The sequence below is a fragment of the Serratia sp. CY43202 genome, assembly GCF_052168755.1.
GTDB classification, from domain to species: Bacteria; Pseudomonadota; Gammaproteobacteria; order Enterobacterales; family Enterobacteriaceae; genus Serratia; species Serratia bockelmannii.
The window spans coordinates 57,517-276,104 of sequence record NZ_JBJNMB010000007.1 but is presented as its reverse complement, the minus strand read 5'-3'; the positions used below and the strand labels follow the sequence as shown (position 1 = coordinate 276,104).

The following is a 218,588-nucleotide window of genomic DNA, read 5'->3' as shown; positions in this document are numbered from 1 at the left end:
CTCAGGCGGCGCCGAGTCGCTGGCGCAGAGCTTCAGCCAGGGGCTGGGGCCGAAACATACCGTCGCCGCGCTGACCCTCGCTGCATTTATCCTCGGCATTCCGGTGTTCTTCGACGTCGGCTTTATCATTCTGGCGCCGATTATTTACGGCTTCGCCAAGGTCGCCAAAGTGTCACCGCTGAAGTTCGGCCTGCCGATGGCCGGCGTGATGTTGACGGTACACGTCGCGCTACCGCCACACCCCGGCCCGGTCGCCGCCGCCGGCTTGCTCAACGCCGACATCGGTTGGCTGACCATCATCGGCCTCGCGATCTGTATCCCGGTCGGCGTGATCGGCTATTTCGCCGCCAACTACCTCAACCGCAAAACCTATCCATTATCGATAGAGGTGCTGGAACAGCTGCAGCTGGCGGCGCCGGAGCCGCGTCCGGAAGGGCAAGCGCCCCTCAGCGATCGCATCAACCCGCCTGGCGCCGGCCTGGTGGCGGCGCTGATCGTCATCCCGATCGCCATCATCATGCTCGGCACCGTCTCCGCCACGCTGTTGCCGGCAGGTTCGGCGCTGCGCGATGCGCTGTCTCTGCTGGGCTCGCCGGCGGTGGCGCTGATGATAGCCCTGCTGCTGGCCTTCTATTTCCTGGCGCTGCGCCGCGGCTGGAGCCTGCAACACGCCAGCGACGTGATGGGCGCCGCGCTGCCGACCGCCGCGGTGGTGATCCTGGTGACTGGCGCGGGCGGCGTGTTCGGCAAGGTGCTGGTGGAATCCGGCGTCGGCAAGGCGCTGGCCGAAGTACTGACGGCCATCGGCCTGCCGCTGGTACCCGCCGCCTTTATCATTTCGCTGGCGCTGCGCGCTTCACAGGGTTCCGCCACCGTGGCGATCCTGACCACCGGTGGTCTGTTGTCGGAAGCGGTCAGCGGGCTGAATCAGCTGCAGCTGGTGCTGGTGACGTTGGCGACCTGTTTTGGCGGGCTGGGGCTTTCCCACGTCAACGACTCCGGTTTTTGGATCGTCACGCGCTATTTGGGGCTGTCGGTGGCCGATGGCCTGAAGACCTGGACGGTGCTGACCACCCTGCTCGGTCTGAGCGGCTTTCTGTTCACCTGGCTATTGTGGCTGGCGGTGTGATTTCTCTGGCATACTGAACGCCGTTGTTTTTCATCGCCTTTCACCCTGTGCAGGAGCAGCAACATGACCGTAATCAACACCGCGCCAACGCTTGTCACCGAACGCCTGCGGCTGGACGCACACACGCTGGACGACTTCGACTCGCTGGCCGCTCTGTGGGCCGATCCGCTGGTGGTACGCTATATCGGCGGCACCCCGCGCGACCGGGAAGACTCCTGGGGGCGCCTGATGCGCTACGTCGGCCACTGGGCGCTGTTGGGGTACGGGTATTGGGCGGTGCGTGACAAACAGAGCGGCGAGTATCTCGGCAGCATCGGCTTCTCCAACTTCCTGCGCGACATCACCCCGGCGCTCGATGCGCCGGAGATGGGCTGGACGCTGGTGAGTTCGGCGCACGGCAAAGGCTATGCCACCGAGGCGCTGCGAGCGGCGCTGGCCTGGGGTAAGACGCACCTGCCGGGCGAGCAAACCGTCTGCATCATCTCGCCTGAAAACCAGGCTTCGCTGGCGTTGGCGAAAAAGGTCGGCTTCAGCGAAAGCCACCGCAGCGAGTATCACCAGAGCCCGATCGTGGTGATGCATTGCCCGCTTTGAATGCCTAAGCGCGTTGTACCGCCAACGCCGTCTGAATGAAGTTGTCCCGCAGCGCGTCGGTGCGCTGCGGATCCCAGGCGATACCGACCTGCCACTCCGTCTCCTCGCCGCTCAGCGGTAAAATGTCGATGCCGGCCGGCGCGATATGCGTGATGCTGTGCGGCAGCAGCGCGACGCCGACGCCGGCGGCGACCAGCGCCAACAACGTTTGGATATCACCGGCCTGCTGCACCACGTTCGGCGTCAACCGGTGAGCGGCGATAAACCGCAGCGACTGATCGCTCAGCCCGCGCCCGCGTTTCGGCGTCAACTGCAACAGCGGCAGCTGATTGAAACGCGCCATCAGGTCGTCGGCACGTAGCGCCAGCGCACCCGGCGCAGCCAGCACCAACCGATCGCTCAACAACGCGACGCCGCACAGTGGCGTATTGACCGGCAAGCGCACGAACCCCGCCTGCAACTCTCCCTGCAGCAACAGCTGATACTGCCGTTCGGACGGCAAGTCTTCCAGGCCGATCGCCACCTCGGGAAACCGTTGGCGAAAGGCGGCCACCAGCTGCGGCGCCAGATGAAAGCTGGAAAGGCCAAATCCCAGCGACAGCCGCCCCGCTTCCCCGAGCGCCACCCGCCGAGCGCGCTGCTGAAACTGCTGGTACTGCGCCACCAGCACCTGCGCCTCCGGGTAGAGCCGCTGCCCGCCGGCGGTGAGCACCGCCCCCTGTCGGCCACGCTCGAACAATCGAACGCCGAGCTGGGTTTCCAGCGCCTGAATTTGCTTGCTCAGCGCCGGTTGGCTGATGCATAGCCGGCTCGCCGCCTGACGATAGTTGCCCTGTTCGGCCAGCGCCACCAGGGCGCGCAGTTGTTTTATATCCATTCCATTAAGTTATCAAATAGGGAATTTAATTGATTATACAGTAATCAATTCGCCTGCTGTAATCAACGCAGACCCTAACCGGAGAGACACCATGACCATCTCATTACGCGCCGCCACGGTGCAATTCCAGCATCGCGCCAACGATAAAAATTACAACCTGTCGACCATGGAGCGCTTTATCGCTCAGGCGGCCGAGCAGCAGGTACAGCTGCTGGCCTTCCCGGAAATGTGCGTCACCGGCTATTGGCACGTGCGCCATCTGTCCGACGCCGAAGTGCGGGCGCTGGCGGAGCCGATCGTGAGCAGCCCTTCGCTGGCGCGCATTCGCCCGCTGGCTGAGCGTTACAACATGGCGATTGGCGTCGGGCTGATCGAGCTGGGCGATGATGGCCGGTGTTACAACGCCTATGCCGTTTGTCTGCCGGACGGCGAACTGCATGTGCACCGCAAACTGCACGCCTTCGAGCACCCGGCTATCGCCAGCGGCGACCGCTATACGGTGTTCGATACCCCCTGGGGCGTACGCGTGGGCGTATTGATCTGCTGGGACAACAATCTGGTGGAGAATGTGCGCGCAACGGCGCTGCTGGGCGCGGACGTGCTGATGGCCCCGCACCAGACCGGCGGCACCCATTCGCGCAGCCCGCACGGCATGAAGCCAATCCCGCAGGCGCTGTGGCAGCGGCGGGTGGAAGATCCGCAGGCGATAGAAGCCGCCTTTCGCGGCGAACACGGCCGCGGCTGGCTAATGCGCTGGCTGCCGTCGCGCGCTCACGACAACGGGCTGTTCTTGCTGTTCAGCAACGGCGTGGGCCGCGATGACGATGAAATACGCACCGGCAACGCGATGATCCTCGATCCTTACGGCCGCATCGTAGCGGAGACCTGGGCGGCGGAAGACCGGCTGGTCAGCGCCGATCTCGATCTGACGCTGATCCCGCTCAGCACCGGCCGCCGCTGGATTTACGGACGCCGCCCCGAGCTGTACGGGTTGTTGACCGAACCGCAAGGCTATGAACGCGATGCCCGCAGCGCGCGCTTTTCGACACAGCCGACGGGGCGCGGCAGCCGATAACAGATAAAAAAAATCCGCCCGGAGGCGGATTTTTTATCGGTGCGACAAAAGCTGCCGCAGGTTCATGCCCTCAGGCACGAACACACTTAGAAGCGGTAGCCTACGCCAACGTTCCAGGTGCCAACGTCAACGCTACGAATGCGGTTCTGCTCGTAACCGACATCCAGGGCAACGTTCTCGATTGGGTTGAACTGCAGACCGGCACCGTAGGTGAAGCCGTAGTCAGCGGTATCGTGACGAGAAGTACCGTTCTGAGCGTTGGTAGTGAATTTACCGTAACCCAGGCCAACCAGACCGTAGATGCTCGCCCAGTCATTGATGCGGTATGCTGGACCGGCAGAGATAGAGTTGTACTGAGCTTTGTTGTAGAAACCGTCCTGAGAACCGTCCTTTTCCAGGTGGGTAAAGGAACCGATTACGCCCAGTGGGTTGTTGTCGAACTCGTAACGGTATTTCAGGTTGAAACCGTCGGCCTTGTTAGCAACGCCTTGGAAATCACCCTGCGCATAGCCAGCGGATACGGTGCTCTGACCAGCGAATGCGGTACCTGCGCTAACTGCTAATACGCAAGCTGCTACTGCGGAAAGACATGCAATTTTTTTCATAACCACCTCAAACGCGTTTTATTATTAAGTACATCCATTTGTTCATGCTTTGAAAATATAACAAAAATTAGCGTGAAACTCTGCCTTGAAATGAGTGTCTAATGCTTTATATCGTGTAACAGAAGATTTCAAGAACAGTGTATCTGCTTATTTTCGCTCTATTTTCGGCCATATTCTACGGCTTTCTGTGACAAAAATCACCAATTTAATATCCAGATAATTCTTAAGAAAAAGCGCACTTTTTGACCAAATCCACCCCATCTCATCCGAGGATCGGTGGATTTCACCGCGATGCGCGCTTTTCTCAGACAGATTTTCGCCATTTCATTTACACTGCTCGCATCCCCGTTTCGACCGTTTTCTCAAGGCTGAGGAACGGCGCATAAAAGGCCCGTTAAGGATGTCGTTATCTACTTCCGGCAGAGCGCCCTCCGCGCTGCTGCCTATCTGTCTGTTAATCATCGCCATGGTGTCTATCCAGAGCGGTGCCTCGTTGGCCAAAAGCCTGTTCCCGATCGTGGGTGCGGAAGGCATTACGACGCTGCGTCTTTTCATCGGCACCCTGATTCTGTTCATTATCTTCCGCCCATGGCGTATGCGCATCGCCGCCGGCAGCCGCTTGCCGCTGCTGATTTACGGCCTGTCGCTCGGCGCGATGAATTACCTGTTCTACCTGTCGCTGCGCACCGTGCCGCTCGGCATCGCCGTGGCGCTGGAGTTTACTGGCCCGCTCGCGGTGGCCATGTTCTCCTCGCGGCGGCCGATCGACTTCCTCTGGGTGGCATTGGCGATCGCCGGATTATGGTTCCTGCTGCCGCTCGGCCACGGCGTGGGCGGGATAGACCCCTTCGGTGCCGCCTGCGCGCTCGGCGCCGGCGCCTGCTGGGCGGTCTATATCATCTTCGGCCAGAAGGCCGGCGGCGATCACGGCCCCGGCACGGTAGCGCTCGGCTCGCTGATCGCCGCGTTGGTGTTCTGCCCGATCGGCGCCTGGCAAACCGGCAGCGTGCTGTTCAACGTTGAGATTCTGCCGATAGCCCTGGCGGTAGCCATCCTCTCCACCGCGCTGCCTTATTCGCTGGAGATCATCGCGCTGCCCAAAATTCCGGCGCGCACCTTCGGCACCTTGATGAGCCTGGAACCGGCGATGGCGGCGTTATCCGGCATGCTGTTCCTCGGCGAACACCTGAGCGGCGTGCAATGGCTGGCGCTGGCGGCGATCATCGCCGCCTCCATGGGCTCCGCCCTCACCATTCGCCCCAAACCTCGCCTCGAAAGCCTTTCCTGATCGCCCGACCCGCCTGCAGACCGCAACGTCGGAATGCAGGCGGGTTAACTGTTTTCCTCGTGACAAGTCGGCATACTTCCCCTTAGCCTGTATCGCAGGCTCTTTGGACTTTCGCTCACATGGAGAATAACAGTGATTCACAACAGCCTGTTCAACCCACGCTTCGGCCGCGGACTCGCGCCGGCGCTGGTTTCAACCCTGACCGAGTTGCGCCGATGCGACCTGCCCGAACTGGCGCTGGGGCATCACCCGATAGACGGCGACAACATCTTTATGGACGTGATGACGCTGACCACCGCGCCGGCGGCGGAAAAGCGCGCCGAAATGCATCAGGAATACATCGCGCTGCATCTGCTGATCAGCGGTGAAGAGCGAATCGAATACGGCCTGGCGGGCAACGGGCATCGTGAACACCCCCACGCGGAAAATAGCGATCTGCTGCTGCTGGACATCAAACGCCACCCGCAAACGCTGCACATGACGCACGGTATGTTCGCGATCTTTTTCCAGATGGAACCGCACAAGACCGGCTGCCTGTGGCAGCGCCCGCAGCACATCAAGAAAGCGGTGGTGAGGATCCATCACCGCCTACTGCTGTGACCCTGCGGCAGCGCCCGTAGAAAATCGGCGGCCTGGCGGGGAGAGCGCAAGCGCTTGAAATGGCGCCCTACATCGGTACGGGCCATCTCCGCCAGGTATTTTCGCCGGTTCTTCGAGTAAGTGCGGATCGTCCACAACACGATCGACTCACGGCTGAAGAAAGAACGGCGGAAACTTTCACGATTGCCGGTGCCCGGCCACAGCTCACGTTTGCTGGCCGCGCGTCGGCACGCCCGGCGCACGGCCTGCCACAGCGTGCGGCAGAAGCCGTAGTCCAACCACAGGATATAATCGACTTCGCGCCACTTAATCGGTTGCGTGCGGCTGTAGTTGCCGTCCAGCACCCAGCCTCCTCCCGCTTCGGCCAGCGTCTGCTCTAACCGCGCCAGGAACGCGTCATCGGGCGTACCCTGCCACTCGGGCCGCCAATACAGGCTGTCCATCTCGATATAGGGAACGTCAAGCCGTTCCGCCAATTGACGCGCCAGGGTGCTTTTACCGCTGCCGCTGGTGCCGACGACGTTAATTTTCATCACTCGCCAATAAAAACTGGGATAATTCCCTTACTTTAACCGCATCAATTACGGCTATCAATCTGAATAGGCTTACAATTAACAGCACGATAACAATATGGATATTTAGTCGAATCAGCCTATCCGCAGAAAATAAGATAACAGGGATAAATCGTCACTAACCAAAACAATAACAAAAAAATAAAAATAGCAATTAAATTCATTGCATTACATAGAAACACAAACCAAATTAAAATATTGACATTAGACCAAGCCTATTTGTGCAATAGCCATTTTCGTACGGCAAAAATAAATACCCCTGCTATAATTGATCCCGTAACGAAATAGGACAACGACTAATCAAGAGGATATCTGATATGAGTACCGCTAAACTGGTGAAAACGAAATCTTCTGATCTGCTGTATACCCGTAACGATCTGGACGAAAAAGTCAAACTGGCCGCCATCAAGGCGCTGAACCATCAGGTCGTGCAATTTATCGATCTTTCGTTGATCACCAAACAGGCGCACTGGAACATGCGCGGTGCGAACTTCATCGCGGTTCATGAAATGCTGGACGGCTTCCGCACCGCCATCATCGAGCATCAGGACACCTTCGCCGAGCGCGTAGTGCAACTGGGCGGCGTGGCGCTGGGCACCGTACAGGTCGTTAACGATCAGACGCCGCTGAAAAGCTATCCGACCAATATCCACAGCGTGCAAGAACACCTGAAAGCGCTGGCCGATCGCTACGGCGCGGTGGCGAATGACATCCGTAAGGCCATTACCGAAGTGGAAGATGAAGACACCGCCGACATGTTCACCGCCGCATCGCGCGATCTGGACAAGTTCCTGTGGTTCATCGAATCCAATATCGAATAACGCCGCAACGCGTTGCAGACCGCCCGTCGTGCCGGGCAGAACAGGCTGGGCTTCGCCCGGCCTGTTTTCTTTTGCGCGGTCGTTGAATTGTGCAAAAAACGGCCCATATTAAACGGTAGAGTTCCCTTGTTAGGAGGTGATGATGGCCAGCGGCTGGGCGGCAGACGGCGCCGTACAAGATCAGATTGACTCCACCGTCGACGATGCGGTGCAGCGTGCGCGTGATGCGCTCGGGCATGGCGAGAGCGAACGCTATTGCCAGGAATGCGGAGAACCGATCCCCGAGGCGCGCCGCAAGGCGTTAACAGGCGTGCGTTTTTGTCTCGCCTGCCAGGCAGAACAAGACAAAAAACACGCGGCCAATAGCCTGTACAACCGGCGCGGCAGCAAAGACAGCCAGTTGCGTTAGCATTATCTGCTCCCCTTTTTCTCCTCTCGCGGCCCCCGCTTGCACCGTCGGTGCATCATGAAAGTTAGAGTTAGTTATCAATATTGAAGCAAAAACGTTAAAGAACGGTTGTTTCACAGCCAAAATTTGGTTAATGATAGCCCCGTGCACCAAGATAATTCTTACGCACCATTTCGGTGCCTCATTGTGGTGCACAACCATAACAATTCGCCTTTTCGGCACAACATCACGAAGTAACTCTTTGTTTTTATAGTAGTTGAAAACATGGCACGATTTTTTCATGGCACCAACTGCAATATAAAAAATGGGTAATCCGCAACCTGTACAGGAATTCCTCTCATGAAGTCGATTTTTAAAGTCTCCCTGGCCGCACTCTCTCTGGCCTTTGCCGTAAGTTCCCACGCAGCAGACAAACTGGTGGTTGCCACCGACACCGCTTTCGTTCCTTTTGAGTTCAAACAAGGCGACAAATACGTCGGCTTCGACATCGATCTGTGGGCGGCTGTCGCCAAAGAGCTGAAGCTGGACTACACCCTGAAACCGATGGACTTCGGCGGCATCATTCCGGCGCTGCAGACCAAAAACGTCGATCTGGCGCTGGCCGGCATCACCATCACCGATGAGCGCAAGAAAGCTATCGACTTCTCCGATGGCTACTACAAGAGCGGCCTGCTGGTAATGGTCAACGCCGACAACAACAGCGTGAAAAGCATCGACGATCTAAATGGTAAAGTGGTGGCGGTGAAGAGCGGCACCGGTTCGGTGGATTACGCCAAGCAGCACATCAAAACCAAGGATCTGCGTCAGTTCCCTAACATCGACAACGCCTACATGGAGCTGGGCACCAAGCGCGCCGATGCGGTGCTGCACGACACGCCAAACATCCTATACTTCATCAAGACGGCCGGCGCCGGCAAGTTCAAAACCGTCGGCGATTCGCTGGAAGCGCAGCAGTATGGCATCGCCTTCCCTAAAGGCAGCGACGAGCTGCGCGAGAAGGTGAACGGCGCGCTGAAAACCCTGCGCGAGAACGGCACCTATAACGAAATCTACAAGAAGTGGTTCGGTACCGAACCTAAGTAAGCTGTGAATTTGGCAAGCTATTAACTTAAGCACAGGGGGTCGCTTAACCCCCTGCGCTTCGTTGTATCTGATACCCACGTTTGGGATCACCGGGAGAAATATCATGCAGTTCGACTGGAGCGCCATCTGGCCCGCCATTCCTATCTTGTTAGAGGGCGCCAAAATGACCCTGTGGATTTCGGTCCTCGGTCTGATTGGCGGCCTGATCATCGGCCTCGTCGCCGGCTTTGCCCGCACCTACGGCGGATGGATCGCCAACCACATCGCGTTGGTGTTTATCGAAGTGATCCGCGGCACGCCGATCGTGGTACAGGTGATGTTCATCTACTTCGCCCTGCCGATGGCATTTAGCGACTTGCGTATCGATCCGTTCACCGCGGCAGTGGTGACCATCATGATCAACTCCGGCGCTTACATCGCGGAAATCACCCGCGGCGCGGTGCTGTCGATTCATAACGGTTTCCGCGAAGCCGGCCTGGCGCTCGGCCTGTCGCGCCGCGAAACCATCCGCTACGTCATTATGCCGCTGGCGCTGCGTCGCATGCTGCCGCCGCTGGGCAACCAGTGGATCATCAGCATCAAAGACACCTCGCTGTTCATCGTGATCGGCGTGGCGGAGCTGACCCGTCAGGGTCAGGAAATTATTGCCGGTAACTTCCGCGCGCTGGAAATCTGGAGCGCCGTGGCGGTTATCTACCTGATTATTACCCTGGTGCTGAGCTTCGTGCTGCGTCGTCTGGAAAGAAGGATGAAAATCCTGTGATTGAATTTAAAAACGTCTCCAAGCATTTTGGCCAAACCCAGGTGCTGCACAACATCGATTTGAAGATCGACAAAGGCGAAGTGGTGGTGATCATCGGGCCATCCGGCTCTGGCAAATCCACCCTGCTGCGCTGCATCAACAAGCTGGAAGAGGTGACCAGCGGCGATCTGATCGTCGATGGCCTAAAAGCCAACGATCCGAAAGTGGACGATCGGTTGATCCGCCAGGAAGCCGGCATGGTATTCCAGCAGTTCTACCTATTCCCGCACCTGACGGCGCTGGAAAACGTCGCCTTTGGCCCGATCCGCGTGCGCGGCGCGAAGAAGTCCGATGCGGAAAAGCTGGCGCGCGAGCTGCTGGCTAAGGTCGGTTTGGCGGAGCGCGCCCACCACTACCCGTCCGAACTGTCGGGCGGCCAGCAGCAGCGCGTGGCCATTGCGCGCGCGCTGGCGGTGAAGCCGAAAATGATGCTGTTCGACGAGCCGACCTCTGCGCTCGATCCGGAGCTGCGCCACGAAGTGCTGAAGGTGATGCAGGATCTGGCCGAGGAAGGCATGACGATGGTCATCGTCACCCACGAAGTCGGCTTTGCCGAAAAAGTGGCGTCGCGCCTGATCTTTATCGATAAGGGCCGGATTGCCGAAGACGGCAACCCGCACGACCTGATCAACCATCCGCCAAGCCCGCGTCTGCAGGAGTTCCTGCAGCACGTTTCCTGATCCTGGCGGTTTAACGGCGGGCGCGCCACGCGCCCGCCGCTTTCATTCCGCACGCGTTCCCACGCCCCATCGCGTTTCCTTTCCTACTATATTCATTGTTTTCATCGTATTGCTCTGACATCCGCCGATCACAGAACGCCAAAGAGAGGAACAATGCCGCCAAACGCATACTCCCGACGAGGTTCTCATCTGCGAGAACACCTGCTTTTCCTGCTGCTGTTGCTGACCTTGAGCGTCTTCGCACCACCGGCGCTGGCGCAAAACGCGCCGCCTGCGCCCGCCGACAAGAGCGAGCAGCAGAAGGCCGCCTACGCCGCGCTGGCCGATCTGCTGCAAGACGACAAAGCGCGCGCGGAACTCATCAATCACCTGAAACAGACCGCCGGCGACGCCCCCGCCGCAGCGCCGGCAACGTCGGAGGAATCGACGCCAGCCACGCTGAGCGACAGCCTGAACTCGCTGGCGCAGGAAGGCATCGGCACCTTTAACCAGAAGCTCGGCGCGCTGCAAAAGCTGATCGACTCCGGCCCGAAGCGCGTTTTCAATCCCGCCGGCTTTTTCCGCGCGCTGGGCTACTTTCTGCTGACGGTGGCGGTCACCTTTGCGCTGTTCCACCTGATCCGGCGGTTGATCGCGCCGCTGTACAAACGCATGGGCAGTTGGGGGCACAATGCGCGGCTGCAGCGCGGCCCGTGGTATAAGCGCCCCGCCGCCATTCTCGGCGCTTTCGCCGTCGATCTGCTGGTGCTGCTGCTGGCGCTGGCGGCGGGCAATCTGTTCGCCCACCACGTCCACGCCGACAGCGCCACCATTCTGCGGCTGCAGACCCTGTTTCTCAGCGCCTTCGCGGTGATTGAATTTTTCAAGGCGGTGCTGCGGCTGATTTTCGCCCCTAACTTCGACTACCTGCGTCCCTTCCCCTTCAGCGACCGGAGCGCACGCTACTGGAACACGCGCCTCGCCTGGCTCAGCGGGCTGATCGGCTACGGTCTGATGGTGGTGGTGCCGGTGGTGGCGGTACAAATAAGCTACCCGGCCGCCGCCGCCGTCAACCTGGTGGTGATGCTGGCGCTGACGCTGTACGCCATTTGGCTGATCCTGCACAACCGCAAACCGATACAGCAACAGATCAACCTGCTGGCCGAACGGTCGATGGCGTTTTTCAGCGTGATCCTGCGCGGCCTGGGGCATATCTGGCACCTGCTGGCGATCGCCTATTTTCTGGTGTTGTTCGTGCTGTCCCAGTTCGACATCGGCAACAGCCTGCGCTTTATGATGAGCGCCACGGTGAAAAGCCTGCTGGTGGTCGGCGTCGGCGCCCTGCTGTCCGGCATGCTGACCCGCTGGATTTTCCGCCGCATTTCGCTGCCGACCGACGTCAATCTGCGCTATCCGATGCTCGAGCGGCGCATCAACTCCTACATCCCCAACGGGTTGAAGATACTGCGGGTGATGGTGGTGCTGGCGGTGACGCTGTTTCTGCTCGACGCCTGGCACCTGATCAACCTGTACCAGTGGGCGGGCAGCGAAAATGGCCAGCGGACGCTCGGCGGGCTGGTGCATATCCTGCTGATCCTGCTGATCGCCGTCTTCAGTTGGACGCTGATGGCCAGCATCATCGAACACCGCCTGGCGCTGGAACTGAGCAACGGCGTGCGGCCGAGCGCGCGTGAACGCACGCTGCTGACGCTGTTTCGCAACGTGCTGGCTATCGTTATCAGCACCATTACCGTGATGATCGTACTGTCGCAGGTCGGGCTGAACATCGCGCCGCTGCTGGCGGGCGCCGGTGCGCTGGGGCTGGCCATCAGCTTCGGCGCCCAGACGCTGGTGAAAGACGTGATCACCGGCGTGTTCATCCAGTTCGAAAACGGCATGAACACCGGCGAATACGTCACCGTCAGCGGCATCACCGGCACCGTGGAGCGCATGACCATCCGCTCGATCGGCCTGCGCGACGACTACGGCGTCTATCACATCGTGCCGTACTCTTCGATCACCACGCTGGCCAACTATGCGCGTGAGTTCGGGGTGTATCGCGCCAACTACACCGTCAGCCGCGACGAGGACATCGATCGGGTCAATGAGGTGCTGCATCAGGCCATCGCGGCGCTGAAGCAGGATGAACAGGTGAAGCATTTCCTGATTGGCGAGCCGGTCTTCAATGGCGTGGTGGCGCTGGGTGACCACTCGTTCACCACCCGCGTGACGGTGCGCACGCTGGCGCTGAAACAGTGGGTGGTGCAATACGCCCTCGATCGGCTGGTGAAAATCCATTTCGATCGGGCCGGCATCGGCATGCCGCAGCAGGCGATGCAAATCTCCCGCGCGCCGCAGCCGCACGAAGAACAGGCACCGCCCGCGGCTCCCGGCGGTTAGCGCCCCCTGCCGCAGGGCTGGGCGGCCAGGAAGCCCGCCACATCCTGCCGGTAGGTATCGTATTGCACCGAGCGCGGGGCAAACAGCCCCACCACGTTGATCAGCCACGGATGGCGGGCGAACAGCGGTTTAATCATCACGTGGTCGGCTTCGTCGATGCGCGTCACGGTCAACAGCGAGGCCGGGATCGTTTGCCGATACACACGTTCGGTTTCGTCCACGTCCACGTTGACGTCGCGCCCACCCAGGATCAGGTGCACCGGCGTGGTGAAATTTCGCAATCCCGCCGTCGCGTCGCTGGCCATGTTGACGCGAATAAAGCGCCAGCGGTCGGCGCTCAATGCGGCGGCGGCGCCAGACTCGCGGCGGTACTGCGCATAGCCGTCCGGTTGTTCGAGCAGCGTTTGGATATGGCGCCAATACGCCTCGCGCGCCTGGATCTGCGTTTCATCATCCCCCGCCGCCACCATCGCCGCCCGGGTGTTATAGCGCCCCTGTCGCAGCCAGTTGATCGCCGGCGCCAGCGCCAGCGTGAAGGCGATGTCGGGGCGCAAACGCGCCACCTCCGGCATCACCCACCCCGCCTGGCTGGTGCCCCACAGCCCCACGCAGCGCGCATCGAAGCGCCCGTCCCGCCGGGCCCAGTCGATGATATCGGCGGTTTCCCGGGCGCGATCCGCCATGGTCTGATGCAGCCAGTTGCCGCCGGAGCCGCCAACGCCCGGCTTGTCGAAGGATAAAACCGCGTAGCCCTGCTGCGCCATCGCCTCCCAAATGCCGTAATAGCCTTCGTCGCGGCTGGCGTTAGCCGGCCCATCGCCGTGCACGAACACCACGACGCCGGGCTTGACCGGCGCATGCTGCGGCAACACCAGCGTGCCGGTCAGCCGGTTGCCGCCGGCGGTCACCGTGACCGGTTCGGTGACGAAGCGAAAGTCGTTGACGAAAATGACCCAGCCGAGCGCCAACAGAAGCAGCGCCACGCTGCACAGTCCTATTTTGCGCACGTCGCCTCCCCGTTGCGTTTCTCCATCAATATCCAATCGGCCTGGCCGAACAGTAAGCCCAGCGAGGCGTAATGCTCTTCGCGCCGCACCTGAAAGCCGCAGCGCCGGTACAGACGCTGCGCATCCACGTTGCGCCGGCTGACGTGCAGGCTCAGACGCCGGCCTGTGCCTTGTTCGGCGGCGTAGTCGTTCATCCACTGCAGCAGCCGCCTGCCCACCCCTTTACCGCGCTGGTTCTCGGCCACCGCCAGGTAAGAGAGATACAGCTCACCGGCCGCCGGAGTGTGCTGCAGCACCGCAATTTGCAGATACATGCGCCAAACGTTCAGCCAGCCATAGCGGCGGCACAGCCGCCAAATCGGCAAGGTGCGCGGACGCAGCCCGACGTTGTTCTCGCCAGCGGCCGCATGGAGCGCAAAGGCCGCCACCACCTGTTCATCTTGCTTCACCACGAAGCTGCGCTCCCGGCTGCCGCTTTGCTGCCAACTCCACAGCCGATAGAACAGACGCCACTGAAGGCGGGCGCTGAGACGGCGCGCGCGCTGAAACTTGTCGCTGAACGCGGCGTAGATCAGCGCCGCCGTTTGCAGGCGATCAGCGTCGTGATAAGGATCAATATGCAACATATCAACCTCGTCTAGGGTTGGCGGTAGAGCAACTGCTCCAACAGCCGCACCGGCGCGGTCTCCTCCGGCGCAGGCGACGCAAAGATCGCCTGCCGCCAGGCCTGGCTTTCGATCACGTCCAGCACCAGCTGCGCGAGCGGTAACGGCGCTATCGCCGCCGCGATCTCACCGGTTTGCTGAGCGTCGGCGATCGTCGTCGCCAGCGCCTCAATCAGTTGCCGCTGGTTGGCGCTGAACGGCTCGGCCAACGCCGGGTTGCGTGCCACCTCCGCCACGATCTCCGCCGACAGTTGCACATTGGCCGGCTCGGCGACAAAGGCGTGATAGGCGGTGAAAAAGGCCGACAGCGCCTGTTTCGGCCGCGTTCTGTCGGCCCGCAATCCGGCGGCGAACTCGGCGAATATGCCGTTTTCCAGCAGCGCAATTTCGCCGATCAACGCCTCCTTGCCGGAAAAATGGTTATAGAGGTTGCCGACGCTGACGCCCGCTGCCTGCGCGATATCTCGCATGCTGGTCTGGTGAAATCCCTTATGGGTAAAGCTGTGCAGCGCGGCCTCGACAATCTTTTCTCGATTTCCCATCGTCAGCTCCCGAAACGGTGAAGGGGCGCCTGGCGCCACAAATTGACATCAACAAATGAACGAACGTTCGTTCATTTTCAAGTCTAGCATAGACCGATAAAATTGAACCGCAGCTCAACGGCGCAGGAATCGGTAGGAAGAGGCAAACGCCGCCCCGCTTTTAGGGGCGGCGCCCGGCACACTCAGTGCAGCGCGTCGCCCTGCTTCACTGACGTAAATGCTTGCATCAGCTTCACGACGTCGTGCATGCCGATGTTGACCTGGTTGATCACTTCTCCGGCGTCATGGGTCAATGCCACGCCGCCGCCAGCCTGTTCCACACAGGTCGCCATGCCGGCGATCGCCGCCGCTACGCCCTGCTGGATAGACTTGGTCATGCGTTCGATCTCGGTCGCCGCCTTGCGCGACTGCTCCGCCAGCGTGCGCACTTCGTTGGCCACCACGGCAAAACCGCGCCCGTGCTCACCGGCGTGGGCGGCTTCGATGGAGGCGTTAATCGCCAGCAGGTTGGTTTGGGAGGCGATTTTACGAATGGCTTCGACGATGGTGCCGATCTGCTGAGAGCACTTACCGAGCTCGGTGACCACGTCCGACGTTTCGCGCGCCGCCGCTTCGACCTGCTGCATGCCCTTCACCGCCTGCTGTACGATGACCGCACCCTGCGCCGCCTGCCGATCGGTGTCAAGCGACAGATGATGCGCGTTACGCACCATCTCTTCTTCGTGCTGCTGCTGTTGCATCAGCCGGGTGATGTCCTGGGCGATCTTCACCACTTTCACCACCTGGCCGTCGTTGTCGAGGATCGGGTTATAGCTGGCCTCCAGCCATACCCGTTCACCGCGCCGGTTGACGCGCTCAAAACGCCCGGTGATGAACTCGCCGCGCGCCAGGCGCTGCCAATGCCGCCGATAATCGTCGGAAGCGGCGAACTCCGGCGGGCACAGCACCGCATGCGACTGCCCACACGCCTCTTCAAGCCGATAGCCCATCAGCGCCAACATATTGTCGTTGGCGCTGACAATGGTGCCCTGCGGCGTGAAAGCGATCATCGCCATCGATCGATTCAGCGCCGCCAGCAGGCTGCGGTGCTCCTGCGCCTGAGTCACTCGCTCGGTCACTTCGCTGGCGATCTTGACGATTTCCACTACCTTACCCTGTTTATTCAGCACCGGCGCATAGGTGCCCTGCAGCCATACCGCCTCGCCGTTTTTCGCGATGCGCTTTATGGTGTCCGTGATGGGCTGGCCTTTATTCAGCGTCTCCCAATGCTTACGATATAACGGGCTGGCGACATAGTTCGGATCGCAGAAAATACGGTGATGCTGACCTATCACGTCATCGCGTTGAAATCCCAGCGTGCTGAGGAAGAGATCGTTGGCGCGCAAGACCGTGCCGTCAGGCGAGAATACGATCATCGGAACGGCGTGTTCTATCGCGCTCAGTTCGGCGCCTTTGTGGGTAGTTAACTGACTGAATCGTAACAGCATAAGGTGTAGTCCTTGTGGCAGATGATGGCGCTTTTCTTATTTTTTCTGGCCACATGCCGCGCCCACACGCAGACGTGCCATCGCGGAAGGAACGGGCAGCGCCGATCCTTCTGGTTATTGCTCTTAACCGGATTAAATTTATTTATTCAGTAAAGTAATTATTCGAATTTAAATAAACCAACAACCTAAGATTTTTATTATCAAAACTGTATTGAGAATAACGTAAGTGATGAAAATTGAAAGGTAAAATGCGGTTTTTTGTCGGCGCCGGCAGGATAACCGGCGCCGGAAGGATTAACGCCAGCGTTCGGCTGCCCAGGTGGCCTGTTGCTCGGCGTCGTGGAAGGTCCAGGCGACGAAGCGGCTGATCTTCTGCCCTTGCGCCATCTCGATGGTGCGCACCTCGGCCGCGCCCGCCACCTTCAGCGCATGATAAATGGCCGGCAGCGTGGTGTTTTTCGAGATGAGCGAAGTGAACCACAGGCAGTTGTTGGCCTTGCTGACGCTCTCTTCCACCATCTTGCGCACAAAGGCTTCTTCGCCGCCTTCGCACCACAGCTCGTTGTTCTTGCCGCCGAAGTTTTGCACCGGCTTGTCGGCCACTTCCCCTTTGCCCAATTTATGCAGCTTGCGGCGGGTGCTGGCGCGCGCTTCCTGCTCGGACGCGTGGAACGGCGGGTTGCACAGGGTGGCGTCGAATTTCTCGGCCGCGCCGATGATGCCGCTAAAAATCAGCTCAGGCTGTTTTTGCAGCCGCAGACGCACGCTATTGCGCAGTGTCGGGTTCATCTCGACGATCATCTTGGCCGCGTTGAGCGACACCGGATCGATTTCAGACCCGGTGAAACGCCAGCCGTATTCGCGCAGGCCGACGATCGGGTAGATGCAGTTGGCGCCGACGCCGACGTCGAGGATCGCCACGCCCTTGCCGCGCGGGATCTCGCCGCCGTTGCTGGTCGCCAGCAGATCCGCCAGGTGGTGCAGATAGTCGGCGCGGCCGGGGATCGGCGGGCACAGGTAGTCCGCCGGAATATCCCAGTGTTCGATGCCGTAAAAGTGTTGCAGCAACGCACGGTTGAGCATTTTCACCGCCGCCGGATCGGCGAAATCCACCGAGACATCGCCCCAGGCGTTCGGTTTCACGAACGGCGCCAGCGCCGGGCAGCTGGCGATCAGCGCCGGGAAGTCGTAGCGCGAACGATGACGGTTGCGCGGGTGCAGGCCGCTTTTCTGCTGCGGGAAGGTTTTCTTTTTTTCCACCGTGACGGGCTCTCTTGAAGGGATTTCCGGCGCGTAAGATAACACATCCGGCCCGCAATGGCGCAGCGGCGGGAAACCCGGCACAATGAAAGCTTCATCGATTGCCACAGGGTCCCCCATGAGCCGTGAATCTCGCTATTATTATGAACCCGCCGCCGGCCACGGCCTGCCGCACGATCCGCTGAACGCCATCGTCGGCCCGCGCCCCATCGGCTGGATCTCTTCCCGCAGCGCCGCTGGCTTGCGTAATCTGGCGCCCTACAGCTTTTTCAACTGCTTCAACTACCGCCCACCGATCATCGGTTTCGCCAGCACCGGCTGGAAAGACAGCGTGGCGAATATCGTGGAAACCGGCGAGTTCGTTTGGAACCTGGCGACGCGCCCGTTAGCGGAAGCGATGAACAACAGTTCCATCACCCTGCCGCGCGGTGAGGACGAATTCGCCTTCGCCGGCGTCACGCCGCTGCCCGGGCGCCGGGTCAAAGCCGAGCGCGTGGCCGAAAGCCCGGTGAACTTCGAATGCCGGCTGACCCAATGCATCCAACTGCAAACCGCCGCCGGGGAACAGGTGGAGACCTGGCTGGTGTTGGGCGAGGTGGTGGCGGTGCATCTCGATCCGGCGCTGCTGGATGAACACGGCGTCTACCAGACCGCCGCCGCCGAACCTATCCTGCGCGCCGGCGGCCCGACCGCCTACTACGGCATTTCCGAACAGCACCGTTTCGATCTGACGCGCCCGACACGCTGATCGTTTCCCCCGTTTAGGCAGAAGATAAACGGGGGAATTAATAATCAAAAAAATTGAATAAAACTATCAACACTCTCCGATTTCATCCCGCCTGTCACTGCGCAATAATCCTCCCATCGAAAGGCAAACCCCTTTCTCCCTAATTGACTTTGACAGGAATGACGAACATGAAAACCATCAAAACTTTTGCTGCCGCTATCGCCCTGGCCACCGTTTCTTTCACTACTTTCGCCGCTGAACACGTCAGCGCCCAGGATGCCGCCCAATTCGAAAAAGCCGGCGTGATCGTCGCCAGCGGTGCCACCGACCTGAGTAGCCTGACCTCTCAGCTGGCCGCCAAAGCCGATGCGGCGGGTGCCAAAGCTTTCACCATCACCTCTACCAGCGGCAATAACCTGATGCACGCCACCGCGGTTATCTACAAATAATCGCCGCCCCAGACGTCAAAAAGCCCGCCGGATATCATCCCGGCGGGCTTTTTTTATGTTCGCGTACGTCAGCGCTGAATGGGTACGACAGCAATTTTCCTATCGTCCGCTTTGTCAGCAACCCACGCGTCAACGACCCGGAAAATACCGTCGCCAACAGGCAGAAACCCTTTATTTTATGGGGTTTGCAGGCAGTTAAGCACACATTTTTTTACCACCCCATTGCTGGACTAACGGGAGAGGATGATTATCATGTTACGCAGACTACAGATGCAGAGAGCGTTGTATGCAACATATCATTGAAGGTTTCCTCAGTTTCCAGAAAGAGATTTTCCCGCAGCGTAAGGAACTCTTTCGCAGCCTGGCCTCCAGCCAAAATCCTAAAGCGCTTTTCATCTCCTGTTCTGACAGCCGTCTGGTGCCCGAGCTGGTGACGCAGCAAGAGCCTGGGCAGCTTTTCGTTATCCGTAACGCCGGTAACATCGTCCCTTCCTTTGGCCCGGAGCCGGGTGGGGTTTCTGCGACTATCGAATACGCGGTGGTGGCGCTGGGCGTGACTGATATCGTGATTTGTGGCCACTCGAACTGTGGCGCCATGAAGGCTATCGCATCCTGTCAGTGCCTCGATCCCATGCCTGCCGTTGCCCACTGGCTGCACTACGCGGATGCGGCCAAAGCGGTGGTCGAGAAGAAAACCTGGGATAGCGAAACAGACAAAGTGAACGCTATGGTGGAAGAAAACGTCATAGCCCAGCTAAATAATATCAAAACCCACCCTTCTGTGGCGGTGGGTCTGCGCAACAGTGGGCTGCGCCTACACGGCTGGGTATACGACATCGAAAGCGGCGAAATTCGCACGCTGGATAGAAACACCAAGAGCTTCGTGTCTCTGGCCGATAATCCCGACGTCTATTTCGAATAAAATAACGCCCGGTTTTTATCATTAAATAAAATCCACGCCGCGGCGTGGATTTTATTGTCAGCCTTAAGGCAAGCGCGCCTCTATCGCCGCAGCGAAGTCGCGGCACATCCGCTCGTCACCCTCGGCGTTGTCCGCCAATACCGTCTCGCCATCCACCACCCGGATGTGCGCCTGCAAATCGAAATCTGCCGGCGGCTGCGGGCGCTTGGCCGCGGCGGCCATCGTCTGCTGCGCCTCATGCCACGCCTGTGCCACCGTCTGGTTGCAGGCCTGCGCCAGATAGTCAGGATTAAACCCTTCGCCGGTCAGGCTGTGCAGCGTGTCGTCATGGCTGACGCTGTTGCCCGGCAACCAGTAGTGTTGCGCCAGATCCGGGCCAATGGCCGGGTTGTCCGTCAGGTAACCGTCGCGCTGCAGGAAGAAGTGACGGGTTTGCTCTACCGCCATCATCGCCAGCAGATAGCCCTGGTAGGAACAGGCGGATTCTAGCGACAGCAGGTGCGGGATCGCCAACGTCGGACGCGGGCTGCCGCTGATGCCGAGGATCTTTTGCTCGACCTCGCGCGCCAGCGCGGTAATGGCTTCCGGCGTGCGCTGCTCGTCATCCCACTGGTACAGCGCCCACTCGAAGTACGGCACCAGCAGGATGTGGCGTTCGTTGAACGCACGCATCGGCTGGCGCGCCGCGATGCCGGCCTCGATCAGCGCATCAGGCACCGCTTCGCCGGCGGCGTTTTTCGCATAGCGTTTCAGCCAGTCGGCGTCGTCCAGCAGGCTGTCGCAGAACATCGACTGGGTTTCGGCATAGGCCATCGAGGTCGGTGGGAACTCCTGCGAGAAGCACGGCGCATTCTGGCGAATGTTGGCGAAGTGCGCCGCGTGGCCGCCCTCGTGGAACAGGGTGTTGAGCCCGTAAGCGCCGCTGCCCACCTGCCCCGGCTGCGCCAGGCTGGTGAAGTTGATGCGCGCCGGCACCCATTCCCCCTGGCGCACAAACGGCGGCACCGGGCCGTGCATAAAGCCGTTCTCATACTTGCCTTTGCGCACCAGCAGATCGAGGTTCATCTCGGCGCCGCCAAAGCCGATGTGCAGGCGTTTGAAGCTGTCGACCCAGCGTTCCAGCGAACGAGAAAACGGGAAGTAAGGATCCAGTTGACGGGTGACGTCGCCGGCGCTGGCGAAGCGCACGTTCCACGGCTCCAGCGCCTGGCTGCCCTTGTCGGCCGCCAGCTGTTGCAGGCTGCGCGCGTTGGCCTCGCGGGTTTCCCGCTCGAAGCGATCCAGAATGGCGAACAGCTGCTCCGGCGTCATGCGCTCGGTTTTGTTCACCTTGTAGTCGAAATAGTTGCGATAACCCATCTGGCGCGCAAAGCGGTTGCGCAGGCCAATCAGCTCCGGCAGGCCGTTATGCAGCAGCCATTGCTCCAGGTCGCGCAGCGCCTGCTGCGAGCTGCGGCGGTAGTCTTCATTCGGGTTGGTCGCCTGGTTGGTCAGCAGCTCGCCGAGCGAGGCCGCCACCCGCTGGCCGTCGGCGTTCAGGTGCGTGACCTGATAGCCCTTGCGGCGCGAGTAGAGATCGGATTCGGCGTGGATGATCTGATCCAACAACGCCTGCGCCTGCGGATCTTCAATGGCGTTACAGTCGAAGAAACGCAGCCAACCTTGCAGGCCGTGGATCAGCGCATCGCGCTGCGCCTCCTGCGGCAGCGCTTCCAATCCGGCCAGCAGATTGCGGATCTCGGCCAGCCGGCGCGGTTCGGCGATAAAGCGCTTATAGGCGCTTTCCGCGGCGGAAAAGCGCGCCGACACGTCTTCACCGCCGGTGCCCATGTAGTTTTGCCAGAACAGCTCTTCTTTGGCGCGGTGAACGTCGAGGTAATCCTGGTTCAATTGATTGAAGTAATCGAGAGCCTGTTGCATAACCGTCCTTCTCAGCCGATGAGGAAATATCCCAGTATAGTCGCGCTTAGGCCTGACGCAGCCGCTGCAGCCCCTGCTCGAGCGTCTCGCTCTCGCCGGCGGCCACCAGGCAACAGGCGACCTGCCGCTGGATGGCCTGCGGGATCGCCACCTCGCCCGCCAGGCAGCGCTCGGTCCAGCGCGCGGTGGTTTCCGCGTCTTTCGCCGCCGGCAATGCCGGCGTTTCATCCTGCAAGGTGCGCTCCAGCAATACGCGCTGTTCGCCGCCGGCAATATAATGAATCTGCGGGCAGCGCAGCGGGTTGGCGTAGGCTTCGCCTTCGGTGCCGTGCATCAACAGCCCGCGGGCGCCGATCTGGCGGAAAAACGACGCCACCCGGCCAACATACTCCGGGTGAGAGACGCTGGCGAGGCGCAGCGCATCCTGTTCGCCGAACGGCGTCGCCAGCTTGGCCAGCGTATGGGCGCTGTTGCGCACCCCCATGCGCCAACGCAATCCGAGCTGCCGCGCCAGCGGCGCCGACAGCGCGGAAATCGGCATGAATACCGCCTCGCCGTTATCGAGGCGCTGCTGGGCATGAGCGGCCTGTTCCGACCACGGCAGCCCCAGGGCATGGAAAATCTCGGCGCTGGTCACGCGGGTGCTGTCGTCCAGAATACCGTGCACCACCACCGGCAGGCCCACTTTCGCCAGCAGCAGCGCCAGCAACGGCGTCAGGTTGGCCTGCTTGCGCGCGCCGTTGTAGCTCGGCAACACCACCGGCAGCGGCCGCCCCTGCGGCGCCTGCAGCGGCAAGACCTGCTGTTGCATCGCCTGGTAGAAGCCCAGCATCTCCTCTTCGGCTTCACCCTTGATGCGCAGCGCGATCAGAATGCCGCCCAGCTCCAGCTCGGGGACCTCTCCAGCCAGCATCGTCTGATACAGCTCAAAGGCGGTCTGCCGATCCAGATCGCGCGCATGATTTTTGCCGCGGCCTATTTCTTTGATAATTTTGGTGTAATCCATCCGAAGGTTCCCTCAGCTCACTCTTCGGTTAGCATACCCTATCCGCGCCGCCGCTCAACCTCCGCCGCCAACCGCCGCTGCGCGTCATCGCCCTCGCACAGCCCGGCGATCACCCCGCCGGCATCGTCGGCGCTGCGGTTTTGGCTCATCTTGCATTTGCCTTCGCGCCGGGTGACGGCGATCTCGATACCGACGATGCCTTTAAGCTGCGCGGCGATGTAGTTGGCCGGCGCATCATCGAGCCGCCAGGGCGCCGGGCGGCGCCCTTCCTGCTGCGCGGTCAGATCGATCAGTTGGCGGCGCAGCCAGGCCGGGTCGTCCATCACCGTCGGTACGCCATACAGCTGCACCACGCTGTAATTCCAGGTCGGCACCACCTTGCCGGTCTGGCGCTTGCTCGGGTACCAGCCGGGCGACACATAACCTTCCACGCCCTGAAAAATTACCAGGCATTCCGCCGCATGCTGCAGCCGCCGCCAGTGCGCGTTGGCACGCGACAGGTGCGCCCGCAGCCGGATTTGCCCCTGTTCGACATCGGCCAGAAACGGCAGCGGATCGGCCGTCAATCCCTGTTCGCCGTGGCTGACCAATAGCCCCAACGGGTGGGCGCGCACCAGCGCCAGTTGGGCATCCAGATCGTCTTCGCGAAATGCGGCGGGTTGAAACATCAGTGTGGCTCCTTACGCTCTCTCATGATGACGACAGTAAAGCACCTGCCGGCGGCCTACTTAAGATCCGCTTTCTGAGTATTTCGAGTGATCCGGTTTAACAACAGCAGGGCAATGCCCATCGCCACCAAATTACAGAGCATCGCGCCGGCAAAGGCCTGGGCATAGCGCTCCGCTGCGCCGCCGCTCGCCAACAGCGGCACAAAACCGACGCCGCTGACCACGATGCCCAGCGCGCCCCCCACCTGCTGCACCGTGGCAACCAGACCCGCCGCCATGCCCGCCTGCCGCTCCGGCGCCAAACCGAGCACCAGATTCAGCAGCGGCGTCATGCTCAGCGCCTGACCGAACCCCAGCACCACTAACCCCGGCAGCAGCCGCAGAGGGTGCGCCAGCGCCTCACCCCACAGCGCCTGCGCCATCAATAGCGCCAACCCGGCGGCGTAAATCGCCACGCCCACGCTCAGTACGCCATTACCCCAACGCAGCGCTAACCGGGGCGCCAGCATCGAGGCCAGCATGAAGGCCGCGCTGGCCGGGGCGAACAGGCTGCCCGCCTGAAAAGGCGTCAGCCCCGCCCCCGCCTGCAGCAGCAGTGCGAAACACAAGAAAAACGAGGAGGCGGTGGCATAAATCGCCAGCACCACCGCCATACCCGGTGCGAAGCCCGCCTGATGGAACAGCGCCGGATCGAGCACCGCATCATCACCGCGCTGCGCCAGACGGCGCTCCCAACGCAGGAAGCCCCACAGCGTCAGCATCGCTAACGCCAACATCGGCGCTATCCACCACGGCCAGCCGCGCGCCGGCCCCTCCAGCAGCGGCAGCAGCAACAGCGACAGGCCGGTCGCCGCCAGCCACAGGCCAACGCCGTCCAACCGCTGCGCCTGCGCCACCCGCGATTCGGGAATGCACCGCGCCGCCCACAGCGCCAGTGCGCCGATCGGCAAATTGATCAAAAAGATCATGCGCCAGCCGCTGCCGAACAGGTTAGCCTCGATGATAAATCCGCCGAGGATCTGGCCAAAGATCGCCGCCAACCCCAGCGTCATGCCCAGCCAGGCGAAAGCGCGCCGCCGCTGTTGCGGCGCGTACAGCACCCGCATCAAGGCGTAAATTTGCGGAAACAGCAACGCCGCCGTCGCCCCCTGCAGAATACGCGCGGCGATCAACAGGCTGAGCGATCCCGCCAACCCGCACAGCAGAGAACTCAGCGTGAATCCCAGCATGCCGAGGCTGAACAAGCGCCGACGCCCGAAGCGATCGCCCAAACGCCCACCGGCGATCAACAGCACCCCAAACGCCAGCTCATAACCGGCGACGATCAAACCGATCCCGGCGAAATCGGCGGCGAACTGCCGCTGGATCACCGGCGCCGCCACGTTGACCACGAACAGATCGAACACCGTGACGAACCCGCCCAACAGCAGCACCGGCAGGCCAGGCAGCCCTCGCCGCTCACGAGATAATGAATGTTCCATACCACCTCCAGAGATTATGATGGCCGCAGTATGGAACAGGGTTTAAACTGTTACTATATAGCCATTTATACTATTACTGACAGCAACAGGACGGCCGACATGCCCCCACGCACCCTCGAACGCACCCGCCACGAACTGGGGGATTTTCTGCGGCAAAAGCGAGAACAACTGTCACCAGAGTCAGTCGGCTTGCCAAGCGGCAGCCGCCGCCGCACGCCGGGATTGCGGCGCGAGGAGGTGGCGGCGCTGGCCGGCGTCGGCCTCACCTGGTACACCTGGCTGGAGCAAGGCAGGGAAATCAATGCGTCGGTGACGTTTTTGGAAAATCTGGCGCGGGTGCTGCAGCTCGACGCCGCCGGCCGCTACCACCTGTTCTTATTGGCGCATCAGCGCCCGCCGGTGCCGGTTGGGCATCAGTGGTGCCAGGTTTCGCCGTTGGTGCGGCGCCTGCTGGACGATTTGACGCTGCGGCCGGCCTACGTCATGAACCTGAGTTGGGACATCATCGCCTGGAATCCGGCGGCGCAGCGGCTGTTCGCCATCGGCGATCGCCCGGCGCAAGAACGCAACATGTTGTGGATGCTGTTTGCCGATCCGCAGCTCAATGCGCGCCTGCTGGAGTGGCGGGCGCAGGCGCCGCAAATCCTGGCCAGCTTCCGCCGCGACTACGCCCGTGCGCCGGAGGATGAGGTGATGCGCCAACGGGTACAGGCGCTGGAGCAGGTATCGCCGCAATTCCGCCAGCTCTGGCGGCAGCATGACATTCACGGACGTTGCCAGGGGCGGCGCAGCTTCATCGTCCCGGCAATCGGCCCGGTCACCTTTGACCACGCCTCTTTCATCGTCGACGAAGAGAACCACCTGCGGCTGGTGATGTACAGCGCGCTGCCGGACGAACCGGCCAGCGCGGCGTTTGAAGCGCTGCTGCGCGAGGGTTAGCGGCGGCTGTCGAAAATGAGCTTGCAGGCCAGCCCGGCAAATACGCCGCTCAGCAGGTAGTTCGGCCAGCGGGCGCTGAAGCGGCGGCCGGCGAAGCGGCTTTTCATGCGGCTGACCGCCAGGATCACCCCGCCGTTAATCAGCAACCCCACCAGATTCAGCACCGTCGCCAGCGCCAGCATCTGTACCACCACCGAGCCGGCACGCGGATCGATAAACTGGGGGAACAGCGCCAGCACGAACAGTGCCATTTTCGGGTTGAGGATGTTGGTGAACAGTCCCTGCCGGAAAATTCGCGCCGTCGGCACGGCCTGCAACCCGGCAGAAGCCTGCAGACTGCTGCCGGATCGCAGCGTTTTCCACGCCAGGTAGAGCAGATAGGCGGCGCCCAACATTCTCACCGCGTCGTAAGCCAGCGGCACCGCGACGAACAGTTGCGACAACCCCAGCGCCGCCGCCAGCGCGTGGCAGTATGTGCCGAGCTGAATGCCCGCCAGCGAAGCGAAACCGGCGCGCCGCCCCTGGCTGACGCTGCGCGAAGCGATCAGCAGCATATCCGGGCCGGGGGTCAGCGCCAGCGCCACGCAGGCACCGGAAAACAACAACAACGTTGCGGCATCAATCATGAATCACCTGATAAGAAGACGGACGGGGATGGAACGTCCATCATAGCGACGCCGACGTGGCTTGTCAGCGCCGCTCACCTCAGATCACCCACAAATCGAGATACTCGTTGACCGGCATCTGCGCCAGCCGCTGGCGGTCCAGCGACACCTCGAGAATGCGCTGCTGCTGCAGGGCTGGGAACTGGCGCGCCAGGTTGGTTTTGAACTTCTCGATCAGCAGCGGGATGCCCTCTTCGCGCCGCCGCGCATGGCCGATAGGATACTCCACCGCCACCTCATCCAGACGGCTGCCGTCGGCGAACTCCACCGTCAGCGCATTGGCGATCGAGCGCTTTTCCGGATCGTGATAATCGCGCGTGAAAGCGGGATCTTCATGGCAGTGGATCTTGCTACGCAATGCGTCGATACGCGGATCTTCGGCCACCCGGTCTTCGTAATCCGCCGCCGTCAGCCGGCCGAACAGCAATGGGATCGCCACCATATACTGAATGCAGTGATCGCGATCCGCCGGGTTATCCAGCGGCCCCTGCTTGTCGATAATGCGCAGGCAAGCCTCGTGGGTGCGGATGCTCACCCTGGCGATGTCGGCGGCGGTTTTGCCGGCGGCCTGCATCTGGCGGTGCAGCGTCATGGCCGCCTCCACGGCGGTCTGGGCATGGAACTCCGCCGGGAACGAAATTTTAAACAGCACGTTCTCCATCACATATGCGCCGTACGGCCGCTGGAAGCGGAAAGGTTTGCCGTTGAACGAGACGTCGTAGAATCCCCAGGTCGGTGCCGTCAGCGCCGAGGGGTAGCCCATTTCGCCGGTGGCGGCCATCAGCGCCAACCGCACCGCGCGGGCGGTCGCATCTCCCGCTGCCCAGGATTTGCGGGTGCCGGCGTTCGGCGCGTGGCGATAGGTACGCAGCGACTGCCCGTCCACCCACGCCAGCGACACCGCGTTCAGGATCGCCTCGCGGCTCAGGCCGAGCAGCTGCGCCACCACCGCGGTGGACGCCACCTTCACCAGCAGCACGTGATCCAACCCTACCCGGTTGAAGGCGTTTTCCAGCGCCAGGCAGCCCTGGATCTCATGCGCCTTGATCATGGCGATCAGCACCTGCCGCATGGTCAGCGGCGCTTTGCCTGCCGCCACCGCCTGGCGAGAGAGCCAATCGGCCACCGCCAGGATCCCGCCCAGGTTATCCGACGGGTGGCCCCACTCCGCCGCCAGCCAGGTGTCGTTGAAGTCGAGCCAGCGGATCATGGCGCCGATATTGAACGCCGCCTGCACCGGATCCAGCTGGAAACGGGTGCCCGGCACCCGGCTGCCGTTCAGCACCTCGGCGCCCGGCACCACCGGCCCCATCAGTTTCTTGCAGGCCGGGTAGCTCAGCGCCTCCAGCCCGCAGCCGAGGGTGTCGAGCAGGCAATAGTGAGCGGTGCGGTACGCCGCCGGGGTATCGACGGCCTCTTTCATCACATAATCGACGATATCGACCATTTCGCGATCGAACGGCGGACGGCGGGTATTGGCAGACTCAAGCATCATGATTCCCAAAGGCTCCAGAGTGAAAACGACACGATAACGACCGGCGCTCAGCGCTGATCCAGCGGTACGAAGGCTCGCGCTTCCGGCCCGGTATAGTTGGCGGACGGGCGAATGATTTTGTTGTCCTGCCGTTGCTCGATGATGTGCGCCGACCAGCCGCTGACGCGCGCCATGACGAACAGCGGCGTGAACATTTCGGTGGGCACCCCCAGCTGGTGGTAAGACACCGCCGAGAACCAGTCGAGGTTGGGGAACATGTTTTTGGTGTCGTGCATCACGCTTTCCAGCCGATCGGCGATGTCATACAGCTTCATCGCGCCCGCTTCCTGCGACAGGCGCAGTGCGATCTCTTTGATCACCTGATGGCGCGGATCGGAGACGGTGTACACCGGGTGCCCAAAGCCAATCACCACCTCTTTGTTGTCGATGCGGCGGCGAATGTCGGCTTCCGCTTCGTCCGGCGTTTCATAGCGTTGCTGGATCTCCAGCGACACCTCGTTGGCGCCGCCGTGCTTCGGCCCGCGCAGCGCGCCAATGGCGCCGACGATCGCCGAATAGACGTCGGATCCGGTGCCGGCGATCACCCGGCCGGCGAAGGTCGAGGCGTTGAACTCATGCTCGGCGTACAGGATCAATGACGCGTGCATCGCCTGTTCCCAGCTGGCGGAAGGCGCCTCGCCGTGCAGCAGGTGCAGGAAGTGGCCACCAATGGAATCGTCGTCGGTCTCCGGCTGAATACGTTCGCCGTTGTGGCTGTAGTGATACCAGTAGAGCAGCATCGATCCCAACGACGCCAGCAGCCGATCGGCAATGTCGCGCGCGCCGGCCGCGCCGTGCTGCTCTTTTTCCGGCAGCGTGCAGCCAAGGGCCGAAACGCCGGTGCGCATCACGTCCATCGGATGCGAAGCCGCCGGCAGCGCCTCCAGCACCGTGCGCACGCTGGCGGGCAGGCCGCGCAGCGCTTTGAGACGGTGTTTATAGGCCTGCAGCTCGTCGCGGTTGGGCAACTTGCCGTGGATCAGCAGATGGGCGACCTCTTCAAACTCGCAGTGGCGCGCGAGATCGAGGATGTCGTAACCGCGGTAGTGCAGATCGTTGCCGCTGCGCCCTACGGAACACAGCGCAGTATTTCCGGCGGGCACGCCGGATAACGCCACGGATTTTTTCGGCTTAACGCCAGTCGGGCTTTGCGGGGGGATCGCTTGGCTCATACTGTCCTCATTTGGCTTCTGCGTGAATGGCGCCTATTCGTCGCGTTGGCGAGCGAACAGAGCGTCGAGTTTCTCTTCGAACAAATAGTAGTTGATGCTTTCGTACAGCTCGTTGCGGGTCTGCATGGTGTCGATGACGCTTTTCTGCGTGCCCTCCTCGCGCAGGGCGCGGTACACCCGCTCCGCCGCCCGGTTCATCGCCCGAAAGGCCGACAGCGGATACAGCGCCATATCCACCCGAGCGCTGCGCAGCTCGTCGGTGGTGAACAGCGGCGTCGCGCCGAATTCGGTGATGTTGGCGAGGATCGGCACCTGCGTCGCTTCGGCGAAACGGCGGTACATGCCCAGTTCGGTGATCGCTTCCGGGAACAGCATGTCGGCCCCGGCCGCCACGTAAGCCTGAGCGCGCTCGATGGCCGCCTCCAGCCCCTCCACCGCCAGCGCGTCGGTGCGCGCCATGATCACGAAGTCCGGATCGCTGCGCGCATCTACCGCCGCCTTGATGCGATCCACCATCTCTTCGGTGGAGACGATGGCCTTATTGGGCCGATGGCCGCAGCGCTTGGCGCCGACCTGATCTTCGATATGCAGCGCCGCCGCCCCGGCCTTGCTCACCGAGCGCACCGTGCGGGCAACGTTAAACGCCGATGCGCCGAAACCGCTGTCGACATCCACCAGCAGCGGCAGCGGGCAGACGTCGGTGATGCGGCGAATATCGGTCAACACATCGTCCAGCGTCGAAATGCCCAGGTCCGGCAGCCCCAGCGAACCCGCCGCCACGCCGCCGCCGGAAAGATAGATGGCCTGGAACCCGGCCCGCTGGGCCAGCAGCGCATGGTTGGCGTTGATCGCGCCGGCGATTTGCAGGGGTTTCTCTTTATTCAGGGCCTGACGAAAGGCGAGCCCGGGTGAGCGCAGCGTCATGACGTTTTCTCCGATTAGCCAGATGAAACAGACAGAGCAAGGAGCGGGCCAGGTTTCACTTCGGTGAGGGGAAAAATTAAAAACGATAAAAATAAGTGAATTACAACATATTCAGCGCCATTGGCCTGGCAAAGGGATAAAAAACGTTTCAGTTAACGTTTCAATCGCGGTTTCAATCGGCATATTTGAAACATGACTGAAACAAGGCTACACCTAATGCAGCCACTTCCATTCGGTAACCCACCATGAGCGATCACATCACGCCATCCCGCGCGCCGGACAAACCGGTGATCTGGACTGTCTCCATCACCCGCCTGTTCGATCTGTTCCGGGACATCAGCCTCGAGTTCGACCATCTGGCGACCATCACCCCGATCCGTCTCGGCTTCGAGGAGGCGGTGCAGCACATCCGCGCACGCCTGGCTACCGAGCCTTGCGACGCCATCATCGCCGCCGGCTCCAACGGCGCCTACCTGAAAAGCCGCCTGTCGGTGCCGGTCATTTTGGTCAAGCCCGGCGGCTTCGACCTGCTGCAGGCGCTGAGCAAGGCGCGCAGAACCGCCGATCGGATCGGTGTCATCACCTATAAAACGCCCCTGCCCGCGCTGATGGAGTTCCAGCAAACCTTCGATCTGCCGCTGGAGCAGCGCAGTTACGTCACCGAAGAGGACGCGCGCGGCCAGATCGCCGAGCTGAAAGCCGCCGGTATTCAGGCGGTGGTCGGCGCCGGCCTCATCAGCGATCTGGCGGAAGAGGCCGGGCTCACCGCCATTTTTCTCTATTCCGCCGCCACCCTGCGCGCCGCCTTCAGCGATGCGCTGGACGTAACGCGCCTGATGCTGAGCGGCGGCAAACGCGGCGGCGATTACGCCGCACGCGATACCCTGCAGCCACGCTATGGGCTGGGCGATTTGCAGGGCGACTCCCCGCAGATGGAGCAGACCCGGCGCACCATCATGCTGTACGCCCGCTCGCCGGCGGCGGTATTAATTGAAGGAGAAACCGGCACTGGCAAAGAGCTGGCGGCGCAGGCAATCCACCGCGAATACTTTTCCCGGCGCGGCGCACCGTCCAGGGGGGCGACGCCGCCGTTCGTCGCCATCAACTGCGGCGCCATCGCCGAATCGCTGCTGGAGGCGGAACTGTTCGGCTATGAGGAAGGCGCCTTCACCGGATCACGGCGCGGCGGCCGGCGCGGGCTGCTGGAAACCGCCAACGGCGGCACTCTGTTTCTGGATGAGATCGGCGAAATGCCGCTGCACCTGCAAACGCGACTGCTGCGCGCGCTGGAAGAGAAAACTATCACCCGGGTGGGCGGGCAACAGCCGGTAACGGTCGACTTTCGCGTCATCAGCGCCACCCACACCCGCCTGGAGCAGGCGATTCAACGGGGCGGTTTTCGCGCCGATCTGTTTTATCGCCTGAGCGCCCTGCGGCTGCAGCTGCCGCCATTGCGGGCGCGCGGCGACGATATTGCGATGCTGGCGGAACACTTTCTGAAACAGTCGCTGGCGGCGCTCGATGTGCCGCTGACGGAGCCGCTGCGCACCGCCCTGGCCGGCTGTTACGCCGCGCTAAGCCATTACGCCTGGCCCGGCAACCTGCGCGAACTGCGCAACATGATGGAACGGGTAGCGCTGATGCTGAGCACCGGCGCAGCGCCGAGCGGTGAAACGCTGCAGTGGCTGTTGCCGGAGCTGGCGGCGGTCACGCCGCCCGAGACGCAGGCGGCGCCCATCTCCGCCCACGAAGCCCTGGCGCGGTGCGGGGGCGACCACGCCGCCGCCGCCCGGTTGCTCGGGATCAGCCGCACCACCTTATGGCGCCGGCTGAAAAAACCGAACTGAGCATCAGCCGGCGCGCCGGCCGTCCGAGGCCGGCAGCAGTCGCGCTCGCCGCTCGCCCAGCAGGTTCATGCCCGCCGCCGCCAGCAGGATGATCGCCGCGCCCAGCAGCTGCCATGCCGACAGCCGGTGGCCAAACGCCAGGCGATCCACCAACATGGCGGCGATCGGGTAGATAAACGACAGCGAGCCGATCAGGTTGGTGGGCAGCTTCTGCAGCGCACCGTACATCAACACGTACATCAGGCCGGTGTGCAACACGCCGAGCGTCGCCAGCATCCCCCACTGCCCAACGCTGGCCGAAACATGGAAATCCACCAGCGGCAACAGCATCACCGCCCCTACCGTCACCTGGATCAGCGCAATGAGATGCGGCGGCGTGCCCTTCAGCCGCTTGGCCGCCAGCGCCATCAGGGCGTAGAAAAACGCCGCGCCGAGCGCCAGCGCGATGCCAGCCAGATAATGGCTCTGCTCCCCCGCCTGCCGCGGCTGCGCCAGCACCACCAGCATCATGCCGCCGAACGCCAGCCCCAGCCACAGCAGCTTGCGGGCGGTCAGCCGTTCCCCCAAAAACAGCGCCCCCAGCCCCACCAGCATAAACGGCTGGGTGTTGTACACCGCGGTGGCGATGGAGATAGAGGCATAGGAATAGGCGGCGAACAGCAGCAGCCAGTTGATCACCAGCGCGACGCCGCCGGCGATCGCCAGCAGCAGCGTGGCGCGCGTCAGCGCATCGCGGCGCAGCTGGCCCAGCGCGCCGCACACCGCCAGCAGCACCAGCGCGCCTACCGCGCAGCGCCAAAACACCACGTTGATAACCGGCTGGCCGGACATCAACACAAACCAGCCGATAGAGCCGGAAATCAACATCGCCGCCGCCATCTCCAGCGATCCGCGTTTTATCTCTGCATTCATTCTGCGTTCCTCGAAGCTTGCCCAGAGACATAGCTTGCGGCTTCGCGGGGCGGCTTTCCATAGCATAAAAAAGGCAGATATGCTTAACTGCCTTTTTCTCGCAGCTATAATAAAGAAAACACCTAACGGAGGCGTTATGGATGATATCGATCGCCAAATCCTGACCATTCTGGCGGAAGATGCGCGTGCATCGTTGAAGACGCTGAGCGCGCAGGTGGGGCTGTCGTCGCCGAGCACGTCGGAAAGACTGCGGCGGCTGGAAGAAAGCGGCGTGATCCAGGGTTATACCCTGAACGTCAATCTGCAGGCGGTAGGCTATGCCTTCGAGTCGCTGGTGCGCATCAAGCCGCTGCCGGGCATGCTGAAGAAGGTCGAGCAGCTGATTCAGGCGATCCCGGAAGTGGTCGAATGCGATAAGGTGACCGGCGAAGACTGCTTTATCGTGCGGCTGGTGGCGCACTCGATGGAACAGCTCGACCATACCCTCGATCGGCTGGCCGAGCATGCGCAGAGCAACACCTCGATCGTGAAAACCACGCCGGTCAAGCGCCGCCTGCCGCCGCTGCTCTGATCAACGCCGCCGTTTGCGGGCGAACGGGTTGCCGCGCTTCTTCTCTTTTTTGGCCGCGTCGGCGGCGGATTTCAGCGCCGCCAGATGCGCCTTGTCGGCCTCCGGCACCGCGCGCTGCTCAATCGGGAACACCGGCAGCGACGCCAACAGCCGCGAACCGTAGTTTTTGGTCAACAGCCGGCGATCGTAGATCACGATCTCGCCGTAGCATTGGTTACTGCGGATCAGTCGGCCGACCTGCTGGATCAGGTTGAACGAGGCGCTCGGCAGGCTCTGCACTTCGAACGGATAGCGCTTCAGTGATTTCAGCCACTCGCCTTCGGTGATGATCACCGGGCTGTCGATCGGCGGGAACGCGATTTTGTGAATATGCACCTGGGTCAGCAGTTCGCCTTTCAGATCCAGCCCTTCGGCGAACGATTGCAGCCCCACCAGCACGCTGGCGACGCCCTTCTCCACCCGCTTGCGGTGCTCTTCCACCAGCCGGTAGCGCGGCTGGTCGCCCTGCACCAGCAGCATCAGCCGCAGATCGGTCACGTAGCTGAGGAAAGTCTGCATCGCCCGGTGGCTGCTGAACAGGATCAGCATGCCTTTGTGCTTGCCGCTCGCCTGCTCGGCGCGGAAAAACCGCGCCATCTCCTCGAGGTGCTCCGCCTCGTTGGCGATCGCCGGTTCATAGCGCATCTGCGGAATGACAATCTTGCCCTGTTCGACGTGATTGAACGGCGAAGAGAGCGTTTCGAAGCGATCGCCGGCCTTCTCGCTCAGCCCGCTCATCTCCTGCAAACGCGCGAAGCTGTTCAGTGAACGCAGCGTGGCCGAGGTGACCACCACGTGCGGCACCTTGCGCCACAGCAGCTTCTCCAGCTGGTCGCTGACGCGGATGCCGACGCAGTGCAAATACAGATGGGTAACGTTATCGCGCAGCTCGCGCGTGACCCATTTGGAGATCGGCGCGTTGGACGACTTGTCGAGCGCCGCCAGCCGCCACAGCTTGCTCATCGCCTCCAGATAGCCCAGCGTGCGGCTCATCTGAATGATCGCGCGATGCAGACGCACGATGTCGTGCTTGCCGGTCTGCTCGGTAAGATCGTTAAGCACGAACTCCGCCAGCCCCCGTAATGCATCGGTCAGTTTAAACAGCCGCGCGCAGCTCTCCACCATCTCCGCGGGCAGCTCGCCCATTTCAAAACGGTGCTCGGCCGCCACGCTATCGCCGGGCAGGTAGGCGCTGACCTGATGCTCGAAGATCTGCACCAGCTCGCGCAGCTCTTCGCAATGATTTTTCAGCCGTTCGCTGTTGGCCAGCCCCGGCGGATTTTTCGGCCGGTACTGCGTCATGCACTGCTCGACCTGACGCACGATCATATCCAGCTGCAGGTTGGTCGACAGCGCGGTGATTTCCCCGTCGATCTCCAGCGCGTCGCGCGCCACCTCAGGCAAATGATGGCCTTCGTCCAGCACCAGCAGCAATTCTTTCGGGTTCGGCAGCACCGATTCCGTCTCCAGCGCCGCCATCACCAGCGCGTGGTTGGCCACCACCACGTCGGCGCTCTCGATCTCTTTGCGGGCAATATAGAACGGGCATTCGCGAATGTAGTGGCAGTTGCGCCCCAGGCAGTTGGCCTTGTCGGTGCTCAGCTTGGCCCACAGCGGATCGTCGATGCTCTGCTGATAGTGATCGCGCAGCCCGTCCCACTCGAAGCGAGCCAACGCCTTGGTCAGTTTCTGGCACAGCGCCTGCTCTTCGCCGCTGGACGGCGCCAGTTCGTCGTCGAGGAACAGCGTCAGATCGCCCTGTTGACTGACGTCGGTGCTCATCGCCGCCAGGTTACGCGGGCAGACGTAACGCCCGCGGCCAAAGGCACCGGTAAATTTCAGATCGGGGATAATCTTCTTCAGCAGCGGCAAATCTTTGCTGTAGATCTGGTCCTGTAGCGCCACGTTGGCGGTGCTCACCACCAGCGGCTTGCTCTCCGCCCGCCCGACGGCGATGCCCGGGATCAGATAAGACAGCGTTTTACCGACGCCGGTCGGCGCCTCGATCGCCAGATGGCGCGGGTAGTCACCGGCCAACGTCTTCGCCACCTCGGCGATCATCTGACGCTGGGGCGCGCGGGAAATGAAATCCGGTATTTGCTGCTGCAGGGCTTTGTACCACTGGCCAATCTGATCTTTAACTGCGGAGGAGAGCGCCATTCAACTCTTATCTAAACGAAATGATGGCGCTATTGTCCCACAGACCGCCGGCGACGTCAGCCCGAGTTACGCCTGCGGATCGATCATCGAGGCGCGACCACCGCCGAACGACCACTCGTCCAACTGGGTGGTGGCGATCACCACCATCACATCCTCGGGGTTCAGCCGCAGCTTTTCCATCAGCAACGCCGCCAGCCGTCGGTAGAAACGCCGCTTGGTGTCGCTGTCGCGCGGCCGCCCGGCGGTGATGTAAAACAGCACGAAATCCGCGCTGCGCGGCCCGCCGAGATAGTCGCGATCGTAGATAAGCTCACCGGGGCGGTATTGATCGAACACCTGAAATTTGTCCGCCGGCGGCACCTCGAACGCCTCCACCAGCGCCTGATGCAGGCTGTCGGACAAGGTTTGCAGGTAGTCGGCGGATTTGCCCTGATGCAGGGCGATGCGGCTAAACGGCATGGGGCGCCTCCGGTTCCAGCTCGCGCAGGCGCGCCACGGCCGATGCCGCTGCAGGCCAGCCGGCGTAGAACGCCAGATGGGTGATGAGCTCGGCCAGTTGCTGACGCGCCACGCCGTTGCGCTGCGCCAGCTGCAGGTGAAACGGCAGCTGTTCCACGCGGTTGAGCGCCACCAGCGCGGCGACGGTGATCAGGCTGCGCTCGCGCGGGCTCAGCTCTGGCCGCTGCCAGACATCGTCAAACAATATGTTGTCGCTGAGCTGCGCCAGCTTGGGGGCAATATCGCCGAACGCCTGTTGCCCGGCCTGGGATTCTGATGGCATCACACTCTCCTGTCAGTTGCGGATAGCCTTACGCTACCCGCCGCCGCAGCGAGTGAAAATCGGGATTTTCGGCAGTATCGATTCAGAAAAACGGGAGGGTTCCCCGCCGGGCGGCGGGGAGGTTTCACGATTCCAGTGGGGCAACGCCGTCGAAATGGGCGCTCAGCAACGCATTCAGCTCCGGCCGCTGCTCTACCCGTTCGGCGATGGCGTACAGCCGCGGGCAGTGCTGCCGGAACCATGCGCGGCCCGGCCGCCAGTTGCACATCACCGCCACGTACAGATCCAACGCGCTGAAGCTCTTGCCGAGAAACCACGGGCCCGCTGCGCCGGCGGCGGCGTTCAGCTGCTGCAATAAACGCTCGCGATAATCCATCACCGCATTTTTCAGCTGCTCCGCCCCCGCCGCCTGCGGCTGCCAGCGCTGCGGATGGTCGGCATAGGTGAAGGTGGGGTAAATCTCCGCGTTAATGAACAGCAGCCAGCGCAGAAAACGCGGCAACAGCGGCGAGCCGCCGGGCGGCGCCAGTTCAGCATGCGGTGCGCGATCGTGCAGCAGCAGGATAATCGCCGCGCTCTCCGTCATCACTTCGTCATTGGGCAACACCAAGGTAGGCACCTGGCCCAGCGGGTTTAGCGCCAGCAGGCGATCGCGCTCCGGGCCGTCCTGCGTGTAGTCCACCTCCTCATAGCCCCAGGGGAACGCGGTCAACGCCAACGCGGCGGCCACGATCGTCGAACCGCAACCCTGCGTGCCGAACAAAGTATAAGTATCGTGCATGATTCCTCCCGCAGCGGAACAAGGTATCGATAACTGTAGACCAGCCGCCGACCGTCGGCTGAAGAAAAAATTCACCCTTTGCGCGACTTTTTTAATCGTTCGACATGAAAATGAATTTTTTGTCATAAATGGATCACATTACTACGGTAAAAATTCTCCGCCGCCAACAATCAGGCGGCACAGTGAAACAGCAATGCAACTGATGATAAGCGTCTTTCAATCGAATAAAGCAGGGTAACCCATGAAACGTAATCTTCTGGCCGTTATTATTCCGGCACTTTTACTTGCGCAAGCGGCACAGGCAGCAGAAATCTACAATAAAGACGGCAACAAGCTCGATTTTTACGGCCGTGTAAAAGCCCTGCATTATTTCTCCGATGATGCCGGCAACGACGGTGATAAAACTTACGTCCGTATCGGCTTTAAAGGCGCGACTCAGATTAACGATATGCTGACCGGCTACGGCCAGTGGGAATATCAGATCGCCGCCAACCATACTGAATCCGACGGCACTAAAGACACCAAAACGCGTCTGGGCTTCGCCGGTCTGAAATATAAGGATCTCGGCTCCTTCGACTACGGCCGCAACTACGGCATCATTTACGACGTCGGCGCCTGGACGGATATGATCCCTGAATTCGGCGACGATGCTTATATCAAGACCGACAACTTCATGAACGGCCGCACCAACGGCGTCGCCACCTACCGTAATAACAACTTCTTCGGTCTGGTTGACGGCCTGAAATTTGCCGTGCAGTACCAGGGCAAGAACGAAAACGACGGCCGCTCCGCCAGCAAGGCGAACGGCGACGGTTGGGGCCTCTCCTCCAGCTACGAAATCATCGACGGCCTGAGCGTGGGTGCCGCCTATGCCTCTTCCAACCGCACCGCCACGCAAAAAGCGGGCACCTTCGGTAAAGGCGACAAGGCCGATATCTGGGCCGGTGGTCTGAAATACGACAACAACAACGTCTACCTGGCCGCGACTTATTCGCAGAGCCGCAATATTGCGCCTATTTCCGGCACCGCCACCATCAATAACAATTCGACTTCCGTTAGCGGCTTCGCCAATAAAGCGGAAGGGATTGAATTGGTCGCGCAATATCAGTTCGACTTCGGTCTGCGCCCATCGCTGGGTTACGTTCAGCAGAAAGGCAAAGATATTGAAGGCATCGGCGATGTCGATCTGGTTAAATATTTCGACGTGGCGGCGACCTATTACTTCAACAAAAACATGTCCACTTATGTCGAATATAAAATCAACCAGCTCGATGACGACAACAAGCTGGGCCTGAAAAACGACGACGTCGTTGTTCTCGCCCTGACCTACCAGTTCTGATGTGATGAATGAATAACCACCACTGCAAACTTTAGCGTCACTTGATACCCAGAGTTTTATTTCGCCGGGCGGCTGCGTCCGGCTTTTTTGTTTTTATTTTCCCCGCCAACGAATCCCCCCGCTTGCCTTGCAAAACAAACGGGTCTACATGTATAGCTTTCCCCCGAGCGGAATCAGCCATGCACAACGACGGACGCTTCGACTTCCACAACGCCGTGCGCTACAGCAGCGACGAGCTGGCCAATATCCTCACCCACTGTTTTGAAAACTACATTGTACGCTTCGTGCTCGACGGGCCGGCCTTCGCCGCCCGCTTCGGCGCCGAAGACCTCAGCCTGAACGACAGCCTGATCGTCACCCATCGCCAGGAACCGGTGGCGGTGGCGCTGATCGCCCGTCGCGGCCGACACAGCCGGGTCGCGGCCTTTTCCATACGCCCCGAGATGCGCGGTCAGGGGCTGGGTAAGGCGCTGATGCAGCGGGTGGTGGCGGATGCCCGTCAGCGCGGCGACCATCGGCTGTCGCTGGAAGTGATCGAAGGCAACGAAGCCGCGCTGGCGCTGTACCATCGCGCCGGGCTGCGCATCGTGCGCACCCTGACCGGCCACCAGGCGCCGGCGGAAGTGCCGCCAGGCACGGCGGTGCTGCAGGCGGTCGATCCGTTGACCGTCAGCCATCGCCTGACGGCGGAAGGCGCCACCGACCTGCCCTGGCTGATTGCCCCCGAATCGCTGTTCAAGCTGCCGGGCACACCGCGAGCCTATACGCTCAATCGTCAGGCCTACGCCGTGGTGATGCCCGGCGCCGAGCACTGCTGGCTGCGCCTGATCTACGTGCCCCCGCAGCACCGCGGTCAGGGGCATGCCCGCGCCTTGCTAGCCGCCCTGCAAGCGCAGTTCGCCCCTTTGCCGCTGACCGCCAACGTCTTTGTGCCCGAGGTGGCCGCCCCCTTCTTTACGCATCTTGGCTGGCGTCAGGAGCCCCTGCGCCAGTTCGAGATGGATATGCTGCTGGACAGCCCACAAGACTAAAACCGAGAGAGAGAACGATGGCAGGAAAACAGGCAAGGAAACTCACCCTTGGCGCGGCAGTTGGCGTCGCGCTGCTGACGCTGGCCGGTTGCGCGCAGCCGCCGCATACCGACGCTCAGGCCCAGCAGCGGCTGGCGGATCAGTCGGTGCTGGCGGTGAACTGGTTCCAACAGTCCGGTGAATACCAGGCGCTGGCGCATCAGGCGTTCAACAGCGCGCAGCGCGCCTTCGATCAGGCCAAGGCCGCACCGGGCCGCAAAAAGGCGGTGGTGGTCGATCTGGATGAAACCCTGCTGGACAACAGCGCCTACTCCGGCTGGCAGGCGCAGCAGGGCCAGCCGTACGACGGCACCACCTGGGCCCAGTGGACGCAGGCCGAACAGGCCGGCGCGGTGCCGGGTGCCGTGTCGTTCGCCCGCTACGTTAACGCTCATCAGGGAACAATGTTCTACGTCTCGAACCGCAAGCAGAGCGAATACGCCGCCACGGTGGCCAACATGCAGAAGCTCGGATTCACCGGCATGTCGGAAAAAACCGTGCTGCTCAGCACTGATACCTCCAATAAGCAGGCGCGCTTCGACGCCATCAAACAAGCCGGCTATGACATCGTGGTGTACGCAGGCGACAACCTGAACGACTTCGGCGCCGCGACTTACCACCAGGACAATGCGCAGCGCCGGGCGTTCGTCAGCGAGAATCAGGGCAAGTTCGGCACCGAATTCATCGTGCTGCCCAACCCGCTGTACGGCGATTGGGAAAGCGGCCTGGCCCGCGACTACAACAAGCTGACGCCACAGCAGAAGCTGCAGGTGCGACAGCAGAAGCTGCAGGTGCGCCAACAGGCAATCAAAGCCTGGCACGGGCGCTGATTCAGGAATAGGGAGGAATGCTCCATAAACCTAATATTTTGTCAAAAAAGGATTAACGGCGCATGCCGCCGAACCAATGGGGACGTTAGTTCGGCGGCATGAACATGAAGAAATGCGTATGCTCAAATTTTGGGTTGTGGGTATCAGAAATGTGAGAAATCGGTATCGGCACCGCCCTGTGAGCCAATCCAACAACGCTTCCCGGTGAAACGAGTTCTTTCACTCTCCTTTCAGCAATATCAGAGAAGTTCGTCCCTTAACTCTCTCGATTTTAACCGCCCGAAAACCGTAGCGGCATCCGCTTTTTGATTTAATCTGGCCGTAACCTAAGCAGCAAAGCACGGCTCTTCAATGTCAAATGGCTATAGGGATTTGCAACATCATTACAGAACTTTTTCGAAACAGACCGCCTGCGCGTTACCTCGATAACGGCCATAGTTCTCGCGTACCCGATACCCCTGAGCCAGATAAAATTTGATGGCACGCAGGTTGACTCTTCGGGTTTCCAGCCACAGTTGTCGATACCCCAACCATCGAGCCTGCTGTTCCAGAGCATGCAATAATTTACGACCAATACCATTGCCAGGCTCACGTACATACATTCGTTTTAACTCTGCAACGCCCGACGTTAATCGACGCAGCGCTCCACAAGCTACGGCTTCATCGGCAGCATTGCGTACCAACATAAAACAACCTCCATCCGCTTCTATAGAAGCAGGATCAAACGAGGATGTACCGCTATCGCCGGTGATCTCAGCCAGTTGCACCGACAATTCCGCCATCAGTGCCAATGCGTCTGGGCTATCGACTTCACTTAATAGTATCCGAAGCCTCACAGCAGTTTGTACATATAGCAGGTGGCCTCCAACGCCCCGCCATCGCTGGCGCGGGCGTATTGCGGGATATCGCCCGCCGCCTCGAACCCCAATTGACGGTACAATCCCTGCGCCGCGCTGCCGCTCAGGGTGTCCAGCACCAACAGGCTGCGCCGATGACGCGCCGCCAGCGCCTGCACTTCCTGCATCAACAGCCGGGCGATGCCCTGCCGCCGCGCCTGCGGATGCACCATCAGCTTGACCACTTCCGCCCGGTGACGGCCGTTGTCCGGCATCGCCAACAGCAGTTGCACGGTGCCGACCGGCCGACCGTTCTCGAGCGCCACCAGCATCGCACGCTCTCCCCGCACCAGGGCCGGCAGCAGCCCCAGCCAAAACGCCTGCGCCTGTTCCAACGTAAAGGGCATGACAAAACCGATGCTGGCGCCGTGCGCCACGCTGGCGTGCAGCATCTCGGCCAACTCGGCCATGGCACTTTGCGCCGCATCGGCGTCCCACTGTTGCAATTCAATCATGGCTATGGCCTGCAGATAACGAGCGTGTAATGGGCCGGCTCATCGCCGGGGACATGGAAACGGGAGGCGCCGAACAGGCGGTAGCGCAGGCAGTCGCCGGGCGACAGCCGGAAAACGCGCCCTTCCAGGGTCAATTCCAGCTGCCCGGACAACAGCCAGAGGTGATGCTCCAGCGCTGGAATCGACGGCAGGTCGTAATCGATCTGCGCGCCGGCATCCAGCCGGGCTTCGATAAACTCGGCCTTATACAATGCGCCGGGCGGGGAAACGGAGCGACGGTGAAAACCGCTGGCCCGATCGACCCACACCGGCTGTTGCGGCGGCCGCAGCAGCTCCGGCGGTTCGTCTTCGATTTCGCTCAGCAGGCGCGACATGGTCAACCCGTAGGCGGCGCACAGCCGGTTCAGCAGCGACGCCGTCGGGCTGGTTTCGGCGCGCTCCACCCGCGAGAGCGTCGCCCGGCTAAGGCCGGTGCGCTGCGCCAACTCCTCCAGCGACCACGCCCGCTGCTGGCGCAAATCCGCCAGCCGCTGCGCCAACCTCAGGTCGGCCGTCTCCAAACCATTATCCACCGCTCATACCTCGCCTAAAAAATCTCATAAAAGAGAAATAATCTCAAATTAGAGATATGGCAAGCGAATTTTAAAAAATGCCGCGCAGCGCGATGAAAATCAGCATGCTCAGCAACACCACCGCCAGCATATTGCGTAGAAAGAACGCCAGTATCACCGCAAACACCGCCCCCCACAGGTAAGGGTTATCCGGCGCGGCGCGCAGCTGGTCGCCGCTGAAGGCGACAATCGGCCCGCAGATCGCCGTCAGCACCGCCGGCACGGAAAAGCTCAGCAGGGTTTTAACGCGCGGCGACAGACGCAGCGGCAACCCGGGCGCCAGAAAACAGTAGCGGTTGAAAAACACCACCAGCCCCATCAAAACGATCGTCAGCCAGATCATCGGCGCCCCCCGCTGCACAGCAGCCCGACCAGCATCGCCGCCACGGTGGCGATCACCAATGCGCCCGGCGTCTGGAAATGGTGCAACACGATGGAAAGCAGCAGCGCGGTCAGCACGCAGGCCAACACCGGCAGGCTGCGCACCAGCGGCACCACGATGGCGATAAAGGTGGCGGCGATGGAGAAATCCAACCCGTAACCGTCCAGATCGCCGGCGCTGCCGGCGGCCACGATGCCAAGCAGCGTGGAGAGAAACCAGCACAGGTAAAAGGTCAGCCCGGCGCCCAGCGCATACCAGCGGTTGAAACGCGCCGGCGTCTGTTCGCCGGTCAGCGCGAACAGTTCATCGGTGAGCAAGAATCCCAGCGCCAGCCGCCAGCGCAACGGCAGCGGCGCGATACGCTCCCGCAGCCGCAGCGCGTAAAGAAAATGCTGGGCGGTGACGAAAAAGGTCGACAGCAGGATCGCCAGCAGCCCGGCGCTGCCCTTGATCATGCCCATCGCCACCAGCTGCGACGCTCCGGCGAACACGATGGCCGACATGCCCAGCCCCTGCGCCGGCGTCAGGCCGCTTTGCAGGGCCATCGAGCCCGCCAGTACTCCCCACGGCACCACCGCCAGGCACAGCGGCAAGATAGCCACCCCGCCCTGCAGCGCGGGGCGCAGGCGGGCGGAGGGCGGCGTGATGAGGGGGATTGAATCAGTCATGGGCTTCTCCTTGAGTTGAAGAAGCCAGCTTACGGCGCAGGCGTACACGGGTATTGCACCCGATTGCCCGGCTATTTCAGCGATTTGACGTAGTCGCCCGGCGTGACGCCCATCGACTTGCGAAAATGGCGGTGGAAATGGCTTTGATCGTGAAAGCCGCAGCTCAACGCACTGTCCAGCACGCTGTTGCCGGCCTTCAGCATGCCGCGCGCCTTGCGCAGCCGCGCCTGAATTTGATAGGCGTGCGGCGGCAGGCCGGTGGCCTGCTGAAACTGCCGCAGCAGGTAATAAGGACTGAGCGCCACGCGATCCGCCAGCTCCAGCAGCGAAATGTCCGCCTCGGGGAAATCGTCGAGAAAGGCTTTCACCCGCGCCACTTGGCTTTGCGCCCGGCTCTGCGGCGCAGGATCGATACGGCTTTTGCCGTGCCGCAGCATCAGCCAGGTCAGCGCCGAGAACACCATGGTCTCCTTCATCAGCCGGTTCTCATCGCTGCGCAGCAGGCTGAACGCCATGCGCAACTGGCCAGCCAGGCCGACGTCGTGCACCACCGGGTTGGGAAAATAAGGCGTCGCGCCGGCGCCGGTTTTCAGATCGCGCGATAAAAAGGCCAGTAGCTCCGGCGTCGGGTACATCGCCTGATACGACCAGCCCTCTTCGGTGGCGGAACTGCCAGTATGAATATCGTCGGCGTTGACCAGAATGATGCTGCCCAGCGGCGCCACGTGTTCGCCGCCGGTGCGGTAGAAGCGCTGGGCGCCATCGTCGATGACGCCCACGCAGAAGCCTTCATGGCTGTGGCGCGAGAAGGTTTGGCGGCGGTAGGTGGCCTGCAGCACTTCCAGCCCGCCAAGATCGTCGACGTGCATAAAATGAGCCTGCTCCCGGGATGCTTTGCGCGCTATGCCTTCCGCCTTCATCTTGCCTACCTCCGCTGAATGAGAGGCATTCTAGCACTCGCGCGAGGGCGGGTTTTGTACAAAATTGCCCGTCTCGGCCCCCGGCGGCGCGATCGCCGCGCAGCGCCAGGCGCTGAATACCGCCAGCAGCGGCGCCAGCGCGAACGCCAGGAACAGCCAACGCGCCGCCGATGCCGCGCCCGTCGCGCCACCCGGATCGTTCAGCCCCGCCAGGTTGGCGATCATCCCGGCCAGCGCCGCACCGAATGCGGTGGCGAACAGCTGCACCGTGGTAATTGAAGCGCCGGCGATATCTTTGTCCGCTTCAGGTGCCACCTGCAAAATGCGCGTCAGCAGGTGCGGCCAACCGAAGCCGATGCCGAATCCCACCAGCAACAGCGCAATGACGATCGGCGCCAACGCCTGCCAGTGGCCGCCGGACGGCATCGGCATCAGGATCGCCAGCGCCAGCAAGCCCACCAGCACGAACAGCGGCCCGCTGACGATCGCCCGGCGAATGCCCGCTCCGCGCCAACCGGAGCTGAGGATCTCGGACAACGTCCAACCGGCGGCCATAGCGGCGGCGATATAGCCGGAGATCAGCGGCGACTGGCCGTGCAGCAGCTGCAGGAAATAAGGCACGAAGATTTCGCTGGTCATGCCGATCACCAGCAACGCGGTCGTGATGTACAACGCCGCCAGCGATGAGCCGCGCCGCAGTGCGCCGTGCGGCAACAGGCGGGCGCGCGAGTGCGCTTCGCGCTTCAGCAACCAGGCCATCAGCACCAGCGAGAGCGCGATGCCCGCCAGGTTGATCCAGGCACTGTGCGCCAGGCTGCCGGCGGACACCACCAGCACCGCCACGGTCAGCAACAGCAGCTGTGCGGTCGGCAACGGTGCGGCCGCCTGCTGCGCTTTGCCCTTGGGCAGGATCAGGAAGGTAAACGCGGCGTACAGCGCCATGATCGGCAGCAGAATGCCGAAGGCCCAGCGCCAGGCGTTCAGTTCGGCGAAAATACCGCCTACCGCCGGCCCCACCAGGGTGGCGATGCCCCACATCGCCGAGATGAGCGCCATGGCGCGCGGCCACAGCCGCTGCTCGAATACCAGATTGATCATCGCGTAGGAGAGCGCAAAGATCAGCCCGCCACCAAAGCCCTGCACCGTGCGGCCGATCAGCATCACCGGCATGCTCGGCGCCAGCGCGCACAGCGCCGCCCCGGCGATGAAGAACAGCGAAGCCACCAGATAGGCGCTGCGCGCACCGTAGCCGCTGAGCAAGCGGGCCGACAGCGCGGAGCCGAGGATAGACGCCACCACGAACAGCGTGGTGTTCCAGGCATAGAGATCCAGCCCGCCGATATCCTGCACCACCGAGGGCAAGATGGTGGTGGCGACCAGAATATTGATGGCATGCAGCGCCACGCCGAGCGAGAGCGCGATCGCACTGGCCGCATTTTTGCCAGAGAAAAGGTCGCTCCAGCGGCTATCGTCATGGGTTATCACGGTTGTCGTCCTGTTTTCAGAGGAATGGCATTGAGTTGATCATAAGATTGCGTTAAATTTAACAAGAGTTATCTTGGAATAAGTTAGGGCGAGGCGGAGAAATATGTCAAGAATAAACTTGGAAAATAGCGGAAAGACCGCACAATCGGTCAGTGACCGCTTGCTGACGCTATTGAAAACCCGCGGCCCGCAGCAAGCTTCTGACGCAGGAAAGGTGCTCGGCACCACCGGTGAGGCGGCCCGCCAGCAGTTCGTCAAGCTGGCGAAAGAGGGGCTGGTCGAAGCGGTGGCGGAAACGCGCGGCGTAGGCCGCCCGGTACAGCTGTGGCATTTGACCTCGGCCGGCAATGCACGCTTTCCCGATACCCATGCGGACCTGACGGTTCAGCTGCTGCGCACCGTGCGCGACAAGCTGGGCGAACAGGCGCTCGACGTGCTGATCGAAACCCGCGAGCAGGAAAACCGCATCAACTACAAGCAGGCGATGATTGGCGCCGCCGATCTGCAGGAGCGCGTGGCGCGCCTGACCGAGATCCGCTGTCGCGAAGGGTATATGGCCGAATGGCGCCAGGAGGAGGACGGTGCCTATCTGCTGGTGGAAAACCACTGCCCGATCTGCGCCGCTGCCACCGTCTGCCAGGGCTTCTGCCGGGCGGAGCTGAGTATCTTCACCGAAGTGCTGCAGGCGCAGGTGGAGCGCGCCGAACACATTCTGGCCGGCTCGCGCCGCTGCGCCTACCGGATTTCGCTCCTGTAACACCGGTTTTTGCCCACGTTTTCAACCGGTACAGATTATTCTGCTTGTGCACCCCACACCTTCCCTTCTAAGGTTGAATTAACGAACATTCAGGCAAACAGCGGGCCTCGCGCCCGCTTGGCAAATCCGTCGGCGCTAAGCGCGCAGCGGCAGAGTAACCCCACGGGAGTTGAACGATGAAGAAGCCGCATGCCGGATTCTGGCTGGCGACGCTGGGACTGGGCGTTTGCTGGCTGCTGGCGCTGCTGACTCGCGATCGGCTCAACGGCCTACTGCTGGCCGGCGCGGCGCTGGCGCTGATCTTTACCCCTGCCACCCGCCGTAAGGGCGCGGCTCTGGCTGCCCTGGGCGGTATCGGCATGGATGGGCTATGGAGCTACAGCGGCGTGCTGCACTACAGCGGGCAACACGGCCTGCCGCTCTGGACCCTCGCGCTGTGGATCGGCTTCGGCTGCTGGTGGTATTGGCTGCTGGACGTGGTCAGAGCGGCGCCCTGGCCGCTGGCGGTGCTGGGCGCCGCCGTCGGTCCTTTCGCCTACGCCGTCTCCTGGAAGCTGGGCGTGTTACTGCCCGGCGTGCCGCCGGAGTTCATGCTGCTGTTGCTGGCCGTCGGCTGGTCGATTTACCTGCCGGCCGTCAGTTGGCTGCAGTGGAAGCGGCGGAACAGCTGAACGGCTTGCGGCAGTCGGGAAAAATAATGCCGAAAGCCATTGCTTATCGGTTGCCCAATCGGGTTTACTGAGCGTTCTAATAATAATCATCCCTGCAAAAACACATCCCTATGCTTAGCCAACAAAGCCGTAGCGTCCTGCCGTTGATCGGGGCGTTGTTCACGTTATATATCGTTTGGGGTTCCACCTATTTCGTCATTCGCCTCGGCGTCGCGCAGTGGCCGCCGCTGATGATGGCCGGGATTCGCTTTCTGATTGCCGGCATCGTGCTGTTCAGTTTCCTGGCCTGGCGCGGCCACGCGCTGCCGACGCCGAAGCAGTGGCTGGCCGCCGGCGCCATTGGCATTCTGTTGCTGGCGGTAGGCAACGGCCTGGTGACGGTGGCGGAACACCAACATGTGCCGTCCGGCATCGCCGCGGTGATGGTGGCGACGGTGCCGCTGTTCACCCTCTGCTTCAGCCTGCTGTGGGGCATGCGTAACACCAAACTGGAATGGGCCGGTATTGCGCTCGGGTTAGTGGGCATCGTGCTGCTCAACACCGGCAACAACCTGGTGGGCAACCCGACCGGCGCGCTGTTGATCTTGCTGGCGTCGGCCAGTTGGGCCTTTGGCTCGGTATTGGGATCGCGCATCTCGCTGCCGGCCGGGCCGATGGCCGGCGCGGCGGAGATGCTGGTCGCCGGCGTGGTGTTATTGGTCGCCAGCCGGCTGAGCGGCGAGCACCTGGCTCAGATGCCGAGCACCGGCGGCTTTCTGGCGCTCGGGTACTTGATTGTCTTCGGCTCGATGCTGGCGATCAGCGCCTATATGTTCTTGTTGAAGAATGTGCGCCCGGCGGTCGCCACCAGCTATGCCTACGTCAACCCGGTGGTGGCGGTGCTGCTCGGCATCGGCTTTGCCGGCGAATCGCTGGCGCCGCGCGAGTGGCTGGCGCTGGTGATCATCGTGGCGGCGGTGGTGCTGGTGACGCTGGGAAAATACCTGTTCGCCCGCCCGGCCAACGTACAGGCCATCGACTGCGAACGGCGGTGATCACAAAGGGCGGTCTGCGGGCCGCCGTTAAAAACGATTCTTGTTTCACCCGGCGAAGGGGCTATAATTCCCGCTGTTCCAAGCAACCTGCGAAATTATTCCTATGCTGAAAAAAGCGTTCCTCATCGTCATCGCCCTGTGCGCCTTCGGTTCTCTGGGCGGCGTATTCCTCGCCGGGCTGAACATCTACACCCGTTCCACCACCCCGCATGAAGAAAGCGCGCCTGCCGGGGATACCGCCGCCACGCCGGCGCAAACCGAAACCCTTCAGGCCAAGTGATCGTCCATCCAACGCTGACAGCGCTGCTGTAAAAAGCGCTGCAGCTGCCTGACGCGTTCCGACACCTGCGAGCGATGCGGGCAGACCAGATTGATCGGCACCGCGTCGCTGCGCCATTCCGGCAACAGCTGCACCAGCCGCCCGGCGCGAATGTCGGCCACCACGTCGATCGCCGACTTGCGCACCACCCCGTGGCCAGCCAGCGCCCAGCGCCGCGCCACCTCGCCATCATCGGTAAAATAGCTGCCGTTCAACGGCACTTCGATCAGTTCCTCACCGCGCCATAGCCGCCATTCCACCTGTCGTTTGCCGCTGGGCTGATACACCAGAATGCTGTGCCGAACCAGATCGGCCGGCGTTTGCGGCGCGCCATGCCGCCGCAGGTAATCGGGGCTGGCGCAGATCAGCCGCCGGTGCTGCGGCAAAATGGGCAGCGCCACCAGCGAAGAGTCGGCCAACGGCCCGAAACGGAGCGCCACATCCACCGGTTCGCGAAACAGATCGGCCTGCCGATCGTTGATCAGGAGCTGCAGCTGAATATGCGGGTGCTGCAGGCGGAACTCATCCAGCCAGCAGAGCAGCAAATTGCGGCCAAAATCCGACGGCGCGGAAATCTGCAGTACCCCGGACAGCCCCTGATGCTTCTCGCGGATCGCCTGCTCTCCTTCGGCCAACGCGCCCAGCGCCAGGCGCGCGCTGTCGAGATAGCGGGCGCCCTCCTCCGTCAACCTCAGGCTGCGGGTGGAACGCACCAGCAGCCGCGCGCCCAGCTGCTGCTCCAGCCTTTTCACCGCGATGCTGGCCGCCGCCGGCGTCATGTCCAGCGAGCGCGCCGCGGCGGAAAAACTGCCGCCGTCCACCGTGCGGACAAACACCTCGAGATCGACAAATGAGGTCATGTATTTCCCCTCTTTTTAGCCCAATCAATTATTAATATTAATTTACAAGTGTTTGCTATTAGGCGGGCTTTTTTCCTCATTTTCAATCAGGAAAGATAGATCCCGTTGAAACTTACCTAAAAAGAGGCCTTAACATGACGATTCCCGACTCCCCCCTGAAACGACAAAAGCTGGTGATCCTGGGCGGCACCAGCGGCATTGGCGCCGCGGTGGCCTACGCGGCGGCGGCGCGCGGCGCTGAAGTGGTGCTGGCTTCGCGTCGCCTTCCCCACGCCGGGGAGAAAAACGACGCGCTGCATCTGATGCAGGCCGATCTGACCGATGAAGCATCACTGCATGCGCTGTTTGCCGCCGTCGGCGCTTTCGACCATCTGGTGATCACCGCCGGGCCGTTGGTGGACGCGAAACCGCTGGCGGAGACTGCCTTTGAGCAGGCGCAGGCCGACTTCAACGTCAAATTCTGGGGCAGTTTGCGCGCGGTGCAGGCGGCGCTGCCGACGCTGGCGCCGCAGGGCTCCATCACCCTGACCTCCGGCCAGCTGTCGCGTAAATACCTTGGCGGTCAGTTGATCAAAACCGGCATCAACGCCGCGCTGGAAGCGGTCGGCAAACAGTTGGCGAAGGAGCTGGCGCCGCGGCGGGTGAACGTGGTCAGCCCCGGCATCACCGCCACCGAAGCCTACGACGGCATGAGCGCCGCGCAGCGTCAGGCGCTGTTCGAGCGCGTAAGCGGCAGCCTGCCGGTCGGCCGGATCGGCCAGGCGGCCGACGTCGCGGCGGGTTACCTGCTGGCGATGGAGAACGGTTTCGTCACCGGCAGCGTGATCGACATCGACGGCGGCGGCCTGCTGTAACGGCGGCTAGAGCGCCGTCACGCCCTGTGCGGCGGCCTGCTGCTCCAGCACGGTGATAATCTGGTAAGCCGAGCGCGGCACCAGGCTGAAATCGCCGATCAGCAGGCGGTCGCTGACCGCCTCATCCAGCATCGCTCGGGCGCCGGCGCGCAGGATGTCCACCTGTTCCGGTGGCGTGCCGGCTGCGGTGATCAGCGGCAAACCGGGCACCGCCGCCGTGCGGCCGATGATTTTCAGCCCCTCCAGCGCCTGTGGCTGCGCGCGGCGCAGCAGTTCCATGCTGATGGAATCGATGGCGGCGATATCCGCCTGCCCGCTGCGGATCAGCTTCAGCGACTGGTAATGCGCCCCGGAGGCGATAGCCGCACCGAAGAATTTCCCGTCCTGCGCCAGCGGCGCGATCAGCGCGCGCAAGCCGTTGTAGCCGGACTGGGAATCGGTGCTGTTATACGCCGCCGTTCGGCCGCGAAAATCCGCCAGCCGTTCGCCGGGGTCGCCCGCGCGCACCACCAGCCAGCTGCGGTAATTTGGCCCGTCGCACCCTTCCACCCGATAATGATAGGTTCCGATCAGCTGCACCTGCGGCAGGCTGCTGACCAACGGATAACCGCAGGTTTGGCTGAGCAAGAGATCCTCGCGCCGCCAATGCTGCGCCAGATCGTCCGGCCAGCTAAGCCGTTCCGGCGCCGCCGGCAACCCCAGCCGCAGCAGCTTGCCGCGCAAGACCTGCCAGAAGGATTCGGCCTGCTCCCGGCCAACGCCGTACATCGGTAGAGACACCTGCATCATTTCCCCCTTACCCCGCCGGAGTGGCCGCCAGCGTCTGCTGGCGCCAGGCGGTGAGATAACGCACCCAACGTTCGAACAGCATATCGGTGATAATAGCCAACAACGCCACGACCGCCGCGCCCTGGATCACATAGGCGGTGTTAAACCCGCTCAGGCCGATGATGATCGGCGAACCGAGCGTTTTGGTGCCGACGGTGGAAGCGATGGCCGCCGTACCGATGTTAATGATCACCGACGTGCGGATCCCGGCGACAATCACCGGCGCCGCCAGCGGCAGTTCAACCCGCCACAGAATTTGCCAGGCGCTCATCCCCACGCCGCGGGCGATCTCGCGCGTGGCGGGCGGTACCGATTCGATGCCCGCCAGCGTGCCCTGCAGGATCGGCAGCAGGCCGTACAGCACCAACGCAATGATCGCCGGCTGCTCGCTGAAGCCCATCACCGGCACCGCTACCGCCAGCACCGCCACCGGCGGGAAGGTCTGCCCCACCGCCACTACCGTTTCCACCAGCGAACGAAACTCCCGGCCGCTGCGTCGGGTCACAGCGACGCCCGCCGCCACGCCGATTACCACCGCGATCAGGCTGGAGATCGCCACCAGCGACAGGTGCGCCCCCACCAGCGCGATAAAGCTGTCCTGCTGATAAATGGGCCGCTCCAAATCAGGGAACCAGGCGGCGAACAGGCCGCGCAGATGATCCATGCCGAACACCAGCGCCAACAGCAGCGCCAACGTCCAGGGCAGCGGATCGCGCAGCAGGCGCCCGATGCGCCCGCTCATGACAGCGCCTGCCCGGCGATCAGATCGTGGAAGTGCAGAACCCCCAACGCTTCGCCCCGTTCATCCACCACCGGCAGGCAGTCGCTGCCGCGCGCCACAAACACCGACAGCGCCTCGCGCAGGCTCATGGCGGCGGCGATCGGCTCGCCCCCAGCGACGCCGGGCCGCACCCGCTCCGCCACCGTACCCAGCGACAGCAGCTTGATGCCGCGATCGCTGCGCCCGAAGAAATCGCGCACGAAGTCGTTGGCCGGGGCGGTCAACAGCGCCAGCGGCGTGCCCTGTTGCACCACGCGCCCCTGATCGAGCAGCACCAGGCGATCCGCCAGGCCCAGCGCCTCGTCGATGTCGTGCGTCACCAGCACGATGGTGCGGCCGGAGAGCTGATGAATGCGGGCGATCTCCGCCTGCAGCGCCGCGCGGGTGACCGGATCCAGCGCGCCGAACGGTTCGTCCATCAGCAACACCTCGGGATCGGCGGCCAGCGCGCGCGCCACCCCCACCCGCTGCTGTTGCCCGCCGGACAGCTGGTGCGGATAGCGGCGGCGAAACAGATCCGGCTCCAGATGCAACAGCTCCAGCAACTCGGTAACCCGATCGCGAATGCGCGCGCGCGGCCATTTCAGCAGTTGCGGCACGGTGGCGATGTTCTCCTCCACCGTCCAGTGCGGGAACAGGCCGATCGACTGGATCGCATAGCCCATGCGTCGCCGCAGATCCTGCGGCTTGAACGACTGGATCTCTTCGCCGGCAAAGAGGATCTTGCCCCGATCGTGTTCGATCAGGCGATTGATCATTTTTAACGTCGTGGACTTGCCAGAACCCGAGGTGCCGATCAACACGGTGAATTCGCCCTCGGCGATGTGTAGCGTGAGATCGTCGACCGCCGGCTTGCCCTGAAAAATTTTGCTGACTTGCTCAAAGTGAATCATCGGCGCGATACGTCCAGGATTGAAACCCAAAATTTAAACAGCGAATCGACGATGACCGCCATCATGACCACCGGGATCACCCCCAGCAGAACCAGATCCAGCGCGCTGCTGAGCAGCCCCTGAAACACGATGGCGCCAAAACCGCCGGCGCCGATCAACGCCGCCACCACCGCCATGCCGACGGTTTGCACCGCCAGGATGCGCACGCCGGTCAGGAACAGCGGCAGCGCCAACGGCAGCTGCACGCGCAGGAAGATCTGTCCGCGCGTCAGCCCCATGCCGGTGGCGGATTCGATCACCCCGGCCGGCACGCTCTGCAGCCCCGCCACCACGCTGCGCACCAGCGGCAACAGCGCGTACAGCACCAGCGCCACAATCGCCGGCGCCATGCCGATGCCGCTGACGCCGTGCTCCGCCAGCCAGGGCACCGCCGCCGCCAGCCCCGCCAGCGGCGCAATCAGCAGGCCGAACAGCGCGATGGAAGGCACGGTCTGGATAATGTTCAGCGCGGAAAAAATCGGCCTCTGCCAGCGCTCGGAGCGAAAACACAGCACCCCGAGCGGCACGCCGATCGCCAGCGCCGGGGCCATCGTCGCCAGCAGAATGGTCAGGTGCTGCAACAGCGCGGCGTCAAACACCTCCTGACGATTGTGGTACTCCTTCAGCAGCGACAGCTGATCGAGCTGATGCCCGAACAGCAGCAGCGCCGGCGGCACCAGCACCAGCGCGTTGCCCAGCATGCGCCACAGGTGCGACGCGGTGAGGCGCGCCATGGCGTCGGCCGCGATCAGCAGGCTCAGCGCCATCGTCAGCCAGCAGCCGCTGCCCCAAGAGGTGCGCGCCAGGCGCGACCCCTCCTGCGCCAGGCGTTCGGCGGCCTGCCCACTGATCCAGAAGGCCAGCGTCAACACCCCGCAGGCGGCCAGCGCCGCCAGCAGCGCCCGTCCCCGCGTCGGCGGCAACAGGCTGAGGCTCGCCAATGCCGCCAGCGGCAACAGCAGCCACAGCGCCGGGCCGTGCAGCAGGGAGAACAAGGAGAGGCTTTTGCCCGACAACAGGCGATTGGGGGCATAACTGAGGAACGGCAGGCCGAACGCGGCCAGCAGCAACAGCATGAACAGCGTCAACAAGACGCGATGTTTTACGGCGATAGTCAAAGAAACGCTCCGGCTCTCTCGGTTAACCCCCTCTCCCGACGGCAGAGGGGGCACCTCGGCATTATCCCTTAACAAACCCTTTCTCTTTCAGGTAAGCGGCCGCCACCTGTTTGGCGTCCTGGCCTTCCACGGCGATCTGCGCGTTGAGTTTTTGCAGCGTGGGCCCGTCCAGCGAGGCGAACACCGGCTTCAGCAGCTCAGGTAGATTGGCGTGCGCTTTCAGCGCCGCTTCGCGCACGATCGGCGCCGGCGCGTAGATCGGCTGTACGCCTTTCGGGTCCGCCAAGGTCTGCAACCCCAGCGCCGCTACCGGGCCATCGGTGCCGTAGGCCATCGCCGCGTTGACGCCGGAGGTCTGCTCCGCCGCCGCCTTGATGGTCACCGCCGTATCACCGCCGGCCAGGGACAGCAGCTGATCCTGATTCAGTTTGAAACCGTAGGCACTCTGGAACGCCGGCAGCGCATCCGGCCGTTCGATAAATTCCGCCGAGGCCGCCAGCTTGAACTTGCCGCCACCGTTGATCCACTTGCCGAGATCCGACAGCGTTTTCAGATGATTGGCCTCCGCCACGTCCTGGCGAATAGCGATGGTCCAGGTGTTGTTGGCCGGCGCCGCGTCCAGCCAGACGATTTTGTTTTTGTCGTAGTCGAGCTGTTTCACTTTCTCGAAGCCGGCCTGGGCGTTCTTCCACGCCGGATCTTTCTCATCGGAGAAGAAAAACGCGCCGTTGCCGGTGTACTCCGGGTAGATGTCGATCTCACCGGAGGTGATGGCGCCGCGCAGCACCTTGGTGGTACCGAGCTGCAGCTTGTTGGTGGTCTTGATGCCGTTGGCTTCCAGCACCTGCACGATGAGGTTGCCGAGCAGCGAACCTTCGGTATCGATCTTGGAGCCGACGCGCACCGAGTCGGCCGCCTGCGCCAGGCCGCCGGTGGCCAGCAGAGCCAGCGCGACGGCAAAGGAACGTCCGCGTGATAAGGTGATTGCCATACTTTTCCTCTGGTTGTACGTTTTCCGGCTCATGGGCCAGTTAGGTTGGAAAATCCTGAGAAACGCGCTTCCAGCGCGCAATAAATTTTTCCGTCGGCAGGGCATCGCCTCCCCCCTGCGGTTCACCGGCGCGCAACGGATGCACGCCGACGTCGATCGGCGTCAGGGCGTAATCGCGCAGCCACTCGCCGTAGCCTTGCGCGACAAATCCCTGACTGCGCCGCTGATACGCCTCGCGCTCCGCCAGATAGACTTCGCGCAAACCATACCAGGGCAGGCCGGGCAGATCGTGATGCACTAAATGGTAGTTCAAATTGAGAAACAACAGCCGCCACGGCCAGCCCGCCTCATTAATAATAGAACGTGCCTGCGGTGCGTCCACGGCGCGATGCTCAAAAAACGATCTCACCTTGGTCAGCGCCAACGCCGGATAGCTGATGGCCAACAGGTAAAACGCCGTGCCGATACCCTGCATCTGCAACCAGTGCAGCAGTACCGCCAACAGCGACAGGTGCGCTAACCACCTCGCCCAGGCGCGCCACTCCCCTCCGGCGAGCGCTTTCACCGCCCCGGCCAGGGTCGCGGCAATATCCAGCGCCGGGCCGAGGAGCACCCGGCCGATCAGCGTATTGCGCACGGCGGCCAACAGCGGCAACAGGCGGGGATAACGCCGCCACTGCGCGGCGCTGAAGTAATAGCTTTCGGGATCTTCGTGCGGATCGGTCAGGTGGTCGTTGCGGTGGTGGCGCAGATGCGAATCGCGATACAGCCCATAGGGATACCACACCGCCAGCGGCAACAGGCCGAACAGCTGATTGACGCGCGGCCAGCGCGTCGGGTGGCCGTGGATCAGCTCGTGTTGCAACGACAGGTACCAGGTGGTCAGGAGGATCAGCAGCGGTGCGCCAAGCCACGGGCCCAGCGCCTGCCAAGAATACGCCACGCCGAACCAGCCGCCGTACACCGCCGCCATGATCCCCCAGGTGGGCAGCTCCAGCCGCCAATGCCGGCGCCGATAAAGCTGCCTGATTCGTTCGCGCTGTTCGGGGTGCAAATAGTGGGCGTGGGACATGCTGCGGCTCGCGGTAAGAGATTTTCTCTCAGTATCCGTGAGCCGTTGCGGCGTTCAAAATAACGAAAATGGCAAAGCTAAGTGAAAATTCAGCGGGTTGCGTACGCGGCATGCGGCTCACACGCCACCGGGAAATTCACCGAGTTGGCGATAAAGCACAGGTGATGCGCCTTCTCGTGAAGCTGTTGCGCCAGCTGCAGATCGTCGCCATCGCGCACCGTGACCTGCGGCCGCAGCGTCACCGAGGTGAAAAAGCCGCCGCGCGCGGCGTCTTCGCGCATCACGCCCACGGCATCGTCCTGATAGGCCAGCACCGAAATCCCCGAGGTGGCGCACAGATGCAGGTACCATAATTTGTGGCAAGCGCTGAGCGATGCCACCAGCAAATCCTCCGGATTCCAGCGCGTCGCGTCACCGCGGAAGGCCGGATCGGCTGAGCCGGCGATATCTGCCTTGCCCACGGCGCCGATCAGGTGATCGCGTCCATAAGCGCGATAATCTTCCGTGCCTGCGCCCAGATTCCCCTGCCAGGTCACCGAGACCTGATAATGATGCTCGCCTTTCATGTCTTTTGCTCCCGTTGGCCGGCCAATGAAAAATTGTCTGGGTGCATGCCCGGAGAACACTATTGGCGGAAAAGCGTGAATACGCAAACGGCGAAACAACAAAAAACGGGCCGCGCAGGCGGCCCGTCGGTCACATCCCTTCAGGGAACGAAATCGAGCACCACGGCGTTGAACAGCGCGTACTCGGTGGCGTTGGCCATCGGCGGAAACTGCGCGTGCTGCACCGCCGCGCTGGCCGCCGCACACAGGGGCGCATCGCCCCTCACGATCTTGCTGCTCACCAGCTTGCCGTCCGGCCGCAGCCGTATGCTGATGGTGCAGCGTTGGCCGCGCGCGTGTTCCGGCAAACGCAGCTCGCGGCTCACCGCGTTATGCACCCGCACCGGATAGCTGAGCGGCATCGCAGTCTGCGCCTCGGCCTGCGGCCCCGGCAAGGGGGTGCCGGCCTGACGCCCGGCGCCCGCGCCGCAGCCGCTCAACAGTAACAGCGCCAACAGGCCTAGTGTCTTTTTCATTCCCGATGTCCTTATTGGGGATTAATCTTTATCGAGCGCCCTTACTGCGCCGCTGGGTAAGCCTCACCGTCATCCGCGTAACGCTGCAGGCGCTCGCGCCACCACTTGGCCGCCAGGCCGCTGGCGCTTTCACGCCAGCCGAAATAGGCAGCGTCGCTGCAGCGCTCAGATTCAACGCGTTTCGCCACCAGTTCGCCGCTGTTCAGGTAAGGTTCCGCCAGAGAGCGCGGCAGATAGCCACAGCCCAGCCCGGCCAACTGCGCCTGCAGTTTGGCGTCAAAGCCGAAGACCGTCAGCGTATCCTGTTCTTCCAGCAGGTTCAGGCTCTGCGGCGCGTTGACGCGCGAGGTATCGCGCACCACCACCGCCCGGTGCTGACGGATCTCATCCTTCGGCAACGGTTCCGGCAGCGCCGCCAGCGGATGCTGCGGCGCGACGGCGAACACGTAATCCAGCTGCCCCAGGCGGCTGAACGCATAGCCCACCCGCGACGGCGGCTCGCAAATGGCGCCGATGATAATGTCGGCGCAGCCGTAAACCAGCGACTCCCAGGAACCGGCCAGCACCTCGTGGCTGAAACGCAGCCGGGTATGGTGATGCTGCCGATAGAACTCGTCGATCAGCGGCAACAGGCGGGCAAACGGGAAGGAGGCGTCGATCCCAAGCGTGATCTCGCTTTCCCAGCCGTTCTCCACGTAGCGCGCCTGCTGTTCCAGATCCTGCGCCGCGCGCAGCAGCACCCGCCCTTTTTCCAGCATCAGCTTGCCGGTATCGGTGAACTTCGCCCGATGGCCGGAGCGGTCCAGCAGGGTGATGTCGAGATCGTTCTCGAGCTTTTGCACCATATAGCTCAGTGCCGAAGGGGTTTTAAACAGTGCGGCGGCCGCGGCGGCGAAAGATCCGTGCCGGTCCAGCGCGTCCAAAATCAGCAGCGCTTCCAGGTTTAATCTCATGCTTTCTCCCGTGTATAAAAAAACTCAACAAGTCGGCAAAAATTCTGCGGTATCTTTGAAATCGCCCTCTGCCTACCATGGGTTTTATCGGCGTTACACTCATCAGATGTTCAACCGAAATATCACTGGGAAGGTAAATTATGTCCAAGTTTCAACTGCTTGATAAAGACAATTCCGCACTGATTTTTATCGATCATCAACCACAAATGGCCTTCGGCGTGGCTAATATTGATCGTCAGCAACTGAAAAACAACGTTGTTGGTTTGGCGAAGGCAGGCAAGATTTTCAACGTCCCCACCCTTTTCACCTCGGTCGAAACCGAAAGCTTCAGCGGCTATATCTGGCCGGAACTGCTGGCGGTACACCCTGAAATCACCCCGATTGAACGTACCTCGATGAACTCCTGGGAAGACGCGGCCTTCGTTAAAGCCGTGGAAGCCACCGGCCGCAAAAAGCTGGTGATCTCCGCGCTATGGACCGAAGTTTGTTTGACCTTCCCGGCGCTGATGGCGCTGGAAGCCGGCTATGAAGTGTACGTGGTGACCGACACCTCCGGCGGCACCTCCGTCGATGCGCACGAACGCTCGATCGATCGCATGGTGCAGGCCGGCGCCGTACCGGTGACCTGGCAACAGGTGCTGCTGGAGTACCAACGCGACTGGGCACGCAAAGACACCTACGACGCGGTGATGGCGCTGGTGCGCGAACACAGCGGCGCGTACGGCATGGGCGTCGACTACGCTTACACCATGGTGCACCACGCACCGGCCCGCACGGTGAAATAATTCCCCCTGCCCCGGCCCCGCGCCGGGGTATTTTCAGGAGTCGGTTTTATGGCCCATCCGCAGCATGTCACGCTGGTGATCACCCACCGTTTGGCGCCGGGGAACGAGCAGGCCTATGAGGCCTGGCTGAACCGCATCATGCCGGACGCCGCGGGCTTCACCGGCCATCTGGGCGTCAACGTCATCCGCCCATCCGACAGCGAACAGGCCTATACGGTGCTGGTCCGCTTCGACAATGTCGACAATCTCTACCGCTGGCTCAACTCGCCGCTGCGCAAGCAATACATCGAAGAAGTCACTCCGTTGTTGCTGGAGAACGACCATATCGAGATCCGCCCCGGCGCGGAGTTCTGGTTTACCCCACCCAACCCCAACGTGCGCCAGCCGCCCCAGTGGAAGCAGTTCATCATCACCCTGCTGGTGATCTTCCCTTCCACCAATCTGGTGCCCTGGTTTTGGGGGCTGGCGCTGCCGCAGCTGGACGGCACGCTGCTCGGCCATTTTCTCAATGACGCCACCGTGGTCGCCCTGGTGGTGTACCTGTGGATGCCCATCGTGACTCGCGTCTTTCATCAATGGCTGATCCGCCGCTAGGCGGTTCGCCGGGAGAATGTTATGAACCACCACGCTTCATTGATCATCACCAACGGCAAGTTTCACACCGTCGATCGCCAAAATCCTACCGCACAGGCGGTCGCCATCCGCGACGGCAAGTTTCTGGCGGTCGGCAGCGAAGCCGAAGTCATGCAACACGCCGGGCCGGAAACCCAGGTGATCGATCTGCACGGCCACACCGCCATTCCGGGCCTGAACGACTCGCACCTGCACCTGATCCGCGGCGGCCTGAACTACAACCTGGAGCTGCGCTGGGAAGGCGTGCCTTCGCTGGCCGACGCGCTGCGCATGTTGAAAGAGCAGGCGCTGCGCACGCCGAGCCCGCAATGGGTGCGGGTGGTCGGCGGCTGGACCGAATTCCAGTTTGCCGAACGCCGCATGCCAACGCTGGACGAAATCAACCAGGCGGCGCCGGACACGCCGGTATTTATTCTGCATCTCTACGATCGCGCGCTGCTCAACCGCGCGGCGCTGAAGGTGGTCGGCTACACCAAAGACACGCCGAACCCACCGGGCGGCGAGATCCAGCGCGACGCCAACGGCAACCCGACCGGCATGCTGATCGCCAAACCCAACGCCATGATCCTGTACGCCACGCTGGCGAAAGGGCCGAAGCTGCCGCTGGAACAGCAGGTCAACTCCACCCGCCAGTTCATGAGTGAGCTGAACCGCCTCGGCCTCACCAGCGCCATCGACGCCGGCGGCGGTTTCCAGAACTACCCGGAGGATTATCAGGTGATCGCCGAGCTGCACGAGAAAAAGCAGCTGACCATCCGCATCGCCTATAACCTGTTCACCCAGCGGCCGAAGCAGGAACTGGAAGACTTCGAGCTGTGGACCGACATGCTCAAGCCGGGCCAGGGCACCGACTTCTATCGCCACAACGGCGCCGGCGAGATGCTGGTGTTTTCCGCCGCCGACTTCGAAGACTTCCTGCAGCCGCGCCCGGATCTGCCGCCGGGCACCGAAGACGAGCTGGAGCGAGTGGTGCGCCATCTGGTCGAGCACCGCTGGCCGTTCCGCCTGCACGCCACCTATGACGAATCCATCAGCCGCATGCTGGACGTGTTCGAGAAGGTGAACCGCGATATTCCATTCAACGGCCTGCACTGGCTGTTCGACCACGCCGAAACCATTACCGAACGCAATATTGAGCGCGTCAAGGCGCTGGGCGGCGGCATTGCGGTGCAGCATCGCATGGCGTTCCAGGGCGAATATTTCGCCGATCGCTACGGCATCGAAGCCACCAAACATACGCCGCCGGTAGCGAAAATGCTGGCGGCTGAGCTGCCGGTCGGGCTGGGCACCGACGCCACCCGCGTCGCCAGCTACAACCCGTGGACGGCGCTGTACTGGCTGGTCTCCGGCCGCACCGTCGGCGGCATGGCGATGTACGACGACAGCGCCCGGCTGGATCGCGAAACGGCGCTGATGCTGTGGACGCAAGGGAGCGCCTGGTTCTCCACCGAACAGGGCAAGAAAGGCCAGATCAAGGTCGGTCAGTTGGCGGATATGGCGGTGCTGTCGCAGGACTATTTCAGCGTGCCGGAAGAGCAGATCAAAGGCATCGAGTCGGTGATGACGGTGGTGGATGGCAAAGTGGTCTACGCCGCTGGCAGCTTCTCGCCGCTGGCGCCACCGCCGCTGCCGGTGCTGCCGGAGTGGTCACCGGTCACTCAAGTGCCGGGCCACTACCGCTCCGCGCCGCCGTCGGCGGCGGCCCGCGTCGGGGTAGTGAGCCAGGCGCACCAATGCTGCGGCCCGTGCGGCGTACACGCGCATCAGCATGACATTGCGCGCCGCTCCAGCATCCCGGTGTCGGACGAGAATGCCTTCTGGGGCGCGTTCGGCTGTTCGTGCTTCTCGTTCTAAGTTGCCAGCCCAGCAACTTATTACGCAACTAGCTTAATAAGATAATAAGTTAGTAAAGTAGCAAATTAATGGCGCTGTCCACGGAGAGCGCCATTTTATTGTCAATCGCGGTTGATCTCCAGCCAGCGCCGCTGCTCGGCGGAGGAGGCTATCGCATCCAGCACGCAAGACACCTTCCAGCCTTCTTCAAAGTCCGGCCACATGCGATCGCCCGCGGCGATGCCGTTGACCAGATCGCGGATCTCCACCGTTTTCTGATCGTTAAAACCAATGCCGTGCCCGGCGCTGATGCAAAACGCCGCATAGTCCGGGTGCTTCGGCCCCACCAGCAACGTCTTGAACCCCTGCCGCTCCGCCGGTTCATCATGCCGATACAGCTTCAGTTCGGCCATCCGTTCCTGGGTATAACTCAGCGTGCCTTTAGTGCCGGTGACCACATAGGTCAGCCCCATCTTGCGCCCGCAGGCGATGCGCGACGTTTCGATCGTGCCCATCGCCCCGCCGGCGAAACGCAGCAGTGCACTGGCCTGATCTTCGTTTTCCACCGGCAGCAGGCGCGCCGGGTCTTGCGGGTCCGGGCGCTGCTTGATCACGGTCTGCATATCGCCAGAGACCGCCACGATATCGCCCACCAGGTAGTGCGCCATATTGACGATATGCGCCGCCAGATCCCCCAACGCGCCCAGCCCGGCGCTGGCGCGGCGGCAGTGCCAGTCGATCGGCGTGCGCGGGTCGGCCAGGTAATCCTCATTGTGGGTGCCGTAAAAATGCACCACCTCGCCGATTTCGCCGTTGGCGATGATCTCGCGCGCCAGCTGGCTGGTCGGGTTCTTCATGTAGTTGAAACCGACCAGCGTTTTCACGCCCTTGGCGCGGGCGGCCTGCACCATCTCCGCCGCGTCGGCGGCGTCCAGCGCCAGCGGTTTTTCCGAATATACGTGCTTGCCGTGGCGGATCGCCTCCAGCGCCATCTCTTTGTGCAAGAAATTAGGGGCGCAGATGTCTACCACGTCGATCGCCGGATCGGCCACCAGCTGCCGCCAGTCGCCGGTCGAACGCGCAAAGCCGAACTCGGCCGCGCGCTGCGCCGCCAGCTCGGTCGTCACCTCCGCCAGCATCTCCAGCACCAGATCCCCTTTAAGGGGAAATACCGTGGGGGCCTGCGCATAAGCGATAGCGTGACAACGCCCGATATAACCGGTGCCGATTAACCCAACGCGTACCTGTTTCATCATTTTCTCCCGTGACCGAAATTCTGTGTAGAACCAGGCGCGGCTCAATGAAACGCGCCGATTGATAACGGGTTTATATGGAATATAAATTTCAATAACAAGCACGCGGGAAAATAAAGTTCATATTCGTGATGCCGTTCATGAAACGTTGACGGGATGATGCAATGAGGAAAGCCCGGACGCGGCTGGTCGTATCCGGACGGGATAAAATGAACCATTTATTTCATATTACGGTAAACCGTTGGCACCGTGTTGCACGTAGCCAGGGCGTTGCAGCAGGCGCTGCTGATAGGCCGCCAGCGCCGCATAATTCGGCCGCTCGAACGGCGTCATCAGCCAACGGTTCAGCGACAGCCCCAGCACCACGTCCGCCAGCGTGAAGGTGGCGCCGGCGGCATAAGGGCCGTGCTGCGCCAAATGCCTGTCCAGCAGCCCCATCAGCCGATTCCACTCGCGTTCGGCGGCGGCCAGGCTGGCGGCATCTTGGTAATCCGCATGCCCGCGCACGCGCGACATGAACACATAGCGCCAGGCGCCGTTCAGATCGGTGGCCTGCCAGTCCATCCACATCTCCACCGCCGCGCGCGCGCCGGGTTCCTGCGGCAGCAGATCGCGGCGCCCTTCCCGCCCCACCAGATAGCGGCAAATGGTGTTCGACTCCCACAGCACCCGCTCGCCGTCAATCAGCACCGGCACCAGGCCGTTGGGATTCAGCGCCAGAAACGCCGGCTCCTGCGTGGAGCGAAAGCCGCTGCCCCAGTCTTCCCGTTCCAGCGTCAGCCCCAGCTCCTGACAGGTCCATAACACTTTGCGCACGTTGATTGATGAAGCCTTGCCCAAGACTCTCAGCATCGGTTTTCCTCTTATCTATTCTTTCCAGAAAGGTTTACATCCTTCACGCAGCGCTTCTGCACGCGACAAACCAATATCGATCAGCCGCGCATCGTCCAGCAATAATAATTCTTTTCGCGTCCTGTAGCGTTGCAGATACAGACGCCAGCGTGACCCACCGAATGAGCGCCGCCGCGGCGCGCCAGTAAACAGAGCCATCTTGTTATTCTCCCTGATGTTTTCGCGTTGCAGTCATCATGCTCGCCGAGAGAAAAACAATACAGATTCACGCTGGCGCTATTTTTTTCATACAGCTGCACCAAAAAACCCACTGAATGGTTTACTTTGAAAGCATCTGTACCGGTTTTTTAATTCTTACCGCCGATGAGAGGCCTCTGTATGACACGCTACGCCACGCTGGCCGCCATTCTCAGCCAACGCATTCAGCAAGGGTTGTATCCGGCCGGCCATCGCCTGCCTTCGGTGCGCGCATTGAGCCAGGAGCACGGCGTCAGCATCAGCACGGTGCAGCAAGCCTACCGGCTGCTCGAGGAACAGCGCCTGGTGGAAGCGCGGCCGAAGTCGGGCTACTTCGTGCATACGCGGCGCGCTCAGGCCGAGCTGCCCGCTATGACGGCGCCGGTGCAGCGGCCGGTGGACATTTCGCAATGGGAGCAGGTGCTGGAGCTGGTGCGCAGCCGGCCGCGCGAAGGCCTGATCCAACTGGGGCGCGGCATGCCGGACGTCGCCGAGCCGACGATGAAACCGCTGATTGTCGCCCTGCGCAACGCCGCCCGCCACGGCGACCTGCGCAGCCTTTATTACGACAGCATTCAGGGCGTGACCGCGCTGCGTGAACAGGTCGCTCGTCTGCTGCTGGATTCCGGCTGCCATATCGGTGCCGATCAGTTGCTGATCACCACCGGTTGCCAGGAAGCGATCTCCGCCGGGCTGCGCGCCGTTTGCCAACCCGGCGACATCGTGGCGGTCGATTCCCCCTGCTTCCACGGCACCATGCAAACGCTGAAGGGATTGGGCATCAAAGCGCTGGAAATCCCCACCGATCCGCTCACCGGCGTCAGCCTGGCCGCGCTGGAGATGGCCCTTGAACAGTGGCCGATCAAGGCCATTCTGCTGACGCCCAACTGCAACAACCCGCTGGGCTACATCATGCCCGACGCCCATAAACAGCGGCTGCTGACGCTGGCGCAACGCCACGATGCGGCGATCATCGAGGATGACGTTTACGGCGACATCGCCTATCACTACCCGCGGCCGCGCACCATCAAGTCGTTCGACGACGACGGCCGCGTGCTGCTGTGTAGCTCGTTTTCCAAAACGCTGGCGCCGGGGCTGCGCGTGGGCTGGATCGCGCCCGGCCGCTATCTGGAGCGGGTGCTACACATGAAGTTCATCGGCTCCGGCGCCACCGCCACCCAGCCGCAGCTGGCGATCGCCGAATTTATCCGCAGCGGGCACTATCTGCAGCACCTGCGGCGCATGCGCGCCCGCTACCAGCAGAACCGCGATCGCATGACCGATTTGATCCTGAAACACTTCCCGGTCGGCACCCGCGTCAGCCGGCCGCGCGGCGGTTTTATGCTGTGGATCGAATTGGACGAAGCGTTCGATACCCTGCGGCTAAACCGCCATCTCGAGCAGCAAGGCGTACAAATCGCCGTCGGCAGCATTTTTTCCGCCGCCGGCAAGTACCGCAACTGTCTGCGCATCAACTATGCGCCGACGCTGACGACGGAGATCGAACAGGCGGTACAACGGGTCGGCGCCACCATCCAGGCGCTGATGCCAACCGACAGTTTGGCGCAATCGGATTAAATCTTGACGCGATCGGATTATCGGCGCACGGACGGGCTGTTTTAGAGTAATGCCTTCTCTTACCACTGGCAGGCAACAACCATGAGCAGCGATCAAATTCCGGTTTCCAACGCGTTGGCGGTGCGCCTCGCGGCGCAAGGCGTCGATCTCGAACGGGTCGGTCAGTTAGCCGGCTTGCCCGCCGGGCTGCTCAGCGAGCGGCGCGTAAAAGTGCGGTTGACCACCCACCAGTTCTTCGCCGTCTGGCGCGCCCTCGCCCAACTGAGCGACGATCCCGCCTTTGGTCTGCGGCTGGGCGGCGACGTCGCGCCGGAGCATTACGATATCGCGTCAGTCGCCGCACTGCACTCCGCCACGATGGGCGAGGCCCTGCGTAAAGTCGCGCGCTACAAACGGTTGGTGTGCCCGGAAGAACTGATGCTGGAGGAAGATGGCGACAGCGTTCGGCTGCATACGCGTTGGACGATGATCGAGGACCATACGCCGGAATTGCTGATAGACACCATGTTCGCCTCTATCACCACCCTGTGCCGCCGTGGCACCGGTTTACCGCTGCAGCCCAAGGCGCTTGAGGTGACCCGCCGTCGCGATCCCCACTCACCGCTGCTGCGCCACTTCGGCTGCCCGGTGCGATTCGACGCGCCGCTGGACGTGCTGGTATTTGACCGTGCGCTGATGCAGCAGCCGCTCATCACCCACGACCAGGACATGTTGGCGCTGCTGCTGCCGGAGCTGGAGGCCGAGTTGGCCGAAGCGCGCGCCGAGCAAGACTTGCCCACACAGGTGATGACGATCCTCGGCCGCAGCATGCGCGGCCAGCGCCCCAGCGTCAACAGCGTGGCCGCGGAGCTCTATCTCAGCCCGCGCACGCTGCAGCGCCGTCTGCAACGGCACGGCTACAGCTACCAGCAGTTGCTGGACAAAACCCGCCACCGCACCGCCTGCCGCTTGTTGGCGGATACCGATCTTGAGCCTGGGGAAATTGCCTTTGTGCTGGGATTCGAAGAGCTGAATTCGTTCAGCCGCGCCTTTATTCAGTGGGAAGCGCTGACGCCCAGCCGCTGGCGCACTCAGCGTGCAGCCGACCATCGGGAGGACAGAGCATGAAAGTGATTATCTTCGGCGCCAGCGGCATGGTGGGCCAGGGCGCGCTGCGAGAATGCCTGCGCGATCCGCGGGTCAGCGAAGTGCTCAGCATCGGCCGGCGCCCGTTGGCGCAGAGCCACGCCAAACTGCGCCAGCTCTCCCTGCCCGACCTGCGTGACCTGTCGGCGCTGGAGCCGCAGCTCGCCGGCTACGACGCCTGTTTCTTCTGTCTGGGGATTTCGTCCGCCGGCCTGAGCGAAGCCGAGTATCGCTCGGTAACTTACGACCTGACGCTGGCCGCGGCTCGCCCGTTGGCGACGCTGAACCCGACGATGGTCTTCATCTACGTTTCCGGCGTCGGCACCGACAGCAGCGAACGCGGCCGCAGCATGTGGGCCAGGGTCAAGGGCGCCACCGAAAACGCGCTGCTGGCGCTGCCGTTCCACGCGGTGATGTTCCGCCCCGGCGCCATTGTGCCGCTGCACGGCATTCGCTCCAAAGTCCGTACATACGATCTGATTTATCGGCTGTTCAAACCGCTGTGGCTCGGCGCATTGCGGCTGTTTCCCTCGCAGGTGAGCAGCACCGAACGAATCGGGCTGGCGATGCTGGCGGTGGCGCGCCGGGAAACCGCCTTGCGCATCCTGGAGCCGCCGCAGATCAATCAACTGGCGACGCGCTGAAATACCGTCATCAACCGCGCCGCCGCCAATACGCCGCCACCCGGCGGCGCAGATGCTCGATGCCCTGCGGATGCTCAATAAACTGCGCCACCGGCATCATCCGCCAGCGCTGGCCTTCGTCGCCAAAGCGAATGGCGGCGATCTGCGCCGGGGCGATCTCGCCGGCCATAAACCAGGTCGGCGGGGAGCCGGGCAGAACGCCATCGTAGCGCCGCCGCCAGACAACCTGACATTCCGCGATCGTCACGCCGAACTCTTCCTGCGTTTCCCGCTGCACGCACTGCAGCGGCGTTTCGCCGTTTTCCCGCCCGCCGCCAGGCAGATCCCATTGACCGGGCCATGGAATGCCCGGCTTGTCGTCCCGTTGGTAAACCAGCAAGCGATCGTCGCACAGCAGCGCGATCTTGGCCCCGCCAAACGCCTCGTCCGTCATGATTTCTCCGCTCCCGGCCCATCGCCTTTGACCGAACATCATACTTCATCCCCGCGCGGCCTGGTGTATAGTGAAAATCCGTTTTCACAACAGGCGAACAATAACGATGAACTCTCCGTTTCTGGTGACTCCCCAATGGCTTGCGCAACATATCAACGATGAAAATCTGGTGGTGATCGACGTTCGGATGTCGCCGGTGGGGCTAACGCCGAAAAAGGACATGCTTGCCGAGTTCGAACGCGGCCATATCCCCGGCGCGGTCTATTTTGATATCGACGACGTGGCGGACAAAAACACCGCGCTGCCGCACATGCTGCCGACGGCGGCGGAGTTTGGCGCGGCGGTGGGCAAACTGGGCATCAGCGAGCGCGATACCCTGGTGATTTACGACGAGGGCAACCAGTTCTCCGCACCGCGCGGCTGGTGGACCTTCCGCAATTTCGGCGCCGAGCATGTTTACGTACTGGACGAAGGGCTGAACGGCTGGACCGCGCTGGGGCAAGCGCTGGCAACCGGCCCGGCGCAGCCTGCCCCGCAGACGTTCAACGCCCGGTTCAACGCCGACGCGGTGGTGGATATGCGGCAAGTGGAACAGGCGCTAGGCACGCCGGTGCAAATTCTCGACGCGCGCGCCGCGCCGCGTTTCCATGCCGAAGCGCCGGAGCCGCGTCCCGGCCTGCACCGCGGCCACATTCCGGGCAGCATCAACATTCCGTACGGCGAGCTGCTGGAGAACGGCCGTTTCAAATCGCTGGAGGCACTGCGCCAAACCTTCAGCGACAAGGGGGTGGACATCAACGGCCCGATCATCACCAGCTGCGGCTCCGGCGTGACGGCGGCGGTGCTGGCGTTTGGCTTGTTGTCGCTCGGCGCGCCGCAGGTCAAGCTGTATGACGGTGCCTGGAGCGAATGGGGCCAGCTGAGCGGCAAGCAGCCAATCGCCCAAGATTAGGTTTCGATCCGCTCGACCACGATCTGCGCCAGCCGCTGCACGGCGGCCGAAGGCTGATCCTCGGCGCGGTGCAACACCACGCCGAGTTGGCCAAGAGCGGGCAGCAGATCGGGGGCCAGCGGTGACAGGCCGGGCGGTAAGCCCGCCGCCGTGCGCACCGTGACGCCCAACCCGGCGCTCACCGCCGCCCAAACGCCATTCAGGCTGCGGCTGGTAAAGGCGATGCGCCAGGGAATACCGGCGCGATCCAGCGCCTGCGTCGCCGCGCTGCGCATCAGACAGGGCGCGTCGAACATCACCAACGGCAAGGGCTCATCCCCTTCTCGCCACGGCGCCAGCGCGAAGCCGGGCGAGGCGATCCAGTGCAGCTGCCGCTGCCCCAGCGCCTGATGAAACGGCGTGCTCAAACCGCCATCCCACGCCAGCGACAGATCCAGCTGGCCTTTCAGCACCCAGTCGATCAGCTCGGCATTGCGGGCGATGCGCGCCTCGATGCGCACCTTCGGATTGGCGCGCGCGAAGCTGCCCAACACCTGCGGCAGAAACGTCTCGCCGAAATCCTCCTGCAACCCCAGCCGCACCGTGCCCTGCAGATCCAACCCGCGCACCGCGGCGGCGGCTTCGTCATTGAGCTCCAGCAGACGGCGCGCGTAGCCGAGCAGGGTTTCCCCCGCCTCGGTCATCACCATGCCGCGCCCAGCCTTGCGCAGGATCGGCGCGCCGACCTGCTGTTCCAGCTTTTTCAGGTGGGCGCTGACCGCCGACGTCGAACGCCCCAGCCGTTCAGCCGCCTTGGCGAAGCTGCCCAGCTCGACGCCGGTGACGAAGCTGCGCAAATCCTCGAGATCGAACGTTATTCGCCCCATGCTGACCGTCCTGATTTTTTGAACCATCAATCAAAATAATACCGATTTTACTGATAAAGATGGCGTGTCACGCTCTCCGGGTCAATGTCTTTCCGGAGAATCCTTATGCTCGCGATGCAATACCGTTTCACCCTGCCCGCCGATTACGACATGGCGATCGTCCGCCGCCGCATCGCCGATGTCGGCCATCGGCTTGACGCCTGCCCGCAGCTGATCGTCAAAGCCTATTTGTACGCACAGCGCAGCGAAGGCAGCGCCACTGCGAGGCGTGCATGCCACCAACCGGTTGTCAGACAAGCGCCATCTGATGGAGAAAAAAGATGACTGCAGCTGTCAGCATTGGATAAATGTGCCTGAAAAATGGTTTTTAGGTTAAAAAACACATCGAAACTGGCATTTTCATACATTATGTATCGTTAGTTCACGCCAGCCGCGGATAGGTCACGCTACGTTTCATGGTTAGAAACCCCAAAAAGTCGATTGACCTTCTTAATCATCAAGAATGCTATACTGACCTAATTTATAAGTTTTACTACACTTTCTGAGTCGACCTGTAATGCTCAGGTTGTGCCATCTCTGACAAGGTCTATATAAGGTGATAACAATAGTTATTTATCTTAAATTCAGTTCCTCTATTAAAGGCAGGAGGTACTATGGAAAACGAAAATTCAGTTTTAACACAACGCATTCTCTTTTCTTATAAAAATGAGAATGGCACCGAAATTAGTTGCCAGTCAGATATTGTTGCAACAAAAGAACAAGCACTAGACTATTTCTTCAAGGCTTTTGAAGGTGCCGATGTTTCAATTATAGATGTATCTAATGACAAACAATGGCAACAGCACTCACATGAACATTAATTAATTGGAGGTATTATGATTTCTCAAAACGTCTGGGCACCGCCAGGTGCCTTTGGACCCTGGGTTAATCTTGAAAGTCATATTGGTGATATAGCATACACTGTTTACTTTGAGTCTATCTCTCAACTTGAAGGTCCCTTTGTGGCATTTATTTGGTATGCGCCAAACGGCCCTAAAACAGTGACGGTTATTGGCCCTGCATCGTTTCAAATTGCCTGTCGAGGCGCTGGGCAAGATAAAATCAAATTTTAGAGCATTAGCGGGACGGGACAAGGTGTTCACGTTTATACTAATTTAGCTTGATATCATAAAGCAACCTTATTATAAATAAGATTGCTATTCTATACCTTATTGGTCGTAAGCACTGAGTATGTCGATAGCGAGTTCTTTGTTGGTGACAGACTGATAATATCCGTTGCCAACATCTATTTTAGAATGAATTCTTACAGGAGATGTTACTGGTGTTTTGTTAAAATAAACGGAAACATCCTTACCCTCGTTGCTGTTTATCAAATTGTTTAACTTTTTCTTACACTGGTCATTGTCACTCAAATTTATAATCACACCGGTTTGATTAGTCTTTTTATTATCTTGTAACTTTGCTGTGGCGACACATTTATGACTTAGGGTAAAACTATCCTGCCCAACTACATACTTTAGCTGATCTTTTTCTTTGTAACTTGAGCAGCCTAATAATAACAATGCAGGTACGCTTAACAATAAGGACTTCGTCTTAAATCTTTTCATATCAACTCCTTTTGTGGGGGCTTAGCGTTAGAATAAGCTACAATCTTATTGTAGTACGTTAATAAGTTCGATGCATCTCAATGTTCTCCTTATAACCTACATAAATCAACATACGGTCATCTGACATATTTTATAAATGTTCTTACATTCCCCCCTCCGCACTGAGCCAGAAATTATCAAAATTCTATAAAGAATTATCTGCTGGTGCTGGCCACCCCCTGCCTTTAATGATTAAAAAGCGAGCTGCCGTCTACCCTGTGCATGTTGATTCAGGTACTGGCGACGTTTGGCGACCGTCAATCACTGGCTGACGCATTTCGATCGCCCTCATTTGGCCGAGGCCGCCTGGGCGACCTGTCAGGAGCAGGTTATCGCCCCCTACAGCGATCTGCCTGCGCTGCGGCGCCAACAGCAGGTGGCGCCCGGTGCGCTAGCCTCCATCGTGGCGTTCGATCCCGCCGAGTGGCGGTTAGTGCGGCTGGATGTCTGGCGTGAACCCCCGCAGGCAGGGCCGCAAAACGGCCAACTGTTCCGCGTCGGCCATCTGTCCGCCCCCTTTGACCACACTGCGCCGCGGGTTGACAGTCAAACTTGATATTGATAATCATTATCAACATTAAACATTCACTTGCGGCTCGCGGGATGCGGGCCGCTCTCCGGGGTCAACCGCCATGTCGTCATCACCGATCACACCTTACGCCACCACCTGCTGCATCGTGGGGGGCGGCCCCGCCGGGCTGATGCTCGGCTATCTGCTGGCGCGGGCGGGGATCGACGTGACGGTGCTGGAGAAGCACGCCGATTTCCTGCGCGATTTTCGCGGTGACACCATTCACCCATCGACGCTGGAAGTCATGCACCAACTGGGCCTGCTCGACGAACTGCTGACGTTGCCGCACCAGCGTGCGGAGTCTCTGCACGCCGAAGTCGCCGGGCGCGACATCAAGCTGGCGGATTTCACCCGCCTGCCGACGCGCTGCAAATTTATCGCCTTTATGCCGCAGTGGGAGTTCCTCAACTTTTTGGCCCAGCAGGCCGCAGCCTTCCCCAACTTCAGGCTGCTGACCTCAACGCAGGTTCACCAGTTGCTGTACGACAGCGGCCAGGTGTGCGGCGTGCTGGCCGACACGCCGGAAGGCCCGATCCGCGTGCGCAGCCAGTTGGTGGTCGGCACCGACGGCCGCAACTCGGTGGTGCGCGAACAGGCGGCGCTCAGCAGCCGATCCTTCGGCGCGCCGCGCGACGTAGTGTGGATGAAGCTCAGCAAGCAGCCGGGCGATCCGGCCTGGTCGATGGGCCACACCGGGCCGAAGCAAAACTTCATCATGATCGATCGCGGCGACTACTGGCAGTGCGGCTACTCGATCGATAAAGGCAGCTTCGACGCGATCCGCCGCAGCGGGCTGGAGAAATTTTTGCTGCACCTCGCCGAGGTGGCGCCATTCCAGGACGATCGCCTGCAGGAGATCGTCGAGTGGGATCAGGTCAAACTGCTGAGCATTCGCATCGATCGTCTGGATCGCTGGGCCAAACCGGGGGTGCTGTGCATCGGCGACGCCGCGCACGCCATGTCGCCGATCGGCGGTGTGGGCGTCAACCTGGCGATTCAGGACGCGGTGGCCGCCGCCAACGCCCTGATCCCGCCGCTGCGCCAGCATCGGCTGCAGCTGAAGCATCTGCTGAGCGTGCAGCGCCGGCGCGAATTCCCCACTCGCGCCATCCAGTTTTTGCAGATCAAAATGAGCCAGCGCAAGCCGGGCGAACGCCGCGCGGCGGGCGGCTCGCGCTTGATCGCCCGCGTCGGCAACAGCCGCTGGCTGCCGCGCCTGTTCGGCCGCATCATCGGCCTGGGTTTTCGCCGTGAAACGCCGCGGCATCTGTCCAACGAAACCTGCCCGCCGGAATAGCATTGGTGATTTTTTCATCGCACCGTATAATGGTTAAATCGAACGATTTAATTAACTGGAGCGATTAAATGTACGCACTCACCGCGAACGAGGCCAAAACCCAATTCGGCGATTTGCTGCTCAAGGCGCAGCGTGAACCGGTGCAAATCAATCGCAACGGCAAACCGGTCGCCGTCGTCATGTCTGTAGAAGATTACCAGGCGCTGGAAGATCTCAAATTAAGCGCACTGCAGCAAAAAATCGCGCAGGCTACCGCCGAGGAAGACGCCGGTAAGGCGGTAGACGGCGATGCCTTCTTCAACCGTCTGCTCACCGATGAAACAGACTGAGATGCCCGCGTTTCGCCTCACCCCGCAGGCCCAACAAGATCTGCTGGCTATTCGTCATTTCACCATCGAGCACTGGGGCCAAGCGCAATCTCGCCGCTATCTTGAGCAGTTGAGAGAGGTCATGCATCATTTGGCAGATATGCCGGAAGCGGGTAAAGCTCACTTCCACGATCTGGGCGAAGAGATACGCAGTTTTCCTTACGCCAGCCATAGGATCTACTACCGCAACCGCCCTGCCGGCATCACCGTTCTCGCCATTCTGCATCAGGCGATGGTGCCTCACCGGCATCTGGAACAACGGCTGTAATTTTTCTTACTCAAAGGGGCACTGATGTTCACCGTTCGTCAGGCATTGCTGGAAGATTTAACGCAAGTGCGCGATATCGGCATCCGCACCTACCGCGCCCACTTCGGTGAGCTGTGGCACTACCCGCACGAGCTGGAGGCCTTTTTGGCCGAGGATTTTTCCGTCTCCGCGCTGGAACAGACGCTGCGCGATCCCGACGTGTGCTGGCTGTTGGCCTATGAGAATGACGCCCTCGTCGGCTATGCGCGGCTCAACGTCGACAGCCTGCTGGCGCCAACGCAAACCCGTGGCGCAGAGCTGCAGAAAATCTATTTCCTGCCGGGCCATGCCGGCAATGGCTATGGCCAGCGCCTGTTCGAACAGGTGCAACAGCGGGCCATCGAGCGCCGGCAAAAGACGCTGTGGCTGGAGGTGCTGCAACGCAACACCGGCGCCCAACGCTTTTATCAGCGCCAGGGATTGAGCATTTGTGGCGAGACCTGCTACACCAGCGCCCAGGGCTCGATAGGCATCTGGTATATGAGCAAGGCGCTGTAACCGCGCCCCGCTCCGCCGTCGTTTAGCGCGGCTCCCGCTGCAGCATCAGGAACAGCAAGGCAAACGCATTGGGCGCCAGGTAGATCAGCGCCCCCAGCTGCACCGCCAGCGGATCCTTCTTGGCCTGCCAGGCCATAAACCAGTCGCCGGCGACCACCATAAAGCCGACGCCCCACACCGTTATCGCGCAAAGCGCCCCCAGCATCGCCCAGGCTTTGCCCTTGGCGAAAGCGGCGTAAGAGCCTTTCAATCGCCCGATCATCAACGCCACGCCCGCCGTCGCGAATAGGCCGGCCAGCGTTTCCAGCGCGGTGATGACCGCCAACCCCAACATGCAGGCCCAGTCGGCGCTGATCGCGCGCCACATCAGCCCCGGCGTTTGATAAGTATCCTGCATGGCGAGCAGCGGCCCCACCGCATTGCGCGCGGTGCCGGCGAAATCCGCCGTATTGTTCAACAGGCTAAACAGCCCCCACAGGGCCGGAAACAGGGACAGGACGATGCAACCGAGGCGTGACACAGTGATTTCGTTCATGGTTATCCTTAATGAATAAACGGGTGGCTCCCGTCCTCATGACGGGACCGCTATTGAGATCCTGATAGTTTGACGTGCACAATGTAAGAACTAATCTTACAATGACGCAGCATAGCCGAAAGTGAGGAGGAACAATGGGCAGAACACTAACGGTAGATCTGGGTGACGAACTGCGTAGCTTCGTCGAAGACCTGGTGGCCAGCGGCGATTACCGAACGCCCAGTGAAGTCATCCGCGAATCCGTGCGCACTTTGCGCGAACGTACCGCCGCCTCAAAACTGGAAGAGCTTAGGCGCTTGATCGCCGAAGGAGAGAACAGCGGCGAAGCCGTCGAATGGGATCGTGATGTGTTCATGGAAAGAATACGGAGCAAAGCAAAAAGATGCGCAGGAGAGTAACCGTTCGTCCAAAAGCGCTGGACGATATGGAAGAGATCTATTTTTACGGGTTGGCGCACTTTGGCTTGCAGGTGGCCGAAGATTATCTGCGCCGCCTGCATCAGGCTTTCGATAACCTTAGCCACCACCAACTCGGTAAAAACATCGATGCAATCGGCCCCGGCCTATGGGTATTGCCCGTCGCCAACCACCTGATTTATTTTCGACAGCACAGGCGGGAGGTGAATATCATCAGAGTGCTGCATCATTCCCGCGATCCGCTCAGCCAATCCTTTTTCAGCTGACCCAACGTTAAATCGCCACCAGCGCGCGGACGCCGTCCTGTTCCATAGCGCTGCCGGCGCCGCGCTGCACGATGCTGCCGCGCGACATCACCAGATAGCTATCCGCCAGATCGGCGGCAAAGTCATAGAACTGCTCCACCAGCAGGATCGCCATATCGCCCCGCGCCGCCAGTTGTTTGATCACCGCGCCGATCTCCTTGATCACCGAAGGCTGGATCCCTTCCGTCGGCTCGTCGAGGATCAGCAACTGCGGCCGGCAGGCCAGCGCCCGGCCGATCGCCAGCTGCTGCTGTTGCCCGCCGGAGAGATCGCCGCCGCGCCGATCCTTCATTTGCCGCAGCACCGGAAACAAGTCATAGATCGGATCCGGCACCGTGCGTGCGGCGGCGCCGTAAAAACGCGCCAACCCCATCAGCAGATTTTCCTCCACCGTCAGACGCGGGAAAATCTCCCGCCCCTGCGGTACATAGGCGATGCCCGCCTGCACCCGCTGATGCGGCTTTTTACCGGTGATGGTTTCGCCCTGCCAACGGACGCTGCCGCTGCGCGCCGGGACCAGCCCCATCAGGCATTTCAGCAGCGTGGTCTTGCCCACGCCGTTGCGCCCCAGCAGGCAGGTCACCTCGCCGATGCGCGCCTCGAACGACAGGCCGCGCAGAATATGGCTGCCGCCGTAATACTGATTCAATTCCTCTACCTGCAGCATGATTACGCCTCCTCAGCGCCCCAGATATACCTCAATCACCCGTTCATCGGCCTGCACCTGCGCCAGCGATCCTTCCGCCAGCACCTGTCCCTGATGCAGCACCGTCACGCGATCGGCAATGGTTTCCACAAACCCCATGTCGTGCTCCACCACCATCAGCGAATGCTTGCCCGCCAGCTCGCGGAACAGTTCAGCGGTGTAGTCGGTTTCAGCGTCGGTCATGCCGGCCGCCGGCTCGTCGAGCAACAGCAGGTGCGGTTCCTGCACCAGCAGCATGCCGATCTCGAGAAACTGTTTCTGCCCGTGGGACAGCAACCCGGCGGGCCGGTGGCGCTCATGCCCCAGCCGCAGGGTCTTCAGCATCTCGTCGATGCGGTCGCGCTGTTCGCTGCTTAAACGGGCGCGCAGGCAGGCCCATACCGACTTGCGGGTTTTCTGGGCGATCTCCAGATTTTCGAACACCGTCAGCGCCTCGAACACCGTCGGTTTTTGAAACTTGCGGCCGATGCCGGCGTGGGCGATCTGCATCGGCGCCAGCCGGGTCAGATCGACGGTCTGGTCGTAAAACACCCTGCCGCTGTCCGGCCGGGTTTTGCCGGTGATCACATCCATCAGCGTGGTCTTGCCGGCGCCGTTGGGGCCGATCACGCAGCGCAGTTCGCCGACGCCAATGCGCAGCGACAGATCGGTCAGCGCGCGAAAACCGTCGAAGCTGACGTTGACGTTATCGAGCTGCAGCACCGGATCGGTTTGCTGCCGGTATTTGTCCGCCGGCAGCGGATGGGTAAACAGTTCGTCGGTCACTTGCATCACCTTCATGAGGATTTCCTCCGACGCAGCAGGCCAATCACCCCTTTGGGCAGAAACAACGTGACGACGATAAACATCAGGCCGAGGAAAAACTGCCAGTATTCGGGAATGGCCATGGTGAACCAGCTCTTGGCGCCGTTGACGATGCCGGCGCCGAGCAACGGCCCCACCAGGGTGCCGCGCCCGCCGAGGGCGACCCAAATGGCGGCCTCGATCGAGTTGGTCGGCGACATTTCGCCGGGGTTGATGATGCCGACCTGCGGCACATAGAGCGCGCCGGCCAGCCCGCACAGCACCGCCGACAGCGTCCAGACGAACAGCTTGAAGCCCTTCGGATCGTAGCCGCAGAAGGTCAGGCGGTTTTCCGCATCGCGCACCGCGGTCAGCACCCGGCCGAACTTGCTGCGCGCCAGCGCAAAGCCGATGGCCAGGCTGGCGGCCAGCAGCAGCACCGTCGCCAGGAACAGCGCCACCCGCGTGCCGGCGGCGGTGATGGGAAAGCCGAGCAGCGTGGTGAAACCGGTAAAGCCGTTATTGCCGCCGAAGCCGGTTTCGTTGCGAAAGAACAGCAGCATGCCGGCATAGGTCAGCGCCTGGGTCATGATCGAGAAATACACCCCTTTGATTTTCGAGCGAAAGGCGAAGTAGCCGAACAGGAAAGCCAACAGGCCCGGCACCAGCACGATCAGGCACAGCGCCCAGGCGAAATGCTGGGTGCCGCTCCAGAACCACGGCAGCTCGTTCCAGGAGAGGAACGCCATAAACGCCGGCAGCCCGTCGCCCGCCGCCTGCCGCATCAGGTACATGCCCATGGCGTAGCCGCCGAGCGCGAAGAACAGCCCGTGGCCGAGCGACAGCAGCCCGGCATAGCCCCACACCAGATCGAGCGCCACCGCCACCACCGCGTAGCACAGGATCTTGCCCGCCAGCGTCAGGGTATAGGTGGACACCGCCAGCGGATGATCCGCCGGCAACAACGTCATGAACGGCATGACCAGCAGCGCCAGCAACGCCAGCCCGCCGATGCTCAACGCCAGCCGGGGCGCTTTCTGCACGCCGGTTACGGTCAATGGTTGGCTCATCAGTCAATCACCCTGCCCTTGAGGGCGAACAGCCCCTGCGGACGCTTTTGAATAAACAGAACGATCAGCACCAGGATCAGGATCTTGCCCAACACGGCGCCGATCTGCGGCTCGAGGATCTTGTTGACGATGCCGAGGCCGAAGGCCGCCGCCACCGTCCCCGCCAGCTGGCCGACGCCGCCGAGCACCACCACCAGGAACGAGTCGATAATGTAACCTTGCCCCAGCTCCGGCCCGACGTTGCCCAACTGCGACAGCGCCACCCCGCCAAGCCCGGCGATGCCGGATCCCAACCCGAAGGCCAGCATGTCCACCCGCCCGGTGGGCACGCCGCAGCAGGCCGCCATCGCGCGGTTTTGCGTCACCGCGCGCACGTTCATGCCGAGCCGAGTCTTGTTCAGCAGCAGCCAGGTCAACGCCAGCACCAGCAGCACGAACGCGATCACCGCGATGCGGTTCCACGGCAACACCAGGTTCGGCAACAGCTGCACGCCGCCCGACAGCCACGCCGGGTTGGCAACCTCGACGTTCTGCGCGCCGAACAGCACCCGCACCAGTTGGATCATCACCAGGCTGATGCCCCAGGTGGCCAGCAGGGTTTCCAGCGGCCGGCCGTACAGGTGGCGGATCACCGTGCGCTCAAGCGCCATGCCGATCCCGGCGGTAATGGCGAACGCCACCGGCAGCGCCGCCAGCGGGTAGAGCGCCAGCCACTGCGGCGCAAATTGCTGAAACAGCCCCTGCACCAGATAGGCGGAATAGGCGCCGAGCATCAGCATTTCGCCGTGCGCCATATTGATGACGCCGAGCAGGCCGTAGGTGATCGCCAGGCCGAGCGCCGCCAACAGCAGGATCGAGCCGAGCGACAGGCCGCTGAACGCCTGGCCGAGCAGATCGCCGATCATCAGGCGGTGCTGCACGCGCTGCAGGCTGCGCTGCGCCTCGGCGCGCACCGCGGCGTCCGGCTCATTGGCCGCGTCGGTCAACGCCTGCAGCCGCGCGCGGGTTTCCGGCTCGCCCGATTCCCCCAGCAGCCGCACCGCATTGAAGCGCACCTGCGGGCTGGCGTCGGCCAATTGCAGGTTCGCCAGCGCAATGCTCAGCGCGTCGCGTACCTGCGGGTCTTTCTCCTGCGCCAGCCGCCGGGTCAACAGCGGCAACTGCTCGCCCTGCGCCTCACGCTGCAGCGCGGTCGCCGCCTGCAGCCGCACCGCCGCGTCCGCGCTGACCAACCGCTGCGCCGACAGCGCGTTGGCGATCAGAATGCGCAGCCGGTTGTTCAGCCACACCTTCTTCGGCTCGCCAACCGGGGCCGCCTCACCTTCAAGCGGCAGATAGCGGTCGCCCTGGCGTATAAAGGCGCGCTTCGCCTCGTCGATCGCCACGTTTTCCTGCTGCAGCCCCTGCAGCAGCGGCAGGCGCGCGGCGTCCGGCTCGGCCGCCCACGCCTGCAGCAGTTTGGCCTGCTGCGCGCGATTGGCCGCCGCGAACTCATCGGCAGGCCCGGCCTGCGCCAGCAGGGGCCAGGCGCACAACAGCCACAGCCCGGCGCGCAGAGAGGATAAAAACGGAGATTGCATCAGCTGCCTCTTCTGTTGGGCCGGCGCGCGTCGAGCCGCGCCGGCGCTGAGTGACGTTACTTGCCGCCTTTCACCGGGTAATCCGGCTTTTTGTCGTTGCCGGCGATATACGGACTCCACGGCTGCGCGCGCACCGGTGCCTCGGTCTGCCACACCACGTTGAACTGGCCGTTGCCCTCGATCTCGCCGATCATCACCGGCTTGTGCAGGTGGTGATTGGTCTTGTCCATGGTCAGCGTGAAGCCCGACGGCGCGGCGAAGGTTTGCCCGGCCATCGCCGCGCGCACCTTATCGACGTCGGTGGTGCCGGCCTTTTCCACCGCCTGCGCCCACATGTGGAGGCCGACGTAGGTGGCTTCCATCGGATCGTTGGTCACCGCGGTGGCGTAATTCGGCAGATTGTGCGCCTTGGCGTAAGCTTTCCACTGGCTGACAAACTGTTTGTTGGTCGGGTTATCCAGCGATTCGAAGTAGTTCCAGGCCGCCAGGTTGCCCACCAGCGGTTTGGTGTCGATGCCGCGCAGCTCCTCCTCGCCGACCGAGAAGGCGATCACCGGCACGTCCGTGGCCTTGACGCCCTGGTTGGCGAGTTCTTTGTAGAACGGCACGTTGGAATCGCCGTTGATGGTGGAGATCACCGCGGTATTGCCGCCGGCGGCGAACTTCTTGATGTTGGCGACGATGGTCTGGTAATCGCTGTAGCCGAACGGCGTATAGACCTCTTCGATATCCTTGTCCTGCACGCCTTTGCTGTGCAGGAAGGCGCGCAGGATCTTGTTGGTGGTGCGTGGATAGACGTAATCGGTGCCCAACAGGAAGAAGCGCTTGGCGCCGCCACCGTCCTCGCTCAGCAGGTATTCCACCGCAGGGATCGCCTGCTGGTTCGGCGCCGCGCCGGTGTAGAACACGTTCGGCGACATCTCTTCGCCTTCGTATTGCACCGGATAGAACAGCAGGCCGTTCAGCTCCTCAAACACCGGCAGCACCGACTTGCGCGACACCGAAGTCCAGCAGCCAAACACCGCCGCCACCTTGTCCTGGCTCAGCAACTGGCGCGCCTTTTCGGCGAACAGCGGCCAGTTGGAGGCCGGATCCACCACCACCGGCTCCAGCTTTTTGCCGAGCACCCCACCTTTGGCGTTGATCTCGTCGATGGTCATCAGCGCCACATCCTTCAGCGGCGTCTCGGAAATCGCCATGGTGCCAGAGAGCGAACTCAGAATACCGACCTTGATGGTGTCGGCGGCCTGCGCGCTCCAGGCCAGGCCCATGCCGACAGCGGCGGCGGACAGCGCAAAAGCTTTGATAAAACGACGACGTTGCATAGTTCAAACTCCTGATGTGTGTGAAATCAAAATCGTTACGCCGAGCGCGCAGGCTGCTGAGCCCGCGCCTGGTGCAACATGTGCAGCGTTATTTTTCGCACTTCTGCCTTGCTGACGGCGATGTGCTCGCCGAGCAGCGTTTGCGCCTCCTCACTTTGCCGCTGCAGGATCGCCTGCAAAATGGCGGCGTGCTCGCGGTAGGTGGCGTCCACCCGCGCCTGCTGGGTGAAATCCAGCCGGCGAATGATGCGGATCTTTTCGGTCAGCTCGCGGTGGATGCGCGCCATTTCACCGTTGCCCGCCGCGGCCACCAACGCCTGATGAAACTGCTCATCGTGCTGCGACACCGCCTTGCCGTCCGCCAGGCGCGGCGCTTCGGTCCAAAAACGGCTCAGCGCCGCCAGCGCGTCCGGCGTTTCCCCGGCCGGGCGTTCGCACAGCCGTTTCACCGCCTCTTGTTCCAGCACGATGCGCAGGTCATACAGCTCTTCGAAGTAGGTGAAGTCGAACGGTCGCACCTGCCAGCCGCTGCGAAACAGCACCTCGACATAGCCTTCGCGCTCGAGTCGAAACAGCGCCTGACGCACCGGCGTGCGGCTGGCCGCCATGCGCTGCGCCACGTCGCTTTCGCTGAAGCGATCGCCCGGCAGCAGGCGAAACTCGAAGATGTCGGCCTTGAGCTGCAAATAAATGCGCTCCGCCAACCCTTCCGGGCGCGTCTTGTGCTCTCCGTTGGTGATTTGCATCATCGCTCCTCCGTTCAGACCGCCTTTTCCAGCCACAGCAGGGCGTCGCCCGGCCCGACCGGCCGCCCCTGCCGGCAGCTGATGCGTTTAACGATCCCGGCGCGCGGCGCGGTGACCGCCAGCTCCATTTTCATCGCCTCGACCACGATCAGCGGCTGCCCGGCCGCCACCGCCTGCCCCGGTTCCACCAGGATCTTCCACACGCTGCCGTTCAGATCGGCGCTGACCAGATCGCCGTCGATGGCGTCTTCTTCCTCCGGCGGCAACAGCTGCGCCTCGGCCTCGTCGTCATCGCTGCGCCAGCGCGCCACTTCGGCGCTGAACGCCTGCTGCTGGCGATGCTGGAAGTCGGCGATCGCCCCGGCGTTGTCGGCCAGGAAACGGGTGTAGGCGGCGAAGTCGAATTCGCTCTCTTCGATGCGCACCTGCATGCGCCCTTCACGGAACGCTTCGCGCTGCTCGTCCAGTTCTTGCTCGCTGACCGGGTAGAAGCGCACCTGATCGAAGAAGCGCAGCAGCCAGGGCTCACCGGCGGTGAACTGCGGGTTTTTGAGGAATTTGTTCCAGATCGGCAGCGTGCGCCCCACCAGTTGGTAACCGCCCGGCGAGTCCATGCCGTAGATGCACATGTACATGCCGCCGATGCCGACCGTCCCTTCGGCGGTGTGGGTGCGCGCCGGGTTATATTTGGAGCTCAGTAGGCGATGGCGCGGATCGAGCGGCACCGCGCAGGGCGCGCCGAGGTAGACGTCGCCCAGCCCGAGGATCAGGTAGCTGGCGTCGAACAGAATGTCGCGCACCTGCTCGCGTCGGCTCAGGCCATTGATGCGCTGAATGAAATCGACGTTGTTCGGCAGCCAGGGCGCCGAGGCGCGCACCGTCTGTTGATAGCGATCCACCGCCCCCAGCGTGGCCGAATCTTCGAACGCCATCGGCAGCCATACGGTGCGCGTCGGCACCTTCAGGCGGCTGACGTCCCCCAGCGCCCGTTCGCGCGCCAGCAGGCGCTGCAGCAGGTCGGCCTGGCTAATTTGCCGGCTGTCGTAGCGGATCTGCAGCGAACGCACGCCCGGCGCCAGCTCCGCCACGCCCGGTATCGCCACCTCACGCAGCGACTGCATCAGCAGATGAATGCGCAGCCGCAGCGCCAGATCGAGCACGTTGTCGCCGTACTCCATCAGGATGTAGCCGTCCCCCGCCTGGCGATACGCCACCGCCGGGCGCCCTTCCGCCGCCGGCAGCGCCGCCAGCACCGCGGCGGAAACGGTCTCCGCCGGGGCCAGATCCGGCGGCGGCAGGGTGATGGCCTTCACCGCCGCCAGCGCTTCGATGCTGCCGAGCTGCGCCTGCTCCAGCGACTGCGCCTGCCGGAAGCCGATCGGATGGAAACGGATGCGGTCGCCCGGCTTCACCTGCCCCACTTTCCACAGTTCGGCCTTGGCGATGGTCACCGGGCAGACGAAGCCGCCAAGGCTCGGCCCGTCGCGGGTTAGGATCACCGGGAAGTCGCCGGTGAAGTTGATGGCGCCGATGGCGTACTCGCAATCGTGCACGTTGGAAGGATGCAAACCGGCCTCGCCGCCGTCCTCCCGCGCCCACTCGGGCTTCGGCCCCGCCAGGCGCACCCCGAGGCGGTTGGAGTTGTAATGCACCTGCCAGTCGGTGGCGAAAAAGGCCTCTATCGATTCAGCGGTGAAAAAGTCCGGCGCGCCGTGCGGCCCGTACAGCACGCCGATGTGCCACTGGTCGCCGTAGTGCGGGATCAGGCTGTCGTCCATCGCCTGCGGCGCGGCGATCGGTGCCGGCGTAGTGCTGGCCGCCAGCGCCGGTTGGGCGATCGCCAACATGTCCGCCACCCGCAAGGTGCGCCCGGCGTGGCCGCCGAACTGGCCCAGCGCGAAGGTGGAGCGGCTGCCGAGATACACCGGCACGTCAAAGCCGTTACGTACCGCCAGATAGGTGCGGCAGCCTTGCGTGGCGCGCCCCAGCGTCAATACCTGCCCGGCCCGCACCGCGATCGGCCGCCAATACGCAACCGCTTCACCGTTCAGATCGGCCGGGCAGCTCGCGCCCGTCAGCGCGATGGTGGCGTCGCAGTGAAAGCGCAGCGTCGGCCCCTGCAGGGTAAACTCCAACCCGGCGGCCGCCGGGTGGTTGCCGACGATGCGGTTGGCCAGCCGAAACGCGAAGTCGTCCATCGGGCCGGACGGCGGCACGCCGATGTCCCAATAGCCGAGGCGGCCGGGATAATCCTGCACGCTGCTGTAGGTGCCGGGTTGCAGCACTTCGAGGCAGTGCGGCTGGAAACGCACATCGTCCAGCAGGCGCGTCCAGACGTCGCCGCGCTGAAATTGCGGCGTGGCGATCACCTGCCGCAGATAATCGAGGTTGGTGGCGATGCCGTGCAAACGGGTCGCCGCCAGCGCCACGCGCAATTTTTCCAGCGCCTGCGCCCGATCGGCGCCGTGCACGATCAGCTTGGCGATCATCGGGTCGTAAAACGCCGACACTTCGCTGCCGGTCGCCACCCACCCGTCGAGGCGCACGTCGTCAGGGAAATGCACCTCGGTCAGCACGCCGGGGCTGGGCTGGAAGTTTTTCAGCGGATCTTCGGCGTAGAGGCGCACCTCGATCGCCGCGCCCTGCGGCGCGCGCTGCAACGCCGCCCAATCCAGCGCGTCGCCCGCCGCCACCTGCAGCATGCATGCGATCAGATCCAGGCCGGTGACCATTTCGGTGACCGGGTGCTCGACCTGTAAGCGGGTGTTCACTTCCAGGAAATAAAACTCGTCGCGCGCGGCGTCATAGATAAATTCTACGGTGCCGGCGCTGCGGTAATTCACCGACTCGCCCAGCGCCACCGCCGCCCGGTGCAGCGCCTGGCGGGTCGCCGCCGGCAGATGCGGCGCCGGGGTTTCCTCCACCACCTTTTGGTTGCGCCGCTGCAGCGAACAGTCGCGCTCGCCGAGCGCCGCCACCCGCCCCTGGCCGTCGCCGAAAATCTGCACCTCGACGTGGCGCGCCCGATCGACGAAGCGTTCGATAAAGGCGCCGGCGTCGCGGAAGAACTGCTCTCCCAGCCGTTTGACGCTGTCGTACGCGTCGCGCAGCGCCGCCTCGTCGTCACAGCGCGTCAGACCGATGCCGCCACCGCCGGCGGTGCTTTTCAGCATCACCGGGTAGCCGATGCGCGCAGCGGCGGCGACCGCCTGCTCAACGCTCTCCAGCAAGCCGGTTCCCGGCGTCATCGGCACCCCGGCCAACGCCGCCAGCTCGCGCGCCCGGTGCTTGAGGCCGAACTCGCGCATCTGCGCCGCCGTCGGGCCGATAAAGGCGATGCCCGCCGCCTCGCAGGCGTCGGCAAACTCGGCGCTCTCGGACAAAAAGCCGTAGCCGGGGTAGATCGCCTGCGCTCCGGTGGCCGCGGCCGCCGCGAGGATCTTGTCGATGCGCAGGTAACTGTCGGCGGCCTTGTCGCCGCCAAGCGCCACAGCCCTGTCGGCCTCGGCGACGTGCGGCGCATTGCGGTCGGCGTCGGAATAGACCGCCACGCTGGTTACGCCCAGGCGTTTCAGGGTGCGAATGGCGCGGCAGGCGATTTCGCCGCGGTTAGCGATCAGTACGGTAGTAAACATGTTCATGCCCCCTTAACGCTGGCGAGATAGTCGCGCCAGCCGCCAAACTCAGTGATATCCGTCGCGTCTTCCAGCGCCCAGGCTTCGCAGATAAACCCCTTCACCCGCCGGCCGTCCGCCAGCAGCAGCGTGCCGATGCCCAATGGCGCCGGAATTTCCGCCACAAACTCGCCGAAACGGGCCAGCGGGATGTCCCACAGCTCAACGCGGATCGCCGCCCCCTGCGCCGCGCGCGCCAGCCCCGGCTTCGGCGGCTCGGTATCGGCCAGCGCATACAGGCGATAGCAGGGGGCGGTAGCGGTTTGCTCCACCTGCACCGCGTCGCGCTGTGTCAGCTGGACGTTGAGCGGCATGCCGCTAAGGTGAGCGCCCACTACCGCCAGACGCACGTGCCCTGTGGACGGCGCAGGCACAGGCTGCGGCGGCAATGCCCGGCCGATAGCGCCGAGCGGCAAGGCGCTTTGCCGTTGCCAGCGCAGGCCAAACGCCGCCAACGCCCGGTCATGCCAGGCGGGCGCAATCAGGGTGATGCCCGCCGGTAGACCGTCTTCGCGCTGCGGCCCCGGCAGCGCCAGCGCGCTCAGATCGGCCAGGTTGGTGAAATTGGTGTAAGTGCCGAATTGCGAATTGAACAGCACTGGCTCCTGCGCCATCTCCGCCAGGGTGCGAATAGTGGGCGCGGTCGGCACCACCAGCGCGTCGAACGGCGCCAGCCGCTGGGCGATTTGCCGCGCCAGCTCGGCGCGCAGGTATTCCGCCTTGTAGGCGTCGCAGGCGCTGTAGCCGAGGCCGTTGCCGACGATGCCGCGCACCACCGGATCGATGGCCTGCGGGCTCGCTTCCAGCACCTGCTCAATGGCTACCGTGCGCTCCGCCACCCAGGGGCCGTAATACAGCTGTTCCGCCAGAGTGCGAAACGGCGCGAAATCGAGGGGTTCCAGCGTCGCGCCGCCCGCCTGCAGCTGCGCCAGCGCACGGTGAAACGCCCGCTCGGCCTGAACGTCGCCGAAAAACTCCAGCTGGGCGGGAACGGCGAAACGCGGTGCGGCGGGGATATCCGCCGGCGCGGTATGCGGATCGGCACGGGAATACGGGTCTGCCGCGTCAAAGCCGCTCGCCAACTCCGTCACCTGCGCGGCGTCGGCCACGGTCAGCGCGAAGACCGACACCGTATCGTTCAACCGACAGGCCGGCACCACGCCGCGGTTGGACAACCGCCCCTTGGTCGGCTTCAGCCCGACGATGTTGTTGAACCCGGCGGGCACGCGCCCCGAACCGGCGGTGTCGGTGCCAAGCGCGAACGGCACCAGGCCGCGTGCCACCACCGAGGCGGAGCCGGAGCTGGAACCGCCGCTGACGTAGCGGCTGTCGAAGCTGTTGACCACCGCGCCATACGGTGAGCGAGTGCCTACCAACCCGGTAGCGAACTGGTCGAGGTTGGTTTTACCGAGGGCGATCGCCCCGGCGGCGCGCAGGCGGGCGACCACGGTGGCGTCCGCCGCGGCCTGATAGGTGAACGCCGGGCAGGCGGCGCTGGTTGGCCAGCCGCCGACGTCGATATTGTCTTTGATGGCGAAGGGCACGCCGAACAGCGGCAGGCGGCTGAGATCGCCGTCGACCGCCGCCAGCAACTGCGCCAGCTGCCGATACTGCTGCTCGCGCTGCGCCGGCGTGGCGAGATACAGCCAGGCGTTATCGTCTGGGCTCAGCCCGGCGACCAACGTTTCGATCGTCGCACTGACGCAGGCAAGGCGCTCGCCCGCCGGGCGGGTTTGGTAATGGTGTTGCCATTCACTGAGGGTAAAACCGCACGCTACAACAGATTCGCTCATCGACTGAATTCCATCTGGTACACAAGATGGGATTCAACAGAGCAACCGGCGTGCCAATTTTTAATCTCATGATTTCAATAAATTATAATTAAAACTTATGACGGCGGCGGCAAACGGGCTGCACCAGCGGCGCGCAGCGGGAGAACAAAAAGAGTGCAATGGCGGGATGACGCAGAGGAAAAACCGGGGCGACGACACTCGCCGCCCCGCAGGCCGATGGGGATCAATCCTTGATGCGTTTCAAACCGACCGGCGTAATGCAGTAGGTCTGTTGCTTGCCCTTCTCCGCCAGCCGCAGGTGCTGCATTTCGTTGACGATCGCCAGGCGGCTGTCCGGCTCTTCATGCCGCAGATGAATCACTTCACCGCCGTAACCCGACAGCGGCAACACCCAGGTTTTGGCCGGTTGATTCTGGCTGCCGATGACGTCGTAGCTGAGCAAGACGTTGCCGTCCGCATCCGTCACGCTGAGGAAGGCGTAGCTGTCGGCAAAGTAGTGGTGAGCAATCCCCGCCGCCAGCGTGACGGTAACGGTTTTCTTCACCAGATCGATGGCGCCGGTCAGGAACTGGCGATCGCCAATCCCTTTGCACGCCACGGTAAACGCATTGCCGACGTTAGCGCCCGGCGGCGTATTGTCGGCCGGCAGGCAATCCCGATAGGTCGCCAACAGTGACTCGCGCTGCGGCTCGGCAAAGGCGCCGATCGCCAGATAAATATCGTCCTTGAACGACGACGATGGCGCATAGTAAGCCGGCAACAGGCGACGCAAACGCTGCGCCGCCTGTTCCAGGCGCGCCAGCAGCGCCTGTTCGGGATCGCCGGGCAACGCCGGGTTTTTCAGCCCGCTTGTTTCGATGCGCAGTACGTTGGTTTTGTTTTTGTTATCGATGACGCCGGCCGCCGCCGGATTCAAACGCACCCGGCTCGGCTCCACATGGTAAATCTCGATGTCATCGCCCTCGGCAAACGGCAGCTCGTCATGACTTAACGTAGCCTGAGTGCCCTGAATCTCCTTGCTGAAGCGCACCGCGCCCTGCCGATCGCGCAGCGTCACCCGGGCATAGGTTTCACCGGGGAAGTAGGCGTGCGGCGTGGTGCTGGTCACGTCAACCACCACCGCTCCTTTGGCGCGATCGACGACCACGGTGGCGAAGACCGCATCGCTCAGGCCCAACAGAGTGATCTCCTGCGAAACGATCGGCGAAGCGGCTTTGCGCTCGAAGCGAAGCGTCACCGCGTTCTTCCCCTGCTTCACCGTCAGGTAACCCGCCGTCGGCCGATATTTACGATCTTTACCGGTCGGCAACCGCAAGGTATACACGCCGATCGGCAGCGCAGTCAGCGCCAGGGTCGGCGCATCGATACGGACTTTGTGGGCATAGCGCGCCCCTTCCATCAGGATCAGGTCTTCACCGTAGATCTGCGCAAAGTCATCGATATCCAGACTCAGGGTGACGTCGCCTTTCAGCCCGCTGGCCTTGAGCTGGCAAGAATCGACCAGCCGCAGCGAGGAATCCAGCTTCAGCTGTGCCTGCACCACCGGCAGACTCTGCGCGTCCACCAGTTGATACAGCGGATACACCGCCTTGGCGTGGCTGAACGCGTTGCGGTCGCGCTGCGCTTGGGTGATCACGCCGCCGGTCAGCTCGACGAACGGCGTCACGTCGATTTGCTCGCCGGCTGCGGCGAAGCTTGCCGACAGCAGATCCAGCAAGGCATGTTCCGACGGCACGAAACCCGCCGTGTTGCAGCTTTGGCGATACTGCTGATTAAAGTGCGTGAAGGCGTTCTTGCCTGCCTTGTCGACCATCAGCATCGCGAAGAACAGCTTGGAGCGCAGATCCCACTGGTTGAGCGGCGTGCCCTGAGCGATCAGATCGATGATTTTCTTCTCGACGCCGGCCGCGTTGCCGTAGTTATACAGCCACCCCTCCTGGTATTTACGTTCCCCCAGCATCACGTCCTGATAGCAAGCGGCATAAATATTGTTCCACATCTCACCGGTGGAGAAATATTTGTCGCCCATAAAGTGCCCCTGATAGCCGTGCGCGATCTCATGCAGGCTGCCCCAGTTGCTGTCTTTCGGCGTCAGCCAGAAGCTGCTGACCGAGCTGCTGGTTTCCGCCGTCCAGCGGCCGCCGTAATACGCGGCGCCGGCGCCGTGTTTATCGGCCTTCATAAAGTAGCGGTTGCGAATATTGCGATCGGATTCGTGTTCAGCCTCGAACGAGACGCCGGTCAGCGCATTGTAGAAGGTGAAAATGCGATCGTAGTAGGCGATCAGTCCGTCGATGTTTTTCGCTTCGCCCAGTGACTTCAGCGCCGGTTTACTGATTTTCGGCACCAGCAACACGGCGTATTCCGCATCGATCAGGGCAAACTCGGCGTCCCGATCGTCCCAGCGGGCAAAGAACGCGGCTTCGTTTTCGCCACGGCGATAAACCGGCAACGCTTTCGCCGTGTCCGGGTGCTCGAACTCCAGCACCGGCTCGCCCTGCCCATACGGCGTATCGATGAACGGCACCGAGACGGCATTGACCTGGGCCTCGACCCAGCTCGCGCCGACGCTGAATTCCGCCTCCGTTTTGCTGTCGTCATTCAGCAAGCGCAGCGTTAACTTGCCGGTAAACGCCGCGTTGGTCTGGCGCACTCGCAGCACTTGCCCGGCGGCGAGAATGACGCCCAGGTGCTGGCGATCGTGATCGATGCCTTTGCTCATGCCTGCCGCATCCAGCCAGACTGGCCGGGTCAACGTGTAAAGTGATTGGGTTTTCGTGATGGTTGGCATCCTGCTTTCCTCATGGTTTGGGTGATTGAATTGACCATGAAAAAGTAACCGGACGGGCGGCACGCCCTCCATCGATGACGGGTGGCTGAGGGCCAGTACAACAACGGCGAGCGGGAGAGCGGCAATAAAAAAGGCGCAACCTTGCGATTGCGCCTGATGTTCGGTGAACGCTGCGCGTTACTCGCCACGAACGCGCTGCGCCAGCCCTTTGAGGAAGTAGCGCAGCATCTGATCGCCGCACGGGCGGTAGTTCTTGGTGCCCTCTTTGCGGAACAGCGCGCTCAGCTCCGGCTTGGAGATGCGGAAGTCCACCGCGGTGAAGATCTGGTGCATGTCGGTGTCTTTCAGCTCGAACGCCACGCGCAGCTTTTTCAGCACCAGGTTATTGGTGATCGGCAGTTCAACCGCCGGCGCCGGGAACTTGTCGTCCTTGCCGCGCTTGAAGAACACCAGGCCGTTGAGGAAGTGCGCCATCACTTCGTCAGGGCACTTCTCGTAGCCCGGCTCGCCTTCTTTGATCACGTAAGCGTCCATCGCCGACACCGCCACCTCGAAATCGTCCAGTTTGATAATCTCGACCATTTTGGCGTTGTTAATGCTCAGCATATAGCGCACGCTGCGCAGCACGTCGTTGTTCATCATGGGATTGCATTGCCTTTACTTATCTAACGGGGACGTGCGCACATTGCGAAACGAAATGACTGCCACACACCTTGAATGTGCGGCAGTATAGGGATCGGCAAGGGGTTTCTCAATCGATTTGGCTTTTTTGCTGATACAGCGGGATGTCTTCGCCGATGATGTACTTGTTGCGCAGCACCGACGAGACCTTGTCCATGATCATCACCACCACCACCAGGATCAGGGTGATGAACATCACTACGTCCCAGTTCCACAGCCGCATGTTCTCCGCGTACACCAGGCCGATGCCGCCGGCGCCGACAAAGCCCAGCACCGCCGCAGAGCGGGTGTTGGATTCGATCTGGTACAGGCTGAGTGCCAGGAAGGTGGGGAACGACTGGGTGAAAATGCCGTAGCGGTGCTTCTGCAACCCGTTGGCGCCCACCGCCGTCAGGCCGCGGCTGGGGGACTTGTCCACCGCCTCATGGCCTTCGGCGTACAGTTTGCCCAGCAGCCCGACGTCCTGCATCACGATAGCCAACACCCCGGCCAGCGGCCCCATGCCGACGGCGCGCACGAAGATCAGCCCCCAGATCGCCATGTCGATGCCGCGCAGCACGTCCAGCAAGCGGCGCACCAGCACGGAGATCGGCCGCAGCAGCGGCGTCGACATCACGTTGCGCGCGGCGAAGAACGACAGCGGCAGCGCGATCAACGACGCGGTGATGGTGCCGGCGAACACAATGGCGATGGTGATGCCGATCTGCTGGAAGTAGTACATGAACGGCCAATTGGCGAAGTCGTGCCAGACGAACATGCGCAGGAAATAGCGCCCCAGCTGCTGGCAGCCGTTGATAAACTGCGGCCAGCTAATGCCGAAGACCAGGAAGAAGAACACATAGTACAGCACGATCGCCAGCGCGATCAGGCCGACGGTGCGCAGGTAGCGCCCCTGCTGCGCGAAGATCGCCGGATGCTGCTGTTTCAACTGGCGCAGCGTTTCCGCCGATGCCGGAGTGCCCGCTATCATTTTGCCCCCTCCACCACACGCTTGCGCAGCTCGCCCGACACGTAGTCGAGCACGGAAACCACCACGATGATCAGCAGCAGCGTCATGCTGACCTGATCGTAACGGTCGAGTTTAATGTTGGTCATCAGCTCCTGGCCGATGCCGCCCGCCCCCACCAGCCCCAAAATGGTCGACTGACGAAAGTTGATCTCCAGCCGCATGAAGCTGTAGGAGAGAAACACCGGCTTCACCTGCGGCCACAGGCCAAAGCGCATGCGCTGCAGCGGCGTGGCGCCGCAGGCCGCCAGCCCGCGCACCGGCTTGTTGGAGGCGGTTTCGATCGATTCGTAGAACAGCTTGGTCAGGCTGCCGATGGTGTGCAGCGCCAGCGCCAGGAAGCCGGGAATGGCGCCGATGCCGAACGCCATCACGAACATCACCGCCCACGCCAGCTCCGGCATGGTGCGCAAGAACGCCACCAGCGTGCGGATTGCCAGCCGCACCGAGGCCGGGGTATAGGTATTGCCGGCCGCCAGAAACGCCAGCACGGTCGCCACCAGCACCGAAAAAATGGTCGCCGCCAGCGCCAGCTGCAGGGTCTCCCAGATCAGCGGCAGCTGGATGTTCAGGCGGTAACCCCAATAGGCCAGCGAACCTTCGGTGCGCCCATCGGCGAACAGCAGGTGCCAGTGCAGCGTCGGCACGGTTTCGGCCAGGTAGTCGAAGAAGTGCGGAATAGACACCCAGACGGTGTGCAGGTTGAACTCGGCGAGGTTGCCGGCGCCCAGGTACAGCACCACCAGCCCGAGCGACCACAGCAGCGCTTCGCGTTTTTGCTTGCTGCGGATCCGTTGGTAATAGTGTGCGAAATCGGTATTCAAAGCAGGTCTTCCATCTTGATGGAACAAGGGGTTCAGCACGCTGAACCCCTTCATTCGGACGGCCGAGGCAGCCGGGAATTAACGGTCGCCTTTGGTCAGCTCGCGCTTCATATCGATGATGGTCTGGTATTCCGCCAGGGTGGTGTCGCCGATGTGCTGTTTGCCGCCCATCGCTTTGATAAAGCACTGGTGATCGTCTTTATCCAGCTTCTTGATGGCGGTGACCACTTTGGCTTTGAAGTCGGCCGGCAGCGAGTTGCTCACCAGGATCGGGCCGTTCGGGATCAGCGGCGACTGCCAGATGATGCGGATCTGTTTCATCAGGTCCGGGTGATCCATGCGGATCATGCGGGTGAACGCGCCGCTGGTGTAGCCGGTGTTGTAGTCGCCGATCATCGACGCCCAGGTCACCGCGCCTTCGAACTGGCCGTTCAGCACGCCAAGGATATCCTGCTCGTGGCCGCCGGAGAAGGTGACGCTGGAGAAGGTGTTGTTGTATTTGTTGTCGACCGTGCCGCCGAACAGCTTTTTAAACGCCTGATTCGGGATCAGGAAGCCGGAGGTGGAATCCGGATCGGCGAAGCCGATGGCCTTGCCCTTCAGATCTTCCAGTTTCTGGTACGGGCTGCCGGCCTTCACCACCACCACCGAGTGGTAGCCGCGCGACTGGTCGACGTCGTCGACCGCGATGCCGACGATGTCCACCGCTTTCGGATCCTTGATGTAGACCGAAGCGAACGATGACGGCGACATGCTCAGCACCAGGTCAATCTTGCCGCCCAGCAGGCCCTGGATCACGCCGGAATAGTCGGACGAGTTGCGCAGCTTGGTATCGACATTCAGTTCCTTGTCCAGGAACTGCTTCACGCACTGGTTATCGCCGATCTGCTGGGTGGCGTTCTGGCCGCCGAGAATGCCCAGGTTCAGCTCTTTCGGCGCATCCGCTGCGGCAGCATTAAATACCATCATCGCGCCGGCCATCAGGGTGGTCAGACTCAATACTTTTTTCATTAGGTGTGCCTTGTGTGTAAAGGTAAAGGGTAAAGGTCAAAAGTGCTTCAATGGATCTGATTGGCTTCTTCGCCATACAGCTGGTGCAGGATCCTTTCGTTCAGTTGCGAAGGATGCCCGTCAAACACGATCTTCCCGTGGGCGATGCCGATCACCCGCGAGCAATACTCTTTCACCAGTTCGACCGAGTGCAGGTTCACCATCACCGCGATGCCGTCTTCGCTGATTTTCTGCAGCGCGTCCATGATGCGGCGGGTGTTTTTCGGATCGAGCGACGCGACCGGCTCATCGGCCAGCAGGATTTGCGGGTTTTGCATCAGCGCGCGGCAGATGGCGACGCGCTGCATCTGGCCGCCGGAGAGGTGCTCGGCGCGCTGCAGCGCGTGCGGCAGCATGTTGAGCCACTGCAACAGCTCGATGGCGCGAGCGCGGTCGGCGTCATCGAACAGTTTGAAGAAGGATTTCAGGGTGGAGGTGTGGCTCAGGCGCCCCAGCAGCACGTTGGTCATCACGTCCAGCCGCGGCACCAGGCAGAAGTCCTGGAAGATCATGCCGCAGCGCGCGCGCCATTGGCGCATCTGGCGGCCGGCAAGCTGGGCGATATCCTGCGCCACGCCATCGTCTTCGAAGTGCAGCATCTCGCCGCAGCTGGAAGGAATGGTGCCGTTGAGGGTATGCAGCAGCGTGGACTTGCCCGCGCCGGAGCGGCCGATCACCGCCACGAATTCGCCGGCGTGCAGATCGAAATTGATATCATCCAGCACGCGCTGCTGCGCTTTGTAGGCCTTGCCGAGTCCCTTTACCGATAATACTTTGCGGGATGCGGCGGCGTGCTGCCCTGGAAAGTCCTGCTGTGCCAATTTTAACAGTGCCTGAGCCATATGATTTCTCTGGTTTCAGTGGCTAATCATTATGGGCACCTATTAACGGATAAGTTTATGACAGTGGGATGATCGTTTTATGGCCGGGGCGTGACGCGTGCCGCCCCGGCGTGCGCATCATTCCAGGCTAAAGAAGTCCAGCCCCAGCGCCGTCTTGACCTGCTGCAGCGTCTGCTGGCTGACCTGATGCGCGCGGCGGGTGCCGTGCTGCAGGATGCGCGTCAGCTCGCCTTTATCGGCAATGAATTCGGCGCGGCGGGTGCGGATCGGCTCGAGCAGGCTCTGCAGGCAATCCTCCAGCAGCCGTTTGATTTTCACGTCCCCCAACCCGCCGCGCCGATAGTGCGCCTTCAGCTCCGCCACCAGTGCGGCGTCTTCGCAGAAGGCGTCCAGATAGGTGAACACCATGTTGCCCTCCACCCGGCCGGGATCGCTGACGTTGAGATGGCCAGGATCGGTGAACATGCTCATCACCGCCTTGTGAACCTCGTCGGCGCCGGCGCCAAGCGGGATGGCGTTGCCGCGCGATTTCGACATCTTGCCCTGCCCGTCCAGCCCCGGCAGACGCCCGACGTTGCTCAACAGCGGCTGACACTCCGTTAATATCGGTTGGCCAACGATGTGGTTGAAGCGCCGCACGATCTCGTTGGTTTGCTCCAGCATCGGCAGCTGATCCTCGCCGACCGGCACGTGGGTGGCGCCGAAGGCGGTGATGTCCGCCGCCTGGCTGACCGGATAGATCAGAAAACCGGCCGGCAGGCTGCGGGCGAAATCCTTCTCGGCGATTTCGTTTTTCACCGTCGGGTTGCGTTCCAGCCGCGCCACGCTGACCAGATTGAGGTAGTACATCGTCAGCTCGGCCAACGCCGGCAGCGCCGACTGCAGGCAGATCGTGGTCTTGTGCGGATCGATGCCGACCGCCAGATAGTCGGCCACGACGTTGAGCACGTTGGCGCTGATTTTTTGCGGGTTGTTGCCGTTGTCGGTCAGGCCCTGCAGATCCGCCACCATCACCGTTTGGTTATGCTGGTGCTGCAGTTCGACGCGTTGGCGCAGCGAGCCGACAAAGTGACCTAAATGCAGTGGGCCGGTAGCGCGATCGCCGGTAAGAATGGTGTAGCTCATGACAGTGCTCCTGAAGGTCTGTAGACCGCCGGATCAACGCCACAAAAGATAATGCCGCCAAACCGGCGGCATTAAAAAGAGATGTGAATACTCGTGCCGCCTCAGAAGAGGCGCCACCATGACTGATTGTGGGTGGAGTGCATCGATATATTCATGCCATCAAGGTATACCCGCAGCGGCAATGCGTCAATAGCCCGCCGCCGGCGCGTAAGAAGGCGTTACACTCCGGCATTTGCGTTCCTGGCCCGGCGCGCTAGGGTAAAACCTTCAACCTGAAAAAGGAGCGCATGATGAAGATCGGATTTGCCGGACTGGGTGGGATGGGCAGCGCCATGGCAACTAACCTGGTGCAGGCGGGCTTCGCGTTGACGGTATGGAACCGCTCGCCGCAGGCGGCGCAGCCGCTGGTAAACGCCGGCGCGCGGCAGGCCGAACGGCCAGAACAGTTGGCCGATGCCGACGTGCTGATCACCATGCTGGCCGACGATGCCGCCACGCAACAGGTGGTGGTGGACAGCGGATTGCTGCAGCGGATGAAACCGGGCGCGCTGCATATCAATATGGCGACCATCTCGGTCGAGCTAGCCAAACGCCTGACGACGCTGCATGCGGAACACGGCATCGGCTATCTCGCCGCACCGGTGCTGGGGCGGATCGACGTGGCCGCCGCCGGCAAGCTGAATATTCTGGCAGCCGGCGATAGCGAACGGCTGAAGCAAGCGCAACCGCTGTTCGATGCCCTCGGCCAGAAAACCTGGCACTTCGGCGCCGACCCGGCGCAGGCCAACGTGGTCAAAATCGCCACCAACTTTACGCTGGCCAGCGCCATTGAAGCGATGGCGGAAGGCAGCGCGCTGGTGCGCAACTACGGCGTTTCCGGCGCCGACTACCTGCAGATGCTGAGCAGCACCGTCTTCGCCGCCCCGGCTTACCAGGGCTATGGTGCGCTGATCGCCGCCGAGAAGTATTCACCCGCCGGATTCCGGCTGGCGCTGGGGCTGAAGGACGTCGGGCTGGCGCTGGCCGCCGGCGCCGACAGCCATACGCCGATGCCGTTCGCCGGAGTGCTGAAGGACAACTTCCTCGACGCGATGGCGCAAGGGGATGCGGATCTGGACTGGGCCGCGCTGGCCAAGGTGGCGGCGCGGCGGGCGGGCCTGAAATAACGAACGGGGGCGCTGGCCCCCGTTTTCCGTTCTCAGAACACGATGTCCGCTGCGGGCACGGCGCGGATCGGCACGCCGAAGCTGTCGATATTCGACAGCGTCTCGTTATGGTGGGTACGGATCAGCAGGCCGTCGGCATAGGATTTGTCGTGGCAGGTGTGGGCATCCGCCGCCAGCGTCACCGGATAGCCGTGCGCCGCGGCGCTGCGCACCGTGGTATCGATGCAAAACGGCGTGGAGTAACCGCAAACCACCAACTGCGATACGCCGTTGGCGATCAGCAACGCGCCAAGCGAAGTGCGCAGGAACGAGTCCGGCGTGGTTTTATCCACCCGATGGTCGCCTGGCGCCACCTTCAGCGCCGCAAGCACTTGCCAGGCGGCGCTGCCGTGCGGCAGTTCGTCGTCCGGCGTATGGTGCTGAATGACGACAACCGGCACGCCCGCCCGGCGGGCGCGCTCGCTCAGTTGGTTGATGCGCGCAACGGTGCCCGCGGCATCCGCCGGCGGCGGCGTAAACAATCCTTCCTGCACATCGATAATCAACAGCGCGGTGGTCATGGCGGCTCCCGAAGATTAAGCCGCGTCAGCACACCGGCTGGCGCGGGCGGAAAATATGATCGACGCCCTGCTCACGCAACCGGTTCACCAGATCGTGCCCGCCGTTCGGCGTGGCGTGCGCCAGCTGGCGCTCGGCGGTAAACACCGGGCTGGCCCAAAACAGGTTCACCGGATCGCCGTACTGCTGCGGCAGAGTCAAGTGCGCGCTATGCGGGTAGAAGGACGACGATAAAATATAGCCCTCGTAGCCCAGCGGCGCCACGTCCGACTCCAGCGTATGCCCTTCGCCGATCCAGGTCAGCCGCGCCCAAGGCGCGTGCGCGAAACCGGCCAGCGCGCTGGCCATCTGCACCGCGTTGTCTTCGGTCATGTATTGGCTGTCGATGGCGATCGCCATCTCCATGCGGCGATAGCGCGAAGCCTCATCGTTGAACAGGATCTCCACCCACGGCATCGGCCGAATGCTGACGCCCATGGTGAGGAAGTAATAGATGCCGTCGCGCTCGTGCTGAGTGATGGCCATCGGCGGCCACTTGCCCTGATCGATGGCGTAGTATTTTACCGAAGGGCCGAAATGCGGCTCATAGCGCGCCTGAAAATCGCGCTGCATCTTCGGCCACGGATTGCCCTCTTCACGCTGCCAGCTGCGCCAAAACTGGCGGGTGCTTTCCGCCTGCGCATATTGCGTGTTGGTCGAGGCCGAACCGAGCGGATAGGCCAACGGGCTCTCCTTGATGCAGCTGGCCGAATAGCACACCGAATGGTCGATATACAGGCTCCATCCGGGGATCACCGCCAGCAGTTGGCCGTAATACCACAGGGCCGCGCCGTCGTCGCTTTCGCTCCACACCACCATCAGCCCTTCCGGGTTCAGCGGCGCTTCCCCTTCCAGGTTGCGGCAAAATTCCGCCGCCAGCATCGGCGGCTGCCCCTGCTCAAGCGCGGCGCGGTCTTCCTGCAGCGGCGCGGCGGCCAGATTGCGCAGCCAGCAGGCGCGCACCTGATAGCGATCGCTGTAGGCTTCGGCGGGATAGATGTAAAAATAGGCTGCCCGGTGATCTTGCTGAACCACCGCGACCAGCGTCTGGTTCTCATTGCTGACTTCAGCAAGTACGTATGACTCGTTCATATCACCTCAATAGGGTCAGGGCGCGGCAGAATCGGCTGCGCGCAAAAAATGGAATGTGGCTTTGCCCTCAAGTGTAAAACGCATTACTGGCCGGATCACCCGTAAAAGTCTCAAAAACGGCCGTAAACGAAGATAAACAAAGGTTAATTATAGCGGCTGCGGCTCATGACGGCTGAGTGATGCGCCGCACCGCGCGCTGATAGGAACCGTTGCGCATCGACGCGCCCAGCACTTTGCCGAGGCCTGCAGCCCCCGTTCGCACCAACCGCCGCCGCAACGCGCCCGGATGAAAGCCGAACTGCCGCTGCGCCCAATCGGGCAACAGATCGATGCCCGCCTGCATCACCACCCCGCCGAGCGGGCGCGCCAACGCGCTCGGCGCCGGCGCCTTCAGCAGAATGCGCGCCACCTCTTGGGTGCGTTCGTCACAGACCAGCTGCGGCCGCATCGCCTGCAGATAGTCGTCTACCTCCGCGCAGGACTGAGGGACAGCTGTCGCCCCCAGCGCGGCGGCCACGCGCGCCGCTTCGCGGTAGTATTGATCCTGCAAATCGCGGGAAAGATGCGGGTTGCGGTAGCGCAGGTGGCTGGCCAGAAAACGGCTGCTCTCCGCCACGTGCACCCAGGTCAGCAGCGCCGGATCGCTGGCGGCATAGGGCGCGCCGTCGCTGCCGACGCCGGTCACCCGCAGGTGGATGGCTTTGACTTTGGCGATCAGCCGCTCCGCCTCGGCGGTCGGGCCGAAGGTGGTAACCGACACGAACTGGCTGGTGCGGCGCAGGCGGCCAATCATATCGTCGCGGAAGTTGGAGTGATCCCATACGCCGGCCAGCGCCAACGGGTGCAGCATTTGCAACAGCAAGGCGCTGACGCCGCCGCACAGCATCGGGGTGAAATCACGGTGTACCTGCCAGATGACCGACTGCGGGCCGAACAGCCCCGGATCGCCGGGCGGATTCTCAAAATCGACGCCGCCGAGCGCCAACCCGGTCAGGCTGAGCACCTGTTTTTCTATCGCTGCGCGTACCGCTTCCATCCTGCCGCCCTCTTGCTCATTCAGCGGCCAGTGTATCACGCGGCGAGCGCCTCATTGCGCCCTGCGGCGGTTGAAAGCATTAACTTACTGAATTACAGTTGTTATACCGCTTGCAACCAGGCGGGCCTATTCGATCCACTGCAGAGGCGCTTTGCAGGGCGTTAACCCACGTTAATTCGGCACTAACCCCACAAAACCTCTATCTAGTTTCTTTTCCTTCAACTTAGATAGCAGAGAGTTCGATGATTACCATCAGAGCACGCGCGGCGGAAGACAACGCGCAATTGGCAGATATCTGGCTGCGTTCGGTGCGCGCCACTCACCACTTTTTAACCGAAGACAACATCGCACAGCTGTTCCCGCTGGTGCTGAACGATTACCTGCCGGCGGTCAACGTTTGGGTGGCCGAAGAGCGGCCGGGGCATCCCTGCGGCTTTATCGGTCTGAACGGCAACAAGGTGGAGATGCTGTTTATCGACGCCGATCAGCGCGGCAAAGGGGTGGGCAAAGCGCTGCTGACCCACGCGGAAACGCTGCACGATGAGCTGCAGCTGGACGTGAACGAGCAAAATCCGCAGGCCAGCGGCTTCTACCGTCACTACGGTTTTGTCATCACCGGCCGCTCGCCGCTCGACGGCCAGGGCAACCCGTTCCCGCTGCTGCACATGAAGCTGGAAAAACGCTAGCCCTCCACCGGCCGCCCAGCGGCCGGTTTTCTCCCCCCATGGCGCCCGCCGTTTAATATATCAAATCAGAATAAGTAATAGATTTTACATTCTTCCTGTCACTATCAACCCTCGGTAGGATTGCCCGGTATTCACCCGCAACAGAGGTTCCGTCCGCCACTTCCCGCCGGGTTGTGCCCCGCTGAAAAGCCGAACGATCCCTGTCCGGCGCAACGCGCTCCGGACGGAATGCTGTGATGTATCGATAAGGATCCGCTTCGTTATGATCGTTCTTTCGAACGTTTGCAAAACTTTTGACAGCGCACAGGGCCGCGTAGTGGCGGTAGACGACGTCAGTCTGGCGGTGGACGCCGGGCAAATTTACGGCATCATCGGCTACAGCGGCGCGGGCAAAAGCACGCTGATCCGCCTGCTCAACGGCCTGGAAACGCCCACCAGCGGCCGCATTGACGTGGGCGGTTTCGATATTGCCCGCGCCAAAGGCAGCCATCTGCGCCAGGCACGCCTGAAAATCAGCATGGTGTTCCAGCACTTCAACCTGCTGTGGTCGCGCACCGTCAGCCAGAATATCGCTTTTTCCATGCAGATCGCCGGCGTGCCCAAGGCGCAGATTGCGCCGCGCGTGGCGGAACTGATCGCGCTGGTCGGCCTGCAGGGGCGCGAAAACGCCTATCCGTCGCAGCTCAGCGGCGGCCAGAAACAGCGCGTCGGCATCGCCCGCGCGCTGGCCAATAACCCGAGCGTGCTGCTGTGCGACGAAGCCACCTCGGCGCTCGATCCGCAAACCACCGACGCCATTCTCGACCTGCTGCTGGACATCAATCGCCAGCTGAAATTGACCATCGTGCTGATCACCCACGAGATGCACGTGGTGCGCAAAATCTGCCACCGCGTGGCGGTAATGGAAAACGGCCGCATCGTCGAAGAAGGCCCGGTGCTTGACGTGTTCACCCGGCCACAACAGCCGATCACCCGGCAATTCGTCAAACAGGTGTCGCAGTATGCGGACACGGAAGAGAGCTTCAATCCACTGCTCACCGCTCATCTGCCGGGGGCGATTTTCAAGCTGACCTTCGTGGGCGTGCAAACCCATCAGGCGGTGATCTCCGAAGTGATCCGGCGCTACGCCCTGACCGTCAACATTCTGCACGGCAAGATCAGCCACACCCTCAACGGTTCGTTCGGCGAACTGTACATTCACGCCGAAGGCAACGAACAACAAGTCGCCGACATGCTCAGCCTGCTGCACGAAAGAGATATCGCCGTCGAGGTTATCCAACATGATTGAATCCCTGTTCCCCCACCTGCGCCTGGACCAACTGTGGGACGCCACCTGGGAAACACTGTACATGACCGGCATCGCCGGTTTGGCCACGCTGGTGCTGGGCATCGTGCTCGGCGTGCTGCTGTTTTTAACCTCGAAGGGCCAGTTGCTGCAGAACCGGGCGGTCTACTCGCTGATCTCCGTACTGGTCAACGTCTTCCGCTCCATTCCGTTCATCATTCTGATCGTGCTGCTGATCCCGTTCACCAAGTCGCTGATCGGCACCATTCTCGGTGCGGACGCCGCCCTGCCGGCGCTGATCGTCGGCGCCGCGCCGTTCTACGCCCGGTTGGTGGAGATCGCGCTGCGCGAGGTCGACAAAGGGGTAATCGAAGCGGCGCGCTCGATGGGCGCCAAAAACCGCACCCTGATTTTCCGCGTCTTGCTGCCGGAGAGCTCGCCGGCGCTGGTTTCCGGCATCACCGTTACCCTGATCGCGCTGGTGAGCTACACCGCGATGGCCGGGGTGATCGGCGCCGGCGGCCTGGGCAACCTAGCCTATCTGGAAGGCTTCCAACGCAACCACAGTGACGTGACGCTGGTGGCGACGCTGACGATCCTGCTGATCGTTTTCGTCATTCAGTTCATTGGCGACACCCTGACAAGAACGCTCGATAAACGTTAATTAACCAAGGAAAACGATGATGAAAAAGCACTTACTGATGTTGGCTTTCGCCTCTGTCGCCACCCTCGCCTCTTACGGCGCCGCCGCGGCGACCAAGCTGGTGGTCGGCGCCTCCAACGTGCCGCACGCCGAGATCCTCGAACAGGCCAAACCGATACTGGCGAAGGAAGGCATCGATCTGCAGATCAAGCGCTTCCAGGATTACATTCTGCCGAACACCGCCTTGGCCAGCCACGACATCGACGCCAACTACTTCCAGCACGTGCCTTACCTGAACTCGGTGCTGAAAGACCACGCCGACGACAAGAGCTACGACTTCGTCAGCGCCGGCGCGATCCATATTGAGCCTATCGGCATCTACTCGAAGAAGTACAAGAGCCTGAAAGATCTGCCGGAAAACGGCAAAATCATCATGCGCGACGCGGTGGCGGAAGAAGGCCGCATCCTGTCAATTTTTGAGCAGCAAGGCGTGATCAAGCTGAAGCCAGGGGTGAGCAAGGTGGACGCGCGCATCACCGACGTGGTGGAAAACCCGAAACACCTGAAGTTCCAGGCGAACGTTGAAGGCGCGCTGCTGCCGCAGATGTACAACAACAACGAAGGTGACGCGGTGGTGATCAACGCCAACTACGCCATCGACGCCGGGCTGAATCCGACCAAGGATCCGATCGCGGTCGAAAGCGGCGAAAACAACCCGTACGCCAACATCATCACCGTGCACAAAGCCGACGTGAACAAGCCGGAGATCGTGGCGCTGGTGAAGGTGCTGCACTCCAAGCCGATTCAGGACTTTATCCGCGAGAAATACCAGGGCGCGGTGATCCCGGTCAATCAGTAGTAGGTTATACGGCCCGGTGAAAACCGGGCCTGTTGTTACACCTTATTGCCAATCTGGCTGAGCCGCGGCCACACCAGCATCAGCGCCTCCAGCAACCGCAACAGCTCGCTCCGGCTTGCCCCTTCTCGCGCCTGCACCGACATGCCTTCAATGGTGCAAATGACGTATTTCGCCAGCAGCGCGGTATCGGTTTTCGCCAACAATTCGCCCTGCTGCACCTTGCGATCGAAGCAGACTTTCAGCGCCGCTTCCTGGGCATGATGTTTTTTGCGCAGCATCTGGGCGACGTCGTCGGAAGCAGACGACAGTGCCGCGGAGGCGCACACCATAAAACAGCCTGACGGCGTATCGGGGTCGGTAAACACTTCGACGGAAGAGCGCACGTAGGCCTCGACGATCTCGGCCACCGGCACATCCTGTTCCAACAGCTGGTTGGTGCAGGTGGTGTATTTTTGCAGATAGCGTTCCACCGCCGCGCGGAACATCCCTTCCTTGTTGCCGAATTCCGCATACAGCGTCGGCGCCTTGGCGCCGGTCACTTCCACCAGATCGGCCAGCGAGGTGGCTTCATAACCGTGCCGCCAGAACAGATCGAGCGCGCTTTCCAGCGCCCGGTCGCGATCAAATTGTTTTGGTCTGCCACGGCTTTTCTTGCCGCAGACCGCTTCATTGATGCTCATCGTTCCTCTCCTATCCCGCTCCACGGCAGGCTTAGCACAAATAACTTAACGATCATTATAAAAAAATATTGCGCGCTCGTCGAGAACCGATTAGCATTTAGTTATCGATCGTTAAGATAATTTAACGAAGCAGATTAAAACCCTCTATTGACCGTTATCGGAAAGGAATTAACATCATGAAAAACTTAAAATTAACCTTAGCAGCTCTCACTCTGGCCAGCGTTTCCTTCGGCAGCTTCGCCGCCGATTTAGTCCAGAACCAACCGGCAGACCAGCAGAAAGTGGGCGTTATCACCGTCAGCGGCGCATCCGATCTGACCTCGCTGGAAAACAGCCTGGCCGCCAAAGCCGATCAGGCCGGTGCAAAATCCTTCCGCATCATCGGCGCCGGCGGTAACAACCAGCTGCATGGTACCGCAGAAATCTATCAATAACAAAGCATTAAGCCAACTGATTGCCTGTCCTTTTGCTCACAACGCCAGGGCGTAAAAAAATTAATTAACGAGCATTAAAAAAATACTTGCAATCCGTCAAACCGGCATCTAACATTAAATTATCGATCGTTAATCAATTTAACGACCTTACAAAACAAACATCGTAAAGAACAAAGATAGGAAATAAGACCATGAAAAACCTGAAAATGACCATCGCAGCCATCGCACTGGCTTCCGTCTCCTTCGGCAGCTTCGCCGCCGACCTGGTGAACGCCCAACCTGCCAATCTGCAAAAAGCCGGCGTCGTCACCGTCAGCGGTGCGTCCGATCTGAGCAGCCTGGAAAACAAACTGGCGGCCAAAGCCGACGCGGCGGGCGCCAAATCCTTCCAGATCATCGCCACCACCGGTGACAACAAACTGCACGGCACCGCGATCATCTACAATTAATGGCCAGATAGGCAATCGTGCAAAAGGGCGGCTCAGGCCGCCTTTTGTTTGTTTTGACGCCAACGTTCTGTTGTAAGCTGTAGCCACCTTTTCTTGCTGAGCCGAGCAACGCCATGACTCCCCTGCTGTTTCACAAATATCACGGCCTGGGCAACGACTACCTGGTCTGCCACCGTTCGGTCGCCGATCGTCTGAGCCAGGAACAGATCCGCCTGTTGTGCCACCCGCATTACGGCATTGGTTCCGACGGCCTGCTGATCGACAGCGGTGACGCCGTCAATCCCACCCTGCGCATCATCAACCCGGACGGCTCCGAAGCGGAGAAAAGCGGCAACGGCCTGCGTATCTACGCGCGCTATCTGTTTGACAGCGAGCGCGTAGTGCATCAGCCGTTTCTGGTGCACACCGCCGGCGGCGACGTGCGTTGCCAGGTGGCGGAAGACGCGCATCAGATAGCCGTGGAGATGGGGCGCGCCAATTTCAGCCCGGCGGCGCTGCCGGCCTTGATCGATCTGCCGGAGGCGCTGAACTATCCGCTGCCCCTGAAGGAGGAGACGTTAAGCGTTTCGCTGGTGTCGATGGGCAACCCGCACTGCGTGGTGCCGGTGGAAAAACTGGATCTGGCGCAGGTGCATCGGCTCGGACCGCAGATTGAGCGCCATCCGCTGTTCCCGAAACGCACCAATGTACAACTGGTGGAAGTGGTCGATCGCCAGACGCTGCGCATCGGCATCTGGGAGCGCGGCGCCGGCTTTACCCTTGCCTCCGGCAGCAGCAGCTGCGCCGCCGCCAGCGTGATGCGCAAGTTGGGACGAGTCGGCGATCGGGTTAGCGTGCGGATGCCGGGCGGCGAACTGCAGATCGCCTTCAGCGGCGATTTTCAGGTCAGCATGCGCGGGCCGGTGCATAAAATCGCCACCCTGACGCTGGACGAAGACTGCTTTGCCGGCGGCGCGGGGCTGTTTACGGGATCCACCCCAGCAGCCTGAACCACAGATAGTCCAACGGCACCAGCAGTGCGAAGCTGAGCGCAGCCAACAGCAGGCACAGCTTCAACCCTTCACGCGCCGGCACTTTGCCCATCCCCATCGCCACCACGATCGGCGAAGCCTGATACGGCAACAGCGGCGTGGCGTAACCGATCACCTGGGTCATCAGCACCGTCAGCAGCGGCAGGCCGCTGCCCGCGGACAACGCCTGCGCCAGCGGAGTAAACAGCGCCGGCACGCCGTTGGCGGTCACCACGAAATTCAGCAACGCGGTGATCCCCACCAGCGAACCGAACGCAGCGAACGGTTTGCCATGCAGATCCGGCATCATCGCCAGCAGCGCGCCGCCCAGCCGATCGCCGAGACCCGAGTGGCTGACCAATGCGGTCAGCCCCAGGATCCCCGCCACGTAAATGCAGGTGCGCACGTTAACGCCGGCGGCGAACTGTTCGCCGTTGAGAAAACCGATGCGCGGCAGCAGGCAGACGCAGGCCGCTGCCAACCCTATCCAGGCCGGGGCGATGCCGTGCCAGCTGTCGGTCATCCACAGCAACACCGTCATGCCCAACAGCGCGATCAGTCGCCACTCGGCGGCACTGAGCGGCGTTTGCCCCGCCTCGGCCACCACCGGTTGCGGCCGCGCCCGGAACAGGCCGCAGATGCACAACGTCAACAATGCGCCTTTGGCCACCCCGAGCACCGGGGCATGCAACAGCAGATAAGAGAGATAGGCGAAGTGGCTGCCGTAGGCGCTTTCCGCCGCGCCGCTCATCACCAGGTTGGGCACGTTGGCCGGCAAAATGCTGGCGGAGAGCTGGAAGGTGCCGAACCCCACCGCCAGCGCCAAACCGATGCGGCCGCGCGAGCCTTCCGCCAGACCTGCGCGATCGGCCAACGCCATGACGATCGGCATCAGCAGCGTAATCCGCCCCATGTTCGAGGGCATGACAAACGCCAACGCGTAGCTTATCGCCACCACGCCGCCCACCAGGCGCGGCCAGGAACCGGCCAGATGCGGCAAGAGGCGGTTGGCCAGGCGATCCGCCAAGCCGGTGCTGCGGATGGCGCTGCCCAACACGAAACCGCTGAGCACCAGCCAGAATGCGGAGGACGCGAAACCGGAAAAGGTCACCGCAGCGGGCGCCAGCTGCAATACCATCACCGCCGCAAAGAACAGCAGCGCGACCAAATACTCCGGCAAGCGGGCGCTGGCCCATAGCGCGATGACCACCAGCGTGACCAGCGCGGACAGCGCCATGGGATCCCCCAACATAGTTTCCTCCCTGATAAAACGTTGTGATTGTTATCAAACGGTTAACAGGGTGACACAAGGCGCGGGCGTTAACCTTGAAACCGCTCACATATCGTCGTTCTGCAGATTTTTCAGCATGCACACATTACAGCCATGGTGGCCGGTATTGCCGCGCCGTTCCGTCAACAGCGTGAAACCCAGCGCGTAATACAGCCCAATCGCCTCTTTCAACTGTTCGGTGGTTTCCAGATAGCAATAGCGATACCCTGCCTCCCGCGCCGCCTTCAGCGCCTGCACCACCATATAGCGTGCCATGCCCAACCCACGCACACCGGGTTTGAAGAACAGTTTTTGCAGTTCGCAATAGCCGGGCTCTTCGCCGGCCAGCGGCGCCATGCCGACGCCCCCCACCACCTGCCCGTCCCGCTCCAGCACCCAGTAGCGGCCGCCGTTGTCGTGATACAGGCCGGTCAGCCGATCGAGATCCGGATCGTGCAGGCTGACCCCTTCCATCTTGTCCATGCCGTACTCGCGAAACACGTCGCGAATGATCGCCGCCATCGCCGCATCGTCGCGCGCGGCGATCGGCCGCACCCGCAGGTTGGCGTCGCGCTGCTTGCGCGCGCTGCGCAGCGCCGCGGTCATCTTTTTCATCGCCGCAGTGGTGCTCGCCAGCTCATCGTCGTCCAACTGCGCCAGCGCCGCCTGCATAAAACCGTCGGCGTCGCTCTCGATGCCGGCCAGCGCCTTGCCGCCCTTTTTACTCAGCCGATGCAGGTTGTGCCGCTTGTCATCCGGATGATCCACCGTTTCTATCACGCCGGCGGCCACCAGGCTGCGCAGCGCCCGGCTGGCGCTGGCCTTGTCGATGCAAAGCCGGGCCGCCAGCTCGGTGACGCCCAGCGGCTGCTCGCTGACTTCGATCATCAGATGGATCTGCAGCGGCGAAAAGCGCGAGCCGTTGCTCTGCTTGTTCAACATGCCGAATTCTCTGACCAAACTGCGCGCCAATGCTCTGAAATCCCTGATGTTCACGGCGTTATGCTCCCCTGTCCTTCCACCTTCACGCTGCGTTGGATGGATTATTGGTTGATAGTGTTACCTAATTTAGAACATAACGATAACGCATAAACAATTGCGAATGAATAACCAACGGGGCATCTGAATATGTCAAAACATTTCATTAACCAGAATTTAAAACCATTTAATTGATTATTTTAAAAACTTAAATACAAATTAATATTTAAAATTAAAATAAAAAACCAATGAAAATGAGAGTAAAAACATCAAAATTTGACATAACAAAAAATAAAGCAAATATCTATTTGAAAAATAGTTAATAAAAACTAAAACGTGAAAACTTGATAGCAGCAACTTAATCGCTATCCCGTCAATATCGGTTACATATTTACGCCTGCCTTCGCGCGCCCCCCTACGCCATTGTCCCTTTTGCCAAAAGTAGCCCATGCTTTAACTGCTCCTTTCCTTCTGGCTAACCGGGACGCTGGCTCATGACGAAAAAAACCACCCTGTTGCAATTCTTCCACTGGTACTACCCCGACGGCGGCAAACTGTGGCAGGAGGCCGCCGAGCGCGCCCCGCACCTTGCCGAACTGGGCATCACCGATCTGTGGCTGCCCCCCGCCTGCAAGGGCGCTTCCGGCGGCTACTCCGTCGGCTACGACACCTACGATCTGTTCGATCTGGGCGAATTTGACCAGAAAGGCAGCGTGGCCACCAAATACGGCGACAAGGCGGCGCTGGAACATGCCGCCACTACGCTGCGCGAACACGGCGTGGGGGTGATCTACGACGTGGTGTTCAACCACAAGCTCGGCGCGGACGAAAAAGAACGGGTACACGTGTTCAAGGTGGACGCCAACAACCGCAACGACATCAACGACCAGGGCTTCGACGCGCTGGCCTACACCCGCTTCACCTTTCCCGGCCGCCAGGGCGTGCATTCCGAGTTTATCTGGGATTACAAATGCTTCAGCGGCGTCGATTACGTTGAGCAGCCGGACGACAAAGGGGTGTTTAAAATCGCCAACGACTACGGCGACGACGGCTGGAACGATCAGGTCGACGACGAGAAAGGCAACTATGACTATCTGATGGGCGCCGACGTGGAGTTCCGCAATACCGCCGTGACGGAGGAGCTCAAATACTGGGCGCGCTGGCTGCTGGACACGCTGCCGTGCGACGGCTTCCGCCTCGACGCCGCCAAACACATCCCCGCCTGGTTTTTCAAAGAGTGGGCGGATCACGTGCGCGACAGCGCGCAGCGCGACCTGTTTATCGTTGCCGAATACTGGTCGCACGATCTCGGCGCGCTGCAACAATACATCGAGTTGGTGGACGGCAAGGTGATGCTGTTCGACGTAGCGCTGCACCTGAAGTTTCATCAGGCGTCGAAACAGGGCGACGGCTTCGACATGGCACAGATCTTCACCGATACCCTGACCGCCGCCGATCCGGCCCACGCGGTGACGCTGGTCGCCAACCACGATACCCAGCCGCTGCAATCGCTGGAGGCGCCGGTGGAACCCTGGTTCAAACCGCTGGCCTACGCGCTGATCCTGCTGCGCGAACAGGGCGTGCCCTGCGTGTTTTACCCCGACCTGTATGGCGCCAGCTACCGCGACAAGGGGCGCGACGGCGGCGAGTACCAGATTGACATGCCGGCGATCCCGGAGCTGGAGAAGCTGATCGCCGCCCGCCAGCGCTTCGCCAACGGCCCGCAAACCGACTACTTCGATGACAGCCACTGCGTGGCCTTCAGCCGCGCCGGCACCGCCGAGGCCCCCGGCTGCGTGGTGGTGCTGACCAACGGCGGCGAGAGCGGCAAGACGGTCGCGCTGGGCGCCGATTTGGCGCACACCGCCTGGCGCGATTTCCTCGGTAACCGCCAGGAGGAAATCACCACCGACGACCAGGGCAGCGCCCATTTCCCGGTCAACGCCGGCAGCGTCAGCGTCTGGGTGCCGACAGGCAGCCTGTGAACGCCCGCCGCCGTGCAATGATGCCGCGGCGGCAAAACTAATGTTTGCCTTTCGGGTCTAACTTACGCTATCAACTGCGCAAGCCATTCACACCGGAGCCTAAATAGGGTACAAGGCTGCATGAAAATTCCAAAACGACTCCAGCCGCTGGTAGATGACGGGTTAATCGACGACGTCATCCGCCGGTTGAAAAGCGGCAAAGAAGCCGACGTGTTTATCGTGCGCTGCGGCGATGAGATCCGCTGCGCCAAAGTGTACAAAGAGGCCGAGAAGCGCAACTTCAAGCAGGCCGTTCACTATCAGGAAGGGCGCAAGGTGCGCAACAGCCGCGACGCGCGCGCCATGAGCAAAGGCTCCAAATTCGGCCGCCAGCAGCAGGAAGAAGCCTGGCAAAACACCGAAGTGGACGCGCTGTATCTGCTGGCCAAGGCCGGGGTGCGGGTGCCGCAGCCGGATATCTGCCTGGACGGCGTGCTGCTGATGGAGCTAATTACCGACGAAGAAGGTCTGGTGGCGCCGCGCCTGAGCGATGTCATCCTGACGCCGGAACAGGCGCGGGCCGATCACGCCCTGATGATGAACTACGCGGTGCGCATGCTGTGCGCCGGGCTGGTGCACGGCGATCTGTCGGAATTCAATGTGCTGATGGATAAAGACGGGCCGGTGATCATCGATCTGCCGCAGGTGGTGGACGCCGCCGCCAACAACCACGCCAAAAGCATGTTCGAGCGCGATATCAACAATTTGGCGGAATATTATGGCCAATTCGCGCCGGAACTGCGCGACAGCCAATACGCCAAAGAGATTTGGGCGCTGTATCAGGAAGGCAATCTGACGCCGGACAGCGCCCTCAGCGGCCGGTTCAGCGAAATCCAGAAGCGCGCCGATGTCGGCTCGGTGCTGGAAGAGATCCAGGCCGCCAGCGAGGAACACCAGCGCCGCATCATGGCGCGCAACGCGGAAGAGTAACGCGCCGCGCTATTCGACGCGAAACACGTCCGGCCGCTGCGGCGTCGCGGCCTCGTGATAAATATCCCCCAGATAGCCGGCGATCTCCTCTTCGCGCAGATCGGCCGGCAGCACGATATCGTGGCTGGGGGCATACTTGCGCTCCGGCAGCGTCACGCGGAACAGCCGCCACTCATCCCCGATGCGCTTCACGCCCAGCAGACGGCCGAACACGTTAAAAATCATCATCCGCCATTCCCCCTCTCGTCGCTTTCAGGCTATAACACTGTGATGCCACCGCAGTGAAAAGGAAAGCGTATGAGTGAAAAAACGCCGCAGTTCTGGCGCGATCCGCAGTTGCCGTTCGTCGAAGCCCGCGCCATCGCGGATGGCCGCCAGGCGTGTTACAGCCTGCACAGCCACGAATTCTTTTCCATCGGTGCCATCACCGGCGGCGTCAGCACCTATGTCAACGGCGAGCGGCGCATGCAGGTTAGCGCCGGCGATCTGGTTGTCATCAACCCGCAGCAGGCGCATGCCTGTAATCCGATCGCCGACCGCCGTTGGTCATACATCATGTTCTATCTCGATCTCGCCTGGATCGGCGCGCTGCAGCAGGAGCTGCTCGGGGGCGAAGGCGAGCGTTTTGTTCCCTTCAGCCAGCCGCACAGCCGCGATCCGGTGCTGTTCCACGGCCTGAATCGGCTTTATGCGCTGCTGACGGATCCGCTGTGCAGCGCGCTGGAAAAACAGATCGCCATGGTGGAGTATTTCAGCGCCCTGCAGCTCGGGCTGGGCAGCGGCCGCCAGCCGGAGACACCGCCGCATGCCCGACTGGAAGCGGCGGCGGCGTTTATCGACGCGCACTGCACCCGGCCGCTGACGCTGGACGATATTTGCCGCGCCGCCGCGCTCTCGCCCTCTTACCTGATCCGCGCCTTCCGCCAGCGTTACGGCATGACGCCGCACGCTTATCTGGTCAATCGCCGCGTGCAGCACGGCCATCGGCTATTGAAAAGCGGCCTGCCGATCGCCGCGGCCGCCAGCGAAAGCGGCTTTGCCGATCAGGCGCACTTTCAACGCACCTTCAAACAGCTGCTGGCCGCCACGCCCGGCCAGTATCAAAAACCTTCCGCCAGCAGATAGCAGGCGCTGACCGCCAACAGCAGCGCCATCGCGCGGTTGAAACGCCGCACGTTGCGCGCCTGCCTGAGGAGGCCGCGCAGCATCGCGCCGACATAGGCCCAGCAGGCCACCGAGACATAGCAAATCACGAAGTAGAGCCCGGCGAATTGCCACAGCAGCCGGATGTCGCCGTCGCCGACAAAAGCGCCGAGGCTGGCCACCGACGCCAACCATGCCTTGGGATTCAGCCATTGCATCAGCGCGCCGTACCAACAGGAAGGCGCCTGCGCCGCGCCGTTGCCCAGCCTGCCGTCGTCAAACGCCAGCCGGTAGGCCATAAACAGCAGGAAGGCCACGCCGGCCCACTGAATCAAGCGGGTCAGCGCCGGCCACAGGATCAGCAGCTGGTGCATGCCCAATCCCAGCAGTAACAGCAACAGGGTAAACCCCAGCGTGGCGCCGAATACGTGACGCTGGGTCGCGCCAAAGCCGAATTGCGCCCCGGCGCTCAATGCGACGATGTTGACCGGGCCGGGGGTGATGGAGGCCGCCAGCGCAAACGCGGCCATGGAAATGTAGATATTCATGATGGGCACCTGAGAAAATATTCACAGGTGCCAGAGTGCCGGGCCGCGCCGACAACGTATTGAACAGAATTGCCCTGTTCAATTTAGCGCACGGCGACGGCCCGGCGGCGCGGCAGCCCAAAGGTGTTGACCGCCATGCCGGTCAGCACCAGCAATGCGCCGCCGAACTGCGCCGGCGACAGCGCTTCGTCCAGCAGCAGCCAGGCGGCGAACAGCCCGACCAACGGTACCAGCAGCGTCAACGGCGCGACGCGCCAGGTTTCGTAGCGCCCCAGCAGGCTGCCCCACACAGAATAACCGAACAGCGTGGCGGCGAACGCCAGATAGGCAATCGCCAGCCAGGTGCCGACCTGCACATGGCTCAGGCTGGCGAGCACCACCTGCGGGCCGTCGAACAGCCAGCTGCAGACCAGGAACGGCACGACCGGGATCGGCGCGCTCCACACCACCAGCGACAAAATGTTGCGCTGCGGGAAACCGGCCAGGATCTTCTTGTTGGTCAGGTTGCCCAGCGCCCAGGAAAACGCCGCCGCCAGGGTCAGCAGCAGGCCCGCCAGGGGGACCGCGCCGCTGCCCGGCTTATGCAGGCTGGCCTGCGCCAGCACCAGCATGCCGCCGCTGGCGATAGCAATGCCGACGAAATGGTTGACGCGCAGCTTTTCGCCCATCAGGACGACACCCAACAGCAGGGTGAAGAACACCTGCGCCTGCAGCACCAGCGAGGCCAGCCCCGCCGGCATGCCCACCTTGATGGCGACGAACAAAAACGCGAACTGCGCGAAGCTCATGGTCATGCCGTACAGCAACAGCCATTTCCACGGGATCGTCGGGCGCGGAATAAAGAAGATCGCCGGCAACGCCACCAGCAAAAAGCGCATCCCAGCCAGCAGAAACGGGGGCATGCCCTGTAAACCGAACTTGATGACGACGAAATTCACACCCCAGATCACCACCACCAACAGCGCCAACAGCCGATCGCGCAATGTCATCCTCGCCCCGCTTATCCCATTGAAAATTCGCTTTACCTTGCAGATTACAACCAAACCGGGGACATGGACACCGGCAAACGCCGGCGCTTATTCCGGCATCAGACCGATAAAGGTGGTTTTCTTGCGCGGGCCGGTCATCAGCGCCTCCAGCTTCTCTACGCACTGCAGGTAGTGCGGGGTCTGCTTGTGCGCCGCCACCGCCTGCTCGTCGCGATAGGCTTCGTAGATGTAAAACCGCGTCGGAATATGCTCATCCTGCAGCACGTCGAAGCGCAGGTTGCCCGGCTCTTCGATCGCCCCCAGATGATTGGCGCGGAAAACGTCGATAAATTCGTCGATTTTGTCCTGTTTAACGTTGATCTCTACCAATGTGACGTGCATGACAGCTCCTTGTTTGAACGGCGCGCCGTAGCATGGCGCTTTCCAACCATAGGTTCATTCCCGTCGATTGCCCTGCCGCAACGGCAATTTTGCCGCCTGGCTCACAAATCGCACCGGCGATGCCCACCCCACCCCCGGCGAGGGAAGACGACGGCATCTATAGTTAACACTCCTCCCCCTGAGAGCATAGGCTATGGATAACTACTTGATGGCGCTGGATGCAGGAACAGGCAGCATTCGCGCCGTGATCTTCGATTTGGCGGGTAACCAGATCGCGCACGGCCAGGCGGAGTGGCAACACCTGGCGGTGCCGGGCGTACCCGGCTCAATGGAGTTTGACCTCACCCGCAACTGGCAGCTGGCCTGCCAGTGCATCCGCCAGGCAATGCAACGCGCTGGATTGAGCGCTCAGGCGATCCGCGCGGTGGCCTGCTGCTCGATGCGCGAAGGCATCGTTCTGTACGATCGCAACGGCGTGCCGATCTGGGCCTGTGCCAACGTCGATGCGCGCGCCAGCCATGAGGTCAGTGAACTGAAAGAGCTGCACAACCACGGCTTCGAACGCGAGGTGTATCAATACTCCGGCCAGACGCTGGCGCTGAGCGCCATGCCGCGCCTGCTATGGCTGGCGCACCACCGCCCGGACATCTATCGCCAGGCGGCGACGCTGACCATGATCAGCGACTGGCTGGCCAACATGCTGAGCGGCGAGCTGGCGGTCGATCCTTCCAACGCCGGCACCACCGGCATGCTGGATCTGAGCAGCCGTGACTGGCGGCCGGCGCTGCTCGATATGGCCGGGCTGCGCGCCGATATTCTGTCGCCGGTGAAAGAGACCGGCAGCGTGCTGGGGTGCGTCACCGAACAGGCGGCGCAGGAAAGCGGGCTGCTGCGCGGCACCCCGGTGGTGATGGGCGGCGGCGACGTGCAGCTCGGCAGCCTGGGGCTTGGCATCGTGCGCGCCGGGCAGACGGCGGTGCTCGGCGGCACCTTCTGGCAGCAAATCGTCAACCTGCCGGAGCCGGCCATCGATCCGGAGATGAACATCCGCATCAACCCTCACGTCATTCCCGGCATGGCGCAGGCAGAATCCATCAGCTTCTTTACCGGCCTGACCATGCGCTGGTTCCGCGACGCGTTCTGCGCCGAAGAGAAACTGCTGGCGGAGCGGCTGGGCGTCGATGCCTATAGCCTGCTGGAAGAGATGGCGGCCAGAGTGCCGCCGGGCGCCTACGGCGTGATGCCCATCTTTTCCGACGCCATGCATTTCAAAACCTGGTATCACGCGGCGCCGTCGTTCATCAACATGTCTATCGATCCGGAGCGCTGCAACAAACAGACGCTGTTCCGCGCGCTGGAGGAGAATGCCGCCATCGTCTCCGCCTGCAATCTGGAGCAGATCGCCGCCTTCTCCGGCGTGCAGGCGCGCTCGCTGGTGTTCGCCGGCGGCGGTGCCAAGGGCAAACTGTGGAGTCAGATCCTCAGCGACGTCACCGGGCTGACGGTGCGGGTACCGGTGGTGAAAGAGGCCACCGCGCTGGGCTGCGCGATCGCCGCCGGCGTCGGCGCCGGGTTATACGAGTCGCTGGCCGAAACCGGCGAGCGATTGGTGCGCTGGGAGCGCGAGCATCAGCCGGACATGACCCACCACGCGCTGTATCAGGAACAGAAAGAAACCTGGCGGCGGGTCTACGCCGATCAGCTGACGCTGGTGGACAACGGCCTGACCACCTCGCTGTGGAAAGCGCCGGGGCTATAAGCGCCACGCGGCATTCGGTCATAACCTTATGCCGTTTTATTCCTTTCTCTTAGGCGCGGCGCGAGCCGCGTTTTCACTCGCCGCCGCGATTGTTTCCCTTCAGAAACAGTGTAACCACCGCAGATGGATTTATCTGCGCCTTCGGCCTGCCGTAGATTGTGACTTTGATCACGCCGCGCCCCGAGCGCGGCCTGCGCATTCACCTGAGACGAGCGGCATTATGCTGAATAATAAAGATAACTCTGCATTATCCCCGTGGCCGGCGATCTTTTCGCTGACGGTCGCCTGTTTTGTCATGGTCACCACCGAGTTCTTGCCGATCGGCCTGCTGACCAACATCGCCCCTTCACTTGGCGTCAGCACCGGCACCGCCGGGCTGATGGTCACCATGCCCGGCATCGTGGCGGCGGTGGCCGCTCCCGCATTGAGCCTGATTTCCGGCCGTCTGGATCGGCGTTTACTGATGCTGGGGCTGTCGCTGCTGCTGATGGTGTCCAACCTGGTGGCGGCGCTGGCCGTCAACTTCCCGATGATGCTGCTGGGCCGCGTGCTGCTGGGCATCTGCGTCGGCGGTTTCTGGTCGTTCGCCGCCAACTACGGCCGCCATCTGGTGCCGGAAGCCAGCCAGGGCCGCGCCACCGCGCTGATCCTCAGCGGCATCTCGGTCGGCGCGGTGTGCGGCGTGCCGGCCGGGGCGCTGATCGGCGATCTGTTCGGCTGGCGCGCCGCCTTCTTCGGCGGTGCGGCATTGGCGGTCGGCGTGCTGTTGGCGCAGCTGCGTTTGCTGACCTCGGTACCACCGTCCCGGCCGGTCACACCGCGCGATCTGATACTGCCGCTGCGCCTGCCGATGGCGCGCATCGGCCTGATCGCCATCGTGCTGTTGTTCATCGGCCACTTCGCCGCCTACACCTACCTGCGGCCCCTGCTGCAGCAGGTGTTCGTCCTCAGCCCATCGGCTATCTCACTGCAGCTGTTGGCCTATGGCGCCATCGGCCTGCTGGGCACCTTCCTCGGCGAGCGTCTGGGGGAATACAGCCTGCGCGCCACCTTCATACTGATCGCCGCCATGCTGGCGGGCATTTTGATCGTTTCGCCGCTGCTCAGCGGCCTCGCCGGCGCCACGCTGATGGTGCTGGTATGGGGGCTGGCCTTTGGCGCCGTGCCGGTCTGCGCCACCAACTGGATGTTCGCCGCCGTGCCGCAGGCGCCGGAAGCCGGCCAGGCGCTGTTGGTGTGCGTCATCCAGATCGCGCTGGCTTCCGGCGCCCTGCTGGGCGGCGAGGTGGTGGACTGGCAGGGCGTCAGCAGCGCCATGCTGTTTGGCGGTGCGCTGATCCTTTCCGCCACGCTGGTATTCGGCCTCAGCTTGCGCTCCGGCGCGATTGGCGCTAAACAGTGTTAATCATTATCTATCTGCAGAAACATGCCCCGGCCGTCGCCGGGGCATGGCGTTGAGAACCTATGGACCATCATTTGCTCGCTATCCGGGTATTTAACCGCGTGGTGGAAACCGGCGGCTTTACCCGCGCCGCCGAGTCGCTGGGCATGCCGAAAGCGACGGTCACCAAGCTGATCCAGAATCTGGAGGATCACCTGCAGACCAAGCTGTTCCAGCGCACCACCCGCAGCGTGTCGGTCACCCGCGAAGGTGAATGCTATTACCAGAATACGGTGAAATGGCTGGCGGATTTGGAGCAGATGGAAGGCTGCCTGACCGAATCGCAAAGCTCTCCGCAGGGCGTGCTGCGTATCGACACCGGCGGTGGCACCGCACGTCGCTTACTGCTGCCGGCACTGCCCGACTTTCTGGCACGCTATCCGCAGATACAGATCGATCTGAGCGTCGGCGACCGCGTGATCGATCTGATCAGCGACAGCACCGACTGCGTGATCCGCAGCGGTCCGTTGGCCGACTCCAGCCTGATCGCCCGGCGCCTGTTCGATTTGGACTGGGTCAGCTGCGCCACCCCAGCCTACCTGGCGCTTCACGGTACGCCGCGCCACCCGTGCGATCTGGAACAGGGTTTTCCGATGGTGCACTATCGCCACCCGCTTAACGACCGCATCCACCCGCAGCGCTATGCCGAACACGGCAAAGAGATCGCCATTCAACAGCGTTCCCCGGTCAGCATCAATGAAGGCAACGCGCTGCTGGCGGCGAGCCTGGCCGGATTGGGCATCATCCAGATCTATCGGTTTATGGCGCAGCCGCACCTCGACAGCGGCGAGCTGGTCAGTCTGCTGCACGATTGGCAGCCGCCGCCGGAGCAAATGTACGTGGTCTACCCGTCCAATCGCCACCTCAGCGGCAAGCTGCGGGCGTTTATCGACTGGGCGGTGGAGACGTTTGACAACGGCAAGATGAGCCGCACGTTGTAGCCGCACGCAGTGTGGTATTATTTGCCGCATAGTGATTCACGACGGACAACCACCATGGCCTATATCCCCAAAAACTATGCGAAGCTGGAAACCGGCTACCGCGAAAAAGCGCTGAAACTGTTCCCCTGGATGTGCGGGCGCTGCTCACGCGAATTCGTCTATTCCAACCTGCGCGAACTGACGGTGCACCATATCGATCACGATCACAGCAACAACCCCGAAGACGGCAGCAACTGGGAAATGCTGTGCCTGTATTGTCACGACCACGAGCACTCGAAATACACCGAGGCCGATCAATACGGTTCAACGGTGGTGGCCGGTGAAGACGCTCAGAAAGATATCGGCGTCGCCACCCACAACCCGTTCGCCAACCTGAAGGCGATGATGAAGAAATAATGTCGGCAACAGCTTAATAGGCCACTAACTTATTAAGCTGTTAAATTAATAAAACCCACCTTCGCATCGCCACTTCCCAGAGAATTCCTACTTACCCACCCGGCCGATTCACCGCAAAATAAGCTGCGCAGTTAACAACATACTGGCTTGGCAAGCCGCCGCAGTTGGTGCATATTGTTCGCGAGTTGTTCTTGTTAACCTGTTTGATTATCAACCTAATAAGCACATTAACTTAATAAGTTATCAGCTTAATAACTTGAGAGATGGCAGCATGATTGTCCTGATTGGCTCGCAAAAAGGCGGCGTCGGCAAGTCGACGAAAGCGGTGAACATCGCCGGGTATCTGATTCTTAAGCAAGGCAAAACGGCGATCATCGTCGATGCCGACGACCAGAAGTCGATCATGACCTGGTACAACGACCGTCAGAACGTCGAGGGGCTGCCGCACATTCCGGTGGTGGCCGCGTCGGGTAAAATCAAGGAAACGCTGCTGGAGCTCGATCGCCATTACGACTACGTGATCGTCGACACCGCCGGCCGCGACAGCGCCGAACTGCGCTCCGGCCTGCTGGCCGCCGATCTGTTCCTCTCGCCGCTGCGCCCTTCGCAGATGGATCTCGACACCATTGGCTATCTGTCGGAGATGTTCTCCACCGCGCAGGAATACAACGAGAAGGTCAAAGGCTACATCGTATTGAACATGTGCCCGACCAATATCTTTATTAATGAAGCCAACGAAGCGGCGCAGGTGCTGAGTGAATACCCGGAGTTCACCCTGGTGAGCAATCGCCTGTGCGACCGCAAGATTTACCGCGACGCCTGGGGTGAAGCCATCACCGTGCACGAGGCGAACAACGAAAAGGCGCAGAGCGAAATTGAATGCCTGGTGAAAGAGGTGATCCTGTGAAAAAACGCACCCCCACCCACCGCATGTCGGAAGACGAATTCATCAACAGCGCCACCTCGCACACGCTGCCGGTCGCGGCGCCCGCGCCAGAAGCCAAACCGGCCGGCCGCAAGCGCACCTATAAGGCGATCTCCGTCAGCCTGACGGACAACCACATTGAGGCTATCGATGAAGTGATCGTGCAGGCGGCGCGCAACGGCATCGTGCGCATCACCCGTTCCGACATCATCAAACTGGCGATCGACGGATTGGCGGAGAAAAGCGAAGCGCAACTGCTGGAACTGCTGAAAAAGCTCTGACCGCACGGCCCGCCGGCTGGCCAAACCGGCGGCTGCCGTTACACCGACGAGAACTCGCGTGGGAACGGCATAGTACGATAGGTTTTGCCGGTGGCCTTATGCAGCGCGCTGGCTATCGCCGGGGCGACCACCGCAGTCGATACTTCCCCGCATCCCTGCGGTGCACGCGCGCTATCGAGCACCACGACCTCCACCTTGGGCATTTCGGCGATCGCGAGCAGCGGATAGCGATCGAAATTCCCTTCCACCACGCCGCCCCGTTCAAAATGCAGCTCGCTGTGCAGACAGGTGGTCAGCGCAAAGCCGATGCCGCCCTCTACGTTGGCACGCACCAGGTTCGGGTTTATCACCTTGCCACAGTCAATCGCACATACCGCGCGCAGCACCCGTAGTCGCCCCCCCTGGATGGCGATTTCAACCACCAAACCGACGTAGGTGGTGAAAGCGTTATTGCGGCCGACCCAAATATTGCACGCCATACCGCGATAAACGCCCGACGGCGGTTCATGCTGCCAACCGGCCGCCGCCGCGGTGGCGTCCAGGACGCGCAACGCTTCCGGGCTGTCTTGCAACAGATGCCGCCGATACGAATATTCGTCCCGGTTGGCCTTATGGCTGAGTTCGCTGATAAAGCTTTCCAAAAAGAACAGACTGGCGACGCTGCCGACACCGCGCAGATAGCTCAGGGAGATCGGCTGTTCGACGATGCCGGCCTCCACCTTCAGGTGTGGGATGCGATACGGCGTGCTGTAAACGCACTCCACCATACTTTCATCCCATCCCCCGGCCTCGTTGACCGTTTCGCGCCGCATTTGCCAGAAGAGAGACTGCCCGGCATAGCGCGCCCACAGCGCCTGCGGGTAGCCGTTTTCATCCAACAGCGCCCGATAATGGCTGATGCAGGCCGGACGATAGTATTCATGCCGCATGTCGATCTCGCGCGGATAGATCACTTTGACCGGTTTCCCCACCGCCCGGGAGGCGGCGGTAGCATGCATCACGGCATCCGGCAGATATTTGCGCCCAAAGCTGCCTCCCAGATAGGTCGTATTCACCACCACATCCGTCGGCTTCAGCCCGAACATTTTCGCCAGAACGTTGCGCACCATGTCCTGCCCCTGGAAAGGGCCCCAGGTTTCGATACGGCCCTCGCCGTAATGGCTGGTGGCATTGCATGGCTCCAGGGTGGCGTGCGCCACATAAGGTGCGCTGTAACGCGCCTCATGCAAGCGCGAACCTGATTCAGCGCCACGAATCAACGCCGACGCCTCGCCGCGATCGACCGCCGGCACCAGCGTATCGCCATCCAGCATCGCCAGATTCTCTGCCGCAATCGCGCTATCGGTCAGCGCTTTTCCTGTGCCCGGCAGCCAGTCGACCTCCAGCAAATCCGCCGCCTTTTTGGCCTGCCAGTAGCTCGCCGCCACCACGATCACCGTATTGAGCGACATATCGTGATCCAATCCGACCATGTTGTTCATCGACCACTGCCGGGTCAGCACCAGATCCACCACGCCCGGCATGGCCCGAATCTGCCGTTCATTGCGCACGGCGACCAGCTTTCCGCTGAGATCGGGCACCATCCAGGGAACGCCAATCAGCATCTCCGGCAAGTCGATATCGATACCGTAAATCGCACTGCCGTCCACTTTCTCCGGCGTATCAACCCGCAACAGCGGCTTGCCAATGACACTCTCTCGCTCTTGCGCCTCACTCTTTAAACCAGGCTGCGGATCCAACGGCAGCTCGGCGGCATAGCGCACCAGATCGCCGTAGGCGACCTTGCGCTGTCCGCCTTTCTCAAGCACCCAGCCTTTCTCCGTGCGGCACTGCGCCGGTGAAAGCGCGAAATGTTTTGCGCCGGCCCGCAGAAAAAAATCTCTCGCCTGTGCGCCGGCCAGCCGGGCACGCTGATAAAATTTGGTCATGGAGGTTGAGGCGGCGACAAACTGTGCGAAAGCCTCGCCCCCGGCAACCTGACGGTAAGCGTCACGGCCGGTGACGAATTTCACCGTCACCTGCGCCCAATCGGCATCCATCTCCGCCGCCACCACTTCGGCCAGGCCGGTGTAAATCCCCTGCCCGACCTCACATTGCGACACGCCGATAACGATGCGCCCATCGCGATCGATCCAGATCCAATCGTTCAATTCATGCTGACCGTCCGGTGGCGCCACGTCCTGTGAAACCACGGCCGCCAGGCTGCGCGTCGATATCGGCAGCAGCATGGCGGCCACTGCCAACGCGCTGCCTTTTATCAAGGTTCTGCGGGTGATCGCCATACTCAAGATCCTCCCTTGTCCGCGGCGCGGTGCACCGCCGCACGGATCCGGTGGTAGGTGGCGCAGCGGCACAGATTGGTCAGGCCCGTATCTATCTGCCGATCGTCCGGCCTCGGGTGTTCCGCCAGCAGCGCGCTGACCGCCATGATCATGCCTGATTGGCAGTAGCCGCACTGCGGCACATCCTCCGCAATCCAGGCCTGCTGCACCGGATGACGGCGATCGAGGGACAGCCCTTCGATGGTGGTCACCTGCCGATCGCGCACCAATTGCAGCGGATAGCAACATGAACGCACTGCCTTACCGTCGACATGTACCGTACAGGCGCCACAGGCGCCAATACCGCAGCCGAACTTGGTGCCGGTTAACTTAAAATGTTCTCGGATCACCCACAGCAGCGGCGTATCCGGCTCGCCGTTAAATTCGACCGCCTGGCCGTTCAAATTGAACTTCATGCCATCCTCTCTTGGATCAATGCTTCACCCGACGTTTCACCCACGCCCCAATGACGATCAATACCAGCAATACGCCGCCCCAGAACACATAAGGCAATGACGTAATCAACAACGGTTTTTCACCGCCCGCCCGCTGCCGAGCCACTTGCTCCGGCGTTATCCTGACCGCCGGATTGCCGAATTGCTGCAATACGTAATTGCCCAACTCGGCCAGTTGCCGGTCATCCAGGCTATCGGCGAACCCCGGCATCCAGGTCTGCAGCGTCTCCCCCTGGCGCTGCACGCCATGCAGCATCACCATGATCAGGTTATTGGCCTGCTCGCTGCCTACGGTGGAGTTGTGCGTCAAAGAAGGGAAATGGCCGTCGTAAGCCCCCTCGCCGCCCAGGCGATGGCAGCTGGCGCAGGCAGCGGCATACAGCGCCTGCCCAGGAGGGTCGCCTTGGCCACCTCCCTGATAGTGATAGGCCGCTTTCGTTCCTTGTACGGTGACGATCGGCGGCGTTTGTTTAAGCCAATCGGCGATAGCGTCGAGATCGTCGTCACTCAGGAAACGCAGGCTATGCTCCACCGCCTCCGCCATGCCGCCGGCCGCCTGGGCTTTGTCATTGCGCCCGGTACGCAGATACTGCACCAATTCTTCCCGGCTCCAGCCGCCGATGCCGCTCACGGGATCCGAGGTGATATTCGGCGCGATCCAACCGCCTGCCTCCCCGCCCGCTAGGTAGCGATCGTCGCGTTCAGCCATCATCCCATTACGTGGGCTGTGACACGCCGAGCAATGCCCCAACACATCCACCAGATAGCGACCACGCGCCTTCTTCTCGTCTGCATCGACGGGCGTTTTTTTCAGAAACAGCCAGTTCCAGCCGTGGATCGCATAACGCCAGGAAAAAGGGAACCTCAGTTGGGTCTCAGGCACCGCACGATCGACCGGTGCGACCCCGGCCATAAAATAGCGATACAACGCGTGCAGATCGTCATCGCTCAACCCCCGATAAGCGGTATAGGGCATGGCGGGATACAAGGGTTGACCGTCCCGCCGAATGCCCTGCGTTAAGGCGCGGCGAAACTCCGGTTCACTGTAGTCGCCAATGCCGGTTCCTTTGGCGGGCGTGATATTACTGGCGATGATGTCGCCCATCGGCGAAGCGATGGCATAACCGCCGACATAGGGGGCGTCCTGTTGGGCGCTGCCGCGGTGACAAGCCGCGCAATCTGCGGCGGTAGCCAGGTATTTTCCCCGTGCGATGACCTGTTGGTCATTCTGGCTGGCGAAGACCGAGCAGGAGAAGATCCCCAACGCGATAACGCACCGCTGTTGTGCTCTCCGCCAGCGGCCGTTCACGCTTCACCTTCCGGCTTCATCGCCCCCGCTCGCTCCTCCGCCAACAGCGCAAACTCGTCCGGCAACAGATTGTCCTGTTCGAGCATCGCTATCGCGTTATGTTTGATGCCAAACAATACGCGGTAAAAAGCCTCCAGATCGTCGGCCGAAATACCGCTAAGCAGCTTTTGCCGCGCCTGTTGGCTGGAATGATCCAACTGCGCCAGCATCTCCTGCCCGGCCTCGGTCATTCTCACGCCTTTGGCGCGCTTATCTTCGGACAGAGCATCGCGAGCGATAAGCCGATTTTTTTCCAGAAACAGCAGCGCGCGCGACATCGTCGAGACTTCGGCGTTCAAATGCTGCGAAACGTCTTTCAATGTGCAGCCCTCCCCCAAGTCGGCAATCGCACTTAACGCCAGCCAGTGCGGACGCGTCAGATTGGTCATTTTCACCGACTGGTCCATCGCCGTGCGCCACAGGCGATTGGTCACATCCAGATGGATGCCCAGCGCAGCAGGGAGTTTACGTGGTTGTGGCATATCGGATTGCTCTCGATTATTTATTTGCTTGTGCAAACAAATAGTAGATCGAACATGAGAACAGGATCAAGCAGATGAGGGAAAATAAAGTAAAAACGAGTTAATACATTTGGTTAGTTCGTATCGCACGGCATACACTCCCCCACGACGGGGAGCGATAAGAAAAATTCAGTTCCCCGCCACCTCGCACCGGTAGTCCTGAATTTCACCGGCCGAGCCCAGGCTGAGATCGGTCAACTTCAAACGGTTTGCCAACAGCAGCATCTCGCCCTGCGGGCTGACCGCCAGCGCCAGGCCGTAATTGCCGATGCTGTCGCCCTGCTCGACCACGTAGTTTTGCAACAAGCGGAAAGGATCTTCCTGGGTTAAATCGGTGCCCGCCAATTTTCTGGCCAGATAGTGATGGCCGACTAATTTCACCGCCAGCGGCCGCCACTGTTGATCTAATTGCTCCGCCTGTTCCCCCAGCGCGTTATAGACATCCTGGCGCAAGCAGGCAACGTGAATATGTAGCTGATTTTGAGAGCGGCCATATTTCGAATTGACCGCCAGAGAAACCCATGCGTCTTTTAACGGTTTACCCAGCTCGCCGGATATATGTTCCCTATTATTCCAGGCCAGGGAGAAATAAGGCGGCGTCCGATCCGCTTGCAATATCGGGCTCTCGATGCCGCTGACCTTTTCGGTCGGCATCACCAGATCGTGATAGGGGCCTTTGCTGTCCTTAAACAGCACATAATCCTCGGTTAAATCAACCTTTAAGCAGGGCGCCGGATCGTGGTTCTGCTGCTGATTGGGCACGCACTGTTGGCTGACGATTTGCCACAGCGCATTCGGATTGCCGCGCCCGAAGAACCACCACAGCACCGCCGCCAGCAGCAAAATGACAAGCAAAATAATTAATAGTCTGAAAAGTCTTTTCATCGCGACGCCCTGTTTATCTATTCCATACCGAAAGGAGCGCCAGCATAAACCAAGGCTCTGGCATCGACCAGAATATTATCCTTAATGTCACCTTTCATTGACGTCTTGTTAGCAATGGATAATTAAAAATAAGCCTCCACCTGAGTAATTTAAGGTAAATGAATACCGCAGGTTGAATATGAGTGTGATATAAGCAGCCGGGACTCTCTTTATATAAGGAACCGATAAGATGCCAACGATGGGCAAATCCCTCCATTACCTCGACGTAGGGTCGGGCTTTCCGTTGCTGCTGGGCCACAGCTATCTGTTCGATCTGAATATGTGGGCGCCGCAGTTTGAAGCGCTGGCTAAACGCTACCGCCTGATCGTGCCGGATCTCTGGGGCCACGGCGATTCACCGGCGCTGCCGCCCGGGCGAAATAGCCTGTCGGATATCGCCGCCGACCATTTGGCGCTGATGGATCGTTTGGATATCGAAGAGTTCGGCATCGTGGGCCTGTCCGTCGGCGGCATGTGGGGCGCCGAACTGGCGGCGCTGGCGCCGGAGCGGGTGAAAGTGCTGGCGCTGCTGGACAGCTACCTGGGTGACGAAACCCCAGAAGCGCGGCAGCGCTATATGGGCATGCTGGCCGCCGTGGAGCAGGCCGGCGCCATCGCGTCGCCCCTGCTGGAACATGTCGCGTCGCTGTTTTATTCCGATGATGTCCCCGATGCCTTATTGCAATCGCTGTTGTGTCAGCTCCAGAACCTGCCTGCCGATCGCCTGCGCGAGAGCATCGTACCGCTGGGCCGGATGATCTTTGGCCGCCCCGACAAGCTGGCGCTGCTGGAACACATCTCCGCCGCCAGCATCGTCATTACCGGCGCACAGGATAAGCCGCGCCCACCGGCAGAGGGCCAGCGCATGGCGGATCTTCTCGGCTGCCAACATGTGCTGATCCCCAACGCCGGGCATATCAGCAACAAGGAAAACCCGGCGGCGGTCAACGAAACGCTGCTGGCATTTCTGGCTGAAAACACCACGCCGCTGTTCTGGTAAGATTCTCCGGGCCGCCAGGCCCGGCGAGTCATTCCGTACGCCGCATAAATCCGTGTCGGCTCAGTATGCCCTGCCCTTGTTCGCTCAAGATAAATGCGGCCAACCGCTGCGCACCGTAATCCAACAGGCATAAACCATAATCCGCCTCGATATCCAACGGTGGCGCCAGCGGCCGCACCGCCAACGCCGGGTAGGCCGCCAACGCCGGCGCATAGCTGCCGTAGCCGAGAAAAATATCTGCCTGCCCGCCGGCTATCAGATATTCCGCCGCCAGTCGGCCTGCCGGCACCGGGGCAGAATCTATCCCGCCGACTAACGGTAACGCCCGCCGGCGTAGCGCTTCCCCCTGCCCCGGCCAGTATTGCTCGCAGCGTTCAAAAAGCTGCAGCGCATAATCGCCGGAAGGATCCGCTCCCGGTGTCGAAGTGGCCAGCCGCCAGCGCGGATCGCACAATACCTCAGGAAGCGGACGCTCGGTTAATGCCGGCACGTTGCGAACCGTCACGCAGAGCCGATTGCGCGCAAAAACCTGCACCGCCCCCGCTATCCCGAGATCCGCCAACCTTTGCGGGTGCGCCACGTTGGCCGAGGCGAACAGCTGTGGCCGCTCGCCGTTCTCTATCCGTTGGCGCAACAACCCCGCCGGGCCGAATTCCGCCGAAACCTTTTGCCCGGTGTCGCGCTGAAATGCCGACAGCAGCGGCGTAAACGCCAGCCGCAGGCTGCCGGCGGCAAACAGCAGGATATCACTCATCATGTCGCTCCAATTGGCTGCGATACAGCGGCACCAGCGTCGCGTAGCGGCGGCCCGCCACCGTCAGCGGCACCCGTTCGATCGCCAGGCCGAACAAGGGTGACAGGGAATGTGCCGTTAACACCTCGCGGCAGGCACCGAGCCGGCTGCGCCCTTCCTTGCCCAGCAGCAAAGCCCGATCCGCCACCGCATGTGCATGGTTGGGCTGATGCGTGGAGAACACCACCGCCAACTGCTGTTCCCGCGCCAGGCGCGCCATCAGGCTCAATACCCGATCCTGGTAATGCAGATCCAGCGCCGAAGTCGGTTCATCCAGAATCAACACCTCGCAGCGCATCGCCAATGCGCGGGCGATCATCACCAACTGGCGTTGGCCGCCGGATAGGCTGCCAAACTCACGCTCTGCCAGGTGCTTTAAATCCAACGACTGCAACGCTTCTCTGGCCAGCCGATGATCCTTGGCTGACGGTGAACGGAACAGGCCAACATGGCGTGCTCGCCCCATCAACACGATATCCAGCACCCGATAGGCAAACGGCGGCGAAAAGTGCTGCGGGACAAAGCCTATCTCGCCGCGGCGCTCAATCTCGCCGGATTGCGGCGTCAGGCTGCCTAACAGCAGCTGCAGCAGCGTGCTTTTACCGCGCCCATTCGGGCCCAATACCGCCAGCACTTCACCGCGCCGCAGCTGAATATCCAGGTGTTGGAACAGCGGGGGCCCGCCAGGCCAGGCAAAACTCACGCCCTTGGCGGCCAATAACGTGTCAGTCATGCCAGCCTCTCACTTGCGCGCGGCGCAGCAGCAGTGCGAACAATGGCGCGCCAATCAGCGCAGTCAAAATGCCCAGCGGGATTTCGCTGCTGCTCAACGTGCGCGCCAAATCGTCGATCAACAGCATGTACAGGGCGCCCAGGCAAAGCGAAGCCGGCAACAGGCGCCGGTGATCCGGCCCCACCAGTCGTCTTGCGACGTGCGGGATCACCAAGCCGACCCACCCGATGCTGCCGCTGACCGCCACCTGAGCGGCCACGATGGCGGCACACAGCGTCAGTATCAGCCAGCGGGTACGCTCAACGTTGATGCCGAGCGCACCGGCATCTTCATCGCCTAACGACAGCAGATTGATGCGCCAGCGCAGCGCCAGCAGCAGACCGCCGGCCAACAGTAAAGGTAAAAACAGCATCAGCAGCTTTTGCCGATCGGCGGTGGCAAAGCTGCCGAGCAGCCAAAACACGATGCTCGGCAGCTTCTCTTCGGTATCCGCCAGATATTGCATCAGGCTAACGCAGGCGGAGAAAAAACCGCTGAGGATCACCCCCGCCAGTACCAACGAGAGAATATTGCGCCGTGCAATGACGCTGGTGAGGGTGAAAATCAACAGCAGTGCCGCCATGCCGAAAACAAAAGCCGACAGCAGCAGCGCCGCCAACGGCAGGCTGAGCAGGATAGCCAGCGTACCGCCAAAGGCCGCGCCGGAAGACACGCCGATAATATGCGGATCGACCAGCGGATTGCGAAAGACGCCTTGCAAAGCCGCGCCACACAGGGCCAGCGCCGCGCCGGCGCCCATCGCCAACAGCACCCGCGGCAAGCGCACCCCCAGGATCACCTGGCGTTGGACAGCATCGATGCCGGCATAATGCTGCCCGGTGAGCGGCTCCAGCAAAATCATCAGGCTGTGCGTAATCGGCACCTGAAAGCGGCCAACGCCGAGCGAAAACAGCGCGCAGCAAAGCGTCAGCAGCGCCAGCCAACCCAGCTTCATTGCCCGCTCTGGCAACAGGTGGCGCGGTAATAGCGTTGATAGTAAGTATCGACCCGCTGCTGCAGATGGATATCGGCAAAACGCTGCGGGTAAAGTTTTTTCGCCATCCACAACTCACCCAACGCCATCGCCTCCGGCATCGGATATCCCCAGGCCTTGGCGTACTCCGGCATCAGGTAGACCCGCTTATTCTTCACCGCGTCAATCGGCTGCCACTGCGGTGACGTCAGGATCTGTTTCACCACGTCCGGGTAGCGTTCTTGCACGAAAATCACCGCCGGATCCCACTTCAGGACATCCTCGATAGAAACCTGTTTAAACCCCTGGATCTCTTTCGCCGCCACGTTGAGCGCACCCGCGTGCCGCATCATCAACCCGGTATATTTGCCGGCACCGTAGGTGGTGAGATCGGGGTTGGCCATATACACCCGCACCCGCCGATCGTCCGGCAGCGTGCCCAGCCGTTCGGCGACCAGGGCACGCTGCTGAGTGACGTCCTTAATCAGCGCTTCGGCCTGAGGCTGACGCTCCATCACCTCGCCAATCAGCCGAATACCGTCCTGCAGCCCCAGCGTATAGGCCCGATCTTCATCGCTCAGTTGAGGGTTCATTTTGCCCGCCTGATCGGCCGCCTCGCGGCGCAGCGAGATAGCCACCACCGGAATGCCCACCCGTTCGATCTGTGCAATCATTTCCGGCGGCGCATAGTTGGCCACAAACACCACCTGTGGATGCAGGCCGAGCAGGCTTTCAATATTCACCGAAGTCAGATCGCCCGGCATCGGCAGGGTTGCCAGCGTCGGTGCCAGCCGCAGGTAGTTTGGCCCCAGCTGCTTTTTCCAACTGCTAAGCACGCCGACCACCTGCGGCATCGCATCAAGCTGCACCAATAGGTTCAGCGTCTGGTGTTGCAGCACCACGGCACGGGTAATGTGATCGGGCAGCGTGACCTGACGGTTGAGCTGATCGGTGACCTGGCGATCCGCCAGGGCGGCGGTAGAGAACAACGCGAGCGCCAGCATCAGGCGCGGGAGAAAGTTAAACATGGCAGTGACCGGTTGATTATCGTTATATATCTAATAATATAGCGATGAGCATGGCGAAACAATCAGCGAGATCAAACCCTATGCCATGTATGCAGGAAGAAAAACGAGGAGATAACGATGGGAAAGAAGCGGATCCGCCGGAACGCCGGCAGATCCTGAAAACCAGAACGAGCGCGTGAAAAGCGCTTATTGGCCGATAGACGTCAGGCCCTGGCGGATCCCTTCGTCAGCCTGCTGGCACCACGCCTGCAGACCCTGTGGCGCTTCCTTCTCCAACGCGACCACTTTGCCGTCGTCGTTCAGCACATTGCCTTCACGGCCCATCGCTTCACGCTTGTCGCCATCGCGGGTATCAACGCCGCCCGGAATAGCCGCCACGTAGGCCACCATTTTCTTGGCGTTGTCGATGCTCTCCGCTTTCAGGAAACCTTTATCGACGCAGTAGGACATCAGCCCGGCGGTATTACGCGTGATGTCATAGACGTTCTTCAACGCGGCAGGATCCATCCCTTCGGCATTGGCGGTGTTAAACAGGCCCAGAGTCGCGGCAATCATGCCGGTCAGAATGCTCTTTTTCATTGTTATCTCGTTTTAATAATGAAGTAGTTAATTTTTAATTATTCACAAAAAAATGTGAATACCGCTACGATATAACGGCGGCCTAGATTAACACAACACTAACGCGTTAATAACTGTGGTTAAGTTAGCGCCTAATAAAATAAAAACGCATGGTGGGGTTATTACCTCCTCCCGGCGTCAGTTTTTTACGTTCGACATTGACCGCGCTCAATTCAAATTTAAAATAGTCTCATCATGGAATTATTCGTAACGAAATCGTTGGCCCGCGGTCAATCACGTTCCGCACTTTGCCAACCCGCCCCGGCGTGGCATAGCCTGTTAAGACGCGCCATGCCATAGTGGAAGGGGATTCGCTTGAACCCTTCCGTCCGGCCGCCGCAATGCGACGATAAAACCCTTCTCGATATCACGATGAATTTATATCTTTATCCGGCGGTGCTTATTGCGTACCGCTTGGGCATCTTTGAGTTTATTGCTCAGCCCCCCGCAGCCTGGCCAATATATGCACTCAGGCCAATCTGGAAAGACGCCCAGCGGAAACGTTGGCCATGGCGCTATTGGCATTGAAATTGATCGCCAGAGACGGCGATACATTCTCTCTCTAGCCGGAAGCGGAAACCTTTTTGTTAAAAAACAACCCACATTACTTCGGTTATTTTTGGGATTTGATGATTGAAAACAGCGAGATTTTCTCGCTGAAAAACCTGGAAAACGCCATCAGAAAAAATACCTCGCCGACCTACGACGAGCAGGAGCTGTTCGAAGCGCATACGCTCGACGCCGACAGAATGCGGCGTTTTACCCACGCCATACCCAGCCTGAGCGTGGGATCGGCCAGCGTTTGGCCGCGCTGCCCCCCCCCCCTCGCTCGGCGCTGGATATCGCCGACCAACTGCTCGACGTCGGCGTCGGGCCTGCTCAATTACTGCCGTCGCTCGGCTACTACAGCATCGTGACGGCGCAAAAAACCCAGGCTTAGCGGTTCACCGAACGCGCCATGCGACTGTAGGTGTGGCGCACGCCGCGAATCGCCACGCTGTAGGCGAAGATGTTTTCCGGCAGCGCCAGCCCCAGATAGCCGGTATCGCCGATATGGTGCAGGTCCGCGCCGGCCATTTTGCTCATCAGCGCAATCTGCCGCACGGTCTGCACGTCGGCCCCCTCTTGCGAGGTGCCGATCGCCGTCATCGCCAGCGCTCCCTGCCGCTGGGCATAGGCGATCAATGCCGCCACTTTTTCCTGCGACATGCCGGGAATGGTGCCCGGCGCCGGCAACAGCACGATGTCGGCACCGTTTTCCACAAACAGCGCGATGTCCTGCTCGCCGATCAGCTGGCTGCCGCTTTCGCGCACAATGCCGGCGCCGTGCATCTTGCCGGTCACCAGCACCATCTCGTCGCCCACTTCATCGCGAATCGCTTTCAGCGCGGCGGCGATCGCCTGATTGCTGACGCCGTTGTTCGGGTTGCCGGTCAGCACCAGCAGGCGCGCGCCGAGCTGATACAGCTTGCGGGCATTCTCGGCGGTGGCGGCGCGGCCCGCCGTCATCTGCCAGAAGTCGTTATGTTCGGTGGCGAAAGCCGGATCGACGGCCTCCAGGTTCACCCCGATCACCCGCCCGGTCAGGCGCTGCAGCGTGCGCAGCGCCTCCTGCGGCGGCACGTCGGCGGGCAGGCCCGCGATATGCGGACGATCGACGTCGAACAGGTTCAACAGCAGCAGGTCGGCGCCCTGGCTGGCCGCCAGTTCGGCGTTGGTGACGTTATTGAGCAGCGGCTGAGTGACCGCGATGGTTTCGCTGACCAAGATGCGCCCTTCGCTGGCGCGGATGGCATAGAGCAGATCGGCTTTGCCGATATCGGCCAGATCGCTGGCGCTGCAGTCCAGATAGCGTTTCATGAGGCAAGCTCCGGTGACGTTAGCGGAAAGGGATGGATGCCCCCCCTCCCACCGCAGTGAAAGAGGGGGAAAAGGTTACTTCAGCGTAAAGCTTTGCGCCTGCACGTTGTCGGAATCCAGGCCGACGAACACGTTGAATTTGCCCGGCTCCGCCCCCCATTTCAGGCTGGCGTTGTAGAACTTCAGATCGTCTTCGCTAATCGGCAGCTCAACCTGCTGCGACTGACCGGCCTTCAGCGTCACTTTCTTGAAGTTGCGCAGCTCTTTCACCGGCCGGCTGACCGAGGCGGTCACGTCCTGCAGATACAGCTGCACCACCGTGGCGCCGTCGTACTTGCCGGTATTCTTCAGCGTGACGCTGGCGGTTAACTTGCCGTTGCGCGCCATCGTCGGGCTGGACAATTTCAGGTCCGACAGGCTGAAGGTGGTGTAGCTCAGGCCGTAGCCGAACGGATACAGCGGGCCGTTCGGCGAATCGAAGTAGCGCGAGGTGTACTTGCCCGGATTCTCCTTGCCGAACGGCCGGCCGGTGTTCAGGTGGTTGTAGTACATCGGGATCTGGCCGACCGAGCGCGGGAAGGTCATCGGCAGCTTGCCCGACGGGTTGTAATCGCCGAACAGCACGTCCGCCACCGCGTTGCCGCCCTCGGTGCCGCTGTACCAGGTTTCCAGCATCGCGTCCGCCTGCTCGCTCTCCCAGCTCAATGCCAGCGGGCGGCCGTTCATCAGCACCAGCACCAGCGGCTTGCCGGTGGCTTTCAGCGCGGCAATCAGATCGCGCTGGCTCTGCGGGATCCTGATGTCGGCACGGCTGGAGGCCTCGTGCGCCATACCCTGCGATTCCCCCACCACCGCCACCACCACGTCGGCCTTGTTCGCCGCCTGTACCGCTTCGTCGATCATTTGCTGCGGCGAACGGGTATCGAACGCCACCGCCGGCTCATACTCGTTCAAATAGTCGATGATGCCTTTATCCTGCGTGACGTTGGCGCCCTTGGCGTACAGAATGCGCGCCTTGTCGCCCACCGCCCGCTCCAGCCCCTCACGCAGGGTGACCGACTGCTTGACCACCCCGGCGGCCGACCAACTGCCCATCACGTCACGCTGGCTGTCGGCCATCGGCCCGACCAGCGCGATGGTCGCCTGCTTGCTCAGCGGCAGCGTCTGCTTATCGTTCTTCAGCAGCACCATCGTCTTGCGCGCCACCACCCGCGCTTCGGCGCGGTGCAGGCGGCTTTCGGCGTTGGTGTCCTGCGGATCGGAACCCGCCGGGCCCAGATGCACGTAAGGATTGGTGAACAGCCCCATGTCGTATTTGGTGTTCAGCACGTCGCGGCAGGCGCGGTCGATATCGCTTTCAGGCACCAGCCCGTCTTTCACCAGGCCCGGCAGGTATTTGTCGTAAAACTCGTCGCTCATGCTCATGTCGACGCCGGAGGTGATCGCCAGCCGCACCGCGTCGCGCGCGTCGGCGGCCACGCCGTGTTTAATCAGTTCCTTAATCGCGCCGTGGTCGCTGATGGTGATGCCTTTAAAGCCCCACTGCTCGCGCAGCAGATCTTTCAGCAGCCACGGGTTGGCGGTGGCCGGCACGCCGTTGATCGCGTTGAGCGACACCATCACCCCGCCGCTGCCGGCGTCCACCGCCGCTTTGTAAGGCGGCAGATAGTCCTGATGCATGCGCAGCGGGCTCATGTCGACGGTGTTGTAATCGCGTCCGCCTTCGACGGCGCCGTACAATGCAAAGTGCTTGACGCTGGCCATCACCGAACCGGGTTTGGCCGGATCGCCGTTCTGGAAACCGTCGACCATCACCTTGGCGATTTTCGAGACCAGCCAGGTGTCTTCGCCGAAGCCTTCGGAGACCCGGCCCCAGCGCGGATCGCGGGTGATATCGACCATCGGCGCGAAGGTCATGTTCAGGCCGTCGTCGCTGGCCTCTTGTGCCGCGACCCTGGCGCTGAGCGCAATGGCTTCCAGATCGAAGCTGGCCGCCAGCCCCAGGCTGATCGGGAACACGGTGCGCTGGCCGTGCACCACGTCATAGGCGAAGAACAATGGGATTTTCAGGCGGCTGAGCTGCATCGCCTGATCCTGCATCACCCGGATATCCGGCCGGGTAACGGTATTGAAAATGGCGCCGATCTGCCCTTTGCGGATCCCCTCGCGGATCGCTTCTTTCGGGTTATCCGGCCCGACGCTGATCAGCCGCAGCTGGCCGATCTTCTCTTCCAGCGTCATCTGCTTCATCAAATTGGACACGAAGGCGTCGCGCTGCTGGGCGTGAATGCCCTGCGTTATCGGCGTTTCCTGCGCAAAAGCCGGACTGAGGGCCAGACCGGACAACATACTCACCACACAAAGCCATTTCATCTTGTTTTATCTCAGGCGTGTTTCCGCCGCTAAAGCCGCGGGGTTTAATCGGAGTGAAGAAACAGTTTGCCACACTCTGTTTCATCGCCAAGGGAATTCGCATCGCTAATGTTTACAAAGCATTACAGGTCATCGGCAGGTAATTCTGTAGCCGGGCGCGGCTGTCGGCGGCCTCCGCCGTCAGAAAATCGACCAGCGCGGTTAACGTCGGCGGCGCCACCGTGCGTTCAGGATAGACCAAATAATAGGCCGCGCCGCTGCTGACGCAGAGCGGGAACGGCGTCACGATACGCTGCGCCTGAATATCCTCCTCCAGCAGGCACAGATCGCCGATGGCGATGCCAAACCCCTGCAGCGCGGCGCTCATCGCCAGATCGAGGGTATCAAAATGCTGGGCCTTGCCGGACGGCAACGCATCGGCGCCCGCTGCCTTCAGCCAGCGCAGCCAGTCGCGCCGATCGCGCGTCGGGTGCAGCAGGGTTTTGTCCGTCAAGTCAGTCAGCCGAGGCGTCGGCGGCAAAAATGTCGGCGTGCAGACCGGCGTGAGGATTTCATCGAACAGCAGGTGCGCGGTCAGCTTTTTACCCGGCGGCCGGCCGAATACCACCGCGGCGTCAAACTGCTCGGTACTGAAATCCAGGCCGTGCGACACCGAAGCGGTCAGCTCGATATGCATGTCCGGCCGTTCATTTTGCAGGCGAATAATGCGCGGCAGCACCCAACGCATGGCGCAGGTCGGGCATTTGATGCGCAGCGCCCCTGGCGGGGCGGCGGCCCGCGTCAGGGCTTCATCCAACTGCCCCAGCGCTTGCTGCACCGGCGCCAGCAGCTGCGCGCCCTGCGGCGTCAGCGCCAAACCGCGCGCCTGACGGCTGAACAGCGGATAGCCCAGACGCTGTTCCAGCCCGAGAATTTGCCGGCTGACCGCCCCCTGCGTCAGGTGCAGCTGCCGGGCGGCATGGGTAAAGTTGAGGCGTTGCGCCACCACCACAAAGGTTTTCAACACGTCGAGCGACGGCAGGGATATCGGCATAGCGTGCCTCGATTAGGTATGATCGTATTGCATGGCAAGTATGACAAACTTTCCCTTGTCCGCCTACGCCGGCTGATGCTTAATCGTTCAACACTTCCCTGTTTGCCTGGAGCCCATCATGCAGAGCGCCTGCTCACCCCGCTCGAAGCTGCCGGACGTCGGCACCACCATCTTCACCGTCATTGGCCAACTCAGCGCCGAACATCAGGCCCTCAACCTGTCGCAGGGCGCGCCCAATTTCGCCGGAGACCCGCAGCTGATCGAGGCAACGGCACAAGCCATGCGCGCAGGTCATAACCAATACGCGCCGATGAGCGGCGTGGCGGCATTACGTGCTGCTCTGGCGGAAAAAGCTGAACGATTGTATGGCGCGCGCTATGACGCCGACGAAGAAATCACGGTGATCGCCAGCGCCAGCGAAGGGCTGTACTCGGCGATCAGCGCGCTGGTGCATCCCGGCGACGAGGTGATCTATTTCGAACCGGCGTTCGACAGCTATGCGCCGATCGTGCGCCTGCAGGGCGCCACGCCGGTGGCGATCAAACTGTCGCTGCAGGACTTTCGCGTCGACTGGGACGAAGTGGCCGCCGCCATCAACGGCAAAACGCGCATGATCATCGTCAACACGCCGCACAACCCGACCGGCGCCGTGTTCGACGCGCAGGATATCGACCGCCTGACCGCCCTGACCCGCGACACCGATATCGTGATCTTGTCCGACGAGGTCTACGAGCATGTGGTGTTCGACGGCGATATTCACCACAGCATGGCGCGCTATCCGCAGCTGGCGGAACGCAGCGTGATCGTCTCGTCGTTCGGCAAAACCTACCACGTCACCGGCTGGCGCGTTGGCTATTGCCTGGCGCCGGCGGCGTTGATGGACGAGATCCGCAAGGTGCACCAGTTCATGGTGTTCTCCGCCGATACGCCGATGCAGTACGCCTTCGCCGCCGCGCTCGCCAATCCGCAGAGCTACCTGGGGCTGGCGGCGTTTTACCAACAAAAGCGCGATCTGCTGGCCAGCGCCCTGCAGGATTCGCGCTTTGAGCTGCTGCCCAGCCGCGGCAGCTTCTTCATGCTGGCCCGCTTTAGCGGCTTCAGCCACGAAAGCGACAATGATTTCGCCGTGCGCTTGATCCGCGAAGCGAAGGTGGCGACGATCCCGCTGTCGGCGTTCTACAGCGACGGCACCGATACCGGCCTTATTCGGCTGAGTTTTTCCAAAGATAACGAGACCCTGCTGGAAGGCGCGCGCCGCCTGAGCCAGGTGTAATTTTTTGTCCGACCATGGGAAAGGGGCACTGCCTATGAAAGCTTTGAAAACGCTGTTCGCCGCCGGATGCCTGCTGGCCGCCGGCTCTTCTCTGGCGGCGGAAAACAGCCTGCGTTTCGGCCTGGAAGCGCTGTATCCGCCGTTCGAATCCAAATCCGCCAGCGGCAAACTGGAAGGGTTCGACATCGAGCTGGGCGACGCGGTGTGCGCCGCCGCGCAGTTGCAATGCAGCTGGGTGGAAACCTCGTTCGACAGCCTGATCCCGGCGCTGCAGGCGCGCAAGTTCGACGCCATCAACTCGGCGATGAACGTGACCGAACAGCGGCGCCAGGCGATCGCCTTTACCGACGCCATCTATCAGGTGCCGAACCGCCTGATCGCCAAGGCCGACAGCGGCCTGCTGCCGGACGCCAAAGCGCTGGCGGGCAAACACGTGGGCGTGCTGCAAGGCTCGATTCAGGAGATTTACGCCAAAACCCATTGGGCGCCGGCGGGCGTGGACGTGGTGTCTTATCAGGATCAGAATCAGGTTTACCTTGACCTGGCGGCCGGTCGGCTCGACGCTACGCTGGTGATGGCACCGTCGGGGCAAAGCGGCTTCCTGTCGCAGCCGGACGGCAAGGGCTTCGCCTTCGTCGGCGAGGCGGTGCTCGACGACAAGATCCTCGGTGAAGGCATTGCCTTCGGCCTGCGTAAAGGGGATGAGGCGCTGAAGAAGAAACTGGATGCCGCCATCGCCAAAGTGAAACAGCAAGGCACAGTGGCGGCGCTGTCGAAGAAGTATTTCGGCGATATCGACGTGACGGTGAAGTGATGGACGGGGGCGGCACCGCCGCCCCCTGCCGCGTTTAGCGATCGAACACCGAACTGTTCAGCGCGCGATCCTGCTGGTGGCGCTCCAGCGCCAATTCGATCAGGCGCGTGATCAGCGCCTGGTAGCTGACGCCGCTGGCGGCCCACAGCTTGGGATACATGCTGATGTTGGTGAAGCCCGGCAGCGTGTTGATCTCGTTGATTACCACCTGGTTATCCGGCGTCAGGAACACATCCACCCGCGCCAGCCCGAAGCACTCCAGCGCGCGGAACGCCTTCAGCGCCACCTCACGGATGTGGTCGCTCACTTCCGGCGCGATCGCCGCCGGCACCACCACCTGAGCACCCTGCTCATTGATGTATTTGGTGTCGTAGGAGTAGAAAGCGTCGCTCAGCACGATCTCGCCACACACGCTGGCCTGCGGATCGTCGTTCCCCAGCACCGCGCACTCGATCTCGCGGCCGACGATCGCCGACTCCACCAGCACTTTGTGATCGAAGCTGAAGGCCAGTGCCACCGCCGCGTCAAACTCGGCGCGGTTTTCCACCTTGCTGACCCCGACCGACGAGCCCTGGTTGGCCGGCTTGACGAACAGCGGCAGTCCTAGGCGCTCGCTCAGTTGCTCAAACGTGAACCCGGCGCGGTTGGCGCGGGTCAGGGTGACGAAAGGCGCCACCGCCAGCCCGGCGTCGCGCAGCAGGCGCTTGGTCACGTCTTTATCCATGCTGACCGCCGAGCCGAGCACGCCGGCGCCGACGAACGGCATATTGGCCATGCGCAGCAGCCCCTGCAGCGAGCCGTCTTCCCCCAGCGTGCCGTGTACGATCGGGAAAATGACGTCGAGCTGGCCCAGCGCACCGGCGCTGCCCGCTTCGATCAGCTGCTGTTTTTCCTGGCCCGGGATCAGCGCCACGTTCTTGTTCGAGCGGTTCAGCGCGATCAGCGCCGGGTTCTCGGCGTTGAGCAGGTAGTTGGAGGCGTCGTTGATGTGCCACTGCCCCTGTTTGTCGATCCCCAGCAGCGTGACGTCAAACTTCTCTTTGTCGATTGCATCCACAATGTTTTTGGCCGACTGCAGCGACACCTCATGCTCCGCCGATTTACCGCCAAAAATCACCCCAACACGTAGTTTAGTCACGCCTTAAATCCTTCTGAAAAAATCATGGCAAAAAAGTCGTTCATCACAATAAACGCATTGCCTGGCGGCGGCAATCGTTGTTGCCAGAATCTTCTTACGCCACGGAATGCCACATCGCGACCATCCTAAACGTATACACTTCATATATTGTTTACTTATGGAGACGCCGATGGGCATCGTAAAAATTTCGGACGCGCTGCATGACGATCTGCGCCTCGCCAGCCTGACCATGACGCGTTCGATCAACGCGCAGGCCGAGTACTGGATCAAGATTGGCATGCTGGCGGAGTTCCATCCGGAACTGACTTACCCGCAACTGGTAAAAAAAATGATGAAAGATAACGCGCTGACGCTGAAGGAGATTGTCGGGTGAAAGAGATTGTGATTAAAACGCCGGAAGAGATTGCCAAAATGCGCCATTCCGGCGCCCTGCTGGCCAAAGTGTTTGCTATGCTCGATGAGGTCATCGTCGAAGGCATCTCCACCATGGAGATCAACGACCGCGCCGAGGCGTTTATCGTCGAAGAACTGAAATCGCGCCCGGCCAGCAAGGGGCAGTATGATTTCCCCTATGTGCTCAACACCTCAATCGACGATGTGGTGTGCCACGGGGTGCCGTCGGCCAGCAAAATCCTGCGTTCCGGTATGATTGTCAACGTAGATATCACGCTGGAAAACGGCGGCTACATCGCCGACTCCAGCAAGATGTACTGCATCGGCCAGGTGACGCCGCTGGCCAAACGGCTGGTGAACAACGTCTATGAATCGATGTGGCAGGGCATTCGCGCGGTGAAACCGGGCGCCACCCTGGGTGATATCGGCCACGCCATCCAGCGGCATGCCGAGCAGGCCGGCTACAGCATCGTGCGGGAGTATTGCGGCCACGGCATCGGCCGCGACATGCACGAAGAGCCGGCGGTATTGCACTACGGTCAACCCGGCAGCGGTCTGGTGCTGCAAGAGGGCATGGTGTTCACCATCGAGCCGATGATCAACCAGGGCGACCGCCGCATCAAGCAGAAGAAGGACGGCTGGACGGTGGTGACGCGCGACAAAAAACTGTCGGCGCAGTGGGAACACACCGTAGCGGTCACCGCCGACGGCGTGGAGATCCTGACGCTGCGCGACGAAGAGCGCCGCGCCGGCTACGCCGAACGCTACTAAATACGCAAGCCATTAGCTTAACAAGCTGATAGCTTAATAAGTTATTCACTTGATAACCTCTTAGCTTATGTGCGGCACTCCGGCGCCGCGGTTAAAGCGACGGGGATGACAGGGAGACAGGCAGCATGCAGTCAGGCAATCAGACGTTTATCAATCAGCTCAAAGACATCGTCGGCGGCCCGCAGCTGTTGACCGGCGATCGCAACACCGAGCGGTATCGCAAGGGGTTCCGCTCCGGCGAAGGCCAGGCGCTGGCGGTGGTGTTTCCCACTAGCCTGCTGCAGCTGTGGCGCATTTTGCAGGCCTGCGTGGCTGCTGACAAAATCGTCATTATGCAGGCCGCCAATACCGGCCTGACCGAAGGGTCAACCCCCAGCGGCAACGACTATGACCGCGACATCGTCATCGTCAGCACTCTGCGCCTCGATCATATTCAGGTGCTGGACAACGGCAAGCAGGTGGTCGGCTTCCCCGGCAGCACCCTGCACCACCTCGAGAAATTGCTCAAACCCTACGGCCGCGAACCGCATTCGGTGATCGGCTCCTCCTGCATCGGCGCCTCGGTGATCGGCGGCGTATGCAACAACTCCGGCGGATCGCTGGTGAAACGCGGCCCGGCCTATACCGAAATGGCGCTGTACGCCCAGTTAGGGGAAGACGGCCAGCTGCGCCTGGTGAACCATCTGGGCATCCGGCTTGGCGACACGCCGGAAGAGATCCTCACCCGGTTAGAAAAAGGCGACTATCGCCCGACAGACGTCGAGTACGGCGAGTTGCGCGCCTCGGATAACGAATACGCCAGCCGGGTGCGCGACGTCGATGCCGACACCCCTTCCCGCTTCAACGCCGACAAACGCCGCCTGTACGAAGCTTCCGGCTGCGCCGGCAAGCTGGCGGTGTTCGCGGTGCGGCTTGACACCTTCGAGAAAGAGGGCAAAGAGCAGGTGTTCTATATCGGCACCAACCACACCGCGGTGCTGACCGAACTGCGCCGCCACATGCTGAGCAAATTCGAAAACCTGCCGGTGGCCGGTGAATACATGCACCGCGATATCTTCGACATCGCCGAGGTGTACGGCAAAGACACCTTCATGATGATCGACAAGCTCGGCACCGATCAGATGCCGCGCTTCTTCACCCTGAAAGGCCGCATGGATGCCAGCCTCAACAAGCTGCCGCTGCTGCCGCACAACCTGACCGATCGGCTGATGCAGGGCCTGAGCCATCTGGCACCGAGCCACCTGCCGAAGCGCATGAAGGAATACCGCGAACGTTTCGAACACCACCTGCTGCTGAAGATGGCCGGCCCCGGCGTAGACGAAGCACAGCGCTACCTGACCGACTATTTCGCCCAGGCCGAAGGCGCCTTCTTCGCCTGCACGCCTGACGAAGGCAAAAAGGCCTTCCTGCACCGCTTCGCCGCCGCCGGTGCCGCCGTGCGCTACCACGCGGTGCACGCCGACAAGGTGGAGGATATTCTGGCGCTGGATATCGCCCTGCGCCGCAACGACACCGACTGGTTTGAAACGCTGCCGCCGGAAATCGACAGCCAGCTGGTGCATAAGCTGTATTACGGCCACTTTATGTGCCACGTCTTCCATCAGGACTACGTGGTGAAAAAAGGCGTGGACAGCCATGCGCTGAAAGAAAAGATGCTCGAGATCCTCAACCGGCGCGGCGCCGAGTACCCGGCGGAGCATAACGTTGGCCACCTGTACCACGCCAAACCGGATCTGCAAACGTTCTACCGCACCGCCGATCCAACCAACAGCTTCAACCCCGGCATCGGCAAAACCAGCAAACGCAAAGGCTGGGCCGAAGACCCCCGCTAAACGCCGCACGATCGGCCCGCCGCCGCACCCGGCGCGGGCCTCCTCTGCCCTACCTGCCTCATCGCGATCTTTCTGCGCCTTTAAAGATGTATTTTTATTGCAACTTATAAAATTCCCGATTACCATTCACCCTATCATCGCAAATGAGAATCAATTACAAAGCTGTCATGACGGATACATGACATCCGCCGTGGCATTCACCGCGAAGTTAATGAGAAGGAACCTACCATGAGTCAAACCCTCGATTCCGCCCAGCTGCTGGCCGCGCTCGATAAAGTGATGGTGATCTCCACCACCGATCTGCAGGGCACCATCACCTACGTCAATGACCTGTTCTGTCAGCTGACCGGCTTTTCCCGGGAAGAGCTGGTGGGCCAGCCCCACAGCATCGTGCGCCACCCTTCCGTGCCGAAAGCCGTTTACAAAGCGATGTGGGACACCATCAAGGCGGGCGGTATCTGGACCGGCATCATTCCGAACGTCGGCAAGGGCGGCGTGCTGTACGTGGTCGACACCACGGTGCAGCCGCTGTATGACGCCCAGGGCAATATCGAGGCCTATATCAGCATCCGCCGCGTGATCAACGATCTGATGACCGACTTCGAATCGGTGGAATTCGCCAAAGAACAGTTCGACAACCACTACGACAAGTAACCGCTATGGCCGACCTCATCGAACGCATCCTGATTGGTTACGGTTCGGAGTCGGGCAACGCCCGGGCGCTGGCGATGCGCCTGGGCGAGCAAAGCAGCCTGCAACCCTACCGCCCCATGGTTAAAGAACTCAACGCCATCCAGCCCGCCGATGTGGGCGAGCGTGACACCCTGTTGATCGTCTCGAGCTCATTTGGCGACGGCGAACCGCCCGCCAACGCCGAGCGTTTTTCCGACGCGCTGGCGCAATGGCCGGATCCCCTCCGGTTGCGCTACGCCATCTTTGGTCTCGGCGACACCGCGTACCCGCATTTCTGCGGCTTCACGCAGGCGCTGGATGCGCGCCTGACGCAATACGGCGCCCGCGCCATCGTCAATCGCGTCGACGCCGACGTTAACTTCGAACCGTTCTTCACCACCTGGCTGACGACGCTGGGTAAGGTGCTGGCCGGCGATGCCCAGGCGGGTCGCGACTTGCATCTGCGCGTGACCGCCTACGGTGAAGACCATGCGTTCAGCGCCGCCCTCCTCGAACGACGGCCGCTCAGCGCTCGCACGCCGCAAGCCTGGCATCTGCGGCTGAATATCGCCGGCGGCGGCATCGTTTACCGGGCGGGAGATACCGTCTATCTGTTGCCGGAGAACGACGAAGGATTATTGTCCCGGCTGGCAGACTGGCTCGGCAGGCCGGAGGCCGTCGACGCGCTACGGCGCCGGGAGCTGCGCCAGCTCAGCAAAACGACGCTGCGCGAACTGGCGCAGTTGGCCGACAGCGAAGAGCTCAAAGGCCTGCTGAAGATCCGTCAGCGCAAAGCCCTGGAGAGTTATCTGTACGGCGCCGATCTGCTGGACGTGCTGCACGATTTTTGCCCGCCGCACGCGATCACGCTGGAGAACCTGTTGGCGCTACTGCCCGTTTGCCTACCGCGCGCCTACTCCATCGCTTCGGCAACGCGGGAAGAGAGCCTCGATCTGTGCGTTCGCGACGTGCGTTATGAACGCGGCGGCCGCACGCGGCGCGGCACGGCAACCGGCTGGCTGCTCAAGCATCCCGGTCCTTTCCGCCTTTTCTGCCGCGCCAACCCCGGCTTTTACCTGCCGCGCGACACCGCCTTACCGGTGCTGCTTATCGGTACCGGTACCGGCATCGCACCGTTGATTGGCTTACTGCGCGAAATGGCCGCCCAGGGCGAACGGCGTGAAACCGTCCTGATCTTCGGTGAGAAAAGGCGCGATGAAGACTTCCTGTATGGCGAGGAGTTGGTCACGCTGAACGCGACGGGCGTACTCACACGGCTCATCACGGCATTCTCGCGCGACGCCGCCGACAAGTATTACGTGCAACACGCCATCGACGATCGCGCCGATGTCGTCAGCGGCCTGCTGCAGCGGGGCGCGCATGTCTACCTGTGCGGCAATCGTCAGTATCTGGAACATGCCGTGGCGACGGCGCTGGAGCAAGCCTGCGGGGCGGAAAACCTGTGGCAGACGCTGATTGAGCAGCAGCGCCTGCACCTGGAACTCTATTGAGACAGGGCGGCGTTCACCGCTCCGCGCGCAGCAGCAAGGAGACGATGAACGCGCCCCCCAGCCCCGCCGTAATGATGCCGATGGGCAGCTCCTGATGGGGGATCAGGCTGCGGCTGAGCATGTCGCCGCCGGTCAGCAGCATCGCCCCCAGCAGGCCGCACATCGGCACGGACAAGCGATGGCGCACGCCCACCAGGCGCCGGGCCAGATAAGGCACCATCAGCCCGACAAACCCAATCACGCCCGTCAACGAAACGAGAAACGCCGTAGACAATGCGCAGCACAGAAAGGTCTCGGTGCGCAGGCGCGCCACATTGACCCCCATCGAATGGGCGGTTTGCTCGCCCGCCAGCAGCGCATCCAGCGCCCGCCAACGCAGCGCCGTAAACCCGGCCAGCAGCACAAAACTCGCCAGCGGAATGAACAGATTATCCCAACGCGCCAACCCCAGCCCGCCCAGCGACCAGAACAACACCGAACCGGCCGCCCGCTGATCGCCGGAAAACACCAGGTAGCTGGTGAGCGCGCTGAACAAAAACGAGACCGCCAGCCCGCAGACGATCAGCTGCTCGGCGCGCCTGACCCGGCTGACGCGAAACAGGATCATCACCGCCATCGCCGACAAAATACCGCCGGCGAAAGCGGACAGCGGCAACGTCAGCGCGCCCAGCGCATCGCCAAAGCGCGTGATGACCAGCACCGCGCCGGCGGAGGCGCCGGAGGAGAGCCCAAACAAAAAAGGATCGGCCAGCTCATTGCGGGTGGTGGTCTGCAGCAGCGCGCCGGTCATCGCCAGCCCGGCGCCGGTTAACGCCGCTAACAAGGCCCTGGGCACCCGCAGTTGCACGACGATGGTGTCCAGCATGCCGGAAAGCGGCGCCGAACCGAGCCCTAACGCCGCAAACGCCTGTCGCCATGACAACGCGACGCTGCCCAGCTGCAGGCTCCAGATCATTAGCCCGCACAACACTGACAGCGCCAGCGGTGCGAGCAGCATAAACCGCCGGGTCGGCGAATTCATTCAGCCTCCGGCGCGTACAGCGCCCGCGCCAGCTTTTCCACCGCGCCGATGTTGGCCGGCCCCGGCGTCAGCTCCGCATACTGCAGTTTCAGATAACGGTGGTGCCGTACGGCGGGGGTCAATTTCATCAACGGGTGAGACTCGAGGAAGCGCCGCAGCGTATCGGCGCCCGACCCGGTCTGGTAATCCAGCAGAATAATGAAGTCGGGCTCGGCCGCCGCCACCGCTTCCCAGGACGCCGTCGTCCAGCTCGCCGGCAAATCGTCCATCACGTTGCGGCCGCCCGCCGCTTCGACGATCGCCGTCGGCATAGCGTATCTGCCGCTGGTGAAAGGCTTCTCCTCCCCCGAGTCATAGACGAACACCTTGAGCGGAGGCTGGCCCGCCGGCCTGGCGGGAAGCGCAGCCAACCGGCGCTGCCAGCCCGCAACCAACGCGGTGGCCTCTTGCTGCTTGCCGAAAATCTTGCCGAGCTTCAGCTCATCGTCATACAGCAGGTTCATATCGGCCTTCTGCGGCCGCCCGCCGGCCTGTACGCAGCTCTCGCTCAGCACCAGCGTTTTGATGCCGAACGGGGCGAGCTTCTCCGGCGTGACGTCGCCGCCTATCTTCATGCCGTAATTCCAGCCGGCGAAGAAAAAGTCCGGCTGCGCTGCCAGCAGCGTTTCCAGAGCAGGGTATTTCGGCGCCAGTTCGGGAATGGCGCCCATCGCGGCCTTGAAGTCGGGCGTCAGTTTGTACCAGCCGGTGATGCCGGTCAGCCCGACAATGCGATCCTGCAAATGGAGCGCAAAGGCCATCTCGGCCATATTGATGTCGTTGATGACGGCGCGTTGCGGCGCCTGGTTGAAGGTGACCGGCGTACCGCAGCTTTCTACGGTGACGGGAAATTTTTCGGCCGCCGCCGCCCCGCCGGCCAGCAGCAGGAGCAGGGGGAATACGCGTGTGTTCATGTTTCTCTCTGGTTTATCAAGCGCAATGGGGAACGTCAAAAATACGCAGCGTTTTCCCGCTGACGGGGTGCGCCACCTTGAAACTGTTCATGCCGAATACCGGCAAAATCACCGGGGTCTGCAACACCGCCTCGGGCGTACCACAGGCTACCTGGCGGCTTTCGTTGAGCACCAGGATCCGATCGGCAAACGCCTCTGCCACGGGCAAATCGTGCAGCACTGCAATCACGGCAATGTCTTTATTTTTCACTAACGACAGCAGCGCCGAGCGCCCGGGCGGATCAAGGTGATTGGTCGGTTCATCCAGCAACAACAGATCGGGAGACTGCGCCAACGCCCGGGCCAGTGCAGCACGCTGACGCTGACCGCCCGAGAGCCGCCCCAACGGGCGGTGCCTGAGCGGCGCCAGCCCGGTTTCCCCGATGGCCTCGTCAACAATGCGCTTTCCCGTCGCAGAGCGTTCGCCATGCGGTAAACGGCCCAACGCCACGTAGTCCTCAACCGACAGCCGCAAATCCGGCAGATCGTTTTGTGCCAGAAAGGCGATGCTTCTGGCGCGTTCCGCCGCCGGCCACTCGGACAAGGCGCGCCCTCGCCAGTAAATGCCGCCGCTGTCCGGCCGCGTTTCGCCGATCAGGGCGCGCAACAGGCTGGACTTGCCGCTGCCGTTAGGGCCGATCACCGCCAGCTTTTCACTGGAACGGAGCGCGAAATGGATGTTGTCGAGTATCAATGCCCCGCCGTGGCCGGTCAGGCTAACTCCATCAACGCGGAGGATGTCGTGAACTGAATTCATTATGCATAAATTGTGATATTATAACATATCAATATTTTTACCACGATTGCGCGCCTTCTGCAAAAGCGAATCGCAACCTCTTTTGCCGCACGCGCTGCGTGCCGCGAGACTGGGAGCAAGCCGCGCCCCTGCGTCAACACTGCGCGGCAAAAGCAACATAGCACACCTTTTAATTAATGATAATGATTTTCATTATCATTTGAATCGTTGTGATTTCCGATTGCACGCCCCGCTGAACTTGGTTATGTTTGAAGCGATTAGTTTTATTTCCGGTTTGCAGGAACCCCTATGACTCCGTTGGCGCACAGCACAGATCCGACAAACGCGACCGTTCCGGCCGTCGTTTTGCTGTGTGCTTCCTCTGCCCCACCCGCCGTTTCCTCTGTCGTTTCAGCGGTTGCCGCTTACCCGCCACGCATTGTGGTTGTGCGCTAAGCCACACCGACTTTTACCTCCGGCTTATTGATCTGTTGCGTTCAGGCGTAGACCGCCGCGCGCGCCGGAGCCTGTAATTTTCACGACAGGTGAAATTGATATGCGATTCCCTTCTCTCTGGGCCAATGCCGGCCTGGCTACGCTGTTCGTCCTGCTTTGGAGCAGCGGCGCGATCTTCTCCCGTTGGGGGTTGGAGCACGCCTCCGCCTTCGCTTTTCTGTTCTTCCGCTGCGCCATCGCGCTGGCGGTGCTGTTGGTCATCGGCCTGTGGCAGCGCCAGTGTCTCCCCGCCCCCGGCACCCGCTGGCGCGTCGTGCTGATCGGCGTGCTGATGATCGGCAGCTATCAAATCTGCTATCTGCTGGCGCTGGAACAAGGTATCACGCCCGGCGTGCTGGCGACGCTGCTCGGCGTACAGCCGCTCCTCACCCAGTTCATCACCGAGCGGCGTTGCACCGGGCTGCGGGCACTCGGCCTGGCGCTGGCGATGGTCGGGCTGACGCTGGTGGTGTACCAAAGCCTGATGGTGGCCCACTTCTCGCTGAGCGGCATGCTGTTCGCCTTTATCGCGCTGGGCTGCATGACCGCCGGCACCCTGCTGCAAAAAGGCATGACGCAGCCGCCGCTGGCGGTCTTGCCGCTGCAGTATGCCGTCGGATTATTGATGTGTACGCTGGCACTGCCGTTTGAGCCGCTGCGGGTCGAATGGCGGCCGGCGTTCGTGCTGCCGCTGCTGTGGATGGCGGTGGTGATCTCGGTGCTGGCGACGTTCTTGCTGTATCGCCTGATCCAGCGCGGCAACCTGGTGCAGGTCACCAGCCTGTTCTACCTGATCCCGGCGGTGACCGCCCTGCTGGATTACCTGCTGCTCGGCCACGCGCTAGCCGCGCTGAGCCTGCTGGGCATGGCGGGCATCGTGCTCGGCGTGATGCTGGTTTTCCGCCGCGCATAAAAGCAAAAGCCCCCGCGCCGTTCCACCGGCGCGGGGGCAACAACAGCCGTTAACTCAGAACAACCAGGAACCGTACCCCCACAGCAGCACCGTCACCCCAAGCAGCAGCTCGAGCAACAGAATGCCGATGGCGAAGGTCGAGCTGGAGAAGATGAACCCTTCCTTACTGTCGATATTCAGGAAGTGCGGGATCCCCAGATTCAGCAGATAGCCCGAATAGCACAGGCCGATAATGCCGACAAACAGACACAGCCAGACGACCGGATAGAGCGCCACTACCCCGCTGAGGAACATCGGGGTCGCCACGTAGCCGGCGAACACCATGCAGCGGTGCAGGCTGGGGCGCGATTCATAACGCCGCGCCATCCAGTGAATGACTTTCCCCATGGCCGCTACGCCCGCCAGCATCAGCAGGTAGAACGCCACGGCGGTATAAAACGCGGTAAACATGTCGAGCCTGATGGCATGTCCCTCGCCGGAGAGCCAGCCCAACTGGGTGGTGCCGATAAAGGCGCAGACCACCGGGATGGCTGCCAAGAGCAACACGTGATGGGTGTATAGGTGCGAGACGCTTTCATTCTCGCTTTTGATCTGTTCGAACTCGGCGCTGGGATGCGCCAGAAGTCCCCAAACATGACTGACCATGAGACACCTCCTATCTCGCCGTAGGCCGCGATCGGCGAACGAATTTCACACCTCCGACGGACTGCTACCCGTGCGAGGATTGCGGCCACGGGGCTCTCTCCCCTGTACTAATTATAGTCTTTCGGCGAAAAAACGTGCGGAAAGCGCAACGCCGCAGCGCTTTGTCTTATACTCCCACCATAAAAACCAGGCTGCGAGGAAGGTCATGTCATCCGTAATCACCACCCGTCAGGCGGGGATCGTCGACGTCGACGCCGGGCGCAACGTTACCGTTGTCGAGCCCTGCAATCTTTACGGCTGCCGGCTCGGCGACGATGTCTTCGTCGGCCCGTTCGTCGAGATCCAGCGCCACGTCAGCATCGGCGCACGCAGTAAAATTCAGTCGCACAGCTTTATCTGCGAATACGTCACCCTCGGCGAAGCGTGCTTTGTCGGCCACGGCGTCACCTTCGCCAACGATCTGTTCAAAGAGGGCGCGCCCAACGCCGATCCGGCCAGTTGGGGGCGCACGCGCATCGGCGATCGGGTGTCCATCGGCTCCGGCGCCACGATCCTGGCGGTAGAGATCTGCAACGACGCGGTGATCGGCGCCGGGGCGGTGGTGACCCGCGACATCACCCGCAAGGGGATCTACGCCGGCAACCCGGCGCGTCTGCTGCGGGAGCTGCCGTAATGAACCCGGCCATCCGCATCGCGGCCATTGAGGCGCTGCCCGACGATTATCTGACGCGCGGCGATTTCAGCTTCACCATCGCCTGTTACGCCCTGCCGCAGTTCGACAGCCCGGTCGACAGCTGGCCAACCCGCCCGGTGGCGCCATTTCGCAAACGCTATCCCTTGGCGCCGTTCGCCAACGAAGACAGCGTGACCTTCCTGGCGTATCGTCAGAACGACGCCGTTGGCCATATCACGCTGAGCAAAAACTGGAACGGTTACACCCTGATCGACGAGATCGCCGTCAGCGCTCATGCGCGCCGTCAGGGCATCGCCGGGGCACTGCTGGACTGCGCCAAACGGTGGGCGCGGCAGCAGGAAACCTCAGGTATGATGCTCGAAACGCAGAACAACAATCTGGCGGCCTGCCGCTGTTACCAGCATTACGGGTTTATCCTCGGCGGCATCGACCGTTTGCTGTACCGCGCCGAACCGGAGATCGCCGATCACGAAACCGCGCTGTTCTGGTATTTGCCGTTCAATAGCGAAATCGGTTACTGATTTATCGATTGCCATTGAGGTGATGTTTACTTTTTAACCCCTACCATCGGATGAGAACTGTTATCACTTACTCTGATAAGCCAGCGACACCCATGGAGGGCCGTATGAACAAGAACAAGGCTGTTTTACTGATGTTAGCTATCGCTATGAGCGGATGCGCCGAACGCTCCACCGCCGTCTCCCCCGCGACGCCGCCGACCGACGTCACCGTTTCGCCGCCGGGCGTGCAGCCGGAGATGGACGCCAGCACCCGCAGCAAGCTGCGTGAGATCCTCGCGCTGCGCGCCGGTTGGCCCGCCGCGCAGCCGCATGGCCGCACCGTCGATTTGATTTCGCGCGAGTTTCTCGGCACGCCGTATCTCGCCAACCGTCTGATCGGTTCGCAGAACACGCCCGAGCAGCTGGTGATCGACTTCCGCGGACTGGATTGCTTCACCTACATCGATTATGTGGAAGCGCTCAGCACCGCCCGCAGCGAAGCCGAGTTCGTTCAGCGCCTGGTAGACATTCGCTACGTCGACGGCAACATCGCCTTCCCGCAGCGCAAACACTTCTTCACCGACTGGGCGCAGCGGCCGAAAAAAGTGGCCGAAGACATCACCGCCCAGCTCAGCCCGCACGCCGTCACCCTCGTGAAAAACCTCAATCAAAAGGCGGACGGCAGCAGCTACCTGCCCGGCTTGCCCAACGTGCAGCGCAGCGTCACCTACATTCCCAGCGACAACGTCGACGACAAGGTGCTGGCCCAGCTGCGCACCGGCGACTACATCGGTATTTACACCAACCTCGCCGGGCTGGACGTGACCCACACCGGCATCTTCGTGATGACCGACCATGGCCCGGTGCTGCGCAACGCCTCCTCGCGCAAGGCCAACATGCAGGTCGTCGACTCACCCTTTATGGATTACGTGATGGCTACGCCAGGCATCGTGGTGCTGCGTTCGCTCAGCCGATAATCACCGCCGCATAACGGCTATAAGCTATAGCCGTTTATGCTGAACGAGCGTTTGACTTCACCGGCGGTTCAGGCTTAGCTGTAAGGACAAAAACCAACTGATTTTATTGTTTTTTTCAGGGAGACTTCGATGACCTTACGCTGGCGTATCACCCCTCTGGCGGCGGCCTTCGCCGCCGTATTGGCGCTTCAGGGCTGCGATCAAAAAACCGACCAAAACCATATCAAAGTCGGCGTCATCAACGGCGCGGAACAGGACGTGGCGGAAGTCGCCAGGCAGGTGGCGAAAGAGAAATACGGGCTGGAGGTCGAGCTGGTCGGCTTCAGCGGTTCGCTGCTGCCGAACGACGCCACCGACAAAGGCGAACTGGACGCCAACGTGTTTCAGCACCGCCCGTTCCTCGAACAGCAAAACAAAGATCACGGCTATAAGCTGGTGGCGGTCGGCAATACCTTCGTGTTCCCGATGGCCGGCTACTCCAAAAAGATAAAATCGCTGAAAGAGCTGCCGGACGGCGCGGTGATCGCCATCCCGCTCGATCCGACCAACCTGGGGCGCGCCCTGCTGCTGCTGGAAAAAACCGGGCTGATTAGCCTGAAGCCTGGCAAAGGGTTGCTGCCCACCGCGCTGGATATCAGCGCCAACCCGCATCATTACCAGATCATGGAGCTGGAAGGTGCGCAGCTGCCGCACGTGTTAGACGATCCGAAAGTCACCGTCGCCGTCATCAGCACCACCTACATCAACCAGACCGGCCTGTCGCCGACCAAAAACGGCATCTTCATCGAGGATAAGGACTCACCGTACACCAACATCATCGTCACCCGCGAAGACAACAAGGACGCGCCAAACGTACAGAACTTCATCAAGGCCTATGAGTCGGACGAAGTCGCCAAAGCCGCCGAGAAAATCTTCAACGGCGGCGCGGTGAAAGGCTGGTAAATTCGGCCACCATCAAGGCGGATTCTGCGCACGAATCCGCAATATTTCACTTTCATTCCCCGTTTCCTTACGCCACACCTTTCTCTAAAAGCAAAACGCCCGCATGCTCATTCCTCCATAACACGGATTGTTCACAACAAAGCAGTGTATCGATGCCGATCAAATTTGCCCCCAAGGTCGGGGAAATTCTCGAGTGCAACTATGGCAACTATCCCCTATCAGTCTGCCAACCGCATGAAGCCGGCTTTTATGATGGCCACATTCCACCAGAAATGGTGAAGAACCGTTTAGTTGTTGTGTTAAACGGCAAAATTAACGGCAACGCCTGCATTATCGTACCGCTGTCGACCACCAGAGATTCGAACAAGATCGAACGGGGATTGCACATCGAAATTACGCGTGAACTCATCGAAGATATGAGATTCTTTCATCCGCAAACGCGCTGGGCAAAGGGCGATCTGGTGCAGCAAGTCAGCCGCCAACGGCTGAACAGAGCCCGTAAAGAGAGAGGCTTTCTTACCCAGTGTCTGTCGCGCGAGCTTGTTGCTGACATACAACGCGCCGTCATTAAGTCGATCAATGCCATAAATATGCTGTTCTGACCAGTACGCTGTTGTTGACAAAACAGACAAATCAGGTGAAATTGTCGCCGTAGCCGATAAAGGCCCTTATGCTATACCCTCCCTTTCAGGGACCTGCGAAGCCCAGCCATCCAGCTGGGCTTTTGCCTCTCTGGCGCCTACCGATTTTTAAAACGTCACCTTTTCTTCCCGCTCTTGACCCTTACGTGGCGTCAGGCTTTAGTATCCCGGCACGCACAAGGGAGGAGCTACATATGTTATTGAAAGTCGGCGAACTGGCGCGCCGTTCCGGCATTACCGTTCGCACACTGCATCACTATGACAGCATTGGTTTGCTGGTCCCTTCTGCGCGTTCCGACGCCGGTTATCGTTTATACAACCGGGCTGACATCACCCGCTTGCATCACATCCAAGCGCTGCGCCGGATGGGCGTTTCGCTGGCGGAAGTCGGGGCAATTCTCGCGCGTTCAGGGCCAGCGCTTCCGGCGGTGATTGAGCAGCAGATCGCCATGTTGGAGCAGCAGTTGGCACAGATCGCCGCATTGCGCGGCCGGCTGCAGCACATGCATGCCCAACTTTCCGCCGGGCACGAACCAGAACTGAACGACTGGCTGACTACGTTGGAGTTAATGACCATGTACGATAAATACTTTACCGCCGATGAGCTGATGCAACTACCATTCTACCAAGCTGATCCCACCCGCAATCAGGAATGGGCTGCATTGGTGAGCAGCGTGGGACAACTGATGGCGGAAGGCATCGAACCTCAGGCGCCACAGGCTCAGGCGATGGCACGCCGCTGGATGCTGATGCTGGAACGCGACACCGCCGGCAACCCGGCCTTTCTCACCCGGCTGAACGCCATGCACGCCGACGAACCGTCGATGCGCGAACAGACCGGAATTACACCGACGATGACGGACTACATCACCCGCGCCTTTGCCGAAACCAAGCTGGCTGTCTATCAAAAATACCTGTCGGTGGAAGAGTACGCCTACGTGCGTCAACACTATTTCACCCGCCTGCAGGAGTGGCCGGCTCTGATCGCTCAATTCCATCAAGCGATGAACGACGGCATACCTGCCGATTCGCCGGAGGCGGTGCGATTGGCGGCCGATTGGCTGGCGCTGTTCCAATCCTATGCCGGCACCAACCCGGCGACGCAGATGAAGATCCGTGAAGCGATGGAACGGGAACCCTCGCTGACCGAGGGCACCTGGCTGACTCCGCCGTTGCTGGCCTATCTGCGCCAGGCCGTGGCCCGGCTGATGCGCGGCTGAATAGCTCATAGGATTTTCTTATCTCACCATAAGAAAACCCGATTTATCCCGGCGGCGAGCGGCGCGCATAATGGCGTTTATCCGCTGATTTCCAAGGTAAACAGGCATTACCATGACGCTCTCCGCTCCCGTACTCAGCCTCCTCGATGCCACGCCGGACGATATGGCCGCCGTGCTGCAAATTTACACTCACCACGTGCTGTACGGTGCCGCCTCGTTTGAAGAACAGCCGCCGACCTTGGCGGAAATGCAGCTGCGGCTAGGCAAGGTGCGGGAAGCCGGGTTGCCCTGGCTGGTGGCGAAAAGCGAAGGCCGTGTTATGGGCTACTGCTATGCCACACCATATCGCCCCCGGCCGGCCTATCGCTTTACCGTAGAAGACTCGGTGTATATCGCCGAAGGGCAACAGGGGAAAGGCGTCGGCAAGGCGCTGCTGAGCGCGCTGATCGCCCGCTGCGAGCAAGGCCCCTGGCGCCAGATGCTGGCGATCGTCGGCGATTCCGCCGCCAACCACGGCTCGCTGGCGCTACACCAGTCGCTCGGCTTTACCAGCGCCGGAACGTTAAAGGCCGTGGGGTTCAAACTGGGGGAATGGCGTGACACGCAGATTATGCAGCGCGCGCTGGGTGACGGCGACAATCGGCATCCTTGAATGCATGGCGACGCACGATAGGAAGTTAGCGTCTATAGTGAAGAGGGATTTCATTGAGTTAGCGCCAATCGCGCACGCCATCTAACCGGTAAGGGAGAAGTGAATGAAAATTATTCTGTGGATTGTCGCCATCATCTTCATCGTGGGTTTGTTGACGATTACCGGCGTTCTCAAACTGATCTTTTAATCCGTCTCATACGTCCCGCCCCTTCCGGGGCGAGACTTTTCATCATGCCTTGAAACGCGTGCGTACCGCGCCCAGCGCCGACACCACCGCCAGCACCACGCCGCCGGCCACCAGCCCGAATGCCACGTTCAGCAGTGCCGGAACCACACCCTGCAAAAGATGGCCAAACGTCGGCACCACGGTGGTGTACGAGGCCCAGTCTTCGAACAGGTGATGCACCGGCGGCAGGCCGTGGGTCAGGATGCCGCCGCCGACCATAAACATGGCAACAGTGCCGACGATCGACAGCGTTTTCATCAGATAAGGCGCGGCGCGCACGATGCCGCCGCCGAGGGAGCGCGCCACTGCGCTGCGTTTGCGGCTCAGATACAGCCCCAGATCGTCCAGCCGAACGATGCCGGCGACGATGCCGTACACGCCGAGCGTCATCACAACGGCGATGCCGCACAAGACGATCACCTGCTGGCTAAAGGTGGCGCCGGCGACGGTGCCCAAGGTAATGGCGATAATCTCGGCGGACAGCACGAAGTCGGTGCGTATTGCCCCCTTCACCTTGCGCTTCTCATAAGCCGCGGCGTCCTCATTGGCGCCGGGCCCGTCCGATTTTTCCTCCTGCGCCGCCTTGCCGTGGCTCAGGCTGTGAAACACCTTTTCGAACCCTTCGTAACACAGATAGGCGCCGCCCACCATCAGCAGCGGCGTAATCGCCCAGGGCGCGAAGGCGCTGATCAGCAGCGCCAGCGGCACCAGGATCGCCTTGTTGATCAGTGAGCCTTTGGCGACGCTCCACACCACCGGCAGCTCGCGGTCGGCTTTAACGCCGGTGACCTGCTGCGCGTTGAGCGCCAGATCGTCCCCCAGCACCCCGGCGGTTTTTTTCGCCGCCATCTTGCTCATTAACGAGACATCGTCCAGCAACGAGGCAATGTCGTCGATGAGGGTAAGTAAGCTACTTCCTGCCAAAATGATTCATCCTTTTCATATTCACGGGCCATTCTATGTTTAGCATAGCGGTAAAACATCATGAAAGGATATGGGAGGATCTCGGAAAATGCCGGGCGGGCGATTGCCGCCCGGCGCCGGCGTTAAAGCGCTACGCTGCCCAGGATGAAGGTGACGGTAATCACCGACAGCAGCGTCGTCCAGGTGATGATGGAGGCCATCGCTTCATGATCGCCCCCCATTTGCCGCGCCAGAATATAGGCGTTGCCGGCACAAGGCACGGCGGAGTAGAGAATGGCGATGCTGGCCGGCACGCCGGTGGCGCCGAAATAGTGCACCAGCGCAATGGTAATCAGCGGCATGGCCACCAGTTTCAGCACGGTCGCATAAGAGATGGAAACCAGCTTGCGAATATGCATGCTGACGATCAACCCTGCGCCGACCGACATCAGGCTCAGCGGCGTGGCGGCGTTGGAGAGATAAACGAACAGCTGTTTAAGCGCGCCGGTGATGTGCAGGTTGCACAGGTTCATCAGCACCCCGAACAACGCGCCGATGATCAGCGGGTTTTTCGTCAGCGCCAGCAGCGCGCCGCTCAGGCTTTTCTTGCTGCCGGTGCCGTAATGGTTCATCACCAACACGCTCATGATGTTGGTCAGAATGATCATATAGGCCACGAAGAAACCGGACAGCGCCACCCCCTCGCTGCCGAACAGCGATTGCGACAGCGCGATGAATACATAAGAGTTATATCTGACTCCGCCCTGAAAAATGGAGGTAAACAGATCGGCCGACGTATTGAAAAACAGTTTGCCAACGAAAATAATCAACGCGATGGCCAGCGTGGAAACTATGGTCGCCACAACGGGATAAAAGCTGTCCGCGCCGCTAAAATCCGCCTCGCTGATATCCAATATCAACAGCGCCGGAAAAAACAGGTAATAAACGAATTTGTCTGAAAAGCCCCAAAATACGGCAACGTCTTTAACATAGAGTTTTGACAAATAGCCCAGCACGATTAACAAAAAAATCGGTAATATAGAAAGAAAAACGTTCAGCATGAATAATAACCTTAAATCGAGAAAATGCGCTCTTCAACCTGATTGAGGTTGCGGTGATTCCACAAGCTTGCCGAAATGAAGACGCGTTGTACCCAGCGCAACGGCGTATCTCTTTCATCGAAAGATGGCGTGAATTTATCGCGTGAATGCAGCGCAAAACGGTTATCGATATACACCAAATCGCCCGGGCAAATATCGATGCCGATGGCATTTTCTTTCACCAGCCCGTAGAAACGCTCCAGCGCGGCTTCCGCTCGCGGCGTGCTGGCGGCAATCATGCCGGGATAGAAAACGGCGCTCACATCCGGCAGAACATGGTTTTGTGAAATAAGCGGCACCAGCGCGGTTTCTTCGCGCCCGGCCTGCGTGGACTGGCGCCAACGGTATGGCAGCTTGATGCTGTACAGCGGGCTGGCCAGCGTTTCGACGTCCTCGCGGCTCAGTTGAGCGATAGCCAAACGCGAATCGGAGATACGCGTCATCGGGCTGTGCGGATCGCGGCGCACGCCGGCTAACAGCAACCCCATCGGCGAGACGTTGAACTGCTCCAGGTGTTTCAGGGCCGCATTTTCAATATGGAAATCCAATTCAACATCGAACCCCAGACCGGTATATTCTTTTTTGGCTTCGCGTTTGGGGATCAGATTATTAATCAGTTCTTTCCCTTCGAAATACATCGAATAGGGTTCACCAATTAGCGAAGAGATGCCGACCAACAGGTTTTCACTGATATTCCCTGATTTGGCCGAAGGCGTATATTGGTTCGGACAAGGGGAAAAGAACACTTCTTTATCCACCGGCACATTTTTTAAAATAAGATAAGGCCGTGGTTTGATTGACGCCTTTTGCTGGCTTAATGCAGCGCTTAATCTGTGGGGTAAGTGGGTGATCATGGCCGAACGTATAGCGTGAATATACGCATCACCGCCGGCGGGATCGTAAGCAATTTTATCTAATGCCGAAAATAACTCGTTTCTTTCCTGATCCGTCAATTGAAAGACGTTTTGGTAATCCATCCTGAGCATTCCTTGACAATAAGAATATCATTAGCAAGCCTAATGAAAGCGGCAGGATGTTAACATTATGCAATCAAATCCATAAAGATTTATTAACTAATTTCGTGATCTTAATCACCACTCCTCCGTCCAGTTAGCGGTGGAGAAGAAGTGATTAATAAACAAACAGCTACGCGCATACGTCTCAATCGGATGCGATAGCGAATACGCCCGCGAGATAGCGCAGGACATGACCGTGGGCCTCAAAAACGCACGATAAATGCGTACTGCCCTCAAGCAAGCCAAAGGCAACATGCGCACTGCCATGCTGTTCGACGAAGCGCTGCATCGCTTGCGCATTGAACAACTCGTCCTGCGCTGCCGCCAGCAGCAAGGTCGGCAATCGCAGCGCCGCCAGTTGCTTGGCCGGGATGCGTGGCGTCAACGCGTTAGCCATATTGACGCTGTATTGGCAGACAAAATCGGGGGCGGCGGCCAGCACAGCCGGGGGAAAATTCAGGCTGACCGCCCGGGATTGCCCAAACCAGCGCCCGCCGCTGAGCGCATTGGCGACAAACGGCCATTGTCGCACCTGAGCAAAACGGGCCTCCGCCGCCAGATCGCGGGCCATCCCGGAAAATGGACCCAGCTCGGGCGCCAGCATGATCAGGCTGTCCGCCTGCTGTTCGCCAGGGTAACGGGTCAAGTAGTTGAGCAACATGCCGGCGCCGCTCGAATGGCCAAGCAGGTGTCTGCGCGCCAGCGGAAACCGGCAGCGCATTTCTGCCAGGATGATATCGACATCGCGCCAAATACGCTCAGGCCGCTCAACCGTCCCCCGCTCTCCCCTGGAATCGCCATGTCCGCGAATATCGACCAGACACACCGCGAGCGTCGGCTCGGCGGCCAGCTGGCGCGCAAGGACGTCATACCCGGCAGCGCTGTTAACCCCGCCGCCGTGATACACCACCATCACGTCTGCACTCGCGGCAGTTTGCCGATACAGGCGATAGCTCAATCCCTCAACGCGACCGGACGACATCTCCACATGCCCGCCCGGCCACTCGCCGTAAGACTTCGCTTGCTCAACATAGCGGTCAAAATCAATCAAAGCGCACCTTTCCATGATGTTGTCGGTATTTCCTACGGCAAAGCTCCTCGCCAAAATGGTGATAACAATATGAAATAACAGCAGTAATTACCATTCTTTTGCACATTCTCCCTTAGCGTCAGGGCAGATCGCCCGCCGGCACATTGAGCTGCCAGGAAAGGCCGAAACGATCGTTGAGCCAGCCGAAACGGGCGCTGAAGCCGTAGTCATCGAGCGGCATCAGCACCTTGCCGCCCTCCGCCAGCCGGTGGAACGCCCGCTCCAACGCTTCTTCGTTAGGCAGGTTGATGAACAGCGACACCGCCGGGGTAAAGCTAAAGTCATGGCTGATCGGGCTGTCGATAAACACCAGGTTCTGCCGATCGAAATCGATGGCAGCATGCTTGATCAATCGCCGGCCGTCCGGCGTCGGGTCGTAATGCTGTACCTGCATGAGCCGAAAACGCTCGAACACCTGGCTGTAGAGATCGATCGCCCGCTGCGCCTCTCCCTGGAACATGACAAAGGTCGAAACCTGACTCATAACATCCCCTCCGGCAAACGTTGTGGTATTAATGGAGGATAGCGGATTACCGTTGAAGCGGCGGAAAGGAGCAACCATGAGCATCATTCATCGCCTGGCGCAGCCGGACGATCTCAACGGCCTGTTAGCCTTGTATCGCGAGCTGCGCCCGCAGGACGCGCCGCTGCGCGCCGACGATGCGCGCCGAACCCTGCAACGCCTGTTGGACGATCCGGCGATCCGTCTGGTGGTGGCGGCGAAAGAAGATCACCCGATCGCCACCTGCATGCTGGCGCTGATCCCGGGGCTGGCGCACCAGGCGCAGCCGTTCGGCGTCATCGAACACGTGGTGACGGCGGAGCCCTACCGCGGCCACGGCGTGGCGCTCGCCATGATCGAATACGCGCTGCAGCTGGCCTGGCGCAAGGGCTGTTACAAGGTGATGCTGCTGTCGGGGCAGCAACGCACCGGCGCGCACCAGCTTTATCTCAAAGCAGGTTTCGACGGCGATCGCGAGCGGGGATTTGTCATCAGGCGGCCCGAGGGCCGATAGCGGCCTGCTGCAAATGAGCAGGCCGCCAGGCGGGTCATTCGGTGGCGTTTTTCGCCAAGCTGGCGTCTTTTTGGCGACGATAGTCGCGGGCGGCGGCCGGGATCGGCGTCACCTTGCCGGTTTCGATCCAGCTGCGCAGCCGGTTGGCGTCGGCGAAGTGGGTATATTTGCCGAAGGCGTCCAGCACCACCAGCGACACCGAGCGGTTACCGATCATGGTGCGCATCGCCAGGCAGTGGCCCGCCTGGTTGGTGAAGCCGGTCTTGGTCAGCTGGATGTTCCATTTCGGGTTGTACACCAGGTGGTTGGTGTTGCGGAACGGCAGCGTGTAGTTCGGGTCTTTGAAGCTGGCCATGCGCTCGGTGGTGGTGCTGAGCTGGCCGATCAACGGGTATTGTTTGGTGGCGATCAGCAGCTTGGTCAGATCGCGCGCCGTCGACACGTTATGAATAGAGAGCCCGGTCGGTTCCACATAATGGGTATTGGTCATGCCGAGCGCCCTGGCCTTGGCGTTCATCGCTTTGATGAAGGCGTTGTAGCCCCCCGGATAGTGGTGCGCCAGGCTGGCGGCCGCGCGGTTTTCCGACGACATCAGCGCGAGCAGCAGCATGTCCTTGCGGCTGATTTCGCTGTTCAGCCGTACCCGCGAATACACCCCTTTCATCTCCGGCGTCTGGTGGATGTCCACTGACAGCATCTCGTCGAGCGGCAGGTGCGCGTCCAGCGTGACCATGGCGGTCATCAGCTTGGTGATCGAGGCGATCGGCACCACTTCATCCGGGTTGCGCGCGTACATCACCTTATGGGTTTGCATATCGACAACCATCGCGCTGCCGGAGGCCAGCTCCGGCTGGGTGGCGTGTACGGCGGCGGCGTTGTCGCTGGCCAGCGCGCGCGGCGCAAAGCCTGCGCCCGCCTGCAAAGCGAGCAGGGTCAGAACCAAAACACGTATTTTCACAGGCATTACTCTGAAATGGGGGCTTGAACTCAGCGAATTATATGTGAGGGTTCAGCGCTTGGCACTGGGATTGTATGGCGGATTTGTGACAAATTCTGTCGGCCGAAAAACGACGCAGCCCGCGGGCGCTCTGGGATGAACGCCCGCGTAGAAAAAGTTACAGCGCCGGCTGCCAGGCCGACTGAGGCAGCAGGTACAGCCCCGGCGTTTGCCGCGCCCCGGCGCCGACGATATGGCCGATGCCGGCCGCCATCACCGCCAGCGTCACGTCGAAGGCGTTGAGGCTGTCGCCATAGCCGGCGGTCAGGTTGAACATCGAGCCATTGGCCAGCAAATAGACCGTCTTTTCATTCAGTTGGTAAGCGTTCACATAAGGCATCGGCTCGTGGTGCGGCAAGCCCTTGAGGAAGCCGACGTCGATCTCTTCCGCCACGTGGCCGACGTTGAGGATAAACACGCCGTCCTGCGCCTGTTGCAGATGCTGCGCCGAGAGCACGTTTTTCGCGCCGGTCGCGGTGGCGATCACGTCCGCCTGCGCGATCGCGCTCGCCAGATCCACCACCTGCCAGCCGTCATAACGCGCCTGCAGCGCGCGCGCCGGATCGATTTCCGCCACCATCACCTGGCCACCGTAGGCCCTGGCCGCCGCTGCCGTCCCCTGCCCGACCAGGCCGTAACCGATCACCAGCACACGCTTCTCGTGCAGCGTCAAATGGGTGGTCTGGAAGAAGGTATGCCAGGCGGTCAGCCCAACCATATGCCGATTGTGCAGCCCTTCTTTCACCGGCAGATCGTCCCAGTTGAAGATCGGATAGCGCGGCGCCACGCCGTTCAACCGGCTGATGCCCGAGCCGGTGGCCTCCAGCCCGGCGACGATCTGCGGGCCACCCGGCGACTGGTGCAGACGGGTGGTCAGATCCGCCCCCATTTCGCACAGGTGGGTCGGCCGCCAGGCCAGCGCGCGGTCGAAAGATTCCGACCATTCGCCGGCGCTCATGTCACGCCAGGCATAGGCCTGCGCGCCCCGCCGTTCCAGCCAGGCCACCACATCGTCCTGCACCGTGGTGGGATTGCAGGTGGTCAGGAAGATCGCCGCACCCTTGTCCAGCAGGCCGGCCACCAGCGGCGCCATTTTCAAATCCAGGTGCATGTTGCACGCCAGCCGCACCCCGTGCAGGTCCGGCAACGCCGCCATCGCCGCCCGGGTGCGCGGCATATGACGCGTCGCCCAGCTCAATTCGCTCTCAAAGTCCTGATACATCCGTTGCTCCTCTGATGTGCCCCGCCGCCAGGCGTGGCAAAAAATTATCCCGCGCGGCCGAGCCGGCGGATCGCCTGCGGCGACAGGCCAAAGACGCGGATAAACGCCCGTCTCATGCGTTCTGGATCGCTGAACCCCACCGAACGGGCGATCGCCTCCAGCGGCTCGGCGCTCTCTTCGACGCGTACCCTGGCCGCCTCTACCCGCAGCTGCTCGATCACCTTGGCCGGCGTCTGCCCGGTTTCGGCGCGGAACAGTCGGCCGAACTGACGCTCGCTCAGGCAGGCGGCGTCAGCCAGATCCGCTACCGACAGCGGCAAGTGCAAATGTTCGCGCGCGAACGACAGCGCTGCACGCATGCGATCCGACGACGGATTCAGCGCCAGCAGCAGCGAGTACTGCGACTGCCCGCCGGGGCGTCGGTGGTAGACCACCAGCTGCCGCGCCACGGCCGCCGCCAGGGTGGCGCCCAGATCGTCTTCGATCAGCGCCAACGCCAGATCGATGCCGGCACTGATGCCGGCCGAGGTCCAGATATCGCCATCGCGAATGAAAATGCGGTTGCTGTCGACGCGAATGCGCGGGTAGTTCTGCTGTAGCCGCGCCGCGTGATACCAGTGGGTGGTGGCGCGCTTGCCGTCCAGCAAGCCGCAGGCCGCCAGAATAAACGCGCCGGTGCACACGCTGGCGATGCGCCGCGCACGCCGGCTGTGGATTGTCAGGAACCCCGTCAGCGCCGGTGACTGCGCCGCCATCACGTTGCCGCTGCCGCCAGCCACCACCAGCGTATCGAAACGCTCGTCGCCGCATGGCTGCGTGGCGATCTCCACCCCGGCCGAGCTGGCGACCATGCCACCCTGCGGCGAAATCGCCACGCAGCGGTAGGCCGGCGGATCGGTAAACTGGTTGACATTATCGAACGCCGCCAGCGGGCCGGCAAAGTCCAGCAGGTTGAAACCGGGAAAGACCACAAAACCGATCGTTTTCATGATGGCGCTTTTTGAGGGTTATCTGTCATATCAGCCAAAAACAGGGCGGCTATTATGGCCCAGGTCCAACGATAAAAATGAGGCGAATGTCATGTCTGAACCACTCGTGATTGTATTTCCCATCTATCAAGGCGTCACCCAACTCGACTTCACCGGCCCGCTGCAGTTTCTGCGCCGCATGCCGGGCGCGGAAATCATCGTCGCTTCGGTAGACGGCGCGGATGTCGAATCGGAAGGCTTGCACTTCACTCAGTTGCGCCCGCTGCCGGAGATCGCGCGCTGCGACGTGCTGTGCGTGCCGGGCGGCAGCGGCTGCACCCAGGCATTACAGGATGAAGCATTCATGCGGCAAATCCGTCGGCTGGGCACCGATGCTCGCTACCTGACCTCGGTGTGTACCGGTTCGCTGATCCTAGCCGCCGCCGGGTTATTGCTGGGTAAACGCGCCGCCTGCCACTGGTCTATGCGCGATAGCCTGAAGCTGTTCGGCGCCATACCCAGCGCTGCTCGCGTAGAACGCGACGGCAACGTAATCAGCGGCGGCGGCGTCACCGCCGGCATCGATTTCGCGCTGGCGCTGATCGCCGAACTGCACGGCGAAGACACCGCTCAGACGATCCAACTTTATCTGGAATACGCCCCGGCCCCGCCGTTCGAGGGCGGCACGCCGGAACTGGCCCCGCCGCACATTTACGCCAAGGTACAGGCACAAATGGCGGAAAGCCTGGCGCGGCGCAGAGCGTTGGTGGCCCAAATCGCCCAAGGCTAGCGATCGGGCGTATACTTGCCCTTATGCGTCAGCCACATAAGGAGTAAGGAATGACCGATTTGGCCCACTACATTACGGACTACGGTTACTGGGCGTTGTTTATCGGCTGCCTGGCGGAAGGGGAGACCATCACGCTGCTGGGCGGCATCGCCGCCCACGAAGGGCTGCTGCACTGGCCGTGGGTGATCGCGGTGGTGGCGCTGGGCGGCATGATGGGAGACCAGTTGCTGTACTTCGCCGGCCGCCGGTTTGAAGGCCGCGTCATCTCGCGGCTCAAGGGACAGGAAAAGCGCATCGCGCGCGCCAGAAGGCTGATCGCTCGCCACCCGATGCTGTTCGTTATCGGGGTGCGCTTTATGTACGGTTTCCGCATCATCGGCCCGGTGCTGATCGGCGCCAGCCGCCTGCCGCCGTCGCGCTTCGTACCGCTCAATATCCTCGGCGCTATTTTATGGGCGACGATCTTCGTCATGCTCGGTTATTTTGGTGGCCAGGCGATCGAACGCTTCGTTACCGGCTTCGACAAAAAACTCTCCGGCCTGCTGTTTGTCGCGCTGGCGATCGCCGCCATCCTGCTGGTGCGTTTCTGGTGGCGTAAACGCCACCCGGAGTAAGCAAACGCAGCGGGCGTCAGCTTTCCTGCGGCGCCGTGCGCATCAGCTCGACCAACTCGCGCGCCGCCTTGTCCAACGGGCGGTTCTTCAGCCAGATCAAATGCATCGGCAAGCGCAGTTCGTTCTTGGTATTTTTGAATTTCAGCCGCACCAGCCGCCCCTGCGCCAGCAGCGGCTCGGCCAGCGACAGCGGGAAATTTCCCCACCCCAGCCCCGCCTCCACCATGTTCAGCGCCATCGGTAGGCTGTCGGTGCGCCAATACGCCTCCGCCACCTGCGGACGCAGATCGCCGATCGGCAGATCGCGGCTGGCCACCATGATCTGCCGCACGTTGACCAGATCTTCGAGAAACAGCTCACCCGCCGCGCCGTCCAGCGCCGGATGCTGCGGCGACAGCATCGCCACCAGCGATTCCGCGCCGACGAAGTGAAACTGTTCCGCGCTGTTGACGTTCAGCCCGCCGAACGCCAGACAAACGCCGATGCGCTCCTGATGCAGCATGTGCAGCACGTCGTCCTGCGGCGCGCTGAGCACTTCAATGTTCAGCAGCGGATAACGCTGCGACAGCGTTTTCACCGCCGCCAGCAGGCCGGCGCCGTTAATATCCGACGCCACGCCGATCGAAAGCCGGCTCTCCAGCCCCTGGGATAGCTCGATGGCGTGCACCTGCAGCTGCTTGAGCTGCCCGGCGATCAGGCGGGCGTGCGGCGCCAGGGCCAACGCCAGCGCGGTCGGCGTCGGTTCGCGGTGAGAACGGTCGAACAAGGCGAAACCGAGCTCCGCCTCCATGTTGGCGATGCCCATGCTGACCGCAGACGGTACGCGCCGCAACGCGCGGGCGGCGGCGGAAAATGAGCCGCGGTCGAGCACCGCCAAAAACAGTTCGATGTTGTCGCTGGAAAAATTCATCGCTCAACCTGTCAGAAAAACTGACAGCTCCTGACTTTTTCTATCAATGTGATTGACGTTATCTTAGCCGCCGTCGCCACAGAGGCAACTAAAAACAGATCGGGAGAAAACGATGCAAGGCGTCAAACGCAAACTGGTGTATGTCACCGCTTATGAAATCATCGGCATGGCGATCTCGGCGCTGGGGCTGGCGCTGCTGTCGGGCCATGCGCCAAGCAGCACCGGGCCGCTGGCGGTGGTGATCACCACCATCGCGGTAAGCTGGAACTTTATTTACAACTATTTATTCGAGTGGTGGGAAAGCCGCCAGGTGTCGCGCACCCGCACGCTCAAACGCCGCATTTTGCACGCCGTCGGCTTTCAGCTGACGCTGGTGGTGTATCTGATCCCGCTGATCGCCTGGTGGATGGGCATCACGCTGTGGCAGGCGCTGCTGCTGGATATGGCGCTGATCGTCATCATTCCTTGCTACACCTTCCTGTTTAACTGGGCGTTCGACAAGCTGTTCGGCCTGCCGGCTTCGGCTCTGCCGGCCGGTGAATCCGCCTAAGCCTGCTCCTCGTCCGATTCGCCTGCGCACGCTCATTGCCGCGCAGGCGCCATCGCTTTATTTTCCGCCCGCCTTCCCCCCTCACGCAAAATAACCTCCAAATCCCTTTAATTTTCACGGTAATTATTATTCTGTGATTTCAATCACTTTTATCGTTCGATATTTCCGTGTTGATAATGAGACTCATCTTACTGAATAATATGCGCTTTTGTTTTCAGTTTAAAAAATACACACCATTGTTCACACTTTGTACGCAGGTTTTTTTGCCACATTTATCGGGAAACGGTAGCATGCCACGCCGTTATTTAATGGCGGCTGTATACACAATAAACAGCGGAATGATGCCACGACCTCATTCTCATTACGATTGTTAATGGCAATCGTTTGCTCTGCAGCTCAGAGCGGAGTTCATCATAGACAGGTAAACAGGACGGATAATGCACTCACAAAAAAAGTCGGCGGATGACAAACACGCCGCCAGAAGACGCTGGCTAGACTCTCATGAATCCGGTTATCACAAAAGCATGGGCAACCGGCAAATCCAAATGATCGCCATCGGTGGCTCCATCGGTACCGGCTTGTTCCTCGGTACCGGCGGCCGTCTCGAGTTGGCCGGGCCGGCGCTGGCGCTGGTCTACCTGGTGTGCGGGATTTTCTCTTTCTTCATCCTGCGCGCGCTGGGCGAACTGGTGCTGCATCGCCCTTCCAGCGGCAGCTTCGTTTCTTACGCCCGCGAGTTTCTCGGTGAGAAAGCCTCTTACGTCGCCGGCTGGATGTATTTCCTCAACTGGGCGATGACCGGCATCGTCGACATCACCGCGGTGGCGCTATATATGCACTACTGGGGCACCTTTGCCGACGTGCCGCAGTGGCTGTTTGCCCTCGGCGCGCTCGGCATCGTCGCCACCATGAACATGATCGGCGTGAAGTGGTTCGCCGAGATGGAGTTCTGGTTCGCGCTGATCAAGGTCGTCGCTATCGCGCTGTTCCTGATTGTCGGCGTCGTCTTCCTCGGCACCGGCACCCCGGTCGCCGGCCACACCACCGGCATGCACCTGATCACCGAAAACGGCGGCATGTTCCCGCACGGCCTGCTGCCGGCGCTGGTGCTGGTGCAAGGGGTGATCTTCGCCTTCGCCGGCATCGAGCTTATCGGCACCGCCGCCGGCGAGTGTAAAGATCCGGCTAAAATGATGCCCAAAGCGATCAACAGCGTGATCTGGCGTATCGGTCTGTTCTACGTCGGCTCCGTGGTGCTGCTAGTGCTGCTGCTGCCGTGGAACGCCTATCAGGCCGGCCAAAGCCCGTTCGTGACCTTCTTCAGCAAGCTGGGCGTGCCTTACATCGGCACCATCATGAACATCGTGGTGTTGACCGCCGCGCTGTCCAGCCTCAACTCCGGCCTCTATTCCACCGGCCGCATCCTACGTTCACTGGCGATGGGCGGCTCCGCGCCGAAGCTGATGGCTAAAATGAGCAGCCAGCAGGTGCCTTACGCCGGCATCCTGGTTACCTGCGGCATCTACGTGATCGGCGTGGTGCTCAACTACCTGGTGCCGTCGCGGGTTTTCGAGATCGTGCTAAACATCGCTTCGCTGGGCATCATCGCCTCCTGGGCGTTTATCATCGTTTGCCAGATGCGCCTGCGCAAAGCCGTGCGCGAAGGCCGTGCGCAGCCGGTATCGTTCAGAATGCCGGGCGCGCCGTTCACCTCCTGGCTGACGCTGGCGTTCCTGCTGGTCGTCGTGGTGATGATGGCGTTCGATTATCCGAACGGCACCTGGACCATCGCCACCATTCCGGTGCTGGCGGTGCTGCTGACGCTGGGCTGGTTCGGCCTGCGCAAGCGCGCGCAGGAAGTGAAGCGGGAGCAGCAGGCTCACGAAGAGCAGAACCCGCACTGAATCGACAAACCGCCCTCCGGGGCGGTTTTTTTATCCGCTATAACCGGCCGTAAAACGTCATTCTGGCGCTTTCCGACAGCATGACATCCGGCTGCGCATTGTAGGCCAGCACCACCAGCATGCGCGTGGTGTCGCCTTCGGTCGGCGTCACCCGGTGCATGGCGTTGCGCCCGCGAAACAGCACTAAATCCCCCTCCTCCATCGCCAGCTGTTTGACCGCCCGCTCACCGTCCAGCACCTGCGTGACCCCGGCATAGTTCATCTCGCCGCGGTCGGCGTCGCGCAGGTTCTCCACGTATTCGAAACGGCCGCCCCCCTGCGGTTTCTGGATCAGCAGCGTGATGGCGAACGAGGAGTTGTCAAAATGCCAGCCCAGCTCCTGACCGGTGTGGGCGTAATGCAGGTTGATCGACGACAGCCGATCGGCGTAGGGATACAGCTGCGCCTCATCCAACACCGCGCAGAGAAACTCGCGAAACGCCGGAGCATCGTACAGCGCACGCAGCGGCGACTGCGATGGGATATCCTCGTCGGTAATGCAGCCCTTGGATGACACCACCAGCCGGTTGCGCGCATGATCGGCCGGCAGCGCGTCGTCCTGCGGCCGTAGATACACGTTGTGTTTGCTGCTGGCGTAAAACGCCGCGTGGTGCTGTTCGGCACCTTCCAGCCTTACCGTCGCCAGCGCGGCGGGGCGCAGAAATCCCGGCAGCACCAGCGCGCCGGCGCGCGCCAGCGTTTGCCTGCAACGGGCGCGGAATGCGGCGTCGTCGATGGGATGGACGGACAGATCGATAATATCGGCAAGTTGCGGCATGACGTTCCCCTCGTGTGCGATAGCCGGATGCTTCTCACTGTAGCGAATGGCGCATTGCCGCCATAACAAAAATACGTTATGGATAAGCTAACGAATTCTTAGCGATAGTCCTGCCCATGCCGCCACCGTCCCGTGCTCGCCTGCCCAAGCTGAGCGCCATTCTGGCGTTCGAAACCGCCGCTCGCACCGGCAGCCTGGCCCGTGCGGCGGATGTGCTGGCGCTGACCGCCGCCGCCGTCAGCCAGCAAATCCGCCAGCTCGAACAGCATCTGGGCATCACGCTGTTCATTCGCGCCAAAAGCGGCGTCACGCTGACCGAACAGGGCGCGGACTACCTGGCCTACGTGCAGGAGGCGTTCGAAACGCTGCGCGTGGCGCAGCAGCACGTCGAACGCCAGCGCGGCAAACAGGCGCTGACGGTGTTCGCCCTGCCGGCGCTGGCGTCTAAATGGCTGAATCCGGCGCTGGGCGACTGGCTGGCGCAGTGCCCCGACGGCGATTTGCGGCTGCACGCCACCCATGCGGCGGTCGATTTCGCCCATTCGGCGGCGGATTTCGCCCTGTGCTTCGGCGATCAGGATTACCCGCTGCTGGAAAAGGTGCAGCTGTTTCAGGATTGGGTGCAGCCGGTGTGCAGCCCGGCGCTGCGCGAGTGCGGCGACTGGACGCAGCTGCCGCTGATCCACGTCGACTGGGGCAAGGAGAGCCAGTTTTTGCCGGGCTGGCACGAGTGGTTCACCGCCGCCGATCGGCCGCCGCCGCCGCGGCGCGGGCTAACCTATAACCTGACCTCGCTGGCCATCGACGCCGCCGTGCAAGGGCGCGGGGTGCTGCTCGGCCAGCGGCGGCTGATCGCCCGTGAACTGGCGGAAGGCCAGCTGGTCACCCTGGCCGAACCGGCGCTGCGGCTCAGCAAACCCTACTACGTAGTTTACCCGCCGCGCACGCTGGAAAAACCCGGCGCAGCGGCGTTTCTCCGTTGGCTGCAGGCGCTGGCTCAGCGCGCGGTATAACCGCCGTCGATGCTGTAAAACGCGCCGGTGGTGAAACTGCTGTCGTCCGAAAGCAGGAAAGCCACCGTTTTCGCCACCTCTTCCCGCGTCGCCATCCTCCCCATCGGGTGCGAAGCGGCCATCTGCGCCCGCGCCGACGCTGGCAGTTTCCCCATCGCTGGCGTATCCACATAGCCCGGCCCGACGGCATTAACGCGCACGCCGCGCGTGGCGAATTCCAGCGCCGCCGAGCGTGTCAGGCCCAGCACGCCATGCTTGGCGGCGGTATAAGGTGCGATCCCGGCAATGCCCACCACGCCGTTGGCGGAAGAGAGGTTCACCACCGCCCCGCCGCCGCCGGCGACGATCGCCGGCAGGCCGTACTTCATGCCGAAAAACGTGCCGCTCAGGCAGGTGGCGATCACCTCGTGCCAATCGTCGACCGCGTACCGATCGATATCCACCTCGTGCGGGCCGGTGATCCCGGCGTTGTTGACCAGTAGATGCAGCGCGCCGCAGCGCCGCACGATCTCTTCAATACCCTGCCGCACCGACGGCGCATCGCGCACGTCCATCCGCAACGTCATCACCCGTCGGCCGTCGGGATCGAGCCGCGCGGCGGCGGCGGCGAGAGGCACTGCGTGGCGGCCGGTCATCACCACCGTGGCGCCGCGCCGAAACAGCTCGCCGGCGATCGCTTCGCCAATGCCGGTGGACGCGCCGGTCACCAGCGCCACCCGATGTTTGAAATCTTGCATAGCGGTTCTCCTGCAACGTTGAACTCAGGGGAACAGGCTAGCGCCGGCAAGTGACAGTTTGCGGCAGCAGTGACAACGCAGCACGTAATGCGCTCACAAACGCCGCAAAGCCCGCTATTTTATGCCTACTTTTTCTCATGCGAGACACCCTGTGGATACCCAACGCTACCTGCAGCATATCGGCTTTACCGGCGGCGCCCGCCCTGACCTCCCCACGTTGCAACAGCTGCACCATCGCCACATGCTGAGCGTACCGTTCGAGAACCTGAGCATTATTTATCATCAGGGTATTCAGCTGACGCCGGAGGCACTGTTCAGCAAGGTGGTCGAGCGTAACCGCGGCGGTTTCTGTTATGAGCTGAACACGCTGTTTGCCCTGCTGCTGCGGGAGATCGGTTTCAAGGTGAGCTTCATCTCCGGCGAGATCCGCGCGCGCGACGGCCATTTCGGCCCGCCCTACGACCATCTGGCGCTGCGGGTGGATCTGGCGGGCCAGGCCTGGCTGGTGGATGTCGGTTTCGGCGATTCCTTCCTGACGCCGCTCAAAATCGTCGCCGCCGAGCCGCAACCGCAGGCCAGCGGCACCTTCCACCTGGAGCAGGAAGGTGAGTATTACCTGCTGGAGCGCCGCAACGGCGACCAACGCTCGCATGCCAAAACCCTGTATCGCTTTACCGTTCAGCCGCGTGAATTGCCTGAGTTCGACGAGATGTGCCACTTCCACAGCACTTCGCCGCAGTCGCATTTCACCCAACGCCTGGTGTGCTCACGGCCGACGGAGCACGGCCGGGTGACCCTCAGCGACATGAAGCTGATCGTGACCGAAGATCACCAGCGCCACGAAACGACGCTGCATTCGGAAGAGGAACGCCGCGCCGCGCTGTGGCAGCATTTCGCCATCGATTTGGATCGTTGAAAGAACTAACATAATTTAGATTAAAATGTCCCATGCGCCTTCTATAGGCTCATGGGATTAACAAAGCCTTTCCACATAAACTTTTTCAATAGAACATCCCCCTTAATTTTAGAGAGTGAACAGCTAAAGATTATTTATAGCATCCAAAACACCTTCAATACCCTCGTTATAATCACTTCTAAAATCAGCATATTTTCTAGACTTCAACAACGTAGGAATATTACAATCACTATAAAGTATCGGTAAAATATGTATTTTGTTGTTACCTATTTCATCCCAATACTTTGTTTGCCACTCTCGTTCTACCCACTTTGATCTCATAGCTGCTTCAGAAAGAACCACGATAATAAAGTCCGCACTTTCAATGCCAATTGACAGTTTTTCAGGGATAAACTCCCCAACTCTGATATCCCATTCATCAAGCCATGGCGTATGACCAAACAACTTTATATCGGTAGCAACCTTCCGAACAAAAGGTTTATCTTTAGACGAGTGTGATATAAAAATATTCTTTCCTATCATATCTTTTTTAAACCTTACTGAAAGATAGTTTTCCGATAACAATAAATCTATAAAATGTAGTTCTTGCAAGCTTTCATGGCTATCTAGTTCATATAAGTCTTCATCCATGCCTTCATATATAGGCTCTGAGTATTTAGATAATAACTTATATAAACACTCGCGCCTTGTTAACAAATCATGCGTTGTTACAAAACGCATATCCTTGGGGTTCACATAGAAGTAATTCGGTGAAATAAAATAATCACCAAAATATACTATCGCCACCTCTGAATTCTTCCTTCCTTTGAAGTAGCATAATTCTTTAATTTCACTATCGTAAATAGTGTCATCTTCATAAAGTCCGACCCTTCCTTTGAATGGTCCTCCAGTGATAAAAACCGGACCGTAGCCAACCGGGTTATTATTCATTATTGTTTCCGAAATTAATTATCCATACTTGTGATTATCAGCGTTCTCAGAGAAATTTTCAATCGCCAATGAACTTCACAACTCACTCATCATTTTGATTGTATTACAGTGACGAGATACTAACTAATAACACACCTATACGTTATTACACGCCTAATCTTATAGAGGAAACTCTAATCGTATTGGCATACTAAGCAATTCCTTCATAAGTTTGATAATCCTTTCCCAACTGCACCAAAGACCTCACTCAACAAAACGAACGCCGCGCTGTGGCAGCATTTCGCCATCGATTTGGATCGTTGACGACGCCGGTGGCGCCCTTTTATTACGATTCTGTTACATCGATTGCATAACCGCGCTTGGCTGATTGCCAGCACCGCGGCGGCAGGCATCATAGGGTCATGATTCGGCAACAGAGTGCGAAAATGATCCGTGTGATACTGGTGGATGACCATGTGGTGGTGCGCTCCGGCTTTGCGCAATTGCTCAGCCTCGAGGACGATATCGACGTGGTGGGGCAATACAGCAGCGCGGCGGCGGCCTGGCCGGCATTGCTGCGCGACGACGTCAGCGTCGCGGTGATGGACATCGCCATGCCGGATGAAAACGGCCTGAGCCTGTTGAAACGCCTGCGGGCGCAGAAGCCGCAGTTCCGCGCAATCATCCTCAGCATCTATGACTCACCCACCTTCGTGCAGAGTGCGCTGGACGCCGGCGCCAGCGGCTATCTGACCAAACGCTGCGGGCCGGAAGAACTGGTGCAGGCGGTGCGCTCCGTCGAGATGGGCGGCCATTACCTGTGCGCCGACGCGCTGCGGGCGCTGCGCGGCGGCGAGCAGCCGGCCACGGCGCTGGAAGTGCTGACCCCGCGCGAGCGTGAAATATTCGATCTGCTGGTCAGAGGTGATAGCGTAAAGGAGATCGCTTTCAAGCTCGATCTCAGCCATAAAACGGTACACGTACATCGCGCCAACGTCCTGGGCAAGCTGCAGTGCAACAGCACCATTGAGCTGGTGCATTTCGCCCTCGAACATCAGCTGCTGGCGGGGCATTGATGTCACTCCGCTCACGGCGCTGGGTTATCTCGCTGTTTATCCTGTTGGCCTGGGGCAGTGGCTGGCTGATGCTGTGGACGCTCGGCTTCTATCTGACCCACAACGGCAATCAGGCAGCGCTGTTTCTGTCTCACGGCGTCTATCTCGCGCTGCTGATCTTGCTGGCGCGCCGCTATTGGCCCGCTCTGATAATACCGCCGGTGCTGCTGCTGTTCTGGCTGCACGGCGAACGCCTGCTGAGCGGCTACGGCCTGCTGGCCGCGCCGTTCATCACCCTGCTCCCGGCCGCGCTCGCGCAGCGATTCTGGCGCCGTTTTCCGCTCTACTGGCAGCGGCTGACGCTGCTGCTGGCTACCGTGACCGCCGCCTCGCTGCTCAATACCGCCCTGCTGTCGCCTTTCGCGCACAGCCCGGCGATGTTGCTCGGCCTGGCGTCGTTTACCGGCGGCGTTTTGCTGACCCCGTTCGTCTACCTGATCTTTGAATTTCTGCGCCAACAGCACCGTTACCACCTGCTGGGGCTGGACACCACCAATCCGCCGCTGCGCGCCTCCTTAATCATCTGGTGCAGCCTGTTTTTCGTTATCGGCATCGGTACGCAGATGGTGCTATCGCCGGAAATCGAGCGCCTGCTGCTGATCGTGGTGTTTTTGCCGAACGTGGTGATGGCGTGGAAGTTCGGTTGGCAGGGCGGCGTGTTGTCCGGCCTGCTCGGCAGCATGATGATCACCCTCGCCCGGCAGGTCGGCGTGGGGTTCGGCAATCTGGTCGAGCTGGAAATCTTTCTGGCGACGCAGGCGCTGCTCGGCATCGGCCTGGGCATCGCCATCAGCCGCCAGCAACACCTGGCGCAAAACCTGCACCATTATCGCCGACGCCTGGAAGAAGAGCTGGCGGCGCGGCGGGCGCTGACCGAAAAACTGATCCACACCGAAGAAGACACGCGAAAAAACCTGGCGCGCGAGCTGCACGATGAAATCGGCCAGAACATCACCGCGATTCAAATCCAGTCGCAGCTGGTCAAGCGGGCGCGCGATCCGGCGCAAACCCAGGCCGCCGCGAACCAGATAGCCGATCTCGCCCGGCGCATTCATCACTCCACGCGCCAGCTGCTGCGCCAGCTTCGCCCGCCCGCGCTGGACGAGCTGGCGTTCAAAGACGCGCTTCACCACCTGCTGAATGAATTCGCCTTTAGCGAACGGGGCATCCGTTGCCATTTCGACTACCGACTCATCGACACGCCCGCCGGCGAGACGGTGCGCTTCACCCTCTACCGGCTGCTGCAAGAGCTGCTCAACAACGTGTGCAAACACGCCGAAGCCAGCGAAGTCGCCATCGTCTTGTATCAACAGGGTGAGCTTTTGCACCTCGAGGTGCGGGACAACGGCATCGGCATCCGTGCGGACAAGGAGCCTGGCTTCGGCATTCAGGGGATGCGCGAACGGGTCAGCGCACTCGGCGGCGAACTGACGCTGGAAACGCAGCGCGGCACCCGGGTAATTGTTAACCTGCCCACAAATTTGCAACAAACCGCCGACTAACTAGGAAAAAGTCTTAGCCACTCCGGACTTTCTCTCATCCCCTTTCCCTTTCACCTTCTTATAGTCAGCACCAGGGAGGCGGCTATGCAAGCACGCTCGGCATCTGAAATCGATCATCGTTACCGCGCGCTGCGCCCGCGACTGCTGCTGTATATGGTCATCGGGTACGCCGCCTTTTACCTGACGCGCAAAAGCGTGAATTACGTGCTGCCGGCGCTGCAAACGGATTTGGGGCTGGATAAAGGGGACATTGGCCTGCTCGGCTCGCTGTTTTATCTGAGCTACGGCCTGTCGAAATTCGCCGCCGGGTTGTGGCACGACGGCCATGGGCAGCGCGGGTTTATGGGGATCGGCCTGTTCGCCACCGGTTTGCTGAACGTGGCGTTCGCCTTCGGCGAATCGCTGACGCTGCTGCTGGCGGTCTGGGCGCTGAACGGCTTCTTTCAGGGCTGGGGCTGGCCGCCCTGCGCGCGGCTGCTGACCCACTGGTATTCGCGCAATGAGCGTGGCTTCTGGTGGGGCTGCTGGAATATGTCGATCAACCTCGGCGGCGCGATCGTGCCGTTGATCAGCGCCTTCGCCGCCCAGCGCTGGGGCTGGCAGGCGGCGATGTTGATCCCGGGGGCCGTCAGCATGGTACTGGGCATCTGGCTCACGCGGCAGCTGACAGGCACGCCGCAGGAAGAAGGCCTGCCGTCGGTCGGCCAGTGGCGCCACGATCCGCTGGAGCTGCGCCAGGAACAGCAAAGCCCGCCGATGGGGCTGTGGCAGATGTTGCGCACCACGATGCTGAAGAACCCGATGATCTGGCTGCTCGGCGTCTCTTACGTGCTGGTCTACCTGATCCGCATCGCGTTGAACGACTGGGGCAACCTGTGGCTGACGGAAAGCCACGGCGTCAACCTGCTCAGCGCCAATGCGACGGTGATGCTGTTCGAGATAGGCGGCCTGCTCGGTGCGCTGTTCGCCGGCTGGGGTTCGGATGTGCTGTTCGGCGGGCAGCGCGCGCCGATGATTTTGCTGTTCACGCTCGGGCTGATGGTTTCCGTCGCCGCGCTGTGGCTGGCGCCGGTGCATCACTACGCGCTGCTGGCGGGCTGTTTTTTCGCGGTGGGCTTCTTTGTCTTCGGCCCACAGATGCTGATTGGCCTCGCCGCCGTGGAATGCGGGCACAAAGGCGCCGCGGGCTCCATCACCGGCTTTCTCGGCCTGTTCGCCTATCTGGGGGCGGCGCTGGCGGGCTGGCCGCTGTCGCGGGTTATCGAAGGCTATGGCTGGTCAGGCATGTTCAGTTTGCTGTCGATCGCCGCCGTTCTTATGGGTTTATTGCTGATGCCGCTGCTGATGGCGAGCGTTACCACCTCTACCGAGAGAAGGATAAAACAATGAAAAAAACGTGGGTCACTACCCTGATAGCATCCGGCATCGCGTTGGCCACGCTGAGCGGCGCCGCGCACGCCAAGGGCCGCCTGGTGGTTTACTGCAGCGCCACCAATGAAATGTGCGAAGCGGAAACCAAAGCCTTCGGCGAGAAATATGACGTGAAAACCGCGTTTATCCGCAACGGTTCCGGCAGCACGCTGGCAAAAGTGGACGCCGAGAAGAAGAACCCGCAGGCGGACGTCTGGTACGGCGGCACGCTCGATCCGCAATCCCAGGCCGGTGAAATGGGGCTGCTGCAACCGTACAAATCGCCCAACCTCGAACAAGTCATGACGCAATTCCGCGATCCAGCCAAGCTGAAAGGCAACTACTCCTCGGCGGTCTACGTCGGCATTCTCGGCTTTGGCGTCAATACCCAGCGCCTGAAAGAGAAAAACCTGCCGGTGCCCAAGTGCTGGAAAGACCTGACCAAACCGGAATACAAAGGCGAGATTCAAATCGCCGATCCGCAAAGTTCCGGCACCGCCTACACCGCGCTGGCGACCTTTGCCCAACTGTGGGGAGACGATCAGGCGTTCGATTACCTCAAGCAGCTGAACGCCAACGTTTCGCAGTACACCAAGTCCGGCATTGCCCCGGCGCGCAACGCCGCCCGCGGTGAAACGGCGATCGGCATCGGTTTCCTGCATGACTACTCGCTCGAAAAAGAACAGGGCGCGCCGCTTGAGCTGATCTCGCCGTGTGAAGGCACCGGCTACGAAATCGGCGGCGTCAGCATCCTCAAAGGCGCGCGCAACCTCGATAACGCCAAACTGTTCGTGGACTGGGTGCTGTCGAAAGAGGCGCAGGAGCTGGCGTGGAAGAAAGGCAAATCCTATCAGATCCTGACCAACACCACCGCCGATACCTCGCCGAACTCGCTGAAGCTCGACGATCTGAAACTGATCAACTACGACATGGACAAGTACGGCTCGACCGAGGTCCGCAAGGCGCTGATCAATAAATGGGTCAGCGAAGTCAAGATGGGTAAATAAACCCACATTCTGCGCCTGTTGCCGGGTAAGCTTCACGCCTTACCCGGCCTGAACATCCGGGAAACTTATGTCACATACACATGCACTCCATCTCGTGAAAAAACGAGATGCGATATTCCTTTGGGTTTTGCTTGGCTGGCTGGCGTTCGCCCTGCTGCCGAGCTGGAGCCTGGATTACGGCCTGCTGGAATCCACCAGCGATGAAATCCTCGCGGCCTACGGCTGGTCACACCGCAATATCAGCTGGCTTTGGTGCCTGCTGCCGAGCCTGCTGCTGCTGCGTCCTTACGCTGCGGCGGGCCGTGAGCAGCGGCGCCGCCACGCGTTCGATGCCGGCTGGGCACTGCTGTGCATGGCCTTTATCGTCGTCAGCGCCACGGTGGCAGGACGCGGTTTAGGCTACGCCCCCCTGGTGCAATTGACCTCGCTGGGCGCCATCATGACGCTGGCGCTGACCCGCCTCGACTGGCTGGGCGGCGACCGTTTCGTTATCGGTGCGCTGGTCACCATCGTGGCGCTGATCGGCGTCTTCATCGTCTGGCCGAGCATCGCGATTTTCATTCCGATGTTCACCGACCAGACGGGGGCATTCGCGCCGCTGGCGTTTATGAACGTGCTGTCGCAGGCGCATATCGTTCAGGTGATCCTCAACTCCATCGCCCTGTCGATCGCGGTGGGCGCCGGCTGCACCTTCTTCGGCCTGGTGCTGGCGATTTACACCACCCGCATCGCCAAGCGCAGCGCCATTATCGGCCGCATCTTCTCCATCCTGCCCATCGTCACGCCGCCGTTCGTCGTCGGCCTGGGCGTCACGCTGATGATGGGGCGTTCCGGCTACGTCACCGAGTGGATGGTGGCCTGGTTCGGCCTGACCAACACCAACTGGCTGTACGGTTTTACCGGCATCTGGCTGGCGCAGGTGCTGGCGTTCACGCCGATGGCGTTCATGATCCTCGACGGCGCGATCAAGACCATTCATCCTTCGCTGGAAGAGGCCTCCTACACCCTGCGCGCCAGCCGTTGGCAAACCTTTAACGGCGTGTTCGTGCCGCTGCTGAAACCGGCGCTGGCCAACGCGTTTCTGATCGTGGTAGTGCAATCGCTGGCCGACTTCAGCAACCCGCTGGTGCTCGGCGGCAACTTCGACGTGCTGGCGACGCAAATCTATTTCTACATCACCGGCTCGCAGCTCGACTATCAGGCCGCCAGCACTCTCGGCGCCTTCCTGCTGCTGTTCTCGCTGCTGGTGTTCTGCATCCAGTACCTGTGGATCGGCAAGCGTTCCTACGTCACCGTGTCAGGCAAATCCTACCGCGGCGACGTACAGCCGCTGCCGGTCACGCTGGTGTGGGGCGTGATCGCGTTGCTGGCGGTGTGGGTAGCCTTTAACGCCCTGCTCTACGGCAGCATTTTCTACGGCAGCTTCACCGTCAACTGGGGGGTGGATTACACGCTGACGCTGGATAACTTCATCAAGCTGTTCGGCCAGGGCATGAGCGACGGCGCGTGGCCTTCGCTGCTCGACACGCTGCTGTACGCCGGGATCGCCGCGCCGATCACCGCCGCCTTCGGCCTGCTGATCGCCTGGATCGTGGTGCGCCAGCAGTTCAAGGGCAAAAAGACCATCGAGTTCACCACCATGCTGTGCTTTGCGGTGCCGGGCACCGTGGCGGGCGTCTCTTACATTCTCGCCTTTAACAGCGCGCCGGTGTACCTCACCGGGACGGCCGCCATCGTGATTATCTCGATGGTGATGCGCAACGTGCCGGTGGGCATTCGCGCCGGGATCGCCGGGCTGGGCCAGATAGACAAATCGCTGGACGAAGCCTCGCTCAGCCTGCGCGCCGGCTCGCTGCGCACCATCACGCACATCCTGCTGCCGCTGCTGCGCCCGGCGATCCTGTCGGCGCTGATCTACAGCTTCGTGCGCGCCATCACTACCGTCAGCGCCATCGTCTTCCTGGTCACCCCCGATACCCGCGTGGCCACCGCCTACATCCTCAACCGCGTGGAAGACGGCGAATACGGCGTGGCGATCGCCTACGGTTCAATTCTGATCGTGGTGATGCTGGCGATTATTTTCCTCTTTGACTGGCTGATCGGTGAGGCACGCATCTCCCGTTCAAAAGCCAAAAACCAGGCGTAATGGAGCCCATGATGAGCCAGAAAAATTTCGTTGAACTGCGTAACGTCTCCAAACGGTTCGGCAGCAACACGGTAATCGATAACATCACGCTCACCATCCCACGGGGGCAAATGGTGACGCTGCTCGGCCCTTCCGGCTGCGGCAAGACCACCATTTTGCGCCTGGTCGCCGGGCTGGAGAAACCGAGCGACGGGCAGATATTCATTGATGGTGAAGACGTTACCCATCGTTCCATCCAGCAGCGTGACATCTGCATGGTGTTTCAGTCTTATGCCCTGTTCCCGCATATGTCGCTGGGGGAGAACGTCGGCTATGGGCTGAAGATGCTCGGCATTCCGCGCGCCGAAGTGAAAGCGCGCGTGCAGGAAGCGCTGGCGATGGTGGATCTGGCGGGGTTCGACGATCGCTATGTCGATCAGATCTCCGGCGGCCAACAGCAGCGCGTGGCGCTGGCGCGCGCGCTGATCCTCAAGCCGAAAGTGCTGCTGTTCGACGAGCCGTTGAGCAACCTCGACGCCAACCTGCGCCGCAGCATGCGCGAAAAGATCCGCGAGTTGCAAAAGCAGTTTGATATCACTTCGCTATACGTTACCCACGATCAGAGCGAGGCTTTCGCGGTCTCCGACACCGTACTGGTGATGAATAAAGGGCATATCATGCAGATGGGCTCGCCGCAGGATCTCTATCGGCAGCCCGCTTCGCGCTTTATGGCGAGCTTTATGGGGGACGCTAACCTGTTCCCGGCCAACTTCAGCGCCGATCATGTCGATATCAGCGGCTATCGCCTGCCACGTCCTGCGCATTTTGCCGCCCAGGGCACCGGCACGGTGGGCGTGCGACCGGAGGCGATCACGTTGAGTGAGCATGGCGATGAAAGCCAGCGCTGCGTGATCCAACATGTCGCCTACATGGGGCCGCAGTATGAGGTGACGGTGGCATGGCACGGGCAGCAGATTTTGCTGCAGGTTAACGCCACCCGCCTGCAGCCGAACGTCGGCGAGCACTATTATCTGGAAATTCATCCCTACGGCATGTTTATGCTGGCGGACGCGGCATAATAAGCATCACCCTTAAGCGTTAGAATAACGGTCATTCCGTATGGAATGACCGGAAATAATTGCCAAAAAAAACCGTATTTATCTATTTTTACAATTCCGCCCAAGTCCTTGTTCAGCCGAGAAATAAATACATCCGCATTCATAAAAAAATAACCAATAAGGCCACCGAGGGTGATATTTTTATTTGGATAGGGTAAGCTTAATCCCGCAGTCGAAATTATTTAACGGCCAACTCAAGGAGAAATTCATGAGCAACAATGCAAACGCACAGGCGCAGCTGGATAATTTACGCAACGTCGCTTCCCAGCTGAAGGAAATGCGCCACTATGCGCAGGCGAATACCGAGACGCTCTCCGCACACTGGCTGGCCTTCGATCAGGGGGAATGCAAAAATAAGGCGTTCGCCGAAGCCATTAACGACCTGTTGAATAAACAGGGCGCCTGCCTGGAAGGGCTGGAAAAAACCATTCAGGATATCGAGATAGAATTAAATCGTCTTGATAAAGCCGCCTGATAATACATATTTAAATAAACCCGCCGCGCGCGGGTTTATTTTTAGCTGCGGCAGATGACGCGCGCAATATCCCCTGACGTCGTCAGCGCGCGTATTTCGCTGAACAGTTCAGTTGCTTCATCATATTCTTTACGCAAATAGCCCAGCCACTGTTTGATGCGCGCCACGTGATACAGACCGGTGTCGCCCTGCTTTTCCAGATGGACGTATTTTTGCAGCAGCTCAACCACCTGCGGCCAGGGCATACGCGGTTCGTTATACTTCACCACCCGGCTCAGGTTCGGCACGTTGAGCGCGCCGCGCCCCAGCATGATGGCGTCACAGCCGGTCGCCTGCAGGCAATCCTGCGCGCTCTGGTAATCCCAGATCTCGCCGTTGGCGACAACCGGGATGCTCAGCCGCTGACGGATCTCACCGATCGCCGCCCAGTTGATGCGATCCGCCTTGTAACCGTCCTCTTTGGTGCGGCCGTGCACCGTCAGTTCGCTGGCGCCCGCCTGCTGCACCGCATCGGCGATTTCAAAGCTGCGACTGGAGGAATCCCAGCCCAGACGCACCTTCACCGTGACCGGCAGATGGGCCGGCACCGCCGCGCGCATCGCCTTGGCGCCCTGGTAGATCAATTCCGGATCTTTGAGCAGCGTCGCCCCGCCGCCGCTGCCGTTCACCAGCTTGGACGGGCAGCCGCAGTTGAGATCGACGCCGTAAGAGCCCAGCTCTACCGCACGCGCGGCGTTCTCCGCCAGCCACTGTGGGTACTGCCCCAGCAGCTGTACCCGCACCTGCGTGCCCGACGGCGTGCGGCTGGCGTGACGCAGCTCCGGGCACAGCCGGTAGAACGACTTGGCCGGCAGCAGCTGATCGACCACGCGCAAAAATTCGGTGATGCACAGATCGTAGTCGTTCACTTCGGTGAGCAACTCACGCACCAAAGAGTCGAGAACGCCCTCCATCGGAGCCAATAATACGCGCATGACCAATCCCAGCTAAAAAAAGACCCGCAATGATACGGGTGAATGCCCGCGCCAGACAAGCCTCTGCGGGCATTAAAAACGCCATCAGCCCAGCCGACGGATCGGTTGACCGGCGAGAAACGCCGCTATGTCCTCGACCGCCTCGGTGAAGTAGGCGCGATAGTTGTCGTCCGCCACGTAACCCACATGCGGCGTCGCCAGCACGTTGGGCAATTGACGGAATGCATCGTCGGCCGGCAGCGGCTCCGTCTCGAACACGTCCAGCCCGGCGCCGGCAATCTTCCGCTGTTGCAGCACGTCCACCAGCGCCACCCGATCGACGATCCCCGCGCGCGCGGTGTTGATCAGGTAAGCAGTGGGCTTCATCGCCATCAATTCGTCGCGCCCCACCAACCCGCGGCTGCGATCGCTCAGCACCAGGTGAATGGAGACAAAATCGCTCTGCTCAAACAGCGCCCGCTTGGACGGCGCCAGCAAAGCGCCCTCCTGCGCCGCCCGTTCCGCCGTCAGGTTCTGGCTCCAGGCCAGCACCCGCATGCCGAACGCCTGTGCCACCTTGGCCATTTGGCCGCCGATCTTGCCCAACCCCAGCAGCCCCAGCGTCTTGCCCTGCAGGGTGACGCCGAGATCCCGTTGCCACGGACCGTTGTTTTGCAGCCCGACGCTTTCCGGCACGATATGCTTCGCCAACCCGAGCAGCAGCGCCCAGGTCAGCTCCATCGGCGCCGCCGATCCGCTGCTGGTGCCGCATACCACCACGCCGCGCTCGGCGGCGGCGGCCAAATCGATAGAAGCGTTGCGCATGCCGGAGGTGATCAGCAGCTTCAGCTTCGGTAGCCGCGCCAGCAGCGAGGCAGTCATCGGCGTGCGTTCGCGCATGATGACCAGAATGTCGCACTCCTGCAGATGCACCGCCAGCTCCGTCTCATCGGTAAAGTGCGCGCTGATGGCGGACACCTCCACCCGATCGGCCAGCGCCGACCAGTCCGCCATCTTGAGCGCCACCTGCTGGTAATCATCGAGAATTGCGCACTTCAATTTCATCTCCGTCTCCTGGAATGTAGGGTTAGCCACCGTCCAGCCTAGTACGAAAATGCCGTTCCGCCAGGCAAAAAAAAAGCCGCCCGTATCGGCGGCTTACTCTTTGAGCAATCAGGCTTATTCGGCCGGTTTGCGACTACGTGGACGACGCGAGGCCGGCGCGCCGGAACGGCGTTGACCGTCCCCCTGCGGGCGAGCGTTACCGTTGCCACGGTTTTCACGCTGGCCGCCGTTCGCGTTACCGCTGCGCTGACCGCCGCCGTTACCGGAACGCTGGCCACCGCCGTTGCCGCGCGGCGCGCCGCGTCCGCCGCCCTGGCGGCCGTTGATGATCGGCTCGGCCTTGATGGTCGGATCCGGCTCGTAGCCCGGCAGCGCAATGCGCGGAATTTCACGCTTCAGCAGACGCTCGATGTCGCGCAGCAGCTTGTGTTCATCCACGCACACCAGCGAGATAGCTTCACCGGTGCGTTCCGCGCGGCCGGTGCGGCCGATGCGGTGCACGTAGTCTTCCGGCACGTTAGGCAGCTCGTAGTTCACCACGTGCGGCAGCTGGTCGATATCCAGACCGCGCGCCGCAATGTCGGTCGCCACCAGCACGCGGATGCGGCCGTCTTTAAAATCGGCCAGCGCACGGGTACGGGCACCCTGGCTCTTGTTGCCGTGGATCGCCGCAGCGGTGATGCCGTCTTTGTTCAGCTGTTCCGCCAGGTGGTTGGCGCCATGCTTGGTGCGGGTAAAGACCAGCACCTGTTTCCAGTCGCCTTCGCCGATCATCTGCGACAGCAGTTCCCGCTTACGCTTCTTGTCGACGAAGTGCACGCTCTGCTCGATCTGCTCGGACGCGGTATTGCGGCGCGCCACTTCCACCGAGGCCGGGTTATGCAGCAGTTTGTTGGCCAGCGCCTTGATGTCGTCGGAGAAGGTGGCGGAGAACAGCAGGTTCTGGCGCTTGGCCGGCAGCTTGGCCAGCACGCGACGGATGTCGTGGATAAAGCCCATGTCCAGCATGCGGTCCGCTTCGTCCAGCACCAGAATTTCGATTTTGGACAGGTCAACCGCGTTCTGATGTTCCAGATCCAGCAGACGGCCCGGCGTCGCCACCAGGATATCGACGCCGCCGCGCAGCTTCATCATCTGCGGGTTGATGCTCACGCCGCCAAACACCACCAGCGAACGCAGGCGCAGGTGTTTGCTGTAGGCCTCGACGTTTTCGCCGATCTGCGCCGCCAGCTCACGGGTTGGCGTCAGGATCAGCGCGCGCACCGGGCGACGGCCTTTGACCGGATGGTCATGCTTGCTCAGCAGCTGCAACAGCGGCAGGGTAAAACCGGCGGTTTTACCGGTGCCGGTCTGGGCGCTGGCCATCAGGTCACGACCTTCCAGCACGACAGGGATAGCCTGACGCTGAATTGGCGTCGGTTCGCGATAGCCCTGTTCTTCAACAGCGCGCACAATTTCAGCACTTAAGCCGAGGGTTTCAAATGACATAAAGAGAAAAACTCCAGATCCCCCCTAACCTAACGGTGTTCGGTGCAGTTTCCTGGGAGGATGATCAGACGGGGCATTAAGCATGACCACGAGGGATTGGCACAAACTGCAGTGCACCAGGCGCCGATTGTAACAGAAGTCGCGCAATAAAAAGCACTTTTACGCACCCAGAGCACAATCTGCCGTAAATTCAGCATTGTCTGAAGCCGATCACATAACTCATTATGGTTAGAGGTTGCATTTTAAACAATCTGGCATAAAGTTAATCATATGATTGATTAACTTCGAGCGTGACCTATGCCAGCTTCCGTCCCTCATCAGGCCGCCGGCCGAGCGCGCGGCGAGCAAACGCGCCGGCAACTGCTCGCCGCGGCGACCGAACTATTCGGTGAATATGGCCTGCAAGGCGCCACCACGCGCGATATCGCCCAGCGCGCCGGCCAGAACATCGCCGCCATCACCTACTACTTCAGCTCCAAAGAGGGGCTGTACCTGGCCGTGGCGCAGTCGCTCGCCGATTTCATTCAGCAGGCGTTCGCCCCGCTGGTCGCGGAAGTCGATCGCTTCCGGCAAGAACCAGCCGCACAACGGTCACCTGACGCGGCGCTGCGCTTGTTGCAACGTGGCCTGCTGGCCTTCAGCGAGCTGATGACCCAACCGCACACGCTGAACCTGAGCAAAATCATGTCGCGCGAACAGCTCGCCCCGACCGAGGCCTATCCGCTGATCCACAGCCAGGTGATCGCGCCGATGCACGAGCGGCTGTGCCGCCTGCTGTCGGCCGCCACCGGCATCGACGAACACGCCCCCCGCCTCGTATTGCATACCCATGCGCTGATCGGCGAGGTGCTGTCGTTCCGCGTGGCGCGCGAAACTATCCGCCGTCAGGCAGGTTGGCAAGACATTGGCGAGGGCGAAGCGGCGCAAATCGCGGCGGTACTGAGCGAACATATTGAGATTCTGGTTACTGGGCTGCGCCAACGTCATGGCGCGTAAATTCAGGCAGGGAGTGTTATGAACAAAAAACGCAGTGCCTTGATCGTGTTGTTAATTCTGCTGATCGCGGCCGTCGCATACGGGGTTTGGCATTACCAACAGCAGCAGGATCGGCCGCTGACGCTGTACGGCAACGTCGATATTCGCACGGTCAACCTCGGCTTTCGCGTCGACGGGCGCCTGGCGTCGCTGACGGTGGATGAAGGCGATACCGTTCAGCCGGGCCAGCTGCTTGGCAAGCTGGACGATGCCCCCTACCGCAACGCGCTGCAGCAGGCCGAAGCCAACGTCGGCAGCGCGCGCGCCAAACTGTCGCTGCTGCAGGCCGGCTACCGCAGCGAAGAGATAGCCCAGGTGCAGTCAGAAATGGCGCAGCGCCAGTCCGCCTTCACCTATGCCGACAGCTTCCTGAAACGCCAGCAGGGGCTGTGGGCGAAAAACGCCACCTCCGCCGACGCGCTGGAGGATGCGCGCACCGCCCGCAATCAGGCGCAGGCCAACCTGCAGGCGGCGAAGGACAAGCTGTCGCAATACCGCAGCGGCAACCGCCCGCAAGAGATTGAACAGGCCAAGGCCGACGTGGCGCAAAGCGAAGCGGCGCTGGCGCAGGCGCAGTTGAACCTGCAAGACGCCACGCTGATCTCCCCTTCCGCCGGCACGGTGCTGACCCGCGCGGTGGAGCCGGGCACCATGCTCGGCGCCGGCGGCACGGTATTCACCCTGTCGCTGACCCGGCCGGTGTGGGTGCGCGCCTACGTCAACGAAACCAGCCTGAACCAGGCGGTGCCCGGCACCGAACTGGAGATCTACACCGACGGCCGCCCCGACAAGCCTTACCACGGCAAGATCGGTTTCGTCTCGCCGACCGCGGAATTCACGCCGAAAAGCGTTGAAACGCCGGACCTGCGCACCGATCTGGTGTACCGCCTGCGGGTGATCGTCACCGACGCCGACGACGCGCTGCGCCAGGGCATGCCGGTCACCCTGCGCTTCGCCAAACCCTGAGGCCGGCTATGGAACAGGCGCACACCATTGAGCTGGAAGGGCTGGAGAAGCGCTTCCCGTCGCTTGAGAAACCGGCGGTCGCCAGCCTGACCACCACCCTGCACAGCGGTGCGGTCATTGGGCTGGTCGGCCCGGACGGCGCAGGTAAAACCACCCTGCTGCGCATGCTGGCCGGGCTGCTGCAGCCCAGCAGCGGCAAACTGCGGGTCGCCGGGCTGGATCCGATTGCTCAGGATCGTCAACTGCACGCGATCCTCGGCTATATGCCGCAGAAGTTCGGGCTGTATGAGGATCTGACGGTGATGGAGAACCTGACGCTGTACGCCGATCTGCGCGGCGTCACCGGCGATCTTCGCCGCCAGACCTTCGAACGGCTGCTGAAATTCACCGATCTGACCCGCTTCACCGAGCGCCTGGCGGGCAAGCTGTCCGGCGGCATGAAGCAAAAACTGGGACTGGCCTGCACGCTGGTGGGCGAACCCCAGGTGCTGCTGCTGGACGAACCGGGCGTCGGCGTCGATCCGATCTCGCGCCGCGAGCTGTGGCGCATGGTGCACGAGCTGGCCAATGACGGCATGTTGATCCTGTGGAGCACCTCTTATCTCGACGAGGCCGAGCAGTGTCGCGAAGTGCTGCTGCTCAACGAGGGCGAGCTGCTGTTCAGCGGCGCGCCGCAGGATCTGACCCAGCGCATGGCCGGACGCACGGTATTGATCGCCGCGCCGCCCGGCAGCCATCGATCGTTGCTGCAGCGGGCGATCTGCCTGCCGGCGGTCACCGACGGCGTGATCCAGGGCAAGTACCTGCGCCTGATCCTGAAAGAAGGCGAAGATCATCGGCAGCTACTGCAGGCGCTGGATCTGCCGGACGCCGAACTGGACGAAGCGGATCCGCGCTTCGAGGATGCGTTTATCGATCTGCTCGGCGGCGGCCCCAATCACCGCTCGGCGCTGGCGGAGATCATGCCGACCGTCAACGGCGCAAGCGGTGAAACGGTGATCGAAGCGGTGCAGCTGACCAAAAAATTCGGCGACTTCGCCGCCACCGATCACGTTGATTTCCAGGTGCGGCGCGGCGAAATTTTCGGCCTGCTCGGCCCGAACGGCGCCGGCAAGTCCACCACCTTCAAAATGATGTGCGGCCTGCTGGTGCCATCCGGCGGCAAGGCGCTGGTGCTGGGGATGGATCTGAAAACCAGTTCCGGCAAAGCGCGCCAACGCCTCGGCTACATGGCGCAAAAGTTCTCGCTGTACGGCAACCTGACGGTGGCGCAGAACCTGAAGTTCTTCTCCGGGGTCTACGGCCTAAGCGGCAAGGCGCAGCGCGACAAAATCGACGAGATGTCCCGCGCCTTCAACTTCGCGCCGATCCTCGATCAGACGCCGGATGCCCTGCCGCTCGGCTTCAAGCAACGCCTGGCGCTGGCCTGCGCGCTGATGCACGAACCGGATATTCTGTTCCTCGACGAACCGACCTCCGGTGTCGATCCGCTGACGCGGCGCGAGTTCTGGCTGCACATCAACGGCATGGTCGACAAGGGCGTCACGGTGATGGTGACCACCCACTTTATGGACGAGGCGGAATACTGCGACCGCATCGGCCTGGTGTATCGCGGCAAGATCATCGCCGCCGGCACGCCGGACGATCTCAAACAGCAGGTAGCGCGCGACGACAACCCCAACCCCTCGATGGAACAGGCGTTTATCGAACTGGTGCAGGGCTACGACGAGGAGGAACCACGGTGAGCGACAACCGAGCCCCCATCGACGACGGCGGCTTCTCCTGGCGCCGACTGCGCGCGCTGTGCCTGAAGGAGACGCGGCAAATACTGCGCGATCCCAGCAGCGGCCTGATCGCCTTCGTTATCCCGCTGATGCTGCTGTTTATCTTCGGCTACGGCATCAACCTGGACTCCAGCAAGCTGCATCTGGGCATTCTGATGGAGCAACAGAGCGAAGACGCGCGCGATCTGGCCCAGGCGTTTGCCGGCTCGCCCTATATCGAACCGACCATCAGCGACAACCGCCAACAGCTGATCCAGCAGATGCAGGCCGGCACGATACGCGGCCTGGTGGTGATCCCGGTGGATTTCGACCAGCGCATGGCGCGCCCGCACGACAGCGCCCCTGTCCAGGTGATCACCGACGGCAGCGAACCGAACACCGCCAACTTCGTGCAGGGCTATGCCCAGGGCGTATGGCAAGTTTGGCAGCAGCAGCGCGCCGCCGATCGAGGGAGCAGCGACAAGCCGCTGATTGACGTGCAGATGCGCTACTGGTTCAACCCGGCGGCCATCAGCCGGCACTACATTATCCCCGGCGCCATCACCATCATCATGACGGTGATCGGCGCCATTCTCACCTCGCTGGTGATCGCCCGCGAATGGGAGCGCGGCACCATGGAAGCCCTGCTGTCCACCCAGGTGACGCGCAGCGAGCTGCTGCTCTCCAAGCTGATCCCGTATTACTTCCTCGGCATGATCGCCATGGCGCTGTGCATGGCGGTGGCGGTGTGGGTGCTCGGCGTGCCCTATCGCGGTTCGCTGCCGATCCTGCTGCTGATCAGCAGCCTGTTTCTCGCCAGCACCCTCGGCATGGGCCTGCTGATCTCCACCCTCACCCGCAACCAGTTCAATGCGGCGATGGTGGCGCTGAACGCCGCCTTCCTGCCGTCGATCATGCTGTCCGGCTTCATCTTCCAGATCGACAGCATGCCAGCCATCGTGCGCGCGGTGACCTACATCATTCCGGCGCGCTACTTCGTCAGCACGCTGCAAACGCTGTTCCTGGCGGGTAACGTCGGCACCGTGCTGGTGATCAATCTGCTGTTCCTGATTGCTTCCGCCGTGGTGTTCATCGGCCTGACGGCCTGGAAAACCCAGCGCCGGCTGGATTGAGGAGAAAGAGCGATGTTTCATCGTCTGTTGACGCTCATCATCAAGGAAATGCAGGCGCTGCTGCGCGATCCGCAAACCCGTGCCATTTTAATCATGCCGGTGATCCTGCAGGTGCTGCTGTTCCCGTTCGCCGCGACGCTGGAAGTCACCAACGCCACCATCGCGGTCTACAGCGAAGACAGCGGCCAGGCCTCGGTGGAGTTGACCCAGCGCTTCGCCAAGGCCAAGGCCTTTCAACACGTGCTGCTGCTGCGCAGCCCGCAGGAGATAAAGACCACCATCGATAACCAACGGGCGCTGCTGCTGATCCGCTTCCCGGCGCAGTTCTCGCGCGATATCGCCACCGGCAACACCGCGCCGCTGCAGCTGCTGCTCGACGGGCGCAACTCCAACAGCGCGCAGATCGCCGCCAACTACGTACAGCAGATCGTGCAGGAATATCAGAAGGAGCTGCTCGGCAACCGCGCCAAACCCAACAACAGCGAGCTGGTGGTGCGCAACTGGTATAACCCGAATCTGGACTACAAATGGTTCGTGGTGCCGTCGCTGATCGCCATGATCACCACCATCGGCGTGCTGATCGTCACCTCGCTGTCGGTGGCGCGCGAACGCGAACAGGGCACGCTGGAACAGCTGCTGGTCTCGCCGCTCACCACCTGGCAGATCTTTATCGGCAAGGCGGTGCCGGCGCTGATCGTCGCCAGCTTCCAGGCCAGCATCGTGCTGTTGATCGGCATCTTCCTGTATCAGATCCCGTTCGCTGGATCGCTGCTGCTGTTCTACGCCACCATGTTGATCTACGGGCTGTCGCTGGTCGGTTTCGGCCTGCTGATCTCGTCGCTGTGCGCCACTCAGCAGCAGGCGTTTATCGGCGTGTTCGTGTTCATGATGCCGGCGATCCTGCTCTCGGGGTATGTCTCGCCGGTGGAGAATATGCCGGTGTGGCTGCAGGATCTGACCTGGGTGAACCCGATACGCCACTTCACCGACATCACCAAGCAGATCTACCTGAAGGACGCCAGCTTCAGCATTATCTGGCGCAGCCTGTGGCCGCTGCTGGTGATCACCGCCACCACCGGCAGCGCCGCCTACGCGCTGTTCCGCCGCAAGATCGCATAAAAAAAGCTCTGCATGTCACATGCAGAGCTTTTTGATCGCCAGATACCCTAAGGCTTGAAAGACAAGGGATTTAGCGGCGGTTGCCGAAGATACGCAGCAACATCAGGAACAGGTTGATGAAGTCGAGATACAGCGTCAGCGCGCCGACGATGGCGTACTTGCGGAAGCTGTCTTTATCATCGGCGTTCAGCTGCTCACCCATCGCCTTGAGTTTTTGCGTGTCGTAGGCGGTCAGACCGACGAACACCACCACCCCGATGTAGGTAATCGCCCACATCAGCGCGGTGCTTTTCAGCCAGATGTTCACCAGCGAGGCCAGCACGATGCCGATCAGCGCCATGAACAGCATGCTGCCGAAGCCGCTCAGATCGCGCTTGGTGGTGTAGCCGTACAGGCTCATGGCACCGAACATGCCGGCGGTGACCACAAAGGTGCTGGCGATCGAGCTGTAGGTGTAGGCGATGAAAATGCTCGACAGCGTCAGCCCGGTCAGCGCCGAGTACAGCATGAACAGCGAGGTGGCCACCGCGCCGCTCAGGCGGTTGACCATGCCGGAAATCACGAACACCAGCGCCAATTGGGCGATGATCAGACCGAAGAAGGTGATCTGGCTGGAGAAGATGAAGTTGAGGATCGCGGGCGTGTTGGCCGCATACCAGGAAACGAACGCCGTCAGCAGCAGACCGCAGGTCATCCAGCCGTAAACCTGCGCCATGTAGGCCTGAATGCCGCTGTTGGCACGTTCGACGATTGAACCATTAGAGCGTGGATATCGGTCCATGACGGTTACCTTTTGCGTTATAAACAAGATTCCGAAGCCCCGCGAACGGGGCTTCGCCTGCTATAAGCGTACCACAGAATAGGCCGCGCGAAAGCGGCAAAGGTCTTGATTTGTTTCCGCTGTTGACGCGTTATTTAGCCGCGTCGTGCCAGCGTTGCGCGGCCTCGCGATCGCTGTCGCGAGCGTCCACCCAACGATCACCCTGGCCCGTGGCTTCGCGCTTCCAGAACGGGGCGCGGGTCTTCAGATAGTCCATGATGAATTCGCTGGCGGCGAACGCCATGCTGCGGTGTGCGCCGGTCACGCCGACGAACACGATCTCGTCGCCGGGATACAGCGCACCGACGCGGTGGATCACCGTCACGCGCTGCAGCGGCCAACGGCTGCGCGCCTCGGCCACGATCTCCGCCAGCGCCTTCTCGGTCATGCCGGGGTAGTGTTCCAGCGTCAGCGCGCTGACGTCGTCCCCAAGGTTATGGTTGCGCACCTTGCCGGTGAAGGTCACCACCGCGCCATCGGCGTCGCACTGCGCCAGCCACTGGTACTCATCGCCGACGTTGAACGGCGCTTCGCCCACGCGAATGCGGGTATTTTCCATGCTTACCCCCCGGTAACCGGCGGGAAGAAGGCCACTTCATCGCCGGCACGCAGCGGGTGATCCGCCGCCACCAGCGACTGATTGACCGCCGCCAACAGCTTGCCGGATTCCAGCGCCAGCGCCCAGCGATCGCCGCGCGCACACAGCGCCTGGCGCAGCGCCTCGACGGTCGGGTAATCCGCCGGCATCGACAGCGCGCCGGTGCCCACCAGTTCGCGCACCTGCGCGAAGAAAAGAATATCGATCATGCGTTCACCTTAAAATCACCGGATTTGCCGCCGCTTTTCGCCAGCAGGCGCACCGGGCCGATCACCATGTCTTTCTGTACCGCTTTGCACATGTCATAGATGGTCAATGCCGCCACCGAGGCGGCGGTCAGCGCTTCCATCTCGACGCCGGTTTTGCCGGTCAGCCGGCAGCAGGTTTCGATGCGTACCCGGCTGTGCTCCGTTTGCGCCTCTAGCTGCACTTCGACTTTGCTCAACATCAGCGGGTGGCACAGCGGGATCAGTTCCCAGGTGCGTTTGGCCGCCTGAATGCCGGCGATGCGCGCCGTGGCGAACACGTCGCCCTTGTGATGGCTGCCGTCGACGATCATCGCCAGCGTGGCGGGCAACATCTCGACGAAGGCTTCGGCGCGCGCCTCGCGCACCGTTTCGGCCTTGGCGGATACGTCGACCATATGGGCTTCGCCGGCGGCGTTAATGTGGGTTAGCTGTGTCATGACTCAGGGCTTCTTCAAATGGGGCTGGAAGTTGCACGGGCGATGGCGCGCGTCCAACTGCTCTTCGATAATCCGCTCCCAGGCGGTGCGGCAGGCGCGGGTGGAGCCCGGCATGGCGAAAATCACCGTGCGGTTCGCCAGGCCGGCCAGCGCGCGCGACTGGATCGTCGCGGTGCCGATCTCTTCGTACGACACCATGCGGAACAGTTCGCCGAACCCTTCCACCTCTCTGTCGAACAGCGGCAACAGCGCTTCCGGCGTGTTGTCCCGCGCGGTAAAACCAGTGCCGCCGGTGATCAGCACCGCCTGCACGTTGTCATCGGCGATCCACGCGGAAACCCGTGCGCGGATCTGGTAAATGTCATCTTTGACGATGGCGCGATCCACCACCTGATGGCCGGCTTCCTGCGCCGCGTCCTGCAGATATTGGCCGGAGGTGTCTTCCGCCGCGCCGCGGCTGTCGGACACGGTCAGGATGGCGATATGCGCCGGAATAAACTCGCTGCTCGCATGGCTCATGGTTCAATAAGCTCCTATTGGCTGTCAGCCGCCGATAAACGACAGGTTCTGGGTGATCCCGCTGTTGCCCTGATGCAGGAAATGGGTCTGCTTCTTGCTCAGCAGCCCACTCTGGATGCGCGCCTTCAGCGCGTCGAGCTGGCCGTCATCCGCCAGCAGATCGCGCAGAGGCACCCCCTGCTCGCCGAACAGACACAGGTGCAGATTGCCGATGGAAGAAACGCGCAGCCGGTTGCAGCTGGCGCAGAAATCTTTTTCATACGGCATGATAAGACCCACCTCACCCTGGTAGTCCGGGTGGCTGAACACCTGCGCCGGGCCGTCGCTGCGGCCGCGCGCCTGGCGCTGCCAGCCCTGCTGCTCCAGCTGCAAGCGAATCACTTCGCCGGAAACGTGGTGTTTGCGAAACAGCTCACCGCCCTCGCCGGTTTCCATCAGTTCGATAAAGCGCAGCTGGATCGGCCGATCCTTGATCCAGGCGAGAAAGGCGCCAAGTTGCTGGTGATTGACGTCGCGCATCAGCACCGCGTTGACCTTGACCTTGCTGAAACCGGCGCTGAAGGCGGCGTCGATGCCGTCCATCACCTGGCGGAACTTGTCCTGGCCGGTGATGGCGTGAAACTGGCGGGGATCCAGGCTGTCGACGCTGACGTTGATCGCCGTCAGACCGGCGTCACGCCAGGCGGCGACGTCGCGCGCCAGACGGTAGCCGTTAGTGGTGACCGCCAGGGTACGGATGGCCGGGTTTTCCCGCACGGCGGCGATGATCTCGGTAAAATCGCGGCGCAGCGAAGGCTCGCCGCCGGTCAGGCGCACCTTTTCGGTGCCCAGTTCGGCAAACGCGCGGCTGACGCGGCGGATTTCATCCAGCGACAGGAAGCTTTTCGGGCTGCCGCTCGGCTTGTAGCCGTCGGGCAGACAATAGGTGCAACGAAAGTTGCACACGTCGGTGATCGACAAACGCAGGTAATAGAACTTGCGCTCATAAGCATCAATGAGTTGCGGTACCATAACACCTTTCCAAAGTCGGGAGATGCGAGCGTTTCCCCTCTGCACCCTGGTGGCTGACTTCGCCACGGCCCAGGCGCCATATCGTTCCGGATGAACAACGTAGGCACAGGGGCTAGGAGTTTGATTTCACTTCCCGCTACCTTGAGTAGCCGGAATGAAACCGTGGTTTTCAGCAGAATTCTAGCGCTAATCGGCAACGATAGCCAACGCGTTAATTCGCTATATAACTGTCTATACAGCGTTTTTAGACGCCGCCTATTCGGGTAAACCATGATAAACATCGCTTGCGTGGACGAATTGACCAGAATCACGCAAATGACACTCTTTATCGCGTTTTTATGCCGGATCCGCTACCTTATGCGGGCAGTTCAGACCCTTTGTAAGGAAATTTATGCGTAATCGTACCCTGGCCGATCTCGACCGCGTGGTGGCGTTGGGCGGCGGACACGGCCTGGGCCGTGTGATGTCGGCCCTGTCGTCCTTAGGCTCCCGCCTGACCGGCATCGTCACCACCACCGACAACGGCGGTTCCACCGGCCGCATCCGTCGTTCGGAAGGCGGCATTGCCTGGGGCGATACCCGCAACTGTCTCAACCAGCTGATCACCGAACCGAGCGTCGCCTCGGCGATGTTCGAATACCGTTTCAGCGGCAACGGCGAACTGGCCGGCCATAACCTGGGCAACCTGATGCTGAAAGCGCTGGATCACCTGAGCGTGCGCCCGCTGGAAGCGATCAATCTGGTGCGCAGCTTGCTGAAGGTGGACGCGGCGCTGATCCCGATGTCGGAGCAGCCGGTGGATTTGATGGCGCACGATCACGAAGGCAATCACGTTTACGGTGAAGTGAATGTCGATCAACTGGCCCACATGCCGCAGGAGCTGATGCTGTCGCCCCCGGTCAACGCCACGCGCGAAGCGCTGGACGCCATCGCACAGGCCGACGTGATCCTGATCGGACCGGGCAGCTTCCTCACCAGCCTGATGCCGCTGCTGCTGCTGGACGATCTCACCCAGGCGCTGCGCCGCAGCAGCGCCAGCATGATCTATATCGGCAACCTCGGCCGCGAGCTGAGCGTGGCCGCCGCGGCGCTGTCGTTAAAGGATAAGCTGACGCTGATGGAAGAGAAGATCGGCCGCCGGATGATCGATGCGCTGATCGTCGGCCCGGCGGTGGATGCCAGTGAAGTGCAGGATCGGGTGGTGATTCAGCAACCGCTGGAAGCGAGCGACATCCCCTACCGCCACGATCGCCAGCTGCTGCGCCAGGCGCTGGATCACGCGCTGGTGGGGCTGGCCGCGCGCCGCTGACCGAATTTAACCGTCTCGCCCGCGCAGCCAGGGATTATCGCTGGCTGGGGCGGGATGGCTGACCATATCGATATACAGATCTTCCACCTCTTTGCGCGCCCAGGGCGTGCGACGCAAAAACTTCAGGCTGGACTTGATGCTCGGATCGCTGCGGAAGCAGTTGATGCGAATGCGCGCGCCCAGTTCGGACCAACCGTAGTGATCCACCAGTTTATTCAGCAGTTGCTCCAGCGTTACGCCGTGCAGCGGGTCTTTAGACTGGTGTTGGCTCATGTTCGGTACTCTTCGTGGTCAAATCGGGCCGCACACCATAACAGCTTTGGCGCGGCCGACAAGGAATTTTGACGCCCACGGCGCGGGCGCCGTCCAACGGTCAGGAAATCGCGATGAACTGCTCGCGCAGCTGGTGGATTTCGTCGCGCAGCGCAGCCGCCTGCTCGAACTCCAGGTTTTGCGCGTGGGTGTACATCTGCGCTTCCAGATCGCGAATTTTCTGATCCAGCGCTTTCGGCGTGAGGTTCTGTAGCTGAGCGCCGCCCTCCACCGCCTTGCCCTTGCCTTTGCTCTTGGCGCGGTTGACCGGTTGGCCGATCTGCAGAATGTCGCCGATCTTCTTGTTCAGCCCCTGCGGCACGATGCCGTTGGCTTCGTTGTAGGCCTGCTGCTTGGCGCGGCGCCGCTCGGTTTCACCGATCGCCTTGGCCATCGAATCGGTGATGCGATCGCCATACAGGATCGCTTTGCCGTTCAGGTTACGCGCCGCGCGGCCGATGGTCTGGATCAGCGAACGCTCGGAACGCAGGAAGCCTTCCTTGTCGGCGTCCAGAATCGCCACCAGCGACACCTCAGGCATGTCGAGCCCCTCACGCAACAGGTTGATGCCCACCAGCACGTCGAACTCGCCCAGACGCAGGTCACGGATGATTTCGACCCGTTCCACGGTATCGATGTCCGAGTGCAGGTAGCGCACACGCTCGCCATGCTCTTCCAGGTATTCGGTCAGGTCTTCCGCCATGCGTTTAGTCAGGGTGGTCACCAGCACGCGCTCGTTGATCGTCGCGCGCTTGCGGATCTCGGAGAGCAGATCGTCCACCTGGGTGGCGACCGGCCGCACTTCCACGATCGGATCCAGCAACCCGGTCGGCCGCACCACCTGATCGATCAGATCGCCGCCGGATTTCTCCAGCTCATATTTGCCCGGCGTCGCGGAAACATAGATGGTCTGCGGCGCCAGCGCCTCAAACTCCTCGAAGCGCAGCGGGCGGTTGTCCAGCGCCGACGGCAAACGGAAGCCGTACTCCACCAGCGTTTCCTTGCGCGCGCGGTCACCCTTGAACATCGCGCCGATCTGCGGAATGGTGACGTGGGATTCGTCGACCACCAGCAGGCCGTCCGCCGGCAGGTAGTCGAACAACGTCGGCGGCGGCTCGCCCTCGGCGCGCCCGGACAGATAGCGCGAGTAGTTTTCGATGCCCGAGCAGTAACCCAGCTCGTTCATCATCTCCAGATCGAACTGGGTGCGCTGCGTCAGGCGCTGCTCTTCCAGCAGCTTGCTGTTGGCCAGCAGCACCTTGCGGCGGTCCGCCAGATCAACCTTGATCTCTTCCATCGCCTGCATGATCCGCTCACGCGGCGTCACGTAGTGCGATTTCGGGTAGATGGTAAAACGCGGCACCACCTGCTCAATCTGCCCGGTCAGCGGATCGAACAGCGACAGCCGTTCCACTTCTTCATCGAACAGTTCGACGCGCAGCGCCAGCTCGTCTGATTCCGCCGGGAAGATATCGATCACCTCGCCGCGCACGCGGAAGGTGGCGCGCTGGAAAGCCTGATCGTTGCGGGAATACTGCAGCTCCGCCAGGCGGCGCAAAATGGATCGCTGATCGATGATCATGCCCTGAGTCAGGTGCAGCATCATCTTCAGATAAAGATCCGGATCGCCCAGGCCGTAGATCGCCGACACCGATGCCACCACCACCACGTCGCGCCGCTCCAGCAGCGCCTTGGTGGCGGAAAGACGCATCTGCTCGATGTGCTCGTTCACCGAAGCATCTTTTTCAATGAAGGTGTCGGAACTGGGCACGTAGGCTTCCGGCTGGTAGTAGTCGTAGTAGGAGACGAAGTACTCCACCGCATTCTCCGGGAAAAACGCTTTCATTTCGCCGTACAGCTGCGCCGCCAGCGTCTTGTTCGGCGCCAGTACCATGGTCGGCCGATTCAGATCGGCTATCACGTTGGCGATAGTGAACGTCTTGCCCGAACCGGTAACCCCCAGCAGCGTCTGGTGCGCCAGGCCGTCTTCCAGCCCCTCTTCCAGCTTGCGGATGGCTTCCGGCTGATCGCCGGCCGGTTTGAACTCGGAATGCAGTTTGAAAAGTTTACTCATTGCTCGGCTACCCTGTGGAGATGCGCGCGCTCAGGCGGCCAGCCGGCTCTGCGCCGGATATGGCCCCTAATTATGGAAAGTGTCGGCGATTTGCGCCAGTGCCCATGATACTGGATATAAAACCAGCTTCAAGCGGATTCGTCGCTGCACCCGGCACTGCGGCAATGTCGTTGCACCGTGACGTTACAGCCGGGTGACATTTTTATTGTCAATAACAGATTTATCCCCAGAACTTGCCGCGAATTAACTTATTGATAGCACCGCGTCGAAAAATCATACATAGAGACCTGATCAATACCCCTGCGTCTTGATTTTAGTTAATATATTGATATATAACAGTTTTAATAAAAAGACGAGAATGCGGGCAAAGCGAACACAACCCGCGTCCGCTCTCGCTTTACAGCGTTTTTCTAAATCTAATACACAAGGTTATCCACAGGAATAGTGGATAACTCTCACCGTCCCGCCCGGGGCGGGAGTTACGGAAAGAAAGCTTTTCGCCCTTTACACCCGCTAAAATGGCTTTTTTAGTTATTTTTTCATAAAAATATCGCTTTGTTTATGCCGATTAATACTAAAAATCCCCATTGCCAAAATCGCATCGGCCTCTTTCTCGCGGATCGCTCTTGACGGCGACGCAATGCCTTGCACCATGTCCTCACCAAAGGGCACCACAAGAGTGCAAAAAACGTCCGGGTTAACTTCTCGGCGTATTTTCAGGCCACCGCGGCAGAGCGCATCAGGCCTGGCAGAGGGTTAACAAAGCGATAACATCCCCCCTTTTCGGCCAGTAGCAAAACTGGCCTGGGAGTTGCTTTATCTTTCAGCGTGCGAACGAGGCGCGACAGCATAATGCGCTGCCGAATGCGGCGTGCAACCGCCGCCTGGCTACCCCTCGTAAAAGCGCGAGAACGACACCAAGTCGTCATAAACGTCGTTTTTCACGACATACTGACTGTCTTTCCGTCCACCGCAGACATTGCTCAGGTGAATCGGATGGACGGCATTTTGTTCCAGACATTGCCACACTCGGGAAATCAACCGCCAATGCGGCCTTTGTTGCACCCCACCAACGAGTGGATGGGCGCCTGTGTCTATGAGGAGAATGCCAAATGCTGAGCCTGAGATCGGTCAATCAATTTTACGGGCAAAATCATACCCTGTGGGACATCAACCTGGAGCTGCCGCGCGGCCAGTGTACCGTGCTGCTTGGGCGCAACGGCGTGGGCAAGACCACGCTGGTCAATTGCATCATGGGGCATGTGCCGGTGGTGAGCGGCAGCATGACCTGGCAGCCCGCGGATCAGCCGCCGCAAAATCTGCTGCTGCAACCGATGGAGCGCCGCGCCGCACTCGGCATCAGCCACGTCCCGCAAGGGCGGCAACTCTTCTCGCAGCTGAGCGTGGAGGAGAATCTGCAGGTGGCGCAGATGGCCGTGCGCGGTGCCCCTCGCCGCATTCCGCCGCTGATCTACAGCCTGTTTCCCAATTTGCGCCAGATGCGTACCCGCCGCGCCGGCGATCTGTGCGAAGGCGCTCAGCGCCAGTTGGCGATTGGTCGTGCGCTAGCGCAGGAGCCGGCGCTACTGATCCTCGACGAGCCGACAACGGGCGTACCGCCCTCGATCGCCGCCGACATCGGCAACGTGATCCGCAGGCTCAACTATGAGTTGGGCATGACCATTTTGCTGGTAGAGCATCAGCTGCCGTTCGTGCGCCGGGTGGCGGATCGTTTTTGTCTGCTCGATAGCGGTCGCACCGTGGCGCACGGCGCGCTGGCGCAGCTGGATGAGGCGCTGATCGGCGCCGGGCTGGCAGGGCAAGAAGAAGGATGAGGGAGAGCCCCCCCCCCCTCATTGAGCGTTTATAGCAGGCTGATATCCAGATACTCCCCCAGCGGCGCCCGTTCGGCCTGCGGCAGGTGTGGTATTTCACCCAGCAGCGGCGCGGGCAGCATGCGGCGCAGCGTGGCCAGGTATTCCTGATGCCGCCGCCCCGGGGGCGCCACGTCGTTGGCGATCCAACCGGCCAGCGTCAACCCCGCCTGTTGCACCGCCTGCGCCGTCAGCACTGCGTGGTTGATGCAGCCCAGTTTAATGCCCACCACCAGGATCACCGGCAATTGTTCCTGCTGCACCCAGTCGGCGAAGGTGTACTCCGCCGACAGCGGGGTAAACCACCCGCCGGCGCCTTCGACCAGCACCCAGTCGGCGCGCTGCTCCAGCCGGCGCAGGCCGTCGGACAGCCGCGCCGCGTCGATCGGCCGACCTTCATCGGCGCTGACGATATGCGGCGAGGTCGGTTCGGCAAAAACGTAAGGGTTCACTTCGTCGTAACGGAGCGCCACGCCGCTGTTGGCTTGCAGCGCCAGCGCGTCGCCGTTGCGCAGCCCCTCGGCGGTCATCTCGCTGCCGGAGGCCACCGGCTTATAGCCGGCGCTGCGGTAGCCCGCCCGGTTGGCGGCCTGCAACAAGGCGCTGCTGGCAACGGTCTTCCCCACCTCGGTGTCGGTGCCGGTCACGAACCAACGTTTAATCACGATAAATCACTCCATAAGCCAGATGATAGCTGAGGGGGAACTGCCCCTGCCGGCACGGGTAAGCCGCCTGCAACGCGGCGAGACGGCCTCGCGACATCAGGCCGCCCTCGCGCCCCTGATGCAAATGCGTCGCCCCGATGCCCTTGAGCGAGCGCATCAGCGTCATCACGTCCGGGTAGTTCAGGGTGCGTAACTCCGTGACCAGCTCGTGCCGGTATTCAGCACAGGCGGCGCGGATCTGCGCCAGCGGCAGGAAGGCGTTCACGTGGCGCTCGCCGTCCACCTGTTGCCAGGCGTCCCCCAATTCCTGCAGCGATCCCGCCGCCAACGTGGAAAACAGGATCACGCCGCCGGGGCGGGTCACGCGATACAGCTCCGCCAGCGCGGCGGGCAGATCGCTGCACCACTGCACCACCAGGCTGCTGAAACAGATGTCCATCGCCGCATCGGGCAGCGGTACCTGCTCGATATCGCCCAGCAGATAATGGTGCGCCGCCTGCCGTTGGCGGGCGACCTCCAGCATGCCCGGCGCCAAATCGAGCGCGGTCACCTGCTTGCCGCGCTCGCGCCACAGGCGGCTGAAATAGCCGGTGCCGCAGCCGGCATCCAGCAGCTGCTCGCCCGGATGGGGACTCCCCATCCCCAGTAAGCGCTCGCCAACATCACGCTGCAGCGCGGCGGCGGCGTCGTAGCTGCCGGCCGCGCGGCTGAAGGCCGAGGCGACCGCCTGTTTGTTCACCGTGTCATTGGCTGACGTCATTCAGCACCTCCAGCAGGCGATCGATATCCTGCGGCTGATGCGCCGCCGTCAGGGTAATGCGTAGCCGCGCGCCGCCCGGCGGCACCGTCGGCGGGCGAATGGCGCTCACCCACAGTCCGCACTCGCGCAGGCGGGTCGCCAGATCGAGCGCGCGCTGATTATCCCCCACCAGCAGCGGCTGGATGGCGGTGTCGGAATCCGTCAGGGTCAGCGCCAGCGGCGCCGCGCCCTGACGGAAACGCCGAATGTTGTCCTGCAGCCGGGCACGCAGTTCATCGCCCTCGCGAATGCAGGCCAGCGCCGCCTGCAGCGCGCAGGCTTGCGCCGGCGGCATTGCGGTGCTGTAGATTAGATGGCGGGCGAACTGCAGCAGATACTCGGCGGTCGCCTCATCGCACAGCACTGCCGCGCCGCTGACGCCGAACGCCTTGCCGAAGGTCGCCACCAGCAGTTCAGGGCGCACGCCCTGCTGCCAGCAGCTGCCGCGGCCTTGCTCACCGCGCACGCCGACGCCATGGGCATCGTCCACCATCAGCCAGGCGCCCGCCGCGCGGGTTAAGCGATGCAGCTCCGCCAACGGTGCGCCGTCGCCGTCCATGCTGAACACCCCTTCGGTCACCGCCAGCCGCTGCCCGTCGCAGGGTTTGGCCAGCAGATCCGCCAAGGCCTGCGGCTGATTGTGCTGGAACCGGCGCAGCTCGGCCGGCGACTGCGCCGCCGCCTCCAGCAGCGAGGCGTGGCTGAGGCGATCGGCCAAAATGCGATCGCCCTTCTGCATCAACGCCGCCAGCACCGCCTGATTGGCGGCATAGCCGGAGATGAACAGCAGCGCGCGCGGATAGCCGAGCCACGCCGCCAGTTGCTCTTCCAGCGCCTGATGCGCCACGCTAAAGCCGGTGACGTGGCCCGACCCGCCGCTGCCGACGCCGTAACGCTGCGCGCCCTGCTGCCAGGCGGCGATCACCCGCGCATCCTGGCTCAGCCCCAGGTAGTCGTTGCCCGAGAAGTTCAGATAGAGACGATCGCCGAGCCGGATCTGGCGGCCGTTGCCGCCCTCGGTGGTCTGTCGCCGACGGTAGGCGGCGTTGAGACGCCGTTCTGCCAGCGCCTGTTCGATACGTTGTTGCCAGCTCATCACAGCGCCGCGTTGTAAAACTCGGCGGTATCGGCGTTCAGCAGCTGCTTAGCCAGCACCTGCTGTTGCTGGTTGTCGCCATGTTCGGTGGCGGTCTGCTGCGGGTTCAGCCCCAGCTTGCGGAACAGCTGCAGATCCTTGTCTTCTTCCGGGTTCGGCGTGGTCAGCAGCTTGCAACCGTAGAAGATCGAGTTGGCGCCGGCCATAAAGCACATCGCCTGCGTCTGTTCGTTCATCTGTTCACGGCCGGCGGAAAGGCGGACATAAGAGGACGGCATCATGATGCGCGCTACCGCGATGGTGCGGATGAAATCGAACGGATCGACGTCGTCGTTATCCGCCAGCGGCGTGCCTTTTACCTTCACCAACATGTTGATCGGCACGCTCTCCGGCGGTTTCGGCAGGTTAGCCAGCTGCACCAGCAACCCGGCGCGATCGCGCACCGTTTCCCCCAGCCCGACGATGCCGCCGGAGCACACTTTGATGCCGGCGTCGCGCACCTTGTCGAGCGTATCCAGGCGTTCCTGGTAGCTGCGGGTAGTGATGATGCTGCCGTAGAACTCCGGCGAGGTGTCGAGGTTATGGTTGTAGTAATCCAGCCCGGCCTCCGCCAGCCGTTCAGCCTGAGTGCCGTCAAGCGTGCCCAGCGTCATGCAGGTTTCCATGCCCATCGCTTTCACGCCCTGCACCATCTGCTGCAGATAAGGCATATCGCGCTCGTGCGGGTTCTTCCACGCCGCGCCCATGCAAAAACGGGTCGAGCCGTTCGCTTTGGCCTTGCGTGCCGATTCCAGCACCTGCTCGACCTGCATCAACCGCTCCGACTCCAGGCCGGTCTTGTAGCGTGAGCTCTGCGGGCAGTATTTACAGTCTTCCGGGCAAGCGCCGGTCTTGATCGACAGCAGCGTGCTGACCTGCACCTGACGCGGGTCGAAGTGCTGGCGGTGTACGGTTTGCGCTTCGAACAGCAGTTCCAGCAGCGGTTTATCAAACAGGGCCTGGGCTTGCCCTACTGTCCAGTGAATGCGGTCGGCCATCATGGCGTCTCCAAAACGAAAAAGTGTCGCCAGTTTAAATATTGTGGATATACTGTCAACCAATCTTAATTCAATTTGGTTTACAAGTATGTCTGTGACCGCTTCCGACCTGGCGTTTGACCAACGCCATATCTGGCACCCCTACACCTCCATGAGCCGCCCGTTACCCTGTTACCCGATCGAATCGGCCAGCGGCGTCGAACTGCAGCTGGCGGACGGCCGGCGTCTGGTGGACGGCATGTCCTCCTGGTGGGCGGCGATCCACGGTTACAACCATCCGCGCCTGAATCAGGCCGCCAGCCAGCAGTTGGAGAAGATGTCACACGTGATGTTCGGCGGTATTACCCATCCGTCCGCCATCTCGTTGTGCCGTCGGCTGGTGGAAATGACGCCAGAGGCGCTGCAGTGCGTGTTCCTGGCAGACTCCGGTTCGGTGGCGGTGGAAGTGTCGTTGAAGATGGCGCTGCAGTACTGGCAGGCGCGCGGCGAGCGCCGGCAGCGCATCCTGACGCTGCGCCACGGCTATCACGGCGATACCTTCGGCGCGATGTCGGTCTGCGATCCGGACAACTCGATGCACAGCCTCTATCAGGGCTATCTGGCGCCGCACCTGTTCGCGACCGCGCCGCAGTGCCGCTTCGACGAAGAATGGCGTGAAGAAGATATTGCACCGTTCGCCGCGCTGCTGGAGCAGCACGCCGGTGAAGTGGCGGCGGTGATCCTGGAACCGGTGGTGCAAGGCGCCGGCGGCATGCGCATCTACCACCCAACCTACCTCAAGCGGGTGCGCGAGCTGTGCGATCGCCATCGGGTGCTACTGATCGCCGACGAGATCGCCACCGGCTTCGGCCGCACCGGCAAGCTGTTCGCCTGCGAGCACGCGCAGGTGGTGCCGGACATTCTCTGCCTGGGCAAGGCGCTGACCGGCGGTTACATGACCCTGTCCGCCACCCTGACCACCCGCCATGTGGCGGAGACCATCAGCAACGGCGCGGCCGGCTGTTTTATGCACGGCCCGACCTTTATGGGCAATCCGTTGGCCTGCGCGGTGGCGGACGCCAGCATGGCGCTGCTGGCGGAAAATCGCTGGCAGGCGCAGGTGAGCGCCATCGAAGCCCAGCTGAAACAGGAACTGCTGCCGTTGGCGGCGCTGCCGAAGGTGGCGGACGTGCGGGTGCTGGGGGCGATTGGCGTGGTGGAAATGCGCGAACCGGTGAATGTCGCCGAGCTGCAGCGCGGGTTCGTCGAGCGCGGGGTATGGATCCGGCCGTTCGGCAAGCTGATTTACCTGATGCCGCCTTACATCATCGAAGCGGAACAGCTCAGCCGCCTGACCGCCGCCGTGGCCGCCGCCGCGCGTTAATGCCTTACCAATGCTGGTCCAGATAGCGGGCCAGCAACCCGAGGCACAGCAGCCAGAGTAAAATGATCATCGCCGCCGCCATGCGGCCGGTGGGGTTGTCGACGCGTTTTTGCGCCTTCTCGCGCAGCTCGGCCATCAGCGGCTTGGGGATCAGGCGAACCGCCAGCATGATGCCCAACGGCACGATGATCACATCGTCCAGATAGCCCAACACCGGAATAAAATCCGGGATCAAATCGATCGGCGAGATCGCATAGCCGGCCACCAGCAGCGCGATCAGCTTGGCGTACCACGGGGTGCGCTTATCACGGGCGGCCAGCCACAGCGCGTAAATATCGCGCTTGATGCCTTTGGCCCAACGGCGCAGCCAGCCGAACCACGGCGTGCGTTTTTTCAGTGAAATCATGATTACTTCATATAAGAACGTAAAACGGTCATCAATTGCTCGATGTCCTGCTCGCGCTGCTGCGGCGTAGCGTCCGCGGCAGCCAGATGTTCGCGCACATGCCCTTCCAGCACCTGCGCCATCAAACCGTTGACCGCGCCGCGCACCGCCGCGATCTGCTGCAGAACAGCCGAACATTCGCCGCCGCTCTCCAGCGCGCGTTCCAGCGCTTCGGCCTGCCCTTTAATGCGGCGCACCCGCGCCAACAGCTTCTTTTGATCTCTGTGGGTATGGCTCATCATTTCCGCCTGATTGTTATTTACTATACTGGGGTATAGTATATTTCAGCACACTATCTTTTGCTGAGGAACTTCACCATGACGTCTCACGCGCCCGTTTTGCACCGCGAACACAGCCACGTTTTTGACGATGGTAACCCATTGGCCGAAAGAAACACCAGATGGGCGGTGATACTCACCGCCAGTATGATGGCTATCGAGATCGCCGGCGGCTGGCTGTTTAACTCGATGGCGCTGCTGGCCGACGGCTGGCACATGAGTTCGCACGCGCTGGCGCTGGGCCTGTCGGTGCTGGCTTACGGCGCCGCACGCCGGCTGGCCAAAGATCGCCGCTTTAGCCTCGGCACCTGGAAGATCGAAGTGCTGGCCGGTTACACCAGCGCGGTGTTGTTGGTGCTGGTGGCGGCGCTGATGCTGTTTCAGTCTGGGCAGCGGCTGCTGAATCCCAGCCCGATTCATTACAACGAAGCCATCGCCATCGGCGCGATCGGGCTGGCCGTCAACCTGCTCTGCGCCTGGCTGTTGCGCGGTGGCGGCCATCATCATCATCACGGGGATGACCACGACGACACTCATCATGACCTCAACCTGCGTTCCGCCTATGTTCACGTGCTCGCCGACGCCGCCACCTCGGTACTGGCGCTCATCGCGCTGTTCGGCGGTAAGCTTTGGGGCGCCGCCTGGCTCGATCCGCTGATGGGCATCGTCGGCGCGGCGATGGTGGCCGCCTGGGCCTATAGCCTGATGCGCGATAGCGGAAAGATTTTGCTGGATGCCGAAATGGACGCCCCCGTGGCGCAAGACATCCGCCAGGCCCTGGCCGCTTCCGGCCACGCGCTCACGCTGACCGATCTGCATGTAGGCCGCATCGGCAAAGGAAAATATCATTGCGTCCTCGCCCTGAGCAGCGCCGATCGCGCCCTCACCGCCGATCGGGTGCGCCAACTGTTGGCCACACATCCCGAACTGGTGCATGTCACCGTCGAGATCAACCGTCCGCCGTTGGCGCAAGGGGTTGTATTGTTCCACCGAAAAGATCTAGCTTAAGGGTCCGCGTTTATCGACAACTGGGAGTCATTATGGCTTTTCGTTTGTACAGCAACGATCTGCAGGACGGCGGCACAATGCCGCAGACGCAGGTCTTCAACGGCATGGGCTACCACGGCGATAACCTGTCGCCGCACCTGGCCTGGGACGGCGTGCCCGCCGGCACCAAGAGCTTCGTCGTCACCCTGTACGATCCCGATGCCCCGACCGGCTCTGGCTGGTGGCACTGGGTGGTGGCCAATATTCCGGCCGACGTGCGTGAGCTGCCGCAGGGCGCAGGCTCCGGTAAAGCGCCGCTGCCGAGCGCCGCGCTGCAAACCCGTACCGACTTCGGCTCAGCCGGTTACGGCGGCGCAGCGCCGCCGAATGGCGAAAGCCACCGCTATCAGTTCACCGTGCATGCGCTGGACGTAGAAAGCATTGAGGTGGATGAAGGTTCCAGCGGCGCGCTGGTGGGCTTTAACGTGCATTTCCACAGCCTCGGCAGCGCCACGCTGACAGTGATGTTCAACTGATCTCCCACCCATAAAAAAGCGCGGCTCAACCGAACCGCGCTTTTTCCATACTCGTCTGACCGCCGAATTACTTCGCCAGCACGCTGACCCACATCGGGCCTTTGCCCACCGGATAACGTGCCAGCGTGGTCAGCTCGCCGCTGGCCTGGTCAATTTCATGCACCGCGATGTGATCGGACTTCTGGCCGGACGAAATCACGAAGCGGCCGCTGTGATCGATATTGAAACCGCGCGGCTGCGTTTCGGTCGGATAATAGCCGACCACGCTCAGCGTGCCGCCGTCTTCGGAAACGCTGAAGAGGGTCAGAATGCTGGCGGTGCGATCGCTGGTGTACAGGAAACGGCCGTTCGGCGTGATATGAATGTCCGCCGCCCAGCGGGTGCCGTCGAAGTCGGCCGGCATGATATCCAGTGTTTGCGTCACGGTGTATTTGCCGCCGTTTTCCGAAATGGCCAGCACGTCTACCGTGCCGTTCAGCTCATTGACGCAGTAAGCGAACTTATCGTTGTGGTGGAATGCCATATGGCGCGGACCGGCACCGGCGGCGATATCCACCGCCTCCTGCACGTGCGGCGTCAGCTGGCCCGTCAGGCTCAGGTTGAACAGGCGGATGCGGTCCTCTTTCAGACACGGCACCAGCACCAGCTGGTTGGTCGGATCGATGTTCGCCGAGTGCGGCGCGTTCAGGCCGTCAATCTGCTGAATAGGCGCCGTCACCACGCCGTCATGGCCGATCGGGCTGATGCTGGCGCAGTTGCCGCTGTAGGAGGCGGAGAACAGGTAACGCCCCTGCAGATCGGTGGAGATATGGGTCGGGCTGCCCGGCAGCGGCGCCATGCCGGCCTGCTGCAGCGTGCCGTCCGCCTCGATGCGGTAGCTGACGATGCCGAACGCCGGACGCACGCCGACGTACAGGTGGGTCTTGTCCGGATGAAGGGTCATCGGCTGCACCTGGCCCGGCACGTCAACGGTTTGCAGCAGCGCCAGCGCGCCCGCGTCGTCCAACTGCCAGACGTGGATCTGCTGGCTCTCCGGGCTGGCGACATAAACGATTTGCTTCATGTGTTCTCCTTGCAAAGGGTAAAAGAGGAACCGGTTTCAGGCCGTTCGATTGCTCCTAGCTTACCGCACATCCGTCGCATGGCAACCCTGCTTAGCACCGGATGTTCACGCGGTTTTCTCCGTTGGCTATCCGGTGTACCATCGGATTAATTTTATGGCTAACGATAACGAGAACCCTATGAGCTACCGCGTCATCGCCCTCGATCTTGACGGCACCCTGCTGGACAATCAAAAACGCATCTTACCGCAGTCGCTGGAAGCGCTGGCGCTGGCGCGCGCCGCCGGCGTCCAGGTGGTGGTGGTCACCGGCCGCCATCACGTCGCCATCCATCCGTTCTACCAGGCGCTGCAGATAGACACGCCGGCCATCTGCTGCAACGGCACCTACCTGTATGATTTTCAGCAGAAAAAGGTGCTGGCCGCCGATCCGCTGGCGAAAGATCAGGCCAAACAGGTGCTGCAGATGCTCAAACAGACCGACATTCACGGGCTGATGTACGTTGACGACGCCATGCTGTATCAGGAACCGAGCGGCCACGTGACCCGCTCGCTGGCCTGGGCCGAAACCCTGCCGGCGGCACAGCGCCCAACGCTGCTGCAGGTCGGCAGCCTGGCGCAGGCGGCCGGCGACGCGCAGGCGATCTGGAAATTCGCCACCTCGCACGCCGATATTCCTGCGCTGCGCGAGTTTGCCGACACGGTGGAAAAAGAGCTGGGGTTGGCGTGCGAATGGTCCTGGCACGATCAGGTGGATATCGCCAAAGGCGGCAACAGCAAAGGCAAGCGCCTGCACCAATGGGTGGAATCGCAGGGACTGAGCATGGATCAGGTGGTGGCGTTCGGCGACAACTACAATGACATCAGCATGCTGGAAGCGGTCGGTTTGGGCGTGGCGATGGGCAACGCCGATGACGCGATCAAGGAACGCGCCGATCTGGTGATCGCCGATAACCTGCAGCCGGGCATCGCCGAGGTGATCCGCACCCGCGTACTCTAGTCTTTTCGCCCTCCCGCCGGGAGGGCCTGTCTTAGCGGCTCTCGCGGCTGATCGACACGCTCTTCACCTGCGCGTACAGCCACTGCCCGGGGCGGATCGCCAGTTCGTCTCGCGCCCACGGCGTGATGCGCGCCCACAGCACGTGTTCCCCGACCGCCAGCTTCACTTCCACCTGCCCGCCCGCTTCCAGACACTCGCTGACCTTGGCCGGCAACACGTTGCGAATGCTGCTGTTGACCGGCGGTTGCAGCACCAGCGAGACATCGGCGGCGTTGATACGAATGCGCAGTTGGGTGCCCAATTCGGCGTCGATGCCGCTGACCCACAGCCGCTGATCGCCGAGCGCCAGCGCGGTCATAGCATAGCGTTGATGATGCTCAATCACGCTGACGCGCAGCACGCTGCTCTGATCTTCACGCTGCAGCCACGGCCGCAGCGCGCTGCTGGCCCAGACGGCTTCCAGTCCGCCGAACGCGCGCACCTCGCCGCGATCCAGCACCATCACCTGCTCGGCCAGACGCAGGATCTCGTCCAGGCTGTGGCTGACGTAGAGGATAGGGATGTTGACGTCCTGCGCCAGCCGCTCCAGATACGGCAGCAGCTCGCGTTTGCGCGGCAGATCGAGCGAGGCCAGCGGTTCGTCCATCAGCAGCAGTTCCGGCGCGGTCAGCAGCGCGCGGCCGATCGCCACCCGCTGTTTTTCACCGCCGGAGAGCGTCAGCGGCAGCCGATTGAGCAGCGGCCCGATGCCCAACAGCTCGACAATAGTATTGAACTGCGCGCGCATGCCGGCCGCCATGCCGTACTGCAGGTTGCCGCGCACCCGATAATGCGGGAACAGGCGCGCATCCTGAAATACATAGCCGATACGGCGCTTTTCCGGCGGCAGGCAGAGGCCCGCGACGGTATCCACCAGCGTGCGGCCATTGAGCGCGATACGCCCCTGTTGCAAACGGGTCAGGCCGCCGATGGCGTTGATCAATGAAGTTTTACCCGCGCCGGACAGGCCGAAAATCGCGGTGATGCCCTGCGCCGGCAAATCGGCGCGGACGTTGAGATTAAGGTCGCCCAGCTGCTGCGAGAAATCCAGCTCCAGCATTTACACCCCCATCCGTTTGCGGCCCCAGCGGGCCAGCCATTCGGACACCATCAGGGAAGCCAGCGACAGCACGATGGCGATCACGCACAGACGCGCGGCGGCGGCTTCCGCCCCCGGCGTTTCGATCAGCGTATACATCGCCAGCGGAATGGTGCGGGTTTCACCGGGAATGTTGGAGACAAAGGTGATGGTGGCGCCGAACTCCCCCAGCGAACGGGCAAAGGCCAGCACCACGCCGACAATGACGCCGGGCAGCGACAGCGGCAGCGTGATGGTGAAAAACACCCGCCACGGGTTGGCGCCCAGCGTGCGCGCCGCCTGCTCCAGCCGGGTATCCACCGCCTCCAGCGCCAGCCGGATGGCACGCACCATCAGCGGAAACGCCACCACCGCCGATGCCAGCGCGGCGCCGCGCCAGCTAAAGCTGAAGCTGAAGCCGAACCAGTCGTACAGCCACTCGCCGATGACGCCGCGCCGCCCCATGGCGATCAGCAGCAAATAGCCGACCACCACCGGCGGCAGCACCAGGGGCAGGTGAATGACGCCGTCCAGCAGCGCCTTGCCGGGAAAGCGGCAACGCACCAGCACCCAGGCCATCAGAATGCCGAACGGCAGGCTGCAGACCACCGCCAAACCGGAGACTTTCAGGCTCAGCTCAACCGCCTGCCACTCGTACTCACTCAGAATCATTTACGCGGGGTGAATCCATAATGTTCGAAAATAGCGGCCGCTTCCGGGCTCTTCAGATAGGTATAGAAAGCGCTGACCGTCGGATTTTGACGATCTTTCACCATCGCCATCGGATATTCAACCGGTTTGTGGCTGTCTTCCGGGAACACGCCTACCACTTTCACCTTGTCGCTGGCGACCGCGTCGGAGCCGTAGACGATGCCGAGCGGCGCTTCACCGCGCTCCACCAGCGCCATCGCGCTGCGCACGTTGTTGGCGCGCGCCAGTTTCGGCTCCAGCGTGCGCCAGGCGCCCAGATGCTCCAGCGCCTCTTTGGCGTAGATGCCGGCCGGCACGTGATCCGGATCGCCCACCGCCAGGCGGCCGCCGCTGAGCAACTTGGCCCAGTCGGTCTGCTTGTCGATGGCGATCTTGTCTTGTTTATCGCTCTTGGCGGCGATCAGCACCAGCTCGTTGCCCAGCAGCGTGTAACGGGTGTCTTTCACCATCTGCTGCTTGTCGATGGCGTAATCCATCCACTGCTGATCGGCGGAGATAAACAGATCGGCCGGGGCGCCCTGCTCAATTTGGCGCGCCAGCGTAGAAGACGACGCGAAGGAGGAAACCACCTGCACGTCCTTGCCTTTTTGATATTGGGTGGCGATGTCCTGCAGCGCGTTGGTCAGCGACGCGGCGGCGAACACGGTGATCTTTTCCGCCGCCGAGGCCTGAGCCACCAGGCCCGATGCCAACACGATCCCGCCAACCCATTGGGTCCATTGCTGTTTCATTGTTTTTCTCCGCAAGTTAACGTGCATTATCACTCTTCGTTATATAAAAAATAATATAACGTGGCGCGAAAGCTTGTCATGCGGTTTATCGGCAAAGCGTGAGATAACTTGAGGAATGCCCGCCGGGCGATGCCGACGGGTATCGGGATAGGGAACGGTCAGTGCTGGGTGCGATTTTCTTTCGAACGGCCCACTTTGGAGAAGACGTTGAACACTTCGCCAAAACCGTAGATCAGACCGAGAATGAGCGCCATGACCACCGGCACCATCACCACGGCGAATAACAGACTTTTCAATAATTCCAACATGATAGCCTCGCTTAACTGCCCATTGAGCGGCAAATGCCTTTCACCGCATATCGGGTTATTCTAACCCAAAAAAATCGCTAAAACCGGAGTTATTTTAGCCAGCGAGGCGAAATTGTGATCGGCCAAACGTGCCCTTTTGACCGATCTCATCCTGCCGCGGGGTAATAGATCAGCGGCGGCGCATAGCCTTCGGGCGCCGCCAGCCGGGCCTCCACCCCGTATACCGCGCGAATGTGCTCCGGCGTCAGCGCCTGCTGCGGCGTGCCCGCCGCACAGATCCCGCCCCGCTGCAGCAGCGCGACCCGATCGCAATAACAGGCCGCCAGATTCAGATCGTGCAGCGTCACCACCACGCTGAGCTTCAGCCGCCGCAGCAATGCCATAAACTGCTGCTGATGAGCGATATCCAGGTGGTTGGCGGGTTCGTCCAGCAGCAGCCACGGCGTTTGCTGCGCCAGCGCGCGCGCCAGGTGCACCCGCTGCTGTTCACCGCCGGACAGCCGCTGCCAATCGCGATCGGCCAGGTGGCTGATGCCCACCTGCTCCATCGCCTGCCCGGCGAGGCGGCGATCCTCGGTACCAAAACCGCGCCAGCGGCCGATATGGGCCAGACGCCCCAACAATACCGCCTCCTTCACCGGCAGCGCGAAGGTGCCGGGGGCGGATTGCTCGAGAAAAGCGATGCGCCTGGCGCGTTCCCGCCCGGTAAACGCGGCGATCTCGCGCCCTTCCAGCCAAACGCGGCCGCCGCCGGCGGGCTGCAGCCCGGCCAGCAGCTTGAGCAGCGTGGATTTACCGCTGCCGTTGACGCCGAGCACGCCGGTGATCTCACCGGGCAAGGCGCAGAAACTGAGGTTTTCCAGCACCGTGCGCGCGCCCACTCGCCAACTTACCCCCTCGGCGCACAGACCGAATTGCGTTTTTTCAACCGTCATGCATTGACCTTCCGATACAGCAACAGCAGGAATACCGGCACTCCCAATAGCGCCGTCAACACGCCGACCGGCAGTTCGCGCGGGGCAAACAGCGTTCTGGCCAGCGTGTCCGCCGCCACGGCGAACAAAGCGCCGCACAGCGCGCTGGCCGGCAACAGCTGACGATGCCGCGAGCCGACCAGCCGCCGGGCGACGTGCGGCACCGTCAACCCGATAAACCCCACCGCGCCGCTGAACGCGACGATCGCCGCCGTTAGCGCGGTGGTCGCCACATACAGCAGCAGCTTCAGCGGGGCCACCGCCACCCCCAGCGAAGCGGCGGTCACGCCGCCGAACGCCAGCGCGTCCAACTCACCCGCCCGCAGCCAGCAAAGCAGCAGCGTCGCCGCCAGCGCCAGCCCGCACAGCCCGACCTGTGGCCAGCGCGCGTCGCTGAACGATCCCAGCAGCCAGAACATCACGCCGCGCGTGGCGTTGGCGTCTGCCTGCCAGAGGGTGATCAGCGAAGTCAGTGCGGAGAGCAGTTGCGTCACCGCCACCCCGGCCAGAATAAACAGCGTGGACTCCCCCTGCAGCGAACGCCCGGCCAGCAACATCACCAGCGCAAACGCCCCCAGCGCGCCGCTAAACGCCCCGCCGGACACCGACAGCAGGCCGCCCCCCAGCCCCAATACCAGCACCGTCACCGCCCCCACGCCCGCGCCGGAGGAGATCCCCAGCACCCAGGGATCGGCCAGCGGGTTGCGGGTCAGCGACTGCAGCACGGTGCCCGCCAACGCCAGCCCGGCACCGGCCACCGCCGCCAGCAGCGCGCGCGGCATCCGCAGCGACCAGATGATGCGCTGATACACCTCGGCATCGGTCGCCGCGCCGCCGCTGACGCCGAATACGATGCGCCAGGCGTCGTGCCACGCGATCGGCGCAGGCCCCGACAAGGTGGCGCTCAGCAGGGCCATCGGCAGCGCCGCCGCCAGCAACAGCAGCCAGCCGGCCTCACGGCCGGGCAGTAACCGCCGGCTCATGCTATTTCCAGCCTGCGATCACATAGTCGTCCAACAGCTGCCACACCGTCCCCGCCTCGCTGAAACCGGCCTGCCTGAGGGCCGCGAGCTGGAAATCCACCGGCGTCGGCGGCGGCACCGGGCGGCCGGCGAACAGCGCCTCACGCTCGGCCTGATAAGCGGCCAACGCCGGCAATTGCAGCGCGCTGGCGAACCAGCGATCCCAATCCTCGACGCCGTTGTCCCAGGCGCGTTGCTGGGTCTGCTCATCGTGCCGCTCGGCCAACGCCTTCAGCCGTGGCTGACGGTGGTCATAGCGCTGATGATCGGCATTGAGGAATACACCGCCGTCGGCCAACAGCCCGGCGACGTTGCGGTACAGCGCCAGTTGCTGCTCCGGCATCAGCCAGTGCAGCGCCGTGCTGGACACCGCCGCCTGCGGCGCGGGGCCGGACAGCGCGGAAAAACAGGCAGGATCCGCCAGATCGGCCTGCAGAATGCGGATCCGATCGCCATACTCCGCCAGTGCGCCGCGCGCCACCGCCAGCAGCAACGGATCGAGATCGATGGCGGTTACCCTGGCCTGCGGAAAGCGCTGCAAAATGCGCAGGCTCAGCGAGCCCGGACCACAGGCTAGATCCACCACGTGAAAATCCTGGCCGGCGGCCAGCGCCAGCACCTCCAGCTGGGCGTTAAAACGCGCTTCCCGCTCGGCGATGTAGGCCGCCTGCTGGCGATCCCAGGAGTCCAGCAGCGAAGATAATGAAACGGCTGTCATATCAAGGTTCCTTGTTGGAAAAAGTCGCAGCCTGCGGCGGCAAGGCCGCCAGGCCCCGAATCAAACGGCCCAGCGCCGCCACGGTGCGGGCGGAAGGGTCCATGTCGTAACCGGGGAGGATCACGTAGCGCCGCTGACGCACGGCGCGCAGCGTCGCGGTCAGCGGGTGATGCTCCAGAAAGGCGATCTTGTCCGCTGCGCTGTCGCCGAAGCCGCCGCGCGGCAGATCGCCAAGCACGATCGCATCCGGATCGCGGGCGGCGATAACCTCCCAGGATACCGTCGGCCACAGCTCAGGCCGATCGCCGAACAGGTTCTCGCTGCCGACGCTGCGGCTCAGCAAACCTGGTGCGCCGCAGCAGCCGGCCACGTAGGGCGTCTGCGTGCCGGCATACCACCACAGCAGACGTAAATGCGGCAGCGGCGCGCGCTGCGCCTCAAACGCCTGGAGTTGCCCACGTAGCCGCGCGATCGGCGCTTCACCGCCGCGGCTGACGTTGAAAATGCGCGCCAGCTCCCGCAGCTCGGTGAAGATGTCTTCAAACGTCAGCGCAGCGGCGATCGCGCTTTGCTGGCCGCTGCAGGCGCCGGGAGAGAGGTAAGTGCCGATGCCCCATTCCGCCAGCCGCGTCCGATCGGGCGTTTCCGGGCTGTGCAGCCAGTAATAGCTGGCCGAATAGACAAAATCCGGCCGCATCAGCAGCAACGCTTCCGCCGTGGGCGGCGCCGGGCTGGTGGGCGCCCGCAGCGCATCGGCCGACGCCGTCGGCGCGGGATCGCGCATGCGGTCATACCCGACCACGCCGATTGCACGGGCGGCCAGCCCCAGCGCCAGCAGGTTTTCCAGCGCCGGATTGGCATAAACCAGCACCCGCTGCGGCGGCTGCGGGTAATCGCGCGTGACCCCGCAATTTTGCAGGCTGACGCTATCAGCACGCAGCGGCACGCCCCCGCCCAACCCCAGGGCGCACAACAACAGGCAAAGCGATCGTTTCACGCCGTCAGAACCTGACCGACACGAAGGTTTCATAGCTGCGCGGCGGCGCGATCAGCGCCTGATCCGGGTAGGTGCGCTGATAGGCGTACAGCTGGTTGGTGGCGTTGCGAATGCGGAAACCGACATCGACGATCGGCGTCAGCTGATAATCCGCCGCCAGATCGAGCGTGGTGTACGCGCGCATCTTGCGCCGGTTGGCGTCGTCGTTATAACTGCTGCCGACGTAGCGCAGCGAAGAAGCCAGCCCCAGGCGCGCCGTCGCCTGATAATGCACGCTGAGGTTGGCGGTCCAGTCCGGGATATAGGCCGGGCGATTGCCGTTGTAGCTGCGCAGCGGGCTACCGCCGCGATAGTCGTCGTAGCGGGCGTGCGTGTAGGCGGCATTGCCGGCCAGCTCCCAACGATCGTCGGGACGCAGCACCACGCCAAGCTCGATGCCACGCGACGTCTGCCTGCCTACCGCGTTCAACGCATCCGGCCGCTGCGCGTCGGGCACAAACAGGTTGTCCTTGCGCAGTTCGTACAGCGCCAGCGTCGCCTCGCCCTTGTTCCCCCAGAACTGCCCTTTGGCGCCGGCCTCCCACTGGCGCGCTCGCGTCAGCGGCAGATCGGTCTGCGTTGGGCTGAGGAAGAACAGATCGTTGCCCGGCTCCTGACCGGTGGTGTAGTTGGCGTAGAGCGTGAGGTTATCGGTCAATGCATAGCTGGGGCCCAGGCTCCAGGTGCTGAAAACATAAGTGTGGGCGCGGCTCTCTTCCTGCGGCCCCTGGAAGCGCCAATCCATGTTCATATGGTTGTAGCGCAGCTGGCCCAGCAGCACTAAACGCTCGGTCAGGCTGAAGCGGTCTTCAAGAAAGGCGGCGTACTGATTCTGAGTGACGTGGCGCACCGGCGCACGCTGGCTGGCGGTGCCCTGAGCGAACGGCTCTCTGGGCGGCGCGCCGAGCGGCACGTCCTCGGAGCCGGGGAAACCGTTGGAGTAGTACTGAAAATGCCGCTTGCTCAGATCGAAGCCGACCAGTAACCGATTATCGAAACCGGCGATAGCGCGATCGAACACCAGCGAACTGCGGTTGCCGATCAGATCGTCGTCGTGCGCCAGAGCGCCGAAAGAGTCGCGGTTGACGTCGCCGGGCCGGGCCGCCGCCGCGACGCGGAAACGCTCGACGTTGCGCCATTCGCGAAAGCCGCTGTAGTAATAGAATTGGTTATGCCACTCCACTTCGGGCGTCATAAACCAGTCCAGACTGGCCTGAAATGCGGTGGCGTTGCTCTGGATACGGCTGTCGGTCAGGTTGTTGTAATTGATGTCGCGCAGCTCGCCGGCAATGCGCCCATTCAGCAGCGGCGTGCCGTAGTAAGGGTTGTTGGTGCGGTTGAGCATGCGGTCCAGGCTCAGCGTCAGCAGCGCATCGTCCGTCAATTTAAACAGCAGCGAGCCGGATACCCGCTTCTGCCGATCGCGTTCATACTGCACGTTGCTGCCGCTGTCGTTGCCGCTGACGTCCAACCGGTACGCCATCACATCGTCCACCAGCGCGCCGCCGGCACCCAGATGCAAACGCTGGCTGCGGTAGCTGCCGAGGCCATAATCGAGCTCGAACGGCTGCCGGTTGAAGGTCGGCCGCCGCGAGATCAGGTTGACGCTGCCGCCTGCGGCGCTCAGCCCGTTCAAGGCCGACCCCGGCCCACGCAGCACCTCGATGCTGTCGTAATGCGCCGGATCGCCCAGTTGCAGCGTACTGCCGGGCATCTCTACGCCGTTATACAGCCAGGCGATCGGCCGAAAACCGCGTGCGGAAAAGTTGTTGGACAACGTTGGCGAAGCGACGCCGGACAGACCGGTAGCGTGCTCGACGGCGGCGGCCAGCGAACGATCGCCCCGCTGTTGGATCGCCCGCGCGCTGATAATATCGACGCTGCGCGGCGTCTCCCGAGCGGTCAGCCCGATCTGCGAAGCGCTGCGGCTCACGGCGTTCAACGCATCGTAACGCCCGGCGGGGGCCGCCGCCTCCACGGTGAGCTGTTCTTCACACCCCGTGGCATTGCGGGCTTTATCGCAGTCGGCGGCGAAAGCCAGCGGCGCTGTCAGTGCGCCGCCGATCCATGCGGCGGCAAGGCATAAAGGTTTTTTGGGCGTGCCAAGACGCCGGCGTGTCGTACTCATGTGGAGCATCCCTGTGGTGAAATAAAAACCGGCCGCAGCCGGCGTAAAGCCTTATTGTTTTTCTGTTATGTTATATTATTACAATATTGCAATACCAGTCTTTATTGCCCCACTCTCCCACGCACGGCGTTTGGCGCTTTGCCGCCAAATCGGCGACAATAAGATTTTTGCCGCCGACAGGATGCGCTATGCAGGCCGAAATTCTTCTGACTCTCAAACTCCAGCAAAAGCTGTTCGCCGATCCGCGCCGCATCGCGCTGCTGAAACAGGTTCAGCACACTGGCTCCATCAGCCAGGGCGCCAAACTGGCGGGCATCAGCTACAAAAGCGCCTGGGACGCCATCAATGAGATGAACCAGCTGGCGGAACACACGGTGGTGGACCGCGCCACCGGCGGCAAAGGCGGCGGCGGCGCGCAGCTGACGCACTACGGTCAACGGCTGATCCAGCTGTATGACCTGCTGGGCCAGGTGCAGCAAAAGGCCTTCGACGTGTTGCAGCAGGACGATCTGCCGCTCGACAGCCTGCTGGCGGCCATCTCGCGCTTCTCGCTGCAAACCAGCGCGCGCAATCAGTTCTTCGGCACCGTGATCGAACGCGATCATCAGCAGGTGCAGCAGCACCTGGCGATTTTGTTGAACGACGGCACCACTCGCCTGACGGCGGCCATCACTCAGCAAAGCGCCGACCGGCTGCAGCTGACGCCCGGCAAAGAGGTGCTGGCGCTGATCAAAGCGCCCTGGGTGCGGTTAAGCGTCGAGACGGGGGAGCATACCGGTGCGGATAACGCGCTGGCGGGCGTGGTAGCCGGCATTCAGCCGGGGGCCGAACACAGCGAGGTGCTGGTGACGCTGGCGGGGGGCGAAACCCTGTGCGCCACCCTGACGACGGCGGAGTTGCAGCGCCTGCAGCTGAGCGTCGGTACCGCCGTACACGCCCTGTTCAACGCCGACCACGTGATTATCGCCACGTTGTGTTAAGCGCAACGTGATGTTGCGTTTTTGCTGATTGACATCACCGTGCAATGCGCCTATTTCTAAGGCAAATAATTGCAAAAAAAGGAACAGGTGATGTCGTCGTTGCACATTTCGCAAGGTTCATTCCGCTTAAGCGATACCCGTACCCTGACGCTGGATGCACTGGCGATCCAGGCCGGCGACAGCTGGGCCTTCGTCGGCGCCAACGGCAGCGGCAAATCC

230 protein-coding genes, 1 pseudogene and 1 riboswitch (2 of these 232 only partly in view) are annotated in these 218,588 nt (G+C 61.6%); of the genes and pseudogenes, 104 read left to right on the top strand and 127 right to left on the bottom strand.

Annotated elements, in window-relative coordinates:
* Together ACJ8J5_RS16725 and ACJ8J5_RS16720 are read left to right on the top strand one after the other, a co-directional pair.
* Positions 1-1,129 carry the 3' portion of a GntP family transporter gene (locus tag ACJ8J5_RS16725; RefSeq protein ID WP_414104869.1) on the top strand. 242 nt of this gene lie to the left of the window's left edge, so the window shows 1,129 of its 1,371 coding nt (coding positions 243-1,371); its start codon lies beyond the left edge, outside the window; the stop codon is at positions 1,127-1,129.
* A gap of 63 nt (positions 1,130-1,192) precedes the next feature.
* Positions 1,193-1,723 carry a GNAT family N-acetyltransferase gene (locus ACJ8J5_RS16720; RefSeq protein WP_147822974.1) on the top strand — a complete coding sequence of 177 codons (531 nt, stop codon included), beginning with the start codon at positions 1,193-1,195 and terminating at the stop codon, positions 1,721-1,723.
* Positions 1,724-1,727: 4 nt separating this feature from the next.
* On the opposite strand, the gene ACJ8J5_RS16715 is transcribed toward ACJ8J5_RS16720, so the two are convergent.
* Positions 1,728-2,600: a LysR family transcriptional regulator gene (locus tag ACJ8J5_RS16715; protein ID WP_043137104.1), complete on the bottom strand. Its 873-nt coding sequence runs from the start codon at positions 2,598-2,600 to the stop codon at positions 1,728-1,730.
* A gap of 91 nt (positions 2,601-2,691) precedes the next feature.
* Here ACJ8J5_RS16715 and ACJ8J5_RS16710 point away from each other — a divergent pair, with 91 nt between their 5' ends.
* On the top strand, positions 2,692-3,675 hold the full coding sequence (locus ACJ8J5_RS16710) for a nitrilase family protein (RefSeq protein WP_060432711.1): 984 nt from the start codon (positions 2,692-2,694) through the stop codon (positions 3,673-3,675).
* Positions 3,676-3,761: 86 nt separating this feature from the next.
* Here ACJ8J5_RS16710 and ompX read toward each other — a convergent pair whose 3' ends face one another.
* The gene (gene ompX, locus ACJ8J5_RS16705) at positions 3,762-4,280 is read right to left on the bottom strand and encodes an outer membrane protein OmpX (protein ID WP_019454480.1); all 519 of its coding nucleotides are present in this window, start codon (positions 4,278-4,280) and stop codon (positions 3,762-3,764) included.
* A 400-nt stretch (positions 4,281-4,680) separates the two neighbouring features.
* Between ompX and rhtA the strand changes: the two genes are divergently transcribed.
* Both rhtA and nanQ read left to right on the top strand, forming a co-directional pair.
* Entirely contained in the window at positions 4,681-5,568 is an 888-nt protein-coding gene (rhtA, locus tag ACJ8J5_RS16700) for a threonine/homoserine exporter RhtA (protein WP_025302089.1), read from the top strand.
* A gap of 132 nt (positions 5,569-5,700) precedes the next feature.
* Positions 5,701-6,168, top strand: coding sequence for an N-acetylneuraminate anomerase (gene nanQ, locus ACJ8J5_RS16695; protein ID WP_060432710.1), 468 nt, complete (start codon positions 5,701-5,703; stop codon positions 6,166-6,168).
* Here the strand turns inward: nanQ and ACJ8J5_RS16690 are convergent.
* Complete coding sequence (locus ACJ8J5_RS16690; RefSeq protein WP_025302087.1) at positions 6,150-6,701, bottom strand: AAA family ATPase; 552 nt, start codon at positions 6,699-6,701, stop codon at positions 6,150-6,152. The genes nanQ and ACJ8J5_RS16690 overlap by 19 nt on opposite strands.
* A 356-nt stretch (positions 6,702-7,057) precedes the next feature.
* Between ACJ8J5_RS16690 and dps the strand changes: the two genes are divergently transcribed.
* From dps to ybiO, 6 genes are all read left to right on the top strand, one after another.
* Positions 7,058-7,561: a DNA starvation/stationary phase protection protein Dps gene (gene dps / locus ACJ8J5_RS16685; protein ID WP_025302086.1), complete on the top strand. Its 504-nt coding sequence runs from the start codon at positions 7,058-7,060 to the stop codon at positions 7,559-7,561.
* Between the two features lie 142 nt (positions 7,562-7,703).
* On the top strand, positions 7,704-7,970 hold the full coding sequence (locus tag ACJ8J5_RS16680) for a DksA/TraR family C4-type zinc finger protein (protein ID WP_049208895.1): 267 nt from the start codon (positions 7,704-7,706) through the stop codon (positions 7,968-7,970).
* 339 nt (positions 7,971-8,309) lie between these two features.
* The gene (gene glnH, locus ACJ8J5_RS16675; protein ID WP_004939223.1) at positions 8,310-9,053 is read left to right on the top strand and encodes a glutamine ABC transporter substrate-binding protein GlnH; all 744 of its coding nucleotides are present in this window, start codon (positions 8,310-8,312) and stop codon (positions 9,051-9,053) included.
* A 103-nt stretch (positions 9,054-9,156) separates the two neighbouring features.
* On the top strand, positions 9,157-9,816 hold the full coding sequence (gene glnP, locus ACJ8J5_RS16670; protein WP_019454487.1) for a glutamine ABC transporter permease GlnP: 660 nt from the start codon (positions 9,157-9,159) through the stop codon (positions 9,814-9,816).
* The gene (glnQ, locus tag ACJ8J5_RS16665; protein WP_004939230.1) at positions 9,813-10,535 is read left to right on the top strand and encodes a glutamine ABC transporter ATP-binding protein GlnQ; all 723 of its coding nucleotides are present in this window, start codon (positions 9,813-9,815) and stop codon (positions 10,533-10,535) included. Before glnP ends, glnQ begins: the two co-directional genes overlap by 4 nt.
* A 153-nt stretch (positions 10,536-10,688) precedes the next feature.
* A complete protein-coding gene (gene ybiO / locus ACJ8J5_RS16660; protein WP_414104870.1) occupies positions 10,689-12,914 on the top strand; it encodes a mechanosensitive channel protein in 2,226 nt (741 codons plus the stop codon).
* On the opposite strand, the gene ACJ8J5_RS16655 is transcribed toward ybiO, so the two are convergent.
* The 5 genes from ACJ8J5_RS16655 to rlmF form a co-directional block, all read right to left on the bottom strand.
* The gene (locus ACJ8J5_RS16655) at positions 12,911-13,921 is read right to left on the bottom strand and encodes an alpha/beta hydrolase family protein (RefSeq protein WP_197769727.1); all 1,011 of its coding nucleotides are present in this window, start codon (positions 13,919-13,921) and stop codon (positions 12,911-12,913) included. The genes ybiO and ACJ8J5_RS16655 overlap by 4 nt on opposite strands.
* Positions 13,909-14,547 (bottom strand): GNAT family N-acetyltransferase, encoded by a 639-nt coding sequence (locus tag ACJ8J5_RS16650; RefSeq protein WP_414104871.1) that lies wholly within the window; start codon positions 14,545-14,547, stop codon positions 13,909-13,911. Before ACJ8J5_RS16650 ends, ACJ8J5_RS16655 begins: the two co-directional genes overlap by 13 nt.
* Before the next feature lie 11 nt (positions 14,548-14,558).
* The gene (locus ACJ8J5_RS16645) at positions 14,559-15,128 is read right to left on the bottom strand and encodes a TetR/AcrR family transcriptional regulator (RefSeq protein WP_060432707.1); all 570 of its coding nucleotides are present in this window, start codon (positions 15,126-15,128) and stop codon (positions 14,559-14,561) included.
* Positions 15,129-15,310: 182 nt separating this feature from the next.
* Complete coding sequence (locus ACJ8J5_RS16640; protein ID WP_141997570.1) at positions 15,311-16,615, bottom strand: methyl-accepting chemotaxis protein; 1,305 nt, start codon at positions 16,613-16,615, stop codon at positions 15,311-15,313.
* A gap of 294 nt (positions 16,616-16,909) precedes the next feature.
* Complete coding sequence (gene rlmF / locus ACJ8J5_RS16635) at positions 16,910-17,875, bottom strand: 23S rRNA (adenine(1618)-N(6))-methyltransferase RlmF (RefSeq protein WP_173889061.1); 966 nt, start codon at positions 17,873-17,875, stop codon at positions 16,910-16,912.
* Between the two features lie 118 nt (positions 17,876-17,993).
* On the opposite strand from rlmF, the gene ACJ8J5_RS16630 reads away from it, so the two are divergent.
* The 3 genes from ACJ8J5_RS16630 to ACJ8J5_RS16620 all read left to right on the top strand — a co-directional run bounded on the left by ACJ8J5_RS16630 (position 17,994) and on the right by ACJ8J5_RS16620 (position 19,973).
* Positions 17,994-18,623 (top strand): flavin reductase family protein, encoded by a 630-nt coding sequence (locus ACJ8J5_RS16630; protein ID WP_046686671.1) that lies wholly within the window; start codon positions 17,994-17,996, stop codon positions 18,621-18,623.
* Between the two features lie 167 nt (positions 18,624-18,790).
* Positions 18,791-19,051, top strand: a complete 261-nt coding sequence (bhsA, locus tag ACJ8J5_RS16625) for a multiple stress resistance protein BhsA (RefSeq protein WP_060432705.1) — start codon at positions 18,791-18,793, stop codon at positions 19,049-19,051.
* A 286-nt stretch (positions 19,052-19,337) separates the two neighbouring features.
* The gene (locus tag ACJ8J5_RS16620) at positions 19,338-19,973 is read left to right on the top strand and encodes a carbonic anhydrase (protein WP_025302076.1); all 636 of its coding nucleotides are present in this window, start codon (positions 19,338-19,340) and stop codon (positions 19,971-19,973) included.
* A gap of 63 nt (positions 19,974-20,036) precedes the next feature.
* Here the strand turns inward: ACJ8J5_RS16620 and ACJ8J5_RS16615 are convergent, their stop codons facing one another.
* The 4 genes from ACJ8J5_RS16615 to ACJ8J5_RS16600 are packed head-to-tail and all read right to left on the bottom strand — an operon-like array spanning position 20,037 to position 25,048.
* Positions 20,037-21,893: a M3 family metallopeptidase gene (locus ACJ8J5_RS16615; RefSeq protein WP_173889003.1), complete on the bottom strand. Its 1,857-nt coding sequence runs from the start codon at positions 21,891-21,893 to the stop codon at positions 20,037-20,039.
* Positions 21,894-21,939: 46 nt separating this feature from the next.
* Positions 21,940-22,899, bottom strand: a complete 960-nt coding sequence (ybiB, locus tag ACJ8J5_RS16610; protein ID WP_414104873.1) for a DNA-binding protein YbiB — start codon at positions 22,897-22,899, stop codon at positions 21,940-21,942.
* Between the two features lie 38 nt (positions 22,900-22,937).
* Positions 22,938-23,567, bottom strand: coding sequence for an FMN-binding negative transcriptional regulator (locus ACJ8J5_RS16605; RefSeq protein ID WP_197811178.1), 630 nt, complete (start codon positions 23,565-23,567; stop codon positions 22,938-22,940).
* 56 nt (positions 23,568-23,623) lie between these two features.
* A complete protein-coding gene (locus ACJ8J5_RS16600) occupies positions 23,624-25,048 on the bottom strand; it encodes an MFS transporter (RefSeq protein ID WP_197769730.1) in 1,425 nt (474 codons plus the stop codon).
* A gap of 99 nt (positions 25,049-25,147) precedes the next feature.
* Between ACJ8J5_RS16600 and ACJ8J5_RS16595 the strand changes: the two genes are divergently transcribed.
* A complete protein-coding gene (locus tag ACJ8J5_RS16595) occupies positions 25,148-25,987 on the top strand; it encodes a helix-turn-helix transcriptional regulator (protein ID WP_060447562.1) in 840 nt (279 codons plus the stop codon).
* Here the strand turns inward: ACJ8J5_RS16595 and ACJ8J5_RS16590 are convergent.
* From ACJ8J5_RS16590 to prpB, 4 genes are all read right to left on the bottom strand, one after another.
* Entirely contained in the window at positions 25,984-26,613 is a 630-nt protein-coding gene (locus tag ACJ8J5_RS16590) for a LysE family translocator (protein WP_147822963.1), read from the bottom strand. The genes ACJ8J5_RS16595 and ACJ8J5_RS16590 overlap by 4 nt on opposite strands.
* A 79-nt stretch (positions 26,614-26,692) precedes the next feature.
* Positions 26,693-28,144, bottom strand: a complete 1,452-nt coding sequence (locus ACJ8J5_RS16585) for a bifunctional 2-methylcitrate dehydratase/aconitate hydratase (RefSeq protein ID WP_147823035.1) — start codon at positions 28,142-28,144, stop codon at positions 26,693-26,695.
* Positions 28,145-28,194: 50 nt separating this feature from the next.
* Positions 28,195-29,358, bottom strand: a complete 1,164-nt coding sequence (gene prpC, locus ACJ8J5_RS16580; RefSeq protein ID WP_089180679.1) for a bifunctional 2-methylcitrate synthase/citrate synthase — start codon at positions 29,356-29,358, stop codon at positions 28,195-28,197.
* A 33-nt stretch (positions 29,359-29,391) separates the two neighbouring features.
* The gene (gene prpB / locus ACJ8J5_RS16575; protein WP_049203922.1) at positions 29,392-30,282 is read right to left on the bottom strand and encodes a methylisocitrate lyase; all 891 of its coding nucleotides are present in this window, start codon (positions 30,280-30,282) and stop codon (positions 29,392-29,394) included.
* Between the two features lie 245 nt (positions 30,283-30,527).
* Between prpB and prpR the strand changes: the two genes are divergently transcribed.
* On the top strand, positions 30,528-32,129 hold the full coding sequence (prpR, locus tag ACJ8J5_RS16570) for a propionate catabolism operon regulatory protein PrpR (protein WP_025302066.1): 1,602 nt from the start codon (positions 30,528-30,530) through the stop codon (positions 32,127-32,129).
* 3 nt (positions 32,130-32,132) lie between these two features.
* Here prpR and ACJ8J5_RS16565 read toward each other — a convergent pair whose 3' ends face one another.
* The gene (locus ACJ8J5_RS16565; RefSeq protein WP_261424008.1) at positions 32,133-33,041 is read right to left on the bottom strand and encodes a DMT family transporter; all 909 of its coding nucleotides are present in this window, start codon (positions 33,039-33,041) and stop codon (positions 32,133-32,135) included.
* Between the two features lie 136 nt (positions 33,042-33,177).
* Between ACJ8J5_RS16565 and ACJ8J5_RS16560 the strand changes: the two genes are divergently transcribed.
* Entirely contained in the window at positions 33,178-33,612 is a 435-nt protein-coding gene (locus tag ACJ8J5_RS16560) for an Lrp/AsnC family transcriptional regulator (RefSeq protein WP_025302064.1), read from the top strand.
* Here the strand turns inward: ACJ8J5_RS16560 and dinG are convergent, their stop codons facing one another.
* From dinG to ACJ8J5_RS16540, 4 genes are all read right to left on the bottom strand, one after another.
* Entirely contained in the window at positions 33,613-35,811 is a 2,199-nt protein-coding gene (dinG, locus tag ACJ8J5_RS16555) for an ATP-dependent DNA helicase DinG (protein ID WP_151429131.1), read from the bottom strand.
* A gap of 66 nt (positions 35,812-35,877) precedes the next feature.
* A complete protein-coding gene (locus ACJ8J5_RS16550) occupies positions 35,878-36,270 on the bottom strand; it encodes a tautomerase family protein (protein WP_089180676.1) in 393 nt (130 codons plus the stop codon).
* Entirely contained in the window at positions 36,260-36,592 is a 333-nt protein-coding gene (locus ACJ8J5_RS16545) for a carboxymuconolactone decarboxylase family protein (protein ID WP_025302061.1), read from the bottom strand. The genes ACJ8J5_RS16550 and ACJ8J5_RS16545 overlap by 11 nt, the downstream gene beginning before the upstream one ends.
* A gap of 124 nt (positions 36,593-36,716) precedes the next feature.
* Positions 36,717-37,373, bottom strand: a complete 657-nt coding sequence (locus ACJ8J5_RS16540; protein WP_025302060.1) for a glutathione S-transferase family protein — start codon at positions 37,371-37,373, stop codon at positions 36,717-36,719.
* A 241-nt stretch (positions 37,374-37,614) separates the two neighbouring features.
* On the opposite strand from ACJ8J5_RS16540, the gene ompC reads away from it, so the two are divergent.
* The 3 genes from ompC (at position 37,615) to ACJ8J5_RS16525 (ending at position 40,612) form a co-directional block, all read left to right on the top strand.
* Positions 37,615-38,712, top strand: a complete 1,098-nt coding sequence (gene ompC, locus ACJ8J5_RS16535; protein WP_025302059.1) for a porin OmpC — start codon at positions 37,615-37,617, stop codon at positions 38,710-38,712.
* Between the two features lie 179 nt (positions 38,713-38,891).
* On the top strand, positions 38,892-39,743 hold the full coding sequence (locus tag ACJ8J5_RS16530) for a GNAT family N-acetyltransferase (protein ID WP_043137039.1): 852 nt from the start codon (positions 38,892-38,894) through the stop codon (positions 39,741-39,743).
* A gap of 17 nt (positions 39,744-39,760) precedes the next feature.
* On the top strand, positions 39,761-40,612 hold the full coding sequence (locus tag ACJ8J5_RS16525) for a 5'-nucleotidase, lipoprotein e(P4) family (RefSeq protein WP_414104874.1): 852 nt from the start codon (positions 39,761-39,763) through the stop codon (positions 40,610-40,612).
* A 383-nt stretch (positions 40,613-40,995) separates the two neighbouring features.
* Here ACJ8J5_RS16525 and ACJ8J5_RS16520 read toward each other — a convergent pair whose 3' ends face one another.
* The 7 genes from ACJ8J5_RS16520 to ACJ8J5_RS16490 all read right to left on the bottom strand — a co-directional run bounded on the left by ACJ8J5_RS16520 (position 40,996) and on the right by ACJ8J5_RS16490 (position 46,029).
* Complete coding sequence (locus ACJ8J5_RS16520) at positions 40,996-41,379, bottom strand: GNAT family N-acetyltransferase (protein ID WP_314727669.1); 384 nt, start codon at positions 41,377-41,379, stop codon at positions 40,996-40,998.
* A gap of 65 nt (positions 41,380-41,444) precedes the next feature.
* Complete coding sequence (locus tag ACJ8J5_RS16515) at positions 41,445-41,963, bottom strand: GNAT family N-acetyltransferase (RefSeq protein WP_043137032.1); 519 nt, start codon at positions 41,961-41,963, stop codon at positions 41,445-41,447.
* A gap of 2 nt (positions 41,964-41,965) precedes the next feature.
* Complete coding sequence (locus ACJ8J5_RS16510) at positions 41,966-42,535, bottom strand: helix-turn-helix domain-containing protein (protein WP_060432694.1); 570 nt, start codon at positions 42,533-42,535, stop codon at positions 41,966-41,968.
* A gap of 70 nt (positions 42,536-42,605) precedes the next feature.
* A complete protein-coding gene (locus tag ACJ8J5_RS16505) occupies positions 42,606-42,917 on the bottom strand; it encodes an AzlD domain-containing protein (RefSeq protein WP_043137027.1) in 312 nt (103 codons plus the stop codon).
* Positions 42,914-43,624 carry an AzlC family ABC transporter permease gene (locus ACJ8J5_RS16500; protein WP_043137025.1) on the bottom strand — a complete coding sequence of 237 codons (711 nt, stop codon included), beginning with the start codon at positions 43,622-43,624 and terminating at the stop codon, positions 42,914-42,916. Before ACJ8J5_RS16500 ends, ACJ8J5_RS16505 begins: the two co-directional genes overlap by 4 nt.
* 71 nt (positions 43,625-43,695) lie before the next feature.
* Positions 43,696-44,544 carry a helix-turn-helix transcriptional regulator gene (locus ACJ8J5_RS16495; RefSeq protein ID WP_089180675.1) on the bottom strand — a complete coding sequence of 283 codons (849 nt, stop codon included), beginning with the start codon at positions 44,542-44,544 and terminating at the stop codon, positions 43,696-43,698.
* A gap of 30 nt (positions 44,545-44,574) precedes the next feature.
* Positions 44,575-46,029, bottom strand: a complete 1,455-nt coding sequence (locus ACJ8J5_RS16490; RefSeq protein ID WP_025302051.1) for an MFS transporter — start codon at positions 46,027-46,029, stop codon at positions 44,575-44,577.
* A gap of 103 nt (positions 46,030-46,132) precedes the next feature.
* On the opposite strand from ACJ8J5_RS16490, the gene ACJ8J5_RS16485 reads away from it, so the two are divergent.
* The 4 genes from ACJ8J5_RS16485 to ACJ8J5_RS16470 all read left to right on the top strand — a co-directional run bounded on the left by ACJ8J5_RS16485 (position 46,133) and on the right by ACJ8J5_RS16470 (position 48,771).
* Entirely contained in the window at positions 46,133-46,786 is a 654-nt protein-coding gene (locus tag ACJ8J5_RS16485; protein ID WP_025302050.1) for a helix-turn-helix transcriptional regulator, read from the top strand.
* Between the two features lie 176 nt (positions 46,787-46,962).
* Positions 46,963-47,457, top strand: a complete 495-nt coding sequence (locus tag ACJ8J5_RS16480) for a DUF2878 domain-containing protein (RefSeq protein WP_025302049.1) — start codon at positions 46,963-46,965, stop codon at positions 47,455-47,457.
* Positions 47,458-47,567: 110 nt separating this feature from the next.
* Complete coding sequence (gene yedA, locus ACJ8J5_RS16475) at positions 47,568-48,491, top strand: drug/metabolite exporter YedA (RefSeq protein ID WP_025302048.1); 924 nt, start codon at positions 47,568-47,570, stop codon at positions 48,489-48,491.
* Between the two features lie 103 nt (positions 48,492-48,594).
* On the top strand, positions 48,595-48,771 hold the full coding sequence (locus tag ACJ8J5_RS16470; protein ID WP_162837922.1) for a hypothetical protein: 177 nt from the start codon (positions 48,595-48,597) through the stop codon (positions 48,769-48,771).
* Here the strand turns inward: ACJ8J5_RS16470 and ACJ8J5_RS16465 are convergent.
* Entirely contained in the window at positions 48,759-49,670 is a 912-nt protein-coding gene (locus ACJ8J5_RS16465; protein ID WP_043137014.1) for a LysR family transcriptional regulator, read from the bottom strand. The genes ACJ8J5_RS16470 and ACJ8J5_RS16465 overlap by 13 nt on opposite strands.
* A gap of 134 nt (positions 49,671-49,804) precedes the next feature.
* Here ACJ8J5_RS16465 and ACJ8J5_RS16460 point away from each other — a divergent pair, with 134 nt between their 5' ends.
* A complete protein-coding gene (locus ACJ8J5_RS16460) occupies positions 49,805-50,524 on the top strand; it encodes an SDR family oxidoreductase (protein WP_025302046.1) in 720 nt (239 codons plus the stop codon).
* Positions 50,525-50,530: 6 nt separating this feature from the next.
* Here ACJ8J5_RS16460 and ACJ8J5_RS16455 read toward each other — a convergent pair whose 3' ends face one another.
* The 9 genes from ACJ8J5_RS16455 to ACJ8J5_RS16415 all read right to left on the bottom strand — a co-directional run bounded on the left by ACJ8J5_RS16455 (position 50,531) and on the right by ACJ8J5_RS16415 (position 58,280).
* Entirely contained in the window at positions 50,531-51,292 is a 762-nt protein-coding gene (locus ACJ8J5_RS16455; protein WP_414104895.1) for a phosphate/phosphite/phosphonate ABC transporter substrate-binding protein, read from the bottom strand.
* 28 nt (positions 51,293-51,320) lie between these two features.
* Positions 51,321-52,094, bottom strand: a complete 774-nt coding sequence (locus ACJ8J5_RS16450; protein WP_060432689.1) for an ABC transporter permease — start codon at positions 52,092-52,094, stop codon at positions 51,321-51,323.
* On the bottom strand, positions 52,091-53,026 hold the full coding sequence (locus ACJ8J5_RS16445) for an ABC transporter ATP-binding protein (protein WP_089195657.1): 936 nt from the start codon (positions 53,024-53,026) through the stop codon (positions 52,091-52,093). The genes ACJ8J5_RS16450 and ACJ8J5_RS16445 overlap by 4 nt, the downstream gene beginning before the upstream one ends.
* On the bottom strand, positions 53,023-54,183 hold the full coding sequence (locus ACJ8J5_RS16440; protein WP_099816760.1) for an ABC transporter permease: 1,161 nt from the start codon (positions 54,181-54,183) through the stop codon (positions 53,023-53,025). The genes ACJ8J5_RS16445 and ACJ8J5_RS16440 overlap by 4 nt, the downstream gene beginning before the upstream one ends.
* A gap of 61 nt (positions 54,184-54,244) precedes the next feature.
* On the bottom strand, positions 54,245-55,174 hold the full coding sequence (gene osmF / locus ACJ8J5_RS16435; protein ID WP_060432686.1) for a glycine betaine ABC transporter substrate-binding protein OsmF: 930 nt from the start codon (positions 55,172-55,174) through the stop codon (positions 54,245-54,247).
* A gap of 40 nt (positions 55,175-55,214) precedes the next feature.
* Entirely contained in the window at positions 55,215-56,246 is a 1,032-nt protein-coding gene (locus tag ACJ8J5_RS16430; RefSeq protein WP_038629055.1) for a fatty acid desaturase, read from the bottom strand.
* Between the two features lie 89 nt (positions 56,247-56,335).
* Positions 56,336-56,812, bottom strand: coding sequence for an OsmC family protein (locus ACJ8J5_RS16425; RefSeq protein ID WP_049295238.1), 477 nt, complete (start codon positions 56,810-56,812; stop codon positions 56,336-56,338).
* Between the two features lie 140 nt (positions 56,813-56,952).
* Positions 56,953-57,327, bottom strand: a complete 375-nt coding sequence (locus tag ACJ8J5_RS16420) for a cell envelope integrity protein TolA (RefSeq protein WP_414104875.1) — start codon at positions 57,325-57,327, stop codon at positions 56,953-56,955.
* A 41-nt stretch (positions 57,328-57,368) separates the two neighbouring features.
* Positions 57,369-58,280: a LysR substrate-binding domain-containing protein gene (locus tag ACJ8J5_RS16415; protein ID WP_025302038.1), complete on the bottom strand. Its 912-nt coding sequence runs from the start codon at positions 58,278-58,280 to the stop codon at positions 57,369-57,371.
* Positions 58,281-58,420: 140 nt separating this feature from the next.
* Between ACJ8J5_RS16415 and ACJ8J5_RS16410 the strand changes: the two genes are divergently transcribed.
* Genes ACJ8J5_RS16410 through ACJ8J5_RS16400 form a run of 3 tightly spaced genes read left to right on the top strand, consistent with a single transcriptional unit; the run spans position 58,421 to position 61,552 of the window.
* Positions 58,421-59,065, top strand: coding sequence for a hydrolase (locus ACJ8J5_RS16410; protein ID WP_004939390.1), 645 nt, complete (start codon positions 58,421-58,423; stop codon positions 59,063-59,065).
* A gap of 48 nt (positions 59,066-59,113) precedes the next feature.
* Positions 59,114-59,659: an antibiotic biosynthesis monooxygenase gene (locus ACJ8J5_RS16405; RefSeq protein WP_043136985.1), complete on the top strand. Its 546-nt coding sequence runs from the start codon at positions 59,114-59,116 to the stop codon at positions 59,657-59,659.
* A 21-nt stretch (positions 59,660-59,680) separates the two neighbouring features.
* A complete protein-coding gene (locus tag ACJ8J5_RS16400) occupies positions 59,681-61,552 on the top strand; it encodes an amidohydrolase (RefSeq protein WP_414104876.1) in 1,872 nt (623 codons plus the stop codon).
* Between the two features lie 101 nt (positions 61,553-61,653).
* Here the strand turns inward: ACJ8J5_RS16400 and ACJ8J5_RS16395 are convergent, their stop codons facing one another.
* The 3 genes from ACJ8J5_RS16395 to ACJ8J5_RS16385 form a co-directional block, all read right to left on the bottom strand.
* Positions 61,654-62,784: a Gfo/Idh/MocA family protein gene (locus ACJ8J5_RS16395; protein WP_414104877.1), complete on the bottom strand. Its 1,131-nt coding sequence runs from the start codon at positions 62,782-62,784 to the stop codon at positions 61,654-61,656.
* A 228-nt stretch (positions 62,785-63,012) separates the two neighbouring features.
* Positions 63,013-63,636 carry a glutathione S-transferase family protein gene (locus ACJ8J5_RS16390; protein ID WP_025302034.1) on the bottom strand — a complete coding sequence of 208 codons (624 nt, stop codon included), beginning with the start codon at positions 63,634-63,636 and terminating at the stop codon, positions 63,013-63,015.
* Positions 63,637-63,651: 15 nt separating this feature from the next.
* Positions 63,652-63,834: a DUF1127 domain-containing protein gene (locus tag ACJ8J5_RS16385; protein WP_016928567.1), complete on the bottom strand. Its 183-nt coding sequence runs from the start codon at positions 63,832-63,834 to the stop codon at positions 63,652-63,654.
* Positions 63,835-64,014: 180 nt separating this feature from the next.
* Here ACJ8J5_RS16385 and ACJ8J5_RS16380 point away from each other — a divergent pair, with 180 nt between their 5' ends.
* The 3 genes from ACJ8J5_RS16380 to ACJ8J5_RS16370 all read left to right on the top strand — a co-directional run bounded on the left by ACJ8J5_RS16380 (position 64,015) and on the right by ACJ8J5_RS16370 (position 67,220).
* Positions 64,015-65,451, top strand: a complete 1,437-nt coding sequence (locus ACJ8J5_RS16380) for an aminotransferase-like domain-containing protein (protein ID WP_049203904.1) — start codon at positions 64,015-64,017, stop codon at positions 65,449-65,451.
* A gap of 81 nt (positions 65,452-65,532) precedes the next feature.
* Positions 65,533-66,558 (top strand): AraC family transcriptional regulator, encoded by a 1,026-nt coding sequence (locus ACJ8J5_RS16375; RefSeq protein WP_025302032.1) that lies wholly within the window; start codon positions 65,533-65,535, stop codon positions 66,556-66,558.
* A complete protein-coding gene (locus tag ACJ8J5_RS16370) occupies positions 66,555-67,220 on the top strand; it encodes an epimerase (protein ID WP_025302031.1) in 666 nt (221 codons plus the stop codon). Before ACJ8J5_RS16375 ends, ACJ8J5_RS16370 begins: the two co-directional genes overlap by 4 nt.
* A 10-nt stretch (positions 67,221-67,230) precedes the next feature.
* On the opposite strand, the gene ACJ8J5_RS16365 is transcribed toward ACJ8J5_RS16370, so the two are convergent.
* Positions 67,231-67,653: an NUDIX hydrolase gene (locus ACJ8J5_RS16365; RefSeq protein ID WP_049203903.1), complete on the bottom strand. Its 423-nt coding sequence runs from the start codon at positions 67,651-67,653 to the stop codon at positions 67,231-67,233.
* Between the two features lie 106 nt (positions 67,654-67,759).
* Here ACJ8J5_RS16365 and sseA point away from each other — a divergent pair, with 106 nt between their 5' ends.
* Positions 67,760-68,605, top strand: a complete 846-nt coding sequence (gene sseA, locus ACJ8J5_RS16360) for a 3-mercaptopyruvate sulfurtransferase (protein WP_043136964.1) — start codon at positions 67,760-67,762, stop codon at positions 68,603-68,605.
* Here sseA and ACJ8J5_RS16355 read toward each other — a convergent pair.
* Complete coding sequence (locus tag ACJ8J5_RS16355; protein WP_025302028.1) at positions 68,602-69,471, bottom strand: LysR substrate-binding domain-containing protein; 870 nt, start codon at positions 69,469-69,471, stop codon at positions 68,602-68,604. The two genes, sseA and ACJ8J5_RS16355, sit on opposite strands and share 4 nt — an antisense overlap.
* Positions 69,472-69,576: 105 nt before the next feature.
* Between ACJ8J5_RS16355 and ACJ8J5_RS16350 the strand changes: the two are divergent.
* The 3 genes and pseudogenes from ACJ8J5_RS16350 to ACJ8J5_RS16340 form a co-directional block, all read left to right on the top strand.
* A pseudogene (locus tag ACJ8J5_RS16350) lies at positions 69,577-69,729 on the top strand (DUF4865 family protein); the annotation flags it as partial.
* 395 nt (positions 69,730-70,124) lie between these two features.
* Positions 70,125-70,331: a hypothetical protein gene (locus ACJ8J5_RS16345; protein ID WP_072269808.1), complete on the top strand. Its 207-nt coding sequence runs from the start codon at positions 70,125-70,127 to the stop codon at positions 70,329-70,331.
* 15 nt (positions 70,332-70,346) lie between these two features.
* Entirely contained in the window at positions 70,347-70,583 is a 237-nt protein-coding gene (locus ACJ8J5_RS16340; RefSeq protein WP_173888986.1) for a colicin Z C-terminal domain-related protein, read from the top strand.
* Between the two features lie 96 nt (positions 70,584-70,679).
* On the opposite strand, the gene ACJ8J5_RS16335 is transcribed toward ACJ8J5_RS16340, so the two are convergent.
* A complete protein-coding gene (locus tag ACJ8J5_RS16335) occupies positions 70,680-71,078 on the bottom strand; it encodes a hypothetical protein (protein ID WP_173888984.1) in 399 nt (132 codons plus the stop codon).
* Between the two features lie 286 nt (positions 71,079-71,364).
* Here ACJ8J5_RS16335 and ACJ8J5_RS16330 point away from each other — a divergent pair, with 286 nt between their 5' ends.
* The 5 genes from ACJ8J5_RS16330 (at position 71,365) to ACJ8J5_RS16310 (ending at position 74,158) form a co-directional block, all read left to right on the top strand.
* Positions 71,365-71,673, top strand: a complete 309-nt coding sequence (locus ACJ8J5_RS16330) for a DUF4865 family protein (protein ID WP_230201369.1) — start codon at positions 71,365-71,367, stop codon at positions 71,671-71,673.
* A 76-nt stretch (positions 71,674-71,749) separates the two neighbouring features.
* Positions 71,750-72,985, top strand: a complete 1,236-nt coding sequence (locus ACJ8J5_RS16325) for an FAD-dependent oxidoreductase (protein ID WP_147822955.1) — start codon at positions 71,750-71,752, stop codon at positions 72,983-72,985.
* A 68-nt stretch (positions 72,986-73,053) separates the two neighbouring features.
* Complete coding sequence (locus ACJ8J5_RS16320) at positions 73,054-73,314, top strand: type II toxin-antitoxin system Phd/YefM family antitoxin (RefSeq protein ID WP_016928576.1); 261 nt, start codon at positions 73,054-73,056, stop codon at positions 73,312-73,314.
* Positions 73,274-73,621 (top strand): type II toxin-antitoxin system RelE/ParE family toxin, encoded by a 348-nt coding sequence (locus ACJ8J5_RS16315; protein ID WP_049203897.1) that lies wholly within the window; start codon positions 73,274-73,276, stop codon positions 73,619-73,621. The genes ACJ8J5_RS16320 and ACJ8J5_RS16315 overlap by 41 nt, the downstream gene beginning before the upstream one ends.
* A gap of 24 nt (positions 73,622-73,645) precedes the next feature.
* The gene (locus ACJ8J5_RS16310; protein WP_049208922.1) at positions 73,646-74,158 is read left to right on the top strand and encodes a GNAT family N-acetyltransferase; all 513 of its coding nucleotides are present in this window, start codon (positions 73,646-73,648) and stop codon (positions 74,156-74,158) included.
* A gap of 22 nt (positions 74,159-74,180) precedes the next feature.
* On the opposite strand, the gene ACJ8J5_RS16305 is transcribed toward ACJ8J5_RS16310, so the two are convergent.
* Positions 74,181-74,693 carry a DUF2165 family protein gene (locus ACJ8J5_RS16305; RefSeq protein ID WP_085819318.1) on the bottom strand — a complete coding sequence of 171 codons (513 nt, stop codon included), beginning with the start codon at positions 74,691-74,693 and terminating at the stop codon, positions 74,181-74,183.
* Between the two features lie 134 nt (positions 74,694-74,827).
* On the opposite strand from ACJ8J5_RS16305, the gene ACJ8J5_RS16300 reads away from it, so the two are divergent.
* Together ACJ8J5_RS16300 and ACJ8J5_RS16295 are read left to right on the top strand one after the other, a co-directional pair.
* Positions 74,828-75,091, top strand: coding sequence for a type II toxin-antitoxin system ParD family antitoxin (locus ACJ8J5_RS16300; protein WP_060432675.1), 264 nt, complete (start codon positions 74,828-74,830; stop codon positions 75,089-75,091).
* On the top strand, positions 75,076-75,375 hold the full coding sequence (locus ACJ8J5_RS16295) for a type II toxin-antitoxin system RelE/ParE family toxin (RefSeq protein ID WP_042783942.1): 300 nt from the start codon (positions 75,076-75,078) through the stop codon (positions 75,373-75,375). Before ACJ8J5_RS16300 ends, ACJ8J5_RS16295 begins: the two co-directional genes overlap by 16 nt.
* Before the next feature lie 7 nt (positions 75,376-75,382).
* On the opposite strand, the gene urtE is transcribed toward ACJ8J5_RS16295, so the two are convergent.
* From urtE to trpS, 15 genes are all read right to left on the bottom strand, one after another.
* Positions 75,383-76,081 carry an urea ABC transporter ATP-binding subunit UrtE gene (gene urtE / locus ACJ8J5_RS16290; RefSeq protein ID WP_414104878.1) on the bottom strand — a complete coding sequence of 233 codons (699 nt, stop codon included), beginning with the start codon at positions 76,079-76,081 and terminating at the stop codon, positions 75,383-75,385.
* Between the two features lie 12 nt (positions 76,082-76,093).
* Positions 76,094-76,900, bottom strand: a complete 807-nt coding sequence (gene urtD / locus ACJ8J5_RS16285) for an urea ABC transporter ATP-binding protein UrtD (RefSeq protein WP_147822953.1) — start codon at positions 76,898-76,900, stop codon at positions 76,094-76,096.
* The gene (gene urtC / locus ACJ8J5_RS16280; protein ID WP_025302022.1) at positions 76,897-77,973 is read right to left on the bottom strand and encodes an urea ABC transporter permease subunit UrtC; all 1,077 of its coding nucleotides are present in this window, start codon (positions 77,971-77,973) and stop codon (positions 76,897-76,899) included. The genes urtD and urtC overlap by 4 nt, the downstream gene beginning before the upstream one ends.
* Complete coding sequence (gene urtB, locus ACJ8J5_RS16275; protein ID WP_414104880.1) at positions 77,973-79,553, bottom strand: urea ABC transporter permease subunit UrtB; 1,581 nt, start codon at positions 79,551-79,553, stop codon at positions 77,973-77,975. Before urtB ends, urtC begins: the two co-directional genes overlap by 1 nt.
* A 56-nt stretch (positions 79,554-79,609) precedes the next feature.
* On the bottom strand, positions 79,610-80,878 hold the full coding sequence (gene urtA / locus ACJ8J5_RS16270; RefSeq protein ID WP_049208925.1) for an urea ABC transporter substrate-binding protein: 1,269 nt from the start codon (positions 80,876-80,878) through the stop codon (positions 79,610-79,612).
* A 35-nt stretch (positions 80,879-80,913) separates the two neighbouring features.
* Positions 80,914-81,624 carry a GntR family transcriptional regulator gene (locus tag ACJ8J5_RS16265; protein ID WP_414104896.1) on the bottom strand — a complete coding sequence of 237 codons (711 nt, stop codon included), beginning with the start codon at positions 81,622-81,624 and terminating at the stop codon, positions 80,914-80,916.
* Positions 81,625-81,638: 14 nt separating this feature from the next.
* Positions 81,639-85,259 carry an urea carboxylase gene (gene uca, locus ACJ8J5_RS16260; RefSeq protein WP_414104881.1) on the bottom strand — a complete coding sequence of 1,207 codons (3,621 nt, stop codon included), beginning with the start codon at positions 85,257-85,259 and terminating at the stop codon, positions 81,639-81,641.
* A 2-nt stretch (positions 85,260-85,261) separates the two neighbouring features.
* On the bottom strand, positions 85,262-87,091 hold the full coding sequence (atzF, locus tag ACJ8J5_RS16255) for an allophanate hydrolase (RefSeq protein WP_414104882.1): 1,830 nt from the start codon (positions 87,089-87,091) through the stop codon (positions 85,262-85,264).
* Between the two features lie 223 nt (positions 87,092-87,314).
* A complete protein-coding gene (locus ACJ8J5_RS16250) occupies positions 87,315-89,882 on the bottom strand; it encodes a putative mucin/carbohydrate-binding domain-containing protein (RefSeq protein ID WP_099816746.1) in 2,568 nt (855 codons plus the stop codon).
* Positions 89,883-90,059: 177 nt separating this feature from the next.
* A complete protein-coding gene (locus ACJ8J5_RS16245) occupies positions 90,060-90,524 on the bottom strand; it encodes a DUF1456 family protein (protein ID WP_004939471.1) in 465 nt (154 codons plus the stop codon).
* A 109-nt stretch (positions 90,525-90,633) separates the two neighbouring features.
* Positions 90,634-91,533, bottom strand: a complete 900-nt coding sequence (gene phnE / locus ACJ8J5_RS16240; protein WP_173888970.1) for a phosphonate ABC transporter, permease protein PhnE — start codon at positions 91,531-91,533, stop codon at positions 90,634-90,636.
* Positions 91,530-92,393: a phosphonate ABC transporter, permease protein PhnE gene (gene phnE, locus ACJ8J5_RS16235; RefSeq protein WP_021503954.1), complete on the bottom strand. Its 864-nt coding sequence runs from the start codon at positions 92,391-92,393 to the stop codon at positions 91,530-91,532. The genes phnE (ACJ8J5_RS16240) and phnE (ACJ8J5_RS16235) overlap by 4 nt, the downstream gene beginning before the upstream one ends.
* 78 nt (positions 92,394-92,471) lie before the next feature.
* The gene (gene phnD, locus ACJ8J5_RS16230) at positions 92,472-93,404 is read right to left on the bottom strand and encodes a phosphonate ABC transporter substrate-binding protein (protein ID WP_025302014.1); all 933 of its coding nucleotides are present in this window, start codon (positions 93,402-93,404) and stop codon (positions 92,472-92,474) included.
* A 47-nt stretch (positions 93,405-93,451) separates the two neighbouring features.
* Entirely contained in the window at positions 93,452-94,285 is an 834-nt protein-coding gene (phnC, locus tag ACJ8J5_RS16225; protein WP_173888967.1) for a phosphonate ABC transporter ATP-binding protein, read from the bottom strand.
* Between the two features lie 117 nt (positions 94,286-94,402).
* Complete coding sequence (gene trpS / locus ACJ8J5_RS16220; RefSeq protein WP_173888965.1) at positions 94,403-95,410, bottom strand: tryptophan--tRNA ligase; 1,008 nt, start codon at positions 95,408-95,410, stop codon at positions 94,403-94,405.
* Between the two features lie 290 nt (positions 95,411-95,700).
* On the opposite strand from trpS, the gene ACJ8J5_RS16215 reads away from it, so the two are divergent.
* Positions 95,701-96,576: an NAD(P)-dependent oxidoreductase gene (locus ACJ8J5_RS16215; protein WP_025302011.1), complete on the top strand. Its 876-nt coding sequence runs from the start codon at positions 95,701-95,703 to the stop codon at positions 96,574-96,576.
* A gap of 32 nt (positions 96,577-96,608) precedes the next feature.
* Here ACJ8J5_RS16215 and ACJ8J5_RS16210 read toward each other — a convergent pair whose 3' ends face one another.
* From ACJ8J5_RS16210 to ACJ8J5_RS16200, 3 genes are all read right to left on the bottom strand, one after another.
* Positions 96,609-97,136, bottom strand: a complete 528-nt coding sequence (locus ACJ8J5_RS16210; RefSeq protein ID WP_060432667.1) for a cysteine hydrolase family protein — start codon at positions 97,134-97,136, stop codon at positions 96,609-96,611.
* A 25-nt stretch (positions 97,137-97,161) separates the two neighbouring features.
* Entirely contained in the window at positions 97,162-98,265 is a 1,104-nt protein-coding gene (locus ACJ8J5_RS16205) for a suppressor of fused domain protein (RefSeq protein WP_049203883.1), read from the bottom strand.
* A 163-nt stretch (positions 98,266-98,428) separates the two neighbouring features.
* Complete coding sequence (locus ACJ8J5_RS16200) at positions 98,429-99,301, bottom strand: oxygenase MpaB family protein (RefSeq protein ID WP_197835501.1); 873 nt, start codon at positions 99,299-99,301, stop codon at positions 98,429-98,431.
* Positions 99,302-99,543: 242 nt separating this feature from the next.
* On the opposite strand from ACJ8J5_RS16200, the gene ACJ8J5_RS16195 reads away from it, so the two are divergent.
* The 4 genes from ACJ8J5_RS16195 (at position 99,544) to ACJ8J5_RS16180 (ending at position 102,774) form a co-directional block, all read left to right on the top strand.
* On the top strand, positions 99,544-99,987 hold the full coding sequence (locus ACJ8J5_RS16195; RefSeq protein WP_016928596.1) for an acetyltransferase: 444 nt from the start codon (positions 99,544-99,546) through the stop codon (positions 99,985-99,987).
* 262 nt (positions 99,988-100,249) lie between these two features.
* Positions 100,250-101,275 (top strand): methionine ABC transporter ATP-binding protein, encoded by a 1,026-nt coding sequence (locus ACJ8J5_RS16190; protein ID WP_025302007.1) that lies wholly within the window; start codon positions 100,250-100,252, stop codon positions 101,273-101,275.
* Positions 101,268-101,936, top strand: coding sequence for a methionine ABC transporter permease (locus ACJ8J5_RS16185; RefSeq protein WP_004939505.1), 669 nt, complete (start codon positions 101,268-101,270; stop codon positions 101,934-101,936). The genes ACJ8J5_RS16190 and ACJ8J5_RS16185 overlap by 8 nt, the downstream gene beginning before the upstream one ends.
* A 19-nt stretch (positions 101,937-101,955) precedes the next feature.
* Positions 101,956-102,774, top strand: coding sequence for a MetQ/NlpA family ABC transporter substrate-binding protein (locus tag ACJ8J5_RS16180; protein WP_043136906.1), 819 nt, complete (start codon positions 101,956-101,958; stop codon positions 102,772-102,774).
* Between the two features lie 35 nt (positions 102,775-102,809).
* On the opposite strand, the gene ACJ8J5_RS16175 is transcribed toward ACJ8J5_RS16180, so the two are convergent.
* A complete protein-coding gene (locus ACJ8J5_RS16175; RefSeq protein WP_049203879.1) occupies positions 102,810-103,454 on the bottom strand; it encodes a TetR/AcrR family transcriptional regulator in 645 nt (214 codons plus the stop codon).
* Between the two features lie 176 nt (positions 103,455-103,630).
* Here ACJ8J5_RS16175 and bhsA (ACJ8J5_RS16170) point away from each other — a divergent pair, with 176 nt between their 5' ends.
* The 3 genes from bhsA (ACJ8J5_RS16170) to dapF all read left to right on the top strand — a co-directional run bounded on the left by bhsA (ACJ8J5_RS16170) (position 103,631) and on the right by dapF (position 105,326).
* Entirely contained in the window at positions 103,631-103,888 is a 258-nt protein-coding gene (gene bhsA / locus ACJ8J5_RS16170) for a multiple stress resistance protein BhsA (RefSeq protein WP_016928600.1), read from the top strand.
* A 191-nt stretch (positions 103,889-104,079) separates the two neighbouring features.
* Positions 104,080-104,337: a multiple stress resistance protein BhsA gene (gene bhsA, locus ACJ8J5_RS16165; RefSeq protein WP_099816741.1), complete on the top strand. Its 258-nt coding sequence runs from the start codon at positions 104,080-104,082 to the stop codon at positions 104,335-104,337.
* Between the two features lie 113 nt (positions 104,338-104,450).
* Positions 104,451-105,326, top strand: a complete 876-nt coding sequence (dapF, locus tag ACJ8J5_RS16160; RefSeq protein WP_060447585.1) for a diaminopimelate epimerase — start codon at positions 104,451-104,453, stop codon at positions 105,324-105,326.
* Here the strand turns inward: dapF and ACJ8J5_RS16155 are convergent.
* Together ACJ8J5_RS16155 and ACJ8J5_RS16150 are read right to left on the bottom strand one after the other, a co-directional pair.
* On the bottom strand, positions 105,301-106,599 hold the full coding sequence (locus ACJ8J5_RS16155; RefSeq protein ID WP_414104883.1) for an SLC13 family permease: 1,299 nt from the start codon (positions 106,597-106,599) through the stop codon (positions 105,301-105,303). The genes dapF and ACJ8J5_RS16155 overlap by 26 nt on opposite strands.
* A gap of 84 nt (positions 106,600-106,683) precedes the next feature.
* On the bottom strand, positions 106,684-107,589 hold the full coding sequence (locus ACJ8J5_RS16150) for a bifunctional helix-turn-helix transcriptional regulator/GNAT family N-acetyltransferase (protein WP_173889053.1): 906 nt from the start codon (positions 107,587-107,589) through the stop codon (positions 106,684-106,686).
* A gap of 500 nt (positions 107,590-108,089) precedes the next feature.
* On the opposite strand from ACJ8J5_RS16150, the gene amyA reads away from it, so the two are divergent.
* Together amyA and ACJ8J5_RS16140 are read left to right on the top strand one after the other, a co-directional pair.
* Complete coding sequence (gene amyA, locus ACJ8J5_RS16145; protein WP_197780724.1) at positions 108,090-109,580, top strand: alpha-amylase; 1,491 nt, start codon at positions 108,090-108,092, stop codon at positions 109,578-109,580.
* A gap of 120 nt (positions 109,581-109,700) precedes the next feature.
* Complete coding sequence (locus tag ACJ8J5_RS16140) at positions 109,701-110,549, top strand: PA4780 family RIO1-like protein kinase (protein WP_025302000.1); 849 nt, start codon at positions 109,701-109,703, stop codon at positions 110,547-110,549.
* Between the two features lie 9 nt (positions 110,550-110,558).
* Here the strand turns inward: ACJ8J5_RS16140 and ACJ8J5_RS16135 are convergent, their stop codons facing one another.
* A complete protein-coding gene (locus ACJ8J5_RS16135; RefSeq protein WP_025301999.1) occupies positions 110,559-110,777 on the bottom strand; it encodes a DUF7661 family protein in 219 nt (72 codons plus the stop codon).
* Between the two features lie 69 nt (positions 110,778-110,846).
* On the opposite strand from ACJ8J5_RS16135, the gene ACJ8J5_RS16130 reads away from it, so the two are divergent.
* Positions 110,847-111,674: an AraC family transcriptional regulator gene (locus ACJ8J5_RS16130; RefSeq protein WP_060432659.1), complete on the top strand. Its 828-nt coding sequence runs from the start codon at positions 110,847-110,849 to the stop codon at positions 111,672-111,674.
* On the opposite strand, the gene ACJ8J5_RS16125 is transcribed toward ACJ8J5_RS16130, so the two are convergent.
* The 3 genes from ACJ8J5_RS16125 to lsrG form a co-directional block, all read right to left on the bottom strand.
* Positions 111,650-112,240, bottom strand: a complete 591-nt coding sequence (locus tag ACJ8J5_RS16125; RefSeq protein ID WP_197835410.1) for a LysE family translocator — start codon at positions 112,238-112,240, stop codon at positions 111,650-111,652. The two genes, ACJ8J5_RS16130 and ACJ8J5_RS16125, sit on opposite strands and share 25 nt — an antisense overlap.
* Positions 112,241-112,323: 83 nt before the next feature.
* Positions 112,324-113,229, bottom strand: a complete 906-nt coding sequence (locus ACJ8J5_RS16120) for an EamA family transporter (RefSeq protein ID WP_414104885.1) — start codon at positions 113,227-113,229, stop codon at positions 112,324-112,326.
* A gap of 87 nt (positions 113,230-113,316) precedes the next feature.
* The gene (gene lsrG / locus ACJ8J5_RS16115; protein ID WP_033642299.1) at positions 113,317-113,610 is read right to left on the bottom strand and encodes a (4S)-4-hydroxy-5-phosphonooxypentane-2,3-dione isomerase; all 294 of its coding nucleotides are present in this window, start codon (positions 113,608-113,610) and stop codon (positions 113,317-113,319) included.
* Positions 113,611-113,803: 193 nt separating this feature from the next.
* On the opposite strand from lsrG, the gene lsrK reads away from it, so the two are divergent.
* The 6 genes from lsrK (at position 113,804) to ACJ8J5_RS16085 (ending at position 119,353) form a co-directional block, all read left to right on the top strand.
* The gene (gene lsrK, locus ACJ8J5_RS16110) at positions 113,804-115,369 is read left to right on the top strand and encodes an autoinducer-2 kinase (protein WP_169540391.1); all 1,566 of its coding nucleotides are present in this window, start codon (positions 113,804-113,806) and stop codon (positions 115,367-115,369) included.
* A 220-nt stretch (positions 115,370-115,589) separates the two neighbouring features.
* Complete coding sequence (locus ACJ8J5_RS16105) at positions 115,590-116,774, top strand: MFS transporter (protein WP_313256845.1); 1,185 nt, start codon at positions 115,590-115,592, stop codon at positions 116,772-116,774.
* Between the two features lie 59 nt (positions 116,775-116,833).
* Positions 116,834-117,751 (top strand): LysR family transcriptional regulator, encoded by a 918-nt coding sequence (locus ACJ8J5_RS16100; protein WP_043136865.1) that lies wholly within the window; start codon positions 116,834-116,836, stop codon positions 117,749-117,751.
* 54 nt (positions 117,752-117,805) lie between these two features.
* Positions 117,806-118,147 (top strand): HNH nuclease YajD, encoded by a 342-nt coding sequence (gene yajD / locus ACJ8J5_RS16095; protein WP_414104886.1) that lies wholly within the window; start codon positions 117,806-117,808, stop codon positions 118,145-118,147.
* Positions 118,148-118,418: 271 nt separating this feature from the next.
* Positions 118,419-119,054 (top strand): AAA family ATPase, encoded by a 636-nt coding sequence (locus ACJ8J5_RS16090; protein ID WP_025301991.1) that lies wholly within the window; start codon positions 118,419-118,421, stop codon positions 119,052-119,054.
* The gene (locus ACJ8J5_RS16085; protein ID WP_025301990.1) at positions 119,051-119,353 is read left to right on the top strand and encodes a hypothetical protein; all 303 of its coding nucleotides are present in this window, start codon (positions 119,051-119,053) and stop codon (positions 119,351-119,353) included. Before ACJ8J5_RS16090 ends, ACJ8J5_RS16085 begins: the two co-directional genes overlap by 4 nt.
* Positions 119,354-119,391: 38 nt before the next feature.
* On the opposite strand, the gene ACJ8J5_RS16080 is transcribed toward ACJ8J5_RS16085, so the two are convergent.
* The 5 genes from ACJ8J5_RS16080 to ACJ8J5_RS16060 form a co-directional block, all read right to left on the bottom strand.
* Positions 119,392-121,635, bottom strand: coding sequence for a xanthine dehydrogenase family protein molybdopterin-binding subunit (locus ACJ8J5_RS16080; protein WP_173889633.1), 2,244 nt, complete (start codon positions 121,633-121,635; stop codon positions 119,392-119,394).
* Positions 121,636-121,637: 2 nt separating this feature from the next.
* Complete coding sequence (locus ACJ8J5_RS16075) at positions 121,638-122,090, bottom strand: (2Fe-2S)-binding protein (RefSeq protein ID WP_060432653.1); 453 nt, start codon at positions 122,088-122,090, stop codon at positions 121,638-121,640.
* Between the two features lie 16 nt (positions 122,091-122,106).
* Positions 122,107-123,438, bottom strand: coding sequence for a c-type cytochrome (locus ACJ8J5_RS16070; RefSeq protein ID WP_334273653.1), 1,332 nt, complete (start codon positions 123,436-123,438; stop codon positions 122,107-122,109).
* Positions 123,435-123,959, bottom strand: coding sequence for a MarR family winged helix-turn-helix transcriptional regulator (locus ACJ8J5_RS16065; protein ID WP_049208938.1), 525 nt, complete (start codon positions 123,957-123,959; stop codon positions 123,435-123,437). The genes ACJ8J5_RS16070 and ACJ8J5_RS16065 overlap by 4 nt, the downstream gene beginning before the upstream one ends.
* Before the next feature lie 168 nt (positions 123,960-124,127).
* Positions 124,128-124,883 (bottom strand): CDP-diacylglycerol diphosphatase, encoded by a 756-nt coding sequence (locus tag ACJ8J5_RS16060; protein WP_334273651.1) that lies wholly within the window; start codon positions 124,881-124,883, stop codon positions 124,128-124,130.
* A 238-nt stretch (positions 124,884-125,121) separates the two neighbouring features.
* On the opposite strand from ACJ8J5_RS16060, the gene ACJ8J5_RS16055 reads away from it, so the two are divergent.
* The gene (locus tag ACJ8J5_RS16055) at positions 125,122-125,922 is read left to right on the top strand and encodes an alpha/beta fold hydrolase (protein WP_149570890.1); all 801 of its coding nucleotides are present in this window, start codon (positions 125,122-125,124) and stop codon (positions 125,920-125,922) included.
* Positions 125,923-125,950: 28 nt separating this feature from the next.
* On the opposite strand, the gene ACJ8J5_RS16050 is transcribed toward ACJ8J5_RS16055, so the two are convergent.
* The 5 genes from ACJ8J5_RS16050 to ACJ8J5_RS16030 all read right to left on the bottom strand — a co-directional run bounded on the left by ACJ8J5_RS16050 (position 125,951) and on the right by ACJ8J5_RS16030 (position 130,067).
* Complete coding sequence (locus tag ACJ8J5_RS16050; RefSeq protein WP_334273684.1) at positions 125,951-126,676, bottom strand: substrate-binding domain-containing protein; 726 nt, start codon at positions 126,674-126,676, stop codon at positions 125,951-125,953.
* Positions 126,669-127,448, bottom strand: coding sequence for an ABC transporter ATP-binding protein (locus ACJ8J5_RS16045; RefSeq protein ID WP_342095587.1), 780 nt, complete (start codon positions 127,446-127,448; stop codon positions 126,669-126,671). Before ACJ8J5_RS16045 ends, ACJ8J5_RS16050 begins: the two co-directional genes overlap by 8 nt.
* Positions 127,441-128,442 carry a FecCD family ABC transporter permease gene (locus ACJ8J5_RS16040; protein WP_049208942.1) on the bottom strand — a complete coding sequence of 334 codons (1,002 nt, stop codon included), beginning with the start codon at positions 128,440-128,442 and terminating at the stop codon, positions 127,441-127,443. Before ACJ8J5_RS16040 ends, ACJ8J5_RS16045 begins: the two co-directional genes overlap by 8 nt.
* Positions 128,439-129,488, bottom strand: a complete 1,050-nt coding sequence (locus ACJ8J5_RS16035; protein ID WP_025301980.1) for an ABC transporter substrate-binding protein — start codon at positions 129,486-129,488, stop codon at positions 128,439-128,441. The genes ACJ8J5_RS16040 and ACJ8J5_RS16035 overlap by 4 nt, the downstream gene beginning before the upstream one ends.
* A gap of 186 nt (positions 129,489-129,674) precedes the next feature.
* Positions 129,675-130,067: a hypothetical protein gene (locus tag ACJ8J5_RS16030; RefSeq protein WP_025301979.1), complete on the bottom strand. Its 393-nt coding sequence runs from the start codon at positions 130,065-130,067 to the stop codon at positions 129,675-129,677.
* A 623-nt stretch (positions 130,068-130,690) separates the two neighbouring features.
* Here ACJ8J5_RS16030 and ACJ8J5_RS16025 point away from each other — a divergent pair.
* The gene (locus tag ACJ8J5_RS16025) at positions 130,691-131,023 is read left to right on the top strand and encodes a hypothetical protein (RefSeq protein ID WP_414104887.1); all 333 of its coding nucleotides are present in this window, start codon (positions 130,691-130,693) and stop codon (positions 131,021-131,023) included.
* Between the two features lie 19 nt (positions 131,024-131,042).
* Here the strand turns inward: ACJ8J5_RS16025 and ACJ8J5_RS16020 are convergent, their stop codons facing one another.
* The 3 genes from ACJ8J5_RS16020 to ACJ8J5_RS16010 all read right to left on the bottom strand — a co-directional run bounded on the left by ACJ8J5_RS16020 (position 131,043) and on the right by ACJ8J5_RS16010 (position 135,372).
* A complete protein-coding gene (locus ACJ8J5_RS16020) occupies positions 131,043-131,966 on the bottom strand; it encodes a DUF7916 family protein (RefSeq protein ID WP_060432647.1) in 924 nt (307 codons plus the stop codon).
* Between the two features lie 75 nt (positions 131,967-132,041).
* Positions 132,042-134,339 (bottom strand): beta-glucosidase BglX, encoded by a 2,298-nt coding sequence (gene bglX, locus ACJ8J5_RS16015; protein ID WP_414104888.1) that lies wholly within the window; start codon positions 134,337-134,339, stop codon positions 132,042-132,044.
* Positions 134,340-134,451: 112 nt separating this feature from the next.
* On the bottom strand, positions 134,452-135,372 hold the full coding sequence (locus ACJ8J5_RS16010; RefSeq protein WP_442520484.1) for a LysR substrate-binding domain-containing protein: 921 nt from the start codon (positions 135,370-135,372) through the stop codon (positions 134,452-134,454).
* A 118-nt stretch (positions 135,373-135,490) separates the two neighbouring features.
* Here ACJ8J5_RS16010 and ACJ8J5_RS16005 point away from each other — a divergent pair, with 118 nt between their 5' ends.
* Both ACJ8J5_RS16005 and ACJ8J5_RS16000 read left to right on the top strand, forming a co-directional pair.
* Positions 135,491-136,645 (top strand): pyridoxal phosphate-dependent aminotransferase, encoded by a 1,155-nt coding sequence (locus ACJ8J5_RS16005; RefSeq protein ID WP_122004570.1) that lies wholly within the window; start codon positions 135,491-135,493, stop codon positions 136,643-136,645.
* Positions 136,646-136,679: 34 nt separating this feature from the next.
* A complete protein-coding gene (locus tag ACJ8J5_RS16000) occupies positions 136,680-137,459 on the top strand; it encodes an ABC transporter substrate-binding protein (RefSeq protein ID WP_173889645.1) in 780 nt (259 codons plus the stop codon).
* A gap of 34 nt (positions 137,460-137,493) precedes the next feature.
* Here the strand turns inward: ACJ8J5_RS16000 and ddlA are convergent, their stop codons facing one another.
* Entirely contained in the window at positions 137,494-138,597 is a 1,104-nt protein-coding gene (ddlA, locus tag ACJ8J5_RS15995) for a D-alanine--D-alanine ligase (protein ID WP_015377061.1), read from the bottom strand.
* Between the two features lie 169 nt (positions 138,598-138,766).
* Between ddlA and ACJ8J5_RS15990 the strand changes: the two genes are divergently transcribed.
* From ACJ8J5_RS15990 to ACJ8J5_RS15970, 5 genes are all read left to right on the top strand, one after another.
* A complete protein-coding gene (locus tag ACJ8J5_RS15990; protein WP_006324220.1) occupies positions 138,767-138,970 on the top strand; it encodes a ParD-like family protein in 204 nt (67 codons plus the stop codon).
* Complete coding sequence (gene map, locus ACJ8J5_RS15985) at positions 138,967-139,761, top strand: type I methionyl aminopeptidase (protein ID WP_043136821.1); 795 nt, start codon at positions 138,967-138,969, stop codon at positions 139,759-139,761. The genes ACJ8J5_RS15990 and map overlap by 4 nt, the downstream gene beginning before the upstream one ends.
* Before the next feature lie 125 nt (positions 139,762-139,886).
* Positions 139,887-141,593, top strand: coding sequence for a D-lactate dehydrogenase (dld, locus tag ACJ8J5_RS15980; RefSeq protein ID WP_025301973.1), 1,707 nt, complete (start codon positions 139,887-139,889; stop codon positions 141,591-141,593).
* A gap of 228 nt (positions 141,594-141,821) precedes the next feature.
* The gene (locus ACJ8J5_RS15975) at positions 141,822-142,247 is read left to right on the top strand and encodes a PAS domain-containing protein (RefSeq protein ID WP_023447580.1); all 426 of its coding nucleotides are present in this window, start codon (positions 141,822-141,824) and stop codon (positions 142,245-142,247) included.
* A 5-nt stretch (positions 142,248-142,252) separates the two neighbouring features.
* Positions 142,253-143,776, top strand: a complete 1,524-nt coding sequence (locus ACJ8J5_RS15970; RefSeq protein ID WP_414104889.1) for a flavodoxin domain-containing protein — start codon at positions 142,253-142,255, stop codon at positions 143,774-143,776.
* A gap of 13 nt (positions 143,777-143,789) precedes the next feature.
* Here the strand turns inward: ACJ8J5_RS15970 and ACJ8J5_RS15965 are convergent, their stop codons facing one another.
* From ACJ8J5_RS15965 to ACJ8J5_RS15955, 3 genes are read right to left on the bottom strand one after another with little or no spacing between them, the layout of a single operon-like run.
* Complete coding sequence (locus tag ACJ8J5_RS15965; RefSeq protein ID WP_060432641.1) at positions 143,790-144,797, bottom strand: FecCD family ABC transporter permease; 1,008 nt, start codon at positions 144,795-144,797, stop codon at positions 143,790-143,792.
* Entirely contained in the window at positions 144,794-145,750 is a 957-nt protein-coding gene (locus ACJ8J5_RS15960; RefSeq protein ID WP_197811149.1) for an ABC transporter substrate-binding protein, read from the bottom strand. The genes ACJ8J5_RS15965 and ACJ8J5_RS15960 overlap by 4 nt, the downstream gene beginning before the upstream one ends.
* 16 nt (positions 145,751-145,766) lie before the next feature.
* On the bottom strand, positions 145,767-146,483 hold the full coding sequence (locus ACJ8J5_RS15955; protein ID WP_049203840.1) for an ABC transporter ATP-binding protein: 717 nt from the start codon (positions 146,481-146,483) through the stop codon (positions 145,767-145,769).
* Between the two features lie 598 nt (positions 146,484-147,081).
* On the opposite strand from ACJ8J5_RS15955, the gene ACJ8J5_RS15950 reads away from it, so the two are divergent.
* Positions 147,082-147,933, top strand: a complete 852-nt coding sequence (locus tag ACJ8J5_RS15950) for a DMT family transporter (RefSeq protein WP_197835383.1) — start codon at positions 147,082-147,084, stop codon at positions 147,931-147,933.
* 54 nt (positions 147,934-147,987) lie between these two features.
* Here ACJ8J5_RS15950 and ACJ8J5_RS15945 read toward each other — a convergent pair whose 3' ends face one another.
* A complete protein-coding gene (locus ACJ8J5_RS15945; protein ID WP_019453944.1) occupies positions 147,988-148,578 on the bottom strand; it encodes a Yip1 family protein in 591 nt (196 codons plus the stop codon).
* A 205-nt stretch (positions 148,579-148,783) separates the two neighbouring features.
* Here ACJ8J5_RS15945 and ACJ8J5_RS15940 point away from each other — a divergent pair, with 205 nt between their 5' ends.
* The 8 genes from ACJ8J5_RS15940 (at position 148,784) to ACJ8J5_RS15905 (ending at position 154,391) form a co-directional block, all read left to right on the top strand.
* Positions 148,784-149,251, top strand: coding sequence for an acyltransferase (locus ACJ8J5_RS15940; RefSeq protein WP_025301966.1), 468 nt, complete (start codon positions 148,784-148,786; stop codon positions 149,249-149,251).
* On the top strand, positions 149,251-149,793 hold the full coding sequence (locus ACJ8J5_RS15935) for a GNAT family N-acetyltransferase (protein WP_414104890.1): 543 nt from the start codon (positions 149,251-149,253) through the stop codon (positions 149,791-149,793). Before ACJ8J5_RS15940 ends, ACJ8J5_RS15935 begins: the two co-directional genes overlap by 1 nt.
* A 104-nt stretch (positions 149,794-149,897) precedes the next feature.
* Positions 149,898-150,749 (top strand): DUF1460 domain-containing protein, encoded by an 852-nt coding sequence (locus ACJ8J5_RS15930; protein WP_043136781.1) that lies wholly within the window; start codon positions 149,898-149,900, stop codon positions 150,747-150,749.
* A gap of 129 nt (positions 150,750-150,878) precedes the next feature.
* The gene (locus ACJ8J5_RS15925) at positions 150,879-151,691 is read left to right on the top strand and encodes a MetQ/NlpA family lipoprotein (protein WP_049295209.1); all 813 of its coding nucleotides are present in this window, start codon (positions 150,879-150,881) and stop codon (positions 151,689-151,691) included.
* Positions 151,692-151,843: 152 nt separating this feature from the next.
* Entirely contained in the window at positions 151,844-152,293 is a 450-nt protein-coding gene (locus ACJ8J5_RS15920; protein ID WP_173889656.1) for a type II toxin-antitoxin system PemK/MazF family toxin, read from the top strand.
* 233 nt (positions 152,294-152,526) lie between these two features.
* The gene (locus ACJ8J5_RS15915; protein WP_025301962.1) at positions 152,527-153,552 is read left to right on the top strand and encodes a MerR family transcriptional regulator; all 1,026 of its coding nucleotides are present in this window, start codon (positions 152,527-152,529) and stop codon (positions 153,550-153,552) included.
* A 112-nt stretch (positions 153,553-153,664) separates the two neighbouring features.
* Positions 153,665-154,204, top strand: a complete 540-nt coding sequence (locus ACJ8J5_RS15910) for a GNAT family N-acetyltransferase (RefSeq protein ID WP_025301961.1) — start codon at positions 153,665-153,667, stop codon at positions 154,202-154,204.
* A gap of 103 nt (positions 154,205-154,307) precedes the next feature.
* Positions 154,308-154,391 (top strand): membrane protein, encoded by an 84-nt coding sequence (locus ACJ8J5_RS15905; protein ID WP_016928643.1) that lies wholly within the window; start codon positions 154,308-154,310, stop codon positions 154,389-154,391.
* Between the two features lie 42 nt (positions 154,392-154,433).
* Here the strand turns inward: ACJ8J5_RS15905 and ACJ8J5_RS15900 are convergent, their stop codons facing one another.
* From ACJ8J5_RS15900 to ACJ8J5_RS15880, 5 genes are all read right to left on the bottom strand, one after another.
* Positions 154,434-155,354, bottom strand: coding sequence for a DUF808 domain-containing protein (locus ACJ8J5_RS15900; RefSeq protein WP_147822935.1), 921 nt, complete (start codon positions 155,352-155,354; stop codon positions 154,434-154,436).
* A 122-nt stretch (positions 155,355-155,476) separates the two neighbouring features.
* Positions 155,477-156,394 carry an AEC family transporter gene (locus ACJ8J5_RS15895; protein ID WP_025301959.1) on the bottom strand — a complete coding sequence of 306 codons (918 nt, stop codon included), beginning with the start codon at positions 156,392-156,394 and terminating at the stop codon, positions 155,477-155,479.
* 11 nt (positions 156,395-156,405) lie between these two features.
* Positions 156,406-157,410: a TauD/TfdA family dioxygenase gene (locus ACJ8J5_RS15890; protein WP_025301958.1), complete on the bottom strand. Its 1,005-nt coding sequence runs from the start codon at positions 157,408-157,410 to the stop codon at positions 156,406-156,408.
* Between the two features lie 184 nt (positions 157,411-157,594).
* A complete protein-coding gene (locus ACJ8J5_RS15885; RefSeq protein WP_238476078.1) occupies positions 157,595-158,500 on the bottom strand; it encodes an alpha/beta fold hydrolase in 906 nt (301 codons plus the stop codon).
* Between the two features lie 118 nt (positions 158,501-158,618).
* The gene (locus tag ACJ8J5_RS15880) at positions 158,619-159,023 is read right to left on the bottom strand and encodes a VOC family protein (protein ID WP_049203833.1); all 405 of its coding nucleotides are present in this window, start codon (positions 159,021-159,023) and stop codon (positions 158,619-158,621) included.
* Between the two features lie 76 nt (positions 159,024-159,099).
* Here ACJ8J5_RS15880 and ACJ8J5_RS15875 point away from each other — a divergent pair, with 76 nt between their 5' ends.
* On the top strand, positions 159,100-159,555 hold the full coding sequence (locus tag ACJ8J5_RS15875) for a GNAT family N-acetyltransferase (RefSeq protein ID WP_025301952.1): 456 nt from the start codon (positions 159,100-159,102) through the stop codon (positions 159,553-159,555).
* 34 nt (positions 159,556-159,589) lie between these two features.
* On the opposite strand, the gene pbpG is transcribed toward ACJ8J5_RS15875, so the two are convergent.
* The 3 genes from pbpG to ACJ8J5_RS15860 all read right to left on the bottom strand — a co-directional run bounded on the left by pbpG (position 159,590) and on the right by ACJ8J5_RS15860 (position 162,763).
* A complete protein-coding gene (pbpG, locus tag ACJ8J5_RS15870; protein ID WP_025301951.1) occupies positions 159,590-160,519 on the bottom strand; it encodes a D-alanyl-D-alanine endopeptidase in 930 nt (309 codons plus the stop codon).
* A 151-nt stretch (positions 160,520-160,670) separates the two neighbouring features.
* Positions 160,671-161,774 (bottom strand): adenosylhomocysteinase, encoded by a 1,104-nt coding sequence (locus ACJ8J5_RS15865; protein ID WP_025301950.1) that lies wholly within the window; start codon positions 161,772-161,774, stop codon positions 160,671-160,673.
* A gap of 44 nt (positions 161,775-161,818) precedes the next feature.
* Positions 161,819-162,763 carry a GlxA family transcriptional regulator gene (locus ACJ8J5_RS15860; protein ID WP_197835376.1) on the bottom strand — a complete coding sequence of 315 codons (945 nt, stop codon included), beginning with the start codon at positions 162,761-162,763 and terminating at the stop codon, positions 161,819-161,821.
* 91 nt (positions 162,764-162,854) lie between these two features.
* Here ACJ8J5_RS15860 and ACJ8J5_RS15855 point away from each other — a divergent pair, with 91 nt between their 5' ends.
* Positions 162,855-163,532: a DJ-1/PfpI family protein gene (locus ACJ8J5_RS15855; protein ID WP_025301948.1), complete on the top strand. Its 678-nt coding sequence runs from the start codon at positions 162,855-162,857 to the stop codon at positions 163,530-163,532.
* A 50-nt stretch (positions 163,533-163,582) separates the two neighbouring features.
* Positions 163,583-164,146 carry a DedA family protein gene (locus tag ACJ8J5_RS15850; protein WP_025301947.1) on the top strand — a complete coding sequence of 188 codons (564 nt, stop codon included), beginning with the start codon at positions 163,583-163,585 and terminating at the stop codon, positions 164,144-164,146.
* Positions 164,147-164,162: 16 nt separating this feature from the next.
* Here ACJ8J5_RS15850 and ACJ8J5_RS15845 read toward each other — a convergent pair whose 3' ends face one another.
* On the bottom strand, positions 164,163-165,056 hold the full coding sequence (locus ACJ8J5_RS15845) for a LysR family transcriptional regulator (RefSeq protein WP_025301946.1): 894 nt from the start codon (positions 165,054-165,056) through the stop codon (positions 164,163-164,165).
* 112 nt (positions 165,057-165,168) lie between these two features.
* Between ACJ8J5_RS15845 and ACJ8J5_RS15840 the strand changes: the two genes are divergently transcribed.
* Together ACJ8J5_RS15840 and ansP are read left to right on the top strand one after the other, a co-directional pair.
* On the top strand, positions 165,169-165,606 hold the full coding sequence (locus tag ACJ8J5_RS15840) for a PACE efflux transporter (protein ID WP_004939694.1): 438 nt from the start codon (positions 165,169-165,171) through the stop codon (positions 165,604-165,606).
* Positions 165,607-166,043: 437 nt separating this feature from the next.
* Complete coding sequence (ansP, locus tag ACJ8J5_RS15835) at positions 166,044-167,510, top strand: L-asparagine permease (RefSeq protein WP_025301945.1); 1,467 nt, start codon at positions 166,044-166,046, stop codon at positions 167,508-167,510.
* A gap of 37 nt (positions 167,511-167,547) precedes the next feature.
* On the opposite strand, the gene ACJ8J5_RS15830 is transcribed toward ansP, so the two are convergent.
* Positions 167,548-168,327: a HalD/BesD family halogenase gene (locus ACJ8J5_RS15830; RefSeq protein ID WP_060432627.1), complete on the bottom strand. Its 780-nt coding sequence runs from the start codon at positions 168,325-168,327 to the stop codon at positions 167,548-167,550.
* Positions 168,328-168,443: 116 nt separating this feature from the next.
* Here ACJ8J5_RS15830 and ACJ8J5_RS15825 point away from each other — a divergent pair, with 116 nt between their 5' ends.
* Positions 168,444-169,340 carry a LysR substrate-binding domain-containing protein gene (locus ACJ8J5_RS15825; protein WP_261424251.1) on the top strand — a complete coding sequence of 299 codons (897 nt, stop codon included), beginning with the start codon at positions 168,444-168,446 and terminating at the stop codon, positions 169,338-169,340.
* Here the strand turns inward: ACJ8J5_RS15825 and ACJ8J5_RS15820 are convergent.
* Positions 169,325-170,077, bottom strand: coding sequence for an SDR family NAD(P)-dependent oxidoreductase (locus ACJ8J5_RS15820; protein ID WP_060447604.1), 753 nt, complete (start codon positions 170,075-170,077; stop codon positions 169,325-169,327). The genes ACJ8J5_RS15825 and ACJ8J5_RS15820 overlap by 16 nt on opposite strands.
* Before the next feature lie 151 nt (positions 170,078-170,228).
* On the opposite strand from ACJ8J5_RS15820, the gene ACJ8J5_RS15815 reads away from it, so the two are divergent.
* Positions 170,229-170,993 (top strand): arylamine N-acetyltransferase family protein, encoded by a 765-nt coding sequence (locus ACJ8J5_RS15815; RefSeq protein WP_049295199.1) that lies wholly within the window; start codon positions 170,229-170,231, stop codon positions 170,991-170,993.
* A 123-nt stretch (positions 170,994-171,116) separates the two neighbouring features.
* Here ACJ8J5_RS15815 and ACJ8J5_RS15810 read toward each other — a convergent pair whose 3' ends face one another.
* Complete coding sequence (locus tag ACJ8J5_RS15810; RefSeq protein WP_173889670.1) at positions 171,117-171,923, bottom strand: toll/interleukin-1 receptor domain-containing protein; 807 nt, start codon at positions 171,921-171,923, stop codon at positions 171,117-171,119.
* Between the two features lie 425 nt (positions 171,924-172,348).
* On the opposite strand from ACJ8J5_RS15810, the gene ACJ8J5_RS15805 reads away from it, so the two are divergent.
* The 7 genes from ACJ8J5_RS15805 (at position 172,349) to ACJ8J5_RS15775 (ending at position 180,654) form a co-directional block, all read left to right on the top strand.
* A complete protein-coding gene (locus ACJ8J5_RS15805; protein ID WP_049203928.1) occupies positions 172,349-172,978 on the top strand; it encodes a response regulator transcription factor in 630 nt (209 codons plus the stop codon).
* Positions 172,978-174,519, top strand: a complete 1,542-nt coding sequence (locus ACJ8J5_RS15800) for an MASE1 domain-containing sensor histidine kinase (protein WP_060447605.1) — start codon at positions 172,978-172,980, stop codon at positions 174,517-174,519. The genes ACJ8J5_RS15805 and ACJ8J5_RS15800 overlap by 1 nt, the downstream gene beginning before the upstream one ends.
* A 60-nt stretch (positions 174,520-174,579) precedes the next feature.
* Positions 174,580-175,908 carry an MFS transporter family glucose-6-phosphate receptor UhpC gene (gene uhpC / locus ACJ8J5_RS15795; protein ID WP_227257841.1) on the top strand — a complete coding sequence of 443 codons (1,329 nt, stop codon included), beginning with the start codon at positions 174,580-174,582 and terminating at the stop codon, positions 175,906-175,908.
* Positions 175,905-176,936, top strand: a complete 1,032-nt coding sequence (locus tag ACJ8J5_RS15790) for an ABC transporter substrate-binding protein (RefSeq protein WP_043136733.1) — start codon at positions 175,905-175,907, stop codon at positions 176,934-176,936. The genes uhpC and ACJ8J5_RS15790 overlap by 4 nt, the downstream gene beginning before the upstream one ends.
* Positions 176,937-177,003: 67 nt before the next feature.
* On the top strand, positions 177,004-179,082 hold the full coding sequence (locus ACJ8J5_RS15785; protein WP_414104891.1) for an ABC transporter permease: 2,079 nt from the start codon (positions 177,004-177,006) through the stop codon (positions 179,080-179,082).
* A gap of 11 nt (positions 179,083-179,093) precedes the next feature.
* The gene (gene fbpC / locus ACJ8J5_RS15780) at positions 179,094-180,140 is read left to right on the top strand and encodes a ferric ABC transporter ATP-binding protein (RefSeq protein WP_025301935.1); all 1,047 of its coding nucleotides are present in this window, start codon (positions 179,094-179,096) and stop codon (positions 180,138-180,140) included.
* A gap of 247 nt (positions 180,141-180,387) precedes the next feature.
* Positions 180,388-180,654: a hypothetical protein gene (locus ACJ8J5_RS15775; protein WP_004939738.1), complete on the top strand. Its 267-nt coding sequence runs from the start codon at positions 180,388-180,390 to the stop codon at positions 180,652-180,654.
* Between the two features lie 41 nt (positions 180,655-180,695).
* Here the strand turns inward: ACJ8J5_RS15775 and dusC are convergent, their stop codons facing one another.
* The 3 genes from dusC to rhlE form a co-directional block, all read right to left on the bottom strand.
* Positions 180,696-181,628, bottom strand: a complete 933-nt coding sequence (gene dusC, locus ACJ8J5_RS15770) for a tRNA dihydrouridine(16) synthase DusC (RefSeq protein ID WP_025301934.1) — start codon at positions 181,626-181,628, stop codon at positions 180,696-180,698.
* Between the two features lie 84 nt (positions 181,629-181,712).
* Entirely contained in the window at positions 181,713-182,672 is a 960-nt protein-coding gene (locus ACJ8J5_RS15765; protein WP_060432621.1) for a D-2-hydroxyacid dehydrogenase family protein, read from the bottom strand.
* 114 nt (positions 182,673-182,786) lie between these two features.
* Positions 182,787-184,160, bottom strand: coding sequence for an ATP-dependent RNA helicase RhlE (gene rhlE, locus ACJ8J5_RS15760; protein ID WP_060432620.1), 1,374 nt, complete (start codon positions 184,158-184,160; stop codon positions 182,787-182,789).
* Positions 184,161-184,457: 297 nt separating this feature from the next.
* Between rhlE and cecR the strand changes: the two genes are divergently transcribed.
* From cecR to ACJ8J5_RS15735, 5 genes are read left to right on the top strand one after another with little or no spacing between them, the layout of a single operon-like run.
* Complete coding sequence (gene cecR / locus ACJ8J5_RS15755; RefSeq protein ID WP_043136718.1) at positions 184,458-185,156, top strand: transcriptional regulator CecR; 699 nt, start codon at positions 184,458-184,460, stop codon at positions 185,154-185,156.
* An 18-nt stretch (positions 185,157-185,174) separates the two neighbouring features.
* Entirely contained in the window at positions 185,175-186,161 is a 987-nt protein-coding gene (hlyD, locus tag ACJ8J5_RS15750; RefSeq protein WP_049203804.1) for a secretion protein HlyD, read from the top strand.
* An 8-nt stretch (positions 186,162-186,169) separates the two neighbouring features.
* On the top strand, positions 186,170-187,906 hold the full coding sequence (locus ACJ8J5_RS15745; protein WP_414104892.1) for an ATP-binding cassette domain-containing protein: 1,737 nt from the start codon (positions 186,170-186,172) through the stop codon (positions 187,904-187,906).
* Positions 187,903-189,057, top strand: coding sequence for an ABC transporter permease (locus ACJ8J5_RS15740; protein ID WP_099816709.1), 1,155 nt, complete (start codon positions 187,903-187,905; stop codon positions 189,055-189,057). The genes ACJ8J5_RS15745 and ACJ8J5_RS15740 overlap by 4 nt, the downstream gene beginning before the upstream one ends.
* 12 nt (positions 189,058-189,069) lie before the next feature.
* Entirely contained in the window at positions 189,070-190,176 is a 1,107-nt protein-coding gene (locus ACJ8J5_RS15735; protein ID WP_049208965.1) for an ABC transporter permease, read from the top strand.
* A gap of 70 nt (positions 190,177-190,246) precedes the next feature.
* Here the strand turns inward: ACJ8J5_RS15735 and ACJ8J5_RS15730 are convergent, their stop codons facing one another.
* The 6 genes from ACJ8J5_RS15730 to moaA all read right to left on the bottom strand — a co-directional run bounded on the left by ACJ8J5_RS15730 (position 190,247) and on the right by moaA (position 193,809).
* Entirely contained in the window at positions 190,247-190,957 is a 711-nt protein-coding gene (locus ACJ8J5_RS15730; protein WP_033637508.1) for a Bax inhibitor-1/YccA family protein, read from the bottom strand.
* A 130-nt stretch (positions 190,958-191,087) separates the two neighbouring features.
* Entirely contained in the window at positions 191,088-191,555 is a 468-nt protein-coding gene (moaE, locus tag ACJ8J5_RS15725; protein ID WP_004939764.1) for a molybdopterin synthase catalytic subunit MoaE, read from the bottom strand.
* A gap of 2 nt (positions 191,556-191,557) precedes the next feature.
* Entirely contained in the window at positions 191,558-191,803 is a 246-nt protein-coding gene (moaD, locus tag ACJ8J5_RS15720; RefSeq protein ID WP_004939768.1) for a molybdopterin synthase sulfur carrier subunit, read from the bottom strand.
* On the bottom strand, positions 191,800-192,279 hold the full coding sequence (gene moaC, locus ACJ8J5_RS15715; RefSeq protein ID WP_004939770.1) for a cyclic pyranopterin monophosphate synthase MoaC: 480 nt from the start codon (positions 192,277-192,279) through the stop codon (positions 191,800-191,802). Before moaC ends, moaD begins: the two co-directional genes overlap by 4 nt.
* Positions 192,280-192,282: 3 nt before the next feature.
* Positions 192,283-192,798: a molybdenum cofactor biosynthesis protein B gene (gene moaB, locus ACJ8J5_RS15710; RefSeq protein ID WP_025301928.1), complete on the bottom strand. Its 516-nt coding sequence runs from the start codon at positions 192,796-192,798 to the stop codon at positions 192,283-192,285.
* A 24-nt stretch (positions 192,799-192,822) separates the two neighbouring features.
* A complete protein-coding gene (gene moaA / locus ACJ8J5_RS15705) occupies positions 192,823-193,809 on the bottom strand; it encodes a GTP 3',8-cyclase MoaA (RefSeq protein ID WP_025301927.1) in 987 nt (328 codons plus the stop codon).
* Positions 193,796-193,940: riboswitch (molybdenum cofactor riboswitch) on the bottom strand. Its footprint overlaps the gene before it by 14 nt.
* Positions 193,941-194,200: 260 nt before the next feature.
* Between moaA and ACJ8J5_RS15700 the strand changes: the two genes are divergently transcribed.
* Complete coding sequence (locus ACJ8J5_RS15700; protein ID WP_049203797.1) at positions 194,201-195,118, top strand: gluconeogenesis factor YvcK family protein; 918 nt, start codon at positions 194,201-194,203, stop codon at positions 195,116-195,118.
* A 6-nt stretch (positions 195,119-195,124) separates the two neighbouring features.
* On the opposite strand, the gene ACJ8J5_RS15695 is transcribed toward ACJ8J5_RS15700, so the two are convergent.
* Positions 195,125-195,391, bottom strand: a complete 267-nt coding sequence (locus tag ACJ8J5_RS15695; RefSeq protein ID WP_004939783.1) for a VF530 family DNA-binding protein — start codon at positions 195,389-195,391, stop codon at positions 195,125-195,127.
* A 100-nt stretch (positions 195,392-195,491) separates the two neighbouring features.
* Complete coding sequence (gene uvrB, locus ACJ8J5_RS15690; protein WP_043136693.1) at positions 195,492-197,504, bottom strand: excinuclease ABC subunit UvrB; 2,013 nt, start codon at positions 197,502-197,504, stop codon at positions 195,492-195,494.
* A 1,112-nt stretch (positions 197,505-198,616) separates the two neighbouring features.
* On the opposite strand from uvrB, the gene ACJ8J5_RS15685 reads away from it, so the two are divergent.
* Complete coding sequence (locus ACJ8J5_RS15685; protein WP_049208968.1) at positions 198,617-199,339, top strand: ATP-binding cassette domain-containing protein; 723 nt, start codon at positions 198,617-198,619, stop codon at positions 199,337-199,339.
* A 29-nt stretch (positions 199,340-199,368) separates the two neighbouring features.
* On the opposite strand, the gene bioD is transcribed toward ACJ8J5_RS15685, so the two are convergent.
* Genes bioD through bioB form a run of 4 tightly spaced genes read right to left on the bottom strand, consistent with a single transcriptional unit; the run spans position 199,369 to position 202,975 of the window.
* Complete coding sequence (gene bioD, locus ACJ8J5_RS15680; protein ID WP_060447611.1) at positions 199,369-200,043, bottom strand: dethiobiotin synthase; 675 nt, start codon at positions 200,041-200,043, stop codon at positions 199,369-199,371.
* Complete coding sequence (gene bioC, locus ACJ8J5_RS15675; RefSeq protein ID WP_049208970.1) at positions 200,036-200,803, bottom strand: malonyl-ACP O-methyltransferase BioC; 768 nt, start codon at positions 200,801-200,803, stop codon at positions 200,036-200,038. Before bioC ends, bioD begins: the two co-directional genes overlap by 8 nt.
* Positions 200,787-201,938: an 8-amino-7-oxononanoate synthase gene (gene bioF / locus ACJ8J5_RS15670; protein WP_025301919.1), complete on the bottom strand. Its 1,152-nt coding sequence runs from the start codon at positions 201,936-201,938 to the stop codon at positions 200,787-200,789. Before bioF ends, bioC begins: the two co-directional genes overlap by 17 nt.
* A complete protein-coding gene (gene bioB / locus ACJ8J5_RS15665) occupies positions 201,938-202,975 on the bottom strand; it encodes a biotin synthase BioB (protein WP_025301918.1) in 1,038 nt (345 codons plus the stop codon). The genes bioF and bioB overlap by 1 nt, the downstream gene beginning before the upstream one ends.
* Positions 202,976-203,063: 88 nt before the next feature.
* Here bioB and bioA point away from each other — a divergent pair, with 88 nt between their 5' ends.
* Entirely contained in the window at positions 203,064-204,338 is a 1,275-nt protein-coding gene (gene bioA / locus ACJ8J5_RS15660; RefSeq protein ID WP_025301917.1) for an adenosylmethionine--8-amino-7-oxononanoate transaminase, read from the top strand.
* Between the two features lie 4 nt (positions 204,339-204,342).
* On the opposite strand, the gene ACJ8J5_RS15655 is transcribed toward bioA, so the two are convergent.
* Together ACJ8J5_RS15655 and ACJ8J5_RS15650 are read right to left on the bottom strand one after the other, a co-directional pair.
* Positions 204,343-204,744, bottom strand: coding sequence for a YkvA family protein (locus ACJ8J5_RS15655; protein WP_025301916.1), 402 nt, complete (start codon positions 204,742-204,744; stop codon positions 204,343-204,345).
* A 2-nt stretch (positions 204,745-204,746) separates the two neighbouring features.
* Complete coding sequence (locus ACJ8J5_RS15650; RefSeq protein ID WP_025301915.1) at positions 204,747-205,022, bottom strand: metal/formaldehyde-sensitive transcriptional repressor; 276 nt, start codon at positions 205,020-205,022, stop codon at positions 204,747-204,749.
* Between the two features lie 78 nt (positions 205,023-205,100).
* Here ACJ8J5_RS15650 and dmeF point away from each other — a divergent pair, with 78 nt between their 5' ends.
* Positions 205,101-206,069 carry a CDF family Co(II)/Ni(II) efflux transporter DmeF gene (gene dmeF / locus ACJ8J5_RS15645; RefSeq protein WP_075200607.1) on the top strand — a complete coding sequence of 323 codons (969 nt, stop codon included), beginning with the start codon at positions 205,101-205,103 and terminating at the stop codon, positions 206,067-206,069.
* A 32-nt stretch (positions 206,070-206,101) separates the two neighbouring features.
* Positions 206,102-206,584, top strand: a complete 483-nt coding sequence (locus ACJ8J5_RS15640) for a kinase inhibitor (protein WP_025301913.1) — start codon at positions 206,102-206,104, stop codon at positions 206,582-206,584.
* Positions 206,585-206,651: 67 nt separating this feature from the next.
* Here the strand turns inward: ACJ8J5_RS15640 and pgl are convergent, their stop codons facing one another.
* A complete protein-coding gene (gene pgl, locus ACJ8J5_RS15635) occupies positions 206,652-207,647 on the bottom strand; it encodes a 6-phosphogluconolactonase (protein ID WP_060432612.1) in 996 nt (331 codons plus the stop codon).
* 178 nt (positions 207,648-207,825) lie between these two features.
* On the opposite strand from pgl, the gene ACJ8J5_RS15630 reads away from it, so the two are divergent.
* A complete protein-coding gene (locus ACJ8J5_RS15630; protein WP_414104898.1) occupies positions 207,826-208,644 on the top strand; it encodes a pyridoxal phosphatase in 819 nt (272 codons plus the stop codon).
* Between the two features lie 31 nt (positions 208,645-208,675).
* On the opposite strand, the gene modC is transcribed toward ACJ8J5_RS15630, so the two are convergent.
* The 9 genes from modC to ACJ8J5_RS15585 all read right to left on the bottom strand — a co-directional run bounded on the left by modC (position 208,676) and on the right by ACJ8J5_RS15585 (position 217,389).
* The gene (gene modC, locus ACJ8J5_RS15625) at positions 208,676-209,743 is read right to left on the bottom strand and encodes a molybdenum ABC transporter ATP-binding protein ModC (RefSeq protein WP_414104893.1); all 1,068 of its coding nucleotides are present in this window, start codon (positions 209,741-209,743) and stop codon (positions 208,676-208,678) included.
* Positions 209,744-210,433 (bottom strand): molybdate ABC transporter permease subunit, encoded by a 690-nt coding sequence (gene modB, locus ACJ8J5_RS15620; RefSeq protein ID WP_015377003.1) that lies wholly within the window; start codon positions 210,431-210,433, stop codon positions 209,744-209,746.
* Entirely contained in the window at positions 210,430-211,203 is a 774-nt protein-coding gene (modA, locus tag ACJ8J5_RS15615; RefSeq protein ID WP_197835363.1) for a molybdate ABC transporter substrate-binding protein, read from the bottom strand. The genes modB and modA overlap by 4 nt, the downstream gene beginning before the upstream one ends.
* 158 nt (positions 211,204-211,361) lie before the next feature.
* Positions 211,362-211,511: an AcrZ family multidrug efflux pump-associated protein gene (locus ACJ8J5_RS15610; RefSeq protein WP_004939813.1), complete on the bottom strand. Its 150-nt coding sequence runs from the start codon at positions 211,509-211,511 to the stop codon at positions 211,362-211,364.
* A 146-nt stretch (positions 211,512-211,657) separates the two neighbouring features.
* Positions 211,658-212,446, bottom strand: a complete 789-nt coding sequence (locus ACJ8J5_RS15605; protein ID WP_049203781.1) for an ABC transporter ATP-binding protein — start codon at positions 212,444-212,446, stop codon at positions 211,658-211,660.
* On the bottom strand, positions 212,443-213,468 hold the full coding sequence (locus tag ACJ8J5_RS15600) for a FecCD family ABC transporter permease (RefSeq protein ID WP_147822915.1): 1,026 nt from the start codon (positions 213,466-213,468) through the stop codon (positions 212,443-212,445). Before ACJ8J5_RS15600 ends, ACJ8J5_RS15605 begins: the two co-directional genes overlap by 4 nt.
* A gap of 1 nt (position 213,469) precedes the next feature.
* Positions 213,470-214,225 carry a class I SAM-dependent methyltransferase gene (locus tag ACJ8J5_RS15595; RefSeq protein WP_049208977.1) on the bottom strand — a complete coding sequence of 252 codons (756 nt, stop codon included), beginning with the start codon at positions 214,223-214,225 and terminating at the stop codon, positions 213,470-213,472.
* A gap of 1 nt (position 214,226) precedes the next feature.
* Positions 214,227-215,222, bottom strand: coding sequence for an ABC transporter substrate-binding protein (locus ACJ8J5_RS15590; protein WP_141997483.1), 996 nt, complete (start codon positions 215,220-215,222; stop codon positions 214,227-214,229).
* A 4-nt stretch (positions 215,223-215,226) separates the two neighbouring features.
* On the bottom strand, positions 215,227-217,389 hold the full coding sequence (locus tag ACJ8J5_RS15585) for a TonB-dependent receptor (RefSeq protein WP_414105073.1): 2,163 nt from the start codon (positions 217,387-217,389) through the stop codon (positions 215,227-215,229).
* A gap of 188 nt (positions 217,390-217,577) precedes the next feature.
* On the opposite strand from ACJ8J5_RS15585, the gene modE reads away from it, so the two are divergent.
* Together modE and modF are read left to right on the top strand one after the other, a co-directional pair.
* Positions 217,578-218,369, top strand: a complete 792-nt coding sequence (gene modE / locus ACJ8J5_RS15580; protein ID WP_197780747.1) for a molybdenum-dependent transcriptional regulator — start codon at positions 217,578-217,580, stop codon at positions 218,367-218,369.
* A 90-nt stretch (positions 218,370-218,459) separates the two neighbouring features.
* Positions 218,460-218,588, top strand: the 5' portion of a protein-coding gene (modF, locus tag ACJ8J5_RS15575; protein ID WP_043137183.1) for a molybdate ABC transporter ATP-binding protein ModF. It continues 1,359 nt past the right edge of the window; 129 of the gene's 1,488 nt are visible here — the first part of the coding sequence; it begins with the start codon at positions 218,460-218,462; the stop codon falls past the right edge of the window.

What these genes read in the sequence shown, in the direction of transcription:
- ACJ8J5_RS16720 (WP_147822974.1), top strand. Translation starts at nt 1,193, where the DNA reads ATGACCGTAATCAACACCGCGCCAACGCTTGTCACCGAACGCCTGCGG.
- ACJ8J5_RS16715 (WP_043137104.1), bottom strand. Translation starts at nt 2,600, where the DNA reads ATGGATATAAAACAACTGCGCGCCCTGGTGGCGCTGGCCGAACAGGGC.
- ACJ8J5_RS16710 (WP_060432711.1), top strand. Translation starts at nt 2,692, where the DNA reads ATGACCATCTCATTACGCGCCGCCACGGTGCAATTCCAGCATCGCGCC.
- ompX (WP_019454480.1), bottom strand. Translation starts at nt 4,280, where the DNA reads ATGAAAAAAATTGCATGTCTTTCCGCAGTAGCAGCTTGCGTATTAGCA.
- rhtA (WP_025302089.1), top strand. Translation starts at nt 4,681, where the DNA reads ATGTCGTTATCTACTTCCGGCAGAGCGCCCTCCGCGCTGCTGCCTATC.
- ACJ8J5_RS16690 (WP_025302087.1), bottom strand. Translation starts at nt 6,701, where the DNA reads ATGAAAATTAACGTCGTCGGCACCAGCGGCAGCGGTAAAAGCACCCTG.
- dps (WP_025302086.1), top strand. Translation starts at nt 7,058, where the DNA reads ATGAGTACCGCTAAACTGGTGAAAACGAAATCTTCTGATCTGCTGTAT.
- ACJ8J5_RS16680 (WP_049208895.1), top strand. Translation starts at nt 7,704, where the DNA reads ATGGCCAGCGGCTGGGCGGCAGACGGCGCCGTACAAGATCAGATTGAC.
- glnH (WP_004939223.1), top strand. Translation starts at nt 8,310, where the DNA reads ATGAAGTCGATTTTTAAAGTCTCCCTGGCCGCACTCTCTCTGGCCTTT.
- glnP (WP_019454487.1), top strand. Translation starts at nt 9,157, where the DNA reads ATGCAGTTCGACTGGAGCGCCATCTGGCCCGCCATTCCTATCTTGTTA.
- ybiO (WP_414104870.1), top strand. Translation starts at nt 10,689, where the DNA reads ATGCCGCCAAACGCATACTCCCGACGAGGTTCTCATCTGCGAGAACAC.
- ACJ8J5_RS16650 (WP_414104871.1), bottom strand. Translation starts at nt 14,547, where the DNA reads ATGTTGCATATTGATCCTTATCACGACGCTGATCGCCTGCAAACGGCG.
- ACJ8J5_RS16645 (WP_060432707.1), bottom strand. Translation starts at nt 15,128, where the DNA reads ATGGGAAATCGAGAAAAGATTGTCGAGGCCGCGCTGCACAGCTTTACC.
- ACJ8J5_RS16640 (WP_141997570.1), bottom strand. Translation starts at nt 16,615, where the DNA reads ATGCTGTTACGATTCAGTCAGTTAACTACCCACAAAGGCGCCGAACTG.
- ACJ8J5_RS16630 (WP_046686671.1), top strand. Translation starts at nt 17,994, where the DNA reads ATGAGCCGTGAATCTCGCTATTATTATGAACCCGCCGCCGGCCACGGC.
- bhsA (WP_060432705.1), top strand. Translation starts at nt 18,791, where the DNA reads ATGAAAACCATCAAAACTTTTGCTGCCGCTATCGCCCTGGCCACCGTT.
- ACJ8J5_RS16620 (WP_025302076.1), top strand. Translation starts at nt 19,338, where the DNA reads ATGCAACATATCATTGAAGGTTTCCTCAGTTTCCAGAAAGAGATTTTC.
- ACJ8J5_RS16615 (WP_173889003.1), bottom strand. Translation starts at nt 21,893, where the DNA reads ATGCAACAGGCTCTCGATTACTTCAATCAATTGAACCAGGATTACCTC.
- ybiB (WP_414104873.1), bottom strand. Translation starts at nt 22,899, where the DNA reads ATGGATTACACCAAAATTATCAAAGAAATAGGCCGCGGCAAAAATCAT.
- ACJ8J5_RS16605 (WP_197811178.1), bottom strand. Translation starts at nt 23,567, where the DNA reads ATGTTTCAACCCGCCGCATTTCGCGAAGACGATCTGGATGCCCAACTG.
- ACJ8J5_RS16600 (WP_197769730.1), bottom strand. Translation starts at nt 25,048, where the DNA reads ATGGAACATTCATTATCTCGTGAGCGGCGAGGGCTGCCTGGCCTGCCG.
- ACJ8J5_RS16595 (WP_060447562.1), top strand. Translation starts at nt 25,148, where the DNA reads ATGCCCCCACGCACCCTCGAACGCACCCGCCACGAACTGGGGGATTTT.
- ACJ8J5_RS16590 (WP_147822963.1), bottom strand. Translation starts at nt 26,613, where the DNA reads ATGATTGATGCCGCAACGTTGTTGTTGTTTTCCGGTGCCTGCGTGGCG.
- ACJ8J5_RS16585 (WP_147823035.1), bottom strand. Translation starts at nt 28,144, where the DNA reads ATGCTTGAGTCTGCCAATACCCGCCGTCCGCCGTTCGATCGCGAAATG.
- prpC (WP_089180679.1), bottom strand. Translation starts at nt 29,358, where the DNA reads ATGAGCCAAGCGATCCCCCCGCAAAGCCCGACTGGCGTTAAGCCGAAA.
- prpB (WP_049203922.1), bottom strand. Translation starts at nt 30,282, where the DNA reads ATGACGCTGCGCTCACCCGGGCTCGCCTTTCGTCAGGCCCTGAATAAA.
- prpR (WP_025302066.1), top strand. Translation starts at nt 30,528, where the DNA reads ATGAGCGATCACATCACGCCATCCCGCGCGCCGGACAAACCGGTGATC.
- ACJ8J5_RS16565 (WP_261424008.1), bottom strand. Translation starts at nt 33,041, where the DNA reads ATGAATGCAGAGATAAAACGCGGATCGCTGGAGATGGCGGCGGCGATG.
- ACJ8J5_RS16560 (WP_025302064.1), top strand. Translation starts at nt 33,178, where the DNA reads ATGGATGATATCGATCGCCAAATCCTGACCATTCTGGCGGAAGATGCG.
- dinG (WP_151429131.1), bottom strand. Translation starts at nt 35,811, where the DNA reads ATGGCGCTCTCCTCCGCAGTTAAAGATCAGATTGGCCAGTGGTACAAA.
- ACJ8J5_RS16550 (WP_089180676.1), bottom strand. Translation starts at nt 36,270, where the DNA reads ATGCCGTTTAGCCGCATCGCCCTGCATCAGGGCAAATCCGCCGACTAC.
- ACJ8J5_RS16545 (WP_025302061.1), bottom strand. Translation starts at nt 36,592, where the DNA reads ATGCCATCAGAATCCCAGGCCGGGCAACAGGCGTTCGGCGATATTGCC.
- ACJ8J5_RS16540 (WP_025302060.1), bottom strand. Translation starts at nt 37,373, where the DNA reads ATGCACGATACTTATACTTTGTTCGGCACGCAGGGTTGCGGTTCGACG.
- ompC (WP_025302059.1), top strand. Translation starts at nt 37,615, where the DNA reads ATGAAACGTAATCTTCTGGCCGTTATTATTCCGGCACTTTTACTTGCG.
- ACJ8J5_RS16530 (WP_043137039.1), top strand. Translation starts at nt 38,892, where the DNA reads ATGCACAACGACGGACGCTTCGACTTCCACAACGCCGTGCGCTACAGC.
- ACJ8J5_RS16525 (WP_414104874.1), top strand. Translation starts at nt 39,761, where the DNA reads ATGGCAGGAAAACAGGCAAGGAAACTCACCCTTGGCGCGGCAGTTGGC.
- ACJ8J5_RS16515 (WP_043137032.1), bottom strand. Translation starts at nt 41,963, where the DNA reads ATGATTGAATTGCAACAGTGGGACGCCGATGCGGCGCAAAGTGCCATG.
- ACJ8J5_RS16505 (WP_043137027.1), bottom strand. Translation starts at nt 42,917, where the DNA reads ATGATCTGGCTGACGATCGTTTTGATGGGGCTGGTGGTGTTTTTCAAC.
- ACJ8J5_RS16500 (WP_043137025.1), bottom strand. Translation starts at nt 43,624, where the DNA reads ATGACTGATTCAATCCCCCTCATCACGCCGCCCTCCGCCCGCCTGCGC.
- ACJ8J5_RS16495 (WP_089180675.1), bottom strand. Translation starts at nt 44,544, where the DNA reads ATGAAGGCGGAAGGCATAGCGCGCAAAGCATCCCGGGAGCAGGCTCAT.
- ACJ8J5_RS16485 (WP_025302050.1), top strand. Translation starts at nt 46,133, where the DNA reads ATGTCAAGAATAAACTTGGAAAATAGCGGAAAGACCGCACAATCGGTC.
- ACJ8J5_RS16480 (WP_025302049.1), top strand. Translation starts at nt 46,963, where the DNA reads ATGAAGAAGCCGCATGCCGGATTCTGGCTGGCGACGCTGGGACTGGGC.
- yedA (WP_025302048.1), top strand. Translation starts at nt 47,568, where the DNA reads ATGCTTAGCCAACAAAGCCGTAGCGTCCTGCCGTTGATCGGGGCGTTG.
- ACJ8J5_RS16470 (WP_162837922.1), top strand. Translation starts at nt 48,595, where the DNA reads ATGCTGAAAAAAGCGTTCCTCATCGTCATCGCCCTGTGCGCCTTCGGT.
- ACJ8J5_RS16465 (WP_043137014.1), bottom strand. Translation starts at nt 49,670, where the DNA reads ATGACCTCATTTGTCGATCTCGAGGTGTTTGTCCGCACGGTGGACGGC.
- ACJ8J5_RS16460 (WP_025302046.1), top strand. Translation starts at nt 49,805, where the DNA reads ATGACGATTCCCGACTCCCCCCTGAAACGACAAAAGCTGGTGATCCTG.
- ACJ8J5_RS16455 (WP_414104895.1), bottom strand. Translation starts at nt 51,292, where the DNA reads ATGTACGGCGTTGGCCGGGAGCAGGCCGAATCCTTCTGGCAGGTCTTG.
- ACJ8J5_RS16450 (WP_060432689.1), bottom strand. Translation starts at nt 52,094, where the DNA reads ATGAGCGGGCGCATCGGGCGCCTGCTGCGCGATCCGCTGCCCTGGACG.
- ACJ8J5_RS16445 (WP_089195657.1), bottom strand. Translation starts at nt 53,026, where the DNA reads ATGATTCACTTTGAGCAAGTCAGCAAAATTTTTCAGGGCAAGCCGGCG.
- osmF (WP_060432686.1), bottom strand. Translation starts at nt 55,174, where the DNA reads ATGGCAATCACCTTATCACGCGGACGTTCCTTTGCCGTCGCGCTGGCT.
- ACJ8J5_RS16430 (WP_038629055.1), bottom strand. Translation starts at nt 56,246, where the DNA reads ATGTCCCACGCCCACTATTTGCACCCCGAACAGCGCGAACGAATCAGG.
- ACJ8J5_RS16425 (WP_049295238.1), bottom strand. Translation starts at nt 56,812, where the DNA reads ATGAAAGGCGAGCATCATTATCAGGTCTCGGTGACCTGGCAGGGGAAT.
- ACJ8J5_RS16420 (WP_414104875.1), bottom strand. Translation starts at nt 57,327, where the DNA reads ATGAAAAAGACACTAGGCCTGTTGGCGCTGTTACTGTTGAGCGGCTGC.
- ACJ8J5_RS16415 (WP_025302038.1), bottom strand. Translation starts at nt 58,280, where the DNA reads ATGAGATTAAACCTGGAAGCGCTGCTGATTTTGGACGCGCTGGACCGG.
- ACJ8J5_RS16410 (WP_004939390.1), top strand. Translation starts at nt 58,421, where the DNA reads ATGTCCAAGTTTCAACTGCTTGATAAAGACAATTCCGCACTGATTTTT.
- ACJ8J5_RS16405 (WP_043136985.1), top strand. Translation starts at nt 59,114, where the DNA reads ATGGCCCATCCGCAGCATGTCACGCTGGTGATCACCCACCGTTTGGCG.
- ACJ8J5_RS16400 (WP_414104876.1), top strand. Translation starts at nt 59,681, where the DNA reads ATGAACCACCACGCTTCATTGATCATCACCAACGGCAAGTTTCACACC.
- ACJ8J5_RS16395 (WP_414104877.1), bottom strand. Translation starts at nt 62,784, where the DNA reads ATGAAACAGGTACGCGTTGGGTTAATCGGCACCGGTTATATCGGGCGT.
- ACJ8J5_RS16390 (WP_025302034.1), bottom strand. Translation starts at nt 63,636, where the DNA reads ATGCTGAGAGTCTTGGGCAAGGCTTCATCAATCAACGTGCGCAAAGTG.
- ACJ8J5_RS16385 (WP_016928567.1), bottom strand. Translation starts at nt 63,834, where the DNA reads ATGGCTCTGTTTACTGGCGCGCCGCGGCGGCGCTCATTCGGTGGGTCA.
- ACJ8J5_RS16380 (WP_049203904.1), top strand. Translation starts at nt 64,015, where the DNA reads ATGACACGCTACGCCACGCTGGCCGCCATTCTCAGCCAACGCATTCAG.
- ACJ8J5_RS16375 (WP_025302032.1), top strand. Translation starts at nt 65,533, where the DNA reads ATGAGCAGCGATCAAATTCCGGTTTCCAACGCGTTGGCGGTGCGCCTC.
- ACJ8J5_RS16370 (WP_025302031.1), top strand. Translation starts at nt 66,555, where the DNA reads ATGAAAGTGATTATCTTCGGCGCCAGCGGCATGGTGGGCCAGGGCGCG.
- ACJ8J5_RS16365 (WP_049203903.1), bottom strand. Translation starts at nt 67,653, where the DNA reads ATGACGGACGAGGCGTTTGGCGGGGCCAAGATCGCGCTGCTGTGCGAC.
- sseA (WP_043136964.1), top strand. Translation starts at nt 67,760, where the DNA reads ATGAACTCTCCGTTTCTGGTGACTCCCCAATGGCTTGCGCAACATATC.
- ACJ8J5_RS16355 (WP_025302028.1), bottom strand. Translation starts at nt 69,471, where the DNA reads ATGGGGCGAATAACGTTCGATCTCGAGGATTTGCGCAGCTTCGTCACC.
- ACJ8J5_RS16345 (WP_072269808.1), top strand. Translation starts at nt 70,125, where the DNA reads ATGGAAAACGAAAATTCAGTTTTAACACAACGCATTCTCTTTTCTTAT.
- ACJ8J5_RS16340 (WP_173888986.1), top strand. Translation starts at nt 70,347, where the DNA reads ATGATTTCTCAAAACGTCTGGGCACCGCCAGGTGCCTTTGGACCCTGG.
- ACJ8J5_RS16335 (WP_173888984.1), bottom strand. Translation starts at nt 71,078, where the DNA reads ATGAAAAGATTTAAGACGAAGTCCTTATTGTTAAGCGTACCTGCATTG.
- ACJ8J5_RS16325 (WP_147822955.1), top strand. Translation starts at nt 71,750, where the DNA reads ATGTCGTCATCACCGATCACACCTTACGCCACCACCTGCTGCATCGTG.
- ACJ8J5_RS16320 (WP_016928576.1), top strand. Translation starts at nt 73,054, where the DNA reads ATGTACGCACTCACCGCGAACGAGGCCAAAACCCAATTCGGCGATTTG.
- ACJ8J5_RS16315 (WP_049203897.1), top strand. Translation starts at nt 73,274, where the DNA reads ATGCCTTCTTCAACCGTCTGCTCACCGATGAAACAGACTGAGATGCCC.
- ACJ8J5_RS16310 (WP_049208922.1), top strand. Translation starts at nt 73,646, where the DNA reads ATGTTCACCGTTCGTCAGGCATTGCTGGAAGATTTAACGCAAGTGCGC.
- ACJ8J5_RS16305 (WP_085819318.1), bottom strand. Translation starts at nt 74,693, where the DNA reads ATGAACGAAATCACTGTGTCACGCCTCGGTTGCATCGTCCTGTCCCTG.
- ACJ8J5_RS16300 (WP_060432675.1), top strand. Translation starts at nt 74,828, where the DNA reads ATGGGCAGAACACTAACGGTAGATCTGGGTGACGAACTGCGTAGCTTC.
- ACJ8J5_RS16295 (WP_042783942.1), top strand. Translation starts at nt 75,076, where the DNA reads ATGCGCAGGAGAGTAACCGTTCGTCCAAAAGCGCTGGACGATATGGAA.
- urtE (WP_414104878.1), bottom strand. Translation starts at nt 76,081, where the DNA reads ATGCTGCAGGTAGAGGAATTGAATCAGTATTACGGCGGCAGCCATATT.
- urtD (WP_147822953.1), bottom strand. Translation starts at nt 76,900, where the DNA reads ATGAAGGTGATGCAAGTGACCGACGAACTGTTTACCCATCCGCTGCCG.
- urtC (WP_025302022.1), bottom strand. Translation starts at nt 77,973, where the DNA reads ATGAGCCAACCATTGACCGTAACCGGCGTGCAGAAAGCGCCCCGGCTG.
- urtB (WP_414104880.1), bottom strand. Translation starts at nt 79,553, where the DNA reads ATGCAATCTCCGTTTTTATCCTCTCTGCGCGCCGGGCTGTGGCTGTTG.
- urtA (WP_049208925.1), bottom strand. Translation starts at nt 80,878, where the DNA reads ATGCAACGTCGTCGTTTTATCAAAGCTTTTGCGCTGTCCGCCGCCGCT.
- ACJ8J5_RS16265 (WP_414104896.1), bottom strand. Translation starts at nt 81,624, where the DNA reads ATGCAAATCACCAACGGAGAGCACAAGACGCGCCCGGAAGGGTTGGCG.
- uca (WP_414104881.1), bottom strand. Translation starts at nt 85,259, where the DNA reads ATGTTTACTACCGTACTGATCGCTAACCGCGGCGAAATCGCCTGCCGC.
- atzF (WP_414104882.1), bottom strand. Translation starts at nt 87,091, where the DNA reads ATGAGCGAATCTGTTGTAGCGTGCGGTTTTACCCTCAGTGAATGGCAA.
- ACJ8J5_RS16250 (WP_099816746.1), bottom strand. Translation starts at nt 89,882, where the DNA reads ATGCCAACCATCACGAAAACCCAATCACTTTACACGTTGACCCGGCCA.
- ACJ8J5_RS16245 (WP_004939471.1), bottom strand. Translation starts at nt 90,524, where the DNA reads ATGATGAACAACGACGTGCTGCGCAGCGTGCGCTATATGCTGAGCATT.
- phnE (WP_173888970.1), bottom strand. Translation starts at nt 91,533, where the DNA reads ATGATAGCGGGCACTCCGGCATCGGCGGAAACGCTGCGCCAGTTGAAA.
- phnD (WP_025302014.1), bottom strand. Translation starts at nt 93,404, where the DNA reads ATGAAAAAAGTATTGAGTCTGACCACCCTGATGGCCGGCGCGATGATG.
- phnC (WP_173888967.1), bottom strand. Translation starts at nt 94,285, where the DNA reads ATGGCTCAGGCACTGTTAAAATTGGCACAGCAGGACTTTCCAGGGCAG.
- trpS (WP_173888965.1), bottom strand. Translation starts at nt 95,410, where the DNA reads ATGAGCTACACCATTCTTACCGGCGATCGCGCTACCGGCCCACTGCAT.
- ACJ8J5_RS16215 (WP_025302011.1), top strand. Translation starts at nt 95,701, where the DNA reads ATGAAGATCGGATTTGCCGGACTGGGTGGGATGGGCAGCGCCATGGCA.
- ACJ8J5_RS16210 (WP_060432667.1), bottom strand. Translation starts at nt 97,136, where the DNA reads ATGACCACCGCGCTGTTGATTATCGATGTGCAGGAAGGATTGTTTACG.
- ACJ8J5_RS16205 (WP_049203883.1), bottom strand. Translation starts at nt 98,265, where the DNA reads ATGAACGAGTCATACGTACTTGCTGAAGTCAGCAATGAGAACCAGACG.
- ACJ8J5_RS16200 (WP_197835501.1), bottom strand. Translation starts at nt 99,301, where the DNA reads ATGGAAGCGGTACGCGCAGCGATAGAAAAACAGGTGCTCAGCCTGACC.
- ACJ8J5_RS16195 (WP_016928596.1), top strand. Translation starts at nt 99,544, where the DNA reads ATGATTACCATCAGAGCACGCGCGGCGGAAGACAACGCGCAATTGGCA.
- ACJ8J5_RS16190 (WP_025302007.1), top strand. Translation starts at nt 100,250, where the DNA reads ATGATCGTTCTTTCGAACGTTTGCAAAACTTTTGACAGCGCACAGGGC.
- ACJ8J5_RS16185 (WP_004939505.1), top strand. Translation starts at nt 101,268, where the DNA reads ATGATTGAATCCCTGTTCCCCCACCTGCGCCTGGACCAACTGTGGGAC.
- ACJ8J5_RS16180 (WP_043136906.1), top strand. Translation starts at nt 101,956, where the DNA reads ATGAAAAAGCACTTACTGATGTTGGCTTTCGCCTCTGTCGCCACCCTC.
- ACJ8J5_RS16175 (WP_049203879.1), bottom strand. Translation starts at nt 103,454, where the DNA reads ATGAGCATCAATGAAGCGGTCTGCGGCAAGAAAAGCCGTGGCAGACCA.
- bhsA (WP_016928600.1), top strand. Translation starts at nt 103,631, where the DNA reads ATGAAAAACTTAAAATTAACCTTAGCAGCTCTCACTCTGGCCAGCGTT.
- bhsA (WP_099816741.1), top strand. Translation starts at nt 104,080, where the DNA reads ATGAAAAACCTGAAAATGACCATCGCAGCCATCGCACTGGCTTCCGTC.
- dapF (WP_060447585.1), top strand. Translation starts at nt 104,451, where the DNA reads ATGACTCCCCTGCTGTTTCACAAATATCACGGCCTGGGCAACGACTAC.
- ACJ8J5_RS16155 (WP_414104883.1), bottom strand. Translation starts at nt 106,599, where the DNA reads ATGTTGGGGGATCCCATGGCGCTGTCCGCGCTGGTCACGCTGGTGGTC.
- amyA (WP_197780724.1), top strand. Translation starts at nt 108,090, where the DNA reads ATGACGAAAAAAACCACCCTGTTGCAATTCTTCCACTGGTACTACCCC.
- ACJ8J5_RS16140 (WP_025302000.1), top strand. Translation starts at nt 109,701, where the DNA reads ATGAAAATTCCAAAACGACTCCAGCCGCTGGTAGATGACGGGTTAATC.
- ACJ8J5_RS16135 (WP_025301999.1), bottom strand. Translation starts at nt 110,777, where the DNA reads ATGATGATTTTTAACGTGTTCGGCCGTCTGCTGGGCGTGAAGCGCATC.
- ACJ8J5_RS16130 (WP_060432659.1), top strand. Translation starts at nt 110,847, where the DNA reads ATGAGTGAAAAAACGCCGCAGTTCTGGCGCGATCCGCAGTTGCCGTTC.
- ACJ8J5_RS16125 (WP_197835410.1), bottom strand. Translation starts at nt 112,240, where the DNA reads ATGAATATCTACATTTCCATGGCCGCGTTTGCGCTGGCGGCCTCCATC.
- ACJ8J5_RS16120 (WP_414104885.1), bottom strand. Translation starts at nt 113,229, where the DNA reads ATGACATTGCGCGATCGGCTGTTGGCGCTGTTGGTGGTGGTGATCTGG.
- lsrG (WP_033642299.1), bottom strand. Translation starts at nt 113,610, where the DNA reads ATGCACGTCACATTGGTAGAGATCAACGTTAAACAGGACAAAATCGAC.
- lsrK (WP_169540391.1), top strand. Translation starts at nt 113,804, where the DNA reads ATGGATAACTACTTGATGGCGCTGGATGCAGGAACAGGCAGCATTCGC.
- ACJ8J5_RS16105 (WP_313256845.1), top strand. Translation starts at nt 115,590, where the DNA reads ATGCTGAATAATAAAGATAACTCTGCATTATCCCCGTGGCCGGCGATC.
- ACJ8J5_RS16100 (WP_043136865.1), top strand. Translation starts at nt 116,834, where the DNA reads ATGGACCATCATTTGCTCGCTATCCGGGTATTTAACCGCGTGGTGGAA.
- yajD (WP_414104886.1), top strand. Translation starts at nt 117,806, where the DNA reads ATGGCCTATATCCCCAAAAACTATGCGAAGCTGGAAACCGGCTACCGC.
- ACJ8J5_RS16090 (WP_025301991.1), top strand. Translation starts at nt 118,419, where the DNA reads ATGATTGTCCTGATTGGCTCGCAAAAAGGCGGCGTCGGCAAGTCGACG.
- ACJ8J5_RS16080 (WP_173889633.1), bottom strand. Translation starts at nt 121,635, where the DNA reads ATGGCGATCACCCGCAGAACCTTGATAAAAGGCAGCGCGTTGGCAGTG.
- ACJ8J5_RS16075 (WP_060432653.1), bottom strand. Translation starts at nt 122,090, where the DNA reads ATGAAGTTCAATTTGAACGGCCAGGCGGTCGAATTTAACGGCGAGCCG.
- ACJ8J5_RS16065 (WP_049208938.1), bottom strand. Translation starts at nt 123,959, where the DNA reads ATGCCACAACCACGTAAACTCCCTGCTGCGCTGGGCATCCATCTGGAT.
- ACJ8J5_RS16060 (WP_334273651.1), bottom strand. Translation starts at nt 124,883, where the DNA reads ATGAAAAGACTTTTCAGACTATTAATTATTTTGCTTGTCATTTTGCTG.
- ACJ8J5_RS16055 (WP_149570890.1), top strand. Translation starts at nt 125,122, where the DNA reads ATGGGCAAATCCCTCCATTACCTCGACGTAGGGTCGGGCTTTCCGTTG.
- ACJ8J5_RS16050 (WP_334273684.1), bottom strand. Translation starts at nt 126,676, where the DNA reads ATGAGTGATATCCTGCTGTTTGCCGCCGGCAGCCTGCGGCTGGCGTTT.
- ACJ8J5_RS16045 (WP_342095587.1), bottom strand. Translation starts at nt 127,448, where the DNA reads ATGACTGACACGTTATTGGCCGCCAAGGGCGTGAGTTTTGCCTGGCCT.
- ACJ8J5_RS16040 (WP_049208942.1), bottom strand. Translation starts at nt 128,442, where the DNA reads ATGAAGCTGGGTTGGCTGGCGCTGCTGACGCTTTGCTGCGCGCTGTTT.
- ACJ8J5_RS16035 (WP_025301980.1), bottom strand. Translation starts at nt 129,488, where the DNA reads ATGTTTAACTTTCTCCCGCGCCTGATGCTGGCGCTCGCGTTGTTCTCT.
- ACJ8J5_RS16030 (WP_025301979.1), bottom strand. Translation starts at nt 130,067, where the DNA reads ATGAAAAAGAGCATTCTGACCGGCATGATTGCCGCGACTCTGGGCCTG.
- ACJ8J5_RS16020 (WP_060432647.1), bottom strand. Translation starts at nt 131,966, where the DNA reads ATGAAACGCTATCTGGACTGCAGCGCCAGCGATCTGGCCGATATCGGC.
- bglX (WP_414104888.1), bottom strand. Translation starts at nt 134,339, where the DNA reads ATGAAATGGCTTTGTGTGGTGAGTATGTTGTCCGGTCTGGCCCTCAGT.
- ACJ8J5_RS16010 (WP_442520484.1), bottom strand. Translation starts at nt 135,372, where the DNA reads ATGCCGATATCCCTGCCGTCGCTCGACGTGTTGAAAACCTTTGTGGTG.
- ACJ8J5_RS16005 (WP_122004570.1), top strand. Translation starts at nt 135,491, where the DNA reads ATGCAGAGCGCCTGCTCACCCCGCTCGAAGCTGCCGGACGTCGGCACC.
- ACJ8J5_RS16000 (WP_173889645.1), top strand. Translation starts at nt 136,680, where the DNA reads ATGAAAGCTTTGAAAACGCTGTTCGCCGCCGGATGCCTGCTGGCCGCC.
- ACJ8J5_RS15990 (WP_006324220.1), top strand. Translation starts at nt 138,767, where the DNA reads ATGGGCATCGTAAAAATTTCGGACGCGCTGCATGACGATCTGCGCCTC.
- dld (WP_025301973.1), top strand. Translation starts at nt 139,887, where the DNA reads ATGCAGTCAGGCAATCAGACGTTTATCAATCAGCTCAAAGACATCGTC.
- ACJ8J5_RS15975 (WP_023447580.1), top strand. Translation starts at nt 141,822, where the DNA reads ATGAGTCAAACCCTCGATTCCGCCCAGCTGCTGGCCGCGCTCGATAAA.
- ACJ8J5_RS15970 (WP_414104889.1), top strand. Translation starts at nt 142,253, where the DNA reads ATGGCCGACCTCATCGAACGCATCCTGATTGGTTACGGTTCGGAGTCG.
- ACJ8J5_RS15965 (WP_060432641.1), bottom strand. Translation starts at nt 144,797, where the DNA reads ATGAATTCGCCGACCCGGCGGTTTATGCTGCTCGCACCGCTGGCGCTG.
- ACJ8J5_RS15960 (WP_197811149.1), bottom strand. Translation starts at nt 145,750, where the DNA reads ATGAACACACGCGTATTCCCCCTGCTCCTGCTGCTGGCCGGCGGGGCG.
- ACJ8J5_RS15950 (WP_197835383.1), top strand. Translation starts at nt 147,082, where the DNA reads ATGCGATTCCCTTCTCTCTGGGCCAATGCCGGCCTGGCTACGCTGTTC.
- ACJ8J5_RS15945 (WP_019453944.1), bottom strand. Translation starts at nt 148,578, where the DNA reads ATGGTCAGTCATGTTTGGGGACTTCTGGCGCATCCCAGCGCCGAGTTC.
- ACJ8J5_RS15940 (WP_025301966.1), top strand. Translation starts at nt 148,784, where the DNA reads ATGTCATCCGTAATCACCACCCGTCAGGCGGGGATCGTCGACGTCGAC.
- ACJ8J5_RS15935 (WP_414104890.1), top strand. Translation starts at nt 149,251, where the DNA reads ATGAACCCGGCCATCCGCATCGCGGCCATTGAGGCGCTGCCCGACGAT.
- ACJ8J5_RS15930 (WP_043136781.1), top strand. Translation starts at nt 149,898, where the DNA reads ATGAACAAGAACAAGGCTGTTTTACTGATGTTAGCTATCGCTATGAGC.
- ACJ8J5_RS15925 (WP_049295209.1), top strand. Translation starts at nt 150,879, where the DNA reads ATGACCTTACGCTGGCGTATCACCCCTCTGGCGGCGGCCTTCGCCGCC.
- ACJ8J5_RS15920 (WP_173889656.1), top strand. Translation starts at nt 151,844, where the DNA reads ATGCCGATCAAATTTGCCCCCAAGGTCGGGGAAATTCTCGAGTGCAAC.
- ACJ8J5_RS15915 (WP_025301962.1), top strand. Translation starts at nt 152,527, where the DNA reads ATGTTATTGAAAGTCGGCGAACTGGCGCGCCGTTCCGGCATTACCGTT.
- ACJ8J5_RS15910 (WP_025301961.1), top strand. Translation starts at nt 153,665, where the DNA reads ATGACGCTCTCCGCTCCCGTACTCAGCCTCCTCGATGCCACGCCGGAC.
- ACJ8J5_RS15905 (WP_016928643.1), top strand. Translation starts at nt 154,308, where the DNA reads ATGAAAATTATTCTGTGGATTGTCGCCATCATCTTCATCGTGGGTTTG.
- ACJ8J5_RS15895 (WP_025301959.1), bottom strand. Translation starts at nt 156,394, where the DNA reads ATGCTGAACGTTTTTCTTTCTATATTACCGATTTTTTTGTTAATCGTG.
- ACJ8J5_RS15890 (WP_025301958.1), bottom strand. Translation starts at nt 157,410, where the DNA reads ATGGATTACCAAAACGTCTTTCAATTGACGGATCAGGAAAGAAACGAG.
- ACJ8J5_RS15880 (WP_049203833.1), bottom strand. Translation starts at nt 159,023, where the DNA reads ATGAGTCAGGTTTCGACCTTTGTCATGTTCCAGGGAGAGGCGCAGCGG.
- ACJ8J5_RS15875 (WP_025301952.1), top strand. Translation starts at nt 159,100, where the DNA reads ATGAGCATCATTCATCGCCTGGCGCAGCCGGACGATCTCAACGGCCTG.
- pbpG (WP_025301951.1), bottom strand. Translation starts at nt 160,519, where the DNA reads ATGCCTGTGAAAATACGTGTTTTGGTTCTGACCCTGCTCGCTTTGCAG.
- ACJ8J5_RS15865 (WP_025301950.1), bottom strand. Translation starts at nt 161,774, where the DNA reads ATGTATCAGGACTTTGAGAGCGAATTGAGCTGGGCGACGCGTCATATG.
- ACJ8J5_RS15860 (WP_197835376.1), bottom strand. Translation starts at nt 162,763, where the DNA reads ATGAAAACGATCGGTTTTGTGGTCTTTCCCGGTTTCAACCTGCTGGAC.
- ACJ8J5_RS15855 (WP_025301948.1), top strand. Translation starts at nt 162,855, where the DNA reads ATGTCTGAACCACTCGTGATTGTATTTCCCATCTATCAAGGCGTCACC.
- ACJ8J5_RS15850 (WP_025301947.1), top strand. Translation starts at nt 163,583, where the DNA reads ATGACCGATTTGGCCCACTACATTACGGACTACGGTTACTGGGCGTTG.
- ACJ8J5_RS15845 (WP_025301946.1), bottom strand. Translation starts at nt 165,056, where the DNA reads ATGAATTTTTCCAGCGACAACATCGAACTGTTTTTGGCGGTGCTCGAC.
- ACJ8J5_RS15840 (WP_004939694.1), top strand. Translation starts at nt 165,169, where the DNA reads ATGCAAGGCGTCAAACGCAAACTGGTGTATGTCACCGCTTATGAAATC.
- ansP (WP_025301945.1), top strand. Translation starts at nt 166,044, where the DNA reads ATGCACTCACAAAAAAAGTCGGCGGATGACAAACACGCCGCCAGAAGA.
- ACJ8J5_RS15830 (WP_060432627.1), bottom strand. Translation starts at nt 168,327, where the DNA reads ATGCCGCAACTTGCCGATATTATCGATCTGTCCGTCCATCCCATCGAC.
- ACJ8J5_RS15825 (WP_261424251.1), top strand. Translation starts at nt 168,444, where the DNA reads ATGCCGCCACCGTCCCGTGCTCGCCTGCCCAAGCTGAGCGCCATTCTG.
- ACJ8J5_RS15820 (WP_060447604.1), bottom strand. Translation starts at nt 170,077, where the DNA reads ATGCAAGATTTCAAACATCGGGTGGCGCTGGTGACCGGCGCGTCCACC.
- ACJ8J5_RS15810 (WP_173889670.1), bottom strand. Translation starts at nt 171,923, where the DNA reads ATGAATAATAACCCGGTTGGCTACGGTCCGGTTTTTATCACTGGAGGA.
- ACJ8J5_RS15805 (WP_049203928.1), top strand. Translation starts at nt 172,349, where the DNA reads ATGATCCGTGTGATACTGGTGGATGACCATGTGGTGGTGCGCTCCGGC.
- ACJ8J5_RS15800 (WP_060447605.1), top strand. Translation starts at nt 172,978, where the DNA reads ATGTCACTCCGCTCACGGCGCTGGGTTATCTCGCTGTTTATCCTGTTG.
- ACJ8J5_RS15790 (WP_043136733.1), top strand. Translation starts at nt 175,905, where the DNA reads ATGAAAAAAACGTGGGTCACTACCCTGATAGCATCCGGCATCGCGTTG.
- ACJ8J5_RS15785 (WP_414104891.1), top strand. Translation starts at nt 177,004, where the DNA reads ATGTCACATACACATGCACTCCATCTCGTGAAAAAACGAGATGCGATA.
- fbpC (WP_025301935.1), top strand. Translation starts at nt 179,094, where the DNA reads ATGAGCCAGAAAAATTTCGTTGAACTGCGTAACGTCTCCAAACGGTTC.
- ACJ8J5_RS15775 (WP_004939738.1), top strand. Translation starts at nt 180,388, where the DNA reads ATGAGCAACAATGCAAACGCACAGGCGCAGCTGGATAATTTACGCAAC.
- dusC (WP_025301934.1), bottom strand. Translation starts at nt 181,628, where the DNA reads ATGCGCGTATTATTGGCTCCGATGGAGGGCGTTCTCGACTCTTTGGTG.
- ACJ8J5_RS15765 (WP_060432621.1), bottom strand. Translation starts at nt 182,672, where the DNA reads ATGAAATTGAAGTGCGCAATTCTCGATGATTACCAGCAGGTGGCGCTC.
- rhlE (WP_060432620.1), bottom strand. Translation starts at nt 184,160, where the DNA reads ATGTCATTTGAAACCCTCGGCTTAAGTGCTGAAATTGTGCGCGCTGTT.
- cecR (WP_043136718.1), top strand. Translation starts at nt 184,458, where the DNA reads ATGCCAGCTTCCGTCCCTCATCAGGCCGCCGGCCGAGCGCGCGGCGAG.
- hlyD (WP_049203804.1), top strand. Translation starts at nt 185,175, where the DNA reads ATGAACAAAAAACGCAGTGCCTTGATCGTGTTGTTAATTCTGCTGATC.
- ACJ8J5_RS15745 (WP_414104892.1), top strand. Translation starts at nt 186,170, where the DNA reads ATGGAACAGGCGCACACCATTGAGCTGGAAGGGCTGGAGAAGCGCTTC.
- ACJ8J5_RS15735 (WP_049208965.1), top strand. Translation starts at nt 189,070, where the DNA reads ATGTTTCATCGTCTGTTGACGCTCATCATCAAGGAAATGCAGGCGCTG.
- ACJ8J5_RS15730 (WP_033637508.1), bottom strand. Translation starts at nt 190,957, where the DNA reads ATGGACCGATATCCACGCTCTAATGGTTCAATCGTCGAACGTGCCAAC.
- moaE (WP_004939764.1), bottom strand. Translation starts at nt 191,555, where the DNA reads ATGGAAAATACCCGCATTCGCGTGGGCGAAGCGCCGTTCAACGTCGGC.
- moaD (WP_004939768.1), bottom strand. Translation starts at nt 191,803, where the DNA reads ATGATCGATATTCTTTTCTTCGCGCAGGTGCGCGAACTGGTGGGCACC.
- moaC (WP_004939770.1), bottom strand. Translation starts at nt 192,279, where the DNA reads ATGACACAGCTAACCCACATTAACGCCGCCGGCGAAGCCCATATGGTC.
- moaB (WP_025301928.1), bottom strand. Translation starts at nt 192,798, where the DNA reads ATGAGCCATGCGAGCAGCGAGTTTATTCCGGCGCATATCGCCATCCTG.
- moaA (WP_025301927.1), bottom strand. Translation starts at nt 193,809, where the DNA reads ATGGTACCGCAACTCATTGATGCTTATGAGCGCAAGTTCTATTACCTG.
- ACJ8J5_RS15700 (WP_049203797.1), top strand. Translation starts at nt 194,201, where the DNA reads ATGCGTAATCGTACCCTGGCCGATCTCGACCGCGTGGTGGCGTTGGGC.
- ACJ8J5_RS15695 (WP_004939783.1), bottom strand. Translation starts at nt 195,391, where the DNA reads ATGAGCCAACACCAGTCTAAAGACCCGCTGCACGGCGTAACGCTGGAG.
- uvrB (WP_043136693.1), bottom strand. Translation starts at nt 197,504, where the DNA reads ATGAGTAAACTTTTCAAACTGCATTCCGAGTTCAAACCGGCCGGCGAT.
- ACJ8J5_RS15685 (WP_049208968.1), top strand. Translation starts at nt 198,617, where the DNA reads ATGCTGAGCCTGAGATCGGTCAATCAATTTTACGGGCAAAATCATACC.
- bioC (WP_049208970.1), bottom strand. Translation starts at nt 200,803, where the DNA reads ATGACGTCAGCCAATGACACGGTGAACAAACAGGCGGTCGCCTCGGCC.
- bioF (WP_025301919.1), bottom strand. Translation starts at nt 201,938, where the DNA reads ATGAGCTGGCAACAACGTATCGAACAGGCGCTGGCAGAACGGCGTCTC.
- bioB (WP_025301918.1), bottom strand. Translation starts at nt 202,975, where the DNA reads ATGGCCGACCGCATTCACTGGACAGTAGGGCAAGCCCAGGCCCTGTTT.
- bioA (WP_025301917.1), top strand. Translation starts at nt 203,064, where the DNA reads ATGTCTGTGACCGCTTCCGACCTGGCGTTTGACCAACGCCATATCTGG.
- ACJ8J5_RS15655 (WP_025301916.1), bottom strand. Translation starts at nt 204,744, where the DNA reads ATGATTTCACTGAAAAAACGCACGCCGTGGTTCGGCTGGCTGCGCCGT.
- ACJ8J5_RS15650 (WP_025301915.1), bottom strand. Translation starts at nt 205,022, where the DNA reads ATGAGCCATACCCACAGAGATCAAAAGAAGCTGTTGGCGCGGGTGCGC.
- dmeF (WP_075200607.1), top strand. Translation starts at nt 205,101, where the DNA reads ATGACGTCTCACGCGCCCGTTTTGCACCGCGAACACAGCCACGTTTTT.
- ACJ8J5_RS15640 (WP_025301913.1), top strand. Translation starts at nt 206,102, where the DNA reads ATGGCTTTTCGTTTGTACAGCAACGATCTGCAGGACGGCGGCACAATG.
- pgl (WP_060432612.1), bottom strand. Translation starts at nt 207,647, where the DNA reads ATGAAGCAAATCGTTTATGTCGCCAGCCCGGAGAGCCAGCAGATCCAC.
- ACJ8J5_RS15630 (WP_414104898.1), top strand. Translation starts at nt 207,826, where the DNA reads ATGAGCTACCGCGTCATCGCCCTCGATCTTGACGGCACCCTGCTGGAC.
- modC (WP_414104893.1), bottom strand. Translation starts at nt 209,743, where the DNA reads ATGCTGGAGCTGGATTTCTCGCAGCAGCTGGGCGACCTTAATCTCAAC.
- modB (WP_015377003.1), bottom strand. Translation starts at nt 210,433, where the DNA reads ATGATTCTGAGTGAGTACGAGTGGCAGGCGGTTGAGCTGAGCCTGAAA.
- modA (WP_197835363.1), bottom strand. Translation starts at nt 211,203, where the DNA reads ATGAAACAGCAATGGACCCAATGGGTTGGCGGGATCGTGTTGGCATCG.
- ACJ8J5_RS15610 (WP_004939813.1), bottom strand. Translation starts at nt 211,511, where the DNA reads ATGTTGGAATTATTGAAAAGTCTGTTATTCGCCGTGGTGATGGTGCCG.
- ACJ8J5_RS15605 (WP_049203781.1), bottom strand. Translation starts at nt 212,446, where the DNA reads ATGACGGTTGAAAAAACGCAATTCGGTCTGTGCGCCGAGGGGGTAAGT.
- ACJ8J5_RS15600 (WP_147822915.1), bottom strand. Translation starts at nt 213,468, where the DNA reads ATGAGCCGGCGGTTACTGCCCGGCCGTGAGGCCGGCTGGCTGCTGTTG.
- ACJ8J5_RS15595 (WP_049208977.1), bottom strand. Translation starts at nt 214,225, where the DNA reads ATGACAGCCGTTTCATTATCTTCGCTGCTGGACTCCTGGGATCGCCAG.
- ACJ8J5_RS15585 (WP_414105073.1), bottom strand. Translation starts at nt 217,389, where the DNA reads ATGAGTACGACACGCCGGCGTCTTGGCACGCCCAAAAAACCTTTATGC.
- modE (WP_197780747.1), top strand. Translation starts at nt 217,578, where the DNA reads ATGCAGGCCGAAATTCTTCTGACTCTCAAACTCCAGCAAAAGCTGTTC.